Genomic DNA, 230,686 nt, shown 5'->3' with positions numbered 1-230,686 from the left:
GCCGCCACGGGTCAGGATGCGGTGTACGTCGGCAACCATCGCCGCGACCCAACGCATGTTGTAGTTCTTTTTCAGCGGACCTTCTTCACCGGCCAGCAGTTCGCCAACGTAGCGCTGGACCGGGGCTTCCCAGTGACGCTGGTTGGACATGTTGATGGCAAATTCCTGGGTGGTTTCAGGAATGGTGATGTCTTCGTGGGTCAGCACGAAGCTGCCCATTTCGCGGTCCAGGGTGAAACCTTTGACGCCGTCGCCCAGGGTCAGCACCAGCATGGTTTGCGGGCCGTAGATCGCATAACCGGCGGCAACCTGCTGGGTGCCTGGCTGCAGGAACGCTTTCTCGTTCAGCGGCTCGTTCTGGCTCAGGTATTCGTTCGGGCAACGCAGTACCGAGAAGATGGTGCCGACCGGGGCGTTGATGTCGATGTTCGACGAGCCGTCCAGCGGGTCGAATACCAGCAGGTACGCGCCTTTCGGGTATTTGCCCGGGATCTGGTAGGCGTTGTCCATTTCTTCGGATGCCATGCCGGCCAGGTGACCGCCCCATTCATTGGCTTCTAGCAGGATCTCGTTCGACAGTACGTCGAGCTTCTTCTGCACTTCGCCTTGGACGTTTTCAGTGCCCATGCTGCCCAGCACACCACCCAGGGCGCCTTTGGACACGGCGTGGCTGATCTCTTTGCAGGCACGCGCCACCACTTCGATCAGGAAGCGCAGATCGGCAGGAGTGTTGTTGCTGCGGGTCTGCTCAATCAAATAGCGACTCAGGGTAACGCGGGACATGGACGGCTCCGGTGGAATGGGGGGGCTAAAAACCCGCGCAGTTTACAGGGAGTCTGAAAACGTAGCGAGCGAAGACGCCCGGTAACGTGCGTTGGGGTGTATTTGCCTGTATGAGACGTGATTGTCGGTGGAGAGTTCAGGTAGCGGGTTTAGCGTAGACCGGTTCGGGACGGGTGGTGGCTAAGTGCAGCGGCAGTTTGAGGATTTTTGTTGGCTGGCAGGCCGCTATCGCGAGCAGGCTCACTCCTACAGTTGATCGCATTCCCACTGAAGAAATGCGTTTCCCTGTAGGAGTGAGCCTGCTCGCGATCGGGTGCGCAGCACCCGCCCTTTCAGGATTTAGCGGGAGGCTTGCGCAACAAACTGAACGCCATCGCCCCGAGGAAAACCACACTCAACAACAGCACCGCCCACAAGCCGATCTTCTTCCAATTGGTCCCGGCCACCGCCGCCGTGGTCGCCGTCGAAGTCTGCGTCACCACCGCTTCACCCTGCACCGTCGCCTTACCCAACGCTGCCAGCTTCTGCGGCTTGAAATCCGGAATCAGCGTCGTCAACGGCAGATTCGCCGTTTTCACCGTCGGATTACCCAACGCCAGACTGTACGGCGCCTCCCCGCGCGCGAGGAAAATCACCTGCGTCGCCCGCACCGCATACTTCAGACTCGGCGCCTGCTCACCCAGACCACCGCCACGCTCATCCACGCTCAGCTTCAACTGCTGCACGGTCTGTCCGTAGAGCTGCAATTCGTTCTGCACAACATCCTGGCCATTCTGTGTCAGGCGGTACAGCAAGCCACTGCTCAGCGTCTGCCACGGCAAGCTGCTGTCACGACGGCCAGCCAGCGTCACCGGCGCCAGGCTGTTCGGCTGTTTCAATTCCACCTGCACCCGCTCGACATTCAGTCCCATCGGCAATTGCCAGGTGTATTCCCCAGCCTTGGTGCGGCTGCCGGCCAATGCCTGCGACCATACCAACGGCAGCGGTACATTGCGCGGGTCACTGCTTTTCAGTTGTGCCGCCGTCAGGATCGGTGCCGAATTCGGCGACTCCCACAACAACCGCACATAACGCGCCGATTGCCCCGGCAGCGTCACCTCGTGCTGCTCGATGCGCTCATCGGAAAAGGTCAGCCGTGCGACCTGACCCTCACCCCACGCCTGCCAATGTTGCAGGTCGTCGCTGGCTTCGATGCTGAAGCGCTGGAAACCATCGCGCTCGCTGGTCCAGTCGAGGATCAACTGCTGCAGCGGCGCCTTGATCGCGCTGGCGTCGAGCAACCAGCCGCGCAACACCTCTTCACCCGCCTCCAACTGACTGGACGGCTGCACTTCGACCAGCGTGCCGGTGGTGGTCGACTGCACGCGCACGTTCGGCGCGCGTTCGCTGGCGTCGGCGGCGTTGTACAGCGGGAACCATTTCACTTCATGCAACTGGCCGTCGTCACGGGTCTGCGCCGACTCACGGGCCAAGGCGTAGGCCTGCGGTTCGCCGGCCGCGTTGAACACCCGCAGATCACTGAGATCGGTCTGGCGCGCCTGCAATTGCACGCTCAACGGCAATTCGAGGCGATACCACGGGCCGTTGCCGCTGACCGCCAGCGGCACCTGCGTGGCGAAGTCCGCCGGTTTTTCCTGAGCGCCGGCCGCCAGCACCACACCCAACGCCAACCAACCCAGATTTCGCATGCGACTCAAGATGAAACTCCTTCGGTGTCCGGGACCGGTTTGTCCGTCGCCGGTTCAACGTCGACGCGTTTGGGTGGCAGCGGCGCGAAATAGCCGACCACCAGCAGCAACACGCCGACGCCGATAAACGAGACGATCCGGGCAAGACCGCCACGGTTGCTCAATTCGACAAAAATCAGTTTGGCCACCACCAGCGCAATCAATGCCGCGCCGATCAGCCACACCTCGCGACGATGGCGCAGATGCCCGCCGATCATCAAACCAAGCGCCATCAGCGTCCAGACGATCGACAACCCGGCCTGCACCAGCATCGAGGCGAGCAGTTGATCGAGCTCGAACGGAATCCCGGCCCAATGGTGTGCGGCGCGGGTCACCAGTGCGGTGCAGAAGGCGAACAACGAAACCCCGGCAATCAATTGCGTAGCGTATTCGGCATAGTCCTGGCGAATCGACAGCTGCGAAATCGCACTGCGCGACCACACATAAACGCCGAACAGCGCGAACAGCAGTCCCAATTCCAACGGGTTGAGCAGCGGCACGTAAGGCAGCGGTTCGGCGTTGCCATCGCTGAAACCATTGGCCAGCCAGAACCACGCCAGCATCAGCACCGCCAGCGGCGCCGCCGCGTACAAGCGATACTCGCGGGCAAATGCCGCCACCGGCCAAGGCCAGTTGCGCGGTGCCGCCGCCAACAGCAGATAGAGGCTCGGCAGAACCGCCCAACCCAACCAACGCCAGGCGTTGTATTGCTCGGACAACAGCAGCAGACCGTAGCGCAACTCCAGCGCCAGCACGCCGATCAGCAGCCAGCAGCCGAGCACATGCGCCGTACTCAAGGCGCGCGCCGGCAGCATCGGTGCCAGACGTCGCAGGCTGAAGAAGTGCACGGCGAACACCGCCGCCCACGCCAGCCAGCCAAAGTCGGCCGCCGGGTGATAACGCGAATGCCACGCAGCGAGCAATACCAGGGCCGCCGCCGGAGTCATCAGCGAAGTGCAGAGCAAACCCAGCGCCGGCCATTTCAACCGCAGGGACAGCAGCACCCACAACGCGACACTGAGTGCCGCGACGAACAGCAACAACGTGCCTTGCAGAGTCGGCGAACCAAACCGCAGCACTTCACTGATCCACGCCAGCGCCCACCAACCCGCGCCCCACACCAGCAACACTTCGGACAAACGCTGCAAACTCAACGCATCGAATGCCGAAGCGTGATTACCCAATTGCAGACGCCACGCGCCGGTCAGCGCAGCCAGCCCCAGAACCAGCGGCGTCCAGAACCCGCCATGGGCCAACGGTTTCAGCCCTTCGCTGGACAGCGGCCCAAGCAGTTCAGGGCCGGCCAGCAAAAAGGCCGCACCACCGATCACCTGCAACAGCAAACCGAAGACAAAACTCACGCGCTGCTTGAGGTACAGGCTCAGCCAGATGATCAGCAAACCACTCGCCGCCCACACCGCACTTGCGGTTTGCCACGGCAGCACGAACAACACGGCCAGATTGATCAGCACCAGGCCGGCCAGTAATACCACCGACAGACCGCGCAGCAGACGCACATCACCGCGCACCATTTCATCGCGAGCCGCCAACAGCATGCCGGCGATCAACGCCAGACCGATCAGCGACGCACTGAGCAAACCGCTCCAGCCGGCGCTGAACACCGCTGCCGAATCCTCGCCCGCGCCTTGCAGACGCAACAGGAATAACGCACCGCCAAGCAACTGCACGGCGAACGCGGTAAACAGGAAGGTGCGCGATTGAATCCGCAGACCGACGAACAGAGTCGCCAACCCGGCGAACGCCCAACTGATCGCCGTGCCCTGCACGAAGAAAAACAGCGGCGCCAGCAGATAGAGGAAAGTCAGGCCCAGAGCTGCCAGCACTGGCAGGCCCTGGCGTTCCCAAGGCGATGCCTGTTCCGGCGAGGCCTTGCGCAGTTGATAGAAGCTGAACAGCAACGCAATCCCGAGCATCAACGCGCCCAGCGGCGCACCGTCAAGCAGACTGCTTTCGCCGACGCGCAACTGACTGACAAACGCCAACGCCGAACCCAGTTGCAGCAGCAAGGCAAAGGCCCGGGCGAACGGCCGCTGCTGACGCAGACCGAGCCAGAAAATCCCTGCGCCTTCCACCGCCCATGCGGCTGAAGTCCAGCGCGCATCCAGCCCCAACGGGATCGCCAGACTGGCAAAAATCACTCCGAGCGCCAGACAGGTTTCGCCTAACAGCACGGCGCGCCCGCCCATCAACACCTTGGCCAGCGCCATGTAGATCATGCCCAGCGCCAGCGCACTGAATGCCGCGGCAAACTCCAGATGCTGAACCAGCGCGAACTGCAAACCAAAGCCAATGATCGGCGGTCCGAACAGCATCGTGCCATCGACGTAATCGCCCTTGCGCGCCGACCAGTGCAGCAACGCGTCGCGGTCACCCTGCGCCGGCGCGTCCGGCATGTCGAGCAATTTGCGCCGGGCAAACAACAGGCCAATGGCGAGGTACATCAGGAAGAACAGAATCAGGAACGGCTCGGTGCTCCACAACAGTTCCGGCGTATACGAACGCAGACCCCAGGCGAAGCCGATGCCGAAGGTGCCGACGAAGCCGATCAGGTTGAGTAGCCGCCAGGCCTTGAACCAGGCGATGGTGAGGATGCCGGCGTTGAGCAGCGCGAAATAACTGAACAGCGCGACGTGGTTGCCAGCGCCCGTCGAGGTCAGGATTGGCGCGGCAAACCCGCCCAGCGCGGCCGCTGCGGCCAATCCAAAAGCATCCTGGGTGATGGCCAGAATCGCCGAGAAAATCGTGACCGCGACCAGCAGTCCGAGCGCGGCGGAAGGATCGAGCAACGGATGCAGGCGCATCGCCGCAAACACTGTCAAATACAAAACCGCGATCCCGGTGCCTTGCAACATCAACGCATAATTGCTGTTGCGCCGCCGCAGCCACCAACCCAGTGCGAGCAGACCCAACGCTGCCGCCGCGACACCGGCGTAACGCAATTCGATCGGCACGACCATGCCTTCAGTGGCGTAACGCAGCAGGAACGCCAGACCGAAGAACAACAACACCACGCCGACCCGCAGCACCGTGTTGCCGCCGAACAGCCAGTTACGCGCGGCGCTGATGCCGCGTTCGATGAGGTTCGGGCCACGGGGTTCGGCAGGTTTTGGCGGTTCGGGTGTGACGGCGTCGAGACGCCAGACATCGGCGGGCAGCGCTTGACTGGTTTCGCTGGCGACGGCGGAAATCGGTTCGAGTTCGGGCGGCAGCTCCCAGACCAGTTCGGGCACCGGGGCTTCTTCAGCTGTTTTGAGGGGTTCTACGACTGGTTCGGAAACGGGCGCCGCACTCGGTGGCGACGCGGCACGAACCGGTGCACCTTCGAGCAGAAACAGACGCTGTTCAACGCCCTGCAAAGCGACCTTCGCCAGCTCGAGTTGACGCTGCTGCTCCGTCGCTTGGGAGACCAGCCGCGCGATCCGGATCGTCTGCCCGATCACCAGTCCCAGCAATGCACCCAACAGCGCATCACTGATCGACTCGTCGAGCAGCCAGCCGAGCACCAGCCCGATCAACATGAACATCCATTGCATGGTCGATATCCCTAAGCGGCCCCAAGACGGGGCGAGTCCGGCGATTGCTTCAGTCTAGGCACAAACCCCAGGTGGGAGCGGGCTTGCTCGCGAAGGCGTCGTCTCAGTCGATATTAATGATGACTGAACCACCGCTTTCGCGAGCAAGCCCGCTCCCACAGGGGAAGTGTGCTGACTGGAGCATCCGGTAACCGGCGCTCAGTATATCGATCCGGCCCAACAAACGTTGGGCCTTGCGCACATTTGTTGTGGAAAGTTACTCCAGTGCTTTCCAGATATCCGTGGCGTACTCGCGAATCGTCCGGTCTGAGGAGAACCAGCCCATCCGCGCCGTGTTGAGCACTGCCGAGCGCCACCAGTTGTTGGCGTCGTGCCAATGCGCTTCAACGCGCTTCTGCGCTTCCCAATAGGAGTCGAAGTCGGCGCAGACCAGGAAGCGGTCGTAATCCACCAGCGAATCGATCAGCCCGGTGTAGCGCGAAGTGTCATCCGGCGAGAACACCCCGCTGCGAATCGCTTGCAGCACATCGTTCAAACGATGGGATGCGGCGATGTCCGGCAAGGCGCTGAACTCGTGGTTCTGTTTGCGCGCTTCCACCTGCTGGGCGCTGAGGCCGAAAATGAACATGTGCTCGGCACCGATGCGTTCGCACATTTCCACGTTGGCGCCGTCCAGCGTGCCGATGGTCAGTGCGCCGTTGAGGCCGAACTTCATATTGCTGGTGCCCGACGCCTCGAAACCGGCGGTGGAAATCTGCTCGGACAAGTCCGCCGCCGGAATAATGCTTTCCGCCAGGCTGACGTTGTAGTTTGGCAAGAACACCACTTTCAGCAGGCCGCGCACCGTCGGGTCGTTGTTCACAACACGGGCGATGTCGTTGGTCAGCTTGATGATCAGTTTGGCCTGGTGATAACTCGCCGCCGCCTTACCGGCGAAGATCTTCACTCGCGGCACCCAATCGACTTCGGGCTCGGCGCGAATCGCCTGATACAGCGCTACCGTGTGCAGCAGGTTGAGCAACTGGCGTTTGTATTCGTGAATGCGTTTGACCTGCACATCGAACATTGCCGCCGGATTGACCGCAATGCCCAGGCGCTCATGAATCAGATACGCCAAGGCTTTCTTGCTGTGCAGGCGCTGCTCGGCGAAGGCTTTGCGGAACGCGGTTTTCTCGGCGAACGGTTCCAGATCGAGCAGGCGCTCTTCGGGGTTATCCAGCACCTCCGGGCCAAGTGAGTCGACCAGCATCGAAGTCAATTCGGCGTTGGCCTGGAACAGCCAGCGGCGGAAGGTAATGCCGTTGGTTTTGTTGTTGATCCGTTCCGGGTAGAGCTTGTGCAGTTCGGCGAACACGGTTTTGCGCATCAACTGCGTGTGCAGTCCTGACACGCCGTTGACGCTGTGCGAACCGAGGAACGCGAGGTTGCCCATGCGCACGCGGCGTCCGTTGTCTTCTTCGATCAGCGACACCGCGCGCAGTACGTCGAAATCGTGAATGCCTTTGGCGCGCAGCGAGTCGATGTGCTGGGCGTTGATCAGGTAAATGATCTGCATGTGTCGCGGCAACATGCGTTCCATCAGACCCACTGGCCAGGTTTCCAGCGCTTCCGGCAGCAGCGTGTGATTGGTGTACGACAGCGTGTCGACAGTGACTTGCCACGCCGCATCCCACGCCACGTCGTAGACGTCGACCAATTGGCGCATCAGTTCGGCAACGGCAATCGAGGGGTGCGTGTCGTTGAGCTGGATCGCCGCGTGATCGCCCAGGGTCAGCACCGAGGTGTGCATGTTGCGGTGGCGCCGCAGCAGATCCTGCAGCGAAGCGGCGACAAAGAAGTATTCCTGCCGCAGACGCAGCTCCTGCCCCGCTTCGGTGCTGTCCGCCGGATACAGCACGCGCGAAATACTCTCCGCCCGGGCCACTTCGGCGACTGCGCCCAAGTGGTCACCGGCGTTGAAACGCTCCAGGTGCAGGTCTTCCATGGCGCGTGCGCGCCACAGACGCAAGGTGTTGACGCTTGCCCCGCGCCAGCCGACGACGGGGGTGTCATAGGCAATGGCGCGGACAGTTTCTGCCGGCGACCAGACTTGTCTGGATTTTCCGGAAACGTCAGTGACGGTTTCGACGCTGCCACCGAAGCCGATGGAGTAGACGACCTCTGGCCGTTCAAACTCCCACGGGTTGCCGAAATCCAGCCAGTGCTCGGTCTGCTCCTGCTGCCAGCCGTCGACGATGGCCTGACGGAACAAGCCGTGCTCATAACGAATGCCATAACCGTGGCCGGCGATGCCGAGGGTCGACATGCTTTCCATGAAGCATGCGGCCAGACGACCGAGGCCGCCGTTGCCGAGCGCCGCATCAGGTTCCAGTAAACGGATACGTTCCAGATCGACACCGAGTTCAGTCAACGCCTCACGGGCAACGTCGAGCAAACCAAGGTTGCTCAGGCTGTCGTAGAGCAAGCGACCGATCAGGAATTCCAGCGAGAGGTAGTACACCCGCTTCTGACCTTTGCGGTAAATCTGCCGGGTGTGGTCCATCCAGTGTTCGACCATGTGATCACGCGCCGCCAGAGCGATGGCTTCGAACCAGTCATGGTCGAAGGCGTGATCGGGGTCTTTGCCCACCGCGTAGGTGAGCTTGGTCAGGACGGCGTCGCGGAATGCGGCCACCTCTGCTTCGCGAACTAGTGGTTCTTGAGTCATCAATGGGACCTCGAGCGAGCGGGGAATTGTCTGAGCCTAGACGGTCTGACCGACGGTCGAGGCGCTGGTTCGGCAGTTTTTCCTGAGACTGTGAGCTGGCCCGGCATTACCTTGGCGGATGAGCTAATGAATGCAGGGGCCGTGCCGAATTTTCCGGCAAAGTGCCTGCATCGAGAAAAAATCTGGCGAAAGGTTGTTCAAAAATCCACCCGTCCCGGTATGATCGCGCGCCCTGATGCATACACACCTGGTAACTCCCGATGATGAAGCCCAACCTGATTGCCGCCGCCGAGATCGATCGTCTCGATACGTGGGCAAAATATTCGGCCCCGATGTGCGGCTCCTGCATGTCCAGCTGCTGCACGCTGCCGGTCGAAGTGAAGATCAAGGATCTGGTGCGCATCGGTGTGGTTGACGAGTTCGAGCTGGGCGACCCGCCGAAGAACATCGCCAAGCGTTTGCAAAAGGAAGGCCTGGTCGAGCGCTTTAATCAAAAGTCGGGGATCTTCACCCTGCAGCGCATGAGCAACAACGATTGCTACTACCTGGATCGTAAGAGCCGCCTGTGCACCATTTATGACAAGCGCCCGGACACCTGCCGCAATCACCCGAAGATCGGCCCGCGGCCGGGGTATTGCGCGTACAAGCCGAAGGAAGTCGAGCGCGTGCAGAATTTCCGGGCGATCGAGAAGTTTTAACAGCAAACCCTCACCCCCGCCCTCTCCCAGAGGGAGAGGAAGCCGACCGAGGTGTCTGGCGCCATACACCGACCTGAAAAAACCAGTCGATTATGGATTCGGTGAAGCCCGCCAAATCGATTCTGGATTCGGCAGAATTCACTCAGGTCGATGCATCTCCTGAGCATCCCCCAATCAGTCCCCTCTCCCTCTGGGAGAGGGCTAGGGTGAGGGGCTTTTGATCCCAGACAAACAAAAACGCCCCCGGTCTCGCGACCGGGGGCGTTTTTTATTCCAGGGCTAAATTACGCCTTGGCTTTCTTGGCAGCGCGGGTACGCTCGCTTTCGTCCAGGATCTTCTTGCGAAGACGGATGGACTTAGGCGTAACTTCGCACAGCTCGTCTTCCTGGATGTATTCCAGAGCCTGTTCCAGAGTGAAGCGAACAGGTGGAACCAGAGCGATGGTTTCGTCTTTACCCGAAGCACGCATGTTGTCGAGCTTCTTGCCTTTGGTCGGGTTTACACCCAGGTCGTTGTCGCGGCTGTTCTGACCAACGATCTGACCGTTGTAGATCTCCTGGCCGTGTTCTACGAACAGCTTGCCACGAGCCTGCAGGGTTTCCAGCGAGTAGGTCAGTGCCTTGCCGGTTTCAACCGAAACCAGAACGCCGTTCTGACGGCCGGACATGTGGCCCGACTTCACTGGAGCGTAACGGTCGAAGATCGAGGTCAGGATGCCAGCACCGTTGGTCAGGGTCAGGAACTGGTTACGGAAACCGATCAGACCGCGAGCAGGGATGTTGTATTCCAGACGAACACGGCCCTTGCCATCCGGCACCATGTTGCTCAGGTCGCCCTTACGCAGCCCCATCTCTTCCATGACCTTGCCCTGCGATTCTTCAGGGATGTCGATGGTTACGTTTTCGAACGGTTCCTGCTTCACGCCGTCAACTTCACGGATGATCACTTCAGGGCGACCCAGGGCCAGCTCGAAGCCTTCGCGACGCATGGTTTCGATCAGTACCGAGAGGTGCAGCTCACCACGGCCGGAAACCTTGAACTTGTCAGCCGAGTCGCCTTCTTCAACGCGCAGTGCAACGTTGTACAGCAGCTCTTTGTCCAGACGATCCTTGATGTTACGGGAGGTCACGAACTTGCCTTCTTTACCGCAGAATGGCGAGTCGTTTACCTGGAAGGTCATGGAAACGGTTGGCTCGTCAACGGTCAGCGGCTTCATCGCCTCGACGGTGTTGATATCGCACAGGGTGTCGGAGATGAACAGCTCGTCGAAGCCGCTGATGCAGACGATGTCGCCGGCTGCTGCTTCTTCAACGTCAATGCGGTGCAGACCGTGGTGACCCATCAGCTTCAGGATACGACCGTTGCGGCGCTTGCCGTCGGCGCTGATAGCGACAACCGGAGTGTTCGGCTTGACGCGACCACGAGCGATACGGCCAACACCGATAACACCCAGGAAGCTGTTGTAGTCCAGAGCGGAAATCTGCATCTGGAACGGACCGTCACGGTCAACGGCCGGAGGCGGAACGTGGTCGACGACCGCTTGGTACAGCGGAGTCATGTCTTCCGCCATGGCGGTGTGGTCCAGACCGGCAATGCCGTTCAGGGCCGAAGCGTAAACAACCTGGAAGTCCAGTTGTTCTTCGGTCGCACCGAGGTTGTCGAACAGGTCGAAGATCTGGTCCAGAACCCAGTCCGGACGCGCGCCTGGACGGTCAACCTTGTTGATCACCACGATTGGACGCAGGCCGGCTTCGAAAGCCTTCTTGGTCACGAAACGGGTTTGCGGCATAGGGCCGTCTTGAGCGTCAACCAGCAGCAGAACGGAGTCGACCATCGACATTACGCGTTCAACTTCGCCGCCGAAGTCGGCGTGGCCCGGGGTGTCCACGATGTTGATGTGGTAGCCGTTCCAGTTGATGGCGGTGTTTTTCGCCAGAATGGTAATACCGCGCTCTTTTTCCTGGTCGTTGGAGTCCATCACGCGCTCGTCGTTGAGCTCGTTGCGCTCCAGGGTGCCGGATTGACGCAGGAGTTTGTCTACCAGGGTGGTTTTACCATGGTCAACGTGGGCAATGATGGCGATGTTGCGTAGATTTTCGATCACTTGTGTATCTCGATCAGAGGATTCGGTTTGCTGACAAGTCTTGGCAGCGATTAACAGTAGTGTCCGGCATGGCCGTTACAGCTTGACGGCGGTGTCGGGGGGCCGGTGACGCAGGCCACAGGCAAACAGCCCCGGGCACTTAGCTCGGTCGATAAACGCGCACATTGGCATGCCCCTCACTGAGCAAATGGTGAGCATGCAGGCGACTCATCACGCCTTTGTCGCAATACAGCAGGTACTGGCGAGTCGGATCCAGCTCCTTGAAACGAGCGTTCACTGCGTAGAACGGCATCGTCTGTACTTCTACGCCAGCGAGTTCCAGCGGCTCATCCTCGGCGGCATCCGGGTGACGGATGTCGATCACGATCTGACCGGCCAGTGCTTCGCTGACTTCTTCAATCTGTACGTCCTGGCCCAATTCGTCGATCACCCGATCGATCGGCACCAGTTTGGCGTTTTCGAGCGCACGCTCGAGGACCGCCATGTCGAATTCTTTCTCTTCGTGCTCAACGCGACCGCGTTTGGCGGCAGTCTTCGGGTTGACCGAAATGACCCCGCAGTATTCCGGCATGTGCCGGGCAAAATCGGCGGTGCCGATCTCGTTGGCCGTGTCGATGATGTCCTGCTTGTGCGCCACGATCAGCGGACGCAGGACCAGTTTGTCGGTCACGCAGTCGATCACCGACAGGTTCGGCAGGGTCTGGCTCGACACCTGGGAGATCGCTTCGCCAGTGACCAGCGCTTCGATGTGCAGGCGGTCGGCGATGTTGGAAGCCGCGCGCAACATCATACGCTTCAATACGACGCCCATATGACTGTTATCGACTTTGCCGAGAATTTCGCCCAGGACTTCTTCGAACGGAACACTGACAAATAGCACGCGTTGCGAGCTGCCGTACTTCTTCCAGATGAAATGCGCGACTTCCATCACGCCCAATTCGTGGGCACGACCGCCCAGATTGAAGAAGCAGAAGTGCGTCATCAGGCCGCGACGAATGATCTGGTAGGCCGCAACGGTCGAGTCAAAGCCGCCGGACATCAATACCAGCGTCTGCTCCAACGCACCGAGCGGATAACCGCCGATGCCGTTGTGCTGGCTGTGGATGACGAACAACCGTTTGTCGCGAACTTCGATACGGACTTCGATTTCCGGCGCTTTCAGGTCGATCCCGGCGGCACCACACTCGCGGCGCAGCTTGCTGCCGACGTATTTTTCGACGTCCATCGAGCTGAACGTGTGCTTGCCCGCGCGCTTGCAGCGCACCGAGAAAATCTTCCCCGCCAGTGCGTCACCGTAATGCTGTTTGCACTTTTCGGTGATGTCGTCGAAGTCACCCAGCGGGTACTCGTCGATCTGCAAAAAGTGCGCGATGCCCGGCATGCAAGTCAGACGCTCGCCCATCTCCTTCAAGGCTTTGGGGTCGGTAACGCGGGTCTCCAGCTCGAGATTGTCCCACACGCCGTTCACCACCACGGCCGGGTCCAGGTCGCGGAGCACGGTGCGGATGTTCTTGGCCAACTGGCGGATGAATTTCGTCCGGACAGGTCGGCTTTTGATGGTGATCTCGGGGAAGACTTTTACGATTAGTTTCATGAAAACAGCGCGCGAACGGCCAGCCGAAAAAGGGGGGCGCGGATTATAGCGGAAATTGCTCAAGGTTTAACCAGTTAATGTGCAGAAGGTTTTGCATGCACCAAAACGGGTCATTTTGAATTCAAGACGCTACATTAGAGGGCGAGATTTTCCTCATTCAGGCGCTTTGCACCTTTATAAGCGTGAATTTGGGGCAAAAAACCCATGCTGGGGCACTGGCATGCAATTTGCTCCCTTGTGAGGCAGGTTGCCTTGGCAGAGTATCTGCGCCGGCATCACCCAACTTTAAGGGCATCCACTACTAGCCCTAAGCCACCCGGAGGACAGTATGTCGAAGACGGTTCAACTCATCAAAGATCATGACGTCAAGTGGATTGATCTGCGCTTCACGGACACCAAAGGCACTCAGCACCACGTGACCATGCCGGCTCGCGATGCTTTGGACGAAGACTTCTTCGAAGTCGGCAAAATGTTCGACGGCTCCTCCATCGCTGGCTGGAAAGGCATCGAAGCCTCCGACATGATCCTGATGCCGGTTGACGAAACCGCCGTTCTCGACCCGTTCACCGAAGACGCTACCCTGATTCTGGTGTGCGACATTATCGAACCTTCGAGCATGCAAGGCTACGACCGCGACCCACGTGCGATCGCCAAGCGCGCCGAAGAACACCTGAAAGCCACCGGTATCGGTGACACTGTGTTCGCCGGTCCAGAGCCTGAGTTCTTCATCTTTGACTCGGTGAAATTCAAGTCGGACATCTCCGGCTCGATGTTCAAGATCTACTCCGAGCAAGGTTCGTGGATGTCCGACCAGGACGTCGAAGGCGGCAACAAAGGTCACCGTCCAGGCGTCAAGGGTGGTTACTTCCCGGTTCCGCCGTTCGACCACGACCACGAAATCCGTACCTCCATGTGCAACGCACTGGAAGAAATGGGTCTGACCGTCGAAGTTCACCACCACGAAGTGGCAACTGCCGGCCAGAACGAAATCGGCGTCAAGTTCAACACCCTGGTGAAGAAAGCCGACGAAACCCAAACCCTGAAGTACGTTGTCCACAACGTTGCTGACGCGTACGGCCGCACCGCAACCTTCATGCCGAAGCCACTGTACGGCGACAACGGTTCGGGCATGCACGTGCACATGTCGATCTGGAAAGACGGCAAGAACACCTTCGCTGGTGAAGGCTATGCCGGCCTGTCCGATACCGCTCTGTACTTCATCGGCGGCATCATCAAACACGGTAAGGCCCTGAACGGCTTCACCAACCCGGCGACCAACTCCTACAAGCGTCTGGTGCCAGGCTTCGAAGCTCCAGTGATGCTGGCCTACTCGGCTCGCAACCGTTCCGCTTCGATCCGTATTCCTTACGTGTCGAGCCCGAAAGCCCGCCGTATCGAAGCGCGCTTCCCGGATCCGGCTGCCAACCCGTACCTGGCTTTCGCAGCACTGCTGATGGCCGGTCTGGACGGTATCCAGAACAAGATCCACCCAGGCGATGCTGCCGACAAGAACCTGTACGACCTGCCGCCTGAAGAGGCGAAAGAGATTCCGCAAGTTTGCGGCAGCCTGAAAGAAGCTCTGGAAGAGCTGGACAAGGGCCGCGCGTTCCTGACCAAGGGCGGCGTATTCTCCGACGACTTCATCGACGCTTACATCGCGCTGAAATCCGAAGAAGAAATCAAGGTTCGCACCTTCGTACACCCACTGGAATATGAGCTGTACTACAGCTGCTGATCCGGTAGCGCCGCGCGACGTGGCGTGACAAAAAGAGGCCTCCTTCGGGAGGCCTTTTTTATTGCCCGGATTTTATGGCGCGACGCCTTTCCCCTGTGGGAGCGGGCTTGCTCGCGAAAGCGGTGGGTCATTGATGGTGATGGCGACTGATACAACGCCTTCGCGAGCAAGCCCGCTCCCACAAGGGGATTTGTGGCGTGAGAATGATCTCTGGATGTGTACAGGGTTGGGCCAACCGCCGCGTCTGGCCTATGCTGCACCCCATCGCTTTCAATCCCGGTCGATTTCATGGGTCGTACCTTTCTTTACATTCTTCTGGTGATCGCCCTGCCCGTCGCGGCGCAGATCTACAAGTACACCGATGCCAACGGCAACACGGTGTACAGCGATCACTCGCCGGACGGCGTGCAGGCGCAGCCGGTGGAGTTGCCGCCGCTCAACCGGGTTGAGCCGCAAGCGCCGAGCGCGCCACCTGCATCTGACGCCGACAAACGTGAGCCTGCGCGCAACGCTTACGACATTCTCGAACTCGCCGGCCTGCCCAGCGAAGAAGCCCTGCGCGCCAACAACGGCACGTTCACCGTCCAAGTGCTGATCAAACCGCGCCTGCAAGCGCCGCATCAATTAAGGCTAGTACTGGATGATGTGCCCTATGGCCAACCGAGCAACGTGCCGATCCTGCAAATGGTGAACGTCGATCGCGGCGAACACCGGCTCGCAGTGCAGGTGATTGATGGGCAGACGATCATCCAGCAGAGTCCGCCAGTGGCCCTCAGCGTGCAGCGAGTGCACAAGCCATGATCCGCGCGTGGCTGATCGTTGTATTGGCGCTGCTCACGCTGCCGGCTTCAGCGGAGGTCTTCACCTACATCGATGCACAAGGCAATCGCGTCTACACCGACCAGCCGCGTGGCAACGCCAAACGAGTGCCCATCGCCACCAGCAATCGCATGTCGGCCAACCCCAGCATTGCCGCACCGATCACCACCGCGAAAAAAACCGTGGAACAACCTCTTTTTCATTACGACATGCTGCGCATTCTGGTGCCCGAACCGGATGCCACGATTCGCAGCAGCGCCGGCGAAATCATCGTCAGTGTCACCAGCGAACCCGGCCTGCAAAAGGGTCATCGCTATCGCCTGTTGCTGGATGGACAGGCCACTGGCGAACCCGGACTGACGCCGGTCTTCCCACTGAGCAACATTGATCGTGGCAGCCACAACCTTTCCGTGGAAATCCTCGATACCGAAGGGCGCACCGTCGAACGCACCGCCAATCAGCCCTTCCACATGCTGCGCATCTCCCTCGCGCAGAAACGCCAGGTAAAACCCTGCACCAAGGACGATTACGGTGTCCGTCCGGAATGCCCTTTGAAAGACAAGCCGCCTGAGCCGAAAAACCCCTTCCTGCGTTTTTTCTGACGCTGTTCAGTGATGCGCACTATATTGGTGCGTAAAACTGACACCCTACCCATATCCCAACCCATTTTGGTTCGAAAGTACCCGTCAGAGCTGGCCGACTGCCACGCAAGCGAGCGTCAAACGCCTGTTTCAGGCGATCAGCGCTTCTTTTCGGAGCCTTGGTTTGGTTTTTGCATTTTCCGTTCAACGACGCCTGCTTCTCGCGCACGCTCCGCCCCCGAAAGAGGCTCTGATGACTATAAGTGACGCAATCCACCGTTTGCTGCTCGACAACCTGACCACCGCCACCATCCTGCTCGACGCCGAATTGCGCCTCGAGTACATGAACCCGGCGGCAGAGATGCTGCTGGCCGTCAGTGGTCAGCGCAGCCATGGCCAGTTCATCAGCGAGCTGTTCACCGAATCCCCCGAGGCGCTCAATTCCCTGCGCCAGGCGGTGGAGCAGGCGCATCCATTCACCAAACGCGAAGCGATGCTCACCGCCCTCACCGGCCAGACATTGACCGTGGATTACGCGGTGACGCCGATTCTGAGCAATGGCGCGACCCTGCTCCTGCTGGAGGTCCATCCGCGTGACCGCCTGCTGCGGATCACCAAGGAAGAGGCGCAGCTGTCCAAGCAGGAAACCAGCAAAATGCTGGTGCGCGGCCTCGCCCATGAGATCAAGAATCCGCTCGGCGGCATCCGTGGCGCCGCACAACTGCTGGCCCGCGAGCTACCGGAAGAAAGCCTGCGCGACTACACCAACGTGATCATTGAAGAAGCCGATCGCCTGCGCAATCTGGTCGATCGCATGCTCGGTTCGAACAAGTTGCCGTCGCTGGCCATGTGCAACGTTCACGAAGTGCTGGAGCGCGTCTGCCAACTGGTCGAAGCGGAAAGCCAGGGCTGCATCACCTTGGTGCGCGACTACGACCCAAGCATTCCCGACGTGTTGATCGACCGCGAGCAAATGATTCAGGCGGTGTTGAACATTGTGCGCAACGCGATGCAGGCAATCAGCAGCCAGAACGAATTGCGGCTGGGCCGCATCAGCCTGCGCACCCGGACCATGCGCCAGTTCACCATCGGCCACGTCCGCCATCGCCTGGTGACCAAGATCGAGATCATCGACAACGGCCCCGGGATCCCGGCGGAACTTCAGGAAACCATTTTCTTCCCCATGGTCAGCGGTCGCCCGGACGGTACCGGGCTGGGCCTGGCCATTACCCAGAACATCATCAGCCAGCACCAGGGTCTGATCGAGTGTGACAGCCATCCAGGCCACACTACCTTCTCGATCTTTCTGCCACTGGAACAAGGAGCCACATCGACATGAGCCGTAGTGAAACCGTGTGGATCGTCGATGACGACCGTTCTATCCGTTGGGTTCTGGAAAAGGCCTTGCAGCAGGAAGGCATGACCACCCAGAGCTTCGACAGCGCCGATGGCGTGATGAGTCGCCTGGCCCGTCAGCAGCCGGACGTGATCATTTCCGACATCCGCATGCCGGGTGCCAGCGGTCTGGATCTGCTGGCGCGGATTCGCGAGCAGCACCCACGGTTGCCGGTCATCATCATGACCGCTCACTCCGATCTGGACAGCGCTGTCGCCTCGTATCAGGGCGGCGCGTTCGAGTATCTGCCCAAGCCGTTCGACGTCGATGAAGCGGTGTCGCTGGTCAAGCGCGCCAATCAACACGCACAAGAGCAGCAAGGCCTGGAAGTCGTGCCGGCACTGACCCGCACCCCGGAAATCATCGGCGAAGCGCCAGCGATGCAGGAAGTGTTTCGCGCCATCGGGCGCTTGAGCCACTCCAACATCACCGTGCTGATCAACGGTGAATCGGGCACCGGTAAAGAACTGGTCGCCCACGCCTTGCACCGACACAGCCCGCGCGCGGCCTCGCCGTTCATTGCGCTGAACATGGCGGCGATCCCCAAGGATCTGATGGAATCGGAACTGTTCGGCCATGAGAAAGGCGCGTTCACCGGCGCAGCGAATCTGCGTCGCGGCCGTTTCGAACAGGCGGACGGAGGCACGTTGTTCCTCGATGAAATCGGCGACATGCCGGCGGATACGCAAACCCGCTTGCTGCGCGTTCTGGCCGATGGCGAGTTCTACCGTGTCGGCGGTCACGTGCCGGTGAAGGTCGATGTGCGCATCATCGCCGCGACGCACCAGAATCTGGAAACCCTGGTGCACGCCGGCAAATTCCGTGAGGACTTGTTCCACCGCCTCAACGTGATCCGCATCCACATCCCGCGCCTGTCGGATCGTCGTGAAGACATCCCGACCCTGGCCAGGCACTTCCTCAGCCGCGCCGCGCAGGAACTGGCAGTCGAGCCGAAACTGCTGAAAAGCGAGACCGAGGAATACCTGAAAAACCTGCCATGGCCGGGCAACGTGCGGCAGCTGGAGAACACTTGCCGCTGGATCACCGTCATGGCATCCGGGCGCGAAGTGCACATCAGCGACTTGCCACCAGAGTTGTTGAGCCTGCCGCAGGATTCCGCGCCGGTGACCAACTGGGAACAGGCGTTGCGCCAATGGGCCGATCAGGCCTTGGCGCGCGGCCAGTCGAGCCTGCTCGACAGCGCGGTACCGGCGTTCGAGCGGATCATGATCGAGACCGCTTTGAAGCACACTGCCGGGCGCCGTCGTGATGCCGCCGTGCTGCTGGGTTGGGGGCGTAATACCCTGACGCGCAAGATCAAAGAACTGGGAATGAAAGTGGATGGTGGGGATGATGATGAGGGGGATGAGGGTTAAAACCTTGTTCGCTTGAGGGTGTGTACTCAGGATCCATCCCCTCACCCCAGCCCTCTCCCCCCTGGGGGAGAGGGGGAAAGGGAGCCGATTTTGTATGATGTTCAAGACCTGAGTTCGACGGGGTATTTCAGGTCGGCGTAACTTGAACAGCAACTCGGTCAGTCCCCTCTCCTTCTGGGAGAGAGTTAGGGTGAGGGGCCACCGTGCACCGCATCAATGCACAATGACCCGCGATCGCGCACAGCCGCATCGCCACACTCAACCTTTAAAAACACTGACAAACCGTTTTTCAAAACCACAAAAGCCCCGATTCCGGGGCTTTCATGTTTCTGATCAGCTTTTTTGTTTCAGCAGATTAAAACCTGGCACGCCCCCTGCAATACCTCTTACAGGTGATTCAATTCACCACCCGTTTCGGGGACCTTGGTACAGGCAGGCCGGGGATTCCCCTCTTTACATCGGCTCGCAGCGCCATGCGGCGAGCCCTCCCTTTTGGGATCCTTGGTACAGGCAGGCCGGGGGTTCCCTCTTTACACCGGACCGACGCGAACAGCGAAGTCCAGCCTTTTGGGAACCCTGATACAGGCAGGTCAGGGATTCCCGCTTTTATTGCTCCCGGAGATGGATCTCCAGCCGCCAGCGGTCATCGACCTCGCTGCCGGCCCAGTCACCCTGCAGCGGCCGCGCCGCCAGCACCGTCAGTAACAACCCGCCATCACTCATCCGCGTACGCCAGTTGACGTCTTTGCCGTTGAGCCTGAGCTGACCTTTCTGCGCACGGCCCTCGGCCTGGAACAGCAGCGCCACCGCGCCATCGATGACTTCGCCATGCAGCTTCGGCTCGTTGTTGAACCACACCACCAACCCGCCGTCGGTGACTTCAACCTGCTGCAACACCGTCGGATCCGGCGTGGTCAGGCGACCGATCATCAAACCGATCATCAAGCCGACAATCGCCAGCGAACCGATGACTCGCGGCAATAGTTTCGAACGGTTGTCCACAGGCGGCGTAGAATGCCGCTCATCTTTACCTTCGGAGCCGTGCATGTTTCACGTCATCCTTTTTCAACCAGAAATTCCGCCGAATACCGGCAACGTTATCAGGCTGTGCGCCAACAGCGGCTGCCACCTGCATTTGATCGAACCACTGGGCTTCGAGATGGACGACAAGCGCTTGCGCCGCGCCGGTCTCGACTACCACGAATATGCCACGCTGCAACGTCACGCGAACCTCGCCAGTTGCCTGGAAAGCCTCGGTAACCCTCGGGTGTTTGCGTTCACCACCAAGGGTTCGCGACCGTTTCATGATGCCGCGTTCGTTGCGGGTGATGCGTTTTTGTTTGGCCCGGAAAGCCGTGGCCTGCCGGCTGAGGTGCTCGATGCCCTGCCCGCCGAACAACGTCTGCGCCTGCCGATGCGCGAAGGCTGCCGCAGCCTTAACCTGTCCAACACCGTGGCGGTGGCCGTGTACGAAGCCTGGCGCCAGAACGACTTTAAATAACACTGCATAACAAATGTGGGAGCGGGCTTGCTCGCGAATGCGGCGTATCAGATGACATCAATGTCGCCTGACACTCCGCTTTCGCGAGCAAGCCCGCTCCCACATTGGACTTGCGTCAACGCTCAGGCCGTTTATTGAACGGTTGGCGTCTCGCCGCTTTCCTGCATGCGCTGCAGTTCTTGCGCGTACAGCGCGTCGAAGTTCACCGGAGCCAGCATCAGCGCCGGGAACGAACCGCGGGTCACCAGGCTGTCCAGGGTTTCGCGTGCGTACGGGAACAGGATGTTCGGGCAGAACGCGCCCAGGGTGTGACTCATCGAAGCCGCATCCAGATTCTTGATCAGGAAGATACCGGCCTGTTGCACTTCAGCGATGAAGGCGACTTCTTCACCGTTTTTCACGGTGACGGACAGGGTCAGCACGACTTCGTAGAAATCACCTTCCAGTGCTTTCTGACGCGTGTTCAGATCCAGCGCGACCGCCGGATCCCACTGCTGGCGGAAGATCGCCGGGCTTTTCGGGGCTTCGAAGGACAGGTCGCGTACGTAGATGCGCTGCAAGGAGAATTGCGGTGCGGTTTCTTCTTCGCTGGCTGCAGTGTTCTGTTGGTCAGTCATCTCAGATCCTTATCGATCTTGGTTCTTTTAGGGAGTGCTGTACGTGGGTGCAGCCGTTCAGGCCTTGAGCAGCGCGTCGAGCTTGCCGGCGCGCTCCAGGGCGTATAAATCATCACAACCGCCGATGTGCTTGCTGCCGATCCAGATCTGCGGCACGGACGTGCGCCCGGCTTTCTGGGCCATTTCGGCGCGCAGCTGCGGCTTGCCATCGACCTTGATCTCTTTGAAGGCCACGCCTTTGTTCTCGAGCAGGTACTTGGCGCGCGAGCAGTAAGGGCAGTAATCGCTGGAGTAGACGATGACTTCGCTCATATCACTTCACCAACGGCAGATTGTCGCCTTTCCAGCTGGAAATCCCGCCGGACAGCTTGGCGGCGGTGAAGCCGGATTTCATCAGCTCGCGGGCGTGAGTGCCGGCGGTCTGGCCCAAGGCGTCGACCAGAATGATCGTCTTGGACTTGTGTTTTTCCAGCTCGGCAACGCGTGCCGCCAGTTTGTCCTGGGGAATGTTCACCGCGCCAACGATGTGGCCGGCAGCGAAGTCCTTGGCCGGACGGATGTCCACCACCACGCCTGCATCTTTATTGACCAGCGCGGTCAGCTCGCCGGTGCTCAGGCTTTTACCGCCGCCCTGCATCGTGTGCGCCAGCAGCAGAGCCAGCAGTACGACGAAGATACCGACAAGAATGTAGTGGTTAGTGGCAAATTCAATCAGGTGAGCAACCATCGAAGGAGGTTCCAGGGCGTTAAAATGTCGGCCAGTATACACAGCCACTATGGTCGGCCAAACCCCGTCCGGCGGTGACGCAGTCGGAACTTAGCTTTAAACTCCAACTCCCTTTTCCATCGCCCTCTTCTTTATTAGCCACGAGTGGATTCCATGACTACCACGCCTAAACCTTTGGTCCTGATGATTCTCGACGGCTTCGGTCACAGCGACAGCCCCGAATCGAATGCCGTTTTTGCAGCGAAGAAGCCTGTTCTCGATCGCTTGTGGGCCACCGTGCCGAACGGCTTGATCTCGGGCAGCGGCATGGACGTCGGCCTGCCCGATGGCCAGATGGGCAACTCCGAAGTCGGCCACATGAACCTCGGTGCCGGCCGCGTGGTGTATCAGGACTTCACCCGCGTGACCAAAGCGATCCGTGACGGCGAGTTCTTCGAAAACCCAACCATCTGCGCCGCTGTGGATAAAGCCGTAGGCGCCGGCAAAGCCGTACATTTCATGGGCCTGCTGTCGGATGGCGGTGTGCACAGCCATCAGGATCATCTGATCGCCATGGCCGAACTGGCCTTCAAACGCGGCGCTGAAAAAATTTACCTGCACGCTTTCCTCGACGGCCGTGACACACCGCCGAAAAGCGCTGCATCGTCGATCGAACTGCTCGACGCGACGTTCCAGGCACTTGGCAAGGGCCGCATCGCCAGCATCATCGGTCGCTATTTCGCCATGGACCGTGACAACCGCTGGGATCGCGTGGCCCAGGCGTACAACCTGATCGTCGACGGCAACAGCGAATTCCACGCGGCCACCGCGCAGGAAGGTCTGGAGGCGGCCTACGCACGCGGCGAAAGCGATGAATTCGTCAAAGCCACGACCATTGGCGAACCGGTGAAAGTCGAAGACGGCGACGCCGTGGTGTTCATGAACTTCCGCGCCGACCGTGCCCGTGAGCTGACTCGCGTGTTCGTCGAAGACGATTTCAACGATTTCGAACGCACCCGCCAGCCTAAACTGGCCGGTTTCGTCATGCTGACCCAGTATGCCGCAAGCATTCCTGCACCCTCGGCGTTCGCCGCGGGCAGCCTGGAAAACGTTCTCGGCGACTATCTGGCGAAGAACGGCAAAACCCAACTGCGTATCGCTGAAACCGAGAAATACGCGCACGTGACCTTCTTCTTCTCTGGCGGTCGTGAAGAACCGTTCCCGGGCGAAGAGCGCATCCTGATTCCATCGCCGAAAGTCGCCACCTACGACTTGCAGCCGGAAATGAGCGCACCCGAGGTCACCGACCGCATTGTCGACGCCATCGAAAACCAGCGTTACGACGTGATCGTGGTCAACTACGCGAACGGTGACATGGTCGGCCACAGCGGCGTGTTTGACGCGGCAGTGAAGGCGGTTGAATGCCTCGACACTTGCGTAGGTCGCATCGTTGAAGCACTGGAAAAGGTCGGTGGCGAAGCGTTGATCACGGCTGACCACGGCAACGTCGAAAAAATGGCCGATGAAGAAACCCACCAAGCGCATACCGCGCATACCACCGAGCCGGTGCCGTTCATCTACGTCGGCAAGCGTGACCTCAAGGTCCGTGAAGGCGGCGTGCTGGCGGACGTGGCACCGACCATGCTGATGCTGCTGGGTCTGGAAAAACCGGCGGAAATGACCGGCACCTCGATTCTGGTCTGACCCGACTCGCCAAAACACCGCAAAACCCTGTAGGAGTGAGCCTGCTCGCGATAGCCATCAGACAGTCAACTACTCTGTTGAATGTCAGTAAGCCATCGCGAGCAGGCTCACTCCTACATTGGTTTGCGGTGTTTTTCAGGCCAGTTATCACACAGCCCCAATTGGGCGTTTTTTTTGCAGCCTCGGGCGGGCATACTAGGCCGTCCCTTACCCTGGTGCCGCCCGCCCCTATGCTTCGCGTCCTGATCGCCCTTGCTCTGACATGCCTGCTCCAACCGGCTTTCGCTGACGAGCGCACGCAAACCCAACAACAGTTGGACGCCACGCGTCAGGACATTGCCGAGCTGAAAAAGCTGCTGAGCAAGGTCCAGGAAGAAAAGTCCGGCGTGCAGAAAGAACTCAAGGGCACGGAAACCGAACTGGGCAAGCTGCAGAAGCAGGTCGATGCGCTGCAGAAAGAACTGCAGAAAAGCGAATCCGAGCTGCAGCGACTCGATGCAGAGAAAAAAAAACTCCAGAGCGCGCGCACTGAACAGCAGCGACTGATCGCCATTCAGGCGCGAGCGGCGTATCAGAACGGTCGGCAGGAATACCTCAAGCTGCTGCTCAACCAGCAGAATCCGGAGAAATTCGCCCGTACCCTCACCTATTACGATTACCTGAGCCAGGCCCGCCTGGAACAGCTGAAGAACTTCAACGAAACCCTGCGCCAACTGGCCAATGTCGAAAAAGACATCGGCCTGCAGCAGGCGCAATTGCTGGTCCAGAAAAGCGACCTCGACACCCAGCGCGAAGCACTCGAGAAAGTCCGCAAGGAACGCCAGCAGGTGCTCGCCAGACTCAATGACGACGTGAAAGCCCGCGACCAGAAACTGGCCGCCCGCGAGCAGGATCAGGCAGACCTGTCTAAAGTCCTTAAAACCATTGAAGAAACCCTGGCCCGCCAGGCTCGTGAGGCAGAAGAAGCGCGGCAGAAAGCGCTGATTGCCCAGCAGGAAGCAGAAAAAAAGCGCTTGCGTGAGGCGCAGGCTGAAAACAGCGACGCCCCACGAAAACCCGCCAGATCAAGCCCCGGCGCGCTGGTATCGAGCAGCGGTGAAACGTTTGGCGGACCTTTTGCTGCAACCCGGGGAAAACTTCCGTGGCCGGTTGATGGTCGATTACTCGCACGCTTCGGTGAAAGCCGCGGCGACGATGCCCGCACCAAATGGGACGGCGTGATGATCAGCGCCTCCGCCGGTAGTCAGGTGCACGCCGTACACGGCGGGCGCGTGGTGTTTGCCGACTGGCTGCGCGGTGCCGGTTTGCTGGTGATTCTCGATCACGGCAACGGTTTTTTGAGTCTTTACGGTCACAACCAGACGCTGCTCAAGTCGGCGGGTGATGTGGTCAAGGCGGGCGAGTCGATTTCCACTGTCGGTAACAGTGGCGGTCAGGACACGCCCGCGCTGTATTTCGCAATTCGTCAGCAGGGTCACCCGAGTGATCCGGCGCAATGGTGTCGTGCGCAAGGATAAGCGCCGCATCTAACTCAGGAGTTTGTTCGACATGCTGCATTTGTCCCGCCTTACCTCGCTGGCCCTGACGATCGCTCTGGTGATCGGCGCGCCTTTGGCGTTTGCCGCGCAACCGGCCCCGGCCGTCGCTCCGGCAGGCACTGCCGCGACCTCCAAGGCGCCACTGCCGCTGGAAGAGTTGCGCACCTTCGCCGAGGTCATGGACCGGATCAAAGCCGCTTACGTCGAACCGGTGGACGACAAGACCCTGCTGGAAAACGCGATCAAGGGCATGCTCAGCAACCTCGATCCGCACTCGGCCTACCTCGGTCCTGAAGATTTCACCGAACTGCAGGAAAGCACCAGCGGTGAGTTTGGCGGCCTGGGTATCGAAGTCGGCGCTGAAGATGGCTTCATCAAAGTCGTCTCGCCAATCGATGACACCCCGGCATCGAAGGCCGGCATTCAGGCCGGTGACTTTATCGTCAAGATCAACGGCCAGCCGACCCGCGGCCAGACCATGACCGAAGCCGTGGACAAGATGCGCGGCAAGATCGGCCAGAAAATCACCCTGACCCTGGTACGCGATGGCGGCACGCCGTTCGACGTGACCCTGGCGCGCGCCGTGATCCAGGTGAAGAGCGTCAAGGCGCAGTTGCTGGAAACCGGCTATGCGTATATCCGCATCACCCAGTTCCAGGTCAAGACCGGCGAAGAGGTCTCCAAGGCCCTGGCTAAACTGCGCAAGGACAACGGCAAGAAGCTCAACGGCATCATTCTCGACCTGCGCAACAACCCCGGCGGCGTGCTGCAGGCCGCGGTGGAAGTGGTCGACCACTTCATCACCAAAGGTCTGATCGTCTACACCAAAGGCCGGATCGCCAATTCCGAACTGCGCTTCTCGGCCACCGGCAAAGACGAAAGCGAAGCAGTGCCAATGGTCGTGTTGATCAACGGTGGCAGCGCCTCGGCTTCGGAAATCGTCGCCGGTGCCCTGCAGGATCAGAAACGTGCGGTGGTGATGGGTACCACCAGCTTCGGCAAAGGCTCGGTACAGACCGTGCTGCCGCTGAACAACGACCGCGCGCTGAAGATCACCACGGCGCTGTACTTCACGCCGAACGGCCGCTCGATCCAGGCCCAGGGCATCGTGCCGGACATCGAAGTGCGCAAGGCCAAGATCACCAACGAGGCCGATGGCGATTACTTCAAGGAAGCCGACCTGCAAGGTCACCTGGGCAACGGCAACGGCGGTGCAGACAAGCCGACCGGTTCCAGTGGCAAGGCCAAGGCCATGCCGCAGGATGACGATTACCAATTGGCCCAGGCCCTGAGCCTGCTCAAAGGGCTGAGCATTACCTCCGGCCGTTGAGAATGCTGCGTTTCGTCTTCGTACTGTTGTGCTGTCTGGCGGGTGCTGCTCACGCGCAACCCGCCAGCCCGACGCCACACAAAGCCTACCTGACACTGATCATCGACGACCTGGGGCAGAATCTGCCCCGGGATCGCCGCGTGCTGGCCCTGCCCGGCCCAGTGACCACGGCGATCATGCCGGATACCCCGCACGCCACCGAGTTTGCCCGCGAGGCCCATCGCGCCGGCAAGATCGTCATCCTGCATATGCCAATGGACCCGGCCACCGGGCCGTACGCCTGGCACCCAGAGTTGCCCATCGAAGAGCTGGAAAAACGCTTGAACGCCGCGTTCAAAAGGGTCCCGTACACCGCCGGCATCAACAATCACATGGGCAGCCGCATGACCGCGCAACCGGTGGCGATGGCGTGGTTGATGGGCGAGTTGCAGCGTCGTCACAAATTCTTCGTCGACAGCCGCACCAGTGCGCAGACCGTGGCGGCGCAGCAGGCGCAGAAGATTGACCTGGCCAGTGTCTCGCGGGATGTGTTTCTCGACGATGAGCGTACTGAGGCAGCGATCTACACACAGTTGCAGACCGCGATCAGCCTGGCACGCAAGCAGGGTTCGGCAGTGATGATCGGTCATCCGTATCCGCAGACATTGGCGGTACTGGAGCGCGAACTGCCCAAACTCAAGTCCCAGGGCATCGAGTGGATCGATATCAAACAGATGATCAGCGTGCGCAGCAATCGCGCCATGGTCGGCCACGGTAAAGACGGGGTTTATCGGTAATATCCGGTAACGCTCAATACATAGTTAACGCCAGCAATCCTGCTGGCTTGCGGATAGTGAGACCTGCAACAGGTCGCGGCTCCCCCGAGCCGCTTTTCAACTATCCAGGATTGACTATGACTATCGAAGAAAACGCAGCCTCGCTACCCAGGCCAATGCAACCCATCACGCACGACAACCTGCTTATCAACTTCACAACGGAGTTTCATCGGGTCTGGAGCACCAATGGTTCAAAGGTAAAACCTGGAGCCTTCTGGCGCCCCACTCCTGCTCGGGATGCGTTGCCAGGTTACTTCCCACTGGGCGACCAGTTCATGTTCAGCAATTTCAACATTAACGGTGAAATGGTATCGGCAGTCGTTTGCGAGAAGGACTTGAACGGTGAGAGAAACAGTAAAGGCAACGCCCTGGCCAAGCCTGCCGATTTCGAACTGGTGTGGAAAGAATCCTCGACATCCAGTGCCACGCGTGCATCGATCTGGCGCCCGATAGCGCCCGTAGGCTACGTCGCCATGGGCCTGGTATGCGCTAACGACCACAGCAAGCCATCACTCAATACCATCCGCTGCGTGAGGGCCGACCTGGTTGTGGAAGCCAAGGTCGGGGATCTGCTGTGGAATGACAAAGGTACGGGCGCGAAGTTAAGTTTCAGCGCCTGGGCCATAGAACCACCCACTGCCGAACCTGGCGAAATCTGTTTTGCTCCCGGCACCTTTGTGGGCGTACCGACCTACAGCAAACCCACGACGCCCGGCACTGCTTATGCGCTACGGATGCAGATCCCGCTGCAAATCAAGGCAGCACCACAAGCACCGGCACTCACTGGATATGCGCACCCTGGCGATGACGCAGTCGTCAAAGTCACTCAGATTGCGCGCCTGCCGTGGTTTGCGGTCAGAGACCACGCCAATCCCGCTGAGCAATTTTTCAGCTCGCCCTATTACGAGCTGCAACGAACGGACGAATATGTGTTGATCGGTTACGACCACAATACCTCGGACAAAACCCGTCCAGCCAAATGGACCGCCCACCGGGCACAAAACCCGATAGGACTTCGCAAGTTCAGCGGCTTCACGTCGATTGAAATCGCCAAAGCCTGGCCATCCGTATTGTTGAGTGATATGCGCGTGTTGAAACTGTCGGCGCGCCTGCCGGAGCACTTCACTCATACCAAGAGTTCTGCGAGCGGCTGGAACGAAATGCGCCCTCAAGTCGTCGTCGCCATGGTGGCGAAGCAGACTGCCGTCGCGGTCTTCCAGATGGAAAGCCATTACAGACTGATACGTGAAGACGGCACCCAAGTGGCCGTCGAATTTGGCTATACCGACGATTCAAGCATTCATCTGACCCAATATCCGCCGGAGCAGATCGAGATCGCCAGGGCGTGCCCGCAACCGACCGGGAACACACCATCGGGCACCGAGGCAAGCGCTGTCGTTGACGTCATTGCACCGTCATCGCTGGAACGACCGAGTGCTACAGATACCGCCCCATGATCTCGTCAACCACGCCCTCTTTGCGTAGCTGATCCAGCGCGGTCTGAAGCCGGGCGACGACTTCATCGGAGACGTCCTTGTTCAGCGCCAGATAGAGTTCTGCACTGTTGAAGCGCAGCACGGTCTTCAGACCAGTGACACCGTCCTGCCGCGCCAGATAACGCCCGGCAGGATCACCGGTGGCCCACAGGTCGATCTGACCATTGACCAGCTTCTTCGCGTTGTCCTGATCGCGCAGCACCACGATCGGCTTCAGGCCTTGCTTGGTCAGTGTTTCGGCAATCGCATCGCCCTTGTAGGCGCCGATCTTGTACTTGCGCGCGTCATTAAGGGTTTCGAGGGTGATCTTGCTGTCAGCCTTGGCCAACATGATCCAGTCGTCCGGGCCGATCGGGCCGACCCATTTGAAGAGTTTTTCGCGATCCGGCAGGCGCGCCATCACGAAGGCGCCGTACCCGGGATTCTCCAACGCCAGTTTGTACACACGCTCCCAGGGAAAACGCAGGGTCAGGCTGTAGGTGATGCCGGCACGCTGGAACACTTCACGCACGATGTCGGTGGCGATGCCATTGATGTTCTCGCCCTGGGCGAAATTCTTGCCGTTCTTCGCCATGTTGTACGGCGGGAAGTTTTCGGTGAGGAGCACCAGATCGGTGTCGGGACTGGTTTCGGCACGGACCGTGTTGATGAGCAACATCGATGCGCTGGCGAAAACAAGAAGCAGGCGTTTGATCATGTCGGGCTACCGGAATCCATGGCGTGCCCAAGAGTGCCTTGGGTGCGCCATGGTGTCCACTGGCCTGTATGGAATTTGACGCTTAACGCATCACGATGCCGCGTTTGGCCATGTAGGCCTTGGCTTCCTGCACGGTGTATTCACCAAAGTGGAAAATACTCGCGGCCAGTACCGCACTGGCGTGACCTTCGAGAATGCCGTCGGCCAGATGCTGCAGATTGCCGACGCCGCCGGAGGCAATCACCGGAATGCCCAGCGCATCGCTGATGGCACGGGTCACACCGAGATCGAAGCCGTTCTTCATGCCGTCCTGATCCATGCTGGTCAGCAGGATCTCGCCAGCGCCGAGGGCTTCCATTTTCTTCGCCCACTCGACCGCATCGAGGCCGGTCGGCTTGCGCCCACCGTGAGTGAAAATTTCCCAGCGCGGGGTCTCGCCCGGGCCAGAAACCTTCTTCGCATCGATGGCGACGACGATGCACTGCGAACCGAAATGCTGCGCCGCTTCGCCGACGAATTCCGGGTTGAACACGGCCGCGGTGTTGATCGACACCTTGTCCGCGCCGGCATTCAGCAGATTGCGAATATCCTGCACGGTACGCACGCCACCGCCGACGGTCAGCGGGATGAACACCTGACTGGCCATGCGCTCGACGGTATGCAGCGTGGTGTCGCGGCCATCGACGCTGGCGGTGATGTCGAGAAAGGTAATTTCGTCGGCGCCCTGCTCGTCGTAGCGACGAGCGATTTCCACCGGGTCACCGGCGTCGCGGATGTTTTCGAACTTCACACCTTTGACGACCCGGCCGTTGTCCACGTCCAGGCAAGGGATGATGCGTTTGGCCAGCGCCATGGTCAGTCCTCAGCCTTGATACGAATCGCAGAAAGCTTGCGCTTCGGCGACGTCGAGGGTGCCTTCGTAGATCGCCCGGCCGGTGATGGCGCCGATGATGCCCGGCGCCTTGGCGTCGAGCAGCGACTTGATGTCACCCAGATTGTGGATGCCGCCGGACGCGATCACCGGGATCTTGGTTGCGGCAGCCAGCGCCGCGGTGAACGGCACGTTGCAGCCCTGCATCATGCCGTCTTTGGCGATGTCGGTATAAACGATCGAGGACACGCCGTCGGCTTCAAACTGCCTGGCCAGATCGATGACCTGGACGGTGCTGATTTCAGCCCAGCCGTCGGTGGCGACGAACCCGTCCTTGGCATCCAGACCGACGATGATCTTGCCCGGAAATGCGCGGCAGGCCTCAGCGACGAAGGCCGGATCTTTCACGGCTTTGGTGCCGATGATCACGTAACTCACGCCCGCCTTGACGTAGTGCTCGATGGTTTCCAGCGAACGGATGCCGCCACCGATCTGGATCGGCAGGGTCGGGTAACGCTTGGCGATCGCGGTGACCACCTCGCCGTTGACCGGCTGGCCTTCAAAAGCACCGTTCAGATCGACCAGATGCAGACGGCGGCAACCGCCCTCTACCCACTTGGCTGCCATGCTCACCGGGTCATCGGAGAACACTGTGGAATCTTCCATGCGGCCCTGGCGCAGACGTACGCAGGCCCCGTCTTTAAGATCGATAGCGGGAATAATCAGCATCTGGCAAACCTTCAAATTTGAATGTTCAGCTTGGCTCGGAAATCAGTCTTTCTCGAGCGCCCACAGGTCGCTTTCGATGCTTTCAAACCGCTCTTTGAGATGGGTCTGCACATCGAAAATCGCCCTGTTGTAATAGTGCGGAGCAATTTCGCGGGTAAACAGCTCAAGAATTTCCGCCGCTTCGAACGAACCCAGGTCCAGTTCGAAACGGTCTTCCATGAACCGCTGAATCTTGCGATTGGCCTCGTTCTCCTGTTCGGGAGTGAGGGTCAGGATCGGCGGTCTGGACTTCTTGGCAGCCATTTACCAGCGACCGTCCCACGCGGCGAAGTTCTGCAGCAATTGCAGGCCATGGGTATGGCTCTTCTCCGGGTGGAACTGCACGGCGAAACGCGAGCCATCGGCCAGCGCCGCAGCGAAATCGACCCCGTAATGACCGCCACCCACCACCTGCCGCGCGTTGGCGGCAGCGATGTAGTAGCTGTGCACGAAATAGAAACGCGCCATGTCCGGAATGTCATGCCACAACGGGTGGCTGACCTTCTGCTGCACTTCGTTCCAGCCCATGTGCGGGACTTTCAGATGTTCGCCGTCTTCGTGCAGATCTTTGCCGAAGAACTTCACCGCGCCCGGGAACAGGCCGATGCAGTCGACGCCGTCGTTCTCTTCGCTGGTGTCGAGCAAGGCCTGCATGCCGACACAGATGCCGAGGAACGGACGATCCTGACTGACTTCGCGCACCAGCGAATCGAAGCCGAGGCGACGGATCTCCGCCATGCAATCGCGAATTGCGCCAACCCCCGGGAACACCACGCGGTCAGCTTCGCGGATCACGGCAGCATCGCTGGTGATCAGCACTTTACCGGCGCCGACGTGCTCCAGGGCCTTGGCCACCGAGTGCAGATTGCCCATGCCGTAGTCGATAACTGCAACCGTCTGCATTACAGAACGCCTTTGGTCGATGGCATTTGCCCGGCCATGCGCTCATCCAGCTCGACGGCCATGCGCAGCGCGCGGCCAAAAGCCTTGAACACGGTTTCGATCTGGTGGTGGGTGTTGGTGCCGCGCAGGTTGTCGATGTGCAGACTGACCAGTGCATGGTTGACGAAGCCCTGGAAGAATTCCTGGAACAGGTCAACGTCGAAGCCACCGACGGTAGCGCGGGTGTACGGCACGTGCATCTGCAGGCCTGGACGACCGGAGAAATCGATCACCACGCGCGACAGCGCTTCATCGAGCGGCACGTAGGCGTGACCGTAGCGACGGATGCCTTTTTTATCGCCAATGGCTTTGGCAAATGCCTGGCCGAGGGTGATACCGACGTCTTCCACCGTGTGGTGGTCGTCGATATGCAGATCGCCCTTGCATTCGATATCCAGGTCGATCAACCCGTGACGGGCGATCTGATCCAGCATGTGCTCAAGAAAAGGAACACCGATATCGAATCGGGCCTTTCCGGTGCCATCAAGGTTGATCGAGGCTTTGATCTGGGTTTCCAGAGTGTCGCGCTCGACAGACGCCTTACGTTCGGCCATCACCAGCTCCGCAAAATCATTGGGCGAAAAAGGCAGCCATTATAGGCACGCAGGAAGCAAACAGAAACACGAGAGGTGAGATGGCTGACGGATAGAACCCCCGGCTGTCGCGGGTAGACATGTCCATACAAGCCAAAAAGCGGAAATCTGGAAATTTGAAGAGTTCCCTGTGGGACGGGCTTGCCCGCGAAGAGGCCGGCACACACAACATCAATGTTGTCTGACCTGACGCCTTCGCGGGCAAGCCCGCTCCCACAGGGATTAATGTTTTCCCTGGCTGACCTGAAAGCTTCAGATCAGCCAGGATCTACACCTTAGTGGAACAATACCGCCGTCTTCTGCAGGGTCACCCACACACCCCACGCCAACGGAATACCCACCACCAGCCACGCAGCAATCGCCAACGGCTTGCTACCCGGCGCGGCTTTCCACTCCAGAACCGTGCTGGCATCAGCACCTTTGTCATGGCCCAGCGCCTGTTCGGCAGCCAGTTCAGCGTCGGTCATGAAGTACTTGTCGGCCACCGGGCGCACCATCAGGTTGCACAGGAAGCCCAGCACCAGCAGGCCGGCAAGGATGTACAGGGTGATGTCGTAAGCCGCAGCGCGTTCAACGCCGATGCTCAACTGGTACTCACGCAGGTAGTTCACCAACACCGGACCCAGCACACCCGCCGCCGCCCAGGCCGTCAGCAGACGACCGTGGATCGCGCCGACCATCTGCGTACCGAACAGGTCGGCGAGATACGCCGGCACCGTGGCAAAACCGCCGCCGTACATCGACAGAATGATGCAGAACGCCGCGACGAACAGCGCAACGTTGCCCAAATGGCCCATGTTCGGAATCAGTGCGTACAGGGCAAAACCCAGGGCGAAGAACACGAAGTAGGTGTTTTTGCGACCCAGGTAGTCCGAGAACGAGGCCCAGAAGAAGCGGCCACCAATATTGAACAGGCTCAGCAGTCCGGTGAAACCGGCAGCAATCGCAGCAATTGAAGCCAGTTGCCCGGCGTCGAGCTGGCCAAACGGCACATCAACACCCAGCAGTTTGCCGCCGAACACTTCCTGCAGCAGTGGCGAAGCCATGCCGAGGATGCCGATACCGGCGGACACGTTCAGGCACAGCACCAGCCAGACCAGACGGAATTGCGGGGTTTTCCACGCCACATTCACATGCACATGGCGATGAGTGATCATCGAGTTGGAAGCCTTTTTCGCCGGAGCGGTCCAGCCTTCAGGTTTCCAGCCGGTTGGTGGCACGCGGTACGACAGTGCGCCACCGATCATGAACACAAAGTAGATCGCGGCCATGGCGACGAAGCTCTGCCATACGCCGACACCGCTCGGCGAAGCGAAGTGACTCATCAACGCGGTTGCCAGTGGTGCACCGACCATCGCGCCGCCACCGAAGCCCATGATTGCCATGCCGGTGGCCATGCCGCGCTTGTCCGGAAACCACTTGATCAGGGTCGAAACCGGCGAGATATAGCCCAGCCCCAGACCGATACCGCCGATCACGCCCGAACCGAGCCACATCAGCCAGATCTGGTGGGTATAGATACCCAGCGCCGAAATCAGCAGACCGCCGCACCAGCACAGTGCCGAGACAACGCCAGCCTTGCGCGGCCCGGCGTGTTCCAGCCAGCCACCCCAGATCGCTGCCGAGCAGCCGAGGAAGATGAAGAACAGCGTGTAGATCCAGCCAAGCATCGAGATCGGCCAGTCGCATTGCGACGAAAACACTTGTGCGATGAAGCTCATATCCGGTGCGCAAGCCACCGGAGCAGTAACGCCCAGCGCCTTGGACAGCGGCAACCAGAACACCGAGAAGCCGTAGGCCATGCCGATGCACAGATGGATGGCCAGAGCGGCCGGTGGAACCAGCCAACGGTTGAAACCGGGCTTGGCGATGATGCGTTCCTTGGACAGGAACGCAGGCTGGTCGGCGCGAAGGCCGTCCGCCGTGATGCTCGTGCTCATTGTGTATCCCCCAATTATTAGTATGGTTCGCCAGCCACTGTTCACCCCCGGCCTTTATGCACGCAGGCATGACCGTTTTTTTGGGTGAAGCTCCTTGAAGGCGCGACGTTACGTCGCAGAAGGACGGACGAACGGGCGAAGGTTACCATTTGCAGGTGACAGAAAAACCAAACTGATATCACCTTTTTTCTGTCATCTGATCTCGTACCACTCAGGAAAACGCCATGCCGATCGTTGTAGAAGCGCTGAACGCCGCCAATTATCAGGATCAGGAGGATTTGCGGAGGATCTATCGCGACGCGCCGGACTGGCTGTTTGCGCCGTTTTCCGGTGAGGACGATCTGATCGACGGCGCCCTCGCGGACGGGAGTTTTATTGCCGGACGTTTCAACGACCGCCTGCTCGGTGCCGCGCGCCTGCAAAGGCACCACGACGTTTGGTACTTGTCCCATTTATGCGTACGAAAAGTTACCCGTCGCCGTGGCGTTGCGGAGCGGCTGGTGAACCAAGCGCAGAAAATGGCGTCGCAAGCGGGGGCAGAACTGCGCCTGCTGGCGCCTGCCGGGCATCTTGAAGTTCAGACAATCGCAGTGAAGCTGCACCTCCCGCTGGAGGCACTGGCAACATGACGCCACACCGAAACGGGCAGTTGCAGCGCTATACTCCCCGGCTAAATTACGAATTCGACTAACTACAAGGACTCGCCCATGAAAGCGTTCGGCAAAATCCTGGGTCTGGTACTTCTCGGGTTGTTGCTGATCATTGTGGCGGCAGGTTTTGCCCTGACCCACCTCTTCGATCCCAACGACTACAAAGACGAGATTCGCCAGATAGCCCGCGACAAGGCCCACATCGAGCTGACGCTCAATGGCGACATCGGCTGGAGTCTGTTCCCGTGGCTCGGGCTGGAACTGCACGAGGCCAGCGTTGCCACCTTGATCAATCCGACCGAACCGTATGCCGATCTGCAGATGCTCGGGCTGTCCGTGCGCGTGCTACCGCTGTTGCGCCGCGAAGTGCAAATGAGCGATGTGCGCGTTGAAGGCCTGAACCTGCGCCTGAACCGTGACAAGAACGGCCACGGCAACTGGGAAGACATCGGCAAGGTGCCAACAGCCGCCGCGCCTGCCGGCAGCCCGGCACCTGCCAGCGCTGCCACTGCTGAGGCCCCTGCCCAACCGGAAAAACCGCCGCAGCCGATCCGCCTCGACATCGACAGCCTGACCGTCAACAACGCCCGTGTTGAATACAACGATGAACTGACGGGCAAGCAGTTCAGCGCCGAAAGCATCCAGTTGAGCACCGGCCCGGTACACGACTCGACGAATATTCCGGTGAAAGCCACGGCATTCCTCGGCACCAACCAGCCCGTCCTGCGCGTGCGTACCGAGCTCACTGGCGAGCTGCGCATCGAGCGCGCACTGCAACGCTACAGGTTCGAAGACATGAAGCTGTCTGGCGAACTGGCCGGCGATCCGTTGCAAGGCAAAACCATGACATTCGCTGCCCAGGGCCAGTTATCGCTGGACAAAGCCGCGAACGTCGCCGAATGGACCGGGATCAAGATCTCCGCCAACCAGTTGCGCGCCCTGGGCGAGCTGAAAGCCAATGATCTCGACAAGACCCCGCAGATCACTGGCGCCCTCTCCATCGCCCAGTTCGACCTGGCGAAATTCGTCGACAGCATTGGCCAGAAACTTCCGGCCATGGCTGAAGGCAGCCTGAGCAAAGTCGAACTGGTCAGCCGCGTGGCAGCGACGCCAACCAGCATCGCCTTCGACAATATCAACCTCAAACTGGACGACAGCAGCTTCAGCGGCCGCGTCGCCGTCGAAGATTTCGCCAGGCAATCGCTGCGGGCGATCCTCAAGGCCGACACGTTCAACGTCGACCGCTACCTGCCACCGAAATCGGCGCAAGCCAACAGCGCCACGCAAGTGCGTCAGGCCGAGGTCGCCAGCACCGAAGCCGACGCCATGGCCGGCGCCGGCTCCACGCCGCTGCCGGACAAACCGAGCAAAACCGCGTGGAGCACGGAGCGCCTGCTGCCGGTTGAACGCCTGGCCAGACTCGACGTGGACGCCGACCTGACCTTCGGCCAGTTGACCCTCGACAAACTGCCGATCCAGAACGCCGCGCTCAAGGCCACCGGCCAGGGCGGTTTGCTGACCCTGAGTAACCTGAGTGGCGAGTTGTACAACGGTGGCTTTGCCGCCAACGGTACCCTCGACGTGCGCCCAAGCGCACCGGTGCTGAATCTGCAGACCAGGCTCAATCGGGTCCCGGTAGAAAAAATCCTCGAAAGCCAAGGCAAGAACCCGCCCGTCAAAGGTCTGGTGACCCTCACCAGCAACGTGACCGGCAGCGGCAACAGCCAGCAGGCACTGATCGACACGCTGAACGGCAACGCCAGTTTCGTGATCAATAACGGTGTGCTGCTTAACGCCAACCTTGAGCAGCAACTGTGCAAAGGCATCGCCACGCTCAACCGCAAAACCCTCAGCGGCGAGCCACGGGGCAAGGACACGCCGTTCGAGGAACTCAAGGGCAACCTGACCTTCCGTAACGGCATCGCCAGCAACCCGGACCTGAAAGTGCGCATCCCCGGCATGACCGTCAACGGTGATGGCGACATCGACCTGCGCGTGCTGGGCATGGACTATCGCGTCGGCATCATCGTCGAAGGCGACACCAGCGCCATGCCGGACCCGGCGTGTCAGGTCGGCGAAAAATTCGTCGGCATCGAGTGGCCGCTGCGCTGCCGTGGCCCATTGGAACTGGGCGCCAAGGCCTGTCGCGTCGACAACGATCGCCTCGGTCAGGTCGCGACCAAAATGGCCGGCGACAAACTCAGTGAAAAGATCGACGAAAAACTGGGCGACAAAGTCAGCCCGGAACTGAAAAACGCATTGAAGGGGCTGTTCAAGCGATGAGAGCGGAGCAGTTTTCCACGGCGGTGCTGGAATGGTTCGACCGCCACGGCCGTCACGATTTGCCCTGGCAGCAGGACATCAACCCGTATCGGGTGTGGGTGTCGGAGATCATGTTGCAGCAAACCCAGGTCAGCACCGTGCTCAACTACTTCGACCGTTTCATGGCCGCACTGCCAACGGTTGAAGCGTTGGCCGATGCGCCGGAAGACGAGGTACTGCACCTGTGGACCGGGCTGGGCTACTACACCCGCGCGCGCAATCTGCAGAAGACCGCGAAAATCGTCGTCAGCCAGTACGGTGGCGAGTTTCCGCGCGACGTCGAAAAACTTACGGACCTGCCGGGCATCGGCTTGTCCACAGCCGGCGCCATCGCGAGCATCAGCATGGGCCTGCGTGCGCCGATCCTCGACGGCAACGTCAAACGCGTACTGGCGCGCTTTACCGCGCAAGAGGGCTACCCCGGCGAACCAAAAGTCGCCAAACAGCTCTGGGCCACCGCCGAGCGCTTTACGCCGCACGATCGGGTCAACGCCTACACCCAGGCGATGATGGATCTCGGCGCGACACTGTGCACGCGCAGCAAGCCGAGTTGCCTGCTGTGTCCGCTGGAACGTGGCTGCGAAGCGCATATGCTCGGTCTGGAAACCCGCTACCCGATTCCCAAGCCGCGCAAAGCCATCCCGCAGAAGCACACGCTGATGCCGATGCTGGCGAACGGCGAAGGTGCGATTCTGCTTTACCGTCGTCCCTCTACAGGTTTGTGGGGCGGTTTGTGGAGCCTGCCGGAACTCGATGACCTCGACGACCTGCAACACCTTGCCGATCAGCATTCGCTGACCATGGGCGAACAGCAGGCGCTGCCGAGCCTCGTCCATACGTTCAGCCATTTCCAGCTGTCCATCGAACCCTGGCTGGTTCAGGTGCAGGAGGCCGCCCATCACGTGGCCGAGGCCGACTGGCTCTGGTATAACCTCGCCACCCCGCCGCGCCTGGGCCTTGCCGCCCCGGTCAAAACCTTGCTCGAACGCGCGGCCGCCGTATTGAACGCAGGAGAGTCATCATGACCCGCACCATCATGTGCCGTAAGTACAAAGAAGAACTGCCCGCGCTGGACCGCGCTCCTTTCCCGGGCGCCAAAGGTCAGGATATTTTTGACCACGTCTCGGCCAAGGCCTGGGCTGACTGGCAGAAACACCAGACCCTGCTGATCAACGAAAAACGCCTGAACATGATGAACGCCGAAGATCGCAAATATCTTCAGGGCGAAATGGACAAGTACTTCTCCGGCGAGGAATACGCCAAGGCCGAAGGCTACGTTCCGCCTGCTGAGTAAACCCTGCAAAATCGGGGGTCGGATCGTAAGCGACGGAATTAATTTAAGAAATTTTAAAAAAGTCGTTGACGTAAATCCGAAAAACCCTTTTAATGCGCCCCGTTGCCCAGATAGCTCAGTCGGTAGAGCAGGGGATTGAAAATCCCCGTGTCGGCGGTTCGATTCCGTCTCTGGGCACCAAATACCGAAAACCCTGAATCGCAAGATTCAGGGTTTTTTTATGCCCGCGATTTGGTCAGTACTTTTTCAGTCAGCTGAATTCGCGCTACTTTAGCCGTCCCTTACGGAAGAGGGTCATCCCGGCGATGAACCAGAAACGAACCCGCGTGCCCCTGCCCCATCCGCCGCCCTATCGTCCGAGCCGCGTGAGTGGCTGGCTGTTCCTCCTCGTCGCCGTGGTGACTGCCTTTGCCGTCGGCGCATCGATCTGGCTGCTGATCGACAGCTGGCTCACAGGCAGCATTACCACCAACAATCGCGGTCCGCGCAGCACTTACACCCTGGCCCTGCAGCCCAGGCTGTTCTGGTTCGAGTTTGTCTGGCAAAGCGTCGGCGCGGTGTTTCTGCTGGCGGTTGCGGTGTTCGGCGTGTGGATCTACCGCAAAGTACAAGAACCCCTGCACACACCGAAACCCAAACGCCACGCAAAGAAATCCTAGAGCGTATTGAGGTAATCGACAGGCAGCAGAACCGTATCCAGTGCAGCGTCCACTGGCAGGGATACAACGGTGATCACCGGGCAGACAATCATCATGTAGCAGACGATCGCCGCCGGCATACCATCGCTGCCACCACCACGCACACCCAGCAGATGAAGATTGCCATCAACCCCTCGGTAGTACTGGGCATCGGACAAACCGTCATTCAAACGCCCGACAAACGTTCCACAACCGGCCAACGACAACACGAGGCCCGCCACGCAAACAGCACGCAAAATCCCTTTCAAACCAGCGTTTCCTTACATCACCAAACAAGAGGCGCGGGATTGTACCCGCGCGCCTCAGTTCTGCAATCACACCTATCGCTATCCGGCGTCATTCCAGTGGAACACCAGATTGCGTGGGGTGCCGCTGCCAACGTCGGTCACGTCGCGCCTCGTTTCGCCGTTACGCGTGGCCACTACCGTGTATTTGCCGGGTGGCAGTTGCACGTATACCAGCGGGCCCGTGTGGTTAAGCGTCAGTAGGGTTTGCCCTGAAGACTGTTGAATCGTTACATCGACATCAGCGGTGTACTCATCTTGCTCGCCCACGGCGAACGTCATGTGCAGGTTGTAACCGGTAGATTGCTGAATGGCCTTCGCCTCATCCTCCCCAATCCCGCCAGCCACATAAGTGACGCCGTTCTGTTGTTGCTGCTGGACTTGCACCGCCGCACTGTCGACGGGTTCAAGACTGGCTGCCTGCAACATCACCGGAAACAGCAATGCGGCGACTGCGGCGATGGGCAGCATGAATGAAAGAACGCGTTTCATGATCACGACTCCCGGGCTCTTGTAGAGCCCAACCGTTACTCTTTATTGGATTTGGTAAAGGGGGGTCGCGTTTTAGAATGATTTGAACTTGGCGTGGGTACGAAAGGGACTACGGGGTTTATCCAATTCGTGACGCACCGCGTCACGAATACTGAGATGGCCCTCACTACCTGATTCGGAACGCACTGCGTTCCAAATGATTGCGTTCGCCCCTCACTGAAGTTCATTCTCGACCCGTCCTCGCCAAGGCCAAGTCACATGAACTCATGCAGCACCGCGTTTTCGCCCGACACCGCGACCGCAGGTGAACCCTTTAAAGAGTCCGCCGCCGACGGTTTTGTACTTGGCGGCTTCACCTGGCATCAGGCCTTGCCCAATAGTCAGCGCCCCGTGGTCATCATCAGCGCCGCCACGTCGGTACGTTGCCGCCACTACTCGCGTTTCGCGGCTTATCTGTTCGCAAACGGCTTCGACGTAATGACCTACGACTACCGCGGCATCGGCGAATCGAGGCGTGGTTCGATAAAAGGCTTGAACGCCTCATGGACAGATTGGGGCGCCCTCGATTTCGAGGCAATGCTCAAACGCGCGCAACGGGAGTTTCCCGGTCAACCCGTCGATGTAATCGGCCACAGCTTCGGCGGTTGTGCGGCGGGGCTGGGCGAGTCCGGGCGGGTTATCCGACGGCTGGTCACCGTCGGCGCGCAGTTCGCCTATTGGCGCGATTACGCCCCCGAACAGCGCTGGCGCATGTTCGGCAAATGGCACGTGATGATGCCGTTGCTGACGCTGTTCTGCGGCTACTTCCCCGGCAAGCGACTCGGCTGGCTGGAAGATACGCCGACCGGCGTTGTACGCGACTGGAGCACGCCTGCCGCGCTTTACGAACGGCGCCCCAGCGGTCGCGCATTAATGAAAAAGACCGGCACCCTGCCCTTCGCCAATGTCCGCGCACAGACGCTGGCGATCAGCATCAGCGACGACCCCTACGGCACCATCCCGGCGATCGAACGCCTGCTCGCTTACTTCGACAACGCTGCGAAAACCCACTTGCGCATCGAGCCGCAGGACATCGGCGAACAACAAGTCGGACATTTCGCCTTTTTTCGCAGCGCATACCAAGCCACACTATGGCCCATCGCTCTGAACTGGCTGCAAACCGGCGCACTGGCCCCCGACACACCCGGGCGGTTAGTCCCGCGCAGCTGAGCCCTTCTCCACGCACGACGGAACACATCATGGCCTCCGCCAACAAGCAGCAAAAACGCGCTACCCGGGCCAAAGCCAAGGCCAAGCAGAACCGCACCAAACGCGCCGAGGCGCCGGTCGAACTGGACCCGAACGATGACCGCATCGATTTCGAGTCGGTGGACCTGACCGAGCTGTTCAAGAAAATGATCGACGCCGAGAAGGTCAGTCAGCAAGCGCTGTGCACCGCCTTCCTCGAAGACCCGTTGCTGGAGCTGGTCTATGAACAGGAAGGCGAAGAAGGCGCGATGGACTTCATCCTCGCCGCGCTGATCGAGTATCGCCAGTGGTCGCAGGAAACCGACGAAGCCGGCGCGCTCGCGTGGATCGAATCCCCGGCCTTCCAGGCCGACTATGTGGCGGCGTCCGACGCGATCGCCGCACAAACCCAACAGAAGAACTGAGTTCCCATGGCATCCCTGAACAAGCAACAGAAACGCGCCAAACGCGCCAAGGCCAAAGCCAAGCACATCCGTATGGTCGGCCGTAAACCGCTGGACCAGGACGAAGACCTCGGCCACCTCGCCGAGCCGATCCCGGATTACACCCTGGCGATGTTCAGCAAAATGCGCGACGCCGAAGCCGTCAGCCGCAACGAGATGCTGCTGACGCTGCTGCGCGAACTGGCCTTCATCATCGTTGATCATCCAGAACTGCTGGACATGGAAAACGCCGAGAACGAAGGCATGGCCGCCACCCACCTGGCCGCCGACATGCTGATCGACTACCGCATGTGGGCCGACGGCATGACCATCGAAGAAGCCCAGGCCTGGCTGAGCGAGCCACAGTTCATCACCGATTTCGGGATTGCGCTGGATGCTTACGGCAAGTCGGTGGAAGACACCGAACCCAAGGCCGAGTAATTTTTTCCGCTTCACGTCCACGCACGATCAGGAAAAGGAAGTCAGATGAAGACAGCAGACTCACGCGAGGACGGGGAAATCCCGAAAACAGAAGACTCAGCAGCAATCCCTAAAAACGAACCCGTTAAATCTCTCAAGCAAACAACTTGGGATGAATGGTTCGACGACGGAGAGAAATGCAGCCCAGACTTCACGCTCTCGCGAGAGCAAAGCTGATCCGGATCTGAAGCGCAGAATATTTCGCCACCGGTAGCACAAATAAAAACGGCCGCTCGTCATCACTGACAGCGGCCGTTGTGCATTACGCGTTGCGGATCAGTTCAACACCACCGCGCCACGTTTTTCCAGCTTGCGACGGCGTGCCACCAGCAAACCGGCAGCCACCACTATCAGGCTCAGCAGGCCGGTCGCGAGGATTTCCACGCGGTGCGCTTCCTGGAACAGCATGATGGTCAGGGCCGCGACGATGAAGATGATCACCGCGTAGGTCAGGCCCGGGAACAGCCACATGCTGAAGACGATTTTCTCGCCGCGTGCCATGCGTTGTTTACGCATGCGCAGTTGCGAGAAGGCGATTACCAGGTACACCAACAGTGCGATCGCGCCGGAGCTGGCCAGCAGGAATTCGAACACCGCCGCCGGAGCCACATAATTGGCGAAGGTGCACAGGAATGCCGCGCCGGTGGACAACATCACTGCCCAGTACGGCGTGCCGCTCTTATTGGTGCGGGTCGACATGGCCGGGGCATCGCCGCGTTTGCCGAGGGAGAAGAGCATGCGCGACGAGGTATACAGCGCCGAGTTCAGGCAGCTTGTTACCGCGACCAGCACGACGATGTCGACGATCATCTTGGCGTTCGGGATGCCCATGCGCTCAAGCACAGTCTGGTAGGAACCGAGGTTGGCCAGCGTCGGATCGTTCCATGGCACCAAAGCCACGACGATGAAGATCGACACGAGGTAGAACAGGCCGATCCGCCAGATCACCGAGTTGGTAGCCTTGGAAATCTGCTTGCCCGGATTCTTCGATTCCGCAGCCGCAATGGTCACGATTTCGGTACCCATGAAGGAGAACATGGTGGTCAGGATTGCGCCCAGCACCGCGCCCATGCCATTGGGCAGGAAGCCGCCGCTGTCAAACAGGTGCGAAACGCCGCTGACCTGGCTGTTCGGCAGGAAACCGAAGATCGCCGCCAGACCGAGGATGATGAAGCCGATGATCGCCAGCACTTTGATCAGCGCAAACCAGAATTCGAACTCGCCGTAATTCTTCACGCTGAACAGGTTGGTCACGGTCAGCAGCAGGGTAATGACCAGAGCGAAGGCCCAGATACCTACGCCCGGGAACCACGCATGGAGGATGGTCGCGGCGGCGTTGGCTTCCAGTGGAATAACCAAGACCCAGAACCACCAGTACAGCCACCCGATGGTGAACCCGGCCCAGTGCCCGATGGCACGGTCGGCGTATGTCGAGAACGAACCGGTGTCCGGCGAGGCAACGGCCATTTCGCCGAGCATGCGCATCACCAGCACCACCAAGGTACCGGCGGCGGCGTAGGCCAGCAGTACGGCCGGGCCTGCAGCAGCGATGGCGTGGCCGGAGCCAACGAACAGACCGGCGCCGATTACACCGGCGATCGACAACATAGTCACATGACGCGGTTTGAGCCCCTGTTCGAGGCCATTGGAGCTTGGGGTACTGCTCATCGAAACTACCTTTGCAAGGAAAGCGATTGCGTCCGGCCCGTCTGGTATTTCCTTCTCGTAAAAAGAAACCAACGGGGCGTTCCGGATTCTGCACGCAATAAATGCGCCAAAATGTTTCAAAGTCTGCTGCGTTGCGGTTCTGCGCGATAACGGACAATCCGCGCAAGTCATTGAGATTAATGGCTATTCGCCAGAACGTTACCCTGCGACTCACTTTCAAGATGAATCAGCGCACCAGAAACACACTGAAAAATGGCGTAACGCACAATAAAAGGGCGAATCCGGAACGTTCGGCCGGATAGCGCTTCCAACACCCCGCCAAAGCTGGCAACATCGCGCCTTTTTTTACGCGACACCCACGGGTTTGCATGATCAAACACCCGTTCGGTTGTTGATGGGGCGACAGTCTGCTGTGCCGATGCGACAACCTGCCACACGCCACCCGTTAACCGCTCGTAGCGCTGTTGGCTGCCATTGAAACGCTATGCTAGCTTGGCCGCCTCGCCAGGAAGGCCATCCAACAGCTGGAGCGCAACATATATGAGGAACGCACATGGCTGAGGCCACGCCCGCGCTTGAAATCCGCAACCTGCACAAACGCTACGGACAGCTTGAGGTGCTCAAAGGCATCTCGCTGACCGCCCGCGACGGCGATGTGATCTCGATCCTCGGTTCCTCCGGTTCCGGCAAGTCCACGTTCCTGCGTTGCATCAACCTGTTGGAAAACCCGCACCAGGGCCAGATTCTGGTGGCCGGCGAAGAACTCAAACTCAAATCCGCCAAAAATGGCGAACTGGTTGCCGCCGACGGCAAGCAGATCAACCGCCTGCGCTCCGAGATTGGTTTTGTGTTTCAAAACTTTAATCTGTGGCCGCACATGAGCATCCTCGACAACATCATCGAGGCACCGCGCCGCGTGCTCGGCCAGAGCAAGGCCGAAGCCATCGAAGTCGCCGAAGCGCTGCTGGCCAAGGTCGGCATCGCCGACAAGCGCCACGCCTATCCGGCGCAATTGTCCGGTGGCCAGCAACAACGCGCAGCGATTGCCCGCACGCTGGCGATGCAACCGAAGGTGATCCTGTTCGACGAACCCACCTCGGCCCTTGACCCGGAAATGGTTCAGGAAGTACTTAGTGTCATCCGCGCACTGGCCGAAGAAGGCCGCACCATGCTCCTCGTGACCCACGAAATGGGCTTCGCCCGTCAGGTCTCCAGCGAAGTGGTGTTCCTTCATCAGGGCCTTATAGAAGAGCAAGGATCGCCTCAGCAGGTGTTCGAAAACCCGCTTTCGGCGCGCTGCAAACAATTCATGTCCAGCAACCGCTAACGGAGCAACATGCATGCAGAATTTTAAAAAGGTCTTCCTGGCCGCCGCCGTCACCCTCGCGTTCAGCGCCGGTGCCATGGCTGAAACCCTGAAGATGGGCATCGAAGCGGCCTACCCGCCGTTCAATAACAAAGACGCCAGCGGTCAAGTGGTCGGCTTCGACAAGGAAATCGGCGACGCCCTGTGCGCGAAGATGAAAGCCGAGTGCACCGTGGTCACGTCCGACTGGGACGGCATCATCCCGGCCCTCAACGCCAAGAAGTTCGACTTCCTGATCTCCTCGCTGTCAATCACCGAAGAGCGCAAAGCGGCGGTGGACTTCACCGACCCGTACTATTCGAACAAGCTGCAGTTCATCGCACCGAAAAACGTCGACTTCAAAACCGACAAGGACTCGCTCAAGGGCAAGACCATTGGTACCCAGCGTGCGACGCTGGCCGGCACCTGGCTGGAAGACACCTACGGCGATGACATCAAAGTCAGCCTCTACGATACCCAGGAAAACGCCTACCTCGACCTGACCTCCGGTCGTGTCGACGCGATCCTCGCCGACAAGTACGCCAACTATGACTGGCTGAAAACCGACGCCGGCAAGAATTACGAGTTCAAGGGTGACCCGGTTGTAGAAAGCGACAAGATCGGCATCGCCGTGCGCAAGGGTGACAACGAACTGCGCAACAAGCTGAACGCCGCGCTGAAGGAAATCGTCGCTGACGGTACCTACAAAAAAATCAACGACAAGTACTTCCCGTTCAGCATCTATTGATCTGACCTGTGGGACTGGCGCCGTGATCGAGCGGCGCCGGCTCCCGACTTTGCCTGCCGCAATTTGAACAGAAACCCATGATTATCGACCTCTACGGATTCGGCCCGGCCCTCGCTGCCGGCGCGCTGATGACCGTCCAACTGGCCCTCACCGCCCTGATCCTGGGACTGGTGCTCGGCCTGCTCGGCGCCTTGGCCAAGACTTCCCCGTACAAGCCGCTGCAGTGGCTTGGCGGCACTTACTCCACGTTGGTACGTGGGATCCCGGAATTGCTCTGGGTGCTGTTGATCTACTTCGGTACGGTCAACCTGATGCGCGCCCTCGGTGAGTACTTCGGCAACCCCGATCTGCAGCTCAACGCCTTCGCCGCCGGTGTCATCGCACTGGGCCTGTGCTTCGGCGCTTACGCCACGGAAGTGTTCCGCGGTGCGATCCTCGCCATTCCCAAGGGCCACCGTGAGGCCGGCCAGGCCCTGGGCCTGTCGAAATGGCGGATCTTCACCCGGCTGATCATGCCGCAGATGTGGCGGATCGCTCTGCCCGGCCTGGGCAATCTGTTCATGATCCTTATGAAAGACACGGCGTTGGTATCCGTGATCGGCCTGGAAGAAATCATGCGTCACGCACAAATCGGCGTGACCGTGTCGAAACAACCGTTCACCTTCTATATGGTCGCCGCCATCATGTACCTGGGCCTGACCGTGCTGGCGATGACCGGCATGCACTTCCTGGAAAAACGCGCCGCTCGCGGCTTTGCGAGGAGCGCTCAATGAACTGGGAAGTCATCATCAAGTGGCTGCCGAAACTGGCGCAGGGCGCGACCCTGACCCTGGAACTGGTCGCCATCGCGGTGATCGCCGGTCTGCTGCTGGCCATTCCGCTGGGCATCGCCCGCTCTTCGAAGCTGTGGTACGTGCGCTCGCTGCCCTACGCCTACATCTTCTTTTTCCGTGGCACGCCGTTGCTAGTTCAGCTGTTCCTGGTTTATTACGGCCTGGCGCAGTTCGACGCGGTGCGTGAAAGCGCATTGTGGCCGTACCTGCGCGATCCATTCTGGTGCGCCACGGTGACCATGACCCTGCACACGGCGGCGTACATCGCCGAGATTCTGCGCGGGGCAATTCAGGCGATTCCACCCGGCGAAATCGAAGCGGCGCGGGCGTTGGGCATGTCCAAGCCGAAAGCGATGTTTTACATCATCCTCCCGCGTGCGGCGCGCATCGGCCTGCCGGCGTACAGCAACGAAGTGATCCTGATGCTCAAGGCCAGTGCGCTGGCCAGCACCGTGACCTTGCTGGAACTGACCGGCATGGCGCGTACGATCATTGCTCGCACCTATCTGCCAGTGGAGATCTTCTTCGCGGCAGGCGTGTTCTATCTGCTGATGGCTTACGTGCTCGTACGCGGCTTCAAGCTGCTGGAGCGCTGGCTGCGCGTCGATGCCTGCCAAGGGCGCTGACATTTCCCACGTGCTGACGGGCGAGGACTTACTCGCCCGTTTCACGGCGCTGGATGCTTTTTTGATTGAGCATCAGGCGCTGTGGAAACCTCGTCCATTCACTCACCTACAACTTCCATGGGAAGCGTCCTACCCGGAACTGGCCTTATGGCTACGCGGGCGGTCGCTGGAAGAGGCGGAAAACGCTCACAACCACCCTGCTGATCTTGCTGATGCGCCGGAGCCGTTCGCTTCATTGGCGGCGTTGTCGGCTGAGCTGAGTGCTGTTGGTGAGTTGCCGGGGCATGCGGTGGAAGCTGCGGGCCATCGACTGAATGTCGACGTGCCGGGACGCAAGTGGCAGCAGATCGAGGTGTTTGCCAGTCGATTGTCCTTTGCTTCGCAGCCGACGCACTGGCTGGATTGGTGCTCGGGCAAGGGTCATTTGGGTCGGCGCTTGTTGGGTTTGGGGCAGCAACTGACTTGCGTTGAATACGATCCGCTTTTGGTCGCCAGCGGTCAGGCGCTGAGTCAGCGTCATCACTTACATGCACTGCATGTCGAACAGGATGTGCTTGCGGCGGACGCCCCAGCCATATTGAACGCAGGCCACACGCCCGTCGCGCTCCACGCCTGCGGCGATCTGCACGTGCGCTTGATGCAACTGGCGAGCGCTGCCGGCTGCCGGCAAATGGCGATCGCGCCTTGCTGTTACAACCGCATCAGTCGCAGCGAGTATCAGGCATTGTCCTCGGCCAGTTCGAGATCACGCCTACAACTCTCGCTCGAAGATCTGGCGCTGCCGATGAGCGAAACCGTCACCGCCGGAGCCCGCGTCCGACGTCAGCGTGACACCTCGATGGCCCGTCGTCTGGCCTTTGACCTGCTGCAACGGCAAGTGCGCGGCTTCGACGAATACCTGCCGACGCCCTCCCTGCCCAGCGCCTGGCTGGAAAAACCGTTCGTTGATTACTGTCGCGATCTGGCTGCGCTGAAAGAGTTATCCACAATCGGTTCGCCAGATTGGCCCGCACTCGAAGCAGCCGGTTGGCAGCGGTTGGCCGAAGTTCGCAACTTGGAATTGCTTCGCGGATTGTTCCGACGGCCGCTGGAGCTTTGGCTGAATCTGGATCGGGCACTTTTCCTCGCAGAACAGGGATATGTCGTACGCCTCGGCACCTTCTGCGAAGCCCCCCTCACACCACGTAACCTGCTGCTGTTGGCCGAACGCGAATAATTCATCGACTTCCTGTGGATAACTCTGTTGATGAATTCTTCGTGGATCCAATATCCATGCCTGTTTCGAGCCCTTAACAGCACTGGTCATTTTTTGTTCACATTGATAAAAAACCAATAAAACAGGGATTTGCGAACAAAATGAGAACGCGTCCACAAATAACCGCCTAAGCATGGTCTCGTGCCAGCCCGTTGTGCATAAGCCGTCAATCAAAACGACATAACCGCTGAAATTCACCGGTTCGAAGCGAATAATTGCGGCGCATCGCCAGCCTTGCTATACAAGTCCACAGCGTGCCGCCAGCGCGTCTCCAAACAAGAACAATCAGACCGACAGGAAGCGACCGTGACGTTCATTTCTTATGCGCAAAATTTTGAAGACGTCCGCTTGTGGCGCGCGCTTAAACAGTTCGAGCACGGTTTCTACATCGACGTCGGCGCCAACGACCCCAGCCACGACTCTGTCACCAGAGCCTTCTACGACCACGGCTGGCACGGCGTTAATCTCGAGCCGATGCAAAACTACTACGACGCACTCTGCCAACAACGCCCGCGCGACGCCACCGTCCAATGCATCGCCAGCGACCAAACCGGCGAAACGACCTTCTACGGCATTCCCGGCACAGGCCTGTCCACCGCCGACCCCGCCGTCGCCCAGCAACGCAAAGATCTCGGCATGAACGTGCAGAGCCTCACGATCAAGGCGCGTACGCTGACCTCGATCTGCGAACAATACGCCGCCGACCGCCCGATCCATTTCCTCAAAATCGACGTGGAAGGCCACGAAGAAACCGTCCTGCGTGGCATGGACTTCAGTCGCTTCCGCCCTTGGGTCATCGTCGTCGAAACCCCATGGCTGCGCGATCACACGTGGGAACACCTGATCACCGACGCAGGCTATCAATCGATCCTGTTCGACGGCCTCAACACCTGGTTCCTCGCCGACGAACACCACAACCTCAAACCCGCGTTCGACATCCCGCCGTGCAACCTCGACAACTTCCAACTGTGCAAAGGCCACGCCTTCGCTCACCCGATCAGCGCCAGCGAAGTCGACACCGCCCAACAACTGGCCAACGCTCTGCAACGCGCCGAACAGGCCGAAGCGCAACTGGCGGCCCTGCAAAACAGCCGCACATTGAAGGCGCTGCAAACACTGCGAAATGTGCTGCGCAGGGCTTGATTTGCAAAGATGCAAAAATAGTCAGAATTCAGGGGTTTACAGAAATTATCCAGTCGCTATAATCGTCGCCCACACGCCGGTATAGCTCAGTTGGTAGAGCAACTGACTTGTAATCAGTAGGTCCCGGGTTCGACTCCTGGTGCCGGCACCATACAAAACAAAGCCCCTGCAGAAATGCAGGGGCTTTGTTGTTTGTGGCGTTTGAATAGGGAAGCGCAATAGCCGAGCAGTCACTGCTTTGTCCCTCAGCCTGTGAGCGGTGCCCCCTCTCAAGATCTAAAAAGATCTTTTGAATAGATCGACAATCCACCACAAGACCGCCTGACTTCATCATCCTGCAAAAATCCTCGCCCATAGAGACAACGAAATCCTGAAGAAACTCCACTCAGTCCCTTGTCAGCCGTTGAGATCTCGAACTGTCCCACCGCCAGTATTCAAGCTTGCTGGTCCGTTACAAGTTGATACGCGAAGTTGGTTTTGACGCGGAAATTTACGCATAAACTCGCTGCCACGGACAACGTCACCCACGGAGCAAGTGATGTCAAAACGAAAAAACGCCATGGAAATCCGCGAAGCATTTGAGGAGGCCGGGCACTCACTCTCGTTATTCATCAACTTGTGTACATCCGACGTGCAACTCACCCAACGCAGCAAATTGGCCTTGTCTGCCTATGGCAAAACCTGCATGAAGAGCTTTGAAGACGCCGAAAGCGGGTTGCGAAGTCTAGATGAGACACGAGACGACTTCATTGACCATCGCTGATTTCCTCCTTCAATTGCTTAAGGAAGGCTACGGACAGGTTGCTGACTTTGCCTAAGTAAAAGCGGTCAGCTACCAAATTGAACATTAATGAGTCTGCTGTAAAAAACACCGGATACCTCGTTTTCCGAACAGATTCTCTGAAGTTGAGGCTATTGCGGCGTTTCCCAACGTTAAATGCGGAACCTACGCTGCTTCAACCGAAAGCGAAATCCTTCGCCCAAGCTGCTGCAACATACGCTCAACATTCTCGATCTTGGAGTGGTGCAGAAAATCTACCAATCGATCTACCTGCGGCCGTTGCACGCCGAGACGACGCGCCAGTTCGGCTTTGCTCACACCGGACTCCAAAAGCGAATTCCAAAGCGCAACCTTCGCCGCTGTCAGCGCAGGCAGACGCAACACGACGTCACTTTCCCGTTCTTCCGCCTGTCCCGTCGGAATCAATCGGCGATCATCGACGTATATCGACAGGGCGGTCTCGATGGCATCGATAGCACTGTCGAGCGCCTGTTCAAGGGTGTCGCCAACGGCGTGCATCTCTGGAGTTTCTGCGCAGGACAACCAGACACTGTCCGGCTCTTCATGAACTTCCAACGCATATTCGAACATCACGATTCCTCTCATGGGGTACAGCTGAGGAGAATTGGAGACAGACCACGTTTTTCAATTAATAGAGAGCTGCAACCTGAATTCTTTTTTACGATTTTGGTGCCGACGCCATACAAAACGAAGTCTCTGCAGAAATGCAGGGGCTTCGTTGTTTTCTGTAGCAGAAGTCTGCCCAAAGGTTTTAAGTGGTATCAAGCAGGATGCAGATCCCGCAAAGCTTCAGGATGCTGACTGGCAACCCTCAGAAGAGTTTGCGCCGCACCAGTCGGCTGCCTGCGACCTTGCTCCCAATCCTGCAAAGTCCGCAGACTCACACCGATCAGTTTGGCAAACGCACTTTGAGAAACGCCCACTTTGGCACGTGCTTCTGCTGCCGCAGAGAGCGGCACTTGAGTCACGCGCGCAGCCTTTCCAGCCTTCATCTGACGTACAGATTCCAGCAAGTCCTGCTGGAATTGCTCCAGTTCATCGACCATCGCTGATTTCCTCCTTCAGTTGCTTAAGGAAGGCTAAGGGCAAATCGTCAAACTTTGCCTTGGTGTAGGCAATGAGTAACCAGATCGAGCCTTCAGAAAGCGTATTGTAATAGATGACCCGTGTACCGCCTCGTTTACCCATGCCGCTACGAGTCCAGCGCACCTTGCGCAAACCTCCACTGCCCGGCACGACATCACCAGCCAGAGGATTTGCAGCAAGCCAATTTATAAATTCATGGCGCTCACCATCGACCCATATGGCGTCTGCATAGCGCTTGAACATTTCCGTTTCGATGATTGTATACATGAACCTGACTATACGGCTACGCCGTACAAACAAACCATAAACGTTTATAGGGACAGATCGACGAAATGCATGGCGCGAAGCCTTGAAATCTGTTGTAACGACAAGCCACTACTAGCCACCGTTGCTCATTCGCCCCTCGCAAAGCTACCGTTCAGTTCGTCGCTGCCAATTCAGCGACCGGGCCTGAGAACCCGCGTAAGATACAGGCGCACCAGCGCCCCAAACCACGATTGCCGACGCTGTTTTAGTGTCCGCATTCACGTGCAATGGCGGCTGTGCGTGGGAGACCTTCGGGTCTGCCGGGTTCCTGTATCTCCGGTTTCTCAGCCTGCGCATAGCTGCCACCCTTTCGCCTGAGAACGAAAATGGCAGCTCTCATTTGATACAGGGAGTTCACAAATGAAAGCCATTGATCCGTCAGCACACCGGTCACTTCACGTCCGTCCATCTCGAACGGCAGGTGAAGCGAAATGACCCACTCTCCAGATCTGAAAACCCTCGGCCTCACCCACTTTTCCTTCCAATCCAATCAAGCGATGTTCCGCACCAATCGTGGTGTGCCGGTAATCACCGCCCTTTCCCACGCCTCGCACTTGCTTCACATTTCACGACTGCTCACTGCGGACACTTCGGTCTCGCGCGATCCTGATCTTCACGCTTATGCCTCGCAGTATTTGCAGGAATTGAGCAAGGCGCTGATCGATGATGTGGTGAAAGTGATGGATGCGCCGCCGGACAAACCGTTGATGTAAACACCGGTGTAAGGCCCTCGCCGATGCGAGGGCTTTTGCGTTTCAGACCTGACTGATTTCAAGCACAAACGAAATCTTCTGCTGAATCGCACTCCACACATAGCGCAAATGCTTGCCCTGCTTTGGAATCGATACGGCTGGCGGGCGAAACGCGGCGATACATTCATGGCCTGGCAGGCGGACGCTGTTGTAGAGCAGGCCCCAGGATTCGGACTCGCGCAGTTGTCGGGCAAACACCTGTGACGGACCGTAGGCGTCCGGATCGGGCTGATGTAATTCGGGAAAGTCATGACGAACGTCGTGTAACGGCTTAACCACCCGATTGACGTAAGTACGCATGGTCAACTCAAGATCCGCTTCTTGGGTCGCCGCAAGAAATCGTTCCTGGTGATAACAGGTCTCGGCGATGGCCGCGGCCTGGCTGCTGGCGGCGTAGTAAACGCCGAAGGTGCCATCGGTGAAGCGGCTGCTTTTGCCGATGTGGGTAAACGCTGCCATTACCGGGCTTGAACCGGGGCCGGAGAGTCGGTCTTCGGGGCGCACGCGGGCGAGTATGCCGGCCTGCTCGATCAGGCGATCATTGGTGAGTGCTTCCAGCGCGTAGGCGATTTCCAGGTCCTCGGGGTCGAGCACATCTTCGAACAATGCAATCGGCGGGAAGCTGCTGTTGACGATCCGGTAGGCTCGCGGCCACGCTACATCAACCAAGTCGGGCGCCTTCAACCACGCACCCCATCAAGGTAGCGACGCACATCCGCGATGTCGACCACGCGTCCGGCCAGCATGTAATCCAGCGCCGTTTGGCCATTGAACGGCGCCGCCGTGTTCGGGCTGCTGACCCACGTGTAAGCGCGCTCGCGGCTGTTGCTGAAGATGATGCTCAACGCCTTGTGAATGCCCATCAGGTACGAGATGCGCTCCAGCGTGTCATGCGGCAGGCGTATGTTGGCCGGCAGGTGTTTGTACTTGTAGAACGTGGTGTTGCCGACGCCGCCCAGCAACGTGCGCTGCTGCTCGGCGTTGCAACCCCAGCGCTCCATGAGGTTGAAGAAGAACTTCAACGCAACGCGCCCGGCTTCGGGGACGTCGAGTTGTTCACGCGGGGTTAGTGCTGGGGATGAGGTTGGCATGTTAGTCCTTCGTAGCTGTCAAGCAAACTGAGCGTAGTACATATATGAATATTTTCCATTAAATTATTCGTATACGAATAACACCCCCAAAACCCAGGTTGACACTGCAACGTTGCGTGGCAGAGAATCTGGCCAAGAGCGCGAAACCGACTGCCTTCAGGTGGCGATAGTCGGCGTTAGGAACCCCGTTGATGACCTGAAAATCAGCGCTCGGGTGAGACCTCTTCTCCCCTGCTTGAGGGAGCACAATATCAAGCAAATCCATGTGAAGGGCAGCCTGAGAAGGCTGCCCTTTTTTGTTTGAGCTACCGGTGCCGTCGATATAACAGCTCACCATGCCTATGCTTGTTTAGACCTTTCTTGTCACAGTTCATGAAATTCCAGAGTACATTGCCGCGCTCAACATGAACCACTACCAACATCTGGTATCTCGCGTTGTAAGCACCGATGAAGGAAAGTCGAAACGAGGTGTCATCGTAGGAAGCCCGCCATATCTCGAAGGGCCTCGTCAGAGTATCTCGGGCAAATTCGGTGAAGCGCTCACGGGCATTCGAGCGTTTTTCCACCGTATGAAGCAAATGCTCACGCTTCACCAAAATCGGCACATAAGGTGTTTCGATCAGAACAGCCTCCAGACCGTGACCAAGTCCAAAACCTGTGGCAACTTGCTCCCACGCTGCAGTGAGGCTCGATGCACCCGGAAGTTCTCTAACCGCGTAAATCAGAAGTCTGGTGTCAATATCGCGAATATCCGGCAATCCCAGATCTTTCCAGCTTTTCTGGTCCGGTAACGCCCTGCTCCCCTGCAAACTCATGGCATCGACTCGCTAGCTTCGCGGATGCCGGCATTGCCTGGATATCCATGACCTCGGACTCAACGTCCCGAAAATAACTGCCTGATATTTCAGCCCCTTCTGCTTTGGCGGTAAATCAGCCCGTTCGCTCTGTTCTATAGGAGGCTTCCGACAGTAGTGAAAAACAGTGGCGTTTCGGCGTGAGAAACAACTCGAAATGGTGTAGTCCGAAGGCGTAAAAAAAATGCCCGACTCGTCCGAGTCGGGCACTTTTCTTGACCCCAATCACCCCCACGTCACCAAAAACCCCGATCCTGTGTCAGCCTCCAGCCATCGGCGAGGACATCAATTCGCTACTAAACCCGCGACAACTATGCTCAGGTACAGGAATATAGCCAGCATATGGCGCCTGACCGGCCGTCTCGTAAACAACAATACCCAGCCCACTTCAGAGGGCATTACCCATGGATAGCAGAACCTTACGCAACCTCATGCGCATCGTGCAGACCGGCTCGTTGTCGGCCGCAGCCGAACATTCGTGCCTGACTGTGCAGGCCCTGGCCGCGCAGTTGAACAAGGTCGAAGAGCAGTTCGGTTTCCGCTTGTTTCGACGCTCCAACAAAGGCCTGACGCTGACGCCGCAAGGCACTGAGCTCACGCCCTACATGGACAAAGTGCTGATTGCCACACGACAGATGGAAGAGAAGGTCGCAGCACTGAAAGTGCCGGGCCAGCGCACGTTGAAGGTTGCGTTGAACAACACCTTGGCGGCTGACTTCAACCGGCGAATGATCGGACGCCTGATCGAGGTGTTTCCCGATTACCAGATGGAATTCAGCTACGCCGAGTCGATGGAAAACCTCAGCAAGCTGAAGAACGAGGACTTTGACCTCGCGGTGCTGATCGGCCCGCAGCGTCCGGGTCTGCCGAGTATCGTCCTGCCGGATGTGCAGGTGCAGGTGGTCGGTGCCCATTGCGGGCAAGAAAACGATCCGCTGACCTTGCTGGGCGACAAGTTTCAGGTGCGTCCTGCGGAAGATTGTCCGTATTCCCACAGCTTTTTGCGTTTTCTCGATGCGGGGCTGGGCAATCACGAGAACGGCCAGCGCATGGTCTATTCCTGCAGCGAAACCCTGACGCTGTCGTTGATCACGCAGATGGATGCGGTCGGCATGGTTTCGCGTGACGCCGCGCAAAAGAACGGCCTGACGATTTTTCCCGGGTTCGAGGATTTCCTCGAAGTGCGCCTGGCGGTGAACAATCCGGAGTTGTCCAACCAGGCACTCAACGATGTCGTCGACTTGCCACTACATGAACGAGCCGAGCGCAATGTACGCAGCCGTCCCAACCGCCACACTGAGAAAGAGGTTTTTGCTGAAATACGCACATAACAACGTCGGAATCGCAGCATAGAATTCCGGGCGATCGAGCTGTATGTGCTGATCCTTGACCAACAGGGGTGTCAGGCTGATCGCAGCGACGATCGCCACCGGCAAGTATTCCAGCGCCCGCGCAACGAATGGCGGCCAGTGCTCGGTATTGACTTGCAGGGGCAATGCCCGTGGCAGGAAGGTCACGGCCATCATCAGCGCGACCACCAGAATCAGGAACGTTTGGTCAGGCATACACCCACTCCGCAGCCCACAAACGTGGCGATAAACACATTGAACGGCGAACTGCCGACCAGACTTAGCGCGCCCATGCACAGCACGGCAGCAGCGGCCGCGATGAGCTTGTTGCGGGTATTGCACAGCGACACCAGTACATAGAGCATCATCGCCGTCAGGGCATAGTCGAGCTGATATTTGATCAGGTGCGCCGCGTACTGCGCACAGACCGCACCAAGCAAACCGCCGAGCACCCACGAGGTGTGGCAGAACAGGTTGAAGCCGATCAGGTAGCGCACGTTGACCGGCGCGCCGGTGCCGAGTTTGACGCTGTGGAACGCGAAGGATTCATCCGTCAAGCCACCGGCGTAAGCCCAGCGCTCCATACGACTCAAACCGAGCGCGCGCAGGGCCTTGGCCATATACACCGACATCAGCATGTGCCGCGCGTTGATCAAGAACGTGGTCAACACAATGGTGGTCAGCGAGGCGCCGCTGGAGATCAGCGCCAGCGCGGCGAATTGCGAAGCGCCGGCGTAGACGAACAAGCACATCGCCACCGGCAGCCACATCGGCAACCCGGCGTTGACGGCCATCAACCCGAACACGAATGACACCGTGAAGTAGCCGGCCACCACCGGGCTGGCTTCGGCGAACGTGCGCGATGGCGGATGAGCAGCCATCAGCGGCGCACTGCCGGACGTTTCATTCATAGATCCCTCTCAAATGTCCGTTCGCCATGGGGCTCGCAAAACCCCTGGGCAGTCCAGAATCGCTTGCCCGCGAGGTTAGCATCGTCGACAAACAGAAACATCCGCAACACGCCGACACGCTTCATGTCGGACGACGCCGCTTCAACCAGTCGTTGACCGACGCCCTGGCTGCGATAGCGCGGGCTGACCGCCAGATGATTGATCGTGCCGCGACTGCCGAGCATGCCGCCGAGCACCGCGCCGACGATTTCGCCGGCGACGTCGAAGGCGAGATAGGCCGTGGTGGTCTTCTGGATCAGCACGCCGCGCAGGCACTTGGCGTCCTGCCATTCGCAGAAGGACACTTCGTCGAACTGGCGGAAGAAGCGCTCCATGCGCTGCGCATCCTTGGCCGTGGCGCGTCGCAGCACCACCGGCGTCGAGCACTCGACGCCGTCGATTGGGGTGATCTGATTAGCGAACAATGTCGAAAGCGGTCCCGGGCCGCGAGAAGGAGATCGCCAGAATCTGCCGGTAGGCCATCGCATGGGTGTGCGTGTTGCGGGCCGGGGTCACGTAGTGGCGCATGTCGCGATCAAGGAAATAGGTGGTGTCGAGAATTTCCTGGTAAGTGGTCGACGCCAGTTGGTGCTCGTGGATGTCGTACAGCCGACTCTCCGCACCTTCTACGTTATTGCGGCCCCAGAAGTGCACACCGCTGAACGGGTAACCGTCGCAGTGAATGCCTTCAGGGGTGATTTCAAGTTGCTTGCCGGGTTTGATCTCGATGCGGATCTGATGGATCTGGCACTGCCAGATTTCATCGTGAAGCTCTTCCGGCAGTACGCTTTTGTACACTTCAAAATCAGTGTCGATCAGGCTGCGCATCACCGGTGAGGTAATCACTTCATCGGAGAAGTCCTGAAAGTGTCGTACCAGGCCGCCGACATAAGCGTTGTTTTCTTTCGACTGCACGTAGGCGCGATGCTCAAGCTGCTTCAACTCGCGCGTCTTCGGGTTGTACTCGAAGTCGCTGTAACGACGGTAACGCATACCGGCTTCGGCCTGACCGTAGTAACTGTCAGGCTCCATGTTTTCCCAACTTTTGGTCAGTCTGACGAAGTCGGCGAAATGACCGTAGAGATTGAAGTCACCACCCTGGACGTTGACATATTTGTCGCGCCGTAGCGATTCGCCCACTTCTCTGTTCAAAACGATCATTACCAAATTCTCCGCTGCATTGAGCGGCCTAATCTATTAGGTGGAGAATTTGCGTCCATGAGAAAGAATTTCAGGCATTTAAAGCCCTGTTTGAAACGACGTTTGCAGCGACTTGAAAACAACTTTTACATGACAAAAACACCGGTTTTTTCCGCTTTCCGTCGAAAAACCGTCGAAAAAAAACCCCGAACCAGTCGGGGTTTTTCTTATGTTTCTTACACTGGATCAGGCATCAGAAGATGTTGATCGGGTAGTCCACGAATACGCGCAGTTCGTTACCGCTGACGTTGTACTCGCTGGACTTCTGCGATACGCGCAGGATCGAGCTGCGCAGTTTCACGCTGAGGTCTTTGGCCGGGCCAGACTGCACGACGTATTTGAACTGGTTGAAGATCTCGCGCTCGGTGCCACCTTCGCTGGTGGAGGTGGTGATATTGTCGCCACGCACGTAAGCGAAGTTGTAGCTCAGACCCGGTACGCCGAAGGCGCCGAAGTCCAGGCCGTAGCCCAACTGCCAGCTGCGCTCGTCTTCAGCGTTGAAGTCGGACCAGTAGGAGTTCGCGAGGTAGATGGAGTTGCCACCGTCACCGACACGACCTTGATCTTTCTGGTAACCGCCGTAGGCGTAACCCAGGTTGCTGTCGCCGGTGGAACGCTGGTGCGCAACGGTGAACGAGTGCGGACCGGTAGCGAAGGTTGCGGCCAGGCTCCAGATCTTGTTGTCGTCGCCGGTAACACCGTTTTCGCGGACATAAGAGTTGTCCAGCTTGGTGCGATAGCCGTTGAAGTCCAGGGTCAGCGACTGATCCTTGTTGAACGGCAGCACGTAGTTGGCGTTCACGTATTGTTTCTTCAGCACGTCTTCAACGTCGGAAGCGTAGAGCGCGCCTTTGAAGTGTTCAGTGAACTGATAGCTGCCGCCCAACACGTTGATCGACTTCAGGCCACCGCTGTCACGGCCTTCATCGCTTTTGCGCGATTCGGCAGTGAAACGACCGGCGTTCAGTTCCAGGCCTTTGATCTCACGGGAAGTAATCAAAGTACCGGTATAGCTTTCCGGCAGCAGACGCACGTTGTCGTAACTCAGCACTGGCAGGGCCGGCATCTGGTCACCGTAGGTCAACACGGTGTTGGAGACGCGGAACTTGACCGCGGCACCGCCCTTCGCGATGTCATGGTTCGCGCGACCGTCATTTTCCTGCTTGAAGAAATCGATACCACCAGCGCCGCTGCGGCCCTTGCCGCCATCCAGACGCAGTGCGTACAGACCGAAGGCGTCAACACCGACACCCACGGTGCCCTGGGTGAAACCGGACGAGAACGTACCGATGGCCGCTTGGCCCCACTCGGCCTTGTCTTGGTTGCCGTCTTTGTAATCACGATTGATGTAGGCATTGCGCAGCAGCACTTTGAGGCTGCTGTCTTCAACAAAACCCTTGGACTCGGCCTGGTCGTTAGCCATGGCCTGCGTGGCACTCAACATCCCCAGTGCGATCAGACTGATTCGCTTGTTCAACATTTTGTTTTCCTTATTACGGGTTGAAACGCGCTGTGTCGAACGGCGGAAACGGCGCTTTTGCACTCTTTTATTCACCCGAAACAAAAAGACCCGCCCACGACAATGTCATGGCGGGCCTGCTCCTTATTTTGAGTCATGGCGGTTGGCCACAGGCGTTGGGCCGAATCGTAGCCGCGCCCCGAACAATGTGTCAATTTCAAGAATCGTCTTTAAATAGGCAAAAAACGTCTAAGAAACGTAAATTTTGCGCTGACTCCTTGCTGGGAAATGCCTGCAGCCAGTGAATCCAGTGCGGATCACGCGCAGCCATCGCTGGCACAAAGTAACGAAGCTTTGCCTGATTCATCGACACCAACTGCCTGATTCAACCAATCGGCAAACGCCTGCGGCTTGCCCAGCCAAGGACTGATATCGACCAGTTGGAATTGGCCGTTCTGCGCCAGCGCCATTGTCGGAAAACCCTGACCGCCCAATTGCGCCAGAAACTGACGACTGGCTTTTATGTGTCCTTCGCTATCAACAGACTCCAGCGCAACGTGGAAAGCTTCCTGCGCATAGCCCATCTGCATCGCCAATTCCAGGAGTACGGCTGAATCGGCAATCCGGCGCCCTTCCACATAGTGCGCCGTCTGCAACCGCCCCAGCATGCGCAAACCGCCTCGGTCGATGGCTTCGGCCGCCATGACCGCAGCAATCGGTGGCGTCGAATCGAACACGGCCGAGTGATCACGCAGCAAGCCGTCGAAATAGGCCTCGCCGAAAGGCTGGCCGGTGTATTCGGCAATCCGTCGGTCATGGGGCATGACGTAATTGCGCAACTGCTCAGACACCCGCTGACGATTGGCTCCACTCATCATTCCCCCGGCATGGGCGACCACTGGCAACACTGCCTGCGCCGCTTCCATCAGAGGCTTGGCGCCATAACACCAGCCGCACAACGGGTCGTAGATGTAATGAAGAATCATGGGAGAACTCCGGCAGAAAGTCAGGAAAATCGATGGCGGCAGATTAGTCCTCACACCCTTGCGGAAAAACGCCGGAATGGCTTTCAGTCTGTTTCATGAATCGGTCGAATTGGCCGCAGACTGTGTCAAGTCCAGCCAATACAGGCGAGATGCTCGAATCTGGTCGTCGTTCGACCATCGAAGCCCAGGATGGCAGCGAAGATTTGCGCACTCTTTACGCTGACCTCAGCACTGACCCGAGCGAAAACATGGGCGACATGGATGAAAACAGTTTCCGCGACAGTGTCAGCAGTACTTACAGTTACTGATTCCACACAAATCCTGTGGGAGCGAGCTTGCTCGCGAAAGCGTCAGGTCAGTCGGCATAATCGTTAACTGATCCACCGCATTCGCGAGCAGGCTCGCTCCCATATTGATGGGTGAGTAAAAAACAACGGTGCATAAAAAAGCGCCGCCATCCCGGCAGCGCTTTTACCAATCCCTGTTGTTCTTCTTATCCTTCCATCACAGCCCACAATGCTTCCAGTTCGGCCTCGCTGAACAGGCCAGCGGGGTAACGCTCGATCATCATCCGGCGCGGATCAGGTTCCCTGATCTGACGCGTTCCATTGGACTTCAACCAGTGCGCGACAATCTGGAGCGATTCGCCGTTTACGGCCATGGGATGCAACGTCCGCTCGCTGACTACGTTCACTTCGGCGTTCATTTCAGCGCTCTCTCCCCGTTCATGAGCGGCTACGTTATCCAAGGTTTATGACAGAACTGTTGAAGTTCTCCCCCCTCCCTAGTGCACGGCTGATGAATACAAGAGCTATGCCAAGGTGTCTCATGTGTCGACAAGCGGATACAAAGAAGCCCGCAATCCAACCGGGCTGCGGGCTCGTTTACATACATAGCGAGCTAATCATTGCCTCGCCGATTTGCTAATCAACTCAAGCTGTTACGACTCAACTCACTCTTTGTGCGGCGCGGGTTGCTGTTGGGTAAGGCAGTGGATATTGCCGCCACCCAGTAACAATTCGCGGCCAGGTACCATCACCACTTCGTGCTGCGGGAACAGCTTCTGCAGAATCTCTTTCGCCGGGGCATCCATCGGATCGTCGAAACTCGGCGCGATGATGCCGCCGTTGACGATCAGGAAGTTCACGTACGAACCGGCGAGGCGCACAGACGGATTGCGCTCCTGCGAGCCGTCCACCGGGTCGACACCGGCACATTCCTCTTCAGTCGCGAACAGCGGTCCCGGAATCGGCATTTTGTGCACAATGAACGGGCGACCCTTGGCGTCAGTGCTGCTTTGCAGGACTTTCATCGCGGCCTGACAGCGCGGGTAGTTCGGATCCTGCGGATCGTCAGTCCACGCCAACAGCACTTCGCCCGGACGCACGTAGCAGCAGAAGTTATCCACATGACCATCGGTTTCGTCGTTGAACAAACCGTCCGGCAGCCAGATGATCTTATCCACAGACAGATTGGCGCTGAGCACCGCTTCGATGTCTTCGCGGCTCAGATGCGGGTTGCGATTGCGGTTGAGCAGGCACTCTTCGGTGGTGATCAGCGTGCCTTCGCCGTCGACGTGAATCGAACCGCCTTCGAGCACGAAACCTTCAGTGCGGTAACGCGGGCTGCGCTCGATCTCGAGGATCTTGCCGCCGACCTGCGAATCGCGATTCCACGGCGAGTACAGACCGCCGTCGAAACCGCCCCAGGCGTTGAAGTCCCAGTTCACACCGCGCACTTCGCCGTTGTTATTGATGACGAAAGTCGGGCCGCTGTCGCGTACCCAGGCGTCATCGCTGGACATCTCGACCACGCGGATATTCGGCACGTCGAGGCGTGCGCGGGCGTTTTCGTACTGGCCGGCGGAGACGGCCACGGTCACCGGCTCGAAACGCGCAATGGTTTTGGCCACTGCCGCGTGTGCGGCTTGCGCCGGTTTGCCGCCCAGACGCCAGTTGTCCGGGCGCTCGGGCCAGATCATCCAGGTCTGCGTCTGCGGCGCCCACTCGGCCGGCATGTAAAAGCCGTCGGCGCGCGGGGTACTTTTCAAGGTGGTCATCGGGATCAGGACTCCAGGGAACCGTCGAGGGTTTTCAACGCGCCGTACAGGTTCGGACGGCGGTCACGGAATGAACCCCACGCGCTGCGAATGTGTTCGAGCTCGTCGAGGTTGAAAGTGTGCACAAGAATACCTTCTTCGGTTTTATTCATCTCCTGCACTTTTTCGCCGAACTGGTTGGCAATGAACGAAGAGCCGTAGAACGTGATGTCGTAGCCGTCCTGTTCCTCATTGCCGATGCGGTTACTGGCGATCAGCGGCATCAGATTCGCGCCGGCGTGGCCCTGTTGCACACGCTGCCAGTGATCACGCGACGAGATCGTCTTGTCGTGCGGCTCGCTGCCGATGGCGGTCGGGTAAAACAGAATTTCTGCGCCTTGCAACGCCATGCTCCGTGCGGCTTCCGGGAACCACTGATCCCAGCAGATGCCCACGCCGATTTTCGCGTAACGGGTGTCCCACACTTTGAAACCGGTGTCGCCCGGGTTGAAGTAATACTTCTCGTGGTAGCCCGGGCCATCCGGGATGTGGCTTTTACGATAAATCCCGAGGTTGCTGCCGTCGGCGTCGATGATCGCGATGCTGTTGAAACGCGCACGGCCCGCCAGCTCATAGAAGCTGATCGGCAGGACCACTTGCAGTTCTTTGGCGATTTTCTGGAAATGCTTGATGGCCGCGTTTTCTTCCACCGTCGTCGCCAGTTGCAGGTAGTCCGGGTTCGGCTTCTGGCAGAAGTACGGCGCCTCGAACAGCTCCTGAATCAGAATGATCTGCGCGCCTTTGGCGGCGGCTTCGCGCACCAGCCTTTCAGCGATTTCGAGGTTGGCTTGCAGATCCCAGGAACAGGCCATCTGAGTGGCGGCAACGGTAACGATACGGCTCATGAATCATCTCCGGGCAGTGCTTCGACGGTCGACGATTCGACCGAAAAGAAAAAACGCGCGCACCGGACATGAGATCGCCATGCCGGAGCAATGGCGACTTTATAGCCGATAAATATCGGCTTTAGAAGCTATAAACCTGCATCCCGTCTAAATTAACCGATAAAAAGCCGATACAAATCGAATTAACACCCTAAAAACAAATGTGGGAGCGGGCTTGCTCGCGAATGCGGTGGATCAGTCACCCAATTCAGTGACTGACCCACAGCTTTCGCGAGCAAGCCCGCTCCCACAGGGGGAATTTCAGTGTTTACAGACCTTCGCTGAGGACTAGATCGAGCATGTCGACAAAGAAATCCACACTCTGGCGCGAGGTCACCATCGGCGGTTTGATCTTGAGAATGTTCAGATCATCACCGGTTGGTTGCATGAAAATCCCTAACTCACGCAAGCGATCGCACAACAGCGCGGTCTCCTCGGTCGCCGCTTCCAGCGTCTCGCGGTTGCGGACCAACTCTAGCCCGAGATAGAACCCGGAACCGTGCACGGCGCCCACTAACGGATATTTATCGATCAACGCTTCAAGTCGCGCCTTGAAGTGGCCACCGACCACCTGCGCGTTCTCCCAGAGTTTTTCTTCTTCCATGACATCGAGCACCGCCATGCCGATCTGGCAGCTCACCGGACTGCCACCTGCCGACGAGAAGAAATAGCCCTCGGCCTCAAGCGCCTCGGCAATTTCCCGCCGAGTGATGACCGCACCCAGCGGCTGACCGTTACCCATGCCCTTGGCCATGCAGATGATGTCCGGCACCACCCCCTGCTCTTCAAAGCCCCAGAAGAAACGGCCCATGCGCCCGTAACCGACCTGAACTTCATCGGCGATGCACACGCCGCCCTGCGCGCGCACCAACGCATACACCTGCTTCAGATACCCCGGCGGCAGCGAGATGCCCCCGGCATTGCCATACACCGGTTCGCAGATGAACCCGGCCAGCTGACGCTTGTGCCCGGCAAGTTTTTCCAGGTGATGCTCAACACTGCGCACGTACTCCGGCGCCGAATCGAGGCCACGGAATTCACCGCGATAAGTATTTGGCGCAGGCACCGGATGCACCCAGTCCGGGCGGCTTTCCAGGGCTTTCGGGTTGTCGGCGATCGACGTCGAGACCGCATCGGCGCCGACGGTCCAGCCGTGATAGGCCTCAAGGACGCTGATCATGTCGCGCCCGCCGCTGTAGGCCCACGCCAGTCGAATCGCCAGGTCATTGGCCTCGCTGCCGCTGTTGACCAGAAACACCCGATCCATGCCTTTCGGCGCCAGTTTCAGCAAACGCTCGGAAAACTCCGCCACCGCCGCATAGTTGAACCGCGAGTTGGTGTTGAGTAACGACCACTGCCGCGCCGCGACCGCCGCCATGCGCGGGTGGCCGTGACCGAGCACGGCAACGTTGTTGAGCATGTCGAGATAGGAGCGGCCCTGCATGTCGATCAGGTGATTGCGCCAGCCGCGTTCGATGCGCGGCGGATCGACGTAATAGTGTTTTTGCGTGCGGGCGAAACTGGCGTCGCGGCGTTCAAGCAGGGTTTTCGCATCCAGCTCCGGCTCGGCATTGCAGGCCAGCCCTAACAACGCCGCCGGCGACGGGCACAGTGCCTGCCAGGCCGCGGCTTGGGCCGGAGTACAAAACAACGGCGCATTGAGTTGCGCGCCGCGGCACAACTGCACCCGCAACGGACCGCTGACCGCGCCCAGCACCTGGCCTTTGACCAGCGCCGCGCCGCTGTGCAGCGAAGGTGTCACGCCCCACAGCCGCACACTGAGTTGCGGACCATCCAGTTGCAGCACACCCTCTGCTGACTGATGCACGACACCAGCGAACGGCGCCTCCACGGCGGTGCCATCGGGCACGCGCAATTCCACATGCAGCGGAAACGTGTCCGGTTCAACGGCACTGTCGGGACGCGTGCGCGACAAACGGTACTGACCATAACGGCTCGCCGCCAGACCATGGGCCGCTGCGGCTTCGTTCAACAGGTGCTGATCGATGCCGGCATGCTCCCAGTTGCCCGCCTCGAAATGCGGACTCAGGACACCGAGATCGATCAACGCAAACTCACGCCCGACCAGACCGGGCAGCAAGGGCGCAAAACCTTCGCTGTCGATCGCCGGCAATGCGTGACCGACAGCCGTAAGAATCGCCGCTTCCATCAGCGCCAATGGCACCGACGTGGCCACGCGGAAGATTTCCCACTCATGGGTAAGGTTGTCACGGCTGTAGGTATTCGCCGGGTCGATGCTGACCTGTTGTTCACCACTGAGGACCAGCACCGCCGCGCGCGCGACGATCAATGGCCACAGCGCTTGCAGCTCTTCATGTTGCAGCGGGTTGACCGCGTGGTAGGCCTGCACCGCCGGCAGGATGACAAACGGATCACCACCCGCGTGATGCAACAATGCCGCACAGGTCACCGACAGATCGGTGATGCGCCAGGTGCGCACCAGATCGCCAAAGTCGATCACGCCCTGCAATTGCCAGTGCCGCTGGGCATCGCGCGCCCAGACGGCGTTGTCATCGGTGATGTCCATGTGGATCGCCTGCACCGGCAGTTTGTCCAGCAACGGCTGCAAACGGCGCTCGGCCTGAGCCGCGGCATCGGCGATCAATGTGCGTTGCTGCTCATCCTTGATCACCGGCAGCAGATGGCTGATCAGTGCACTGGCGTGACGGGCATCCCACTGCAACGTGCGCTCAAGGCCCGGATGGTCGAACCCGGCCAGCGCCAGGTCCATTTCACCGCAGAGCCGGCCGAACCCCGCCACCACATCACCACCCAAGTGATCGAGATGCGTGAGCGGCTGGCCCTCGATGTAATCCAGCAACCGCACATGCACCGCTTCGCCGCCGACCTCCAGTGACAGCAGATCTTCGCCGTTATTGGCCGCAATCACTCGCGGCACGGTCACCGCCGAATGCTCGGCCAGATACTTGAGCCCGGCATGCTGGGCTTGCAGTTCCACCAGGGCGTAATCGCCATGGCAGATTTTCAGCACGAACCGCCCGCGCGGGCTGTCGACGCGAAAATTCAGATCCTGCTGGCTGCCAAGGGGCTGCAACGTGCCGCTGAGTCCGTACTGCTCCGCCAGCCATTGCCGGGCCTGCTCCGCAGAAACCTGCGGGCTGGGCAAACTGGCGCGATGAATCAACGTGGCGAGCGGCATGAAACGACCCCTGAAATTTTATTAGGCGCCTATATCGCCATTGCTTTTGGCGAGACGCAACCCCTTATACCAACTCCCGACCGGATCAAGGGCGCATCACTGTGCCGGCAACCCCCCAAATAACTTTTCCCACAGCAATTTCAGATTGCGTTTGAACACTTCACTATTCAACCTGCCCCCTTGAACGTTATCCGCACGGAAGCAATCAGCAAAATGTCCCAGCGCCGCCTCGCCCTCTCCAACAAAAAAGTCCGCAATATCCCTCGCCGTCTACGCGCGTTAGCCGCTTGGGCTGCTGACTTCGAAGGTTACTTTCCGGCCGACCTTACCGAGGAGGAGAAGTACAGCAACTGGAAAATCCCGATTCACATGTCGATGGTCCAAGGAAAACAAGCAACCGCGGATCTGCGTCGGCAGTGCGCGCAGCACTTGATCAACGCGGCGCAGCACCTGCGTATGGCCCGACCGGAAAATGCTATCGATTGCAGAGTGGTCGCCGCCATCTGCTTGCCAGGAATGTTTTCCAGTGAAATATGTATCTATACAGACATGGAATATCACCGAGGTCATATCCCTCCTGCTGATAGTCAATACGTCGAAACCGGTAAAAGCCTGGCCCAGGAATGGGGACTCGTTTTACCGCCGGGCATTGGAGAGAGAGGCCTGAGCTATACCGTTGAAGATTGCGATGGCCAGACCTATGAGGAAGAACGCTGGTATTTTGGCGAGGTCGATTGAATCGCCCCTTACAGTCTGCACTCGCGCTAAATGGAAGTTTGCGCAAGAATGTCGGCCATTCCCACCTGCCTATGGAAATCCTCATGAATGTAATCACCACCGACCTGCCCGGCGTCCTGATCATCGAACCGAAGGTGTTTGGTGACGAGCGCGGTTTTTTCTACGAGAGCTTCAATGCCAAAGCGTTCCAGGACGCCACCGGTCTGGACACGCAATTCGTTCAGGACAACCACTCGCGCTCGCAAAAAGGCGTGTTGCGTGGTCTGCACTATCAGCTGCAAAACACCCAGGGCAAACTGGTTCGCGTGACGGTTGGCGAAGTACTGGATGTGGCCGTGGACATTCGTCGCAGCTCGCCGCACTTCGGCAAGTCGGTGGCTGTGCGCTTGTCGGCTGACAACCATCGTCAACTGTGGGTGCCGGAAGGTTTTGCCCATGGCTTCGTGGTGCTGAGCGAGTTCGCCGAATTCCTCTACAAGACCACCAACTACTACGACCCGGCGTCCGAGCGCAGCATTCGCTGGGATGACCCCGCTCTGGGCATCGACTGGCAGCTGGACGAAGCGCCGAAGCTGTCCGCCAAGGACCAGGCCGCAGCACTGCTCAAGGACGCTGACGTCTTCGCCTGAGCCTGGGCATAATGCGCCTGTCCCTACAGGCGCATCGGCTCATGAAACCAACACTTCCCCCCAGACCTCGCTGGCGCAGTCTTGCCCTGCTGGCCCTGTGTCTGGCGCCGCTGCTGTGGCCCCTGGAACATCTCGCTGAACGCTATTACCGCAGCGAACTGGCCGGGCAGAACCGCCAGACCCTCGACTTGTACGTCGCCAACCTGCTGGGCACCCTGCACCGCTACGAAGTGTTGCCGCAGATTCTTGGCGACCTGCCAGCTCTGCGTGCAGTACTCGGCGCGCCGGACGATGGCGTCACTCAAGGCAATGCCAATCGCCTGCTGAAGAACATCGCCGCGCAGACCGGCGCCGAAGTCATGTACCTGATGGACACCAGCGGCCAGACGCTGGCGGCGTCGAACTGGGACAAGCACGACAGTTTCGTCGGCCGTAACTTCTCGTTCCGTCCGTACTTCAGCGAAGCCATGGCCGGTCGCCTCGGGCGCTTTTTCGGCCTCGGCACCACATCAGCCAAACGCGGTTACTTCTTCGCAGCGGCGGTGCGCAACGGCGAAAAAATCATCGGCGTGCTGGTGATCAAGGTCGACCTCGACCACACCGAAAGTCTGTGGGGCAAAACGCCAGAACAACTGCTGGTCACCGACCACAATGGCGTGGTCATCCTCACCTCGCGCCCGGAATGGCGCTTTCGCTCGACCCGTAACTTGAGCGACAGCGAACGCTCGGCAATCACCGCCATCCAGCCTTACCCGACCCGGGAGCCGCGCCCGCTGAACCTCAGCCCCAGCGCCTGGCTGATCCAGACCCATGACATCGCCGAAACCGGCTGGAGCGTGAGCATCCTCGCGCCGCGCACCCTGATCGATCGTCCGGTGCGCACCGTGGTTGCCATCGGCGGCGCCACACTGTTGGTGCTGATGCTGTTGCTCGGTCTGATGATGCAACGCCGTCGGCATTATCTGGAACGCATCGCCTTCGAGGCCAAGGCACGCCGTGAACTGGAAGGCCGCGTCGCCGAGCGCACCAGCGACCTCGAAGGCCTCAACCGGCGTTTGAAGGAAGAAGTACTGGAGCGTGAACAGGCCCAGCAGGAACTGGTGCGCGCTCAGGACGATCTGGTCCAGGCCGGCAAGCTGTCGGCACTGGGAACCATGTCGGCGAGCATCAGCCACGAACTCAATCAGCCGCTGGCCGCGATTCGCAGCTACGCGGAAAACGCCGAAGTACTGCTCGATCATCAACGCACCGACGACGCCCGCGGCAACCTCAAACTGATCAGCGAATTGACCGGGCGCATGGCCTCGATCATCGCCCATTTACGCGCCTTCGCTCGTCGTGATCGCCATGCCCCGGAAAGTGTTGCCCTGCAACCGGCGCTCGACGATGCGCTCGCTTTACTGGCCAAGCGGCGGCGCAGCATGGAAGTTGAGCTGATCCGCGATCTGCCCGCCGCCACGCTGTGGGTCGAGGCCGGGGAAACGCGTCTGCGCCAGGTACTCGGCAATCTGCTGGCCAACGCCCTCGACGCGCTCACCGAGAAAGGGCCGCCGCGCAAACTCTGGCTGAGTGCCGAATCCACCGTCGAGGGCGTCAATCTGTACATTCGCGATAACGGCCCGGGGTTCTGCATGGAAGCGCTCGGCCGCGCCAGCGAACCCTTTTACACCACCAAGACCCGTACGCAGGGTCTGGGTCTGGGGCTGGCCATTTGTGAAACGCTGATGCGCGCCTTCGGTGGTGAACTGTCGTTCGCCAACCACAAGCAAGGTGGCGCCTTGATTACCTTGCGGCTGCGCGCCGGTGCGCCCGGGGTCAGCCTGCAACCGTCCGAGGATCGAAGTGCATGACCATCGACAATCGCATTCAGGTGGTGTTGATCGACGACGATCCGCACTTGCGTCAGGCCCTCGGGCAGACCCTGGATCTGGCCGGCCTGAAAATTCTGCCGCTGTCCGAAGCCAAAGGCCTGGCCGCTCAACTGGAGCGTGACTGGCCGGGCGTGGTGGTCAGCGATATTCGCATGCCGGGCATGGACGGCCTGGAGTTGCTGAGCGAATTGCACGCGCAGGATCCGGAACTGCCGGTGCTGCTGATCACTGGTCACGGCGACGTACCGCTGGCGGTGCAGGCCATGCGTGCCGGCGCTTACGACTTTCTTGAGAAACCGTTTGCCAGCGACGCACTGCTCGACAGCGTGCGACGCGCTCTCGCCCTGCGCCGCCTGGTGCTGGACAACCGCAGCCTGCGGCTGGCCCTCAGCGATCGCAATGAATTGAGTGCACGGCTGGTCGGCCATTCGACGCCCATGCTGCGTTTGCGTGAACAGATCGGCGCGCTGGCCGCAACCAAGGCGGACGTGCTGATCCTTGGCGAAACCGGCGCCGGCAAAGAAGTGGTCGCCCGTGCGCTGCACGATTTATCCAGCCGCCGCAACGGCCCGTTCGTGGCGATCAACGCCGGCGCACTGGCCGAGTCGGTGGTGGAAAGCGAACTGTTCGGCCACGAACCCGGCGCATTCACCGGTGCACAGAAACGCCGCATCGGTAAATTCGAATTCGCCAACGGCGGCACGCTGTTTCTCGATGAAATCGAGAGCATGAGCATGGACGTGCAAGTGAAGCTGCTGCGCATGCTGCAAGAGCGCGTGGTCGAGCGCCTGGGTGGCAATCAACTGATCCCGCTGGACATCCGCGTCATTGCCGCGACCAAGGAAGACCTGCGTCAGGCCGCTGATCAGGGGCGCTTCCGCGCCGACTTGTATTACCGCCTCAACGTCGCACCGCTGCGCATTCCGCCGCTGCGCGAACGTGGCGAAGATGCGCTGGTGCTGTTCCAGCATTACGCCGATGAAGCCAGCGCCCGTCACGGTTTGCCACCCCATGAACTGCAACCGGCGCAACGCGCCTTGCTGCTGCGCCACACCTGGCCGGGCAACGTGCGCGAACTGCAAAATGCCGCCGAACGTTTCGCCCTCGGCCTGGAACTGGCGCTGGATAACAGCGCCACCGAAGGCGCCGGCGGCACCATGGTCGAGGTCATCAATGGCGGTCTCAGCGAGCAGGTGGAAAATTTCGAGAAGTCGCTGATCGCCGCTGAACTGGCGCGCTCCCACAGTTCGGTGCGCAGCCTAGCCGAGGCCTTGGGTATTCCACGCAAGACCCTGCATGACAAATTGCGCAAGCATGGCCTCAACTTCGGCGACAGCAGCCACGGGGACGAGAACGAATGAGCACCGACAGTCGCTATCTGCAATCGGTCCTGCATCACGACATTCCCCTGACCCGGGACATGGGGTTAAAAGTGCTCGACTGGCGTGATCAGCAGTTGAGTCTGCATCTGCCTCTCGATCCTAACGTCAATCACAAGAGCACGATGTTCGGTGGCAGCCTCTACTGCGGCGCGGTGCTGGCCGGTTGGGGCTGGTTGCACTTGCGTTTGAAGGAAGAAGGCATCGCCGACGGGCACATTGTGATTCAGGAAGGGCAGATCAGTTACCCGCTGCCAGTTACTGGCGATGCCGTGGCGATTTGCTCGGCGCCGGATGCGAAGGTGTGGAAGAGATTTCTGGCGATGTATCAGCGTTATGGGCGGGCGCGGTTGACGCTCGATACGCGGATCGTCAATGCGGGTAGAGATGAGGATGCGGTGACGTTTACCGGGCAGTACGTTTTGCACCGCTGAAGATCAAGAGCCCCTCACCCTAACCCTCTCCCAGAGGGAGAGGGGACTGATTGGGGGATGCTTCAGAGGTACATCGACCTGAAGGCGCTTCACCGAATCCATAATCGACCCAATCTTTCAGGTCGATGTGTGATGCAAGACAACTCGGTCGGCTCCCTCTCCTGGGGGGAGAGGGATTTTGGATCAGCCCACTTAACCCCGAGCCAACTCCAACAATCTGGAACGCCATGCCGCCTTCGCCGGCAACGCCAAAAAGAATTCATTGAGCAACAATTCCCGCGCCGGATAGCAGAACGCTTCCCCGCGCAGATCCAGCACCTCACCGCCCGCGCCCTCCAGCACACCTTGCGCCGCGGCCGTGTCCCACTGCGAGGTCGGCGCCAGTCGCGGATAGCAGTCCGCCGCACCTTCAGCCAGCAGGCAGAATTTCAGCGAGCTGCCAATATTGGCCAACTGCAATTCGCCCAGACTCGCACTCAGCCCGGCGAGCAACCGTTCCTGCTCGGGACTCGAATGGCGACGGCTGGCCACCACGGTAAACGCCTCGCCCGGCCCCGGCACATCGCGCACCTGAATCGAAACCGGCGTGCCGCCCTGGTCGCACCGCCATGCGCCAAGCCCGGCGCCGCCAACGTAGAAACGACCATTGGTTGGCATCGACACCACCCCAAACACCACGCAACCGTTTTCGATCAGCGCGATATTCACGGTGAACTCTTCGCTGCCGCTGATGAACTCCTTGGTGCCATCCAGCGGATCCACCAACCACCAGCGCTGCCACCCAGCGCGTACGCTCTGAGGGATGTTGGCATCTTCTTCCGACAACACTGGAATGCTCGGATCGAGCGCCGTCAGCCCGGCGACAATCAGGTGGTGCGCGGCCAGATCCGCCGCCGTCACGGGCGAGTCATCCGACTTGGCCGTGACTTCAACGCCGGCGCGCCAGAACGGCAAAATCGCCTTGCCGGCCTGCAATGCCAGCTCAACGACCGGCGCCATCAACGGGTGGGGGAAATTCATCGTTATTTCACTCATGCTGGAAAGAACCCGCGCTGGGTCAAGAGATCGCGGGTCAAATACAATGCAGCCAACGCGCGACCTTCAGAGAATTGCGGGTTGAGCGCCAGCGACGACAGTTCGCGCAGGTTCACTTTATCGACGCGCATCGGCTCGGGCTCGTCGCCTTCCAGACGCTCTTCGTACAATTCGGTGGCCAGGACAACCTGAATCTTCTGGCTCATGTAACCGGGCGACAGCGACAGCTCGGTCAGATGCTCCAGCTGCCGTGCGCCAAAACCGGCTTCTTCCTTGAGCTCACGCTCGGCTGCCGCCAATACGTCTTCGCCCGGCTCGATCAGACCTTTAGGCAAAGACAGTTCGTACTCATCGGTACCGCCGCAGTATTCCTCGACCAGCACGGCGTGCTCGCTGTCCAGCATCGCCACGATCATCACCGCGCCGTAGCCCGCGCCTTTGCCGACCAATCGCTCGTAAGTGCGTTCCACGCCGTTGGAGAAGCGCAGTTTGAGTTCTTCGACGCAAAACAGGCGACTGGTGGCGACGATCTCGCGGGCAAGTACGGTGGGTTTCTGGCGCATGCAAAGCTCCTTGGCGTGAACGCGCTACTATAACGCGGCTTTCCCGATTGTTTATGTCGGATATCTTTCTACCGTTCGAGACGTTGCCATGCCTTCATTACCGTGGTCCGACATCGATACCGTTCTGCTGGACATGGACGGCACGCTGCTGGATCTGCACTTCGACAATCATTTCTGGCTGGAACACCTGCCCCAGCGTTACGCCGAACTGCACGGGGTCAGCCGGGCCATGGCCGAGATGGAATTGCAGCCACTGTTCGAACGCCACGCTGGCCAGTTGCAGTGGTACTGCCTGGATTTCTGGAGTGCCGAGCTGAAGTTATCAGTGCGAGAACTGAAGCTGGAAACTGCGCATCTGATTGCATTGCGGCCGGATGCCGATACCTTTCTGGAAGCGATCAAACGCGCTGGCAAACGGGTGATCATGATCACCAACGCGCACCGTGATTCACTGTCTTTGAAGCTGGAGCGGATTGAGCTGGCGCCGTATTTCGAGCGGCTGATCAGCTCGCATGATTACGGTTTCCCCAAGGAGAACCCGCAGTTCTGGGATGCCTTGCAGGCTGACATCGGTTTTGATCCCGCGCGCAGTCTGTTTATCGACGATACCTTGCCGATTCTGCGCAGTGCGCGGAATTTTGGTGTGGCGCATTTGTTGGCGGTGAAAGAGCCGGACAGCCGCAAGGGGCCGAAGGACACGGCTGAGTTTGCGGCAGTTGAGGATTATCGCAGTTTGATCGCAGGGCTTTGATACCGAGTTGCCCGATTCGCGAGCAGGCTCGCTCCCACATTTGGAATGCGGTCCAATGTGGGAGCGAGCCTGCTCCGGGCGGCGTTCCGACGTGTTACTCAGGAATACGCAGTGTCTGCCCCGGATAGATTTTGTTCACATCCTTGAGCATCGGTTTGTTGGCATCGAAAATTTTCTGATACTTGTTGGCATCCCCGTACACACGCAGAGAAATCGCGCTGAGGGTGTCACCCGACTTGACCACGACAAATTGTGCCGCAGTGACAACCGGGCCGGTCACGGTGATCTGATCATCAACGCTGCCAACCCCGGCAATATTGCCCACCGCCAGCAGAATCTTCTCTTTCTCTTCCTGACTCGCGACTTCACCGGTGACAGTGACTTTGTCGCCATCCACCGTTGCCTGTACATTCGGATTGCCCAGGCCGACCTTGCTGATGTGTTCCTTCAACTGCTCACTGGCATTGGCGTTGCCCGGGGTCAGCAGATCGATCAGCTTCTCACCGGCTTCTTTCACAAAGCTCAAAAGACTCATAGCGCACACTCCTTGATTTGGGTTCCAGACGTCCAAGCCTAGACCACCTCAGACAAACCCGGTTCCAAGCCGACCAATGACCCTGCCACCCCCGAAACGGTAGAATCGCCCACCCCTGCCAGCCCCCGGAGCGAAGATGGACATCAAGCAGCTGAAATTCCTCATCGCCCTCGACGAAACCCGCCACTTCGGCCAGGCCGCCGCGCGTTGCCACATCACCCAGCCAACCCTGTCGATGCGCCTGCGCAGCCTCGAAGAAGAACTCGACCTGCAGTTGGTCAACCGTGGCCAGCGCTTTGAAGGGTTCACCGCGCCGGGCGAGCGCGTGCTGGCGTGGGCGCGCTCGGTGATGGCGGCTTATGACGGTTTGCACGCGGAAGCAGCGGCGTGTCGCGGCAACCTGATCGGCACGCTGCGGTTGGGCGTAGTGCCGCTGTCGAGCTTCGATCCGCTGCCGTTGATGCAACGCCTGCACAGCGCCCACCCGAATTTGCGCTTCGAAATGTCGGCGCTGAGTTCCGAACAGATCCTCGAACATCTGGCGAACAACCGTATTGATATCGGCGTGTCCTATCTCGATCGTCTGGATAACGAGCGCTTCGAATCCCTGGGCTTCAGTGAAACGCGCATGGGCCTGCTTTACGATCAGCGCTCGTTCACCTTTGGCGACGCGCCGTTGAGTTGGCAGTCGCTGATCGAACTGCCGCTGGGCATGCTCACCAGCGGCATGCATTTTCGTCAGTCCATCGACCACAACTTCCACAGCCGTGGCCTGACCCCGCAACCGTTGCTGCAAACCGATGCGGTGCATCAATTGTTACAAGCGGTACACGGCGGCTTCTGTTGCGCAATCATGCCTCTGGACGGCGGGCTGGAAAAACTCACTGACCACCTGCGTCTGCAACCCATCGAAAACGCCCAGACCCTCGCCCCGCTGGGCTTGATCATGCGGCGCGGGGCGCCTCGCTCGGCGTTGGCCGAGGCGTGTTTTGCGCTGTATCAGAAATCACCCACAGCTTCTTGATCGACGGTATCTATCGATAGATCGACACTAGCGATTAGACGCGACAACTTGCCGCGCCTAGTCTTAACGTTGATCAAACCGTCGGTGATGCCATGAACGCCAAGCGCCCGGCCTGCGCGGCGCCTGTACTTGAAACGCCCGCGCCCGCTGCCAGCCAGACCTACAGTTACAGTGATTTACCCCGCGAGGAATCGGCCAGCACTGCGCTCGCCGAGGAAGTCGCGTTGGCGATCGCCTACAACGGCATCAGCCAAGCGGTGATGCTGGTGACACCCACCGACCTTGAAGACTTCATCGTCGGCTTCAGCCTCGGCAGCGGCATCATCACCGACCCTACCGACATATATGACCTGCAGTTGACCGGCGCGGGCTCGGCGCAATACGCGCAAGTGACCATCGCCAACCGCGCCTTCTGGAACCTCAAGCAACAACGTCGGCAAATGGCCGGCACCAGCGGTTGCGGATTGTGCGGTGTCGAAGCGGTGGAACAGGCGCTGCCTGATCTGGAAGTCCTGCCCGGTGCGCCGTTGCCCGCGATTGAATGGCTCGACGGTTTGCGTCAGCGCATCAGTGCCTTTCAACCTTTGGGCCAGTACTGCGGTGCGGTGCACGCGGCGGTGTTCATGAACGCCAGCGGCGAATTGTTGCTCGGTCGCGAAGACATCGGCCGGCACAACGCCCTCGACAAGCTGATCGGTGGACTGATCCGGCAAAAGATATCCACAGAAGGCGGCCTGGCGATTGTCACCAGCCGTTGCAGTCTCGAATTGATCCAGAAAGTCTTGCGCGCCGGCATCCAGACCCTGGTCAGCCTGTCCGCGCCTACTGGCCTTGCCGTGCAATGGGCCCGTCGACACAACCTCAATCTCATCCACCTGCCGCAGAAAAGTGCGCCGCGGGTGTACAGCCCCGCGATGGAGAATCAAGCGTGAGCCAACATCATCAAGCCGACCAGAAACCTGTCCCGCGCTACAAGCCTTACAAAGGTGCCGCCGGCGGCTGGGGTGCCCTGATCAGCGTGGCTCAGGCCTGGTTGACCAGCGACAACGCGCTGAAGAACCTGCGCATGATGCTCAAGACCAACCAGAACGGCGGCTTCGACTGCCCGGGTTGCGCGTGGGGTGACTCGCCGGAAAGCGGCATGGTCAAGTTCTGCGAGAACGGCGCGAAAGCGGTGAACTGGGAAGCCACCAAGCGCCGCGTCGATGCCAAATTCTTCGCCAAACACAGCGTCACTTCGTTGCTGGAGCAGAGCGACTACTGGCTGGAATATCAGGGCCGTCTGACCGAGCCGATGGTCTATGACGCGGAAACCGATCGCTACAAGCCGATCAGTTGGGATGAGGCGTTCGCGCTGATCGCCAAACACCTGCAAAGCCTGCCGAGCCCTGATCAGGCCGAGTTCTACACCTCGGGTCGAGCCAGCAACGAGGCGGCTTACCTGTATCAACTGTTCGTGCGCGCCTACGGCACCAACAACTTTCCTGACTGCTCGAACATGTGCCACGAAGCCAGCGGTGTGGCGTTGGCGCAAAGTGTCGGCGTTGGCAAAGGCACCGTGACCTTCGACGATTTCGAACACGCCGATGCGATTTTCGTCTGGGGTCAGAACCCCGGCACCAACCATCCGCGCATGCTCGAGCCGCTGCGTGAAGCGGTGAAGCGCGGTGCGCAAGTGGTATGCATCAACCCGTTGAAAGAGCGTGGCCTGGAACGTTTCCAGCACCCGCAACACCCGATCGAAATGCTCACCAATGGCGACAAGCCGACCAACACCGCGTATTTCCGCCCGGCACTCGGTGGCGACATGGCGCTGCTGCGCGGCATGGCCAAGTTCCTCCTGCAGTGGGAGCGCGACGCACAAAAGGCTGGCGAACCTGCCGTGTTCGATCACGATTTCCTTAACGCCCATAGTGCCAACGTGCTCGAGTATCTCGGAGTCGTCGATGACACGCCGTGGGAGCAGATCGTCGAACAGTCCGGCCTGACCCTGGTCGAGATCGAGCAAGCTGCGCGCATGTATGCCAAAGGCAAGAACGTGATCATGTGCTGGGCGATGGGCATCACCCAGCATCGCCATTCGGTGCCGACCATCCAGGAAATCGCCAACCTGATGCTGCTGCGCGGCAACATCGGCAAACCCGGCGCCGGACTGTGCCCGGTGCGCGGTCACAGTAACGTGCAGGGCGACCGCACGATGGGGATCAACGAGCGTCCGCCGGTGGCGTTCCTCGATTCGCTGGAACGACGTTTCCAGTTCAAGGTGCCGCGCCACAACGGCCACAACGTGGTCGAGGCGATCCACGCAATGGCCGAGGGCCGCGCCAAGGTCTTTATCGGTCTGGGCGGCAACTTCGCCCAGGCCACGCCAGACAGCACGCGTACGTTCGCCGCACTGAGCAATTGCGACCTGACGGTGCAGATCAGCACCAAACTCAACCGCAGCCACCTGGCCCACGGTAAAGACGCGCTGATCCTGCCGTGCCTCGGTCGTACCGACATCGACATCCAGACCGAAGGCCCGCAAGCGGTCACCGTGGAAGACTCCTTCAGCATGGTTCACGCCTCCAACGGTCAGTTGCAGCCGCTGTCGAACCAGATGCGTTCGGAGCCGTCGATCATCGCCGGCATCGCCGCCGCCACACTGGGCAGTCAACCGGTGGACTGGAACTGGCTGGTGGCCGATTACGGGCGCATCCGCGAACTGATCGCCGACACCATTCCCAACTTCAAGGAGTTCAACGAGAAGATCAAGAACCCCGGCGGGTTCTATCTCGGTAACAGCGCCGGCGCGCGCAAGTGGAACACGCCGTCGGGCCGCGCCAATTTCCGCGCGAACATGCTGCCGAAAGATCTGGTGCACGAACGCACCCGCGCCACCGGGCTGCTGCCGGACCTGATCCTGCAATCGATGCGTTCCCACGATCAGTACAACACCACGATTTATGGCCTCGACGATCGTTATCGCGGAGTCAAAGGCCAGCGTGACGTGTTGTTTGTCAATGAGGCAGACATCATTCGCCTGGGCTTCCGTCCGGGGCAGAAGGCTGACATCGTGTCGCTGTGGGACGATGGTCGTGAGCGTCGCGTAAAAGGCTTTACCCTGCTGGCCTTTGATATTCCGGCCGGGCAAGCGGCGGCGTATTACCCGGAAGTGAATCCGCTGGTGCCGCTGGAAAGTACTGGGGATGGCAGCCATACGCCGACGTCGAAGTTCATTGCGATCCGGTTGGAGGCAGCGAGTGAGACTGGGCTGATCATGGCCAAATCCGCCTAAAGCGGTGTCAGTACCGGCCTATTCGCGAGCAAGCTCGCTCCCACATTGGAATGCATTTCAAATGTGGGTGCTAGTTTGCTCGCGAAGGCGTCGGTTCAAGCAATACATGTCTGGGGTCAAGCAGTTTACAACCGCCCACAAAAAAGGCCGCTTTTTCACAAAAGCGGCCTGTCCGAAGTAGCTAAAGACCAGCGAAAATCGGTTAAGTTCCGGTGAAAAAACAGCAACTTGCAAAATTGTATACATGTCGTGCTATTCGTCGGATTTTGATTGTCACGCTCGTTACACAGCCTCAGGATCGGCGCCGTCATCCCTTTGAGGCTCATCTATGAAGTTCTCCTCGATTCTCTTGTTGTCCCTTGGCCTGGTCAGTGGTTTTGCTTCCGCAGGCGGCACCACCGAAGCAGGTGTGGGCGGCGCATTGGGCGGGGTTCTTGGCTCGGTCGTCGGTCAGTCCTTAGGCGGCAATACAGGTTCCACCATCGGCGCAGCCTTGGGCGGTGCGGGTGGTAGCGCAGTCGGCGCAGACAAGCGCAGCCGCGGCGAAGCCGCCATCGGTGGTGCGCTGGGCGCAGCCGGCGGTAACGTGGTCGGCCGCAGCATGGGCGGCACCACCGGCAGCCTGATCGGCTCCGCAGCAGGTGGCGGCGCCGGTGGCGCGCTGGGCAACTACATGGGCAACAAGAGCGATGACGACGATCGTCATTACGACCGTCGCCACGATGATCGTCGTTACTACCGCGATGGCCACCCAGGTCGCGGCCATGCCTACGGCCATCGCAAGCATCACAAGTACTATCGCCACCGTTAAGGCGAATGCTTGAACAAAATCGCAGCCCGAGGGCTGCGATTTTTTTTGCCGTTTACACCACCAGGTTTTCCAGTGCCTGTCGCAGTTCGGCAGGAATCGGTACCGGCTGGTTGCTCGAACGGTCGACAAACACATGCACGAATCGCCCCGCCGCACAGGCCTCGCTTTCGCCGACCTTGAACACCGCCAATTCGTACTGCACCGAACTGTTGCCCAGCTTGCCAACTCGTACACCGATCTCGATCAGATCCGGAAACGCGATCGAGGCGAAGTAATCGCACGCCGAACTGACCACAAACCCCACCACCTCGCCGTCATGGATATCCAGACCACCGACCTGAATCAGGTAGGTGTTCACTGCCGTGTCGAAGAAGCTGTAGTAGGTCACATTGTTGACGTGACCGTAAGCGTCGTTGTCGTGCCAGCGTGTGGTGATGGGCTGGAAGTGAGGGTAATCGGTGCGCTGAGGGGTGGACATGTGCTGATTCTCTTGTTCTTTCAGTGAGGCCGTTTGCCCTCACCCTAGCCCTCTCCCAGAGGTAGAGGGGACTGACCGAGGTGTTCTTTCGAGTTACGCCGACCTGAAGCTATCAAGTCGAACCCAAATGTTGAAACCCACAAAGACCGGCTCCCTTACCCCCTCTCCCTCTGGGGGAGAGGGCTGGGGTGAGGGGGATCGATTCTGGCCGCTACATCACATTTGAGCAAACCCCTTACCCTGCGCCGCCAACTCACCAATCAACCGCGCCGGTTTCCACTGATCACCCTGCCGCGTCTCCAGCGCAAGCAAGCGCTGATGAATATCGGCCAGGCCTTGCTGATCCGCCCAGGCCATTGGCCCGCCCTTGTCCGCCGGGAAGCCGTAGCCATTCAGATACACCAGATCAATGTCGTGCGCGGATTCGGCAATGCCCTCCTGCAAAATCTTCGCGCCTTCGTTGACCAGCGCCAGCAGGCAGCGCTCCAGAATTTCCTCCGGGCCGATCTCACGACGCTGGAAGCCCAGCCCTTCGCTGACCCGCAATACCAGCGCATCCACCTCAGGATCATGCTCGGCCTGACGACTGCCCGGCTCGTAATGGTAATAACCGTTGCCCGATTTCTGCCCAAACCGGCCCAGCTCGCACAAGCGGTTATCCACCTGAACCTCTGGCGCGTCCTGGCCTTTGCCGGCCAACTCGCGAGCGCGCCACTCCAGATCGATGCCGACCACGTCGTACATGCGAAACGGCCCCATCGCAAAACCGAAGCCTTGCAGCGCCGCGTCGACCTGCTGTGGATAAGCGCCCTCAAGCAACATCTTGCGCGCCTCCAGCACATACGGATGCAGCATGCGATTACCGATAAAGCCGTGGCAGTTGCCCGACACCACACTGACCTTGCCCATACGTTTGCCCAGTGCCAGCGCCGCCTCCAGCACTGCCGCAGAAGTCTGCGCGCCGCGAACGATTTCCAGCAACTTCATGATGTGTGCCGGACTGAAGAAATGCAGGCCCAGCACTTGCTCCGGACGCCTTGTCGCAGCGGCAATCGCATCGATGTCCAGGGCTGAGGTATTGCTCGCCAACAACGCTTCAGGCTTGAGCAAGCCATCCAGCTCACGAAAGATCTTCTGCTTCAGCTCAAGATTTTCGTACACCGCTTCGATCACCAGGTCGACATTGCGTATCGCCGGGTAATCCGCCGCCACACTGACCCGCGCAATACGCGCATCTGCCTCGGCCTGCTCAATCCGCCCCTGGCGCACGTTGTGTGCATAAGTCTCGGCCACAGTGGCAAGGGCCTGTTCAAGCATCTGTGGATTGTTATCCACCCACTGCACCGTTACGCCGGCATTGGCCAGGCACATGACAATGCCGCGGCCCATGGTGCCCGCACCGATCACCGCCGCTTGCTGAATATCGAAGGATGTCTGGCTCATGTTGTTCTCTTGTTGGCGATCCAAAGACTGGTCTCACCATAGTCAGCCATCGACGTTTTTTGAAGTTTATTACCGTGATGATCGACATTCAGCGGATGGATAGCGCACCTCCCCAGCGCCTACAAGGGTTAGAGGTGCTCTTGCGCCCACTGTCGGACTTCGGCGTAGGGGTACTCTTCCAATGCCGCATATCCGGAAATCGTCCGTGCCTTGAGTCTGGTGAACAACGGCACGCTGATCCCGCACAAAAACCGGGTCAGGCGCTCCGCTGTCGGAATGTCCCCGGTGTGCTGCTCATGCCTGTGAATAAAATCGCCGCACAGGGCCGCAAAGTTTTTATCCACAAGTCCTGGCAATTCCGGTGGTGCCGGCAACCGCGCAACCTGCCCGTGACACACCGAACAATGCCCACATTGCTCTGGCGCATTTTGATCACCGAAATACTCCGCCAGCCGATAACCCAGGCAACGTTCGGTCGAGAACAGTTCAAGCATCGCGTGTATCCGCGCCACTTCGGTTTGTTCGTGACGGGTGAAATAGCCGTGCAGCTCCGCGCTCAACGCTTCGCTGTCAAAATCGCTGTGCAGCACGCTGTAGACCTCGGTCATCAGCTTGCTCTCAAGCTCGATCCAGCCTTTTTCCTGAAAGTAATCCAGTGCTTTGACCACCCGGTTGCGCTCGGCCGAATACTGCGCGTACATCGCCTCGAAATTCACCGTCGCCCAAGTCCGCGCGCGGGTTGAGGTCTGGATGATCGCCGCCACGAAATCCTTGCGCTCACCCTCGAAGCGTTCAAGCAAAGCCTCCGGTTCCAGCAAATACTTGAAACGGTATTCGGCGTAGTAGGCATAGCGTGGAGCGATCAGCCCACGCAGCTCCAATTGCACCAGCAAAGTCTTGAGCGGCAGTGCGCGGATATTGCTCTGATCCGCCAACGGTCCCAGCAAAAACTCCCACTGCCCTTGCGGTACCGACGCTTGCAACTCGTCGAGCACATGACGGATGCCGTCGCGCTCCGGCGTGTCGCCGTAGACGAAGTTTTCCAGCACATTGAGGCTGTCACGATTGGCCAGTACCAGACAGTCCGAAGGCTGGCCGTCGCGCCCGGCACGACCGATTTCCTGACTGTAGTTTTCGATGGATTTGGGCAGGTCGAAATGCACCACATTGCGGATATCGCTTTTGTCGATGCCCATGCCGAATGCGATGGTTGCCACGATGCAGTCGGACTGCCCGGCCATGAAGCGTTTCTGGATCGCCTCGCGTTTGTCGTGGGCTAAACCGGCGTGATATGCCTCGGCCTGAATGCCCTGGCGCTCAAGGTGTTCGGCGATGTGTTCAGCAGTCTTCTGCAAAGTCACGTAGACGATGCTCGGCTGTCCGGGCCGCTCGGCCATCCACTCCACCAGGCGCCGACGCTTGTCCTCACCCCGCACCGGCTCAACCAGCAGATTGAGATTGGCTCGGTAGAAGCCGGTCGTCACTACATCTTCAGCCGAGATAGCGAATTTGGCCTGCATGTCCGCGATGACTTTCGGCGTTGCCGTGGCCGTCAACAGCAGTGTCTGCGGGATATTGAATTGACGCTGGTAGTCCGGCAGCTTGAGGTAGTCGGGGCGGAAATTGTGCCCCCACTCCGAGATGCAATGCGCCTCATCCACCACCAGCAGCGAGATGGGCACCTGCTGCAAGAAATTGCGGAAGCGTTCGTTCTTCAGGCGCTCCACAGAAACCATGAGAATCTTCAATTCACCTGAACGAGCGCGTGTCATTACGTCATTGGCATCATCGCGGCTCTGCGCCGAATCAATACTGCCCGCCGAAATACCGTGGCGCTGCAGGAACGCCAACTGATCCTGCATCAGCGCCAGTAACGGTGACACCACCAGCGTCAGGTTCGGCAGCATCACCGCCGGCAGTTGGTAGCAAAGTGATTTGCCGGAGCCTGTGGGAAATATTGCCGCGGCCGAGCGCCCGGCCAGCACGGCGCTGATAGCCGTTTCCTGACCAAGTCGAAACTGTGGATAACCAAAAACCTGTTCCAGGGTGTTGTGCATTCGCTGTCACTCCTTTGACCGCTGACATGCCAACAGCCTAGCGGGCGATCGCAGCGAGTCGAGAAAAGGTCGGGGGGCAAATCGATACGGAATGATACAGCCCGGAACGCCTGGCCACAGATGGAAACAGACGACACGATTTGTTTATCGCGGTGTTTTTCGGCATCGCGCTAACGTGGCGGGCCGCGCACGATCACACCTGTGTCACGCCAGGACGGCTGATGTACGCACAACCTCAAAAGGAATGAAAAAAATGCCGGACAAACTGAAGTTGCCCCTCAGTCTCATCATCGCATCACTGTTGTTGAGTGGATGCGTGCCGCTTCCCGGTGATATACCGGACCTTGCTGGCTATCTGACGACAGTCTGCGCAGCAGTGGCCTGATCATCAAGGCAGCAACACCGCCACGCGCAACTGCTCGTTGAGTATTGCTCATGCACGCTTTGACTCTTGCTCGCCACAGCGCATGGGCCGGGCTGATGTCGCCGGTGAATGCTGCCGCTAACTGACGCACATCAGCGACGCTGCGCACACGCCGGCAAAACAAACGGCAAGCGCCCAACCCCAGCCATAAAATCGCGGCCATTCGTAGCCAGTGCATACCTGATTCCCTTCAAGCGCGTGTCAGACGTTTGGAAACGCCCTACAGATTCTGGCGCGCCAGATACAGCGGTTTACTGCGAATCGCCTGACAAACATGTAGGAATTATTACGCCTAAGGGTTTTGGCTTGAAGAGCGGCGAAAACACGTAGGACATTTCCTCAAAACCCGGAAAAACCCCTACGAATCCTGTCCATTGCGGCCGTCTTGTCCCACAGAGAAACGCCTCTCTATAGTGGAGGCGCGGCTGCAAACACTCTGTCGGCCCGCCCCAAGCGCCTTCGAACAGGACACGCCTCCCATGATCAATCGCTATCGCCCACTCAAAACTTGCTACAGCGAAAAACCGGTACTGCTTATCGACAGTCACTCCAGCCAAGGTGACCTGCTCAATGCCGCCGATCAGCGTCTGCGCGCGGCCGGTGATTTGCTGGAAACACTTTATTGCTTATGTTTCAAGCAAGCTGACGTGAAAGACATCCCTAATATCGTCAATGCACTTTATTTATTGGTACAGGATGGCTGCGACTTGCTGGAAGTTGCCAAGCAAAATGCACCACAATCGACCTACAATTAAATCCAGTACAAATACAGAAACACCAACGCACTTTATTTACATATACAACCACCACTAACTTGTTCGCTCTTATTAGCAAACAAGGGCAACGCCATGACAGTTTTAACTATATTTTTTTGCGGTACGGGCTCCAACAAGTTCGATACTGCCCATGGAAACTTCTGGAACGGCGAACTGGTTTCCACACTCGCCGCCAACCATACCGGTCGCGAGTTCGCCGAATGGATCATCGTCGACGGGCCTGGCAGCGGCAACCTGCAGGCTGATGACCTGTTCACCAAGACCAAAGAGTATGGCCTTAGCGGCACGCTGTTCGGCAAAGGCTGGGAAGAAAACGTGCAGCACGCCGTCAATATCATCAAAGGCAAATGCAACTGGCAGCGTGAACAACTGACCGAAGCCGAATACAACCGTCTCAAAGCCGCCGGCATTCCTATTGAAGATGTAAAGGTCGAAGGTTCGTGGTTCTGGCGTAAATACAACTACGGCGACCGCAGCGTGACCCAGCAGAAGTTGCAGGAACAGATCATCAAAACATTCCGCAAGGACGGCATTATTCCCACCCAAGTCAATCTGGTAGGTTGGAGCCGAGGCGGTGTAAGTTGCCATATGCTGGCCAATGCGATGTTGAATGATCGCCAGCTGAGCAATATCCCGGTGAAAATATTCGCCCTTGATCCCGTACCGGGAACCGGCAACTTCCAGGATGCGCGCGTCAAACTCGGGGCCAACGTCAAAGAATATGTCGCCTTCTATGCTCGTGATGAACGCTCCAAAGGTTTCAGCTGTGTCATTCCACAAACTGCTCCCGGCACCAAAACCTGCATCTACCCGATGGCTGGCCGCCACGCGACCATGGCCGGCAACGCCACCGCTGCCGGTGGTGTGCCCACCAGCAGCGGCGACCTCAAAACGCTGGTCGAGCCTGGCCGCATCGTCCGCCACCTTGCCGAAACCTGCCTCAAGCGCTGGGGCGTACAACTGAACAAAACCCTGAACCTGAGCGAAGCCGAACTCCAGCGCCTGAGTGGCGCCATCGTCGCCAACGAAGCGCGCTACAAGAAGATGCACAGCGTTTCCTACACCTATTTCACCGAACTGGATCAAGGTGAACGCTATGTTTCGCTGGGCAGCAAAGGGGTGCCGTTCTCGACGGTGAAGGGTTCGATCTATGCGCCAGCAACGGGGCTGACAACGAGTTTGCTGGATGTTTCGACGTATAAACACCTGCGTTGAAAAATGATGATGTGTAGGTAGGAACGTCTGATGAAATCTTCGTCCCGCTCCTACGCAACCAGACGCTTTGTCGCCTATCGAGATTTGAGGGCGCGAACCTATAGTCGTGGCTGTCGCTGACGAATCAGCGGCTCGGGCTTGGTCACCCGATTGGATCGTGTATACGCATGCGCTGTATGCTGCGGGCACTCAATTGCCTGCAGTTTATGGTGACTGTGTTTGGGACACCTCCGGGTGTGCCGGGTATGTGCGCGATCCTCACCGGTTGACCAACCCGAACACAGTCGCCTCCTGTCGCTTGGTCACGATGTGGTGGCTTCATCTGAAGCATTTGAGGATCAACAAATTGAAAACATGGAACCAATTCACCACCGATCGCTACGGCCCACTCGAATCCAACCTCACCGACACCAAACCTCTGCTCATCGACACCCAGGCCAACCCGCAAGACATCCTCGAATGCGCCGTCCAGCGCCTGCGCGCTTCAAGCGACCTGCTAAAAACCCTCTACTGCCTCAGCTTCAAACAAGCCGACGTCGAAGACATCCCCCACATCACCCACGCCCTCTATCTGCTGACGCAGGATGGCTGTGACCTGCTGCAAGTCGCGCAGCAGCGGATGCTCAATTGGAAAGCTCCAGCCTGATAACAAAACGCCTGCCTTAACTTAAGAACATGATTGCTGGGCACCCGGTGTCCAGCTCAAGGAGTTGAATTTTGCAAACTACTATTGATTGCGTACGATGTGAGCCACTGTTCAGCCAAGGGCTTGTCTTCATGACAACTGAAACCATCGATCACAGCACCCTTACCCGTCTGATTGGAAACGGTTCTGTGAGCAGCACCAATATCGTCGCCAAACCCGGTGGCTGGTCAATCCAAATTCAGCAAGGAAACAAAAAATTCGCACTGGCAGCGCAACGCAGCGGTCAGGTGCGTCTGTTCAAACGACTTGAAACCCTGGTGGGCTACTTACAGGGGTTAGGTATCTGCCACTTTGGAGTGGATGCCTCCAGCTATGACCCACTGCAACTGAAAACCTATGCTCGCCCGGACCGTTCCGAAGCGTTGAAACAAGCTCATGAGGCTGCTGCGTATGAAGAATGGTTCAAACGTCAGGTGCAAATAAGCATTGATGATCCAAGACCAAGCGTCAGCGATGAAGATGCTCGCCGAATATTTGCCGCCAAGCGTGATGCCCTGCGTCGACGAGCGCGCTGATGAAGTTGGTCTGGCGCCAGGAAGCGCTTGATGACCGAGACCGAATCATGAACCACATTGGTCAAGACAACCCTGAAGCGGCTGCGGATCTCGACGATGTTTTCGAATCAAAAGGCGAAGTCGCCCGACAGCGCCCGACCTTGTACAGAAAAGGCACACTTGAGGGCACACGAGAAATCGTCGCAGCGTCCAACTACGTCATCGTTTACACGATCAAAGAGGGATATGTGGAGGTACTGCGAATAATGCATGCCCGACAACAATGGCCGTGATGACTAAAATCACTGCGGGAGGGCCCTGCGCCTTAAGTGGCATTATTCTGGCTGTTTCACTCGGATTCTGCAGGAATAATGGCAGTTAAGCTGTTTTACGGCCCCCGGCCATCACTCACAAAAAAGCCGCCCCTAAAGGCGGCTTTTTCAATCACGACAGATCTTACAACTTAGGCCCTGCAGCCTTGATCGCGTCGCTCACTTCGAACTTCTTGAAGTTCTCGATGAACAGACCGGCCAGTGCTTTCGCAGCCTCGTCGTACGCAGCCTTGTCAGCCCAGGTGTTGCGTGGGTTGAGCAGGTTGGTTTCAACGCCCGGTACGGCCAGTGGCACGTCGAGGTTGATGGTGTCGAGGTGTTCGGTGGCTGCACCGATCAGCGCGCCGCTCTGGATCGCTGCGATCACCGCGCGGGTGGTCGGGATGTTGAAGCGTTTGCCGACGCCATAGCCACCGCCGGTCCAGCCGGTGTTAACCAGGTAAACCTTCGAGCCGAAGCCGCGGATGCGCTTGATCAGCAGCTCAGCGTATTCGCCGGCCGGACGCGGGAAGAACGGTGCGCCGAAGCAGGTGGAGAAGGTCGACTTGATGCCGCTGCCCGAACCCATTTCAGTCGAGCCCACCAGTGCGGTGTAGCCGGACAGGAAGTGGTAGGCCGCTTGTTCTTCGTTGAGGATCGATACTGGCGGCAGGACGCCGGTCAGGTCGCAAGTCAGGAAGATCACCGCGTTTGGCTCGCCGCCCAGGTTCTTCTCGGAACGCTTGGCAACGTGTTCCAGCGGGTAAGCGGCGCGGCTGTTCTGGGTCAGGCTCACATCGGCGTAGTCGGCGTGCTTGGCGTCGTCGATCACGACGTTTTCCAGCACCGCGCCGTGCTTGATGGCTTTCCAGATCACCGGCTCGTTCTTCTCGGAGAGGTCGATGCACTTGGCATAGCAACCGCCTTCGATGTTGAACACCACGCCTTCGCCCCAGCCGTGTTCGTCGTCACCGATCAGGTAACGGCTTTCGTCGGCCGACAGGGTGGTTTTACCGGTACCCGACAGACCGAAGAACAGGGTCACATCGCCTTCTTCGCCGATGTTGGCAGCGCAGTGCATTGGCAGCACGTCGGCGGCCGGCAGCAGGAAGTTCTGCACGGAGAACATGGCTTTCTTCATTTCACCGGCGTAACGCATGCCGGCGATCAGCACTTTCTTCTGCGCGAAGTTGATGATCACGCAACCGTCGGAGTTGGTGCCGTCACGCTCAGGCACGCACTCGAAGTTGGCCACGTTGAGCACTTGCCACTCTTCACGACCGGCCGGGTTGTACTGGGCCGGGTTGATGAACAGGCAACGACCGAACAGATTCTGCCAGGCAGTCTGGGTGGTCATTTTCACGGCCAGGTAGTGATCTTCCGCCGCGCCTACATGCACGTGGGACACAAAGTGCTCTTGCGCGTTGTTGAATGCTTCTACGCGAGCCCACAGCGCGTCGAACTTGTCGGCCGGGAACTTGCGGTTGATCGGGCCCCAGGCGATAGCAGCCTGGGTGGAAGGCTCGTCAACGATGAAACGGTCAACAGGCGAACGACCGGTGCGGTGACCAGTGCGAACAACCAGAGCGCCGGTATCGGCAAGCTCGCCCTCACCGCGTTGCAGGGCTTCTTTTACCAGATCATCAACACTCAGATCGGTGTACACGGCGTTATTGGCTTGCGTCATGAGGTTCCCCGTCGGCCAGTGGCCGAGTGTGCTCCAAACGTTTTGTAGTAGAAAGTCGTGCACTACTACCGCGAAAAAAGTGGGCCGGATTATGCCAGAAAAGCCCAAAAAGAGTAGGGTCCTCCCGTCGTAACGGCGAAATTCCGTCGTTACGCAGTGAATTTACCTGCGCTGAACCGTTTTAGTGCCGGGTATCTGACGGCGTGTCGACGCCTGCGCCAGCGAACAATTGAGCAATATCGGCCGAGTCGAACAGGTACTGCTGATTGCAAAACTGGCAATCGATCTCGACTTTGCCGCCCTGCTCGGCCGCCAGCGCCAACGCATCTTCCAGCCCAAGACTGACCAGCGCATTGCCGGAGCGTTCCCGCGAGCAGCTGCAGCTGAAGCGCAGATGTTGCACATCGAACAAGCGCACCTGTTCTTCGTGATAGAGACGATGGAGTACGGTTTCGTTGTCCAGGCTGAGCAATTCATCAGCCGTCAGCGTGTTGCCCAACGCCGTGATGTGCTGCCAGCTGGCCGCACGTTCTTCTTCGTCTTTCAAGCGATCGGCCGGCAATTGCTGCAGCAGCAGGCCACGGGCACGACGACCGTCGGCGAACAGCTTGAAGCGGGTGCCGACCTGTTGCGACATGACGAAATAGTTGGTGAAGCAGTCGGACAGCGTTTCGCCGTCGAGGTCGACAATGCCCTGATAGCGTTGGCCAACAGTCGGGTCGACGGTCAAGGCCAGGACTCCGTTCGGCATCAGATCGCTGAGGGTCGCGTCCGCCGCGATCTGCTCGGCGTTGTAACGCGCCAGGCCACGGATTTCGCGCTCGCTGGAGCATTCGATCATCAGCAGCGGGATCGGCCCTTCCGAGCGCGCCTGCAGAATCAACAAACCGTCGAACTTCAGCGTGCCCACCAGCAACGAGGCGGCTGCCATCAATTCGCCCAGCAGTTGCGCCACCGGTTCCGGGTACGGGTGCTTGGCGAGAACTTCGGCGTAACTGCGTTCAAGCGCAACCAGTTCGCCGCGCGTGTCGCTGTCATCGAAGATGAAACGTTGGGTGAAATCGGTATCCGCTAGGTCGGTCATAATTTTGGGTATCTGAATGTGGTGACAAAATGGTTACAAGACGTGAAAATTTGCACTTCTTGGCACCCTTTTTGGTGCCCGCGTTAAGCCATGGGAGGCATTTTATGAACAATCCGGGTTTGTTCCAATCAAGGTGGAACCTCGGCCGGCTGGTTCTGTGCAACGTAGTGCCGCTGGCGCTACTGGCTTTCTGGTTATGGCCTACGGGCAACTCGCTGTGTGTGATTTTCGACGAGTGGCTGTTCCGCTCGCTCAATGCACCGCTGGCCAGCAACCCGATATGGCTCCACATTTGGGCAATTGCAAGTCTGCGTCCGTTCGACATTGTTGTTGGTCTGATCCTGCTGACGCTGCTGATCAAGGGCGACTGGGTGTTCAAGGCCATTGAGGTGCGCCGCGCCTTCTTCGGTTTTTTTTCGATCCTGCTGTTGATGGTGGTGATCCGCGCGCTGTTTTCCAAGTTCGCCGACCATATGGACTGGCAGCACAGCAGCCCTTCGATGGTGCTGGAAGGCGCGGTGCATATCAGCGATTACTTCCCGCACCTGGAGAAGACCTGGGAGCTGAAGGATCGCTCGAGCCAGAGTTTCCCCGGTGATCATGCTTCGGTATTGCTGATCTGGGCACTGTTCATGGGCGTGTTCAGCCGCACGGTTGGCCAGTTTGTGACGGTCTGGGGTCTGGCGCTGCTGTTCATGCTGCCGCGCCTGGTGGCTGGTGCGCATTGGGGACAGGACGATTACATCGGCGGTGTGTTGCTGGCGGTGTGGGCATTGGGTTGGGGTTACTACACGCCGTTTGCCTATCATGCGTCGAACTTCTGGCTGAAGGTGACCGCGCCGATTTTCGCGTTGCTGGGCAAGTTGCCGCTGGTGTCGCGGATGAGTGTGGTGCGAAGCGCCTGATACGGCGTCAGCCATGGCAAGTGCTGCGCACTCCATTCGCGAGCAAGCCCGCTCCCACAATTGACCGCGGTCCTCTTGGAGAAGCCGAATCTAATGTGGGAGCGGGCTTGCTCGCGAAGAGGCCAGCACTAACAACGAATGATCGTCACAATTACTCGTCGTTACTGCTGCCGCGAAACTTGAACAAATCCCGGCGCTGCTTCTTGCTCGGCTTGCCGTCAGTGCTTACACCCAGCGCCCCCGCCTTGCGCATCGCTGCTGCCGCTTCACGCTTGGCGATACTCGCCTCTGTCTCCGAATACAACGTCTGCGCTTCCGGCGCGCCACGCCGCACAATCGACAACGCTTCGACCTTCACCGTGCGCACCTCGAAACCGGTACGAATCTCGAACTCATCGCCAATGCGCGGCTCCTTGCCCGGTTTGCAGCGCTCGCCGCGACAATGCACCTTGCCACTCTCGATCGCTGCTTTGGCCAAGGCGCGGGTTTTGTAGAAACGCGCGGCCCACAGCCACTTGTCGAGACGGACCTTGTCGTCCTCTTCGCTTTTTTGTGCCATTTGAATTCCTCGTTCGGCCAGTAGTCGGAACTGTACTACCGTTTCTGTCGGGCGCAAGAACTCGGCCCTCCAGATAGACTGTGATCTTGGCCGGTGCATCGGCATGGAGTGCTCGAGTGACTAAATTTCCGTCTTCATTAACCTCGCCCAATGCCGGTTGCCTGGGCTGCCAGCAAAGCGAGCCGCTGGGCTTCGACTTTTCCTTCGCCTACCAACCCATCGTCGATCTGCGCGACCAGTCGGTTTTCGCCCATGAAGCGTTGGTCCGCGGTGTGAATGGTGAAGGCGCACTCAGCGTGTTGAATCAGGTTACAGAAGAAAACCGCTACCGTTTCGACCAGCTCTGCCGGACCCGCGCCATCGAAGGCGCGGCCGATCTTAATATGCAGACACACTTGTCAATCAACTTCATGCCCAACGCCGTCTATCGTCCAGAGCTGTGCATACGCAGTACGCTCGAGGCGGCCAAAAAGCACCGTTTCCCGCTCGACCGACTGATTTTCGAAACCCTGGAAAGCGAGCACGTAGATAACTATCGCCATTTGACCAATATTCTGCGTGAATACCGCGAATTCGGCTTCAAGACCGCCATCGACGATTTCGGTGCCGGTTATTCGGGGCTCAATCTGCTGGCGGATTTTCAACCGGACCTGATCAAACTCGACATGGCGCTGATCCGCGATGTCGACCAAGACCGTGTCCGTCAGGCGATCGTCCGGGGGATTGTCACAATCTGTGCGGAGTTGGACGTTACAGTCATTGCCGAAGGCATCGAGAGCGCCGGTGAACGGGATTTCCTGGCGGACTGTGGAATATTTCTGATGCAGGGCTACTGGTTCGCCAAACCTGCATTCAAAGCGTTGGCCCGGGTTGCACCTGAGGCCTGGACGCGTTAATCGTTGGTTTTTTTCCATTGAAGACATTTGACCATTTGACCGTTGTCGGTCTGCGCGAGTGGGTGGCGCTTCCCGATTTGGGAGTCGCGGGCCTGCGCGCAAAAATCGACACCGGCGCCAGCACTTCCAGCCTGCATGCCACCGACATCGAGCCGTTCGAACGCGACGGCGAGAAGTGGGTGCGCTTCACTGCGCACCTGGGCACCGTGGTGCAGTTGCGTCACCGCCGCTGCGAAGCACCGCTGGTTACCCGCAAAACCATCAAAAGCTCCAATGGCCATGCGCAGGAGCGTTACGTGATCAGCACCACACTGGCTCTGGGTGATCGGGTCTGGCCGGTCGAATTCACCCTCGCCTGCCGCAAGTCGATGCGCTATCGCCTTCTGCTCGGTTCCAAAGCCCTGATCGATGGCCAGTTGGTGGTCAATCCGGGTATCAAATATGTACAAGACAAGCCGGTGTTCCCGGTATCTACCTCTTCCACAGGTGTTGCATGAAGATCGCTGTGCTGTCGCGGAACCCGCGTCTGTATTCCACCCGCCGTCTGGTCGAAGCCGGAACCGAACGCGGGCATGAAATGGTCGTGATCGACACCTTGCGCGCCTACATGAACATCGCCAGCCACAAGCCGCAGATCCACTATCGCGGCAAACCGCTGGAAGGCTTCGATGCGGTGATCCCGCGAATCGGTGCGTCGGTGACGTTCTACGGCTGCGCGGTGTTGCGCCAGTTTGAAATGATGGGAGTGTTCCCGCTCAACGAGTCGGTGGCGATTGCCCGTTCGCGAGACAAGCTGCGATCGTTGCAGCTGCTGTCGCGTCGCGGTATCGGTTTGCCGGTGACAGGTTTTGCTCACTCGCCGGATGACATTCCCGATTTGATCGACATGGTCAACGGCGCCCCACTGGTGATCAAAGTACTGGAAGGCACGCAAGGCATTGGTGTGGTGCTGTGCGAAACCGCCACGGCGGCCGAATCGGTGATCGAGGCGTTCATGGGCCTGAAGCAGAACATCATGGTTCAGGAGTACATCAAGGAAGCGGGCGGTGCGGATATTCGTTGTTTCGTGGTCGGCGACAAAGTGATCGCGGCGATGAAGCGTCAGGCCAAGCCGGGGGAATTCCGTTCCAACCTGCATCGCGGCGGCAGCGCCAGCCTGATCAAGATCACCCCGGAAGAACGCATGACGGCATTGCGTGCGGCCAAGGTCATGGGCTTGGCGGTGGCGGGTGTGGATATTTTGCGCTCCAATCATGGGCCGCTGGTGATGGAAGTGAACTCGTCGCCGGGGCTGGAGGGGATCGAGACCACCACGGGCAAAAATGTCGCGGGGATCATCATCGAGCATCTTGAGAAAAATGGCGGGCCAAATATGACCCGCACTAAAGGCAAGGGCTAGAGCGAAGAGCAAGAGCCCCTCACCCTAACCCTCTCCCATGGGGAGAGGGGACTGATTGGGGGATGCTTGAGAGTTACGCCGATCTGATCTGGCTTTACCGAATCCATAATCGACTCGAAATTTCAGGTCGATGTAGAGCGCCAGACACCTCGGTCGGCCCCCTCTCCCTCTGGGAGAGGGCTGGGGTGAGGGGCTTTTGATCTACACAGCATCCCGCGGCAGCATCAGCCCCAACGGCAACCTCACCCGCGCTTCCAGTCCACCGCCGGACCGGTTGCGCAGTTCAACATTGCCGCCATGCATCGAAGCAATCCGCTTCACAATCGCCAGGCCCAATCCTGTGCCCTTGCCACCCCGGGCACGATCGCCTCGGGTGAACGGATTGAAGATAGCCTCCAGTTCCGAAGGATCGATCCCCGCGCCACGGTCCATCACGCTCAGCACCACATACGGCGCACTGACGTCTCCAGACACATAAGCGGCGACTTCAACGCTGCCACCGGCATGGTTCAGGGCGTTGCCGATCAGATTGTTGAGCAAGCGTTTCATCGATACCCGACGCAGCGGAAACGGTTGAATCGGCTCCAGACGCAAACGCACCTTCTCTTCGTTCTGGTTGTACGGTGCGGCCACTTCGCGCACCAGATCAGTCAGATCGACCTCTTCCACCGACTCGTCGCGACCGTCGCGAATGAATGCGAGGAACTGGTCGAGAATCGCGTCCATGTCCTCGATGTCCCGCACCATGTCGTCGGTCAGGTCGTTGCGGTCGCCCATCAACTCCAGCGACAGGCGCAAGCGGGTCAGCGGTGTGCGCAAGTCATGGGACACGCCGGCCAGCATCAATTCGCGTTCGCGTCCGGCCTGCTCGACGTCTTCCGCCATCTGGTTGAACGCGCGATAGACCTCGGTCATCTCGCTCGGCGTGTCGCTGATCGGTAGCCGCACGCTGCGACCCTGACCAAGCTGCCGGGCGGCATACACCAGACGCTTCAAAGGTTGATTGAGCTGACTGACGAAAATCCACGCAGAGGCCGTCGAGAGCAAACCGATGGCGAGGAACCAGCCGAGTACATTCCAGATTTTCTGGCCGCGCAATGGATGCGGGTACAGCGGCACTTTCAACCAGCCATCACCGAGACTCGGCGCACGGACCCACAACGCCGGCGGCGAATGCATGCGCAAACGCACTTCGGTGTCGGCGCCCAGCTCGGCCTGCATCTGCCGCTGGTAGATTTCGCTGTACGGCCAATGTTGCTCGCCTTCCGGCACACCCGCGCCGACGACCCGAATCAGGGTTGCGGCATCAGCAATCTTCGCGCGGTTTTCTTCATCGGCGGCCCAATAGGCACGCAGCGTCAGGGCGACGCCGTGGCTGTATTGGCGGTCCACCAGCACGTCCTCGTTCATCAACAGATAAACCAGGGTCAGCGCCTTGGAAAACAGCACGACGATAAGCACCAGCCAGAGGGTGCGGGAGAAAAAACTTTGGGGGAACCAGACGGGGGTTTTCATCTATAACCGCTACACACTTGCAGGAGCGAGCCATGCTCGCATATTGCGGATTGCGAGTCTGCGGGCATGGCCGTTCGACCAAGCCCTGCAGACCCGCTCCTACAAATCACCGATCACTTGGTGGCGGCACCATCGGGTACGAACACATAGCCCACGCCCCAGACGGTCTGGATATAGCGCGGCTTCGATGGATCAGGCTCGATCATGCGGCGCAAACGGGAAATCTGCACGTCGATGGAACGCTCGAGGGCATCCCACTCGCGGCCCCGGGCCAGATTCATCAGTTTGTCGCGGGTCAGCGGCTGACGCGCGTTCATCACCAGGGCCTTGAGTACCGCAAACTCACCGGTGGTAAGCATGTGCACTTCGTCGCCGCGTTTCAGTTCGCGGGTGGCCAGCGACAATATGTAGTCACCGAAGGTGACGTTTTCGTCTTCACTGCCCGGCGCGCCCGGCACCGGCGCGGCCTGACGACGCAGGACCGCTTTGACCCGGGCCATCAGTTCGTCCGGGTTGAACGGCTTGGCCAGGTAATCGTCGGCACCCAGCTCAAGGCCCTTGATGCGGCTCAGCTCGTCGCCCTTGGCGGTGAGCATGATGATCGGAATCTGATTGTTCGCGCCACGCAGGCGGCGGCAAGCGGTCAGACCGTCTTCGCCGGGCAACATCAGGTCGAGGACGACCAGATTGAAGACTTCACGCGACAGCAGACGATCCATCTGCTCGGTGTTCGGTACGGTACGGGCACGGTAGCCTTTGCTGACGAAAAAACGTTCCAGCAGGCTGCTCAGCCCAGGATCGTCGTCAACGATAAGAATTTTTTCGCCTTCAGCAGTTTGTGCAGTGCTGCTCATTGGATGCTCCTTTTAGCTCGGCGCGCATTATGGCGTAGCTGCCGTTATACGCACCGTGTGCATTGTTAGCAGATTTTTCCTTCACTGCCAGAAAACCGGGGTTTATGCCTACAGACTGCAACGCCCCCGAATGACAGAACGCTGGTTATAATGCGCGGCGTTTTGTGCCAGGCAACGTCTGAATCGTTACCGCAGGTGGCAGGCTTTTTTTCCTGCCGAGCGCAGTAATTGTTCGATTTCACGGGTCAATGGGCTGCCTTTCGACCCAGGCAGCGGCAATTTTCTAGCCGCTCAACCAGACTCCGGGCCTTTGTTTCCGTGCCTGCGAGCCTGCTTTCACACTATGTCAGGTGGTTTTATGGACAGCATCAACAGCCGCATTGCCGAGGAACTCGGTGTACGCCCACAACAGGTCGAAGCGGCCGTCGCGCTACTCGATGAAGGCTCTACCGTTCCCTTCATCGCCCGTTACCGGAAAGAAGTCACCGGCAGCCTCGATGACACCCAGTTGCGTCATCTGGAAGAGCGTCTGCGCTACCTGCGAGAACTCGACGAACGGCGCATCAGCATCCTCGCCAGCATCGAGGAGCAAGGCAAACTCACCCCAGCTCTCGAGCGCGACATCAAGCTCGCCGACACCAAGACCCGCCTCGAAGACTTGTACCTGCCGTACAAGCAGAAACGTCGCACCAAGGGCCAGATCGCCCTGGAAGCCGGCCTCGGCGACTTGGCCGACGGCCTGTTCAACGACCCGAACCTGAACCCGGAAACCGAAGCCGCGCGCTTCGTCGATGCCGACAAAGGCGTGGCCGATGTGAAGGCAGCGCTGGAAGGCGCCAAGTACATCCTCATGGAGCGCTTCGCCGAAGACGCCAGCCTGCTGGAAAAACTGCGCAACTACCTGAAACAGGAAGCGACCCTCAGTGCCCGCGTCATTGCCGGCAAGGAAGAAGAAGGCGCCAAGTTCCGCGATTACTTCGAACACGATGAACCGCTGAAAAGCATGCCGTCGCACCGCGCGCTCGCCATTTTCCGTGGCCGCAACGAAGGCATCCTCAGTTCCGCACTGAAAGTCGGTGACGAACTGCCGGGCACCATGCACCCGTGCGAAGGCATGATCGGCCAGCAATTCGGCATCCAGAACCAGAACCGTCCGGCCGACAAATGGCTCGGCGAAGTGGTGCGCTGGACGTGGAAGGTCAAGCTCTACACCCACCTGGAAACCGACCTGCTCGGCGAGCTGCGTGACGGCGCCGAAACCGAGGCGATCAACGTGTTCGCGCACAACCTGCACGACTTGCTGCTGGCCGCGCCGGCCGGTCCGCGCGCCACACTGGGTCTTGACCCAGGCCTGCGTACCGGCTGCAAGGTGGCCGTGGTCGATTCCACCGGCAAGCTGCTGGATCACGCCACGGTCTACCCGCACGTGCCGCACAACAAGTGGGATCAGACCATCGCGATTCTGGCCGCCCTGTGTGCCAAGCACTCGGTTGACCTGATCGCCATCGGCAATGGCACCGCCAGCCGCGAAACCGACAAGCTGGCGATCGAGCTGATCAAAAAATATCCAGCGATGAAGATGACCAAGGTCATGGTTTCCGAAGCCGGGGCATCGGTGTACTCGGCGTCGGAACTGGCGGCCAAGGAATTCCCGGATCTCGACGTGTCGATCCGTGGCGCGGTGTCTATCGCTCGTCGCTTGCAGGATCCGCTGGCCGAACTGGTGAAGATCGATCCGAAATCCATCGGTGTCGGCCAGTACCAGCACGACGTCTCGCAGCTGAAACTGGCGCGCGGCCTGGACGCTGTAGTCGAGGACTGCGTGAACGCCGTCGGCGTTGATGTGAACACCGCTTCGGTAGCGCTGCTGGCCCGTATCTCTGGCCTCAACGCGACACTGGCGCAAAACATCGTCGCTCACCGCGATGAGCACGGCGCGTTCAAGACCCGTTCGGCGCTGAAGAAAGTCGCACGTCTGGGCGAAAAAACCTTCGAGCAGGCGGCTGGTTTCTTGCGCGTGATGAACGGCGACAACCCGCTGGACTCCTCGGCGGTGCACCCGGAAGCCTATCCGCTGGTGCAGCGCATTGCCGCTGAAACCGACCGCGACATCCGCTCGTTGATCGGCGATGCCGCGTTCCTCAAGCGCCTGGATCCGAAGAAATTCACCGACGAAACCTTCGGTCTGCCGACCGTGACCGACATCCTCCAGGAGCTGGAAAAACCCGGTCGCGACCCGCGTCCAGAGTTCAAGACTGCCGAGTTCCAGGAAGGCGTCGAAGACCTCAAAGACCTGCAACTGGGGATGATCCTTGAAGGCGTGGTCACCAACGTGACCGCGTTCGGAGCATTCGTCGACATAGGCGTGCATCAGGACGGTCTGGTGCACATCTCGGCGCTGTCGGAGAAGTTCATCAAGGACCCACGTGAAGCGGTGAAGGCCGGTGACGTGGTGAAAGTGAAGGTCATGGAAGTCGACATCCCGCGCAAACGCGTCGGCCTGTCGATGCGCATGAGCGACACCCCGGGCGAGAAGATCGACGGCGCCCGAGGCTCGCGTCCGGGCTCGGCCCAGCGCCAGCCTTCGAACAACGCGCCACGCAAGGAAACCGCCACCGCAGCGCCGGTGAACAATGCGATGGCCTCGCTGTTCGCCAACGCCAAGCAGTTGAAGAAACGCTGATGGAAATGCCGGCCGGGCTCGTCGAGAGCGCGTTTTTCAAGCTGTTGGGCTGCCGCCTGCACAGCCTGGAAACCGGGGTGGCGCAAGTCGCCCTGGGGCTGGAACCGGAACTGCGCAACCGCGGCGGCAAGTTGCACGGTGGCGCGCTGTTCAGTCTGGTCGACATCGCCATGGGGCTGGCCTGTTCCAGCACCCACGGCTTCGATCAGCAGAGCGCGACCATCGAGTGCAAGATCAACTATATCCGCGCCGTTTCCGATGGCGAGGTGCTGTGCACGGCGCGGGTTATCCACCCGGGCCGCCGCACGCTGGTGGTCGAGGCCGACGTGATGCAGGGCGACAAACTGGTCGCAAAAGCGCAAGGCACGTTCGCTGTCCTGTAGATGTTGCTTATCATTTTGAGTTAATTTCGGCGCTGTGATCGCAGCGTCGAGCTTTTCTATGGGAGCGGGCTTGCTCGCGAAGGCGATGTGTCAGGCGAATTAATGTTGACTGACACGCCCTCTTCGCGAGCAAGCCCGCTCCCACAGGGCCGCATAATCTTCGCGTGCATCTGCCAGATTCAGGGATTGAAGTCGGCGGTTCGAAAGGGGCTTCGTGAGCCCGAAAAACCAGGCGATAACGCCAGTTTCAACTTCACCCTTGTAGACCGTCCTGCCCACCCCCATATTGGGGCGACTGACGCGTGAAGGAATCCAAATTGAGCGAACTTCTCAACCGCCGCCTGGCTCTGCTCGGCGAGCGCGCCAACCTCTCTCTGCTCGAACAGTGCCTTCACGGTATCGAACGTGAATGCCTGCGCGTGACCAGCGAAGGTCGTCTGGCGCAAACGCCGCACCCGGAAGCCTTGGGTTCCGCGCTGACCAACGAACAGATCACCACCGACTACTCCGAGTCGCTGCTGGAATTCATCACGCCCGCCCTGGCGGATCCGGCGGACACACTGGCGAGCCTGGACAGGATTCACCGTTTTGCCTACAGCAAGCTCGGCAACGAGTATCTGTGGAGTCCATCGATGCCGTGCCCGTTGCCGGCCGAGGAAGACATCCCGATCGCCTACTATGGCACCTCCAACATCGGTCAGCTCAAGTACGTCTACCGCAAGGGCCTGGCTCTGCGTTACGGCAAGACCATGCAGTGCATCGCCGGGATTCACTACAACTTCTCCTTGCCGGAAAAACTCTGGCCACTGCTGCGCGAAAGCGAAGGTTTTGTCGGCACCGACCGTGATTTCCAGTCGACGTCCTATATCGCGCTGATCCGTAATTTCCGTCGCTACAGCTGGCTGCTGATGTACCTGTTCGGCGCCTCGCCGGCGCTGGACGCAGGCTTCCTGCGCGGCCGTTCGCATCAGTTGGAACAACTTGATCCCGACACGCTGTACCTGCCCTACGCCACCAGCCTGCGCATGAGCGACCTCGGTTATCAGAGCAACGCCCAGGCCGGCCTGACCCCTTGCTACAACGATCTGTCGAGCTACACCGACAGCCTGCGCAAAGCCGTGGCCACGCCCTACGCGCCGTACGTGGAAGTCGGCACGCACAAGGATGGCGAGTGGGTTCAGCTCAACACCAACATCCTGCAGATCGAAAACGAGTACTACTCCAACATCCGCCCGAAACGCGTGACCTACACCGGCGAGCGGCCGATTCAGGCATTGATGGCCCGTGGCATTCAATACGTTGAAGTGCGTTGCCTGGACATCAACCCGTTCCTGCCGATGGGCATCGACCTCACCGAGTCGCGCTTCCTCGACGCGTTCCTGTTGTACTGCGCGCTGAACGACAGCCCGTTGCTGACCAACAACTCCTGTGGCAACGCCACCTCGAATTTCCTTAGCGTGGTCAAGGAAGGTCGCCGTCCGGGCCTGCAATTGCAGCGTGATGGTGAACCGGTCGAGATGAAGACCTGGGCGGCCGAACTGCTGGAGCAAATCGCCCCGCTGGCGGCGCTGCTGGATCAGAGCCATGGCGGCGATGCCCACAGCAAGGCGCTGGACGCGCAACTGGCCAAGGTCAGTGACCCGTCACTCACGCCATCCGCGCAGGTGTTGGCGGCGATGGCTGAGCATAAGGAGAGCTTTGCGCAGTTCTCGTTGCGTCAGAGCCAGGCGCATGCCGAGTTTTTCCGCAGCGAGCCACTGGCGGCGGATGAGCAGGCGAAGTTTGAGGAGCTGGCGCGTACGTCGCTGGCAGCGCAGGCTGAGCTGGAGCAGAACGAGGTGGGGGATTTTGATGTGTTTGTCGGTTCGTATCAGGCGAGCATTTTGGCGATCAGCAATTAAAAGCCCCTCACCCTGGCCCTCTCCCGGAGGGAGAGGGGACTGATTCAGGTGCTCTTGAGATTCACGTCGACCTGAAATATCCAGCCGAACTCAGGCCTTGAAAAGCATGAAGATCAGCTCCCTTTCCCCCTAGGGGAGAGGGGACTGGCCGGGTTGTTGATGCGAACTACACCGACCTGAACTACCGAGCCGAGCTCAGGCCTTGAAAAGCACCGAGATCGGCCCCCTTTCCCCCTCGCCCCCCTGGGGGAGAGGGCTGGGGTGAGGGGGCAAAGATCTAACGTCGAATGCAAGATCCGAAATATCCACAATCCCCCGCGCCTTAGATTTTTCCGCTCATAAGCTCATTCTAAAAAGTTATTTATTTACTGATTCTTAGATCATTTAGTCTCCTTTCACGCCGACGCTCGGTCGCCTGATATGGAGCTGTTCAATGAAACTGAATTTCCCGCTTCGCCTGCTGGCCGTGGCCTCTCTGGCTGCTGCAAGCTTTCTGGCTCAGGCCGCCGATCTCACCGTCGCCTACCAAACCACCGTTGACCCGGCGAAAGTCGCCCAGGCCGACGGTGCTTACGAAAAAGCCACCAAAGCCGACATCGCCTGGCGCAAGTTCGACAACGGCGCCGACATCATCGCCGCCATCGCCTCCGGTGACGTGCAGATCGGCTACCTCGGTTCGAGTCCGCTGACCGCGGCGATTACCCGCAAAGTTCCGGTCGAAACTTTCCTCATCGCCACGCAAATCGGCGCCGCTGAAGCACTGGTCGCCCGCGATGGTTCTGGCATAAAAACCCCGCAGGATCTGATCGGCAAGAAAATCGCCGTGCCGTTCGTGTCCACCGGTCACTACAGCCTGCTGGCCGCGCTGAAGCACTGGAACATCGACCCGTCGAAAGTCACCGTGCTCAATCTTGCCCCGCCCGCGATCATTGCCGCATGGAAACGCGGCGACATCGACGCCACTTACGTTTGGGATCCGGCGCTGGGCGTGGCCAAGGAAAACGGCAAAGTGCTGATCACCTCCGGCGAACTGGCCAAGTTCGGCGCGCCGACTTTCGATGCGTGGATCGTGCGCAAGGACTTCGCCGAGAAGCACCCGGACATCGTCACCGCGTTCGCCAAGGTCACTCTCGACGCCTACGCCGATTACCGCAAAGACCCGAAAGCCTGGCTCGCCGATCAATCCAACGTCGACAAACTGGTGAAACTCTCCGGGGCCAAGGCCAGCGATATTCCGCTATTGCTGCAAGGCAACGTCTACCCGCTGGCGGCTGATCAAGTCGTCACCCTCGGCGCGCCGACCACCAAAGCCATCACTGACACCGCCGCGTTCCTCAAGGAGCAAGGCAAGGTCGAAGCCGTTCTGCCGGACTACGCGCCGTACGTCAGCGCCAAATTCATCACCCACTGATCGGGAGTTAACCGCGATGGCCTTGCTACAGCTGGAGCGCATCAGCGCACAGTACCCGGGCAGCCCGACACCGGTGCTGGCGGATATTTCTCTGACCCTGGGGCCTCAGCAATTGCTGGTCGCCCTCGGCCCGTCCGGCAGTGGCAAGACTTCGCTGTTGAACCTGATCGCCGGTTTCGTCGAGCCCAGCGCCGGGCGCATCACCCTCGACGGCGTGCCAGTCAAAGGCCCGAGCGCCGAGCGTGGCGTGGTGTTCCAGGACGACGCACTGCTGCCATGGCAGGACGTGCTGGCCAACGTCGCCTTCGGCCTGGAACTGGCCGGCGTCGCCAAGGACAAACGCGAAAAAATCGCCCGTGAGATGCTCGCGCTGGTTGATCTCTCGGGGTTCGAAAGCCGCCGCATCTGGCAACTCTCCGGGGGCCAGAAACAACGTGTCGGTCTCGCCCGCGCCCTCGCCGCTGACCCGCGCGTGTTGCTGATGGACGAACCTTTCGGTGCCCTCGACGCCTTCACGCGCGAACAGATGCAGGAGCTGTTGCTGCAAGTCTGGCAACGCACCGCCAAGCCGGTTTTCCTGATTACCCACGACATCGAAGAAGCGGTGTTCCTCGCCACTGACCTGATTCTGCTGGCGCCGAATCCGGGGCAGATCGTCGAGCGTCTGCACCTGGATTTCGGGCAGCGTTACGCCGCTGGCGAGTCCGCACGCGCAATCAAATCCGATCCGCGTTTTATCGAAACCCGCGAACACGTGCTGAGCAAAGTGTTCTCGCAACGCAGCGCCGGACAACGGCAGGAGCGCGCATGAGCAGTTACGACGTTTCCTCGGCTGCGGTAAAACCGGTCAGCGCTTCGGCGGTGATTCCCGTACGCCGCCGCCTCAGCACGCGCTGGATCAGCTTGCTGACGTTGTTTGCATTGTTGGCCATCTGGTGGGCGGTGACCGCCACCGGATTGATCGAACCGCTGTTCCTGCCGCCACCGTCCGCCGTGCTGCAAAAGGGCTGGTTGTTGGTGACCACGGGCTATATGGATTCGACGTTGTGGCAGCACTTGAGCGCGAGTCTGAGCCGCATCGGCCTGGGCCTCGGTTTTGCAATTTTGACCGCCGTGCCGGTGGGCATCGCTATCGGTGCCAACCGCATCGCCCGTGGCGTGCTCGATCCGCTGATCGAGTTCTACCGCCCTATCCCGCCGCTGGCCTATTTGCCGTTGATCGTGATCTGGTGCGGTATTGGCGAGTTGTCGAAAGTGCTGCTGATCTATCTGGCGATTTTCGCGCCGATTGCCATCGCCACCGCGACCGGCGTGCGCACGGTTGATCCGGCGAAATTGCGCGCAGCGCAGTCGTTGGGCGCGACTCGCGTGCAGTTGATTCGCCATGTGATTTTGCCGAGCGCCCTGCCGGACATTCTCACCGGCGTGCGCATTGGACTGGGGGTTGGCTGGTCGACGCTGGTTGCCGCCGAACTGATTGCGGCCACCAGTGGTTTGGGCTTCATGGTGCAGTCGGCCGCGCAATTCCTGGTCACCGACGTGGTGGTGCTGGGGATTCTGGTCATCGCCCTGATCGCCTTCGCCATGGAAATGGGCCTGCGCGCCCTGCAACGTAAACTGGTGCCGTGGCACGGCCAGGCCCATTAGTCGCCCTGTGAAATTCCCCCCCTGTGGGAGCGGGCTCGCTCGCGAATGCGGTGGATCAGTTAAAAGATTGCTATCTGGTTCAGCGCATTCGCGAGCAGGCCCGCTCCCACCAAAAGCTTGAACCCCGAATTCGAAGAGAAAGACCATGAGCAGCCTCAACATCACCCCGTTAAGCTCAGCCCTCGGCGCACAGATCAGCGGCGTCGACATCAGCCAGCCGCTGAGCCTGGAACATCGCGACGCTATCGAGCAGGCGCTGCTCAAATATCAGGTGCTGTTCTTCCGCAACCAGCCAATCGAACCGCCGCAACAGGCACGCTTCGCCGCGTACTTCGGTGATCTGCACATCCATCCGATTTACCCGAACGTGCCGGAACAACCGGAGGTGCTGATCCTCGACACCGCTGTCACCGATGTGCGTGACAACGCGATCTGGCACACCGACGTGACCTTCCTGCCGACCCCGGCGATGGGCGCAGTGCTCAGCGCCAAGTTGTTGCCGGAATTTGGTGGCGACACGCTGTGGGCCAGTGGGATTGCCGCTTATGAAGCGCTGTCGGCGCCGATGAAAGGCTTGCTCGAAGGGTTGACCGCGACTCACGATTTCACTCGTTCGTTCCCGCTGGAGCGCTACGGGAATACGCCTGAAGCGTTGGCGCAATGGGAAGAGGCCCGACGCAAGAATCCACCGTTGTCGCACCCGGTGATTCGTACGCACCCGGTCAGCGGGCGGCGGTCGTTGTTCATCAATGAAGGCTTCACGTCGAAGATCAACGAACTGTCGGAAACCGAGAGCGAGGCGATTCTAAAGTTTCTGTTCGCCCATGCGACACGCCCGGAATTCACCATTCGCTGGCGCTGGCAGCAGGACGATATTGCGTTCTGGGATAACCGCGTGACGCAGCATTACGCGGTGGATGATTATCGGCCGGCGCGTCGGGTGATGCAGCGGGCTACGGTGTTGGGGGATGTGCCGTTTTTTCGTTGAGCCTTGAACAGCAAAAGCCCCTCACCCTAACCCTCTCCCAAAGGGAGAGGGAACTGATTGGGGGATGCTGTAGAAGTACGCCGACCTGAACGTATTTTGCTGAATCCATAATCGACTCGGTATTTCAGGTCGATGTATGACGCAAGACACCTCGGTAGGCTCCCTCTCCCTCTGGGAGAGGGCTGGGGTGAGGGTGACTCACTCCGCCATCGAAGGCTTCTCCCACAGATTGATCCCACCTTCCAGGGCAAACCGGTCAATCTCCGCCAGCTCTTCAGCACTGAAGTTCAGATTCTTCAACGCGCCGACATTCTCGATAATCTGCTCCGGCCGGCTCGCACCAATCAGCGCCGATGTCACCCGTGGATCGCGCAGCGTCCACGCCAGTGCCAACTGCGCCAGGCTTTGGCCACGACGCTTGGCAATCTCATTCAACGCACGCACATGAGCAATGTTGGCATCGGACAAGTGCGATGCCTGCAACGAACCACCACCCGGACGATTGACCCGAGCATCGGCCGGCACGCCGTTGAGGTATTTGTCGGTGAGCAGACCTTGCGCCAGCGGAGTAAACGCAATCACGCCGGTGCCGAGTTCATCGGTGGTATCCAGCAGATCCTTTTCCACCCAGCGATTAAGCAGGTTGTACGCCGGCTGATGAATCAGCAACGGCACTTTCCACTCTTTCAACAACGCCGCCATCTCACGGGTTTTCACCCCGGAATACGACGAGATACCGATGTACAACGCCTTACCCTGCTGCACGGCGGTGGCAAGGGCGCTGGCGGTTTCTTCCAGCGGGGTGTCCGGGTCGAAGCGGTGCGAATAGAAGATATCCACGTAGTCCAGACCGAGGCGTTGCAGGCTCTGGTCGAGGCTGGCCAGCACGTATTTACGCGAACCGCCGCCCTGACCGTAGGGGCCGGGCCACATGTCCCAACCAGCCTTGCTGGAGATGATCAGTTCGTCGCGATACTGCTTGAAGTCTTCACGCAGCAAACGGCCAAAATTGATCTCGGCGCTGCCGTACGGCGGGCCGTAGTTGTTGGCCAGGTCGAAGTGGTTGATACCTAGGTCGAACGCGGTGCTCAGCAAGGCGCGCTGGGTGTCGATCGGCGTACTGTCGCCAAAGTTGTGCCACAGGCCCAGCGACAGCGCCGGCAACACCAGACCGCTGCGGCCGACGCGGCGGTAAGGAATGGAGTCATAGCGGTTTTCGGCAGCGGTGTAAGTCATCGAATCCTCTCTTGTCTGTCTTGAAATGGGTGTCGACTGCTCCGCGAGCAGGCTCGCTCTCTCCTTTGGAATGCATTTCCCTGTGGGAGCGAGCTTGCTCGCGAAGGGTGCTACACAAATCGATTGCCGGGTCGGACCAGGCCCAGATTCTCGCGCAAGGTCCGGCCCTCATACTTCGTTCTGAACAACCCGCGCCGTTGCAGTTCCGGCACCACGCCATTGGCGAAATCTTCGAGCCCGCCCGGCAGGTGCGGCACCAACACGTTGAAACCATCCGCCGCGCCTTGTTCGAACCACTCCTGCAAGCGATCAGCGATCTGCTCCGGCGTACCCACCAGGCTGTAATGCCCGCGCCCGCCGGCAATCTTGCGACCGAGTTCGGCGAGGGTCAGGTTTTCCCGTCCGGCCAGTTCCGTGAGCAGCTTCTGCCGGCTCTGCTGACCGCTTTGCGTCAGCGGCAATTGCGGCAACGGCCCGTCCAGCGGGTACTTGGACAAATCGAAGTTGCCCAGCATACGCCCAAGCAACGCGACGCCAACCTCGGGTTCGACTAATTGCTGAAACGTTTCACACTTTTCCTGCGCTTCGGCTTCGCTGCGGCCGACCACGACGAAAACCCCGGGCATGATTTTCAGCGACTCGGCGCTGCGCCCGTACTTGGGCAAACGTCCCTTGAGGTCGGCGTAAAACGCCTTGGCGCTGGCCAACGAAGTCTGCGCGGTAAACACCACTTCAGCGGTTTGCGCCGCCAATTCGCGCCCGGTTTCCGAAGAGCCGGCCTGGACAATCACCGGTTGACCCTGCGGCGAACGCGCAACGTTCAGCGGACCTTTGACGCGAAAGTGTTCACCAGCATGATCCAGCACGTGCAACTTCGCTGGGTCGTAATACGCCCCGCTGGCCTTGTCGCGAATGAAGGCATCGTCCTCCCAGCTATCCCAAAGTCCGGTCACCACCTGATGAAACTCGCGGGCACGGCTGTAGCGTTCGGCGTGACCGATATGTTCGTCACGCCCGAAATTCAGCGCCTCGGCGGCATTGTCCGAGGTCACCAGATTCCACCCCGCACGCCCACCCGAAAGATGATCGAGCGAAGCGAATTTACGCGCCACGTGATACGGCTCGTTGTAACTGGTGGTCGCCGTGGCGATCAGACCAATGTGCTCGGTCACCGCACTCAGCGCCGAGAGTAACGTCAGCGGCTCAAAGTGATCGGAGCGCGCCATGCGACTGGCGATGTCCTGGGTCGGCGCAGCGACGCTGTCGGCGACGAACACCGCATCGAACTTCGCCGCCTCGGCAATCTGCGCCAGCCGCTTGTAATGGGCGAAATCCAAGCCCGCATTGGCCGGCACATCAGGATGACGCCACGCCGCCACGTGGTGCCCGGTGGCCATGAGAAACGCACCGAGTTTCAACTGTCTGCTCATCTCAGAAATCCTTGCGCAGTTGCACACCGAAGTAGCGCTCGTCATCCCGAGGCACGGCGCGGTAGATGTAGTTGCCGCCGCTAGCGAGCAGAGGCGAATAGGACTTGTCGGTGAGGTTCTTGCCCAGCAGCGCCACGCGCCAGCCATTGCTGTAATCGGCCAGCGCGACGCTGGCATTCCACAGACCGTAGGCACCCTGCTTGGTGTCGGCGTTCTGGCTGATGTCGTACTGCACTTCACCTTGCCAGCTGTAGTCGGTGCCCAGTTCGATATCCAGACCGTTATCCAGCGGGATGGTGTAATCGGCGCGCACGTAGCTTTTCCAGTCCGGGCTGAACGGCAGCGGTTTGCCGTTGACGTTGCACGACGCCGCCGCGCCTGCCGGGCAGGCGAATTCGTCGATGCGCGCGCGGGTGTACGCCAGCGCTCCGGAGAATTTCAATTGTTGAGTGGCCTGCAAGGCGTAATCGAGTTCGACGCCTTCGGTGCTGACGCTGCCGGCGTTGATCAGGCGCGTCACCACTTGCCCGGCGACGGTGTCGAAGAAGTTCGCCTGATAGTTGTCGTAATCGCTGTGGAACACCGCCAGGTTAGTGGTCAGGCGATTGTTCCAGCTCGTCGCTTTGATCCCCGCCTCCCAGGTGTTCGAGGTTTCCGGTTTCAGCGCTTCGGTGTCGCGCGGCTGCATGTTGAAGAACACGTTGTAGGCCGGGCCTTTGTAGCCGCGAGAATAGGTCAGGTAAGTGGTGACCGTATCGCTCAGGTCGTACTGCACGCCGAGGCGGCCAGACCAGCCGTCTTCGTCCACCGACCCGGAACTGCTGGTCGCCGGTTGAATACCACTGACCGTGGTTGCTGAAGTGGAAACGCGGCGGTGATCGTATTCGAGATCATCGTGGGTGTAGCGCAGGCCGGCGATGCCACGAAAGTCCGACGTGAAATTCAGTGTGGCTTCACCGAACGCGGCGTAGCTGTCGCTGGTGGTGCTGTAATCAGCGACGCCGCGATCAGTGCGCGTGGTGGTCGTCAGCGTGCGCTGGTAGGTCTCGTCGTCCTTGCCATGCATGTAAAACAGGCCGCCGACGTATTCGAGGAATTCACCCTTCGGCGAGGCCAGGCGCACTTCCTGCGAGTATTGATCGAAGGCCAGATCGCCCTTGTCCGCCGTGCCGGGAAACGCGGCGGTCACCGTACCGAGACGGTCGCCGTCCTGATACTGAGTGTTGTCCCAGCCGCGCCACGCGGTGATCGACGTCAGGGTGTAATCGCCCAGTTGCCAGTCGAGCTGGCCGGACAAACCTTTGTTGACGTCCTCGACATGGCTGCGGGTGTCGGTGTTGATATCGCGGTTGTGGCTGCTCGCATTGACCGGACTCAATGCGTTGGCGAAGGCCGGGGTCAGCGACTGGCTGACCACTCCATTGGGGCCGTCGTCATGGGACTGCATGTAGTCGGCGATCAGGGTGAAGGTGACGTCGTCATTCGGGGTGAACTCGAGTTTGCCCCGCACGCCGCGATGGTTATAACCGTTGACCTCTTGGCCATTGTGTTTGTTATCGACATTGCCGTCGTAGGTGCCAAACAGCGTGCTGATCGAGCCTTTCAACGTGTCCGGAATCAGGCTGCCGCCGATACCGAAACGGGTGCGGCTTTCGTTGCCGCTGTAGTACGACTGATCGATGTAGCCATGGGTCTCGGCGGTCGGCGCTTTGCTGGTGATGTTGAGTACGCCGGCCGAGGCGTTTTTGCCAAACAACGTGCCTTGCGGGCCGCGCAGCACTTCGACGCGCTCCAGATCCAGCAGGTCGAGCGTGGACTGACCGGGACGCGCGTAGACCACACCGTCGATCACCGTCGCCACGGTCGGCTCGACGCCAGGCGAGGTGGAAATCGTACCGACGCCGCGCACAAACAACGAGGTGTCCTTGTTCGATGCTCCGGTGCGGAAATTCAGCGACGGCACTTGTTGGACGATGCTCGCCACGCCGTTACGGTTATCGCGCTCAAGCTGTTCGCCGTCGATCACCGAGACCGCCACCGGAACCTTTTGCAGCGACTCTTCGCGGCGCGTGGCGGTGACGGTCACGGATTTCAGTGTCGGCTCCTGATCATTGCTTTCGACAGCGAATGCAGGGGACAACGGCAGTGCCGTCAACCCGGTGAATAACCAGCCGGCGGCGCGAATCGACTGCGCCAGTTTGTGTGTCGCCCCAGGAATATTGTGCATGTTTGCCCGCTCGAAATTGGCCCTGAACCGCTGCCGTTCTGCGACGACAGCGTCTGAATCGGTGTCTTGGGCATTCGCTCGAGCGAGTAGCAGACAACGCACTTTGTTAGCGCTAACATCACCAGTATTGGCAAGCCGCACATAGAGCGTCCAATACTGAAAAATTACTTTTATATGCGATTTGGTTTCTAAGAAGGATCGAGCCTTGAGCGAAGAAAAACCCCGCAAACGCCGTGGCGCCGGACGTGTCACCCTGAATGCGGTGGCACGCGAGGCCGGGGTTTCGGCGATCACCGTGTCGCGCTACTTCAATCAGCCAGAGCAGGTTTCGCCCGAGCGCCGCGAACGAATTGCAGCAGTGGTCGCGGCGTTGGGTTATGTGCCGAATCTGGTCGCTGGTGGCCTGGCCTCGGCGCGGGGAAAAATCGTCGGTATGGTGATCCCGAACATCTCCGGGCCGATCTTCGCCAACACCATTCAAGGTTTCAGCGACACCCTCAGCCGTCACGGTTATCAGTTGTTGCTGGCGTCGAGTTACTTCAGCACTGAACAAGAAGAAAACGCGGTGCGCGCGTTTCTCGGCTGGTCGCCGGCAGCGTTGGTGCTGACCAGTCACTTTCACAGTGCAGGTACGGAAAAGATGATCGCCGAGGCCGATGTGCCGGTGATCGAAACGTGGGATTACCAGCCGGAGCGTGAGCCGATGCAGATCGGTTTTTCGCATTTTGAAGTGGGCGTGACGGCGGCGAAGTATCTGTTGGGCAAAGGCTACCGACGTATTGCCTTCGTGCAGAACAGCGCTGCGGGCGACTTCAGCGCATTGGAACGCCGTGACGGTTACGCGGCGACTTTAAAAGAGTCCGGCCTGCAATCCCGGGTCTTCGCCCCCGACGCTGATTGCGCACCATTCGAGGCCGGCAAACAGGCGATGGACGCCCTGATGAACACCACACCGCGCCCCGACGCGATCATCTTCGCCAACGACAACCTCGCCGCAGGCGGCCTGCTCGCCGGGCAACGCGCCGGTTTGAAAATCCCCGAAGACTGCGCCGTTCTCGGCTTCGGGGATTATCCGTTTGCCGAGATGCTGCTGCCCAGCCTGAGCACGATCAAACCACCGGCGCTGGAGATCGGCGTACTGGCCGCAACACGCGTGCTGGAAAGCCTTGGCGTGTTGCCGAACGACGACGTGCAACGTCTGAACCTGCTGCAGTGCCAGGTCATCGAACGGGAAAGTACCTGACTTCGCTATACCGACAGTTCGCGCAAGGCGGCCGCCGCGAGAAATCCGGAACGGGATCGATAGCGCTGGTCACGGCGGACTGTCTGGTCAATACGCTCAAGCAACTGCTCCGGCAGCGTGGCGTTAAAACGCACTGACTTGCCGAAATACGGGGTGATATCAAAATCGACCACGCCCCAGATCCCTCCCGCGTAATCCGGGTTATCGAGATGAGCATCAATGTCCCGCACTTGCGGTAACGGCGCGCTGTCGGCGACCAACCCCTCATAGTGAAGCGCCAATGCCTCCTGAGTATTTTCAAACGCCTCAGCGACCGTAGTGCCTGCGGAGAAACAACCCGGGACATCCGGGATGATCACTCCGTAGTCTGAGTCGGCATCCTTGTGCAGAACGACCGGGAATTTCATATGAGTGAGTCCTTCCTCTGACAGGCCCATAAAACGGCCTTCGTTTCCAATAACGGGCCTCATTTCAAGCCCGCCTGTTTCAAAATGCTGTTGATCGTGCCCTTGGGCAGATCCGAATCAGGTGCTTGATCGTCACCCTTCCTGGCTTGTGCGGATGCTTGTATTGGTGATGGCTGCCTTTCACCGCCACGAGATACCAACCATCGTCTTCGATCATCCTGATCATTTCCCGACTGCGCATTTCCTTTGCCCTGTTCGACAGCTAGAGCCATTTACTCTAGAGGGCGCAGGAGCCTTTGATACACACGATACACACTCAGATAAATATTAGCTCACTGAAAAATCGCTCGGTTATGGGGCAGATCAACGGCAGGCTTGGGCCAGCAAGAAAAACCCGTCGCCGGCCAAGCTCTCTGTAAGGGTCGCAAAATATGTCCAATAGAGATGTGGCGGGACTGGCTATGCTCTAAAGAACACCGAGGTGGCCCCTTCGCGAGCAGGCTCTCCCACAGGGATTTCCTCTGTACATGAAATCCCTGCTCGCGAAAGCGATCCTTCAGGCAATGCACCTCCACCAGGCAGAACCCGCCATGCACACCGCCATCATCATCTTCTTCGGCCTGGTCCTGCTCGCGCTGATGATCTACATCGGCGAGCGCATCGGCTTCAGCCGGCAGACCATGGCCTACGGGTTTGCCGCGCTGTGGCTGGCGTTGACAGTCATTAACGGGGCGGTGGGGGTGGTGCACGCCGGTCAGCCGCTGGGTTCGGAAATCGCGATTGGCAGTGCGGTGTTCGGCGTGCCGGTGGCGGCGATGGTGTTGTTCATGGTGCTGAGCGCCGAGTCCTGAGCAGACCCGACGCCCAACCGCCGATCAACGCACCAGATGCAGGAACTGCATGTGCCGTTCGTACTGGTCGAGGATGTCGTTGATGATCTGCTCTTTGGTGTAGCCGACCAGATCGTAGTCCTGACTGCCCTCGCTCAAATGCACTTCGGCACGGTAGTAGCGACGATTGTTGAGTTGCTTGGAACCCATGCCGCCACGCGCGAACGACGGCGTGAAATAGCCGCGCATCTGCACTTGATAGATGAACGGGTGCTGCTCGCCGTGGCCGATTTCCAGGCTGATATTGTCGTGCGCCGGATCCGGCTGCGTGACCACACTCAGACCTTTCTCGACAAACACCGCCGTCACTTCCTCAATCGCCGGACGCACCGTGGAGTCCATGAAACGGTAAACCTCGTCACGCGACGGGAAGTGCACAGCCTGACTCAAGCGCTGTCGCCAGCCGCCCGTGCCGCGCCGTGAACCGGAAACCGGTGCCAGCGAATGCAACTGCGCGATCTGCTTCTGCGACTCCAGATAGAACGCCTTGTGCAGGCCCCACATCATCAGCAACAGAATCAGCGAGAACGGCAATGAGGTCAGCACCACCGCTGATTTCAGCGCGTCAATGCTGCCGGAGAACAGCAGCGCACTGGTGATCAGCGCCGTCATCGCGCCCCAGAACACTCGCAGCCATTTCGGTCCGTCTTCGTCCGGGTTGCCACCCTTGGCCGACAGGGTCGAGAGCACCACGGTGCCGGAGTCGGCAGACGTAACGAAGAACACGAAGCTGATAAACACCGTCACGGCGATGACGGTCTTGCTCCACGGGTAGGTTTCCAGCAGCAGGTAAATGCTCATCGACGGGTTGTCGATGGCCGACATGCCCAGCGCGCTCATGCCGTGATTGAGCACTTGATCCAGCGCGCTGTTGCCGAAGATCGACATCCACGCGAGGGTGAAACCGAGTGGTATCAGCAGCACGCCGAAGACGAATTCGCGGATGGTGCGGCCACGGGAAATCCGTGCGATGAACAGCCCCACGAACGGCGACCATGCAATCCACCAGGCCCAGTAAAACACTGTCCAGCCGCCGAGCCAGTCGCTCGGTTTGTCGTAGGCGTAGAGGTCGAAACTCTTCATCGGCAACGCGCCGAGGTAGTCGCCAAGGTTCTGGATCAAGGTGTTGAGCAGGTGCTGGGTAGGCCCGGCGAACAACACGAACAGCAACAGCGCACAGGCCAGCAGCATGTTGATATCGGACATCACCCGCACGCCTTTATCGACGCCGGAGACGGCCACAATGATCGCCGCGCCCATCATCAGCGTAATCAGACCGACCTGAATCCACTGGGTGTGAGCGATGCCGAACAGGTAATCGAGACCGGAGTTCAGGTGCAGCACACCGAAACCCATGTCGGCGCCCAGACCGAACACCGTGGCGATGATGCCGAAGCCATCCACCGCGTAACCGATCGGGCCGTTGATGCGTTTGCCGATCAGCGGGTACAGCGCCGAACGCAGAGCCAGCGGCAGGTTATGCCGATAGGCGAAGTAGGCCAGCGCCATGCCGACGAAGGCGAACACGCCCCAGCCATGCAGGCCCCAATGCAGAAACAGAATCTGCATCGCCTGGCGCGCCGCGTCCGCCGTGCCGGCCTCGCCCTGCGGCGGCTGGAGCATATGGGTCAGCGGTTCGGAGACGCAGAAGAAAAACAGCGTGATGCTGATCCCGGCGGCGAACAGCATGCCGGCCCAGGACAGGTAACTGAATTCGGGCTCGTCGTGGTCGGCACCGAGTTTTATCTTGCCGTAGCCGGATAAGGCGGTGACCACCACGAAGACCAGATACAGCGTCATCGCGAGCATGTAATACCAGCCGACCGTGTTGGCCGCCCAGTTTTGCGCTTGCAGTAGCCAGGCGCCGGCCTGTTCAGGCATGGCGATGACAACCAGACCAAACAGCAGAATGACCGTCGCGGCGAAGTAGAACACCGGCGGATTCATGCGAACCAGACCGCTGGCGGGGGTGGACGATGCACTCATGAAACGTGCACCTCAAGGGATTGAAACGTGGCTGAAATGATCGGACTCAGCAAAGGCAAGCCTCCTGTTGTGAGCGGGCAGCGAACCACCGGTTTAACTTGAATGAACGTTCAAGTTAAACATGGATGGGGTGGTAAGGACTAATCGCGGGGCTGGGCGGTAGTTTTCCTACGCTAGCTCAAGGAGGCGTATGACGCGGGTTTGACGGTATTCGTTCAATAGCCCCTCACCCTAACCCTCTCCCAAAGGGAGAGGGGACTGATTGGGGGATATTCTGGAGATACGCCGACGTGATCCTGCTGTACCGAATCCAGAATCGCTCCGGTGTTTCAGGTCGATGGATAACCCAAAACACCTCGGTCGGCCCCCTCTCCCTCGGGGAGAGGGCTGGGGTGAGGGTAAGCCGTTAAAGCCCTACTTCTGCGTCCCGTCATCATGCTGCAGATTCGCCTGGGTTAAATTGCATCCCGCCGGCACGCTGCGCGTCAGCCAGACATTGCCGCCAATGGTCGATCCCTTGCCAATGGTGATCCGCCCGAGAATCGTCGCCCCGGCGTAAATCACCACGTCATCCTCAACGATCGGATGGCGCGGATGGCTCTTCTGCAACTGACCGTCCTCATCCGCCGGGAAGCGCTTGGCGCCCAGCGTCACCGCCTGATAAATCCGCACGCGCTCACCAATGATCGCCGTCTCGCCGATCACCACACCCGTACCGTGATCGATAAAGAAACTGCGGCCGATCTGCGCGCCCGGATGGATATCGATGCCGGTCGCCGAATGGGCGATTTCCGCACTGATGCGCGCCAGCAACGGCAAACCGGCGCGATACAAATGGTGCGCCAGACGATGGTGAATCACCGCCAGAATCCCCGGATAGCACAACAAAACTTCATCGACACTACGTGCCGCCGGATCACCGTGATAGGCCGCCAGCACATCGGTGTCGAGCAGCGTGCGCAAACCCGGCAACGCGAGTGCGAAGTCCTGCACGATCTGAATCGCGCGGGCCTCGACTTCACTGTCATCCTGCGCGCTGTGGCGCGCGACATAACGCAGCTCCAGCCGTGTCTGCGCCAGCAGTGCGTTCAGTGCGACATCGAGGGTGTGACCGACGTAGAAGTCCTCACTTTCTTCACGCAGATCCACCGGGCCCAGGCGCATCGGGAACAGCGCGCCACACAACGCCTCGAGAATCTCCGCCATCGCCGCCCGCGACGGCAGCTCGCGACCGCCCTGCTCGCCGGACGCCCGGCCGTTCTGTGCCCGCCACTGATCCCGCGCGCTGCGCAGTTGACTGACGATGGTCTGCAATTGCCAATGGCTGGAACGCTCGCTCACGGTAAAGACTCCTCACGGGCGGCCGGACTGTCTGGCCGCGTCAACGGCGACTACTTTACGGCAAGGTCGCAAGAGCGAATTAAGAACCGATAGTGCTGGCCTCAGTCGATTTGGCTATAAGCGATTCGCGGTTGCCCCGGCAAAAGTGCGTGCCTATAGTCCTTTCATCTTTCTCCGCCAGTACGGATCCATGATCAAACAACAGCTGGAACGCTTTAACCGTCTCGACCTGCTCGGCCACCCGACGCCTCTGGAAAAACTTGAACGCCTGTCCACCTGGCTCGGCCGCGAGGTGTATATCAAGCGCGATGACCTGACGCCCCTGGCGATGGGCGGCAATAAATTGCGCAAACTCGAATACCTCGCCGCCGACGCCTTGGCACAAAGCGCCGACACGCTGATCACTGCAGGCGCCCTGCAATCGAACCATGTCCGCCAGACCGCTGCACTGGCGGCCAAACTGGGCCTGGGTTGCGTCGCGCTGCTGGAAAATCCGCTGGGCACCGAGGACAGCAATTACACCGGCAACGGCAATCGGCTGCTGCTGGATCTGTTCGACACCAAGGTCGAACTGGTCGACAACCTCGACAACGCCGACGAACAACTGGCCGCCCTCGCCGTGCGCTTGCAAAGCAACGGCAAAAAGCCGTATCGGGTGCCGATTGGCGGTTCCAATGCGCTCGGTGCGCTGGGCTATGTGCGCGCCGGTCTGGAACTGGCCGAGCAGATCAAGGACACCGGGCTGCAGTTCGCTGCCGTGGTATTGGCCTCGGGCAGTGCCGGAACGCACAGCGGTCTGGCGTTGGCACTGAGCGAAGTGCTGCCGCAATTGCCGGTGATTGGCGTGACCGTTTCGCGCAGTGAAGAGGATCAGCGGCCGAAAGTCCAGGGACTTGCCGAACGCACGGCGGAGCTGCTCGGCGTGGAGCTTCCTGAGAGTTTCAAGGTCGAACTGTGGGATGAATATTTCGGCCCGCGTTATGGCGAACCGAATGCCGGGACGCTGGCAGCGGTGAAGCTGTTGGCGAGTCAGGAGGCGGTGTTGCTCGATCCGGTGTACACCGGCAAGGCCATGGCGGGGTTGCTCGACGGGATTGGCCGTCAGCGCTTTGATGACGGCCCGATCATCTTCCTGCACACCGGTGGCGCACCAGCGTTATTTGCCTACAAGGATTTCCTGTAACAGAAGAGCAAAAGATCGCAACCGGCGGCAGTTTCTACATGAACTCACCGGTAGGAGCTGCCGCAGACTGCGATTTTTTACAGACAACAGATATTCCAACTGGGAATAACACTTCAAATATTAAGTATTTTCAAGTCTAACGCAGACATCTTATAGTCTCGCCGCAGGCGAATTTCGCGCAAGACGCATAAGCTGCTTTAAGGCAGGATAGCGCTGTCGTCCGAATCATCAAATCGCCAACTTTCCTTAAGCGTCTTCCATAAGAAAACACAGGGGCTTGTCATGAATTTTTCCGCACTACGTCGCAATCTGCTGGTGGGTTCGCTGGGTCTCGCGCTGAGCGCCGGCCTGATCGGCCAGGCAGTGGCCGGTGAACAGTTGCAACAGATCAAGGACAAAGGCGTCATCAACGTCGGCCTGGAAGGCACTTACCCACCGTTCAGTTTCGTGGATGCCGACGGCAAGCTGTCCGGTTTCGAAGTCGAGCTGTCCGAAGCGCTGGCGCAAAAACTCGGCGTCAAAGCCAAGATCCAGCCAACCAAGTGGGACGGCATCCTCGCCGCACTGGAATCCAAGCGTCTGGACGTCGTGGTCAACCAGGTGACCATCTCCGAGGAGCGCAAGAAGAAGTATGACTTCTCCAAGCCCTACACCGTTTCCGGGATTCAGGCGCTGGTGCTGAAGAGCAAGGAAGCTGCGCTGAACATCAAGACTGCCGCTGACCTGTCCGGCAAGAAAGTCGGTGTCGGCCTGGGCACCAACTACGAACAATGGGTTCGCGCCAACGTGCCGGGCGCTGACGTGCGTACCTACGACGATGATCCGACCAAGTTCGCCGACCTGAACAATGGCCGCACCGACGCCATTCTGATCGACCGTCTGGCCGCACTTGAGTACGCCAAAAAAGCACCGAAAACCGTCGCTGCCGGTGAAGCCTTCTCCCGTCAGGAATCCGGAATTGCCCTGCGTAAAGGCGAACCTGAATTGCTGGCCGCCGTGAACAAAGCTCTCGACGATCTGCGCGCCGACGGCACTTTGAAAAAGCTGTCCGAGAAGTACTTCAACGCTGACGTCACTCAATAATGGAAGAAGCTTTCCAACTCGCACTGGACTCCGCGCCCTTCCTGCTCAAGGGCGCGTATTACACGGTAGTCCTCAGCCTCGGCGGAATGTTCTTCGGCCTGCTGCTGGGCTTCGGCCTGGCCTTGATGCGCCTGTCGCGCTTCAAATCGGTGAGCTGGCTGGCACGCATCTACGTGTCGTTTTTTCGCGGCACGCCGCTGCTGGTGCAATTGTTCGTGATCTATTACGGCTTGCCGCAATTGGGTCTCGAACTGGATCCGCTGCCGGCGGCGCTGATCGGCTTCTCGCTGAACATGGCCGCTTACGCCTGTGAAATCCTGCGTGCCGCGATCGGTTCGATCGAACGTGGCCAGTGGGAAGCTGCCGCGAGCATCGGCATGACCCGCGCGCAGACCCTGCGCCGGGCCATCCTGCCGCAAGCGATGCGCACGGCCTTGCCGCCGCTGGGCAACAGCTTCATTTCACTGGTAAAGGACACGGCACTGGCCGCCACTATTCAGGTGCCGGAGCTGTTCCGTCAGGCGCAACTGATTACCGCCCGGACTTTTGAAGTCTTCACCATGTATCTTGCCGCCGCGCTGATCTACTGGATTCTGGCCACGGTGCTTTCGCACTTCCAGAATAAGTTGGAAGAGCGGGTCAATCGGCACGACCAGGAGTCCTGACCCCATGATTGTCGTGGAAAAACTGACCAAGCAATTCAAGGGTCAGGTCGTGCTCAACGGCATTGACCTTGAGGTGAAGGAAGGCGAAGTCGTCGCAATCATCGGCCCCAGCGGTTCGGGGAAAACGACGTTCCTGCGCTGCCTGAATTTCCTTGAACAACCCACCAGTGGCCGGATCAAGGTCGGCGATATCGAAATCGATACCAGCCGCCCGCTGAACCAGCAGCAGAGTCTGGTGCGCAACCTGCGCCAGCATGTGGGCTTCGTGTTCCAGAACTTCAACCTGTTCCCCCATCGCACCGCTTTGGAAAACGTCATCGAAGGCCCGATCGTGGTCAAGAAGATGCCGCGCGAAGAGGCAGTAGCCTTGGGCAAAAAGCTGTTGGCCAAGGTCGGCCTCGCCGGCAAAGAGGACGCTTATCCGCGTCGTCTCTCTGGTGGCCAGCAACAACGCGTAGCGATTGCCCGCGCGCTGGCGATGGAGCCGGAAGTCATCCTTTTCGACGAACCGACTTCGGCTCTCGACCCGGAACTGGTCGGCGAAGTGCTGTCGACCATTCGCGGTCTGGCGCAAGAGAAACGCACCATGGTGATTGTCACCCACGAGATGGGATTTGCCCGCGACGTGGCCAACCGTGTGGTGTTTTTCGACAAAGGTGTGATCGTTGAGCAGGGTGAAGCCAAGGCATTGTTCGCCAACCCGAAAGAAGAACGCACTAAACAGTTTCTCAGCAAGTTCCTGAATCACGCCTGATTATTGTTATTGCGTTGCGGACAACTTCCACGGATGGAAGTCAGCCTTATAAACTTCTCTCTTCGCCGCAACACTCTACCCGGACAAAACATATCAGAAGCGGTGCATATATATGTTCTGCAACAGATAATGCTCGCCTCGAACTTGCTGCAACTGACACGTCTCCTTCCGAATAAATCCGCCTGTAAAAAGCCAGAAAGCCGCGAGTTCTGTGGCTTGTTTCGCCTGACAATCTAGGCATACAGCCACAACACCGTAGGAAAATTCTGATTAACTTGTAATTCACAAATTAACTAATGCCGTCTATTGACACCCCATCCCGCACACTCTTATCTAGTCGACAACCGGCACCACTTAGTTCAATCAATCCGTCTTCAACTTGAATAAGAGTTCAAAGTTTTATTGCCAGTTTATTCACGCCTTTTGTTCTTTCAGAAACGGACTTCGCTGCAAGGCTTCAAGGAGAGAAATCGATGACCCGCACTTCGCATACCCCCGAGCTGGCAGCGCCGACCCTGGCGCCAGCACAAAAAACCGGCATCAATCTGGCCGCTGCCGCCCATCTGTTGGTCGAGGTGGCGCCCTACCCCGATATGGACAGCGGCGACCTCATCGAGCTGTTCTGGAACAAATGCTATGTCGCCTCCCGAGTGCTGACGGCGGATGACGTCGGCACAGCAGTCAGCCTGCGGGTGCCGGAGAGTTTCATCACCAACGGCACGGCGCGCATTCACTACCGGGTGATGCAGGTGGGTCAGGGTCCGGCGTTATCGGCGGCGACGCGCGTGCAGGTCAAACTGGACTGCCCCGGCGGACAACCTTCGGCGCTGAGCGCAGACGAAAACCAGCAACTGGTGCCGGTGACCATCCCCGACGCCATTCGCCGTCAGGGCGTGAATCCGAACCAGATCAAGCGCGGCGTGCCGCTGACCATCGAGCCGTATCTGAACATGGCCGAGGACGACGCCATTACCTTGCGCTGGGGTGACGTGCGTATGGATCTCGCACCGATCACCGCCACGGATGTCGGGTTGCCGATTCAGGTCTGGGTTCCTCCGTCGGTGATTGTCGAAGCAGGCGAGGATCTGCGGCTGGATGTGACGTATTGCATTCTCGATCGGGTCGGCAACAACTCACGCTGGGCACCACCGCGCACATTGAAGATCGGTTGCGTGAATCCCTATCTGAAAGTGCCCCTGCGGCCAGAGCTCATGGCTGCCGAATCGCGCAAGAACTGATCCTCTTCAAGGGTGAAGGAGCCTCGGCGCCTTCACCTGGAAATCCTTGACCAATTCGACCATTACCTCTTCTATGCATATTCCTAAAAGTTAGTTTATTTAATATTTATACACACTTAGGGTATATGAACCGGACCACCGGACATTCATTCGTTCGCCGCACTTTGCGGCGTTTTTCATGAGATGTGAGGTAGGTAGTATGGTCCGGAACACAATCACCCCAGTGCAGATCGCCAGGGCATTGCGTACAGCCAGGGAGCGGCACTGATGTCCAGTCTGGCAGACGCAAACGTCCAGTCTGATCTGGACATCGCCCCGTTGTTGTTGCCCGCGCAAGTCCTGCGCAACGACGCCCAGGCCATCAAGGCCGCCCGTGAGCTGGCGCAAGTCGCCCGTGTGCAGGCCGCCAAACGCGACCGCCAGCGCAAGTTGCCGTGGTCGGAAATCGAACAGTTCACCCGCAGCGGTCTGGGCAGCATCGCCATCCCGCGCGAATACGGCGGCCCGCAGGTTTCGTTCGTGACGCTGGCCGAAGTGTTCGCAATCATCTCCGCCGCCGATCCCGCGTTGGGGCAGATTCCACAGAACCAGTTCGGCATCATCAATCTGGTGCTCGGCAGCGCCACTGAAGCGCAGAAAAAACAGCTGTTCCAGAGCGTTCTGGAAGGCTGGCGCATCGGTAATGCAGGCCCGGAACGCGGCACCAAAAACACGTTGGAGCTGAAAGCGCGAATCACTGCCGACGGCGACGATTATGTAATCAATGGCCAGAAGTTCTACTCCACCGGCGCGCTGTTTGCGCACTGGGTGGCGGTCAAGGCGCTCAACGATGACGGCAAGCAAGTGCTGGCCTTCGTCCGTCGCGGTACGCCAGGCCTGCGCATCGTTGATGACTGGTCGGGCTTCGGCCAACGCACCACCGCCAGCGGCACGATTTTGCTGAACAACGTGCGTGTCGAATCGAGCCTGGTGGTCGACAACTGGAAGATCAACGAAACCCCGAATACCCAAGGCGCCGTGTCGCAGTTGATTCAAGCGGCCATCGATGCCGGTATCGCCCGTGGCGCCATTGACGATGCCATTGAGTTCGTCAAAACCCGCGCACGGCCATGGATCGACGCCAAGGTTGAGCGCGCCAGCGACGACCTCTACGTGATCGCCGATATCGGCAAATTGAAAATCGAACTGCACGCCGCCGAAGCGCTGTTGCGCAAGGCTGGCAAAGTGCTTGATCAAGTCCACGCCGCACCGCTGACCGCCGAATCCGCGGCCCGTGCCTCGATTGCCGTCGCTGAAGCGAAAGTGCTGACCACCGAGATTTCCTTGCTCGCCAGCGAAAAGCTTTTCGAACTGGCCGGCAGCCGCGCGACCCTCGCCGAATTCAACCTCGACCGTCACTGGCGCAACGCCCGGGTGCATACCCTGCACGATCCGGTGCGCTGGAAATATCACGCGGTCGGCGCCTATCGCCTCAACGGCACTTTGCCGGCTCGCCATTCCTGGATCTGACGACCAGACATCTGGAGGAAACCTATGACTTTTTCCCATCCCGTCGCAGTCATCACCAGCGATGAGCAAGCCCTGATCGTCGCCAGCGACCTGGCCGAGGATTTCAAACGCGACAGCGCTGTACGCGATCGCGAACGCCGCCTGCCCCTACCGGAACTCGACGTGTTTTCCCGCTCGGGCCTGTGGGGCATCAGCGTGCCGACAGAATACGGTGGGGCCGGTGTGTCCAACGTGACCCTGGCCAAAGTCATCGCCCTGATCGCTCAGGCCGACGGCTCGCTCGGGCAGATTCCGCAGAACCATTTTTACGCCCTGGAAGTGCTGCGGGTTAACGGCAGCCACGCGCAGAAACAACGGCTGTACGCCGAAGTGCTCGCCGGTCAGCGCTTCGGTAATGCGCTGGCGGAACTGGGCACCAAAACCGCGCACGACCGCGTAACCAGCCTCAAGCGTGATGGCGACGGCTATCGCATCAACGGGCGCAAGTTCTATTCGACCGGGGCGATTTACGCTCAGCGTATTCCGACTTCCGTGGTCGACGAAAACGGCGTGCAGCAACTGGCCTTCGTCCCGCGCGACAGCAAAGGCCTGACGGTGATCGACGACTGGAGTGGCTTTGGCCAACGCACCACTGGCAGCGGTTCGGTGGTATTCGAGGACGTATACGTTGCGGCTGAAGACGTGTTGCCGTTTCAAAGCGCCTTCGAACGCCCGACCACCGTCGGCCCGCTGGCACAGATCCTTCACGCCGCCATCGACACCGGCATCGCCCGCGCCGCTTACGAAGATGCGCTGCATTTCGTGCGCAGCAAAACCCGGCCGTGGATCGATTCCGGCAATGACAAAGCCACTGAAGATCCATTGACGCTGAAGAGCTTCGGCCACTTGAGCATTCGCCTGCACGCCACCGAAGCCTTGCTCGAACGCGCCGGTGAATGCCTCGATGCCGCGCAGGCTGACACCAGCGCAGAGAGCGTCGCGGCCGCCTCGATTGCCGTTGCCGAGGCTCGGGCAATCAGCACGGAAATTTCTCTGGCCGCGGGCAGCACGCTGTTCGAACTGGCGGGCAGTCAGGCGACCCTGATCGAACACGGCCTCGACCGCCACTGGCGCAACGCCCGCGTACACACCTTGCACGATCCGGTGCGCTGGAAATATCACGCGGTGGGCAACTACTACCTCAACGATGAGAACCCGCCACTGCGAGGGACGATCTGATGAGCGTGGCGAAAAAGAAGATCCTGCTCAACGCGTTCAACATGAACTGCATCGGCCACATCAACCATGGTTTGTGGACGCATCCGCGCGACACGTCGACGCGCTACAACACCATTGAATACTGGACCGAACTGGCGCAATTGCTGGAGCGCGGGCTGTTCGACGGCTTGTTCATCGCCGACATCGTCGGCGTCTACGACGTCTATCAGGACTCGGTGGACGTGACGCTGAAAGAGGCGATCCAGCTGCCGGTCAACGATCCGCTGCTGCTGGTTTCCGCGATGGCTGCAGTGACCAAACACCTCGGTTTCGGTCTCACCGCCAATCTCACTTACGAGCCGCCGTATCTGTTCGCCCGGCGCATGTCCACGCTCGATCATCTGAGCCGCGGTCGGGTGGGCTGGAACATCGTCACCGGTTACCTCGACAGTGCCGCCAAAGCCATGGGCCTGCGCGAACAGGTCGAACATGATCGCCGCTATGACCAGGCCGACGAGTACCTGGAAGTGCTCTACAAACTCTGGGAAGGCAGTTGGGAAAACAGCGCGGTGCTCAACGATCGCGAGCAGCGCATCTACGCCAACCCGGAGAAAGTGCACAAGGTCGAGCACAAGGGTGAGTTTTATCAGGTCGAGGGTTATCACCTCTGCGAGCCGTCGCCGCAACGCACACCGGTGCTGTTCCAGGCTGGCAGCTCCGATCGCGGGTTGCTGTTCGCCGGGCGTCACGCCGAGTGCGTGTTCATCAGCGGCCAGAACAAACCGTCGACCAGGGTTCAGGTCGACAAGGTTCGCGCCAGTGCCGTTGCGGCCGGACGCAATCCCGACGACATCAAAGTCTTCATGGGTCTGAATGTGATTGTCGGCGCGACTGAAGAAGCTGCATGGGCCAAGCATGCCGAGTACCTCAGCTACGCCAGCGCCGAAGCGGGCGTGGCGCATTTTTCCGCGTCCACCGGCATCGACTTTTCCCGGTACGAGATCGACGAACCGATCCAGTACGTGAAGAGCAACGCCATTCAATCGGCGACCAAGAACCTGCAGAACAACGACTGGACCCGACGCAAATTGCTCGACCAGCACGCCCTCGGTGGCCGTTACATCACCGTGGTCGGCTCGCCTGAGCAAGTCGCGGATGAGCTGGAATCGTGGATCGCCGAGACCGGCCTCGATGGCTTCAATCTGACCCGGATTGTTACGCCGGAAAGTTACGTCGATTTCATTGAGCTGGTGATTCCAGAGTTGCAGCGGCGTGGGTCGTACAAGACCGCGTATGACACCGGCAGCCTGCGCGAGAAGCTGTTTCACGGCGAAGCGCAGTTGCCCGAGCAACACACAGGCTCCGCGTTTCGCCGCTAAAAGCATCGCGAGCAGGCTCACTCCTACAAGGGAACGCATTCCAAATGTAGGAGTGAGCCTGCTCGCGATGAGGCCGCAACAGACACCACACATTTATGCACTGACTGGAAAAACCACCATGACCAAAAAATCCCTGTCCCACCCAGTCAAAGCACTGGCCCTGGCCCTCGGCCTGTTCAGCTCGGCAGTGTTCGCCGCCGATGCGCCGCTGAAAATCGGCACCACCGCCGCCTTCGCCATTCCGCTGGAAGCTGCCGTCGAAGAGGCCTCCAAACAAGGCCTGAAGGTCGAGCTGGTGGAGTTCACCGACTGGATCGCACCGAACGTCAGCCTCGCCGCCGGCGACATCGACGTGAACTACTTCCAGCACATCCCGTTCCTGGAAAACGCCAAAGCCGCCTCGGGTTTTGACCTGGTGCCGTTCGCGCCGGGGATCATCAACAACGTCGGTCTCTACTCGAAAAAATACAAAAGCTTCGACGAGTTGCCCGAAGGCGCCAGCGTCGCCATCGCCAACGATCCGATCAACAGCGGGCGCGGCCTGCAACTGTTGGCCAAGGCCGGTTTGATCACGCTGAAACCGGGCGTTGGCTACAAAGCCACCGAAGACGACATCGTCGCCAATCCGAAGAAAATCAAAATCCTCCAGGTCGAAGCTGTGCAATTGGTCCGCGCCTACGACGACGCCGATCTGGTCCAGGGTTACCCGGCGTACATTCGTCTGGCGAAGACCTTCGATGCCGGTTCCGCATTGCTGTTCGACGGCCTCGATCACAAGGAGTACGTGATTCAGTTCGTCATCCAGCCGAAGAGCAAAACCGACCCGCGCCTGATCAAATTCGTCGACATCTACCAGCACTCGCCGGTCGTTCGCGCCGCGCTGGATAAGGCCCACGGCAAGCTGTACCAAGCCGGTTGGGAAAGCTGAACATGACGGCCGCGATCCAACGGCGACTGGAGATTCCAGAGCCACACAATGCTGAAAAAACCGAGCTGCACCCCGAGCTGAATCGCGCTCACGTTCGTTTCATCGGGCTGGGCAAAACCTACAACGGCCGACAAGGCCCGGTTGCGGCACTGCAGGGCATCGATCTGGCGATTCAGCGCGGCGAAGTGTTCGGCATTATCGGGCGCAGCGGCGCGGGCAAGTCGTCGCTGATTCGCACCATCAATCGACTGGAGCAGCCGACGTCTGGGCGGGTGTTGATCGATCAGGTCGACATTGGCGAGTTCGATGAAGACCGCCTCGTCGCTTTGCGCCGGCGCATCGGCATGATCTTCCAGCACTTCAATCTGATGTCGGCCAAGACGGTTTGGCAGAACGTCGAATTGCCACTGAAAGTCGCTGGTGTGCCGAAAGCGCAACGCGAAAAAAAGGTTCGCGAACTGCTCGATCTGGTTGGCCTGCAAGCCAAGCACACGGCTTATCCGGCACAACTCTCCGGCGGGCAGAAACAGCGCGTCGGCATCGCCCGCGCGCTGGTGCATGACCCGGATATTCTGCTGTGTGATGAGGCCACTTCGGCGCTCGACCCGGAAACCACCCAGTCAATCCTCGGCCTGCTGCGCGAGATCAACCAGCGTCTTGGCCTGACCATCGTTTTGATCACCCATGAGATGGCGGTGATCCGCGAAATCTGCGACCGCGTTGTCGTGCTCGAGCACGGACGGGTAGTCGAACAAGGCCCGGTCTGGGAAGTGTTCGGCAATCCGCAACATGAGGTCAGCCAGACCTTGCTGGCGCCGCTGCAACACGTGTTGCCGCAGGAGTTGCAGAGTCGTTTGCAAACGCGGTCCCCCTCCTCCGACGCTGCTGTGGTGTTGCGTTTGCAATTCACCGGCAGTGCCAGTGATGAGCCGGATCTGGCAGCCCTTTTCGCTGCACTGGGTGGCCGGGTGAAGTTGCTTCAGGGCGGTGTCGAGCGGATTCAGGGGCATGCGCTGGGGCAATTGTTGTTGGCCGTCAGCGGCTCGGCGTTGAGTGCTGAGCAATTAAGTGAACGCGCCGCGCCGTGGGCACAACGCGTGGAGGTAGTGGGTTATGTGGTTTGATCGTTTGTTGCAGGGTTTCATCGACACGTTTCTGATGGTCGGCGTGTCATCGCTGATTGCGCTGCTGGTGGGGATTCCCATGGCGGTGGTTCTGGTCACCAGCGACAAGGGCGGGATCTACGAAGCGCCGGTGCTGAATCGTGCGCTGGGCGCGTTCGTGAACCTGTTTCGCTCGATCCCGTTTCTGATTCTGATGGTCGCGCTGATTCCGTTTACCCGGTTGATTGTCGGCACCACGTACGGTGTCTGGGCTGCCGTGGTGCCGCTGACGATTGCGGCGACGCCGTTCTTTGCGCGGATTGCCGAGGTGAGCCTGCGCGAGGTCGATCACGGCTTGATCGAAGCGGCGCAGGCCATGGGCTGCCGGCGCTGGCACATCGTCTGGCATGTGCTGTTGCCGGAAGCGCTGCCGGGGATTGTCGGCGGTTTCACCATAACCCTGGTGACGATGATCAACTCGTCGGCCATGGCCGGGGCGATTGGCGCGGGCGGGTTGGGCGACATCGCCTATCGCTACGGCTATCAGCGCTTCGACAGCCAGATCATGTTGACGGTGATCGTGTTGCTGGTGGCGTTGGTGGCGGTGATTCAGTTGGGTGGGGATCGGTTGGCACGGGGCCTCAACAAACGCTAATCAAGAACGTCATTCAACGTTGAGGGGACTCATCACGATAGGCCCTGGCAACACCGATGTCGGAGATAAAGCGCTCTGTACCCCAAACCTTGGCTCATCCGTTAACCAGACTCTTCAACCACTCATCATCCGCAAGGTGCGCCTGATGCAGGCGCTGCAAATCATGGGCGGCGCAGATAATGCTGTCGGCGTTCCTTGCCGCCATTTGCGCCCTCACCGCCGCACTGCTGTTGAACAGGATCAGGGCCGTATCGATGTCTTGAACCCCTGCAACCCCTGAGTGTTCGCGCACGCCCGCTACGAACCAGGAAAGGTTGATGCCGAAGGCGTTCAGGTAATCCAGGGTGAGTCCGCCCTGCATGATCACCTCGGAGATGCCGCGCCACTCCGAGTCGTGAGCCGGCACAGGACGGTTCAGAGATGACTGCGCCCGGATATCCAGATAAAAGTAATCCCGCGTGCTGGGGCCAATGCTTTTGAAGCGGCTGATGCGCGCTGTATGCAAGAACTCATGGCCCAAAAGTACACGCAGCGTGTTATCCCGAATCTCGGACAGATTGATAAAAATCCGCCCGTGAAAATCATCGGGATTCATCCAGCCCTGACGCAGCTCAGTGCTGGAAAGCACGCCGTTGATCTTGTTCACACCCCACACGCCCTGATATTCCGCAGACAGCGACTGCCCTCGTTGCAAAGCGTCGATGAGTCGGGATTTGATAATGCGATGAGCGCTTCCAAAGTAGCTTGCCAGCACCTTGTCGGTCTCGCCGTAATTGGCGCGAATGGCCGATTGCGCATCGGTAAAGATACGCTCTACCGCAAGTAGCTCCGAGCGCACGATGGCGGCTTTTTCCTCCGGGAACTGCCGCAGGCCGCGAGCAGCCAGAACCTCACCCTCTGTCATTGCCGTCTCGAAACGGTCGTTCTGCCCGTCATGCACGGCGATTGGCACTTCGTTCTCGGCATCCGGCCTGTGATGCCCCGCGTCGGACGGATCGTCTGGCGCGCCCTGCACTTTTGCGCGTGGTTGATGCTCCGGGCTGTGCGCCCGCACCGAAAAATCGACGGCGTTGCCGATGTCGGAAAGAGGCTGCGACGGCGCAAGCGCCCAGGCCATCGTCTGGCGGTCGAGAACGAGCAACGGCCCCGGTGCCAGTTCCGATGCCAGGCGTGCCCTGCACCTGTCCGTCCCGGGAGCCTGGCGAACCTGGACCACGCCTCCCTGAACCAGATTGACATAATGATTGCCCTTGTAGGTCCAGAAGCCTTGAGCATTTACCTCGGGGGTTGCGGCCAGGGTCGTCAACACATAACGCTCCAGTGACCGGACATCGGCGTTGAGCGATTTGATCGGAGTCTGTAGCGCAGTGACCGTAATCGCCGGGGTCGATGGCCGCCTTGTCGCGTCTGACGTAGTGATGGTCTCTGATTCGCCGTTGATTGAAAGGTGCGCAACCTTGACCGGAGGGCCGTCCGCAGAGCTGCCACTGCGGCGCACAGGAGGCGAAACGGTGTCTGCGGCGGGGCGAGGCGACGACGAATGAGTGCCGGTTTTGCGAACAACGACCATGGAAATGTCCTTTTATTGAGTAATCCCTGGAAAAACGCGGAAGAAATCGCGAAAGCCGTCTACCGCGCGGGGGCGTCATTCCAATGCAATGTTGATGAGCGGGGGCGGTACATATGTATTGCACACGAAAGGTTTTTTTATGCTTGTCACACCCTGTGCGAGATGGACGAAACCGCAGCACGGCGGGTTGGCGTATATTTGCCGGATTCCGATGACCCGGGCAGCCGACCATGAAACAGACCCCCACCGACCTCGAACAGATCACCGCCACCACCCTCGGCCACTACAACGCGGTGGCCGAAGACTTCCGCAAAGGCACCCGCGATCACGACGTCAGCCAGAACATCGATGCGTTGCTGCGGCATATTCAAGGTGCGGCGCCGTTCACGATTCTGGATTTCGGCTGTGGGCCGGGGCGGGACTTACAGACCTTTACGCGCATGGGGCACATCGCCGTGGGTCTCGACGGTTCGCAGGAGTTTGCGCGAATGGCCCGCGAGGACAGTGGCTGCGAGGTGTGGCAGCAGGACTTCCTCAAGCTCGATCTGCCGGCCGAACGCTTCGACGGGATTTTTGCCAACGCGGTTTTGTTTCATGTGCCATTGCAGGAGTTGCCACGGGTACTGAAGCAATTGCACGGCACGTTGAAATCCGGTGGCGTGTTGTTCAGTTCCAACCCGCGTGGGGATAATCGCGAAGGCTGGAACGGGCCGCGTTATGGCTCGTATCACGATCTGGAGGCGTGGCGCGCATTACTCACCTGCGCCGGATTCGTCGAACTGGAACACTACTTCCGTCCCGCAGGCCTGCCGCGCGACCAGCAGCCGTGGCTGGCCAGCGTCTGGCGCAAGGGTTGAGTCAGGGAGTCGCCCGCACCTGGTATTGCTTGGCTGTTCCGTCAGGCAGCAACACCACAAGGCTTTCGCCCGGCAAGCGGCGGCCATCCACTTGACGCGGCGCTGGATCAAAATTGGCCAACAGCCGAGTGCCGTCTTCGAACGTGGTCTGCTGCACCCGTCGATCTTCGCTCAGCCAATGGAAGCCGATGAGTGCCTGAGTCGCCAGGCGCTCATGCAATGGACGGAAAAATGCATCCTGCCGGGCCATCAGCGGCAGTCGCTGCGCCAGCGTTGCCGCACTCAGGTGGTACAGCGGCGGTACGTTGTAGAGCAATTGCGTGAGTTCGTTTTCCACTCTGACGTTGCCCAGTTTCAGACTGTCGAACAACCAGTGATGGGTGGTGATGAGCGATCCATGGAACACCGCCTGGTATAACGGCAATCGACTGGCCGGATCAAAGTGGATGCGCCGCAACGATTCCTTCAGGGGTACGGATTTGAAGAACACGGCCGGTTGTTCCGGCGGAAACCACTTGCCGACAAAGTAGGCGGAGTCGCTGTTCTGGCTCATATCGGCGTCGCCCCAGCCGATCACCGGTGTCTGCATGCCATGAGCGAACAGTACGCCTTGAGCCGTCGTCGCATTGCCGTCTTCGGAGCCGCTGGGCAATTGCAGCACTTCATTGATCCAGCGTGACGCCCCGACGTTGCCTTCGGCGTTCTGTGCCTGTGTCATTGGCGCGTCCGCACGATAGCTGTCGAACAACATGCCGGTGGCGTAGGCATCGAGAAACCAGCTGTTGAAACCGGCGGCGACGCTAAGCGCTTTGACCCGTTGCTCAAGCAAAGGGCGCACGCAACGCGGGTCGGTGTAATGACCCGACTGCTGGAAGCCGCTTTTCATCGTGCGATTTTCCAGCACGATGGCGCATTCACGGTAAGCCCTGTCACCCAGATGCGCGGTGGTCCAGTCTGCATTCTCGTCTCGACTCAGCGCGGTCTCGTAAGAATCATAAGGCGCAAGCAGATACCCCGCCTGCACGCCCGCGCGAACCGCCTCGGGATGCCAGAGACCGCCCTCCCAGCCCTCCCCAAGCCCCAACCACAGGCGCGGCAGTCCGGCGTTCTGCAATCGCTCAATCGTAGCCTGCGACAGAGTGCTGCCCCATTGCTCGGGATTGGCTGTCAAGGCACCGGCAAATTCGCCGGCCAGTTGCCCGCGCAAGGCGACATAACCGCTGACCAGTGCCTGCATGTCCGGCACCGCGCGGCCCTGCCAGGTTTTGCGCGCCCGGGTGTTCAACGCGCGATTGAGGCTGCGCAGCAGCACGCCTTGCTGATAACGATTGAGCGGCGTTTTGGCGGCGAGCAACTGCAAGGCTTCACGATCCATGCCGTCGCGCAAGGCGCCGGCAAGGTGGCTCGGACCGCGCAACTTGCCAAGCAACACTGACCAGTTGCGCACATCCTTTGGCCCGAGCAGATCGTTGCCCCACAGGTAGACATGACTGGCGCCCAACAGCTTTCGCGACGCCGGTGTTTTCTCAAGCTTGCTGCTCAGGCTTTCGTGACGCCCCGTGTCGATCAGCCATTGTCGGTAGCGCTTGGCGCCGGCCAGCGGCTCGGCGTCCCCCAGAAACAGGCTGAACGTCAGCGCTGTCGACGGCTTGAGTGACGTAAATTGATGCCGCACCGACAAAGCCAGCGTATCGCCCTCAGCGCTGAACAGCAGTTGATTGTTGTAAGGGTTGGTCAGCAACCAGCTGAGGCTGAATCCCTCATGCTCGACACCCCAGATCGGCAGGCTCAGATCCTGGGTGGCATTGAGCGTCCCCTGACTCAACAAAAACGCTTGCCATACCGGGTCGCCGCGCGGCACGTAACGCCCTTCGGCCAAGGGCCAGATCAGCCCTTTGCCCATGGCGCTGCCGGGTTGGCGCAAAAACTCAAGCTCAGCCGGCGCACGTGTGGTGATCGAGAAGCTCAGGTCGCGTTGGTCGAGATCAACGCTCAATGACCAGGCGCCATCGTCCCATGCCCAGTCGACGCGATTGTCGCGTTGCACCAGATTGCTGACCCGGTGCGCAGCGACACCGGTCGACGCCTGCACCGTTGTGCTGTTGGCCGGGGTGACCCGCACGGCAAGCGTGGCGGGGTCGAGCTGCACGCGCCACAGCGGGTTTTCCAGAAACAGGTCGGCCAGCGATGGGGCCGACAGGCACAAGCCGGCCACAAACAGTGGCGGGCGCAGCCAGCAAGCGACAGTCGACATCGGCGTCCCTCCTCCATATGGAGGAAGGACGTTAACGCATGGCATCACGGCTGTAAGTCAGACCGTTCCCAAAGGTGTAACAGGCGCGATCAGTGCGACGAGGACGAAGCGTCCTGTTTCGGCTCGCGAATCTTGTACCAGGCCACATACAGCGCCGGCAGGAACAGCAGCGTGAGCAAGGTCGCCACCACAATCCCGCCAATCATCGCGTACGCCATCGGGCCCCAGAACACTTCCCGGGCAATCGGGATCATGCCCATGCTCGCCGCAGCGGCGGTGAGCAGGATCGGCCGGCGCCGGTGTTCGGTGGCTTCGACCACCGCATCCCACGGTGCATAGCCTTTCTGCTCGAACTCATCAATCTGCGTCACCAGAATCACCGAGTTACGGATGATGATGCCGATCAGCGCCAGAATCCCCAATATCGCCACAAAGCCCATCGGCGTGCCGGTCGGCACCAGCGCCAGCACCACACCGATCAGCCCCAGCGGCGCGACACTGGCGACGAGGAACATCTTCTGCACGCTGTGCAACTGGATCATCAGGAAGGTCGCCATCAAAAACAGCATCAACGGCAAGACCTTGGCAATCGGTCCCTGGGCCTTGCCGCTTTCCTCGACCGTACCGCCGGTGGCGACTTTGTAGCCGACCGGCAGTTTCTCGGCGAAGGCATCAATCGATGGTTTGAGGAGTTTCACCAGGTCGGTCGGCTGGATCTCGTCGCGTACCGAAGCCTTGATGGTGATCGTCGGCAAGCGGTCGCGACGCCACACCAGCGGTTGCTCCAGTTCATAACGCACAGTGGCGAACGCCAGCAGCGGAATCGACGTGCCGCTCGGCGTGACGATCTGCAGGTTTTGCAGGGTTTCCGGTGTACCGCGTTCGGAATCCACCGCACGCCCGACCACATTGACCAGATAGATATCGTCATCGACCTGAGTCAACGGCGAACCGCTGACAATGCTGTTCATCAGGTTCGCCACGTCTTCGGACGACAGCCCGAGCTGGCGTGCCTTGTCCTGGGCGATGTCGATGCGCAAAACTTTGCCTGGCTCGTTCCAGTCGTAAATGATCTCGCCGATGTGCGAATTCTTGTCCAGTTCGGTGGCCAGGTCGATGGCGTGCTTGCGCACCTGATCGATATCCTTGCCGCTGATCCGGTACTGGATCGGACGCCCCACCGGCGGGCCCATTTCCAGTGCCTGCACGTAACTGCCGATGCCGACGAAGTCCTTGTGCAAGCGCTCGCGCAGGCGTTGGCTCAAGGCTTCACGGGCCTCGAAATCCTTGCTGACGATCACCAGTTGCGCGTAGTACGGGTTCTGCAATTGCTGGTCGAGGGGCAGGTAGAAACGGATCGCGCCCTGACCGATGTAAGTGCTCCAGCGCACGATGTCCGGATCACCCTTGAGCGTCGCTTCGAGCTTGTCGACGGCTTTGCGGGTTTCGTCGATCGAGGCGTTTTGCGGCAGGTTAAGGTCGACGAGAATTTCCGGACGGTCCGAAGACGGGAAAAACTGGTTTTGCACAAAGCGCATGCAAAACACCGCCAGCACGAACAACAGCACGGTAATCCCGATCGCCCACCAGCGGTTGCGCATGGCCCACAGCAGACCACCATTGAACGCGCGCCCGATGCGGCCCGGTTCGGCCTCATGGGGTTTCACGTTGGCACTGAGGATGTGCACACCGATCACCGGAGCGAAGAACACCGCCACCACCCACGACACCAGCATCGCCACGGCGATCACCGCGAACAGGGTGAAGGTGTACTCACCGGCGGAGCTGGCATTGAGGCCAATCGGTACGAACCCGGCCACGGTCACCAGTGTACCGGTGAGCATCGGGAACGCCGTCGAGGTGTAAGCGAAGGTCGCCGCCTGCTCGCGGGTCTCGCCCATTTCCAGACGCGTGACCATCATCTCCACGGTGATCATCGCATCGTCCACCAGCAGGCCGAGGGCGATGATCAGCGCGCCGAGGGAAATCCGCTGCATGGTGATGCCGCTGTATTCCATGAACACAAACACCATCGCCAGCACCAGCGGAATCGAGCACGCCACCACCAGACCGGCGCGCACGCCGAGGCTGATAAAACTCACCACCAGCACGATGATCACCGCTTCGAACAGCGCGCTGGTGAAGCCGCCGACGGCCTCTTCCACCACCACGGCCTGATCGGACACCGTGTGCACGCCGACGCCCACCGGCAAGTCCGCCGTCAGTTGGTCGATACGCGCGTGCAGAGCCTTACCGAATTCCTGAACGTTGCCACCCTTCTGCATGGCAATGGCCAGACCGATCGCCGGTTTGCCATCGAAGCGGAATTCCGGGGTGGCCGGGTCGACGTAACCCCGGCTGATCTCGGCAATGTCGGCCAGACGATAGAAGCGGTCATTGAGCTTGAGGTTGACCTCGGCCAGATCCTTCTCCGAGGCGAACTGCCCCGAGGTTCGTACGGAAATCCGCTCGGGACCGGCCTCGATCACCCCCGCCGGGGTTACGGCGTTCTGCGATTGCAGGCTGTCCACCACCTGACGCTGGTCGATGCCCAGCGCAGCCAGTTTGCGCGTAGAGAAGTTCAGGTAAATCACTTCATCCTGCTGGCCGACCATTTCGATCTTGCCCAGCCCCGGCACGTTGCGGATCTCGGCCCGGGCCTGTTCGACGTAATCGCGCAGCTGACGCATGGTCAGGCCGTCAGCGGTGAAGGCGTAGACCGAACCGTACACATCGCCGAACTCGTCGTTGAACCCCGGGCCTTGAATGCCTTGGGGAAACTGCCCGCGAATGTCGTCGATTTTCTTGCGCACCTGGTACCAGATTTCCGGGATGTCCTTGGCGCTGGTGGTGTCGCGCAGGTAAACGTACACCGTCGACTCACCGGGGCGCGTGTAGCTTTTCACGTAGTCGAGGGAATCGAGTTCTTCGAGTTTTTTCTCGATGCGGTCGGTGACCTGCTTGAGGGTTTCCTCCTGGGTCGCGCCCGGCCATTTGGTCTGGATCACCATGGTCTTGATGGTGAACGATGGGTCTTCCTCGCGCCCCAGATTGAAGTACGAGAACACGCCCATCAGCAATGCGACGAACATCAGGTACCAGACGAATGACTGATGCTTGAGGGCCCATTCGGAGAGGTTGAAAGAGCCTTTCATTGACTGTCCTCGTCAAGTTTCACGGATTGTCCGGGTTTGAGGCTGTTGACGCCGGCGCTGACCACGCGCTCGCCGTTCTTCACACCGCCCGCCAGCACCACGCTGCTGTCGGTGCGGCTGATCACCGTGATGTCGCGCGGGCTGACGGTTTTGTTTTGCGTGTCGATTACCCAGATCCGCGATTTGCCGTCCACCTCCTGCAACGCGGTAAGGGGCAATTCGATGCGCGGTTTGATCGCCGAACTCAGGGTCACGCTGATCGCCGTGCCGAGGCGGAAGCCGTCCGGCGTATCGGCCAGGGTCAGGCGTGCCCGCCGGGTGCGCGTAGCGCTTTGCGCCTGCGGTTCGATCTCGCGGATGACCGCGGTGGTGTTGATGCTCGGGTCGAGTTGCGCGGCCACGGAAAACACCACGTCGCTGGGGATCTGATCGACCAGGGTGTCGGGCAGATCGATCACCGCTTCCTTGATGTCGGGTTGCGCCAGTGTCACTACTTGCTGGCCGGCGGTAACGACCTGCCCGGCCTCGGCGTTCCATGCGGTGACCACGGCGCGATGGTCGGAGCGCAGTTCGGTGTAGCTGAGTTGATCCTTGCTCTGGTTGACCGCTGCACGCGCCTGATCGAGCGAGGCCTGGGTGGTTTTCAGGTCGGTCGTGGCAATGTCCAGTTGTGCCTGCGCACCGACACCGCGATCGAACAGCGCCTGCTGCCGCCGCGCGTTGGCTTGCGCGTTGATCAATTGCGCCTGGACTCTCGCCAGATCGCCCTGAGCCGAGCGCAACTGGTTTTGCTGGTCGGACGGGTCGAGGGTGGCGAGCAGCGTGCCCTTCTCCACTTCGGCGCCGACATCGACGTTGCGGCTGGCGATACGGCCACCGACCCGGAAACCGGTGTTGCTCTCGTAGCGCGCCTGAATGCTGCCGGCAAAGCGCCCGAGACTTTCTTCACTCAAGGCTTCAATCTTGACCGACAGCACCGGACGTACCGGCTCCGGTGGCGGCTCTTTCTTCGAACAGGCGGCCAACAACACGGCCATGGGTAACAGCCACAGGCGCTTCATGGCTGTGCTCCCGGTTGCAGATCCTTGTAGGTATTTTCGGCAATCTCGACTTTCATGCCCGGGTGCAGCAACTGGCCGCCGGCGACGATGACTCTCTCGCCGCCCTTGAGGCCTTCGCTGATGATGACTTTGCCGGTCAGGTACCGGCCGACTGTGACGGTGTGCAGTTGCGCCTCGCCCTTGTCGTCGACCATCCATACCGCCGGGGCGCTGACGTTTTTCGTCAGCGCCGACCACGGCAGTTCAACCGCTGACTTGCCGGAGCCTTTGGCCGTGGCACTGACCACCGAACCGAGTTGCATGCCCGGCGGCAGTTTGTCGAGGCTGACTTTGACTTGCACGGTGCCGGATTGCGCCGATACCGCCGGGGTGACCTCACGCACGGTGCCGGTGGTGTTGATCTCGGGGTTGTCGAGCAGGCTGACAGTAATCCTGTTATCCGCAGGGCGCTCGGCCAGCAGGGATTCATACACGTTGAACACCGCGTCACGATCGCCATCGCGGGCCAGACTGAAAATCGGCGCCGTGGCCTGCACGACCTGGCCGACTTCGGCCTGACGCTCAGTGATGACGCCTGGGGCGTCGGCAATCAGAGAGGTGTAGCTGAGTTGATCCTTGGCATTGGCCAATTGCGCCTGCGCCGCGCTCAAGGCGCTCTGGCTGCTGCGCAATGCCGCTTGGGCGGAATCGTATTCACTCTGGCTGGTGTAACCCTTGGGCAGCAGTTTTTGCTGGCGCACGAACGCGGCCGCACTCTGTTTCACCCGCGCTTGTTCAGCGACGACCTGGGCCTGAGCCGAGTCGACGTTGGTCTGCAAATCCTTGGGGTCGAGCCTGGCCAGCACTTGTTTGGCCGTGACCCGATCACCGACGTCGACCATGCGCTGGATGATCTTGCCGCCGACACGGAACGACAACTGGGTCTGCACACGCGCCTGTACGTCACCGGTCAACGTCACCGAAGCCGCGTAATCCGTAGGTTTGACTTCCTGTACAAAGACCCTTGGCAGGTACTCCTGCGCGGGTTTCTTGTCGCCACAAGCGGTCAGCAAGGCCATGGCACTCAGGGCCACCACCACTTTCAATCCGGGACCCGCCATGCAGACTCCTTGGCATTTTTCGAGACTATCGGGACGATACGACTTCAGAGCTTAGAACAGGGTTCCCTGCTTGCACGTACGTCTTATGAAGAAAAGCCTGGCGCGTCAGTAACGGGTATCCTCTGATCCGTCAGCCGCACCTGTAAAAGGACTTCCATGCTCAACACTCTGGCAGTGGCCAATTACCGTTCGATCAACAAACTGGTGATTCCGCTCGGCCGGCTGAACCTGATCACCGGCCCCAACGGCAGCGGCAAATCCAACCTCTACCGGGCCTTGCGCCTGCTGGCGGAAACCGCCCAGGGCGGCGTGGTCAATGCGCTCGCCCGTGAGGGCGGGCTGGAATCAACCTTCTGGGCCGGGCCGGAAACCCTCAGCCGGCGCATGCGCAACGGTGAAGTGCCGATCCAGTCGACGGTACGCCAAGGCGTGAAGCGTCTGCGCCTGGGGTTCGCCGGGGAAGATTTCAGCTACTCGATCAGCCTCGGGCTGCCCGACTCCAACGGCCACTTCATGCTGCCCGAGCACTCGCGCCCCCTCCCTTCGCGATTCAGCCTCGACCCGCAGATCAAGCGCGAGTGTATCTGGGCCGGCCCGCTGTACCGACCCGCCAGCTTGCTGGTGGATCGCGACGGGCCGATGATCCGCGCACGCGCCGAGCGTAAATGGGATGTACTGGCACAGCACACACCGAATTTCGACAGTTTGTTTGATCAGGTCGGCAGCCTGCGCAGCTCGCCGGAAGTATTCCAGATGCGCGAGTTCATTCGCCGCTGGCGCTTTTACGATCACTTTCGCAGCGATGCCGAGGCGCCGGTGCGCCAACCGCAACTGGGCACGCGCACGCCAGTGCTGCATCACGATGGGCGGGACCTGGCGGCGGCGCTGCAGACGATCATCGAAATCGGCGACGGCGACGCCATGCGTGCGGCGATTACTGATGCGTTTCCCGGCGCACGGGTGCATATCGAAGCGCAGGCCGGTGGAAGATTTGCCATCGAGTTTTATCAGGAAGGTTTGTTGCGCCCGTTATCGGCGGCGGAGCTGTCGGACGGGACGTTGCGCTATCTGCTGCTGGTTGCAGCGCTGCTGACGCCGCGGCCGCCGTCGCTGATGGTGCTGAACGAGCCGGAAACCAGTCTGCACCCGGATCTGTTGCCGGCATTGGCGCGATTGATCATTCGCGCGTCGGAGCAGTGTCAGGTGTGGGTGGTGTCCCATGCGCGGCGGTTGATTTCAGCGTTGCAGGAAGACCCGGAGTGCAATTGCATCGTGCTGGAGAAAAACCTGGGGCAGACCGAGATTGTCGGCCAGCGGGTGCTGGATGAGCCGGCGTGGAACTGGCCGGATTGAGCGTTCAAGCCAAAAGCCCCTCACCCTAACCCTCTCCCAGAGGGAGAGGGGACTGATTGGGGGATGCTCAAGAGTGACGCCGACGTGAAAATGCATCTGTGAATCCATAATCGAAGTGACGCCGACGCGAAATGCGTCTGTGAATCCATAATCGACTCGGTTTGTCAGGTCGATGTCCGATGCAAGACACCTCGGTCAGCTCCCTCTCCCTCCGGGAGAGGGGACTGATTGGGGGATGCTGTTGAATTACGCCGACCTGAAAATGCATCTGTGAATCCATAATCGACCCGGTTTGTCAGGTCGATGTCCGATGCAAGACACCTCGGACGGCTCCCTCTCCCTCGGGAGAGGGCTGGGGTGAGGGGCAAGCCTCACCACCGACTCAACAGACAATCACCCCTGCCACTTGCCACCCTCGACAATCACGCTCTCAGGCTTGGTGTCATCGCTCAGTTCTTTACGCACGTATTGGTCGTACAGTTTGAGCAGATACTTCTCTTCACCCAACTTGGTCAGCTCGCTATTCACCCAGTCACGCAGCTCGATATTGCCCTTCTTCACCGCCGGTGCAATTGGTGCTTCGGCACCGAGTTTTTCATCCAGCACGCGATAGCCCGGGTTCTGCTTGGCCCAGCTGAACAGCACCAGATTGTCCTGCGCATAGGCGTCGCCACGACCATTGGCCAGGGCTTGCAACGACTCGGAATTTTTCTCGAACTTCAGCAATTTCCAGTCCGGATGATTCTTGGTCAGCCAGATATCCGCCGTAGTACCGGTGGTGACAATCGTGGTGCGCGTCGCCAGATCATCCAGTTTTTTCACCGAACTGCCCTGCGGCACCAGCGCCTGCACGGCAACCTTGAGATTGGGGTTAGTGAATTCCACCGCTTCCTTGCGCTCCGGAGTCACAGTCATGTTGGCGAGGATCAGATCGACCTTGTCGCTTTGCAGAAACGGAATGCGGCTCGCCGGCTCCACCGCAACGAACTCGACCTTGTTTTCATCGCCGAGCAAATCCTTGGCGAAACGGCGGCCAATGTCGGTATCGAAGCCGACGTAGCGCCCCGCTTCGTCGACAAACCCGAACGGCGGTTTATCGGTGAAGACGCCAACGATCAACTTGTCGCGAGCCTTGATCTTGTCCAGATAACCGGCTGGCGCGGCGCTTTCGCTGGCGACTTTCGGCTTTGGCGGCTCTTCGGTTTTACCGCAACCGGCAAGCAAGGCGAGGCTGAGCAGGGGTAGTAATAAAGCGGCAGTTTTCATAGCGGTTCCAGTTCCTTTGTCGGATTCGTTTTTGGCAGTGTTGCCACGAAGGAGAACTTCTCCAGAAACTGCTGCGCGCGTGCGGTTTGCGGGTTCGTAAAGAAAATCTCGGGCGGGTTCTGTTCAAGGATGCGCCCGGCATCCATGAACACGATGCGGTCGGCCACCGCGCGGGCGAAGGCCATTTCATGGGTGACGATCAACAGGGTCATGCCCTCGCGGGCCAGGCCCTGAATCACTTGCAGCACTTCCTTGACCATCTCCGGGTCGAGAGCGGCGGTGACTTCGTCGAAGAGCATCACCCGCGGGTTCATGCACAACGAGCGGACGATGGCGATGCGTTGTTGTTGACCACCGGAGAGCTGACGCGGGAAGGCATCGCGCTTGTCCGCCAGCCCCACGCGTTCGAGCAGGGCTTCGGCTTGCTGTTGCGCTTCGCGGCGCTGACGCTTCTGCACCTTGAGCGGGCCAAGCAGCAGATTGTCGAGGACGTTCATGTGCGGGAACAGGTGATAACTCTGGAACACCATGCCGATCTGCTGACGGATCTCGCGCCAGTCGGTGGCCTGGTCCAGCAGCTCCCTGTCGAGAAATTTCAGGCTGCCGCTGTGGGCTTCTTCCAGACCATTGAGGCAACGCAGCAAGGTACTTTTGCCGCAACCGCTGGGGCCAAGGATGACGATCACTTCGCCGGTCTGCACCTGCAGGTCGATGCCGTTGAGCACCTGCTGCTCGCCGTAGAATTTGTTGAAACCGTGAAACTCGATCAATGCGCTCATGCTTGTGTCCAGCGCCGCTCCAGCACGCGCGAAGCGGCCGACAGCGGGTAGCAGATGAAAAAGAAAAACAGAAACAACGCGCCGTAGATCAACACCGATTCGTAAGTGCGCTCGATGATCTGCTGGCCGACCTTGATCACATCGACCACACCGATCAACACTGCCAGCGAGCTGGTCTTGATGATCCGCGTGTAGACGTTGATGGTCGGCGGCGTCATGCGTTTCAGCGCTTGCGGCAGCAACACGTAGCTATAGAGTTGCGCGGCGTTCAGACCAATCGACAGCCCCGCTTCACGTTGTCCGCGCGGTAACGAATGCAGCGCCCCGCGCGCCACTTCACCGACCTCGCTGGCGCCCCACAGCGACAGCACCAGCACCGCGCACCAGAAACTCGGCAGGCTCAGGCCAAAGAAGATCGGCAAGCCGAAAAACAGCAGATACAACCACACCAGCACCGGGATCGCCCGGAACAGCTCCAGATACACCCGCAGGATCGCGTTCAGCCACGTCACGTTCAACGTGCGCAACACCCCGTAGAGCACGCCGCCGACCGTGCTGATGGCGATGCTCAGGAACGAGATCGACAAGGTTTGCCCGGCGCCTTTTGCCAATTGCGGCAACGACACCCAGAGCAGTTCAAGACCCGAACTGGCCATGCTGGAGCCTCCTTTCCAGACGGCTGAGCAGCAACGACAACGGCAAGAACAACAGCACGCAGATCAGCGTCAGCACGGCGAGCATCTCGTAGGTTTTGTAATAGAGCGCGATGTAGCTCTTGGTGGTGTAGAGAATTTCCGGCACCGCCACCGCCGAGACCACGGTGGTTTCCTTGAGCAGGAAAATGAAATTGGCGAACAGCGATGGCAGGCTGAGAATCCCTGCTTGCGGCAGGATGACGTAGCGCAGCAACTGGCCGTGGGACAGGCCGATCGAACGCCCCGATTCCAATTGCGCCTGCGGCACCGCATCGACGCCTGCGCGCAGTACCTCGGTCAGGTAGGCGCCACCAAGAAAAGTCATGGTGATGATCGCGGCGGTAAAACCGGAAACCTGAATCCCCACCGCCGGCAAGGCGAAATAGACGAAGAACAACTGGATCAGCAGCGGCGTGTTGCGCGCCAGCTCCACATACAGGCCCACCAGTTTTTGCAGGTAGGGCGTGCGGAACACCAGAATCGTCGCGTTGAGCAATGCCACCAGCAACGAAGTACCAATGGCGATAAGACCAACCTGCAGCGTCACCCCCACGGCTTTGAGAAACGCCGGCAGAGTGCTGAGGATAAATGCGTAATCGAAGGTCATGAAACGTCCTGAACGCCGCTCGGTAAGCGACGGTGGTGCAGTCCATGGACAACGGGTGGCTGTCCGGCAGACACCGACTTTAAAGGTATAAAAACAATAATTTAAATACCGTTAAAGCATATTGATATCACCCAAAAAACTATCCTGTGGGTTTGCCGGGAAAGAATAAGAAGGCTATTTTTCTTTGCGCTGTAGGACGGATCTTTTTTTCATGAAAGCCCTCCAAGGACGCACAGCTTTTGGCCAGACTCCCCGGCCAAACTCATAACAAGGAAGAGAACATGGACGTAAAAGTGCCGCAGCGACTGGATCCGCAGGAGATTGTGAAATTGTTGGTGGCGTTGAGGCGAGCGTTGAAGGCCACAGCGTAAATCAAGAGCCCCTCACCCCAGCCCTCTCCCGGAGGGAGAGGGGGCCGACCGAGGTGTCTGGCGTATTACATCGGCCTGAAAGACCTTATCGATTATGGACTCGGTAAAGCCGTGTCAGGTCGGTGTACTTCTACAGCATCCCCCAATCAGTCCCCTCTCCCCCCGGGAGAGAGTTAGGGTGAGGGGCTTTTCCAACGCACACACAAAAACGCCGATGCCCATCACTGGCCATCGGCGTTTTCACACCTTGAAGGGGTTCACTCAAGCGTCGGATCAGAACGCCGGCAGTACCGCGCCGTTGTACTTCTTCTCGATGAACGCTTTGACTTCCGGGCTGGTCAGGGCTTTGGCCAGTTTCTGGATCGCGTCGCTGTTCTTGTTGTCCTCACGGGCCACCAGGAAGTTCACATACGGCGAGTCAGCACCTTCAATCACCAGCGCATCTTTCTGCGGGTTCAGCTTGGCTTCCAGCGCGTAGTTGGTGTTGATCATGTCCAGATCAACTTCCTTCAGAACGCGTGGCAGCAGGGCCGATTCCAGTTCCTTGAATTTGAAGTTATGCGGGTTCTTGGCGATGTCTTTCGGTGTGGCCAGCGCGTTTTTCGGATCTTTCAGCTCGATCAGGCCAGCCTTCTGCAGCAGGATCAGGGCGCGGCCGCTGTTGCTGCCTTCGTTCGGGATGGCGATGGTCGCGCCGTCCGGCAGTTCAGCCAGGGTTTTGTACTTGCTCGAGTAGCCACCGAACGGTTCAACGTGCACGCCTTGCACGGTCACCAGGTACTTGGCTTTGTCGTCCTTGTATTTGCCCTGGTTGAAGCTGTTCAGGTACGGCAGGGTCTGGAAGTAGTTGGCGTCCAGACGCTTCTCGCCGACCTGTACGTTCGGCTGAACGTAGTCGGTGAACACCTTGATTTCCAGATCCACGCCTTCTTTGGCCAGGGTCGGCTTGATCAGCTCAAGAATCTCGGCGTGTGGTACCGGCGTCGCGGCAACCACCAGTTTCTCGCCAGCATTGGCCAGGGAAGCAGTCAGAGCAGCCGCCAATGCGGTAAACAACAGAACCTTTTTCATGCAGTGTCCTTATCGAAAATCACGGTCGTCATCGACGACGGCATTAATACGTGTGCCAGTGAAGTGACATCGCTGGCGTGGAGCGGACAATACCGGGATTTTTTATTCCCGGACAATAACGTTTATTCAGCTTCATATTCCATTTTGTTCATGTTGAACGAAACGGTTACAAACCCTCACTCAATCGAATCAGCAACTCTTTCAATGCCTTACGCTCAACGGCGCTGCCGCCGATGTTGATTTGTGCCACCAGCCGTTCGATCTGAAGCTGCGGCCCAGACACTTCGGGCAGATTCAGGTGCTCAGGAAGAATCTCGTCGCCGGTGCTTACGAGCAAGGCAAAATGAATGACGTTTTCCAGCTCGCGGGTGTTGCCCGGCCAACTGTGTTGTTCGAGCACATGCTGCGCCGCTTCGCTGATCAGCGGCACAGGCAAGTCGAGGCGCTGGCTGTAGATGCCGAGAAAATACTCGGCCAGCGACAGAATATCGCCGGTGCGCGCGCGTAATGCCGGCAATTCGAGGTGACCCTCGCTGAGGTAGTGATAAAGCCGCTCGTGGAATTTCCCGGCGTCCACCGCTTGCGCCAGATCGATGCTGGTCGCGGCCACCAGGCGCACATCCACCGGACTCGGCTGATGCGCGCCGACGCGGGTGACTTCGTGATTCTCCAGTGCAGCGAGCAATTTGATCTGGATCGGCAGCGGCAAGTCGCCGATTTCATCCAGATACAAGGTGCCGCCATTGGCCGAACCGAACCAGCCTGCGCGGCTGCTGGCCGAGCCGCTGTAACTGCCGGCGGCGTAGCCGAACAGTTCGGCATCGGCGTAGGTCGGGCTGATCGCCCCGCAATTGACCGACACGAACAGACCGCTGCGGTCACTGGCGCGATGAATGTGCCGGGCGAGCAATTCTTTACCCGTACCGGTTTCGCCACGGATCAATACCGAGGTCGAGCGCGGCGCCAATTGCTCGAGTTCTTCGCGCAACTGACGCGAGCGTGGGTCGACAAACACCAGCGCCTTGGCGCGAATGCTCAGGGGACTTTTTTCCGCGTCGGGAAAGGTCAGCAACGGCTGACCGAAGGTTTCGAAACTCATGGCAGACTCCCGCCCAAAACCGCCGGCAGACGGGGGCGTTGAAAGAAAAAAAGATCAGGCGCGGCGGCGGGCGTGGTGTTCCATGCGGTTTTGCAGGCGATAGAGATAAGCAAAACCCTGCTCCCAACGCTGATGCCCGGACTTGACGTTAATGTGTCCGGCACCGGCGAGAATGCCCGCCTCGGCGCCCCAGTTACGCGCCAGCTCCAGAGCGCGCGGCGCACTCACGGCGGCATCGTTGTCGGAGCTGACCACCTGGCTCGGAAACGGCAGCAGATCAGTCGGAATCGGTGCGAAGTTGCGCAGCGCCGGCGCACAGGCCGGGCGCTCGACATCGGCTGGCGCGACCAGCAAGGCACCGCGGACCTGACGCAGGTATTGCAGCGGCGCCGTGGCCGCCCAATGGGCAACGGTGATGCAGCCGAGGCTGTGAGCAATCAGGATCACGGGCGTGCTGTCGGCAGCAATTGCCTCGGCCAGTGCCGCCACCCAGTCTTCACGACGCGGCGTCAGCCAATCGGCCTGCTCGACCCGCGCGCTGTTCGGCAGGCTGTTCTGCCAGTGGCTTTGCCAATGATCTTCTGGCGATCCTTGCCAGCCCGGCACAATCAGGTAGCGGATTGATTCGTTGCGCATGGGGAGCTCTCCTGCGTCGTGTCTGTTCCTGAACGAGTATAGGGAGGGGATTTATATTCGTTAAGGAATAAGAAGCTATTTATTAAGACCTGAAATGAATATGAGTTCTGTGCACGGCTTGGAATCTTTTCCCCCTCACCCCAGCCCTCTCCCCCATGGGGGGCGAGGGGGAAAGGGAGCCGATCTTCATGCCGTTCAAATCCTGAGTTCGACTCGAAATCCCACGTCGGCGTACCTTGAACAATCACCACGGTCGGTCCCCTCTCCCTCTGGGCGGTCCGACGTTTCGGGAGGGTTAGGGTGAGGGGCTTTTCTCCCCGCCAGAAATAAAAAAAGGGCCGCACCCTGCCAAGGAGACGGCCCCGGAAAAACGTTGAATCTGTTACCGCGCAGTAATCACCGACAACTTGGTAATCCCCGCGCGCTCAATCGATGCCATGGCGCGCGCCACTTCGCCGTAGTTCACCCCGTCATCGGCCTGCAACTGCACGCGCACTTCCGGGTCCTTGGCCTTGGCCGACTTGAGGTTGAATTCGAGCAAGTCCGGCTGAATTTCATCCTTGTTGATAAACAATTTACCGGCACCGTCGATGCTCACCACCAGCGGGTCCTTCTGCTCGACCGGCGCCACCGCTTCGGTCTTCGGCAGGTTGATCGGGATCGCGTTGGTCAGCAGCGGCGCGGTGACGATGAACACCACCAGCAGCACCAGCATCACGTCCACCAACGGCGTCACGTTGATCTCGCTGAGTACCTCATCACTGTCCTGCGTGGAGAAGGCCATATCAGGACGCCTCCTTCACTTTTGCTGCGTTGCCCGGCGCTGCAACCTTGTGTGCAGTCGGGTGGATCAACACGCGGAACGCACTCTTCTGCGCCAGGCTGTAAAAGTCGTGGGCGAAGTCATCCAGATCCGCCGCCGTCAGTTTCAACCGACGCAAAAAGTAGTTGTAAACCAGCACCGCCGGTACTGCGACGGCGATCCCCACGCCCGTGGCGACCAGTGCCGCACCAATCGGCCCGGCCACTGTTTCCAGGCTGGCCGAACCGGCCGCGCTGATGCCTTTCAACGCTTCCATGATCCCCCACACCGTGCCGAACAAACCAATGAACGGCGACGTACTGCCAATACTCGCGACCACGGCCAGACCGGTTTCCAGCGAACGCCGCTCGCGGACGATCTGCTGGCGCAAGGCGCGTTCCAGGCGATCCTGATGATTGATCGCCTGGCTCAAATCAGTGGCCTGCGGTGCCTCGCCCACCTGAATCGCGGCGTAACCGGCCTGTGCCACCCGCGCCGCAGCGCCGGGCTGGGTTTCGCTCAACTCAGCGGCAGAATCGAGACTCGACGCCGCCCAGAAACGCTTATGAAAACGCCGATCCTGCGCCTTCAGACGTCCGAACTGCACAGCCTTGAGCAGAGCCAGGCCCCAAGTGGCGACGGAAAAAACCACCAGCAGCCAGATCACCGCGCTTTCGATGGATTCCAGTGGAGATGCCAGTAACGTCATGATGTATTCCCTCGTGTAAACGTTTCGCGCGAATTTGGTTTCGGTTTAATGAATCTTGAAATCGATGGGCACGCTGACCCAGCCGTCCTGGGCGACATCACCCTGCTTGGCCGGGACGAAACTCCAACGTTTAACGGCGTTCAGCGCCGCGTCGTCGAGCTGTTGCCGGCCGCTGCTTTTGGCTATCTGGATCTCACCCGGTTTGCCGCTGGCCAACACATGCACGCGCAGCAACACCGTGCCCTCCCACCCGCGACGTTGTGCCAGCGACGGGTATTCCGGGGCCGGGTTTTTCAGGTACGCGGCATTCGCTGAGGCCGGGGTTACCGGTGCTGGCGTAGGTGGAGCAGGTGGCGCCGGCGCGGCAACCGGAGCCGCCGGTTGTGGCGGCGCAGGTGGTTGCTCGACGGCTTTCGGCGCGGGTTTGGGTGCCTGTTTGACCACCGGTTTGGGTTTCGGAACGGGTTTTGGCGGCGGTGGTTTTACCGCCAGTTCGTCTTCTACCGGCGGCGGTGGCTCAACCACAGGCGCCGGCGGTGGCGGCACGACCACCGGTGGTGCTGGCGGTGCCGGACGCGAGAATTCGATGGTCATCGGTGGAATTTCCGGCGGTACGATCGGCAGCACCGGCGTCGGCTTCTGGCTGATCCAGTAGATCACCGCGCCATGCACCACCAGCGCCAGTACGCCAAGCAGAAGGGTTTCGCGTCGGCTCAAAATGCCTTTGGGCGCACGCTGCAAACGCAACTGCCCCAGCGGCACACGATGCGGCCGGCCGAGATCGACCAATTCGCCACTCGGCGTCTGACGCCACAGCAATTCCTCTGCGCTGGCGGCGGTCTGGACATTGCCCATTGATTCACTCCCTGCGGTCTTTTTGCGTTCTCTACAAAAACTGCCGATCAACCGTTTTGTTGAATCCCCCACGGTGGATCGATGGGTGAATCATTGGGCCTGATGCTTATCTCCGAAAGTAATCTTTAACGTTATGCATAGGCTTTTATGGAATATATAAATTGATCAATTCCGCCAAAGCCACGTACTACACGGGCTGCAGCGATGCGTGAAAAAATGCATGCTTTTCAGGCATTGAAAGTATTCATGCAGCGCATCAAATTCGGTCGACCCGGTTTTTCAGGACAATTAATACCAAGTAGATAGTTGATTATTATTTCTTCGAAACAACAAAAAAGGCCGGCGCACTTTCGTGCGCCGGCCTTTACCGACTGCGGGTGTTTTATTGTTTGACGAATTCCCCTGCAAGGGTCACTACTTCACCGTCAAAGTTAGTACGGGAACCGGCCGCGCGAACTTTTGCGTAATTGTGATCAGGAGAAAACAAGGACCACGCCTGAAATCCGCTATTACCATTCAGACCGACAAATGTGATGGTGGTAGGTTGTCCGGTGCTGTTCTGGAAATGGTAATGCCCATAGCTGACGTCATAGTTAACGCCGCCCTGGCTGAACGTGCCACTGAATGTACCGTTGGAGTCGTTGCCATCGGTAATCGTCAGTTTGGCGCCAGCGTTAGCGTTCACATAAGTGCCATTAATGCTCGACATGATTCGATTTCCTTTATCGTTGGATAAGTGTCTTCCGATGAGAGCAAGTTTCCTCCTGGAAACTCACGACCGTCAGGATGGTCGGACATTCAACTATTGTCCACGCACGCGACTAACCAATTGGCAATAAGCACTATTCAACCCACGCATAACTTATCGCCGTTCGTTCGCACACTCATTCCAATTCACCTAACGACTGGCATTGGTTTGCTGCACACCGACAACCGGGGCATTAACGGCGGTCTCGGAGCGTGGCGTACCCGTTGGCACCCAGTTATAACTCACAGGCAGCGCCCGGTATACCCAGTTGCTGATCGCGTCACTGCCAGGCGCCTTGCCGAGAAACGGGCTGACGTATTCCCAGACATTCTCACCGCTGGCCGTCACCTGGAAAAACCGCCCGTTCATGCCTTCGTCGATCAACGTGTTGCCATTGGGCAAGCGCCGCGCGCTGCTGATAAACGAACTGTAGAACGCCCAGCCCGGCTGCTTCGAATTCGCTGCGCTGTATTGCCAGACGATCTCGTTTTTCTGAGGATCGATTTCCAACACTCGCGAACCGGAAATCAGCCCGAGGGTGACGTTCGGATAACCCGCCGAACCCTGATTGTCGAACACCAGCAAATTGCCCGCGCCAGGCAACCCGGCAGGAATAATGTGCGCATCATGCTGGCCGACAAACTGATCCACCGGGCGCGGCAATTGCTGTGCAGTTTTCGGATTGATCAGCGGCAAATTCGGCCCGAGACGCCAGACCACTTTGCCGCTGCTTTTATCGATGATCGCGATGAAGTTGGCGTTGCGTGAATCGATCAGCAGGTTGTCCGGATTGAAGCGCTGGTCACCGGCATCGAACCACTTGTTCGGCCCCACCAGGCTGAGGTTATTGATGTGCAGATAGTCCGGATTCTCGCTGGCGCGCACCAGCTTCAACTGCTCGGCGGTGAAACCGAATTCATTGAGATGCTCCGAGGCCAGCCACTGCCATTTCACCGCGCCTTCGGGGCTGACTTCATAGATTGCATCATCGATCACCTCGGGCACTTTGAACCCTTTGACCTTGTGCACCTTGTTCGCCAGCACCACGGTGTTGCCGTTGCTCAAACGGCGCTGATCATGGTGCTGTTGCGCTGCGCCACCGGGCGCCTTGTCGCCCCACTGCCAGACGACTTTGCCGTTCCAGTCCAGCTCGCCGACGCTTTGATTACCCAAGCCATTGCCGGCTGAACCGAGTTTGCCGGGATCCTTTTCACTCAGTTGTAGCAACACATGGCCACGTTCGCCGCCGACCAGTTTCGGGTCGATGATCGCGGAGGGAAAACCTGCCTGTGGCCAGGTTTTCACCTCGTTGCCATTCATGTCGATCAGATGCGTCTGTTTGTCGGCACCGCTGAAAATCACGTACTGATTGAAGGCCTTGTTCGGGTCATAGCGGGTCACGCCGGTCGGGTAAACACTCGGTGCGGCGAAGGCGCCGGCACTGAGCACTGCGCCGGACAACAACAGCGGAAAAGCGGTTTTGATACGCAACATGTTGCAGCTCCTCAAGTGACGAATCAGAAGTCATAGCGACCGGTGACGCCCAATGTGCGCGGCGTTCCGAGCAGGCCTTCATAGCCGCCGTTGCCACCCGTCCACAGGGTCGTGTAATAGGTTTTGTCGAAGGCGTTTTTCAGCCACAGCGACACGTCCCACTGGCCCTGATTGAAATCGCCGCGCAGGCCGGTGGAGAAGTTGACCACGGCGTAACTGGGGATCTGCCCGTAGTCGGAATCCTCGACCGTACCGACCGCTTTCGAGCGGAACGCATAACTCGCGGTGACGTAAGGTTCGAAGCCGTTATCCAGATTCCATTTGTATTCGCCGTTGGCGTTGCCGATCCATTTCGAGGCGCCGACCACCTGGTGGCCGCTGAGGTTGCAAGACGCCGGAGCGCCCGGCGCCTGGCTGACTTCCGGCGGGCACGGGGCATCTTTGTACGAGAGATAGCTGACGTCGTTGTAGGAGCCGTTGATGTTCAGGGTCAGGCCGCGCAGCGGAATCACCGTGCTTTCGAACTCGACCCCGCGCGAGCGCACGGAGCCGGCGTTGGTCAGGTATTGCACGCGATTTTCCGCGTCGTAGGCGTTGGTCTGGTAAGCGTTGACCTGGGTCCAGAACACGTTGGCGTTGAGCTGCAGACGGTGGTCCCACAGCGTGCTCTTGAAGCCGAGTTCGGCGTTGTTCGCGCGCTCGGTGCCGATCAGCAGCGAATCGGCCCCGGCCACCGGAGCAGAACCCACCGCAAGGTTGACCCCGCCGGATTTCTCGCCGTGGGACAACGTGGCGTAGCCCAGAACATCATCGGTGATGCGATAGCTGAGGTTGAGCAGCCCGGAGGGACTGGAGCTGTACTGATTCAGATCGCCGGAATCGTAAGCGCCGGCCCGACCGCGTCGCGCCGTCGCTGCAGCTCCCGTGACCGCCGCGCCGCCGACCGGGGCATTGCGCGTGACCCAGGCGCTTTTTTCTTCATAGGTGCCACGCACTCCGGCAGTGAAGTCCAGTCGTTCAGTGAGGTGCCAGGTGCCTTGGGCGAACAGTGCGAAACTGTCGGTCTTGATGTGGCCGTTGCCGATACTGGTGACGTTGGCCAGTGCACCCGCCGGCGTGCCGTTCCAGATATCCGCTTGCGGGCCGTAATAGGCGAAAGATTTGTTGTCCAGATCCGAACCGAAGTAGTAGGCGCCCACGACGTAATCGAAAAACTCGCCCTTGGGCGAGGCCAGACGAAATTCCTGCGAGTACTGCTTGTCCTCCACCGACACCCCGGCGTTGTAACTCGCCGGCACGTTGAGGCCGTCGTCGTTGCGCGGGGTGAAATTCCAGAAGCGATAGGAGCTGATCGAGGTCAGCGTGAAGTCGCTTGGCAGTGTCCAGTTGGCCTCAACCGAGGTGCCGCCCTGATGCACGGTGACATGCTGTTCGTTGTCCAGATTGACCTTGCGGTGCGAGCCGTTGACCAGCGTTGCGCCGGCGGCATTGGCGCGCGACTGATACAGGTTGACGCCGTTGATGGTCGGCCCGGTGTTGTACAACACGCGGGTGCCGGCGCTGGAATCTTCTTCGTTGTAATCACCGATCCAGCGCAGGTTGAAATCTTCATTGGGCTTGAACAGCAGTTGTGCGCGGAAGCCTTCGCGCGAGCCGCCATTCAAATCATGGCCGTCGTATTCGTTCTTGATGTCACCGTCGCTGCGCGTGCGATAAGCCGAAAAGCGCCCGGCCAGTTGATCATTGAGCGGGCCGGAAATGGTGCCCTTGGTCTGGAAATAACCGTCCTCGCCGACCGAGGTTTCGATGCTGCGCTCGGGGGTGAAGGTTGGCGCGCGGGTGCTGATGTTGATCACCCCGGCGGTGGTGTTTTTGCCGAACAACGTACCCTGCGGCCCGCGCAGGACTTCAAGCTGCTCGATGTCCATCAAATCAAAAACCGCCATCCCCGGGCGACCCAGATAGACGTTGTCGATGTACAAACCGACGCTGCCTTCCAGGCCATCGCTGGCCGGGTTGTTGCCGAGGCCACGGATCGACACGCTGGACTGCCGCGCGTGCATGTAAGCGACGTTGACGCTGGGCACCAATTGCTGCAAATCCTGAATCCGGTAGACCCGCTGCGTTTCCAGATTCTGTCCGCTGACCACGCTCATCGGCGTTGGTACATCCTGCGAACTTTCCTCGCGACGGCGGGTGGTGACGGTCACGGTTTCCAGTTGCGAACTGTTGGCGGCAGGCTTGCCGGCCGGCACTGGCGCCGGGGTTTCAGCATCGGCGGCGTAGCCATGAGTCCAGCTCGCGCTACTTGCCAGCAACAGGGCCAGAGGCAGGCGTTTGAGCCGTCGTGGCGTTAAGGGTGACGCAAGGTTCAACGGACTCATGGCGCGGCTCCTGGTCAAAAAACACACAGACATCTTCAGCGCTGCATATTCTTTTAAGTTATTTATTTATGGATTTACAAATATTTACTGCATAAGAGATTGCCTTTATAAGGAGTCGACCTAATGCATATCCAATGCATTTCCCGGATATTTTTTATGTGAAAAATGCATATCGACTTGCGCCAACTTCGTCACTTCATCGCTCTGGCTGAACAACGCAGCTTCGTCGCTGGCGCGCAGGCGGTGAATCTGTCGCAGTCAGCGTTCAGCCGCAGCATTCAGGCACTCGAGCACAGCGTCGGCTGTCAGTTGGTTGATCGTGGGCGCAAGGAATTACCGCCGACCAAACAGGGCCAGGTGCTGCTGGAGCACGCGCGGCGACTGGTCAGCGGCGCGCAGCAGATGGCCAACGAGATCAGCCAGTTCAACGGGCTTGAGGCGGGGGAATTACGCTTCGGCTGCGGACCGGCACCCGCGGCGGGTTTGATCCCTCGGGCCATTGGCAGCTTTATCGGGCGCTACCCGAAAGCGCGGGTGCAGTTTCAGGTCGATGACTGGCAAAGCCTGAGCAGGCGGCTACTGAGTGAGGAGTTCGAATTCTTTGTCGCGGACACCCGCTACTTCGAAGCGGATCCGGATTATCTGACGCACCGGTTGCGGCCGCGTAAATGGCATTTCTGCTGCCGCGCGGGACATCCGCTGGCCGCTTTTGAGCGGGTCACTGCCGCGCAATTGATGAGCTACCCGCTGGCGGTGAGTATTCGTCCACCGAATTTGCGAAAAGTCATAGTCGATCTCAGTGGACGGCCGGATTTCACACCGAATGTGGAGTGTGAAAACAGCTCGAGTCTGCTCGGCGTGGTGCTGCGTTCGGATGCGATCGGGATTGTTGGCGCCTATTCGGATGCACTGCATCAGGCCAAGGGTGAGCTGGTTTGTTTGAAGATCGAAGGCCTGGCGGATGATCTGGAGGAGTTGTACACCCGCTACGGGATTGTCAGCCGGGCGGGGTATCGGTTGTCGCCGTTGGCTGAAGCGATGATTGAGCAGATCAAGGCGATTGATGCGGTGGATGAGGAGGTGTGTTCACTGGAGAATTTTGCCGTTTGAGCCACCGCCTTCGCGAGCAAGCCCGCTCCCACATTTGGAACGCGTACTCCTGTGGGAGCGGGCTTGCTCGCGAAGGCGTCGCCACAGGCACCGATGCATCCACTGCATAAACCCCATTCCCCAAATGCACTTGCCGAACACCCCCACCGAAAGCGAAAAACCCCACCTGTCTTCCTGACCGGTGAACCCCATGTCCCAGCCTGAAAACCCCGTGCGCAACGTGCTCTACATCATGTGCGACCAACTGCGCCGCGATTACCTGTCCTGTTACGGCCACCCGCATCTGCACACACCGAACATCGATCGACTGGCTGCAGCCGGTGTGCGCTTCAGCCGCGCCTACACCCAAGGCACGATCTGCGGCCCGTCGCGGATGTCGGCTTATACCGGACGCTATGTCAGCAGCCATCAAGTCGCGTGGAACGCCGTGCCGTTGCCGCTGGAAGAGCTGACCCTCGGCGATTATTTGCGCCCCCACGGCATTCGTACCGCGCTGGTCGGCAAGACCCACGCCACGGCCAATGTCGATGCGTTACAGCGGCTGGCGATCAACCCGGACAGCGAACAAGCCGAAGTGCTCAACGAAGTCGGTTTCGAACCTTACTTCCGGCACGACGGCATCTTCCCCGACGACCCGCTGTTCGACGACAAACGCGAATCCGCGCCCTACACCCATTACCTGCGTGAACAGGGTTTCGACGGGCGAAATCCCTGGCACGACTGGGCCAACGCTGCCGAAGGCGCGAACGGGGAAATCCTCAGCGGCTGGAAAATGCGTCATGCGAATTTGCCAGCACGAATTCCCGAGCAACACTCAGAGACTGTCTACACTACAAATCGAGCCATCGACTTCATCACCGAGCAAGGTGAGAAATCGTGGTGTTTACACCTTTCCTATATCAAACCGCACTGGCCCTACATCGTACCAGCGCCGTACCACGCCTTGTACAGTACGAAATCGATTCTCGACGCGGTCCGCGCGGCGCCCTCCGAAGCCAGTAAACACCCCGTATACACTGCCTTTCGCCAACATGAGGAAAGCCTCAACTTTTCCCGTGATTCAGTACGATTGACTGTAATCCCTACCTACATGGGTCTGGTCAAACAGATTGATGATCAACTCGGAAGGCTGTTCGATTTTCTGCAGAGCATTGGCCGCTGGGATGACACGTTGATTGTGTTCACCAGCGATCACGGCGACTTTCTGGGCGATCACTGGCTCGGTGAGAAAGAGTTTTTGCTGGAGCAGGCGGTGGGGGTGCCACTGATCGTGCGCGACCCTCGTGCGGCGGCCGATGTCACGCGCGGTACGGTTGATGATCGGTTGGCGGAAACCATCGACGCGTTGCCGACCTTTCTTCAAGCATTGGGTTTACCGGCGGCGGAACATCGGCTTGAGGGACGCTCGTTGATCCCGCTTCTGCACGGTGCAAACCCCGAATGGCGCCGCTATGCAATCAGCGAATACGACTACGCCTTTCAGGCACCGGCGCGGGAGCGTTTGGGTCAGCCGATCGACCGTTGCCGCATGACCATGGTGCGCAGCGAGCGCTGGAAATACCTGGCGTACGACGGTTTTCGGCCGCAGCTGTTTGATCTGCTGAATGATCCGCAGGAGCTGCGCGATTTGGGTGATGACCCGGCGTATGCGGCGGTGCGCGAAGAGCATGCGGGGTATTTGTTTGAGTGGGTGCGCGGGTTGAAGCGGCGGACCACGATCAGTCATCAGGAGATTGATTGGCGTGGGCAGCGGTTTCGCTACGGTGAGCCGGAAACCGAGAAGGCCGTCCAAATCGGCGTGTGGTGACAGTCCTTCGCGAGCAAGCCCGCTCCCACAGGGTTTGCGTGTGTTCACATCCGTTGTGTTCAACACAAATCCATTGTGGGAGCGGGCTTGCTCGCGAAGAGGCCCGATCAGACGCCGACGATATCCGCGCCTTTGATAGTCTGGCTACGCTGCCCGTTCGCGCCAACTGGCACTTCACCTTTAAGCGTCACCCGGCGCACCACGCGATCCTGGGTGCCGTAATCATCAATCGCATAATGCTGCGTCGAGCGGTTATCCCAGATCGCCACATCACCGGCCTTCCAGCGCCAGCGCACGGTGTTTTCCTGACGGATCACGTGGCTCTGCAGCAGCCCGAACAGATGTGCCGAATCCGCCTGCGAATAGCCCTTGATGCGTTTGACGAAATGCCCCAGCAACAAGCTCTTCTCGCCGCTGATCGGATGCACGCGCACCACCGGATGCTCAGTCTCGTAAACGGTCGAGGTGAAGACCTTGCGATAGCGCTCCAGCTTCTCCGCCGAGACGTCCGGTTTCGCGCTGGCGTAGTCGTATTCGTTGCTGTGCACGGCGATCAGTTTGTCGGCCAGTTCACGCAGCTCGGTCGGCAAGCCGTTGTACGCCGTCGCGGTGTTGGCCCACAAGGTGTCGCCACCGAATGCCGGGGCCACCACCGAGCGCAAAATCGAGGCTTTCGGGTAGGCGTCAACGAAGGTCACGTCAGTGTGCCAGGAGTTGGCGCGCTGGCCTTCGGCACCGTCCAGTTCGAGCAGATAACGCGTGCCTTCGCGGGATGGCACGGTTGGATGCGCGACCGGCTCGCCGAGCAAATGGGCGAAGGCTTCCTGACGCTGATCGTCGAGTTGGGTCTGTTCGCGGAAAAACACGACTTTGTACTGAACCAGCGCCTGTTGAATCGCTTCGACGGTGGCGGCGTCCAGCTCTCCGGACAAATGCACGCCACGAATCTCGGCGCCGATACGACCGGCCACCGGATGAATTTCCAGTGCGTGGACAGCGGGTTTTACTGCGAGTGCGGCATTGCTCATGGGTAGACCCTCATCGACTGCTTACGGTTTGGACGGCAGCGAAACAACGCTCTATCTATATTCCATTTACATCTAATAGATATACACATGCTTCGTTGACGGAATAAGAGCTTGCATTTAAAACCTCTAGCAACCCTCGTCGCAAATGCCTTCGAGCTATTTTTAGGATGCCGGAAAAGCATATGGATCTTCGCCAGTTGCGTTACTTCATCGCCCTCAATGAACACCGCAGTTTTGTCCGTGCGGCGGATGCGATGGGCATCACTCAACCGGCGTTCAGCCGCAGTATTCAGGGGCTGGAGCAGGAATTCGGCTGCGTGTTGGTGGATCGCGGCAACAAGGATCTGCGCCCCACGCCCGAAGGCCAGGTGGTGCTGCAACACGCCCTGAGCCTGGTACAGGGCGCCGCACTGCTCAGTGCCGAGGTGACGCAGATGACCAAGCTCGATGCCGGTGAGGTGCACTTCGGTTGCGGCCCGGCACCAGCGGTGAAACTGGTGCCGGACGCCGTGGCGCAATTCATCAACGCGCACCCGAAAGTGCGCACCTGTTTTCAGGTGGATAACTGGGAAAAACTTAGCCGTGCATTGAGCCGTGAAGAGATCGAATTCTTCATCGCCGACATCCGCCACTTCGAGTCCGATCCGAACTTCCAGACCCAGGCGCTGACCCCCAAACGCGGGGTGTTTTTCTGCCGCCCGGGGCATCCGCTGCTGGCCAAGGAGAGCCTGTCGACCAACGACATGTTCGACTATCCGTTGGCGACCACGCTGATCCCGCCGGGCATTCGCAAACTGCTGGCGAACCTCAGTGGGCGCATCGATTTTTCTCCGACCATCGAGACCGAGCACTTTCCGGCGCTGGTCAAAGTGGTGCTGCAATCGAATGCGATCGGCGTGGGCACCGAGGAGGCATTTGTCGAGGACATTGCCAAGGGCTCGCTGGTGTTGCTGCACTGGCGTAATTTGCCGCAGAACCTGGAAAGCATGAATGCACGCTGCGGGATCGTCAGTCGTACCGGGTTCAGGTTGTCGCCAGCGGCACGGGCGATGATCGAGACGTTGGTGGCGGTGGATCGGCAGGAGATCAGCGTCGCGGTTTAGAGCCCCTTCGCGAGCAGGCTCACTCCTACAGGGGAACGCATTCCAAATGTAGGAGTGAGCCTGCTCGCGATGGCGCCGGATCAGGCGCTAAAGATTCAGAGCTTGGCCGCTGCCAGCTCAGGCGCCACCCAATCACTCACCTTGAACGGCTTGCGAATCAGCTTCTGCTGCGCCGCCAGATCGACCTTGTCTTGCAGGCCGCCAAGGAACACCGGATCCAGCGTCGACGGGAACACTTCGCTCAATTTCTGATCCTGCAGATCCTGGGTCAGGATCACCGGCGGATAGCTGGCCAAACCCGAGACCAGTTGCACGTAAGCGGCCTTGTTGCTGTCCTCGGTCAGCCATTCCACGGCCTGCTGTTGCGCCTTGAGCAACTTGGCCACCGCTTCCGGGTGCGCGTCAACAAACTTGCCGCTGCCGATCAACACAGCCTGCACGCTGCCAGCGTCCCCGAGGTCCTTGGTATTGAGCGGCAACTCGGCCAAGCCTTTGGCCTGCAATGCGGTCAAGCCGGAGCTGCCCCACGAGGCATCGATCTGTTTGGCGGCCAGTGCCGCGACGGCTGCGTTGAAATCCAGATTGATGACTTTTAGATCCTTCTCGCTCAGGCCCTGACTGGCCAGCGCCGCGTCAAACGACAACTGGGTTGCCGTGCCTCGGAAGATCGCTACCCGCTTGCCTTTCAGGTCCTGCAAGGTCTTGATCCCCGACCCCGGCACCACACCCAGATATTGCTTTACCCCACGGGCAGTAGCACTGAGCAAACGGGTATCGAGGCCATTGGATTTGCCGATGATTGCCGCCAGGTCTCCCAGATACGCCAGATCGACCTGACCGTTGGCAAATGCCTCATTGATCACCGGCCCCGCACCTTTGAAGAAATTCCACTGAATCTTGATGCCCTGTTCGGCAAAGGCTTTTTCGAAGATTTGCTGATCGCGCAATACATCCACCACACCGCCGCCGCTGTGCTGGGTTCCGGCGCTGAGATCGGGCACGGCGATTCTGATTTCCTTGAGTTCATCGGCGTGGGCGCTGAACGCCAGCAAGCCCGCCAGCGCAGGTACGGCAAACAGACTGAAAACACGGTTGAAGGGAAGGTTCATGGGTGCTGCTCCTTGATCGCGAGGGGCGTTAAGGAGCCGAAAGTAGGCCGAATGCCTACCTGCACTTAAATACTATAAATGCACATTTTTATAGCTTTTAAAGCTAAGCAAGCAACAACGGGGCTTGCAGCGGCGTATGCATAAACAGCATCGAAAATATTCTTCGAATGCATTGGATGCGTAGGGTCGGGAAGCCTTAAATGGCGCTGCTTATCTCCAAAAAGAACTTATTAAAGATTATTTATAACTATTAGCTCTTAGTTAATTCCGCTAGAGATCGCAGCCTTCGGCAGCTTCTACAGGGGTCAATTCAAGGACGCATTCCCCCGTAGAGGCTGCCGAAGGCTGCGATCTTTTGATGTTGATCTTGAGCCAACCCGACAACGGAGGTCACCCATGGCCCGCCAATCCTTGCTCAGTCTTCCACTCCCCGCGCCGCCGCTGAAAAGCCGCCGCACCTGGCCAAACCTGAACCAACGCCTGTTGCCGTGGCTGCTGCCACTCAGTCTGTTCGCGTTGTGGTGGCTGGCCGCACGCAATGAATGGATGAGCGAACAGATTCTGCCGGCGCCGTCGCTGGTGTGGAACAGCGCTGTCGAGCTGTCGCAGGGCGAGCTGTGGAGCCATTTGTGGATCAGCCTGCAGCGTTTGTTCTGGGGCCTGCTCGCGGGGATTTTCGCTGGTGCGTTGCTCGGCGCAGCACTGGGCTTCAGTCGTCGTCTTGAACGCTTGGTCTTCCCGACCTTCGCCGGCCTGTCGCAAATACCGACGCTGGCGTGGATTCCATTGTTCATGGTGTTTTTCGGCATCGGCGAAGTGTTGAAACTGGTGGTGCTGATCAAAGCTATCGTCGTGCCGGTGACCCTGCACACCTTGGTGGGCGTACGCGACGCACAGCCAAAACTGCGTGAAGCCGCCGCGGTTCTGCGCCTGTCGCCGCGCCTGCTGATTCGGCGCCTGGTATTACCCGCCGCCCTCCCCGCGTTCATGGCTGGCGTGCGCCTGGCGCTGGCGGCTGGCTGGACGTCGTTGCTGGCCGTCGAACTGCTGGCCTCCAGCGAAGGCATCGGCTACCTGATGGTCTGGGCGCGGCAGTTGTTCATGCTCGACATTGTTTTCGTCTGCATCGTTGTCATCGGTTTGATCGGCGTGACGATGGATCGCGGCATCGGCCTGCTGGACAAGAAACTGGTGCACTGGCCGCACCCGGCCACGGCCGAAATTCGTCGCGGCCCGAGTTATGAAGGCTGGCAGCGTTTGCAGCCGTGGCTGCTGCCACTGGGCTTGTTGGCGCTGTGGCAACTGGCGAGTGATCAGCAGTGGGTCGACGCCAATATTCTGCTCAGCCCATTGGCCGTTTTGAGCACGGCGTGGAATGGCGTGCTCGACGGCACGTTGATCGGCGGCATGGCCCTGAGTCTCGGGCGCACGCTGGGTGGCCTGTTGCTCGGCGGTGGCCTCGGCTTTGCCCTGGGCTTGCTGCTGGGTCTATCGAACATTAGCGAACGGCTGCTCGGTCCGACACTCGCCGCCCTCCGCCAGATCGCCATTTTCGCTTGGGTGCCGCTGCTTACTGCATGGTTCGGTCTTGGCGAACTGGCCAAATGGGTGTTCGTCGCCCTTGCCGCGTTCTTTCCGCTGTTCATCGCCACGCAACGCAGCGTCGCCCACCTCTCGCCACAGCTCAATGAAGCCGCACAAGTGCTGCGCTTGAGCCTCGGCCAGCGTCTGCGTCAACTGGTGTTGCCGGGCGCCGCGCCGGGGATTTTCGCCGGACTGCGCCTGAGTCTGATCTACGCCTGGCTCGGCACCATCGGCGCTGAATATTTCATGCCGTCCAACGGCGGCATCGGCAGCCAGATGATCGGCGCACAACAACTGCTGCGCATGGACCTGATCATGGCCGGCATGCTTTTCGTCGGTCTCACCGGCGCCCTGCTCAACCTCATTGGCCAACGCCTGGAAATTCGCGCGACCCGCTGGAGACACGCATGAACGCACCGATTGTCAGCTTCAATCACGTAGGCAAATCCTTTGACGTCGACGGTTTCGAACTGGAGGCGATTCGCGAATTCAACCTGGACATCGCCGAGGGCGAATTCGTCGCCATTGTCGGCTCCAGCGGCTGTGGCAAATCAACGTTGCTGCGCTTGTTGGTAGGCCTTGATACGCAGTTTCGCGGGCAGATTACCGTGGACGGCAAAGCGGTCAGCGGCATCGGTGGCGAGCGTGGTATCGTCTTTCAGGAGCACCGTTTGTTCCCGTGGCTGACCGTCGCCGACAACATCGGCCTGGGCCTGGTCAACGAACCGCTGAGCGCTGCGCAGAAGCAACAGCGGATCAACGATTTTATCGATCTGGTCGGCCTGCGCGATTTCACCCGCGCCTATCCGCATCAGCTCTCCGGGGGCATGGCCCAGCGCGTGGCGATCGCTCGCGGTCTGGTCGCCAGCCCGAGAATTCTGCTGCTTGATGAACCCTTCGGTGCCCTTGACGCGCTGACCCGTCAGCAAATGCAGGACGAACTCTTGGCGATCCGTGATCGCGCAAAAATCACCACGATCCTCGTCACCCATGACGTTGAGGAAGCGATCTTCCTCGCCGACCGCGTGGTGGTGATGGAGCCGCGTCCGGGACGGATCAAGCAAGTGGTCGACATCGCCCTGCCGCACCCGCGCCAGCGCAGCAGTTTCGACTTCCATCAGTTACGTGAAGAACTGCTGCACGAACTGACCAGTGACGACCATTACCAACCGAGCGTGCCGGTGCAGATCCGTGATCTGCCGCTGACGTTCATTGCCTGCTGAACAGGAGTTTTGCGATGCCGCAACGTCCCAACTTTCTGGTGATTCTGGCCGACGATTTAGGCTTCTCCGACATCGGTGCGTTCGGCGGCGAAATCGCCACGCCGCACCTCGATGCCCTGGCCAACAACGGCCTGCGTTTGACCGACTTTCATACCGCGCCGACCTGCTCGCCGACCCGGTCGATGTTGCTGACTGGCACTGACCACCACATCGCCGGCATCGGCACCATGGCCGAAGCCCTGACCCCGGAACTGATCGGCAAACCGGGTTACGAGGGTTACCTTAACGACCGCGTGGTGGCGCTGCCGGAGCTGCTGCGCGAGGCCGGTTATCAAACCTTGATGAGCGGCAAATGGCACCTCGGTCTGAAGGCCGAACTGGCGCCGCATGCGCGCGGTTTCGAGCGTTCGTTTTCGCTGTTGCCGGGCGCGGCCAACCATTACGGCTTCGAGCCTACCTACGACGAGCACACGCCCGGCCTGCTGAAATCCACTCCGGCGCTGTACATCGAAGACGATACGTTTGTCGATGAATTGCCGAAGGATTTCTATTCCTCCGATGCCTTCGGCGACAAGTTGCTGCAGTACCTCAAGGAGCGTGATCAGAGCCGGCCGTTCTTCGCCTACCTGCCGTTCTCTGCACCGCACTGGCCGTTGCAGGCACCGGCCGAGATCGTCGAAAAATACCGTGGCCGCTATGACGCAGGCCCGGAAGTGCTGCGCCTCGAACGACTGGAAAAACTCAAAGCCCTCGGCCTGATCGAACCGGACGTCGAACCGCATCCGCTGATTCAGCTGACCCAGCAATGGGATGCGTTGAGCGAGGAGCAAAAACAGATTTCCGCGCGGGCCATGGAGGTCTACGCGGCGATGGTCGAGCGCATGGACTGGAACATCGGCCGGGTCGTCGATTATCTGCGCCAGCAGGGCCAGCTCGATAACACGTTCATCCTGTTCATGTCCGACAACGGTGCCGAAGGCGCGCTGCTCGAAGCGTTCCCGAAATTCGGCCCGGAGTTGATGACCTATCTGAACCAGCACTACGACAACAGCCTCGATAACATCGGTCGGGCCAATTCCTACGTCTGGTACGGGCCGAACTGGGCGCAGGTGGCGACCGCGCCGTCGCGCCTGTTCAAGGCGTTCACCACCGAGGGCGGGATTCGCGTGCCGGCGCTGCTGCACTATCCGCAGTTGCCAATCAAAGGACAGATCAGCCATGGCTTCGGCACAGTGATGGACATCACGCCGACGATTCTCGATCTGGCGGGTGTGCGCCACCCGGGCAAACTCTGGCACGGCAAACCGGTGGCGCCGTTGCGCGGTAAATCGTGGTTGGGGTTCTTGTCGGGTGAAACTGCGCAGGTGCATGACGAGCACACAGTGACGGGTTGGGAATTGTTCGGGCGCCGGGCGATTCGGCAAGGGTCGTGGAAAGCGGTGTGGATCCCCGGGCCGGCGGGGCCGGCGACTTGGCAGCTGTATGATTTGAGCAGTGATCCGGGGGAGATTCATGATCTGGCGTTGAGTCAGCCGCAGAAGCTCAGCGCGTTGATCGGGCATTGGCAGCAGTATGTGGAGGAGACTGGGGTGATTCTCAGTGCTTCGCCGTTTCAGCCGGATTGAGGGGAATATCAAGAACACCCTCACCCCAGCCCTCTCCCGGAGGGAGAGGGGGCTGACCGAGGTGTCTTTCGCTATACATCGACCTGAAAAATTGGCTCGATTATGGATTCAATGAAAAACATTCACGTCAGCGTACTTCCCCAATATCCCCCGATCAGTCCCCTCTCCCTCTGGGAGAGGGTTAGGGTGAGGGCAGCTTGTCAGGCCTCCACCGCCTCACCAGACACCGCGATTTCATCCCGACGAACAAAGCGGTTCGCCCGCCCGAACGTGCCGAAATCATTGAACCGCACCCCCATCTCGCGCATCACCTTATGCGCCACCGGCACGGTCATCTGGCGGATATAAAACGGCTCCTTCACGACAAAATGATGGATCCCGTGACTGCTGCCAAAGTTGAAGCAGAACGCCTGCAACGGCCACAACCACCAAGGGTTCAGCACCTGGCATTGCTGCAGCACATTGCCCGGCTCGACATCGCCGTAGTAATGCATGTTCGAGCTAATGAAGTGCAGGCAAAACGTGCGCAACACGTTCGGGCCGATGATCACCACGGTGGCGATATCAATCACCTGCATTACCGACAGCGTGGTCGTCGACCATTCAATCGGCGAACCCAGCAGATACGCGATGCCGTTCGCGGCGTGGAAACCAAGGAACACGTACCAGGCGCCCCAATGCAGCAGCGCCAGCGGTGCGTAGACTTTGAAAACCCGTTTCAGAATGCTCCACTTGTGCGCCCAGGCAGGCGCCCGCAGCAAGCGGATGAAGGCCGACATCATGTTATCGCCTACCATCAACAACCGCGCCAACCCCCACGGCTCGCCGTTGGTGATCGCGCGTTCTTCCATGTCAGCCTCAGTGCCGGAGACCTTGTGATGATTAAGGTGCAGATGGCGGCGAATCCACGGATTGATCGTGCTCGGCCGCGCCAGCCACACCAGGCCCATCATCAGGTTGTGCGGCACGCGCTGCTTGCGGAAGTACATGCTGTGGATCAGGTCGTGTTCCAGCTCATGGGTCAGCGAAGCAAAAAACGCGTTGAGCAGCAGGCACAGCCACCACGCCATATGGCCGCTGATGTACAACGCCGCCGAACCGATCATCCCCGCCAGGGCAAAGGCCAGAATCCCCGCCCCCAGCGCATCCTGATGCTTGAGAATCGGGTAGCGCTCACGCAGTTCGACGCCTTTGGCCAGCACCACTTCGCGAATATGCGCTGAGCGCTGGGCAGCATTGTGTCGCTGGGGACTTGCAGAAGTACGGTCCATGCTTCCATCCTCTGTTTATCGATGTTCGCATCGTGCCTCGCCAAGGCTTCAATTGCGGTAGCCAAGAACGCCAACCTGTTGACCGGAAGCGCCAATCAGCATGAAGGAACCGACCTCTCTCGCCAGCTGGACCCGTGCCTTGCGCAAGCAACTCGATGCGCTGGGGCTGGACAGCATTGCGCTGTGCCAACAGGCCGGGCTCGATCCGGACTTGATGGATGACCCCAACGCGCGCTATCCGCTGTCCGGCACCACGCGCCTGTGGGAAATCGCCGTGCAGGTCAGCGGCGACCCGGCGATTGGTTTGCGCGTATCGCGGTTCGTCAGCCCGACTACTTTTCATGCCCTTGGTTATGCGCTGGTCGCCAGCGGCAGTTTGCGCGAGGTGTTCGAACGCATCGTGCGCTATCACCCGGTGGTCAGCGATGCGCTGGAACTGGAACTGAACCGCAGCGACGACCGCTACCAATTCCGTCTGAAAATTCCGCCGGGCAATCCGGCGCCGGCCTTCGAAGCCATCGATGCGTTCGCCGCGATCTACGTGCGCACCTGCCGCAATCGTCTCGGCCGCGATTACGCGCCGCTGGCGGTTTATCTGCGCCGCCCGGAGCCGAGCGATGCGCAGCAATGGCACAAAGTCTTCCGCGCCCCGGTGCATTTCGGTTGTGCCGAGGATCGTCTTGAATTCGCCCTCGCCGACTTCGACAGCCACCTCGACGACGCCAACCCGGAACTCGCCGAACACAACGAAGCGGTGCTCAAACGCACGATGGCTCAGCTCCAACCGCTGACTTGGGAACGCAAGGTTCGCGATGCCATTGAAGAGCAACTGCCGGAAGGAGAGCCAAGTGCCGAACGCATTGCCCAGGCCTTGCACCTGAGTTTGCGCAGCCTGCAAAGGCATCTGGCGGATGAGGGTTGCCGCTTTGATACGTTGCTCAATGAGAGCCGCGAGAATCTGGCGCTGCTGCATCTGCGCGATCCGCAATGTTCGTTGAGCGAGGTGAGTTATTTGCTCGGGTTTGCCGACGCCAGCAGCTTCAGCCGCGCGTTCAAGCGCTGGACGGGGATGACGCCGGGGCAGTTTCGTGATGGGTTGCGCTGATCCAGAACCGGGTTGTCTGATCTGGCGCCATCGCGAGCAGGCTCACTCCTACAATTGGAATGCGTTCCTCCTGTAGGAGTGAGCCTGCTCGCGATGGCGTCGGTCATTTCACTTGGAAGCCCAGCTCAAACACTGTGCCCGCCGCATCACTGCTCACCCGCACCTGCCCCCCATGCAACTGCATGATCGACTGCACAATCGCCAGCCCCAAGCCACCGGAATCCCCCGGCTCTGCCCGTGCAGGATCGACGCGGTAGAAACGATCGAACAGTTTGTCCAGATGCTCAGGCGCAATGGCCGCGCCGCTGTTATGCACCTGCAACCAGCACCATCCCGGCTCATCGCGGCGACGCAGGCTGATCACGGTGGCGGGATCGGCATGACGCACGGCATTGGCCAGCAGATTGCCCAGCGCACGCTGCAACAGTTGCTGATCGGCAAACAGTTCGCCGTGCAATTGATTCTCCAGCCGTAGATTGCGGTCATCGGCCAAGGCCTCAAAGTAATCACACAGTTCACTGCCAACGCCGTGCAAGTCCAGGGTTTGCAGATTGAGCGCGCGCTCGGCCTGTTCTGCACGAGCGAGAAACATCAGGTTTTCCGCCATGCGCTTGAGGCGCTCGAACTCTTCCATGTTCGAGGCGAGGACTTCCTGATACTCCTCGGTGCTGCGTGGATGATTCAGCGCCTGACCGTTGCTCGCCAGCAAGGTGTGCAGCGGCGTACGGATCTCGTGGGCGAGGTCGGCGGAGAACTGCGACAGGCGCTGCACGCTGTCGTCCAGCCGCGCCAGCATGCCGTTGAGCGCGTGCACCGGTTCGAGCAGTTCGGTGGGCGTGCCAGCGGCCGGTAAGCGTTGATCAAGGCTGCGCAGATCGATGCCACGCACCGCTTCGCTCAACTGCCGTAACGGTCGCAAGCCCCGGCGCAGCAACAGCAAGCCCAAGGCAAAGGCGAGCAACGCGCCGAGGCCGACGGCCAGGTACAAGCGCAAACGGTAACTGGCGAGCATCTGCTCGCGTTCGCTCAGCACCTTGCCGGCAATCACCGTCAGCGGCTCGCCGTTCGGCCCTTGCGCGGCAGCGGACAACAGCGCCAGTTCAGCACCGTCCGGTGCCTGCCACGTCAGCACGTCGCGGCGCTGCGGCGCTTGCTCGCGGGGGATTGCGTTGAGCGGCGGCAGATCGCGCTGACGCGGGTTGATGGCGATCACGCTGGAACCATCGGCACGCCGCACCAGCAACAGGCTGTCGAGATTGCCGAGCATGTTCTGATACAACCGAGGCCGCGCTTGCAAGGCATCGAGGCTGTCACTGTCGGCGAGCAAGGCACGCACTTGTTCCAGCCGGCCAAGCAACGCGAGGTCGTCGCGCCAGGCGATTTCCGAGGCGAGCGAACGGTAGAGAAACACGCCAATCGCGCTCAACACCAAAGCACAAACCAATGCGAACGCCAGCGCCAGGCGCCAGGCGATCGACCTAAAGCGCATCGTCGGGGGCTTCCAGTTGATAACCGACGCCACGGACGGTGTGGATCAGTTTCGGCATGTACGGATCATCGACCTTCGCGCGCAGACGCCGGACGGCGACTTCGACCATGTTGGTGTCGCTGTCGAAATTCAGGTTCCACACCTGCGAGGCGATCAGCGTGCGCGACAGCACTTCGCCCTGGCGGCTGGCGAGCAGTTGCAGCAGGGCGAACTCCTTGTTGGTCAGGGCAATGCGCTGGCCACCGCGACTGACGCGGCGGCGCAATACATCGATTTCCAGATCAGCAATGGTGTACGACTCGGCTTCGCGCATCGGTCCGCGCCGCAGCAACGTGCGCACCCGCGCGAGCAGTTCGGCGAAGGCGAAGGGTTTGAGCAGATAATCATCGGCGCCCAGCTCGAGACCGCGCACGCGGTCTTCGATGGCGTCCTTGGCGGTAAGGAACAACACCGGCGTGGCGCCGCGCTGGCGAATCAGCTGCAACAATTGCCAACCGTTGAGACCGGGCAACATCACGTCGAGGATGATCAGGTCATATTCCTGTTGCTCGATAAAGTAGCGCCCATCGAGGCCATTGAGCGCCACGTCCACGGCGAAACCCGACTCGCCCAGGCCTTTGGCGAGGAAATTCGCGGTTTTGGCTTCATCTTCTACGACCAGCAAACGCATGGCACACCTCGATTGATCAGGCACACAGGCTAGGCGCCTTCGGCGGCGTTGCCCATTACAAACTTGTAATCAGACTGACGAGGTTCTGACGAGGACCGGCGATTAAGGTGACGACCTTCGCTTCTGGAGCCTGTCCATGACCGTCAAATATTTCGTTGCAAGCCTGCTGATCGGCCTCAGTGGCGCCGCTGTCGCCAGCCCGGAACTGCCGCGTCACGCCGACCTCGACTTGAAAACCGCACGGCTGCTCGCCGACACGGCAATCGCCAATTGCACCGGCACGGTGTCGGTGCTCGACCGCGGCGGCAATCTGCTGGTGACCTTGCGCGGTGATGGCGTTGGTCCGCACAACACCGCCGCCAGTCAGCGAAAAGCCTACACCGCACTGTCAACCAAGACCGCGACCCGGTTGTTTGCCGAGCGCGCTCGCAGCAACCCGGAAACCGCCAACCTCAACACCCTCGACGAGTTGCTGTTGCTCGGCGGCGGCATTCCGCTGTTCCTCGGCGCTGAACTGGTGGGCGCCATGGGCGTGGCCGGCTCCGGCGGCGGTGAGCAGGACGAAAACTGTGCGATCAAGGCGGCCGAGAAAACCGGTCTGGCCACTACCCGTTCCCAATAAGGAGATGCATCCATGAGCACTTTGCGCATGACTTTCGCCGCGCTCGGCCTGAGCGCTTTTTCAAGTCTGGCCCTGGCTGCCGGCAATCCCCTGAGCGTGCACGTGCTCAATCTGGAAAACGGCCTGCCTTCGCCGGGCATCAACGTGACCCTGGAAAAACACATCGGCGAAAACTGGCAGCCGCTGGCTCAAGGCACCACCAATGAACAAGGGCGGATTGCCGAACTGTTCCCGGCCAAACAGCCTTTTGAAGCGGGTGAATACCGGGTGGTGTTCAAGACCGGCGAATACTTCAAGAAGGCCCAGCACGATACATTCTTCCCGGAAATCCCGGTGATCTTCGAGGTAAAACAGACCGATCAGCATTACCACATCCCTCTGCTGCTCAGCCCGTATGGCTTCTCGACCTATCGCGGTTCGTAAAACCAGCACAGACCAAAAATGTGGGAGCGAGCCTGCTCGCGAAGGCGTCGGGTCAGTCGACATCACAGTTGAATGACCCACCGCATTCGCGAGCAAGCCCGCTCCCACAGGGGGATTCAGGTGCCCGTCAGATCGTGGCCAGGGCGCGCAATCGCGCAGCGTCGAGGATTTCAATCTCGCCGTAGCCAAGCCCGATAATCCCCTGCCCCTGCAAGTCCTTGAGGATCTGGTTGGTGGTCTGCCGCGACAGCGACAGCATCGATGCCAGTTGCTCCTGCGGCAGTTGCAGCACGCGGCGTGGCGTATCGAGTTCGCCGTAGCCTGCGGCGATCATCAACAATCGATGGGCCAAACGCGCCGGGGCTGGCAGCACGCTCAGTTGTTCGAGGTTGATGAAGGCCAGGCGCAGTTTGTGGCTCATCAGCAGCGCCAGGTGTCGCCAATACACCGGGTGTTCGTCGAGCAGCTTGAGCAACGTCGCCTGAGGAATGTTGAGTAAGGTGCACGGCCCGACTGCGTAGGCATCATGCGTACGCGGCTGGCCATCGAACAGGCAGATTTCGCCGAACCAGTGCGGTGCCTCGACCAGACTCAACAACGCCTCTTTGCCCTGCTCGCTTACCGCGCCGATGCGCACGGCGCCGTCGAGCACCGCATACAAGCCGCACGGCGCATCGCCGCGCTGGAACAAGCGCTGCCCCGCCGTCAGCCGCCGCTCCCGGGCCGCTGCCAGCAGACTATCCTGAAAGAACACCGGCAGATGACTGAACCACTGGCCGCTCATCAACCGTGCACGTATTTGCATAAACACTCCTGGAATGTCGCCTGCCTGACAGAGCGAACCCTGATCCCGAGGGATGATGCGAACACCCCTACCGGAGGAACAACAATGAAAAGCCTCGTCGACCATCTCAGTCAATACGCCGCCTACCACCGTGATCCGCGCAATATCGTCAGCCACTTTATCGGCATTCCGCTGATTGTGGTGGCCGTCGCGGTGTTGTTATCGCGGCCGGAATGGTCGCTGGGCAGGTTGTGGATATCTCCAGCGGTCATCGTGGCGCTGGCTTCGGCGTGGTTTTACCTGCGCCTGGAAGTGAAGCTCGGGGTATTGATGACCGTGCTGATGGGGCTGTCAGTCTGGGCCGGGCATGTGTTGGCGCAGCAAAGCACCATGGTCTGGCTGAGCAGCGGCTTGGCGATGTTTGTGATCGGCTGGGTGATCCAGTTTGTCGGGCATCACTATGAAGGACGCAAACCGGCGTTTGTCGATGACATCAGCGGGCTGATAGTCGGGCCGTTGTTTGTGGTGGCCGAACTGGCGTTCATGCTCGGGATGCGGCATGAGTTGAAAGAGCAGATCGAGGCGCGGGCGGGTGTGGTGCGGGTCAATCCGAATCGTGCGGCTGTCTGAATCGCTTTCGCGAGCAAGCTCGCTCCCACAGGGATTTTAGTTGTTCACACATTTTGTGCTCAACACTCATCCACTGTGGGAGCGAGCTTGCTCGCGAAGCGTTTGACTTTAAAGATTGGCGACTTTCTGCCAGACCTTCGGCTTGAAGAACAGGGTTTCACCCTTGGCCAACCCGATCAGGCTGTCGTGATCTTTCACCACTTCGGCCTCGATCAAATCCGCCTGCCCTTCGACTTTCAGCGTCACCCGCGTGGTCGCGCCCAACGGCCGAATATCACGCACCTCAGCCGCATGGTGATCTTCCAGCTCATGCTTGGACAACGACACTTCGTGCGGGCGAAACAGCACGTGATTGTCGTCGCTCAACAGCAAACGGTTCGAATCGCCGAGGAAGTGATAAACGAAATCGCTGGCCGGGTTTTCGTAGACGTCGCCCGGTGAGCCGATCTGCTCGATCACGCCCTTGTTCATCACCACGATACGGTCAGCGACCTCCATCGCCTCTTCCTGGTCGTGGGTCACGAACACCGAGGTCAGGTTGATGTCTTCGTGCAGGCGGGCGAGCCAGCGACGCAGCTCCTTACGCACCTTGGCGTCGAGGGCGCCGAACGGCTCGTCCAACAGCAGCACTTTCGGCTCCACTGCCAAGGCACGGGCCAAAGCGATACGCTGGCGCTGCCCGCCGGACAACTGCTCCGGGTAGCGATCAGATAGCCAATCCAGCTGCACCATGTTCAGCAGTTCGTGAACCTTGGTCGCGATCTGGCTTTCGCTCGGGCGCTGGTTTTTCGGCTTCATGCGCAGGCCGAACGCGACGTTGTCGAACACCGTCATGTGCCGGAACAAGGCGTAGTGCTGGAACACGAAACCGACGTTGCGATCACGCACGTCGTGACCGGAAACGTCTTCGCCATGGAAAACGATGTTGCCGTTATCCGGGGTTTCCAGGCCGGCAATAATGCGCAGCAAGGTGGTTTTTCCGCAGCCCGACGGACCGAGCAGCGCGACCAGCTCACCGCTGTGGATGTCCAGGCTGATGTTGTCCAGCGCCTTGAACGCATTGAAATTCTTGCTGACGTTACGCACTTCGATCGACATGAATTATTCCTCCGCGGCGCTGGCGCGCAGGCGGTTGATACGGTTTTCGCTCCACTGCTTGAGCAGCAGGATGAAGAGCGCCAGGATCAGCAACAGGCTCGCCACGGCGAACGCGGCCACGTGGTTGTATTCGTTGTAGAGGATCTCGACGTGCAGCGGCAAGGTGTTGGTCACCCCGCGAATGTGCCCGGAGACCACCGACACCGCACCGAACTCGCCCATGGCCCGCGCGGTACACAGCACCACGCCATAGATCAGGCCCCATTTGATGTTGGGGACGGTGACGTGCCAGAACATCTGCCAGCCATTGGCGCCGAGCAGGCGCGCGGCCTCCTCTTCCTGCGTGCCTTGTTCCTGCATCAGCGGGATCAGCTCACGGGCCACAAACGGCACGGTGACGAAAATCGTCGCCAGCACAATGCCCGGCAGGGCGAAGACGATCTGAATGTCGTGATCCTGCAGCCACGGGCCGAACAGGCCTTGCGCGCCGAACATCAGCACATAGACCAGACCGGCGATCACCGGCGACACCGAGAACGGCAGGTCGATCAGCGTCACCAGCATGCTCTTGCCACGGAACGAATATTTGCTCACGCACCACGCGGCGCTGACACCGAACACCAGGTTCAACGGCACCGAAATCAGCACGGCGAACACGGTGAGTTTCAGCGCCGACAGTGCATCCGGTTCAAAGATCGCGGTGAAGAATGCGCCGAGGCCATTCTTCAGGCCCTGCGACACCACGATGAACAATGGCAGCAGCAGAAACAGGAAAAAGATCAGCCAGCCAAGACCGATCAGGATTCTGCGCGACGTGGCGCTGCCACGACGTGCAGCGTTGGCCGAAGAGGCGGCCGCAATAGACGATTGGGACATGTTCGCGCCTCCTTATGGGGTTTCGATGCGCCGCTGCAGCAAGTTGATCAGCAGCAACAGGACGAAGGAAACCACCAGCATCAGCACGCCGATGGCAGTGGCGCCGGTGTAATCGTATTGGTCGAGTTTGACCATGATCAGCAGCGGCAGGATCTCGGTTTTCATCGGCATGTTGCCGGCAATGAAAATCACCGAACCGTACTCGCCGACACCACGGGCGAAGGCCAGGGCGAAACCGGTCAGCCAGGCGGGCAGCAGCGCGGGTACCAGAATGTGGCGAAACACCTGCAGCGGTTTCGCGCCAAGGCAGGCGGCGGCTTCTTCGACTTCACGGGGAATGTCGGCCAGCACCGGCTGCACCGTGCGCACCACGAACGGTAGGGTGACGAAGGTCAGCGCGAGGGTGATACCCAGCGGGGTGTAGGCGATCTTGAAGCCGAGGTCGGCGGCGAACTGGCCAACCAGACCAGTCGGCGTGTACAACGCGGTCAGGGCAATACCGGCAACGGCGGTCGGCAGCGCGAACGGCAGATCGATCATCGCGTCGATCACCTTGCGCCCGGGGAAGGTGTAACGCACCAGCACCCACGCCAGCAACGTGCCGATGATGCCGTTGATAATCGCCGCACACAGCGCGGTGCCGAAGCTCAGCTTCAGAGCAGCCAGCACCCGCGGCGCGGAGATGATCGTCCAGAACTGCTCCCAGGTGAGTTGGGCGGCGTGGACGAACATCGCCGCCAGCGGGATAAGCACAATCAGGCTGAGGTACACCAAGGTGTAGCCCAGCGTCAGCCCGAAGCCGGGTATGACGGGGGAGATACGACGCGACATAAAAGTCCCTGGTTAAAAAGCATTCCGCTGAACGCACCAATGTGGGAGCGAGCTTGCTCGCGAAGAGGGAGTATCAGTCAACTCTACGTCGTCTGACACTCCGCTTTCGCGAGCAAGCTCGCTCCCACATTTTCCGCGCCTGGCTTCAGGCTTAGTGTGTGGCTGAAGTCAGATTACTGCGCCTGATAAATCTGGTCGAACACACCACCGTCATTGAAGAATTTCGGCTGCGCGGTTTTCCAGCCGCCGAAGTCCTTGTCGATGGTCACCAGTTCCAGTTTCGGGAACTGCTGGGCGTACTTCGCCGCCACGTCCTTGTCACGCGGACGGTAGAAGTTCTTCGCGGCAATTTCCTGACCGGCCGGGCTGTACAGGTGTTTCAGGTAGGCCTCGGCGATCTGCTCGTTGCCCTTCTTCTCGGCATTCTTGTCGACTACAGCCACCGGTGGCTCGGCGAGGATCGACAGCGAAGGCACGACGATGTCGAACTTGTCGGCGCCGCCATCTTCCTTCAGCGCCAGGAACGCTTCGTTTTCCCAGGCCAGCAACACGTCACCCTGTCCGTTGTTGACGAAGGTGATGGTCGAGCCGCGCGCACCGGTGTCCAGCACTGGCACGTGCTTGAACAGGGTCTGTACGTATTCTTTGGCTTTTTCTTCGCTGCCGCCGTTGGCTTTCAGGCCGTAGGCCCAGGCGGCGAGGAAGTTCCAGCGCGCACCGCCGGAAGTTTTCGGATTCGGGGTGATCACCGAGACGTCGTTCTTGACCAGATCGCCCCAGTCCTTGATGCCTTTCGGGTTGCCTTTGCGCACCAGGAAGACGATGGTCGAGGTGTACGGGGTGCTCGCTTCCGGCAGACGCTTCTGCCAATCGGCCGGCAGGGTCTTGCCGAGTTTGGCGATTTCGTCGATGTCGCCAGCCAATGCCAGAGTCACGACGTCGGCGCGCAGACCGTCGATCACCGCGCGGCCCTGCTTGCCCGAACCACCGTGGGATTGCTGGATTTTCACGGTGTCGCCGGCGTGATCTTTCTGCCAGAACTTGATGAATTCAGCGTTGTAGTCCTGATACAGCTCGCGCGTCGGGTCATACGACACGTTGAGCAGTTCGTAATCCTTGGCAACGGCAGAACCGGCAAACACAGCACTGGCCAGCGCGGCCAAAGCGTAACGGCGAATCGACGACATGGTGAAAGCTCCTGGAATTCTTGGTGGTGGCTTTTTCTTATGTATTTCGGAAATCGTGTTGCCGGTTCAAAGATCGCAGCCTTCGACAGCTCCTACGCACAGCCCCCTGTAGGAGCTGCCGCAGGCTGCGATCTTTTAGCCCGGTTGTTTACCCGGTTGCTGCAAACGGAATTTCTCTTTGCGTTCGATCTGCACGACCTGCGCGTTGTGCACAGTGATCTCCACCGCGCCGAAACGCAGATCGCGCAAGGCGCTCTGGATTTCACGCAAGATGGTGCTTTCGTCCTGACCGTCAACGCTGCGAAGGGATGCGCTCATGGTGCTGCTCCTTTGAATGGGATATGCCTGGCAGTGGGCGGCACTGCGTTCGGCGTGGGAGCAATATAAGAGAGGCGCGGATATTCTTAAAAAGACTATTTAAGAATGTTTATATAACTAGAAAACATTATGTGGCAGGCCAAGGGTTTGCGCGTTGGTGGATCAAAGATCGTAGCCTTCGGCAGCTCCTGGACCGTTCCCTGTAAAAGCTGTCGCGGGCTGCGATCTTTTGATCGTTTAACCAATCAACGGCGCACGCGCCCAGTCAATCTCCTGCGCCAGCACCGGTCGCCCGAACCAGTAACCCTGCCCCAGATCGCATTCCTGTCCCAGCAGAAACGTCGCCTGTTCAACCTGCTCGATGCCCTCGGCATGCACCTGCATGCCCATGCTCCGGGCCAGCGCGATGATCACCCGGACAATCGCCACGTCATCCTCGTCCCATGGCAACCCGGCGACAAAGCCCTGATCGATCTTCAGTTTCTGCACCGGCAGCCGCTTGAGCCGCAGCAATGATGAATAACCCGTGCCGAAATCATCGATGGCCAGACGAATACCCAACTCGCGCAAACGGTGCATCTGTTCCAGCGCCACTTCCGGATCATCCATCACCGCGCTTTCGGTGACTTCCAGCTCCAGATACGCCGGATCCAGCCCGGTGTCGTGCAGCACCTGCGCCACCTGCTGGTACAACTCGCGCCGGGCGAACAGGCGCGACGACACGTTCACCGCGACAAATGACAGCACTACCCCGGCCTGCTGCCACTGGCACATCTGCCGGCACGCCTGCTTCATCACCCACGCGTCGATTTCGGCGATCAGTCCGGTGCGCTCGGCAATCGGGATGAATTCCGCCGGCGACACCAGACCGCGCTGCGGATGCTGCCAGCGCACCAAGGCTTCGACGCCGATCAGGCGACTGGTCTTCAGGTCATGCACCGGCTGGTAGTACACCCGCAGTTCCTGCTGCTCCAGCGCCCTGCGCAACTCGAAAGCGATTTCCACCCGTTGCTGCGCATGGGCGGTGAGTTCTTCGGTGTACAAGGCGTAGCCGTTGCGCCCGCTGCTCTTGGCTTTGAACAGCGCCGCATCGGCATTGCGCAACAGTTGCTCGGCACTCAGCGCGTCGCTGGGGAACAGGCTGATGCCAAGGCTGGCGTTGATGAACAACTCATGACCATCGATGCTGAACGACTCCTTCAGCGCATCGAGAATCCGTTGCGCCAGCGCCGCCGCCTGCACCGGCTGCGGACAACTTTCTGCCAGCACCGCGAACTCGTCGCCCCCCAGTCGCGCCAGGGTAATGCCGGGGCCAAACAGCTCTTGCAGGCGCGCCGCCACCGCCTTGAGCAAGCGATCGCCGACGTTATGGCCGAGGCTGTCGTTGATCATTTTGAAGTGATCGAGATCGAGCATCAGCAACGCACAGCCGCGTTTGTGGATCTGCGCAGAGGCCAGCGCCTGTTCGGCGCGGTCGCTGAATAGCAGGCGATTGGGCAGATCGGTCAGCGGATCGTGGTGCGCGAGGTGTTTGAGTTCATGTTCGGAATCCTTGATCGCACTGATGTCGGAGAACACCGCGACGTAATGGCTGAGCCGGCCCTGATCATCGTGAATGACCCGGATGGTCTGCCACTGTGGATAAATCTCGCCGCTTTTACGGCGGTTCCAGATCTCGCCGCTCCACTCACCTTGCGACTCGAGGGTGGCGAACATCGCCTGATAGAACCCCGGCGGATGATGGCCAGACTTGAACAGGCTCGGCTGCTGCCCGAGGACTTCTTCGCGCTGATAACCGGTGATCTCGATGAACGCACGATTGACGTGCACGATCAGTCCTTGATGGTTGGTCACCAACACGCCTTCGCGGGTGCAATCGAACACGGCCGCCGCCTGCCGCAGGCGTTCGCGATCGGCGTGGCGCTCGCGCAACCGTGCACCAATCCCGAGGAATTCACACAAACGCGCTCGCGCCAGAAAGATCAACCCGGCACTGAGCAGCGCAAACAGGTAACCGTTGATCAGTTGCCAGCGGGCACGATCGACGGAGTCATCAAAGAAATTGTTTAATAAATGATCAGTGCCCTGCAGCCAGACAGCAGCAAGCACGAGATAGAGCAGCGCTGCACGCAAAGCATCGCGATAAGTGGCAGGCATTCGACTGTCCATGTCCCTACAAAAAGGTTGGAATTATAGGTCAAGAAACATCCAGCGACGCTTATCTGAAAGGGCGACTGGTTTTATCTGTGTGCTTAGTGATAATGCAACGGCTGTTTTTATCTTTATCGAGGGCCCTATAGCCTATGTGGTACGAAGGTTTTCTTGGCTTGTCGGCCTGGTCTCTGGTCGCAGTCACCCTGCTGATGACCCACGTGACAATTGTCGCCGTCACGGTCTATCTGCACCGCTACTCGGCCCATCGCTCGCTTGAGTTGAATGCCGGCCTGAAGCACTTTTTCCGTTTCTGGCTGTGGCTGACCACGGCGCAGAACACCCGCGAATGGACCGCCATCCACCGTAAACACCACGCCAAGTGCGAAACCGAAGACGACCCGCACAGCCCGGTCATCAAAGGTCTTTCCACCGTGCTGCGTACCGGCGCCGAGCTGTATCGTGCCGAAGCGCAGAACCCGGAAACCCTGCGCATCTACGGCAAGAACTGCCCGGAAGACTGGATCGAACGCAACGTCTACAGCCGCTACCCGCTGTTGGGCGTGGCGATCATGGGCGTTATCGACCTGCTGCTTTTCGGCACCATCGGCATCACCATCTGGGCGATCCAGATGATGTGGATCCCGGTGTGGGCCGCTGGTGTGATCAACGGTCTGGGCCATGCGGTCGGCTATCGCAACTTCGAATGCCGCGATGCGGCGACTAATCTGGTGCCTTGGGGCATCCTGATCGGCGGTGAAGAGCTGCACAACAACCATCACACCTACCCTAACTCGGCCAAGCTGTCGGTGAAAAAGTGGGAATTCGACCTCGGCTGGGCATGGATCAAAGTTTTCTGTTTCCTGCGTCTGGCCAAGGTCCAGCGTGTCGCGCCGATCGCTCACCGTGTCGAAGGCAAGGGCAATCTGGACATGGACACCGCCATGGCCATCCTCAACAACCGCTTCCAGATCATGGCCCAGTACCGCAAATTGGTGATCGGTCCGCTGGTCAAGCAAGAACTGGCCAAGGTCGATCATTCGGTGCGTCACCAGTTCCACCGCGCCAAACGTCTGCTTTCGCGGGAAACCAGCCTGCTGGAAGATCGTCATCACTTGCGCATCCAGACCATGCTTGAGCACAGCCAGGCGCTGAAGGTAATTTACGAAAAACGCCTCGCCCTGCAGCAGATCTGGGTCAAGACCAGCGCAAATGGCCACGACATGCTCGCCGCGATCAAAGAGTGGATTCACGAGGCAGAAGCCAGCGGCATCCAGTCGCTGCGCGAATTCGCTGATCAGTTGAAAACCTACTCGCTGCGGCCTGCCGCCGTCTGATTGTGGCGAGGGCGCTGCTCTCGCTCCTCTGCGCAACAGTCGCAAAAAATGACAACGCGTTTTGGCAGCCAAAACGCGTCGTCATTAACCGCCCAGCGGAACCCCACCATCGGTGGGAACTTCGCCAAAAATCGCCTATCTCAAAGACACTTCGCCATCCCGGCGGGCTGTATTGTGGCCGTTGTCGAATTGCGGCACGTCCTTTGAGATCTGTGTCGATGGTCAACAACAATCAAAAAGACTCATCCTTTCCGCAGTGGCCCGAGGCCGCGCAAACCCTCATGGCGTTGATGCACGCCCAAGGCGAAGTCGCCCGTCTGAGCGAACGCGAACAGCTGTTCAGCTCCTTGCTGGTCAGCGTCAACGCCGTGCTCTGGGCTTTCAACTGGGAAACCCGGCAGGTGCTGTACGTCAGCCCCGCCTATGAACGGATTTTCGGCCGCTCCGCCGGCCTGCTGCTTGCCGACTACAACCAGTGGCGCGACAGCATCTATCCCGACGACCTCGACTACGCCGAACGCAGCCTCGCTGAAGTCCTGCACAAGGGCGCGGTGGAAGATCGCGAATACCGGATTATCGCCGCCGACGGCCAGGTGCGCTGGCTCAGCGATAAATGCTTCATCAACCGTCAGGATGAACCCGGACAGCCAGTGATCATCGTCGGCATCGCCGAAGACATCACCGACAAGAAGCAGATGGAAACCGAGCTGCATCGTCTGGCGACCACCGACGTGCTGACGCAAAGCAGCAATCGCAGACACTTCTTCGAGTGCGCCCATCGCGAGTTTGAAGAGGCGCGGGTGCAGGGCGCGCACATGGCCTTTCTGCTGCTGGATATCGATGATTTCAAAATGATCAACGATACCTACGGCCATCAAGAAGGCGACAACGTGCTGCAGCGGATTGCCGAGTGCGGACGCGGGTCGTTACGCCGGGGCGATCTGTTCGGGCGGATTGGCGGCGAAGAGTTTGCAGCGGTGTTTCCGGGCTGCGCGCCGGACATGGCCATGCAAGTGGCTGAACGGCTGCAGCAGGAGATTCAACGGTTGAGTTTCAGCCATGATGGCCAGACATTCGGTATCACCGTCAGCCAGGGTTTGACCGGCCTTACCGAGGCGGACGAAAGCCTCGACAGCCTGTTCGCCCGCGCGGATGCAGCGATGTATGAGGCGAAACGGCAGGGCAAGAACCGCATCATTTCTGCCTGAACCGCATCTCAACTACACCGGGATCCATTGTAGGAGTGAGCCTGCTCGCGATAGCGGAGTGTCAAAAAAACTATTGGTGTCTGACACTCCGCTATCGCGAGCAGGCTCACTCCTACAGGTGTTTGCGTAAGTCGGATTACTTGCGCATCCGCATCAATTCCGGCAAGCCGATCTTGAGCAACCGCGCCGTGCGGCTCTTCGCCAGTTCCTCAACGCCCTCATGCTCGGTCAAACGGGCCATTTGCGCGGCCATGTTCATCACCAGTGCCTCACGGGAATACACACCGCCACCGAGCTGATACACCGACGCAATCAGCTCCCGCAGCTCCAGCGGCAAGCGCCAGCGCGTACGCAGAGCCGAACCGTAAGCCGCACCAAACTCAGCCAACGCCTCGCCGACTTCCTCCCACTCATCCAGCTCTCCGCCGGCCTGTTTCCACTCCTGCAGACAACGCAACAACGCCAGATCACCGAGGCGATGGAGCATGCCCGCGCAGTAACAACGCTCCTGATCCAGATCGAGCAAACGCGCCAACGTGCGCGCGTATTCAGCGGTGTGCAGCGACAGTCCCCAATAGCGCTCGGCGTAGTCCGCCAGGCACGGATCACTGAGCCTGGCGCTGCGCTTGAGCGCCAGCCCCAGAATCAGGTTCATGCTCTGCCCGGTGCCCAGGCGATGCAGCGCTTGAGCCAGTGTTTGCACCGGCGCGCCATGGTGCTGCGCCGCGCTGTTGGCCGCAGCGATCAGCACTGCGGTGATTTGTGGATCGGTCTTGATCTCATCTTCCAGCAGCTTCAGATCGAGGCCATTGGGATTAAGGCTGCGCTTCACCGCCACCTGCACATCGGTCATCAGCGGCGCACCCTCGGCCTGCTCACGGCGGCGCTCGAGAAACACCGACAGAGTCATGCCCGGTGCCAGGGCCGGCACCTCGCAGAACACCTCTTCGCCGGCATCCAGCAGCAAACCCTGCAAGCGCTCGGTCAGGTTTTCCATGTTCAGGGGTTTGGTCAGGTAGGCCGTGGGCGCCAGCGGTATGGCTTCGCGCACGCTGGCGCTGTCGTTGCGACTGCTCATGAGGATGAACGGCAACGGCGGATGGCGTTTGCGCTGGCGCACGCTGCGCAGCACGCTCAAACCGTCGATGCCCGGCAACTCCCAATCGACGATCGCCAGGTCATACGGCACTTCGCTGAGCAATGACAGGGCTTCCTGGCCATCGGCACACAGGTCCAGCCGCGCATCACAACGGACGTTGAGCAACACTTGTTTGAGCAGATCGCGGGACCACGGATCGGCCTCGGCAATCAGCACTCGGGGTACGGCGGGTAAATCAACGGCGGTCATGCGCGCGCTCCCTTGCAATGCCTGAACCTTAGCCAATGCAGGCCATTCGATACAGCGCTAATGCGTCGATGTGTTTCAACGGACGTAAAAAAACCCGCCGAAGCGGGTTTTTTGTCGATCAGATCACAGGCAGATCAGAGCTCCGAGAAGCACTCTTCGATGATCGCCAGACCTTTGTCCAGTTGCTCGTCCGGCGAAGTCAGCGGTACCAGTACGCGCAGAACGTTGCCGTAGGTGCCGCAGGACAGCAGGATCAGACCCTTGTCACGCGCCTTGGCCACAACGGCCGCTACAGCTGCAGCGTTCGGCTTGTGGCTGTCGCCGTTTTCGAACAATTCCACGGCAATCATTGCGCCCAAGGCACGGACTTCGCCGATCACCGGGTACTTGGCCTGGATAGCTTTCAGGCCAGTGACCAGACGCTCACCGACTGCCTTGCAGCGATCCAGCAGTTGTTCTTCTTCGAACACTTCCATCACGGCAAGGGCCGCGGCGCAAGCGATCGGGCTACCGGCGTAGGTTCCGCCCAGGCCGCCTGGCGCGATGGCGTCCATGTATTCGGCCTTGCCGCAGACACCGGCGAGCGGGAAGCCGCCAGCGATGGATTTGGCGAAGGTGGTCAGGTCGGCAGCAACGCCCATTTGTTCCATGGCGAAGAAGGTGCCGGTACGGCCAGCGCCAGTCTGCACTTCGTCAGCGATCAGCAGAATGCCGTGCTGGTCGCACAGGGCGCGCAAGCGCTTCATGAACTCTTTCGGCGCAACGTAGAAACCACCTTCACCCTGAACCGGCTCGATGATGATTGCGGCGATGTCTTTCGGCTCGGCGTCGTTCTTGAAGATGCGCTCGATGGAAGCGATCGAGTCGTCGATGCTCACACCGTGCAGCTCGTTCGGGTACAGCGCGCGGAAGATGCCGCCTGGCATCAGGCCCATGCCGGCCGAGTAAGGCACGACTTTACCGGTCAGGCCCAGGGTCATCATGGTGCGGCCGTGGTAAGCGCCGGTGAAGGCGATCACGCCGGCACGGCCAGTGGCGGCACGAGCGATTTTCACGGCGTTTTCCACGGCTTCGGAACCGGTGGTCACCAGCAGGGTTTTCTTGGCGAAATCACCTGGCACCTTAGCGTTGATTTTTTCGCACAGCTCAACGTACGGCTCGTAAGCCAGTACCTGGAAGCAGGTGTGCGTCAGCTTGTTCAGCTGTTCGGTCACGGCGGCGATGATTTTCGGGTGCACGTGGCCGGTGTTCAGTACCGCGATACCGCCGGCGAAGTCGATGAACTCACGACCTTCAACGTCAGTCACGGTCGCGTTTTTTGCCGATTCAGCGAAGATCGGGTGAATCTGGCCAACACCACGTGGAACAGCTGCGGTACGGCGGGCCATCAGTTCAGCGTTAGTCTTGCTCATTACAGTCCTCATTCGCCGCTCATCGGGCGGCGTGGTTCAAGGATTAAGCGGAAGAAATCGGCGGTGGCAGCATGCGATGATCGACTGCCACGGCGTTCCTGGCCGCAGAGAAAATTCCGGTTTGAAACGACGCAAAGGGACAGCGCTCTCGTGCCCTTTGCGTTTGCAGCGATCCCTTCCCGGCTTAGATGCCCAGGCAGAGGTATTTGATTTCCAGGTAATCTTCGATGCCGTACTTGGAGCCTTCACGGCCCAGGCCCGAAGCCTTGATGCCGCCAAACGGCGCGACTTCGTTGGAGATCAGCCCGGTGTTGACGCCGACCATGCCGTATTCCAGCGCTTCAGCGACACGGAACACACGACCCAGGTCGCGAGCATAGAAGTACGAAGCCAGACCGAACTCGGTGTCGTTGGACATCGCGATCACTTCGGCTTCGTCTTTGAAACGGAACAGCGGCGCCAGCGGACCGAAGGTTTCTTCCTTGGCCACGGCTGCGTTTTTCGGCACGTTGGTCAGGATGGTCGGTTCGAAGAAGTTGCCTTCCATCGCCTTGCCGCCTGCCAGCACGGTGGCGCCTTTGGCTACGGCGTCAGCGATGTGCTCTTGCACCTTGGCCACGGCTTTCTCGTCGATCAGCGGGCCAGTGGTGGTGCCGTCTTCCAGACCGTTGCCGATCTTCAGTTTGGCCACGGCCACTTTCAGCTTCTCGGCGAACGCGTCGTATACCGAATCCTGAATGTACAGACGGTTGGCACAGACGCAGGTCTGGCCGTTGTTGCGGTACTTGGAAATGATCGCGCCTTCGACGGCCTTATCCAGGTCCGCGTCGTCGAACACGATGAACGGCGCGTTGCCGCCCAGTTCCAGCGAGACTTTCTTGATGTCCTTGGCGCATTCGGCCATCAATTGGCGACCGATTTCGGTCGAGCCGGTGAAGGACAGCTTGCGCACAATCGGGTTGCTGGTCAGTTCGCTGCCGATATCACCAGCGCTGCCGGAGACCACGCTGAACACGCCCGCGGGAATGCCCGCGCGCTGAGCCAGTTCGGCCAGGGCGAAAGCGGAGAATGGGGTTTGCGACGCAGGCTTGAGCACCATGGTGCAACCGGCAGCCAGTGCTGGACCGGCCTTGCGGGTAATCATCGCCGCCGGGAAGTTCCACGGAGTGATCGCGGCGGTCACGCCGATTGGCTGCTTGATCACGATCAGGCGCTTGTCCGGCTGGTGACCCGGAATCACGTCACCGTAAATGCGCTTGGCTTCTTCAGCGAACCACTCGATGAACGAAGCGGCGTAAACGATTTCGCCCTTGGCTTCGGCCAGCGGCTTGCCCTGCTCAAGGGTCATCAGGCGTGCGAGGTCGTCCTGGTTCTCGATCATCAGTTCGAACCAGCGACGCAGCTTGCCGGCACGCTCTTTGGCGGTCAGGGCACGCCAGGCCGGCAGGGCCTTGTCAGCGGCTTCGATGGCACGACGGGTTTCGGCAGCGCCCATTTTTGGCACGGTACCGAGAATTTCCCCGGTGGCCGGGTTGTTGACCTTGATCGTCTGACCGTTGTCCGCATCGACCCAAGCGCCATCAATGAAGGCTTGCTGGCGGAACAACAGGGTGTCTTTAAGCTGCATGTCGGCTTTCCTTAACAGCACCGCGGCCTGCGCGGAGCAAATTATGATTGTAGAAAGGCGCCTCGCAAGGCTGCCGTCAGGGAAATCAGTGACCGGGGGTGGCGCATCAACCGTGCACGATTCGAAACACCGGCGCTTCAACGCCCGGTCAACGAGCGTTTGAAATCTCAAACGGATCGTAGGATCAAAGGGGGTAAAGGACAATAGGTCGTTCGAAAAAAAGAACAAAAACGCCGTGTTTGTGGAATTTTTCAGATCAACGAGCCAAAAGCCTCAGCCGCAACAAAACCATAGAACAGTCCCGCGAAAGCGCCAAGCGAGGGTTTTGCAGGACGTTACAGCTTTATGGAATGCAGCGATTTGCGCCGACACGTGCACTGACAATACCTACCAAATCCCGGCATGGACGCCCCGAGTCGACCTAGGTATGATGTCGCCCGCTGCACCAGTAGCTCAGCTGGATAGAGTACTGCCCTCCGAAGGCAGGGGTCGTGGGTTCGAATCCCGCCTGGTGCACCATTGATTCAAACAAGAAAGCCCCGGACTGTGATGGTCCGGGGCTTTTTTGTGGCCGATGCGAAGGCATGTGAACGACGTTACTCCGTCGTCCAGTCAAACTCGTCGTAATCCCCGTCGTCCTCTTCCTCCTCAACCTCTTCTTCAAAAACATCGTCTTCAGCAACGACATCCTCTTCCGACTGGTTAAGCAGAAATTCCTTACGCGCTTCAGTAATCGCGCGCCGCATCTCTTCGCCCTTGTCCGGACAGTTGAGCAGTTGGGCGATGCGGTCAATTTTTGCTGCCACGTTGTCCTCCAGCGTATTGGCAATAGCCCGATAGTGCGCGTTTTTGCGGGGCAATGCCAAATGGCTGGGGGATCAGGCGGTCATTTTTTCTGCAACTGTTGGAGTCGGGCGTCGAGATCGGCGTTCGGGTAGCGTTTGTGCAGGTTGTTGAACAGAGCATCGGCGGCTTGCGATTGGCCGGATTCGCGCAGGCGCAGGACTTCGCGAAGTTGCACGTCGAGGCCATTGGCCGGGACTGCGCTGCGTTTACTCAGTTTGGCTTGGTCGGCGCTGATAGCTTCGTTTTGCGTCGGTGCGGCCATTTCCGCCATTGGCGCGGGTGCGGCCATGCCCCCTGCGGGCGCTGACGATGCTTCGGGGGCTTGTTTACGCATCAGCGGTGCGGTGGGTTTGGCAGCCGGGGCGAAGTCGAATTGCCCTTGCGGTTCGGGCGCGCGTTGTACCAGCGACACCATCAGAGCGACGCCCACGAGGCTGGCGAACGCAACTTGCCAGCGCGGTTTACGGCAAGCGTCGAGCCAGCGTTGCCACAGGCCTGGCTTCGGCGCCGGGGTTTCGCGGCGGGCAGCCTCAAGAATGAACGCATCAAGGTGCGCTGGCGGCTCTGCGTTGTGCTGTTCGCGCACATGTTTAATAACTGGATCTTCGCGTGTCTGGCGGGCGTCAGTCATGTCAGTACCTCCTCGGCCAGCAGCCGACGCAGTTTTTGCTGGGCGTAGCGCAAGCGGCTTTTCACGGTTTCCAGCGGTGTTTCGGTGAGGCTGGCGATTTGTGCCAGGTCGAGGTCGCCGTGGGCGCGCAGCAGGAACACTTCGCGTTGGTCGGCGGGCAGGGTTTGCAGGGCGCTTTCCAGGCGCTGGCTGTCGCGACTGAGGCTGAGCAGTTGTTCGGGATCATTTGCCTCATCGCTGACCGCGTGATTGTGCTCGTCGTAGCTGTCGTGCAGCGGTTGCCGGGCGCCGTGTTTGCGCCAGTGGTCGATCAGGCGATTGCGGGCAATCTGGAACAGCCACGTGCGAAAAGTCGCCCGACCTTGCGGCTGACTGGTGCTGCGGATCAGACTCAGCCAGGTTTCCTGAAACACCTCGTCGGCCAGTTCCGGTTTGCCGCTCAATCCCAGTAAAAATCGGTACAAGCCTTGGCGATGGCGGGCGTACAAGACCTCGAACGCGGCGCCGTCGCCCTCGCGATAACGCGCCAGCAGCGATTCATCGCTGCTGGCGGGTGAGCTGTCTGCCGAGGCAAACAGTTGGCTGATAAAGCCTTTCAAACGGCTCACTTATTCAATCCGTCGTTCAGTGGGCTGTACATTCGCTGCCGTTGAAGTGCGCAAGCTCCGCGTCAGCTCAACCAGTTGCACGAACTCGTTGCGCAGACCGAAGCGATCATCGCCACGAGCGCCACGGGCCAATGCTTCGGTGTCTTTCAGGCTGAAGTCGCCGGTGTAGCGACCGTCCTTGAGTTGCTGGGAAAATGCGGCCACAGCGGCGGCAAAACGCAGATCCTCGCTGGCGGTAGCCACCTGATTGGCGATGGGTCGCTCGATCAGCAGACTTTTCCCACCCTCGGGACGTTGATAACGCACACGCAGCATCGCCAATTCCCCGCTCTTCGCGGAAACAACCGGCTCCGACTTACCGTAACGCAGCGGCTCCAGCCAGCCCTGCTCACCCGCCGGGACAATTTCGTAAAGCGCGGTCACCGTGTGTCCTGCGCCGATTTCACCGGCATCGACTTTGTCATTGCTGAAATCCTCACGCTTCAACGCACGATTTTCGTAGCCGAGCAGGCGATATTCGCTGACCTGCGCCGGGTTGAACTCCACCTGCAGTTTGACGTTTTGCGCCACCACGGCGAGGGTCGAACTCAACTGGTCCACCAGGACTTTGCGCGCCTCACGCAGGTTGTCGATGTAGGCGTAGTTACCGTCGCCGGCATCGGCCAGTTGTTCCATCAAGTGTTCATTGTAGTTATCCACACCAAAACCCAGGGTCGTCAGCGAAATCCCGGTTTTGCGTTTATCCACAGCCATTTGTTTGAGGCTGTCGAAGTCGCTGACGCCGACATTGAAGTCACCGTCGGTGGCCAGCAGGATGCGGTTGATGCCTTTGGGGATGAACGCCTGTTGCGCCATTTGATAAGCCAGTTCGATCCCCGAAGCGCCAGCGGTCGAGCCACCCGCGGTCAATTGCTCGATGGCTGTACGAATCTTCGCTTTCTCGCGTCCGGAAGTCGGCTCAAGTACCACTCTCGATTCACCGGCATACACCACCAGTGAAACGCGATCCTGATCGCGCAACTGATCAACCAGCAGTTTCAGCGTGCTTTTGACCATCGGCAGGCCTTCGCGGCGATCCATCGAGCCGGACACGTCGACCAGAAATACCAGATTGGCCGGCGCCAACTCGGCAACGGCACGGTCGGAGGCCTTGATGCCGATGCGCAGCAGGCGGGTGTGCGGGTTCCACGGTGACGCCGCCAATTCTGTGGTCACGCCGAACGGCGAGCCATCGCTGGGCAACGCGTAGTCGTAGGAAAAGTAATTGACCATTTCCTCCAGTCGCACTGCGCCTTCTGGTGGCAGCCGTCCTTGGTTGAGCAAACGGCGGACATTGGCGTAGGCACCCGTATCGACGTCAGCGCTGAAGGTTGAAACCGGGGTTTCGGCGACACTGTGGATCGGGTTGTCGGCCAGCGCCTGATACTGCTCGCGCGGCTCGTCACGATAGCCCTGTGGATAACTGTCCGCGCTGGGCATCGCTGCGAAACTGGCAATTGGCGCTGGACGGGCCATGCGCTTGGCCACCGCCCCACCCGCCATGGTGGCTTCCTGCTGAACCAGCACCTCAGCCTGCGCCGGCGCTGGCACAGCAGCAGAATCGGGTGTGGACGAAGCACCGCAACCGGCAAGCGCCAGCAGCACAGCAACCGCGACAGGACGCAAAAGAGCATGAGACATGGGGGCTGACCTCGGGATGAAATTGAGCATTCATCCCCTGAGACGGGCAGCCCTTTCAGTTCGGGTTAAACGCCGCTAAAAATAGTTTCAGCGGTGATAACGCCGCACCGCACTGCTGTTACGCAGCACATGGCCTTTGATTTTTTCCATCAGCTCGGCGCGGGTCAAACCGGCGGGCAAGGCGTCCGGCGCCAGATCCAGTGCGTAGATCTGAATGATGTAGTGGTGCGCACTGTCGCCCACTGGCGGGCACGGCCCCATGTAATGGGTATTGCCCTTGCTGTTGGTACCGCCGACGCCTTCGAACGCGGATTTGGCCCCGACACCAGCGGCAATCTGATGCGTGGTGGCTTTGATGCCGTAATGAATCCAGTGATCGACGCCCAGGCCTTTCTGGCCGTCCGGGTCGTGCATGACAATCGCGTAGCTCTGGGTGCCCGCCGGTCCCGCGTTCCAGCTCAGCGCCGGCGACTGGTTCTTGCCACCGCAACCGGGCGCATCACTGGCCGCGGCGGAGGTGAACAGACGGTTATCGGAAACACCCGGGATGCTCAGGGTGAAACGCTCCTGGGCCTGCGCCGGAAACTGCACGCAAAGGGTGACGGCGAGGGCCGCCAGCCAGGGGTTGAGAGAGGTCAATCGGGTCATTCCGGGAGCACCTTGTGCAGTGAGGCCGTCGTCGGCCTGCAAACTATAGCGGTACCGTTCGTGCCGTGGCAGTAGCAAATGGCTGAACCTCGCACTCCTGCGCAAACTCACAAGAGAAATGCCCGCGAGGAAGCCGCTCATGCCCCTGCACTGTGTCGCCCGTATTGCCGATGTGCCTGAAGACCGTGGCCTGCAAGTTGAAATCGGCGAGTGCAAGATTGTGCTGCTGCGCACGAATGGCCAATTACGCGCCTTTCAGGGCGAATGCCCGCATGCCGGCGCCCCGTTGGCTGACGGTGCGTTGTGTCACGGTCGCCTGATTTGTCCGTGGCACAAGGCGGCGTATCGCGCTGAGGATGGCGCGTTGTGCGAGCCTCCGGCGCTCGACAGTCTCAAGCGCTACCCGCTGGAGATTCGCGGCGACGAGGTTTGGGTTGATGATCAACCACTGACAGATCCACATACGCCTCCGGCCGATGATTCGCGCACATTCGTGATCGTCGGTGCCGGAGCGGCAGGTACGGCGTGCGCGGCGGCGTTACGGGAAAAGGGTTTTGGTGGTCGGATCGTGATGATTGATCGTGAGTCGGATGCCGGCTACGACCGCACTGTGCTGAGCAAATTTGTTCTCGCCGGGGAAATGCCGGCGGCAGAAACCCCGGCGCTGCGCGATGAAGCTTTCTATAACGAGCAGCGTATCGAACGCCTGCACGGCGAAATCACCGCACTGGATGCCCAGGCCAAAACCCTGCAGCTCAACGACGGCCAGACCCTGAACTATGACGCCGCCGTACTGGCCACCGGTGGCCAGCCCAACCCGCTGAAGTTGCCCGGTGCTGAACTGCCCCAAGTGTTCGTCCTGCGCTCAAAAGCCCAGGCCGAACAGATCATGAACACAGCAACACCGGATCAACGCGCCGTCATCATCGGCGACAGCTTCATCGCCCTCGAATGCGCCTCGGCCCTGCGTCAGCACGGCCTCGACGTCACAGTACTCGCGCGCCACGCCATACCTTTCGCCGCGCAATTCGGCGAGGCCGTGGGCCAGGCGATCCGGGCGCTGCACGAACAGCACGGGGTGAAATTCATCACCGAGCACGAAGCGACAGAGATCATCGGCGACGGCAAAGTCGAAGCCGTGCTGCTGGACAATGGCCTGCGGCTTTCTGCCGATCTGGTGCTGGCAGGGATCGGCGTACATCCGGCCACCGAGGCGTTCGCGTCACTGCCGAAAGAAAAAGATCAGTCACTGCGCGTAGATGACGGCATGCGCATTACCGAAGGACTGTGGGCGATCGGCGACATCGCTACTTTCCCGCTGCACGGCCAGCCGCAACGCATCGAACACTGGCGCCTGGCCCAGCAACACGCACGCATCGCCGCTGCCAATATGCTCGGTGGCGATGAGCATTACCTCGACGTGCCGTTTTTCTGGACCTGGCATTTCGGCAGGAATTACGACTACCTCGGCCACGCCGAACACTGGGATGAAGTGGAGTTTCTAGGCGAGCCCGAGCAACCGCCATTCATTGGGCTGTTCGGCAGAAGCGGTGTGCTGGTCGCTGCAGTCGCCTGCGAGAAAGAACGTGCGATGGCGCTGTTGGCCGAAAGGATGAAGCAGCCGCTGCCGATGGAAGAAGCGTGGACATTGATCCAGATCTGACCACGCTCCCGCAGGGTTTTCGCCATCAGGAAAGACGATTCAGGGGCTCGCGATTATCGTCATCCTCAGCATGCAGAAAGATCACCCGCGGGTGCTCCAGCGGTGCCAGCGGCGGTGGCAGCTCCTGCGGCTGGACCGGCCAGAAATGCGTCACCACATGGCTGATGTCGCCGTCCTGATCGTTGTGAATGGTCATCACCCCCGGCGTGCGCAGTTTCTGAAAGCGCTCATCGCAAAGCTTGAAGCTCTTGCTCAGCCCCGCATCGTCGATCACCGGCGATGGCAGCCGACGCTGGGCGAAGCTGCGGCTTTTGCGCTGCTGATAACGCGCCCAACCGATCAGAATTACCGCATTGACCAAAGCCACCCACAGATAGATCTCTAAGGTGCCCAGCGCGTCGAACGCCGATTTATCGATCAGCGGCCCGCCCGCATGCGTTTCGATCAGCGGCCACAAGCCACGGATCAGCAGAAACAGCAGGCCAACCCAGGCCAGCACGGTGAGGATCACATCGATCACGACCAGAAAGGGCCGCTGGCGAGTCCGGATGATTTTCATTTGATGACTTCCTCTTCATCGTCGCCGATCGGTTTGATACCCCGGTCGGGACTGACCCAACGCGCTCGCTTCTGATGTTGACCGAACAACACCTTGGGGAAACTGACCAACGTGGTCAGCAGGCTGATAAACCAGAACACCAACGGATACCAGACCACCCAGAACATTGTCCGGCCCAGCCCCGGCTCGTAGCGCCGATCGATGACGATGCTGACCGCGAACTGCACCAGGCAGACAAACGCCAGCAACAACCCGGTAAACGCCGGCGGCATCAGGTGATGCACCGCAATGGCTTCCGGCATGACCACGAACTTGCCGACGCCCCAGAAGATCACCGACAACAGGAAGGTAAATGCCCAACCGGTCGACAGGCAGTATTCGAACAGCAGCGGCCACAGGTAGCGGTGGCGGTATTGCCAGATGCCACGAATGTTCTTGAACAGCACTTCGGCGCCGCCCTGGGCCCAGCGCAGACGCTGCTTCCACAGGCCGCCGAGGGTTTCTGGCATGAGGATCCAGCACAGCGCGCGCGGCTCGTAGAAGATGCTCCAGTGATCCAGTTGCAGCTTCCAGCTGATGTCGATGTCTTCGGTGATCATGTCCGGGCTCCAGTAACCGACGCGGTTCAGCGCGGTACGGCGGAACGCGACGATCACGCCGGACACAGTAAAGATCCGCCCGAACACCCGTTGCGTACGCTTAATGAGCCCGATGATCGACGAGAACTCACCGACCTGCACCCGCCCGACCAACGTTGAGCGCGTACGGATCCGTGGGTTACCGGTCACCGCACCGAGACGTGCGTTATCCAGCATCGGTGCAACCAGATAGGCTGCGGTGTTCGGCGCCAGCAGCGCGTCGCCGTCGATGCACACCAGATACTCACTGCGCGCAGCAATCGCGCCCATGCGCAGAGCGACAGCCTTGCCCTGATTTTCCGCCAGATGCAGCACGCGCAGACGCGGGTCTTCCTTGGCCAGCGCATCCAGCACCTCGGCGGTGTTGTCCTTGGAGCCGTCGTTGATCGCGATGACTTCGATGTTCGGGTAGTGCTGGGCCAGCGCCGCGTGGATGGTGTCGGCGGCGTTGTCGCCTTCGTTGTAGCAAGGGATCAGGATCGAGATCAGCGGCTCACCCGCCAGTGGCGGTGGCAAGGTGTCGTCCTTCCATGGCCAGTGGCGCTCCCAGTGCAGCCAGAAGTACAGACCACCGGCAATCCACAACCCGGACATGAACAGCGGGTAGAAGAACACGAAGTCCATCAGGAACTGCCCGGTCACCAGGAAGATCAGCCCCAGCGGAACGCCGAGGACGATCGCCAGAACAAGCAGGGCTAACAGTCTATCCAGCATGTTATGGATTCCATTTGTTGGAGAGCGCAGGCCTTACGGTTTTCAGGTCCGGCAGGTTGTCGAGGAAGTTGTCCGGGTAGTAGCCGAAACTGGTCGCGCCCTGGCGCTTGAGACGGCGCATCCAGTCGGCCAGATGCGCACCGTCGATGTCGGCCTGATCCTTTTTCGTCCAGTCCCGCGCCTGCAATTCGAACACCGTGCGCTCCAGCGCGCCGGGGCGCTTCTTGACCGTGGCCACCAGCGCTTCCAGCCACGGGCCGGACTCTGCCTGGGTCTGTTTTTCCATCAGCGGCATGGCCATCGGCGCCGTCCAGTCGTAGGTCACGAGGAAGTCGTCGAGGTTCTGTGCGTACCACTCTTCGCTGTGTGGATTGAGCATCGGCTCGGCGAAAATATTGCGTGCGGTCTGCACCTGCGGGCCACGGATGGCGCGGACTTTGGCGGTCAGCTCGTTGGTGAAATCGATGAGGTATTTGCTCTTGAAGCGTGTCCAGCGCTGCATCGCGGCCGGGTCATCGCGCAGCGCGGCAATCGAACCCGGCAAACCGTGGGTGACGTAGGCTTTCAAGGCCTCGGGGCTGGCGTCTTCGAAGTCCGAGAGCAGCGCATCGTCGTGATAGAGGATGCCGTCGACCGAGGTCAGGCGCGCCACGTCCTCGTAGATTTCACCGATGATCCGCCGTACTTCCGGATCAAACGGCGACAGGCGTTCGTATTGATCAGGATCGACTGCGGTGGTGCCGGTTTTCGGGTCCCAGCGGGTCACACGCGGCAACTTCGAATCAAGGCCGAAGCTCAGCACCGGCATCCACGCAAACACCTTCACATGCGCGCGGGTGCGCAGTTGCCAGGCAACCCGATCGAAGATGTCGGCGCGCACCGGCAAGTGGCGGTTGGGAAAGTACAGCGAATGCACCAGACCATCGCCCTTTGGATCGGCGAAGGCTTGCAGGAACACAGTGTTGGCGCCCATGTCCGCCATGCGCTGCACCAGTTTGCCGAGGTTGATGTCCTGCTGCGCCGGATCCGGGTCGTAAACGTTGTCCAGATCGACATGCACCACGCGCATGGGCAGATCCGACTGCACGTCGACGATGCTGTTGGCGAAGTGCTCGCCGTCAGGGTCGGAGGCGACAAGGAACCGCGGACTGCTCATCAGGTTGTCGAGGGTGTCGAGACCGTCGTCCAGGGTCAGGGCCATTTCGTAGCCCTCCTCACCGACCACGGTCAGCGAGGTGCCATCCGCCGCGCCATACGGCCAGACCCAGACCCGTGGTTTCTTGCCGGTGACCTTGCGGATTTTCTCCGAGATGTTGTTCACGTCGGTGCGAATCCGGGCCTGGAATTCGGCCTCGGACTCATAGCGCCTGGTCAGCGGATCGTAGCGCCGGGTCGCAGCGGCAGGCTGCAGGTTGCCTTGCGGGTTGGCCAGGATGCCTTTGTGGTTGGCGTCGGTGTGTGCGGCGATTTCCACCAGGCCCGATTGCGAGATCTCGCGCACCTGATCCCAGGTCAGGAAGTCGGAGCGCGCACGCGGGGTGCCGGCGAAATCCACCGGTTGATTGAGCGGCGTGTCGACCCAGCTGCCAACCGGCGCCAGCAAGGCATGCCAGTTGTAGGCGCGCAGCACCGGCAACACGCGGGTGTAAAAGCTTGAATAACCGTCGTCGAAGCTGAGCAGGATCGCTTTCGCCGGCAGCTCCGGGCCGCCCTTGCGCGCCGCCATGATCTGGTCGACCGTCACCGGTTTGTAGCCGTTCTCGCGCAACCAGGCAAGCTGCTCGATCAGGCGCTCGGTGCGCACCGCCACCACGGCCTGATCGGGGTCGCGATCTTCAACATCGTGATAGGCGATGCCGAGCACGTGATTTTTCGGCCACGGTTTTTCACTGGCCGCCAGTGGGCGCTCGGACGGTGGCGCGAAGGCCGGAGCTTGCTGGGCACAGGCGCTGACCAGCAGCGCTCCCAGCAGAAGGATGAAACGCGAAATCAAAGGCATCTTCAAACTCTTCTAGAAGCGGAAAGTGAGGTCGACGAGCAGACGCAGATCGGTCTCCCGATCACCGTCGTAAGGCCGGTTGATCACACTGAACAAACCGCCGACCTCGAACACGTCGTTCCAGGCATAACGCTGGCCGTAACCGAGCAAGGCCATGCCGCCGGTGCCGTGATCACGCTGGCTGTACGTTCCCGCGCCGGCCTGGAACTGCTGGCTCCAGGCCGTTTCGTAGCGGTGGTAGAGCACGTGATTGACGTTGACCAGCGGCATCACGCTGAAGTCGGATTTGGGGTTGAAGTACGGCACGTCATCAGACTTGGAGTTGTGGCTGGTGCCGACTTCCAGTCCCGCATCGACCTGCACGTTCGGTGCGCTGTAGACGCCCTCGCGACCAGTGAGCAAGGCTTCGACACGGTTGTTGCCGTCGCTGAAGTGCGACGGGCTGACCGACAGACGCCACTCACGGCTCTCATTGGCGCGCCAACGGATAAAACCGCTGCCGCCATTGGCCTTGATGTCACTGTTGAGCGCGCGCAATGGCGTCTCGGCCGAGAGGTATTCGAGGCTGCCGCCGTACTGCCAGTGGTCATTGATGTCACGGGCGATCGCCAGCCGCGCGCCTTGTTTGTCGCCGAAACCGTAATCGTGATTGGAGACTTCCGCTTCAAGGGTCATGTCGCGGGTGCGCCGTTCCAGGCCGACGCGCTGGAAGCGGTGGTGGCCGGTGCCTTCGGCGAAATCGCCGGTGGCGTAACCGGCCCCGGCGAACACGCGCCAGTCTTCGTCGATGGGCGGGCTGTACAGGGTGGTCTGGATGCCAAAATCGCGGCTGCCGCTGACGGCACCGGCATCGCCGCTGCCGCCGCCATTGGCCTTGCCGCCGTAGGCTTCGACGCGCAGCTCGGACATGTCATGCACTTCGCGTTCACGGGCCAGACGCTGCACCTGGCGGTTATCCGGATAACGCGCGACAACATCATCGGTCAGCGCATCCATTTGCCGCCATTCCTGCAATTCCATCGCGGTGCGGGCCTGGCCGATTTCCAGGCCCATGTTGCGCGGCACCATGCTCTCGGTTTCCTTGAGCTGCATTTCTGCGCGGCGCGGCCAGCTGCGGGCCAGGTATAAATCGGCCTGAGCCAGACGTAAACCGACGTTGCCCGGCGCCTGATCGACCAGCGTCTGCAAGCGCTCCTCGCCGTGGGGCAGATCGGAACCGTAGGTGCCGGCCTGTGCCGCGAGTTGCTGGGCGTCCATCCATTCATCGTTAGGGTTGCCGATAGGCAATCCTTTGAGTTCGACGCGCGGACGCTGCGACCTGGCCAGATCTTCGGCGACTTTGCGTGCCTCATCGGCGCGGTCGCTTTCCAGCAGCGAGTAATACAGCGCGGTGGTGTCTTCGAGACGATCGCCAGAATCAGCGTCTGGCGCCGACAGCACTTGGCGATACAGGTCCGTGGCGGTTTCCGGCTGACGCTGATCCAGATACGACGCTGCCACCCAGCGCAGGGCGTAAGTCGGAATCTTCACGCCTTCGGCTTGCAGTTTCTGGTATTCAGAGATGACGTCAGCGGTGCGCGCGCGGGCTTTTAGTGCGCCCATGCGGTCGATGCGCCAACGGGTGACGTCGTCCCTGGCACCGGCGTCCGGCGTCCAGGTGGCGAGCAGTTTGTCGTAATCGGCCAGCGCGCGATCGGCGATGACGTAGCGTTCTTTTTCGCTGCGGGTGGCGAGTTCGGCGAGGCGCACGCGCTCGGCAGCCAGATCGCCTTCGAGACGGCGCAGGGTCACCGGGTCGATCAATCCCGGACGCTGCCTGGCCAGACGCAGCGCCGGTTCCGGCAGACGTGCCTGTTGCAGAGCAGCCACGTACTCGCGAGCGACCTCCGGTTTGCTGCCGGCGCGTTTGAAGGCTTGATCGTATTCGAACAGCGCGTCGTACTGCTTGCCCGCGCGCGTCAATGCATAGCCCAGTGCGAGACGGCGCGACGGATCATCGGGTTTGGCTGCGACCAGTGCTTTGGCGCGAGTCACGGCTTCGTCCGGTTTGCCGGCGTCCGCCTGAGTCAACGCCAGCCCCAGTTGCAGGTCGGCGTTATCCGGCTCCAGCGCCAGGGCTTTGTTGTAGACCTGCGTGGCTTGATCCCAACGTTTGAGGTTGCGGTAGGCGCGAGCGGCGGCGGTCAGCGCCTGCACCGGCAGGACGCGGTTGCGGCCCTGGGTTTCATAGACCTGCGCCACTTCGGCATCGAGGCCGGCCCAACTGGCGATTTGCAGGTGATCGCTGATCTGCCCGGTCGTCGACTGGCCGGGTGGCACCTGACGCAATACCGTCAGCGCCGACGTGGTTTGCCCGGCACGGGCGTCGCGCACCATCTGATCGTAGGGTGTGTCGGCAAACGCCAGTGCCGGCCAGAGCAATTGGCTGCACAGCGCGACTCGAAACAAAGGGCGTAAACCACGATGCAATACAGGAACATCAATACGCGGCATTCGTCAGCATCCTTACATGGCCAGCCGGGTCGCAATGCCCTCCTTGCCCTTTCGTAACGGTGGCCGCCAATGCACATTCAACGGCCAAGCTTAGTCAGGCAGTCTTGCACGCAAGCGTAGACCAATCTTCGGAACACAATAATTGTTCAGAATCGTCGTGGCGGCTGTGCCGGAACAGCGCAAACCCGAACGCCAGACAGCAAAACGCCCGGCGTCTGTGCAATACAGAGGCCGGGCGTTGCTATTAAGAGCGCAGGATTACTGCACTTGCGTGACGCCGGCGAACTTGCTCATCAGGAAGCCGACGAACTGCTCGACGGTCATTTTCTGGCCGTTGAATTCGACCTGATTGGCGGCGTAATGCAGCTTGGTCACCACGTTGGTGCCGTCGACGACTGCCAACTGCGAACCGACGGCCATGCCGGCGAACATGTCGGCCGCCTCTTTGGACTGATCGACGATGGCTTTGGCGTCCGTCTGGCTATCCAACTGCGCCTGCACGCTGAGCAGATCGATCAGCATCGGCTTGGACACCTTGATGTTCAGGTCAAGCAGGGCGATCAGCTGTTTGCCCAGTTGATCCGGTGGCAGATCCATCGATTGCGGCTTGGTCAGGTCGATCACCAGATTGGCCTTGCTCTCACCGTTGGCGGTGTTGAACGAGAGGTTTTCCAGCGCGATCTGTGGACCGGCCGCCAGCAGCTTCTGCAGATCGGCTTTGACCTGGGCGTTTTCAGCTTCGGTCAGATTCAGCTCCGGCGCTGGCAGGCCTTGTGCTGCCGCCTCGGCGGCGGCTTTTTCGTAAGGCTGCAGTTTGGTCTGGTAGATCTGCATCAGCGACATCGTCGACGGAATATCGAGGTTTTTCAGGCTCATGGCCATGTTCGCCGAGCCGATTTTCTTGTCGTTGAGGCTGACTTCACCAATCTTGTAGTCCGCACGACCGGAGGCATTGCTGCCGTTTTCTTCGGTGAGGTTCTTCATTTCGAAGTTCTTCACACCGAGTACCGATTGTTTGGTGCCGAAGGTGGTTTTGCTGTTGGACAGCTCCAGGGTGTTCTCGCCGGTGTAGTAGCCGTAGCTGCTCTTGGCGAGGTTGCTGGCCAGGGTCAGGCCGTTGAGTTCGACCTGCACCGGTGCCTGGTCTTCGGCGACAGTGACCAGTTTCAGGTTGTCCATGTAGCCGTCCGCCTTGACCTTCTGCGCTTTGGCGTTGGCAGAGATGTTCATGGTCAGGCCGGAGAACTTCAGGCTCGACTGCTCATCCAGTGCGGTTTCGAACGGCAGCAAGTCGAGGGTGCTGGTGGTGGATTCGTCATAGCCGAGGCTGGTCACGCCTTTGAGCGGCGCGGCGCCCTTGGTCGCGGCGAACCACTTCTCGGTGGCCGGACTCTTTTCCAGCTCGAAGTTGCTGGTAGCCATCACCGGCAGCCACTTCAGCGAAACCAGACGCGAGAACGGCAGCGGGCCATGTTCGATGTGGTCGACGAACAGCAGTTCGACCGGAGCATCACCGAACATCTCGCCTTCACCTTTGAGGCGGTAGTGCGCGGTGCTGGTGAAGGTGTGGCGTTCCAGCGACACCAGTTCCAGCGACGCGGTGCCGTTGGAGCCGGCCATGGCGGTTTGCAGCTCCTGGTTGGCATTGCTGACGGCGTTGTTGAGCACGCCTTCAATCTTGGTCCCGGTGTACCAGGCCCCGCCCGCGCTGATCGCGCCGATGGCAACAACAATTCCGAGGAGCACGCCTGCTGATTTATTCATGAATGACCTGATCGATTTCCGTGGCTGTGAGTGGGGTCGTCTTCCCTGAACCCGTGACCGGGTCGCGGCTCGACTCTGCTGAATTCAGCGGTGGAGATTAGCACCGGGCGCGGGAGCTGGCCCAATGTTTAAAGGTTAAAGAGTGTCTATGGGGAGAGTGGACAGTCGGCAGGCAATGAGAGTTTCGGTGTTTTTCAGTCCGCCTTCGCGAGCAGGCTCACTCCTACAGGGGAACGCGTTCCAAATGTAGGAGCGAGCCTGCTCGCGAAGGGGCCGGTTGATTCAGCAGAAAATCAGGAATACTGAACCTCGATCTCATCCAGTTGATGATCAAAGCTTTTCAGCCGTGCAGTCCAGGTGTACACCAGCACTTCAAAATCCCGATCGATCACCGCCCCGCCCGGCCCGTCGGCGCGCGGGTCGCAGAAATCCAGTTGATAACGCTCGCGGGCCATGGCCGTGGCGACATCGGATAATTCCCGGGCATTGTTGAGCCAGTGCCAGCCCTCGCCATCAATCTGCTTGTCGAGTTCCAGGCACTGCTTTTTCAGCGCTTCGAGGCTTTTTTCCAGTGGCGTGCCGGTGAGTTCGCCCATGACTTCGGCGAAGGTGCGCCCGGGCTGCCAGTAACTGCCCCAGAAATACCGGTCGAACACAGTTTCGACCCGGCGCAGGGCGACTTTGGTGTCCCAGATCAGCACCAGGGTCCTGCCCTGTTCGAGTTGCCTTTTTTTGACGCGCTGCACCTGAACCGACGCCCACGCCACGACGACGATTGCCATGACCGCGATCAGCGCGACGGCGCTGTCGAGGAAAACCATGGCCTTGTCGATCTGGTGGGCCAGCATGATGCCGTAGAAATAGGTGGCCGAGAGCAGCACCAGCGCTGCGAGGGCGCACCAGAAGCCGAGAGCGTAAGGGTTTTTCATTATTGGTTTCCCCTAGACCAGCGCTAGCAATGTGCGCTGAAGAGGCGCTTTGCACGGGGCACCCCTTCAACACTTCAAAGCATAGCAACGGCCTCAGGGTTTGCCGGGGCTTGGAGCGTGCGTTCGTCCGCTTTCCCAACCGCCACCCAAGGCGAGGAACAAATCGATCTGGCTCATGGCGACCTGGGTATTGGCGGCGGCCAGTTGCGCGGTGACATCGGTGTAGGTGCGGGTCGCTTGCAGGTCGGCGAGAAACGACTCGCGGCCGGCCTGGAAGAAGCGGTGAGTCTGGTCTGCGGCGAGTTTTGCCGATTGCTCGGCATCGGCCAGTGCGTCGCGCCGTTGCAGCAATGCGCTGTACTGGGCCAGACCGGTCTGGGTTTCGCGAATGGCGTTGAGCACCACGCCATCGAAATGCGCCAGTGCGCCTTGGGTTGCGGCTTCTGCCTCGCGGATGCGCGCACGAGCGCCGTTGGTCGGCACCTTCCAGCTCAGCGACGGGCCAAAGCCCCAGCGGTTGGTCGACGGATCACCCAAATCATCAATGAGACCAACAGTGCCGATGGTCGCGCCGAAACTGATGTCCGGATACAACTCGCCCGTGGCGACGCCGATCCCGGCGGTCGCAGCGGCCAGACGCCGTTCGGCCTGGCGAATGTCCGGGCGACGTTTGAGCAGCGCAGCGCCATCGCCGACCGGCACCAATTGGGCGATTTTCGGCAACTCGGCGCAGGTCGCGGTGCCGTCGGGCAACTGATCAACCGGTTTCGCCAGCAACATCGACAAACGGAACAGCCCGGCCTGACGCGCGGCTTCATAGCGCGGCAAGTCGGCGCGCAGAGATTTGAATTGGGTTTGCGAACGGGTGACCTGGGTTTCGTCACCGCGACCGGCGTCGCGCAGACGCTGGATCAGCGTAGTACTTTGCGATTGCAGATCGAGGGAATGCTCGGCGATTTCCCGTTCTTCGTTGGCCGCGCAGACCTGGGTGTAGGCACGGACGACGTCCGCCACCAAGGTGATCCGCGCCGTGTCTGCCGCGGCCTGGGTCGCGTCGGCATTGGCTTTTGCGCCTTCGATACCGCGCTGCAAGGTGCCCCACAGATCGAACTGATAAGAAGCGCTGATGCCGATGTCGCCGACGTTATCCACCGGGACTTTTTCCGGCAGCAAGAATGCCTGACCAGACTCTTGCAAACGCTGCGCGCCCATTTTCACGCCAGCGCTCCAGCCGCCCGCCGCTTCAGCCTCATCGACCTGAGCACGCGCCCGTTGCAGGTTCGCCGCCGCGACGCGCAAATCGGTGTTGGAGGCCATGGCCTGCTGCACCAGTTGATCCAGCCGCGCATCCTTATAAAGACGCCACCAGTCCGCCGGCACCGGCGCGGATACGACGGGTTTGCCGGCCACCGCCAGTTCGCCCTGAAAATCCTTGCGCTGCACCGCCGCATCCTCCGGCACGTGATAATCCGGCCCGACCATCTGACAGGCCGAGAGCATCACGCCCAACCCGGCGATCATCAGCGCCCGCTTCATTGCGCGGGCTCCGGCTTGCGGTCGTCGGTAGGCTGATCGTCGATGATCGAAACAGTAGCGGTACGCCCGGCGATCATGCGGAAATCTTCCGGCACATCGTCAAAGGCAATCCGCACCGGAATCCGCTGCGCCAGCCGCACCCAGCTGAACGCCGGGTTGACGTTGGGCAGCAGATTGCTGCCGCTGGTGCGGTCACGGTCTTCGATACCGGCGACGATGCTTTCGACATGCCCGCGCAGCCTGGCGCGGTCACCGATCACACGGATGTCCACCGACTGGCCGACATGAATGCCGTCGAGTTTGGTTTCTTCGAAATAGCCGTCGATGTGGAATGAATTGCTGTCGACCACCGATAACACCGGGCGCCCGGCGGTGACGAATTCCTGTGGACGCGGCGCGCGGTCGTTGACGTAACCGTCCACCGGACTGCGGATCACTGAGCGATCAAGGTTGAGCTGCGCGCTGTCCACCGCGACCAGCGCTTCGGCCAGCGCCGATTGCGCTCGGGCGACCTTCGACTGGCTTTCTTCCAGCTGTTCGGCCGGCACGAGGTTGCCGAGGCCACGGTTACGCTTGGCTTCACGCTGGGCCTGGGCGAGGGTTTCTTCGCGATCGGCGACAGCCGCTTTGGCTTGACGCAGGGCCAGTTTGAAACGGTCCTGGTCGATGCTGAACAGCACCTGGCCGCGCTTGATCAACTGGTTGTCTTTTACTTCAACCTGTTGAATCAAACCGGACACGTCCGGGGCGATCTGGATGATGTCGGCGCGAATGTGGCCGTCGCGGGTCCATGGCGCGAACATGTAATACATCACCATGCGCCAGACGAGGACAACGGCAAAAGTCACGATCAGCAGGGTCAGTACCACGCGACCGATGGTCAAAAACGGTTTTTTCATGTCATCAGGTATCGACTGAGTGAGTCCACGCCGTACAGCAGTACCGCGTAGAGGGCCACGTTGAACAATGCCCGGTGCCAGACCAGACGGTAAAAGTGCAGGCGCTGAAGCACGCCATGCACCAACAGAAACAGCGCATAAGTGATGCCCATCAGCACCAGCAGGGTCGGCAGGAAGATGCCGCTGATGTCCAGATCACCGATCATAGGGGCGCTCCTTCGGGCAGCGGTTCTTCGGGCTCGGCGCTGGAGACGAATTCGACACCGGGCAACAGCGCCAGACGCAAACCGCTCAACGCGTGCAACAGGTTCAGACGGGTTTCATCGTCGCCCTGGCCATTGAGCACACGGCGCGCGCGGTCCATGGTCATCAGCAACGCTGCCGGCGCCGGCAGGCGTTCGCCGGCCTTGAGGCAGGCGCGGAAATACTCGCCGACTTCACTGACCACTTGCTGCAACAAAGCGTTCGACGCGCCGGTCACCCGTGGGGTATAGGCGAGCAAGTCGAGCAGGTTGAGGCCAACGCGCACTTCGCGCATGGCGATGCCGGTGTCCTGCCCCGTCAGGGCCAGACGCGGCAGGTGCTGCATCAGCCGATCGAGCAACTGCACCCCCAATTGCCGGTGCTCGGCGAGGTTGGCCGGCTCGGTCATGTGGACGATGTCTTTCCAGCTGAAACGGGTCAGGCGCTTGGCCGCCAGTTCGGCGCCAAACGGGCGCGCCACCAGCGTCCAGATAAAGGCGAACAACAGGCCGATCGGCCCCGCCAGGTTCGAATTCACGAAGGCGAAAAAATCTGCGTCGTACGCCCCCTGAATGCTGATGAACGACGAGGTGTTGACCAGCGTCAGCAGCATGCCGAGATAGAACCGCGGCTGCACCGTCAGGGTCCCGACGCAAATAAACGGGATGGAGAACGCCAGCACCAGCATCGGGAAATCATGCAGGTTGGGCAGAATCAAAAACAGATAAAGGCTGGCGAACAGCACCGACATGCCGGTCCAGAAAAAGAACCGGTAGATCTGCGGCGCCGGGTCGTCCATTGACGCAAAGAAGCTGCACGCCACCGCCGCCAGAATGACCGCGCTGCCGCCGTCCGGCCAGCCGAGCAGAATCCACAGCACCGAGGCGACAATGATCGCCAGAATCGTCGAGACCACCGAATACAGCATCAGCCCGCGATCGATAAACGGTGTCAGGCGACCGAGGCGCCAGTGACGGTAAACCGCGCGCCAGCTGTCCTGGCGCTCGCACAGAATCGCGTCCTGCAGACTGCGGCAGTCCTGCCACAGATCGATGAATTCACCGAGGCGATAAATCGCGTTGGAGAACAGCAATTGCCTGCGATCCTCCAGCGCCTCGACGCTCGGTTGCAGGGCTTGGAGCTGATCTTTCAGCGCTTGCCAGCGCTCGAGATCGGCGTCTTGGTGACTGAGCCATTCGCGCGTTGCAACGAGCAGCGGTGCGAATTTTTCCACCAGTTCCGGCGTGCGCCGCTCAAGGGCGTAGAGCGAATCTTCCAGCGCATCGATCACTGGCAACAAGTGAATCATCCGTCCGCGCAGTTCCTTGGTGTTGCGCACGGTTTGCGGCCGCGCGCCTTCGTGGGGCAACTGGCCGATCATCAGCTCAAGGCTGTTGAAATTGGCAACCATGGCCATGCGCAGCGCGGTGACTTCTTCGGGCTGCACGTCGCGGCTGAGGAACTTCAGGCTGTACGTCGTGGCGTCGGCGAACCACTTGCTAACGGCGTCGTTGAACACCGGTGCGAGACGGCGCGGCCAGAACATTGCACCGACCACGGCGGCGACGGCGATGCCGAGGAAAATTTCTTCCGTGCGCGCTTCCGCCACGTCCCACACCGCCAGCGGGTTATCCACCGTCGGCAAGGCAATCAGCGGCAAGGTGTAACCGGCGAGCATCAACGCATAGCTGTTGGCCGTGCGCAGGTGCAACGACATGAACAGCAGAATCCCTGTCCACAGAGCAATCACCACCACCAGCACATACGGGCTCTGCACGAACATCGGCACAAACAGCACCGCTGCCGCCGCCCCGAGAAACGTCCCGACTGCCCGGTACAATGCCTTGGAGCTGGTCGGCCCGAGAAACGGGCTGGAGACGATATACACCGTGGCCATCGCCCAGTAAGGACGCGGCATTTGCATGAGCAAGGCGATGTACAGCGCGGTCATCGACGCTGCAAACGTACGGATCCCGTAGAACCAGTCACGGGCGGGCGGAATGCCGGAGAAAAAACCGTTCAAGAATTGATCACCACAGGCGGATGGGCCGCCTCAAAAGCTCTGAGTACCCGAAGCGTAGCTTCCAGATCGCTTTGATCGATGCCTTCGAGCACCTCGTGACGCAGGCGCACCAGTTCGATCTCGACCGCTTGCACCAGTTCGCGACCGGTGTCGGTCAGGCTCAGACATTTCGCGCGGCGATCCTGAGCATCTTCGGTACGGCAGACGTAGCCGGAATGGCACAACTGATCGAGCAGACGCACCAGCGACGGACTCTCCATCCCGGCGGCCTGCGCCACCTGCACCTGGCGCACGCCCTCGCCCAAGCGGCCGATCATCAATAGCGGCACGGCGCAGGCTTCGGAAATTCCATAGTTGACCAGCGTGGTCTGGCAGATCTTCCGCCAATGCCTGGCGGCCACCACCATGGCACTGCTGATGTTCATCTGGAGAGCGTCGAGATCGTTCGGCACGAGAAAATGCACACTGTTAGTTTGCTAACTATCAATATCGCATTGGAGGGGAATTTCAGTCAAGTTTTGAAACAAATCTTCCCAAAGTGAGAACATTTAGAGTTCGTCGATCTCGTGAGGAAGGCCAACCTCCTCACGGCGTGAGTGAACGACGGAAGCCAGTTCGAGATCATCCAGCGTGTTCAGTAGATCCTCATACAACGGTGCGGATATCAAATAAGCCACCGTTTGATCCTGATTCTGCAAAGCAATCGGCCCGAATCGGCTGCTTTGGATGATTGCCTCAAGTTTGTCTGCTAATTGCGCAACATTGATTGTTTCTACAGGCAAAAACGGGGGCATCGCTTCGCGCTCCTGGTTCTCAGAACCGGAACGCTACTCCGATGTGGGCTGAAATCAGTCAGGCAATCTGTAATAAGTTTTTGCGCCAGCCCTACGCATCCCGTCCCTTGCGCAACATCACATTCAACTGATCCACCACCTCCGCCCAATCGGCGTCATCCAGAATCTCGTCACGCAAAAACTCCGCTTGGCTCTTCGACCAGAAAAACGCGTCAGCCAAATGCAGCTCTGGTTTGAGCGGGGAATGGGTGGCGATGAATTTGTCGATGTTGACCGGATCGTCGGGAAGGCCGAGTTGTTTGAACAGCGATGGCAGGCTATGCGTTGGGTTTTCCATTGCTCAACTCCTTCAAAAATGGGGTGTTTGGAAGATTATTCGCGAGCAGGCTCACTCCCGCAGGTGAAACGCAATCCCCTTGTAGGAGTGAGCCTGCTCGCGATGACGCCTGCAAGACCACCACAAAACCTAATCACTCAACTCCCGCACCTCGGCATGCGGCACCATTTTCAGAAACTCGGGCATGCTCATGTGCAGCAGATAGTTGTGGTTGCCCGCCTCCAGGTAAATATCCTTCTGCCGCGTCAGCAGCGGATCGATGACCATGTCCAGACCATAGGAATCGCCCAGCGGCGGCACCGCGCCGCGTTCGCAGTCGTCGAAGATGCGCGCCAGGTTGCTTTCGCGGGTCAGTTGCCATTCGCCGCGGGTGCGTACCTTGCTCAGGTCCAGGTGACGGCTGGCCGGCAATACGGCCATCAGGTAGTGCCCGTGGTGGTCGTCGAGGATGATGGATTTGGCCACCCGCTCAGCCGGCACCCCGGCGACCCGCGCGGTTTCGAGGCTGCTGGAGGAGTGTCGGTGGGCGACGATGTCGTACTCGCAGTGCGCCCGGTTCAGGCTGCTCTGCACCTTTTTAGCCATACGCATGATGCACCTCGGTGTTGCGCTGAACGGTGATTGCCGTGTCGTTGAGTCTAGTTCGGCGAACTGCTGGCGAAGGTAAATCCGCTCACTGGACACATGCGCACATTGATCAAAATTCAGCCAGCGCCACCCTCAACTAGACTGTAAGAACCAGACATGACGCTCGCGGAGGGTCACGTGAACAGCCGATGTTGTACGTTTGCCTTGCTCCTGCTGATCAGCGGCTCAGCCCTCGCTGCCGACAACCCGCCACCGGCCATGAACCCCGCCGGTTTGTGGTTGATTACGTTGGGAATCGTATTTTTGATCGCTGAAGCCGCGCTGCCCAACTACGGGGTGATCGGTTTGGGCGGAATCATCATGTTCGTCATTGGCGCGTTGATCCTGAGCGACGCCGAATTGCCGGTACCGATGATGATTGGCCTGGGTCTGATCAGCGCCCTGTTGTTGATCGCACTGCTGATTCGTGCCCTGAAGACCCGACCACGCCACGCCGTCAGTGGCGACGCCGGCCTGCTCGGCAGCGTGACCGCGATCACCACGGTGCAACCGGGCGATGCGCGCAATGGCTGGATTCAACTGCAAGGCGAGCGCTGGCAAGTGCTCAGCGCGACACCGCTGCACACCGGGCAATCGGTGCGCGTGGTGGGTCGCAAGGGATTGTTGCTGCAAGTGGCCGCGACTGACGCGGCGCCACTCGGAGAGTGATCATGGGTCTGCAAATCGGTTTTGTTGCGCTGCTGTTACTGGTCATTGCCCTCGCCGGCTCGACGTTTCGCATCCTGCGCGAGTACGAGCGCGGCGTGGTGTTTCAGCTCGGCCGCTTCTGGCAAGTCAAAGGTCCCGGGCTGATTCTGCTGATCCCGGTGGTTCAGCAAATGGTCCGGGTCGACCTGCGCACGGTGGTGCTCGACGTGCCGCCGCAGGACGTGATCACCCGCGACAACGTGTCGGTGAAGGTCAACGCCGTGCTGTATTTCCGCGTGCTTGATCCGCAGAAGGCGATTATTCAGGTCGAGGATTTTCTCTCGGCCACCAGTCAGTTGGCGCAAACCACCTTGCGCGCGGTGCTCGGCAAACACGAACTGGATGAGCTGCTGGCCGAACGCGAACAGTTGAACATCGACATTCAGCAGGTACTCGACGCGCAGACCGATGCCTGGGGTATCAAAGTCGCCAACGTTGAGATCAAGCATGTCGACCTCAATGAGTCGATGGTCCGCGCCATCGCCAAACAGGCCGAAGCCGAGCGCGAACGGCGAGCCAAGGTGATCCACGCCGAAGGCGAATTGCAGGCCTCGGAAAAACTCATGCAAGCGGCGGAAATGCTCGGTCGCCAGCCCGGCGCCATGCAGTTGCGCTATATGCAGACCTTGAGTTCGATTGCCGGGGACAAGAGCTCGACGATTGTCTTTCCGTTGCCGATTGAATTGCTCAAGGGCATGGCAGATTTGTCAGGTAAATCCTGAGGCAAAAGCTCGCAGTCGGCCGCTCCGTCTAAAGAGGGGCGGCTTTAGTCGAGTGGTGGTTGGGGGACGAACAGGCGTGCCTTGGCGCCGCCGGCATGGATTTCGGCGCCGGGCTTCCAGGTGGCGGGCAAGGGTGAGAATTCTTCCGCAGCGCCGAAGGTCCCGACCAGCCAGACCCGTCCATGCCCCGGCAATTGCGCGAGGCTGTCCAGATAGACCTCGCGGCTCACAAGAGTGCCGAAGCCGTACTCATTCGGTTGTGTCGACCGGCCGTCCGCTGTCGGCGGGGTATAGAGGCGCACCTGCGCACCGCTGCGGTCGTAATAGACGTAACTCAAGTACCAGAGCATGTCGCTGGTGACGATACGATCGCCCGGCAGAAAGTGCTGATTGACGTAATTCACCACGCGGTCGAACTGATCGTCGCTGTTGACGGTGGCATTGTTGTTCACGCCGACCAGTTCCACGCCGATCAGTGAGACCAAGACGGCCAGGGCGAGCAACCGTGCGTGGCTGTACAAACGGTCAATGGCCAACGCCGCCAGCATCGGCAGCCCCAAAGCGTACGCGGTCAAATAGCGCTCGATAAAGACCGGCGTGATGAACGACACCGCAAATACCAGCAGCAGCGGCAGCCCGGTGTACAGCGCCAACAGAATGCTGCCGCGCGACACGCTGCGATCGCGCATCACCGCGACAGCCGCCAGTGCCAGCAATGCCAGGGGCAACGCTGCGAACGTCAGCAGCGGTAACGTCTCGCCATCGTCCTGAATCAACCACAACCAGATCATCGACGGCAGCGAACTCAAGGTGACGGCCGGCTCCCAGCCGACATCGCCGCCGGCCCTGAGCTGTTCCATGTGCTGCATCAAGTCGAGCAGATTGGGCAGCCAGGGCAGGTACAGCACGACGATGGCCAGGTTCGCCAGCCACCAGTTCCAGCGCTGGATATGGCGGAATCGATAACCGCGCTGTACGCGGATCGCGATCAGGTAGAGCCAATGACTCAACGCCGCGAGCACGGCAAAGTAGTGGGTGTAGAAGGCCGCGCTCATCAACAACGCGTAAATCACCAGATAGCGGTTTCGCTGGGGGCGCCTGATCCAGTAGACCAGCGCCAGACTTGCGGCGAGCAACAGTCCCCCGAGCAGCGCGTACATGCGCACTTCCTGGCTGTAGCGCACCGCTGTCGGCAGCAGCGCCAGCAACAGACCGGCGATGAAGGCAGCACGGCGCGTGGCCAGGCGATCCACCAGCCAGACGCCCAACCCGACCGACGCGATGCCGGCCAGCGCACTCAGGCAGCGGATCGCGAAGATGCCGTCACCAAACAGCTCGATCCAGCCATGCAGCAGCATGAAGTACAGCGGCGGATGCACATCGAAGGCCGCGTGCTTCCAGATTTCGCTCAACGGATAGCGCGCCAACAGCAGACTGGACCCTTCATCGCCCCAGATCGCCGCCGCCGTCAGGTCATAAAAACGTACGAACGCCGCCAGCGCGAGGATCGGCCACAGCCAATGATGTTTTACCCAGCGCACCCAGCGCAGGCTGCCGAACCAGGAGCCGGGTGCGGCAAAGGGATCTTGCGTGTCGCCCATTGGCGTGACTCTGTTAACCGCCATTGCTTCCTCTTGCCGCGCCGCTGCGCCACGAGAGTATGACGCGCCAACCTGCTCATCACTTTAGGTCAGCCACAGCAGAACCGTCGACGCCGGCTGGTGCTTTCGCGACACCCGGCAACCCGGCGACCCGGTGCTCGTCTGGATACACCGATTCCCATCCCCCACCCAAGGCCTTGTACAACCCGACCATCGCCAGCGAAACCCCGGTCGAACTCTCCACCCACTGTTCCTGCGTCGCCAGCAGCGCGCCTTGCACAGTGAGGACGTTGACGAAATCCACCACACCTTCGACGTATTGCTGTTGCGCGGTGCGCAGGGCGATCTGGTTCTGGCGTACGGCTTCGGCGAGGCTGTCGCGGCGGCGCTGACTGGCGTTGTAGGCGGTCAACTGATCGTCGATTTCATGCCAGGCACGCAGCACGGTTTGCTGGTAAGCGACGGCGGCCTCTTGTTGTTGCGCTTCGCGCAGTTGCAGCATGCCCCTCAGACGTCCACCGTCGAACAGCGGCAGGCTGAATTGCGGGCCGATGCCAAAGGCACGCGAGCCCCAGGATCCGAAATCGCTGAGTTGCATGGCTTGTGAGCCGAGGTTGCCGGACAGGGTGATGCGTGGATAGAAATCGCCCTTGGCTACGCCAATATTGGCGGTGGCCGCGTGCAGGCGCGCTTCGGCCTGGCGGATGTCCGGGCGGCGTTCGGCCAGTTGCGACGGCAAGCCGATGGCCACTTGCAGCGGCGACTGCGGTACGGCGGCGTCTGTGGATAACTCTTTTGCGAGAGCCTGTGGCGGTTCGCCCATCAGCAGGCTGATGGCGTTGATCAGTTGCGATTGGCGTTGTTCCAGCGCAGGCAGGCGCGATTCGATGGCAGCGACTTGCGCGGCAGCTTCGGCGACGTCGAGATCAGTGGCTACGCCGTCGGCCAGACGCAGTTGCGAGAGTTTCAGGCTGTGCCGCGCGACGTCGAGGTTCTGCTCGGTGACAGCGCGGGTGTTCTGCACGCCGCGCAGTTGAATGTAGTCTTGCGCCGTGTCGGCGAGCACGGCCAGCAGCACCCCGCGACGGTCGTTTTCGGCAACTTCGAGGTTGGCATCGGCCGCTTCGGTTTCGCGGCGCACGCGGCCCCAGACATCCAGTTCCCATGCGGCGGAGAACCCCGCATCCCACAGGTTGAATGCGGAATCGCCGTTATGCCCGGACGGATCGTTCAGACCTTCGCCGCTGTTGCGTTTGCGCGCATAACTGCCGGTGGCGGCGGTGTTCGGATAACGCTCAGCGGTGATCACCTGGCGCGCGGCGCGGCTTTGCTGCAGGCGGCTGCTGGCCAGTTGCAGGTCGAGGTTGCTGCGCACGGCACGCTGGGTCAGCGCGGAGAGTTGCGGGTCGTGGAAAACTTCCCACCAGCGTTCGTTCAGGGGATCGCTGACGGCTTGGCTGGGGGCGGCTTTGGCCGGTTTGGCCCAGTCGGCAATTTGTGTCGCTTCGGGCTTCTGGAAGTCAGGGCCGACGGTACAGGCGGTGAGACTCACTGCGAGCAAGGCACTCAAGGTAATTTGCTGCCACTGGCCTCTTCGCGAGCAGGCTCGCTCCCACAGGGGTTCTGTGGTGTTGCCGAGATCCAATGTGGGAGCGAGCTTGCTCGCGAAGGCGTCAGCCAATTCAACGTCCATCATCGCTGACTCACCTCACGCACTGACTTCGCCGACGTGTGCGTATCAATACTCGCCTCCACCGACATCCCCACCCGCAGCCGTTCGGCCAACGGCTGACCCGGCTCGAGCATGATCTTCACCGGAATACGCTGCACCACTTTGGTGAAATTGCCGGTGGCGTTATCCGGTTTCACCGCCGCAAAGGTCACGCCGGTCGCCGGCGCAATGCTCTCGACCCGTCCGCTCAACGCTTCGCCACCCAGGCTGTCGACGCGCACCTGCACTTCCTGCCCCGGCTGCACGTCCGTCAGTTGCGTCTCCTGAAAATTCGCCACGACATACGCCTGCTGCAACGGCACCACCGCCAGCAGCTTGCTGCCCGGGGTCACGTAAGCGCCGACGCGCACGGCCCGTTCGCCGATCATGCCGTCCTGCGGTGCGGTGATACGCGTGTAAGAGAGTTCGAAACTGGCGATTTCCAGCGCCGCTTGCGCGTGCTTCAAGCTGCCTTCGGCTGCATCACGCTGAGCCGTGAGGATTTCCACCTGTTTGCGCTCGGCAGCCAGTTTGGCCGTGGCGGTGTCGAGGCGAGCCGTGGCCTGATCGATACGGGTGCGCGCCTGTTGCGCATTTTGCACGGTGCCGGCGCCCACGCCCGCCAAGTGGTTGTAGCGATTCAATTCCTGCTGGGCGAACGCCATTTCAGCCTTGGCCGACACCACCGAGGCCTGCGCCTGGGCAATCACCGAAGCCTGACGCTCCAGCGTCGCTTTGGCGTTTTGCAATTGCGCCCGCGCCACCAGGGTTTGCGCGTCCGCCGCTTCGGCAGCGGCGCGCAAATCGCGGTCATCGATCAACGCCAGCAACTGTCCGGCTTTTACCCGCTGGTTATCTTCCACCAGCACTTCCTTGATGAAACCGGCCACGCGCGGCACCACCAGGGTGTAGTCAGCGGAGACAAACGCATCGTTAGTGGTTTGCCGGGTACGTTTGCCAAATACATCAGGCATCACCCAATACACCAGCACACCAACGGCCAACGCGGCCGCCACGGCCACCGCGAGTTTTTGCTTTGCTTGAGTCGTCATAAAAACCTTCCGTTTCAGTACAGCAATCAGGTCGGCGCGCGCGGCGGATAGATCCGCGTCGGCATCCAGAAAATCAGCAGGATCAGCACCACCGCGACACCGGCCATGCACACATAGAGATCGGAAGAGGTCAGCACCACGGCCTGCTCGTGCAGACGATGAGCCAGACCTGGATCGCTGTGATCGGCCAGCGGCGAGTTACCGAGACTGTCAACCAACATGCTCGAATGGAAATGCAGCCGTGAGGTGGTCAGCGCATCGATCGCCCCGGTGGCGAGCACGGCCGACAGGCCTTTCACCGTGTTGAACCATGCCGAAGCGAAGGGTCCGTCCTGTGGCGTGATACTGCCGGTGGACAGCATCAACAGCGGCAGCACGGCCATTGGCTGGCCGAAGATCTGCAGCCACTGCAAGACGTAGAAGTCGTCGCGGATCCATTGCGAGGTCAGCTGCGACCCGCCCAGACAAGACAATGCCAACATGCTCAGACCGATGCCGAGTACCCAGCGGCAATCGACCCAGCGCAGGTTGCACAGCGCCGCCACCAGCGGCAGCGCAATCAACTGCGGCAGCGCGGCGATCAGCATGATCGGTGCGGTCTGCACCGGACGATAACCCTGCACCTGCGCCAGATAACTCGACGGAATCAGCACCACGGCCAGCAACACCACGAGCACCCCGGCCAATGTCAGCAGGGCGAACGACAGGTTGCGGAGGCCGAGCATCTGCAATTTGAAAAACGGAATCGGTTGCGACCATTCGTTGATCAGGAACGCCACCAGCAGCAGCGAACCGGCGCCGAGCAAGCCGCAGATCAGGCTCGACTCGAACCAGTCCAGCCGATTGCCTTGCAGCAAACCGATCACCAGCATGCAGATCGCCGGAAACCCCAGCAGCAGGCCTTTCCAGTTGAACGACTTGAAGCGTTCCAGGCGCAGCGGATCCTGCGGCAAGCCATACGCCACGGCGACCATGGCGATCAGGCACGGCACGATGATCTGCCAGAATGTCCATTGCCAACCGACGTACTCGGTCCACAAACCGGCCAGCGGCGTGCCGAGACCGGGGCCGAACGTCGCCGTCAGCGCGTAACCGGCCAGGCCATAGAGCTTGATATTGGCCGGCAGAAATCGCAGGGCGGCGGTCATCAACATCGGTGGCAACGCACCGCCGGCCAAGCCTTGCAGGATGCGCATCAGCAGCAGGCTTTCGTAGTTCGGTGCAAACGGGCAGAGCACCCCGAGCATGGTGAACAGACCGATTGCATAAAGAGTGAAACGGCGCAGCGAGAAGGTCACCGAACACCACGGCGCGAACGCCATGGCTGCGACCGAGGTGGCGGTGTAACTGGCGACCAGCCAGGTGCCTTCGTCGTAACCGATGTTCAACGCGCCACGAATGTCGGCCAGGGCAACCTTGGTCACCATCTCGTTGAGGCCCGACACCAGCACCGCCAGCAACACGCCGACCAGACCGATGATGATTCGCGCCCCGAACACCGGTGGCATGACTGCCGTCGCCGGGCTGGCCGCAGCGCTGGGCGCCGCCGCCGTCAGGGATGTCATGGATACACACTCCAGGGGGACAAATACCGGAGCATCTTAGTCGGGCTTGGCAATGACGAAAATTGACTTATTGGCAGGTTATAAGTGCGCCAGACGCAACAATGGAGAACCAATGTGGGAGCGGGCTTGCTCGCGAAAGCGGTGGATCAGCCACTAATGATATTGACTGACCCACCGCTTTCGCGAGCAAGCCCGCTCCCACAGGGTTTTATGCTGTTTGGGGGATTAAGGCTGGGCCGCCAGCCAGGTTTCCTCGCAACAGGCCTTGAGGGTTTCGCGCAGCCAGCGATGCGCCGGATCCTTGTCGAAACGCGGGTGCCAGGCCTGGGTCAGCATCAGCGTCGGCAACGGGATTGGCAGGTTGAATGAGCGCAACTTCAAACCCAGTCGACGCACGCTCAGCAGCGCTTCTTTCGGCACGGGCAGGATCAGGTCGGAATCGGGCAACGCGAACATCGCCGCATGGAAACTCGGGGCGATCACCGCCACCCGGCGTTCCAGTCCCAAGGCGTTCAGCGCCGTATCAATCGGGCCGCGAGCGATGCCGCGGCGCGACATGCTGATATGGGAAAACCCTGCGTAGCGCTCGGCGGTGATTTCGCCGTCGAGCAGCGGATGATCTTCGCGCACCAGGCCGACAAAGTGAGTTGAAAACAGGTTCTGCACTTTGACTTCCGGGGTGACGGGGCGGGTGTTGCTGACACTGAGGTCGATGCGCCCCTCGCGCAGGGCTTCATCATCACCATCGCCTTCGGGAACGAAGCGGATTTCACAATGGGGTGCCTGTTGGTCGAGGGTATCGAACAGCTTGCCGCCATAAACGCCGACGAAAAAATCGTTGGCGCGGATGCTGAAGCGTCGCCGCAGCGTGGCCAACTCCACGGTGTCGGCGGAACGAAACAGCAATGCGGCCTGCTCGACCACGTCACGCACCTGCTCGCGCAGCTCCAGGGCTTTGGGCGTTGGCACCAACCCTCGGCCGGCACGCACCAGAATCGGATCGCCGATGGCTTCGCGGATCCGCGTGAGCGTGCGGCTCATGGCCGCCGGGCTGAGGTTCATCCGCCGCGCGGCGCCGACCACACTGCCTTCGTCGAGCAAAGCGTCGAGGGCGACCAGAAGGTTCATGTCCGGGAGTTGCATGCTGAGCACTCATGGCTGATCAGGATTGATCTGAGCGCAATGCTAGCAAACAACTTTCAAGTATTGTGGTGGCATGACTGACGCTATCGCGAGCAGGCTCACTCCTACAGTTGATCATCAGTGCCAGCAGATTTTGTATTCGACGCAGATCCCTTGCAGGAGTGAGCCTGCTCGCGATGAGGCCAGCCGCCACACCACAAAATTACCGCTGCATACCCCACCGTTTAACGGTCACGCGCTCAAGGGTGTCGAACACCAGGTTCTCCACCAGCAAGCCAATCAGAATCACCACCGCCAACCCGGCAAATACCTTGTCGGTGTACAGCTCATTGCGATTCTGGAAGATGTACCAACCCAACCCGCCCTTGCCACTGGTCGCACCAAACACCAGTTCCGCCGCGATCAAGGTGCGCCAGGCAAACGCCCAGCCAATCTTCAGCCCGGCCAGAATCGACGGCAACGCCGCCGGGATCAGGACGAATAGCACCAGACGCAAACCCTTCAAACCATAATTGCGCCCGGCCATGCGCAAGGTTTCCGAAACACCGAGAAACCCGGCATAAGTATTCAGCGCCAACGCCCACAACACCGAATGCACCAGCACGAAAATCAGGCTGTTCTGCCCCAGGCCAAACCACAGCAACGCCAACGGCAGCAGAGCAATCGCCGGCAACGGATTGAACATCGAGGTCATCGTGCTCAGCAGATCGCGGCCCAACTGCGTCGACACCGCCAGCGTGGTCAGGGCAAATGCCAGAACGATGCCGATCAGATAACCCTTGATCAGCACCACCAGCGAAATCCACACCTTGGCCAGCAATTCACCGCTGAGCAGACCGTCGAACAACGCATGGCTGGTCTGCAGGAAACTCGGCAGCATCAAATCGTTGTTCTGAATCCGCGCGACCACTTCCCACACGACGGCGAGCACAATCAGGATCAGGCTTTTACGCAACCAGCCCTGTTGCCACAGCCGCGTACCGAGTGACAGCTCACGCTCGACCGGCACTTCCGTTAGCGGCTCCAGCACAATTTCGAACTCTTCACGCACGGATGATGAATGGCTCATCGGGTAGTCCTCCTGGCCGCTCAATAGGCGATGCGAATGTCATTGAAGTCGTGATCACGCTCGGTTTCCGCCGGCTGACCTTCGTCGAACAGCAGCCGATGAATGCGCCGCGCCGATTCCTGAAACGCCACGCCACCCAAGCTGTGCAAGTCGTATTGATGGCTGTGCACTTCGGCGCGCACCCGCCCGGGATGCGGCGACAGCAGCAGGATGCGATTACCGACCACCAGCGCCTCTTCAATCGAGTGAGTGACGAACAACAGGGTGAAGCGCACCTCTTCCCAGAGCAGGAGCAATTCTTCCTGCATCTTGCGGCGGGTTAAGGCATCGAGCGCGGCGAACGGTTCATCCATCAAGAGGATTTTCGGCTGCATCGCCAGCGCCCGCGCGATCGCCACGCGCGCTTTCATGCCGCCGGACAAGGTGTGCGGATAGGCATCGGCGAATGCCGCCAGACCGACTTTTTCCAGATAGTGCAGCGCGCGTTCTTCAGCTTCTTTCTTCTTCAGGGTGCGCGAGGCCAGCAGCGGAAACATCACGTTCTGTTTGACGGTTTTCCACGGTGGCAGTTGATCAAATTCCTGAAACACCACAATCCGGTCCGGCCCCGGTGCGTCAACGCGCTGGCCTTGCAGGCGGATCTCGCCTTCGCACGGCTGGATGAATCCGGCGACCGCTTTGAGCAAAGTCGATTTGCCGCAACCGGACGGGCCGAGCAGCACGTAGCGATCGGCCGGATCGATTTCAAAACTGACCTGGTGGGTGGCACGCACCACACGTTGCGGCGTGCGGTATTCGAGGCTGACGTGATCGACCGCCAGCAACGCGTCGCTGCGGGCGATCGGGTTGCTGGCCGCGTGGCCTGGCAAGGGAGCGTTCATTATTTGATCAATCTCCGGCGAATCAGAAAGGCGCGTCGCCCTGAATGGTCGTGCGATACAGCTTGCGGCGCAGATGCGCCGGGCAGCCGGCGGCGAGGTGAATCAGCGAACGGTTGTCCCAGAACACCAGGTCGTGGGGCTGCCACTGATGGCGGTAGATGTTTTGCGGCAACACGCTGTGGGCGTAGAGCTCGCTCAGCAGTTGCTGGCTCTCGTCCTCCGGCAGACCAACGATACGCGTGGTGAAACCTTCGCTGACGAACAGTGCTTTGCGACCGTTTTCCGGGTGCGTACGCACCACCGGGTGCACCACTTCGGCGACTTGAGCCAGTTGCTCCGGGGTCAGGGTCGGACGCCAGTTACCTTCGAATTTGGTCTCGCTGTAGCGCGCCGTGTAGGAGTGCGCGGCCGAGCGCCCTTCGACCGCTTTGCGTAACGCTACGGGCAGGTTGTCCCAGGCTTTGTGCATGTCGGCGAACAGGGTGTCACCGCCCTCGGACGGCAGCTCCTGCGCATGGAGCATTGAGCCGAGGCTCGGCAGCTCTTTATAGGAGAGGTCGGAGTGCCAGAACTTGCCGGCGTCGCCGAGGCCGATGTTCTGGCCGTTTTCGACGATGTTGGAAACGATGAGGATTTCCGGGTGATTGGCCAGCAGGAACTGTTTGAGCACATGGATCTGCAACACGCCGAAGCGGCGGCTGAAGTCGATCTGCTGTTGCGGGGTGATCTGCTGATCGCGAAAGACCACGACGTGGTGATCGAGGTGTGCGCGATGAATGCGCGCGAAATCCTGATCATTGACCGGCCGGCTTAGGTCGAGGCCAATGATTTCGGCGCCGACGGCACCGCTGAACGGACGAATTTCGAAGGCTTGCGGCGCGGCAGTTGCGGCGCTTGGGGTGGCAGTAGCTGCGGACATCTTTCAATCTCCCACGCACGGCGCGCTCACGGGCGCACTCGTCGATCAGACACTCACGCTGGATTGCGTGTTGGTTCAGGTCGTGCGGCGCGCCGATTGGTCGGCAGGTACGCAGGGGGATGACTTTATAGCTATAAGAATCGGAAATTAAATACCGTTAATGAATAACGATATGGCGATTGGTGAGGAATGGACGAGATAGTGAGTGACGGTTTTTGTCACTTCCTGACAGGGATGTGGTGTTTCAGCTGACGCTATCGCGAGCAGGCTTACTCCTACAGGGGAGCGCATTCAATCTGGAGAAATGCGGTTACTGTAGGAGCGAGCCTGCTCGCGAAGAGGCCGGAAGCCGCGCTGCAAATCTAGCGCTCGTGCAACGCCTCGGCCCGCGCCCGAATGATCGGCTTGAGCAGATAACTCAACACCGATTTCTTGCCGGTAATGATGTCCACCGACGCGACCATCCCCGGGATGATCAGCAACGGTTTCTCATCCGTGCCCAAGTGACTGCGCTCGGTGCGCACCTTGATGATGTAATAGGTGGTTTTCTTGTCTTCGTCGGTGATGGTGTCAGCGCCGATCTGCTCGAGCTTGGCTTTGAGCCCGCCGTAGATGGTGTAGTCGTAGGCGGTGAACTTGACGATCGCTTCCTGGCCCGGATGCAGGAAGGCAATGTCCTGCGGACGGATCTTGGCTTCGACCAGCAAGGTGTCATCCAGCGGAACGATTTCAACCATGTCGCTGCCGGGCTGGATCACGCCACCGATGGTGTTGACCAGCAACTTGTTGACGATACCGCGCACGGGCGATGTCACCAGCGTGCGGCTGACGCGGTCTTCCAGCGCCTTGCCCGTCGCGCTGGCCTTGTTCAGGTCGGTGCGGGCTTCGTTGAGTTGGGTCAGCGCTTCGCTGCGGAATTTGCCGCGGGTTTCATCGATCTTGCGCTGCACTTCCTTGATCGCCGATTCGGCGCGCGGAATCGCCAGCGTGGTGGCGTCGAGCTGACCACGGGTTTCCACCTCGGCACGCTTCAGACGCAAGACCTCCACCGGGGACACAGCGCCCTGCGCCACCAGCGGCTCGGACATGTTGATTTCCTGCCGCTGCAAGCCGAGCTGCTGACGATACTGCGCTTGCTTGGAGGCGAATTCGCGCAGCTCTTGCTGACGCTGGATCAACTGCTCCTGCAAACCACCGATTTCGTCGTGCAGTTGCTGACGGCGGCTGATGTACAGCGACTCTTCGCTTTTTGCCTGACCCGGCACGGCTTTGAGCACGTCCTCGGGGAAATTCAACGGACGGTCGTCGACTTCGGCGCTGAGGCGTTCCACGCGCAGCAGCATCGACAGGCGATCGGCCTCGGTTTCGCCGACGTTGGAGGCAAACCGTGTGTCGTCGAGGCGAATCAGCGGTGCGCCGGCTTCGACAATCTGGCCTTCCTTGACGAACAGTTCGGAGATGATCCCGCCCTCGAGGTTCTGGATTTTCTGGATCTTCGACGACGGAATCGCCTTGCCGTCGCCCTTGGTCACTTCGTCGATCACGGCGAAGTTGGCCCACAGCAGCAGGAAGATAAAGAAGCCGATGATCGCCCAGATGGTCAGGCGCACGACGCGCGGGGCGTCTTCGATCAGCGCTTTGTTGACCTCCGGCAGCGGCTGGCCCTGCAACGAAGCAGAGCCCTTGAAGTAGCGACGGATCGAATCCTTGACACCCGACTTAAGCAACACTGATCTGCCCCTTCTTCAACGCTTCCATCACGGCGGCTTTCGGGCCATCGGCGAGAATCTGCCCACGGTCGACCACCAGCAGGCGATCCACCAGCGACAGCAGCGACGCCCGGTGCGTCACCAGCACCACGGTCTTGTTTTCAATCACCGCTGCGAGACGTTGCTTGAGGCGTTCTTCACCGGTGTTGTCCATGGCGCTGGTCGGCTCGTCCATCAACAGGATCGGCGGATTGAGCAACAACGCCCGGGCCAGGGCGACGTTCTGCCGTTGGCCACCGGAAAGGTTCTGCCCGCGTTCGCCGACCTGCAGCTCATAACCTTGCGGGTGCAGACGGGCGAATTCGTGGACACCGGCCAGTTCGGCCGCCTGCAGGACAAGCTCGTCTTCGACATAACGCGCGCCGGAGACGAGGTTGTCACGCAGGGTGCCGGCCAGCAGTTGAATGTCTTGCGGCACGTAGCCGATGTTGTAGCGCAGTTCACTGACGTCGATCTGGCGGATATCCACACCGTCCACCAGCAACGCGCCGTCGTCCGGTTGGTACAGGCCGACCAGCAGTTTCGCCAGCGAACTCTTGCCCGAGCCGCTGCGACCGATGATGCCGATCTTCTCGCCGGGACGGATCACCAGGTTGATGTTCTTCAGCGCCGGGTTCTGTTGTTCCGGGTAGGTGAAGCTGAGCTGGCGGCACTCGATTGCACCTTGCAGGACCTTGCGGCTCAGCGGGCGCTCTTCGAAATTGCGCTCTTGCGGCAACTCCATCATCTGGTCGACCGAGGTCATGGTCACCCGCGCTTGCTGGTAACGCGTCAACAGACCGGACAGCGAAGCCAACGGGCTGAGGGCGCGGCCGCTGAGCATGTAGCAGGCAATCAGACCGCCCATGCTCAGGTTGCCGGCGATGATCTGGTAGACGCCGAAGACGATCATGATCACCCCGGCCAGTTGCTGGATCAGCAGGGTGATGTTCATCGCCAGACCGGAGAGCATTTTCACCCGCAGCTCGAGGCGGCTGAGGGTGCCGATGGTCTGTTCCCACTGGTACTGGCGTTCGCTTTCGGCGTTATTGACCTTCACCGCGTCGAGGCCGGCGAGGGTTTCGATCAGGCTCGACTGGCGCTCGGCGCCGAGGGCCATGGTGCGCTCCATGGTTGCCACCAGCGGTTTCTGCAACGCGTAGCCGATCAGCAAGGCAATCGGAAACGCCAATACCGGAATCCACACCAGATGCCCGCCGAGAATGGCGATGACAATAAAGATGAGGATGGTAAATGGCAGGTCGATCAGGCTGGTCAGGGTTAGCGAGGCGAGGAAGTCGCGCAGGCTCTGAAACTCATGGATGTTCTGCGCAAAACTGCCGACCCGCGCCGGGCGGTATTTCATCGCCATGCCGACGATGCGCTCGAACAGCGTGGCAGAGATGATCAGGTCGGTTTTCTTCCCGGCCAGATCCAGGCACAGGCTGCGCAGACTCTTGAGGATCAGGTCGAAGATGTAAGCGCCGGTAATGCCCAGCGCCAGCACCCACAGGGTAGCTTCGGCCTGGTTCGGCACCACGCGGTCGTAGACGTTCATCACGAACAGCGGCGCGGCCATGGCGATGATGTTGATCAGGAAACTCGCGGCGATCGCATCGGCGTACAGCCAGCGCGAACGCTTGAGGGTGTCACGGAACCACGAGCGTGCACGCGGAATCAGCGTGCCGTGGTTGACGTCGAATTTGTGTTGCGGCTGAGCGAAAAAGACTTTGCCGGTGTAATCGTCGGCGAGCAGTTCGCGACTGACAATGGACTCGCCGCCGTCGGTTTCGCTGAGCAGCACCCGCGCTTCGTTGTCACCCTGCCAGCCGAGCAGGACGGCGCTGCGGCCATCCTTGAGCAGCAACAAGGCCGGCATGGCGATCGGCGGAATTTCTTCCAGTTTGCGCTGCAACACTCGCCCTTGCAGGCCGGCGCGGGCCGCTGCGCGGGGCAGCAACTCGACACTCAAACGCTGTTTGGGCAACGGCAGGCCGGTGGTGAGCATTGCCGCGCTGGCAGGTTTCTGGTGCAGCATGCAAAGAGCGAGCAGTCCGTCCAGTAAAGGATCGTCGTGCAACGCGCGTGGATCATGACTGAGTTGAACTCGACTGACTTCTGATTCCACGCTCGACACTCTTTGACAGTTGAAAGGGATAACTCAATTCATCCCAGGCAGCTGGACCTTGGGCTTGACGTCGTTCTGCACAACGGATGCCAACGGTGCGACCACTCCCTGGCTTTTGAGCAATTCGCCCATGGTCGCCTTGATTCGGTACTGAGTAAATAACTGAATGTTTTTGATTTCCGCCAGACGTCGCGATGCGGTGAACAACTCGTTTTCGCTGTCGAGCAAATCGAGCAAGGTCCGTTCGCCGAGGCTGAACTGGCGCTGGTAAGCGGTGCGCACCGAGGTGCTGTGATCGACATATTGCTGAGCGATCGGCACCTGCGCGTTCGCATTGTTCAGGGCGTTCCAGGCCAGACCGAGTTCTTCGTTCAACTGACGCAGGGCGTTGTTGCGAATGTCCAGCGCCTGGTTCGACAGGTACGACTTGGATTCCAGATCGGCCTTGTTGCTGCCACCGGAATAGAGGTTGAAGCGCATGCGCAGCATGGCTTGCCATTCGTTGTTGTGACCGTTCTGGCCGTCGAGATCGTTGTCGGCAGTGCGGCCCAGTTCGGCGTCGAAACGTGGGTAGAAGGTCGACTTGGCGGTTTCGTACTGCTTCTCGGCGGCGGCGATGTCGGACTCGGCCGAACGCAGGATCGGGCTGTTCTCCAGCATCTGCTGGCGCGCTTCGTTGAGGTTGGCCGGCATCATCGCCATGAACGGCGCCGGGCGTTCGAGTTGATCGGGCATCTGGCCGACGGCGCTGAGGAAGTTGGTTTCCGAGTCGGCCAGATTGGTCTGCTCGGTGATCAGGTTGTTGCGGGCCTGGGCCATCCGTGCTTCGGCCTGATCGAGGTCGGCACCGCTGCCGACGCCACGCTGGGTGCGCAGCTGGATCTGGTCGTAGATGCGCTGGTGGCTCTTGAGATTTTCCTCGGCCAGACGCACGAATTCACGGCGGGTCAGCACGTCCAGATACACCTGAGCGACGGTCAGCGCGGTGCGTTCGGACGTGCCGAGCAATGAGTACGCGCGGGAGTTAACGGTGGCTTGTTGACGCCCGACCTCGCTGGACGTCGCAAAACCGTCAAAGACCATCTGCGAGAGACGTAAACTTGACTCGCTACGGTTCAGGGTTTCCCAGTGGTTACCGCCGCCATTGGCACGGGTGGTGACGCTGTCGGTGCCTTCACGCCCATAACCGCCCAGCAAATCAACCTTGGGCAGGTATCCGCCTTTCGCCGCCCTTAGCTGATAATCCGCTGCCAAACGACTGTTGACCCCTGCCTGGATTTCCGGATGGACATCCAGTGCCTGCTGCATGGCTTCTGGTAAGGATTGTGCTTGTACAAAAGAGGCGGCGAGAGCGAAGGGTACGGCGAAAAGCAGGGACGAACGCATGGTAGGAATTTCCCGGAACTTCTTGTCTTGAATCACAGCAAAACGTGACGCTGCGTTGGATGATGGCAACCAGATTGACCGTATGTCGGAAAGTTCAAAACAGGAACTGGATCACACGCTGAAGGACGGGTCGCCGCGGAAATATCAATGTGACATTAGTGGGGCGATTGTTTAGGATGACACCCAGAAGGTCAATAGTTTGGCATAAAGTTAATAGCGAAAAAGTATAGCCAAAATATTGACGATTAGACGCGTCAAACTTGTTTCGCAAATTTTTAAAGTACGTCCAGACTGAATCGGCGCCCATGCCGTCAGGGTCATGGAAGTCAACTGAACGTGACACCCCGGAGAGTCTTCAATGAGCAGTGTTGTTGCCATCGTCAAAAGCATTGTCGGTCAGGTATTTGTGGTCTCCCCCGAGGGTGTACGTCGCGTACTGGTTGAAGGCGATCGCCTGTTCGTTGGCGACCAGATCGATACCGGCCTCTCCGGCGCCGTGTCGCTTGAACTGGCCGATGGCCGCACCCTTGACCTGGGCCGTGAAACCCAGTGGAGCGCCAACGCGCCCGACTCCAGCACTGACCTGGCCGAAGCCACTGCGCAGGCCGCGCCGTCGGTAGCCGAACTGCAACAAGCCATCGCCGCCGGTGTCGACCCGACAACCGCGCTGGATGCCACTGCTGCCGGCCCGAGCGCTGCCGGCACGGGCGGTGCTGCCGGTGGTGGTCACAGCTTCGTGATGCTCGACGCCACTGCTGGCCGCGTTGACCCGACCATCGGTTTCCCGACCGCAGGTATCAACGCTGCCGGTCAGGCCGCGCAAAACATCACCGCTGGCCAGACCACCGACACCACCGCCAATGCCTTGCGTGAGTCGACCCTGAGCCTCAGCGCTACGCCGTCCATTACCGAAGCCGGCGGCGTGCTGGTGTACACCGCGACCCTGACCCAGGCGCCGCTCACCGATCTGACCATCACCCTGTCCAACGGCTCGGTGATTGTGATTCCGGCTGGTTCCACCACCGGCAGCGTCAACGTGCCGCTGGCACCGAATGACACCGTTTATAACGACCCGACCCAAATCGACGTGACCGTCACCGGCACCACTGGCGGCAACGGCATCACCGTGACCCCGCCGACCACTCCGGCGACGACCCAGGTCACCGACACCATCGACACCACCACCGTCACCCTGACGGCAGGGCCGAGTGTCACCGAAGGCGGGCAGATCACTTACACCGCGACCCTGACCAACCCGGCGCAAACCCCGGTGACCGTCACCTTGTCGAACGGCTCGACCATCACCATCGGCGCTGGCCAGACCACCGGCACCGTCAACGTGCCGACCCCGGCCAACGACGTCTATAACAACGGCAGCACCGTCACCACCACGATTACCGGTGCCAGCGGCGGTAACTTCGAAAACCTGGTGCCAAACCCGACGCCAGCGGTGACCACCATCACCGATTCGATCGACACCACCAACCTGACCCTGACCGCCACCGGCACCGTGGTCGAGGGTGGCCAGATCACCTACACCGCGACCCTGACCAACCCGGCGCAAACCCCGGTGACGGTCACCCTGTCGAACGGCTCGACCATCACCATTGAAGCCGGCCAGACCACCGGCACCGTCAACGTGCCGACGGCGGCCAATGACGTCTACAACAATGGCGGCACCGTCAGCGCCACCATTACTGGCGCAACCGGCGGCAACTTCGAAAACCTGGTACCGAACACGGCGCCAGCGACCACCACCGTTACCGATTCGATCGACACTACCAGCGTGAGCCTCACCGCTACCGGTACGGTCGTCGAAGGCGGCCAGATCACCTACACCGCGACGCTGACCAACGCCGCGCAGACTCCGGTAACGATCACCCTGTCGAACGGCTCGACCATCACCATTGACGCCGGCAAGACCACGGGTTCGGTCATCGTGCCGACGGCGGCCAACGACGTCTATAACAACGGCAGCACCGTCAGCACCACCATTACCGGTGCTACCGGCGGCAATTTCGAAAACCTGGTGCCGAGCACGACGCCAGCGACCACCACCATTACCGATTCGATCGACGACACCAACCTGTCGCTGACGGCCACCGGTACCGTCGCTGAAGGCGGTTCGATTGTTTACACCGCGACACTGACCAATCCGGCCGGCACGCCAGTCACTGTGACCCTGAGCAACGGCTCGGTGATCACCATCGACGCGGGTAAGACCACTGGCTCCGTGACCATTCCGGCGCCTGCCGATGACGTTTACAAAGACGCCGGCAAGGTCGAAGTCACCATCAAGGATGCTACGGGCGGCAACTTCGAGAACCTGGTGCCGAGCACCGTTCCAGCCGTGACCGAAGTGACGGACACCATTGACACCTCGACAGTAAAACTGACGGCAGACACCTCGGTCGCTGAAGGCGGTACCGTCACTTACACCGCCACTGTCGGCGCGCCGGTGACCGGTTCGCCTGTCGTCGTGACCCTCGCCAACGGTCAGAGCATTACGATTGAAGTCGGCAAGACCACCGGCACCGTCACCACCACCGCCCCTAACGATGCGCTGGCTGGCAATGCGCCGCTGACCAACTCGATCACCGGTGTTTCCGGCGGTAATTACGAAAATCTGGTGGCCGACAAGACTCCGGTTTCGACCAGCGTGACCGATGTTGCCGACACCACCAACCTGTCGCTGAGCGCGACCGGCTCCGTGGCTGAGGGTGACTCGATCGTTTACACCGCGACGCTGACCAATCCGGCCGGCACGCCAGTCACCGTGACCCTGAGCAATGGCTCGGTGATCACTATCGAAGCGGGTAAAACCACTGGCACCGTGACCGTTCCGGCGCCGGCCGATGACGTTTACAAGGACGCCGGCAAAGTCGAAGTGACCATCAAGGATGTGTCCGGCGGCAATTTCGAGAATCTGGTGCCGAGCACCGTTCCAGCCGTGACCGAAGTCACTGACACCATCGACACGTCGACCGTGAAGCTGACGGCTGACACCTCGGTCGCTGAAGGCGGCACCGTTACCTACACTGCCACGGTCGGCGCGCCGGTCACGGGCTCGCCAGTGATCGTGACCCTGGCCAACGGCCAGAACATCACCATCGAAGTCGGCAAAACCACCGGCACCGTGACCACCACTGCACCGAATGACGCGCTGACCGGCCACGCGCCGATCACCAACGCGATCACGGGCGTGAGCGGCGGCAATTACGAAGATCTCGTTGCCGACAAGACTCCGGTCAGCACCACGGTCACCGACACCACTGACACCACCGACCTGACGCTAAGCGCGACGGGGACCGTGGCTGAAGGCGGCCAGATTACTTACACCGCGACCCTGACCAACGCCGCCGGATCGCCTGTCACCGTGACCCTGTCGAACGGCTCGGTGATCACCATCGAAGCCGGCAAAACCACTGGCACCGTGACCGTTCCGGCGCCCGCCGATGACGTCTACAAAGACGCCGGCAAAGTCGAAGTGACCATCAAGGATGCTACGGGCGGCAACTTCGAGAACCTGGTGCCAAGCACCGTTCCAGCCGTCACCGAAGTGTCTGACACCATTGATACTTCGACCGTGAGGCTGACGGCTGACACTTCGGTCGCTGAGGGCGGGACCGTCACCTATACCGCAACCGTTAGTGCGCCGGTCACCGGTGCGCCAGTGGTCGTGACCCTGGCCAACGGCCAGAACATCACCATCGAAGTGGGTAAAACCACCGGCACCGTGACCACCACCGCGCCAAACGATGCGCTGAATGGCCACGTGCCGCTGACCAACTCGATCACCAATGTGACCGGCGGCAATTACGAGAATCTCGTCGCCGACAAAACCCCGGTCAGCACCACCGTGACCGACGTCACCGACACCACCAACCTGACGCTCAGCGCCACCGGCACGGTAGCGGAAGGCGGCTCGATTGTTTACACCGCGACACTGAGCAACCCGGCCGGCACCCCAGTGACCGTGACCCTGAGCAACGGCTCGGTGATCACCATCGAAGCGGGCAAAACCACTGGCTCCGTCACTGTTGCGGCCCCGGCTGATGACGTCTACAAAGACGCCGGCAAAGTCGAAGTGACCATCAAGGATGCTACGGGCGGCAACTTCGAGAACCTGGTGCCAAGCACCGTTCCAGCCGTCACCGACGTCACTGACACCCTCGACACCTCGACGGTCAAACTGACCGCTACCGAGACCGCCGCTGAAGGTGGCACTGTCACCTACACCGCCACTGTCGGCGCGCCAGTGACCGGTTCGCCTGTGATCGTGACATTGGCCAACGGCCAGAACATCACCATCGAAGTAGGCAAAACCACCGGCACCGTGACCACCACCGCACCGAACGATGTATTGGCCGGCCATGCCCCGCTGACCAACGCAATCACAAACGTCAGCGGCGGTAACTACGAAAACCTGGTCGCCGACAAAACCCCAGTCAGCACCACCGTGACCGACACCGTCGACACCACCACCGTTTCACTGACCGCCACCGGCAACGTCAACGAAGGTGGGCAGATCGTCTACACCGCGACGCTGACCAACCCGGCCGGCACCCCGGTGACCGTGACCTTGAGCAACGGTTCGACCATCACCATCGACGCTGGCAAGACCACCGGCACCGTGACCGTTCCGGCGCCAGCCGATGACGTCTACAAAGACGCCGGCAAACTCGAAGTGACCATCAAGGAAACCTCGGGCGGCAACTTCGAAAACCTGGTGGCCAATCCGACGCCAGCAGTGACCAACGTTGCCGATACGATCAACACCACGCACCTGACCCTCAGCGCCGAAAGCTATGTGCTCGAAGGCTCGTCGATCACCTACACCGCGACCCTGACCAACGCCGCGCAAACGCCGGTGACCGTCAACCTGAGCAACGGCCAGACCATCACCATCGAGGCTGGCAAAACCAGCGGTTCGGTGACCATCGCGGCGCCAAGCGATGACGTTTACAAAGACGTCAGCAAACTCACCGTGACCATGACCGATGCCACTGGCGGCAACTTCGAGAAGCTCGACGTCAGCAAGACCCCGGTCAGCACCACCGTCAACGACACCGTCGACAAGACCACGCTGACCCTCAGCGCCAGCGACACCGTCAGCGAAGGTGGCCAGATCACCTACACCGCGACCCTGAGCAATCCGGCCGGCACCGCCATGACCGTGACCCTGGCCAACGGCGCGGTGATCAATATCGCCGCCGGAGCCACTAGCGGTTCGGTGAACTTCGCTGCGCCTGCGAATACCCCGTACATCGACGGCGGCAAGGTACAGACCGCGATTGCCAGCCACAGCGGCGGCAACTTCGAACAGGTCGATGCCGACCGCTCGGCGGTGGTCACCACCGTCACCGACACCGTCGACACCACCAATATCAGCCTCAGCGCGACCGCTTCGGTCGCCGAGGGCGGCTCGATCGTCTACACCGCCAGCCTGACCAACCCGGCAGGCACGGCGATGACCGTGACCCTGAGCAACGGCGCGGTGATCAACATCGCCAAAGGCGCGACCACCGGCACCGCTACCGTCGCCGCACCGGCCGATGACGTTTACAAGGACGCCGGCAAGGTCGATGCGAGCATCACCAAGACCACCGGCGGCAACTTCGAGAACCTGGTGGTCGACAAGACTCCAGCGGTCACTGACGTGACCGACACCATCGACAACAGCACCGTTTCGCTGACCGCCACCGCCAGCACCGTTGAAGGCGGCGTGGTGGTTTACACCGCGTCCGTAACCGCTCCAGTCACCGGCGCGCCGGTTGTCGTGACCCTGTCCAACGGCCAGACCATCACCATCCCGGTCGGCGCCAGCAGCGGTAGCGTCAACTTCACCGCACCGAACGATGCACTTGCTGGCGGCAACACGTTGAGCGTGAAAATCGACGGTGCCAGCGGCGGCAATTACGAAAATCTCGTGGCCGATAAAACCCCGGCCGTGACGTCGGTAACCGACACCGTCGACACCACCAACCTGTCGCTGAGTGCGACTGGCACCGTGGCGGAAGGTGGTTCGATTGTTTACACCGCGACCCTGACCAACCCGGCTGGCACGCCAGTCACCGTGACGTTGAGCAACGGTTCGGTGATCACCATCGACGCTGGTAAAACTACCGGTACCGTGACCGTCGCAGCGCCTGCCGACGACGTCTACAAAGACGCCGGCAAAGTCGAAGTCACCATCAAGGATGCAACGGGCGGCAACTTCGAGAACCTGGTGCCAAGCACTGTTCCGGCCGTGACCGAAGTCACCGACACCATCGACACCTCGACCGTCAAACTGACCGCCACTGAGTCTGCCGCTGAAGGTGGCACCGTCACCTACACCGCCACGGTCGGCGCGCCAGTCACCGGTTCGCCTGTCGTCGTGACCCTGGCGAACGGCCAGAACATCACCATCGAAGTCGGCAAAACCACCGGCACCGTGACCACCACCGCGCCGAACGATGCGTTGAACGGCCACACCCCGCTGACCAATGCGATCACTGATGTGAGCGGCGGTAACTACGAGAATCTGGTGGCCGACAAGACCCCGGTTTCAACCACCGTTACTGACACTGTCGACACCACCAACCTGTCGCTGACCGCGACCGACACCGTGGCGGAAGGCGGCTCGATCGTTTACACCGCAACCCTGACCAACCCGGCTGGCACGCCAGTGACCGTGACGTTGAGCAACGGTTCGGTGATCACCATCGAAGCCGGCAAAACCACGGGTACCGTGACCGTCGCTGCTCCAGCCGATGACGTCTATAAAGACGCCGGCAAAGTCGAAGTGACCATCAAGGACGCCACTGGCGGCAACTTCGAGAACCTCGTTCCGAGCACCACCCCAGCCGTAACCGACGTCACTGACACCATCGACACCTCGACGGTCAAACTGACCGCTACCGAGTCTGCGGCTGAAGGTGGCACCGTCACTTACACCGCCACCGTCGGCGCGCCAGTAACCGGCTCGCCTGTCGTGGTGACCTTGGCCAACGGTCAGAACATCACCATCGAAGTCGGCAAAACCACCGGTACCGTGACCACCATCGCGCCAAACGATGCGTTGACCGGTCACGCGCCTCTGACCAACTCGATCACCAACGTTTCCGGCGGCAACTACGAAAACCTCGTGGCCGACAAAACTCCGGTCAGCACCACCGTGACCGATACCGTCGACACCACCAACCTGTCGCTTAGCGCCACCGGTTCGGTCAACGAAGGCGGCCAGATCACCTACACCGCCACCCTGACCAATGCCGCTGGCTCGCCGGTCACCGTGACCCTGTCGAACGGCGCCGTGATCACCATTGACGCCGGCAAAACCACCGGTACTGTCACTGTCGATGCGCCGAAAGACGACGTCTACAAAGATGCCGGCACCGTTGAAGCAACCATCAAAGGCGCGACCGGTGGCGACTTCGAAAACCTGGTTACCAGCACTGCCCCGGCCGTCACCACCGTCAACGACACCATCGACACCTCCACCGTGTCACTGACTGCCACGGCGAACGTCGCCGAAGGCGAAACCGTGGTCTACACCGCGACCGTGACCGCGCCAGTGACTGGCTCGCCAGTGGTCGTGACCCTGTCCAACGGCCAGACCATCACCATCGCCGTCGGTGAAACCAGCGGCAGCGTTAACTTCGTTGCACCGAACAGCCCACTGGCTGGCGGCAGTTCGCTGAGCGTGACCATCGATGGCGCCACCGGCGGCAATTACGAAAAACTTGCGGTCGACGGCAAACCCGCCGACACCGCGGTTTCGGACACCACCGACACCACCAACCTGAACCTGACCGCGACCGATTCGGTGGCTGAAGGCGGTTCGATCGTCTACACCGCGACGCTGACCAACCCGGCCGGCACCCCGGTGACCGTGACCCTGTCAAACGGTTCGGTGATCACCATCGAGGCCGGCAAAACCACCGGAACCGTTACCGTTCCTGCGCCTGCCGATGACGTCTACAAAGACGCTGGCAAAGTCGAAGTGACGATCAAGGATGCAACCGGCGGTAACTTCGAGAACCTGGTGCCTAGCACTGTTCCGGCCGTGACCAACGTTACCGACACCATCGACACCACTACCGTCAAACTCACCGCGACCGAGTCGGCGGCTGAGGGCGGCAGCGTGACTTACACCGCAACCGTCGGCGCGCCAGTGACC

At 59.9% G+C, this 230,686-nt stretch carries 204 protein-coding genes, 3 tRNA genes and 3 pseudogenes (1 of these 210 cut by a window edge); 92 read left to right on the top strand and 118 right to left on the bottom strand.

Annotated elements, in window-relative coordinates:
- The 4 genes from ACM6IV_RS20685 to ACM6IV_RS20670 all read right to left on the bottom strand — a co-directional run.
- Positions 1-783: the 5' portion of a class 1 fructose-bisphosphatase gene (locus ACM6IV_RS20685; protein WP_039756611.1), read on the bottom strand. It extends 228 nt beyond the left edge of the window; 783 of the gene's 1,011 nt are visible here — the first part of the coding sequence; its start codon is at positions 781-783; the stop codon falls past the left edge of the window.
- 332 nt (positions 784-1,115) lie between these two features.
- Positions 1,116-2,480: a DUF3999 domain-containing protein gene (locus ACM6IV_RS20680; protein WP_414871429.1), complete on the bottom strand. Its 1,365-nt coding sequence runs from the start codon at positions 2,478-2,480 to the stop codon at positions 1,116-1,118.
- Complete coding sequence (locus tag ACM6IV_RS20675; RefSeq protein ID WP_414871428.1) at positions 2,477-6,064, bottom strand: DUF2339 domain-containing protein; 3,588 nt, start codon at positions 6,062-6,064, stop codon at positions 2,477-2,479. Before ACM6IV_RS20675 ends, ACM6IV_RS20680 begins: the two co-directional genes overlap by 4 nt.
- Positions 6,065-6,320: 256 nt before the next feature.
- Positions 6,321-8,771, bottom strand: coding sequence for a glycogen/starch/alpha-glucan phosphorylase (locus ACM6IV_RS20670; protein ID WP_414871427.1), 2,451 nt, complete (start codon positions 8,769-8,771; stop codon positions 6,321-6,323).
- A gap of 260 nt (positions 8,772-9,031) precedes the next feature.
- Between ACM6IV_RS20670 and ACM6IV_RS20665 the strand changes: the two genes are divergently transcribed.
- Positions 9,032-9,469, top strand: coding sequence for a YkgJ family cysteine cluster protein (locus ACM6IV_RS20665; RefSeq protein WP_025110918.1), 438 nt, complete (start codon positions 9,032-9,034; stop codon positions 9,467-9,469).
- A 284-nt stretch (positions 9,470-9,753) separates the two neighbouring features.
- On the opposite strand, the gene typA is transcribed toward ACM6IV_RS20665, so the two are convergent.
- Both typA and thiI read right to left on the bottom strand, forming a co-directional pair.
- Positions 9,754-11,574, bottom strand: a complete 1,821-nt coding sequence (typA, locus tag ACM6IV_RS20660; protein WP_003220792.1) for a translational GTPase TypA — start codon at positions 11,572-11,574, stop codon at positions 9,754-9,756.
- 139 nt (positions 11,575-11,713) lie between these two features.
- Positions 11,714-13,168 (bottom strand): tRNA uracil 4-sulfurtransferase ThiI, encoded by a 1,455-nt coding sequence (thiI, locus tag ACM6IV_RS20655; RefSeq protein ID WP_095047172.1) that lies wholly within the window; start codon positions 13,166-13,168, stop codon positions 11,714-11,716.
- 328 nt (positions 13,169-13,496) lie between these two features.
- On the opposite strand from thiI, the gene glnA reads away from it, so the two are divergent.
- From glnA to ntrC, 5 genes are all read left to right on the top strand, one after another.
- Complete coding sequence (gene glnA / locus ACM6IV_RS20650) at positions 13,497-14,903, top strand: type I glutamate--ammonia ligase (RefSeq protein ID WP_186552128.1); 1,407 nt, start codon at positions 13,497-13,499, stop codon at positions 14,901-14,903.
- A 288-nt stretch (positions 14,904-15,191) separates the two neighbouring features.
- The gene (locus ACM6IV_RS20645) at positions 15,192-15,704 is read left to right on the top strand and encodes a DUF4124 domain-containing protein (RefSeq protein ID WP_414871426.1); all 513 of its coding nucleotides are present in this window, start codon (positions 15,192-15,194) and stop codon (positions 15,702-15,704) included.
- A complete protein-coding gene (locus ACM6IV_RS20640) occupies positions 15,701-16,324 on the top strand; it encodes a DUF4124 domain-containing protein (protein WP_414871425.1) in 624 nt (207 codons plus the stop codon). The genes ACM6IV_RS20645 and ACM6IV_RS20640 overlap by 4 nt, the downstream gene beginning before the upstream one ends.
- Before the next feature lie 232 nt (positions 16,325-16,556).
- On the top strand, positions 16,557-17,642 hold the full coding sequence (glnL, locus tag ACM6IV_RS20635; protein WP_414871424.1) for a nitrogen regulation protein NR(II): 1,086 nt from the start codon (positions 16,557-16,559) through the stop codon (positions 17,640-17,642).
- Entirely contained in the window at positions 17,639-19,075 is a 1,437-nt protein-coding gene (gene ntrC, locus ACM6IV_RS20630; protein ID WP_414871423.1) for a nitrogen regulation protein NR(I), read from the top strand. The genes glnL and ntrC overlap by 4 nt, the downstream gene beginning before the upstream one ends.
- Before the next feature lie 606 nt (positions 19,076-19,681).
- Here ntrC and ACM6IV_RS20625 read toward each other — a convergent pair.
- Positions 19,682-20,122: a hypothetical protein gene (locus ACM6IV_RS20625; RefSeq protein WP_414871422.1), complete on the bottom strand. Its 441-nt coding sequence runs from the start codon at positions 20,120-20,122 to the stop codon at positions 19,682-19,684.
- On the opposite strand from ACM6IV_RS20625, the gene ACM6IV_RS20620 reads away from it, so the two are divergent.
- Positions 20,121-20,576, top strand: a complete 456-nt coding sequence (locus ACM6IV_RS20620; protein WP_414871421.1) for a tRNA (cytidine(34)-2'-O)-methyltransferase — start codon at positions 20,121-20,123, stop codon at positions 20,574-20,576. The two genes, ACM6IV_RS20625 and ACM6IV_RS20620, sit on opposite strands and share 2 nt — an antisense overlap.
- Before the next feature lie 131 nt (positions 20,577-20,707).
- On the opposite strand, the gene secB is transcribed toward ACM6IV_RS20620, so the two are convergent.
- The 3 genes from secB to ACM6IV_RS20605 are packed head-to-tail and all read right to left on the bottom strand — an operon-like array spanning position 20,708 to position 21,920.
- Positions 20,708-21,193, bottom strand: coding sequence for a protein-export chaperone SecB (secB, locus tag ACM6IV_RS20615; protein WP_007909233.1), 486 nt, complete (start codon positions 21,191-21,193; stop codon positions 20,708-20,710).
- Between the two features lie 57 nt (positions 21,194-21,250).
- Positions 21,251-21,505, bottom strand: a complete 255-nt coding sequence (gene grxC, locus ACM6IV_RS20610) for a glutaredoxin 3 (protein WP_414871420.1) — start codon at positions 21,503-21,505, stop codon at positions 21,251-21,253.
- Position 21,506: 1 nt separating this feature from the next.
- Positions 21,507-21,920: a rhodanese-like domain-containing protein gene (locus ACM6IV_RS20605; protein WP_414871419.1), complete on the bottom strand. Its 414-nt coding sequence runs from the start codon at positions 21,918-21,920 to the stop codon at positions 21,507-21,509.
- 153 nt (positions 21,921-22,073) lie between these two features.
- Between ACM6IV_RS20605 and gpmI the strand changes: the two genes are divergently transcribed.
- The 5 genes from gpmI (at position 22,074) to ACM6IV_RS20580 (ending at position 28,743) form a co-directional block, all read left to right on the top strand.
- Positions 22,074-23,603, top strand: coding sequence for a 2,3-bisphosphoglycerate-independent phosphoglycerate mutase (gpmI, locus tag ACM6IV_RS20600; RefSeq protein WP_414871418.1), 1,530 nt, complete (start codon positions 22,074-22,076; stop codon positions 23,601-23,603).
- Between the two features lie 230 nt (positions 23,604-23,833).
- Positions 23,834-25,120: a murein hydrolase activator EnvC family protein gene (locus ACM6IV_RS20595; protein ID WP_414871417.1), complete on the top strand. Its 1,287-nt coding sequence runs from the start codon at positions 23,834-23,836 to the stop codon at positions 25,118-25,120.
- Positions 25,121-25,151: 31 nt separating this feature from the next.
- The gene (locus ACM6IV_RS20590) at positions 25,152-26,471 is read left to right on the top strand and encodes a S41 family peptidase (RefSeq protein WP_414871416.1); all 1,320 of its coding nucleotides are present in this window, start codon (positions 25,152-25,154) and stop codon (positions 26,469-26,471) included.
- Positions 26,472-26,473: 2 nt separating this feature from the next.
- Complete coding sequence (locus tag ACM6IV_RS20585) at positions 26,474-27,247, top strand: divergent polysaccharide deacetylase family protein (protein WP_414871415.1); 774 nt, start codon at positions 26,474-26,476, stop codon at positions 27,245-27,247.
- A gap of 116 nt (positions 27,248-27,363) precedes the next feature.
- The gene (locus tag ACM6IV_RS20580; protein ID WP_414871414.1) at positions 27,364-28,743 is read left to right on the top strand and encodes a Vps62-related protein; all 1,380 of its coding nucleotides are present in this window, start codon (positions 27,364-27,366) and stop codon (positions 28,741-28,743) included.
- On the opposite strand, the gene ACM6IV_RS20575 is transcribed toward ACM6IV_RS20580, so the two are convergent.
- From ACM6IV_RS20575 to ACM6IV_RS20545, 7 genes are all read right to left on the bottom strand, one after another.
- Positions 28,724-29,479 (bottom strand): substrate-binding periplasmic protein, encoded by a 756-nt coding sequence (locus tag ACM6IV_RS20575; protein WP_414871413.1) that lies wholly within the window; start codon positions 29,477-29,479, stop codon positions 28,724-28,726. The two genes, ACM6IV_RS20580 and ACM6IV_RS20575, sit on opposite strands and share 20 nt — an antisense overlap.
- A gap of 82 nt (positions 29,480-29,561) precedes the next feature.
- Positions 29,562-30,332, bottom strand: a complete 771-nt coding sequence (gene hisF / locus ACM6IV_RS20570; protein ID WP_414871412.1) for an imidazole glycerol phosphate synthase subunit HisF — start codon at positions 30,330-30,332, stop codon at positions 29,562-29,564.
- 9 nt (positions 30,333-30,341) lie between these two features.
- Positions 30,342-31,079, bottom strand: coding sequence for a 1-(5-phosphoribosyl)-5-[(5-phosphoribosylamino)methylideneamino]imidazole-4-carboxamide isomerase (gene hisA / locus ACM6IV_RS20565; RefSeq protein WP_064363356.1), 738 nt, complete (start codon positions 31,077-31,079; stop codon positions 30,342-30,344).
- Between the two features lie 42 nt (positions 31,080-31,121).
- Positions 31,122-31,382 (bottom strand): DUF2164 domain-containing protein, encoded by a 261-nt coding sequence (locus ACM6IV_RS20560; RefSeq protein WP_414871411.1) that lies wholly within the window; start codon positions 31,380-31,382, stop codon positions 31,122-31,124.
- Entirely contained in the window at positions 31,383-32,021 is a 639-nt protein-coding gene (hisH, locus tag ACM6IV_RS20555) for an imidazole glycerol phosphate synthase subunit HisH (RefSeq protein ID WP_102899557.1), read from the bottom strand.
- Entirely contained in the window at positions 32,021-32,614 is a 594-nt protein-coding gene (gene hisB, locus ACM6IV_RS20550; RefSeq protein ID WP_007909204.1) for an imidazoleglycerol-phosphate dehydratase HisB, read from the bottom strand. Before hisB ends, hisH begins: the two co-directional genes overlap by 1 nt.
- Positions 32,615-32,928: 314 nt before the next feature.
- The gene (locus tag ACM6IV_RS20545; RefSeq protein WP_414871410.1) at positions 32,929-34,593 is read right to left on the bottom strand and encodes an OFA family MFS transporter; all 1,665 of its coding nucleotides are present in this window, start codon (positions 34,591-34,593) and stop codon (positions 32,929-32,931) included.
- A gap of 224 nt (positions 34,594-34,817) precedes the next feature.
- On the opposite strand from ACM6IV_RS20545, the gene ACM6IV_RS20540 reads away from it, so the two are divergent.
- From ACM6IV_RS20540 to ACM6IV_RS20515, 6 genes are all read left to right on the top strand, one after another.
- On the top strand, positions 34,818-35,222 hold the full coding sequence (locus ACM6IV_RS20540; protein WP_414871409.1) for an acetyl-CoA sensor PanZ family protein: 405 nt from the start codon (positions 34,818-34,820) through the stop codon (positions 35,220-35,222).
- Positions 35,223-35,300: 78 nt separating this feature from the next.
- Complete coding sequence (locus ACM6IV_RS20535) at positions 35,301-37,526, top strand: AsmA family protein (protein WP_414871408.1); 2,226 nt, start codon at positions 35,301-35,303, stop codon at positions 37,524-37,526.
- The gene (gene mutY, locus ACM6IV_RS20530; protein ID WP_414871407.1) at positions 37,523-38,590 is read left to right on the top strand and encodes an A/G-specific adenine glycosylase; all 1,068 of its coding nucleotides are present in this window, start codon (positions 37,523-37,525) and stop codon (positions 38,588-38,590) included. Before ACM6IV_RS20535 ends, mutY begins: the two co-directional genes overlap by 4 nt.
- A complete protein-coding gene (locus ACM6IV_RS20525) occupies positions 38,587-38,859 on the top strand; it encodes an oxidative damage protection protein (RefSeq protein ID WP_258677930.1) in 273 nt (90 codons plus the stop codon). Before mutY ends, ACM6IV_RS20525 begins: the two co-directional genes overlap by 4 nt.
- A 104-nt stretch (positions 38,860-38,963) precedes the next feature.
- Positions 38,964-39,039: transfer RNA gene (locus ACM6IV_RS20520), tRNA-Phe, on the top strand.
- A 125-nt stretch (positions 39,040-39,164) separates the two neighbouring features.
- A complete protein-coding gene (locus tag ACM6IV_RS20515; protein ID WP_414871406.1) occupies positions 39,165-39,518 on the top strand; it encodes a hypothetical protein in 354 nt (117 codons plus the stop codon).
- Here the strand turns inward: ACM6IV_RS20515 and ACM6IV_RS20510 are convergent.
- Together ACM6IV_RS20510 and ACM6IV_RS20505 are read right to left on the bottom strand one after the other, a co-directional pair.
- Complete coding sequence (locus ACM6IV_RS20510; protein ID WP_414871405.1) at positions 39,515-39,805, bottom strand: YceK/YidQ family lipoprotein; 291 nt, start codon at positions 39,803-39,805, stop codon at positions 39,515-39,517. The two genes, ACM6IV_RS20515 and ACM6IV_RS20510, sit on opposite strands and share 4 nt — an antisense overlap.
- Before the next feature lie 78 nt (positions 39,806-39,883).
- On the bottom strand, positions 39,884-40,333 hold the full coding sequence (locus tag ACM6IV_RS20505) for a carboxypeptidase regulatory-like domain-containing protein (protein WP_414871404.1): 450 nt from the start codon (positions 40,331-40,333) through the stop codon (positions 39,884-39,886).
- Positions 40,334-40,591: 258 nt separating this feature from the next.
- Here ACM6IV_RS20505 and ACM6IV_RS20500 point away from each other — a divergent pair, with 258 nt between their 5' ends.
- The 4 genes from ACM6IV_RS20500 to ACM6IV_RS20485 are packed head-to-tail and all read left to right on the top strand — an operon-like array spanning position 40,592 to position 42,660.
- Positions 40,592-41,542 (top strand): alpha/beta fold hydrolase, encoded by a 951-nt coding sequence (locus tag ACM6IV_RS20500; RefSeq protein ID WP_414871403.1) that lies wholly within the window; start codon positions 40,592-40,594, stop codon positions 41,540-41,542.
- Positions 41,543-41,571: 29 nt separating this feature from the next.
- Entirely contained in the window at positions 41,572-41,985 is a 414-nt protein-coding gene (locus ACM6IV_RS20495) for a hypothetical protein (protein WP_414871402.1), read from the top strand.
- A gap of 6 nt (positions 41,986-41,991) precedes the next feature.
- On the top strand, positions 41,992-42,444 hold the full coding sequence (locus ACM6IV_RS20490) for a hypothetical protein (protein WP_414871401.1): 453 nt from the start codon (positions 41,992-41,994) through the stop codon (positions 42,442-42,444).
- 45 nt (positions 42,445-42,489) lie between these two features.
- Positions 42,490-42,660, top strand: a complete 171-nt coding sequence (locus ACM6IV_RS20485; RefSeq protein WP_414871400.1) for a hypothetical protein — start codon at positions 42,490-42,492, stop codon at positions 42,658-42,660.
- Between the two features lie 99 nt (positions 42,661-42,759).
- On the opposite strand, the gene gabP is transcribed toward ACM6IV_RS20485, so the two are convergent.
- Positions 42,760-44,151, bottom strand: coding sequence for a GABA permease (gabP, locus tag ACM6IV_RS20480; RefSeq protein WP_414871399.1), 1,392 nt, complete (start codon positions 44,149-44,151; stop codon positions 42,760-42,762).
- 553 nt (positions 44,152-44,704) lie between these two features.
- Here gabP and ACM6IV_RS20475 point away from each other — a divergent pair.
- The 8 genes from ACM6IV_RS20475 (at position 44,705) to ACM6IV_RS20440 (ending at position 50,864) form a co-directional block, all read left to right on the top strand.
- Positions 44,705-45,478, top strand: coding sequence for an ABC transporter ATP-binding protein (locus ACM6IV_RS20475; protein WP_108224284.1), 774 nt, complete (start codon positions 44,705-44,707; stop codon positions 45,476-45,478).
- A gap of 13 nt (positions 45,479-45,491) precedes the next feature.
- Entirely contained in the window at positions 45,492-46,244 is a 753-nt protein-coding gene (locus tag ACM6IV_RS20470; RefSeq protein ID WP_414871398.1) for an ABC transporter substrate-binding protein, read from the top strand.
- A gap of 77 nt (positions 46,245-46,321) precedes the next feature.
- Positions 46,322-47,017 (top strand): ABC transporter permease, encoded by a 696-nt coding sequence (locus ACM6IV_RS20465; protein WP_414871397.1) that lies wholly within the window; start codon positions 46,322-46,324, stop codon positions 47,015-47,017.
- Positions 47,014-47,703, top strand: a complete 690-nt coding sequence (locus tag ACM6IV_RS20460) for an ABC transporter permease (RefSeq protein ID WP_007909164.1) — start codon at positions 47,014-47,016, stop codon at positions 47,701-47,703. Before ACM6IV_RS20465 ends, ACM6IV_RS20460 begins: the two co-directional genes overlap by 4 nt.
- Positions 47,684-48,919 carry a methyltransferase gene (locus tag ACM6IV_RS20455; RefSeq protein WP_414871396.1) on the top strand — a complete coding sequence of 412 codons (1,236 nt, stop codon included), beginning with the start codon at positions 47,684-47,686 and terminating at the stop codon, positions 48,917-48,919. The genes ACM6IV_RS20460 and ACM6IV_RS20455 overlap by 20 nt, the downstream gene beginning before the upstream one ends.
- A gap of 345 nt (positions 48,920-49,264) precedes the next feature.
- Entirely contained in the window at positions 49,265-50,101 is an 837-nt protein-coding gene (locus ACM6IV_RS20450) for an FkbM family methyltransferase (RefSeq protein WP_414871395.1), read from the top strand.
- Between the two features lie 75 nt (positions 50,102-50,176).
- Positions 50,177-50,252, top strand: a tRNA-Thr gene (locus ACM6IV_RS20445).
- Between the two features lie 387 nt (positions 50,253-50,639).
- The gene (locus ACM6IV_RS20440; protein ID WP_414871394.1) at positions 50,640-50,864 is read left to right on the top strand and encodes a hypothetical protein; all 225 of its coding nucleotides are present in this window, start codon (positions 50,640-50,642) and stop codon (positions 50,862-50,864) included.
- Positions 50,865-51,047: 183 nt separating this feature from the next.
- Here ACM6IV_RS20440 and ACM6IV_RS20435 read toward each other — a convergent pair whose 3' ends face one another.
- The 3 genes from ACM6IV_RS20435 to ACM6IV_RS20425 form a co-directional block, all read right to left on the bottom strand.
- Entirely contained in the window at positions 51,048-51,473 is a 426-nt protein-coding gene (locus ACM6IV_RS20435) for a type II toxin-antitoxin system HicB family antitoxin (RefSeq protein WP_414871393.1), read from the bottom strand.
- A gap of 191 nt (positions 51,474-51,664) precedes the next feature.
- A complete protein-coding gene (locus ACM6IV_RS20430; RefSeq protein WP_016986316.1) occupies positions 51,665-51,949 on the bottom strand; it encodes a helix-turn-helix domain-containing protein in 285 nt (94 codons plus the stop codon).
- A complete protein-coding gene (locus tag ACM6IV_RS20425; RefSeq protein WP_414871392.1) occupies positions 51,939-52,256 on the bottom strand; it encodes a transcriptional regulator in 318 nt (105 codons plus the stop codon). The genes ACM6IV_RS20430 and ACM6IV_RS20425 overlap by 11 nt, the downstream gene beginning before the upstream one ends.
- A gap of 470 nt (positions 52,257-52,726) precedes the next feature.
- Between ACM6IV_RS20425 and ACM6IV_RS20420 the strand changes: the two genes are divergently transcribed.
- Positions 52,727-53,008 carry a DUF3077 domain-containing protein gene (locus ACM6IV_RS20420; protein ID WP_414871391.1) on the top strand — a complete coding sequence of 94 codons (282 nt, stop codon included), beginning with the start codon at positions 52,727-52,729 and terminating at the stop codon, positions 53,006-53,008.
- 42 nt (positions 53,009-53,050) lie between these two features.
- On the opposite strand, the gene ACM6IV_RS20415 is transcribed toward ACM6IV_RS20420, so the two are convergent.
- The 3 genes from ACM6IV_RS20415 to ACM6IV_RS20405 all read right to left on the bottom strand — a co-directional run bounded on the left by ACM6IV_RS20415 (position 53,051) and on the right by ACM6IV_RS20405 (position 54,953).
- Entirely contained in the window at positions 53,051-53,716 is a 666-nt protein-coding gene (locus ACM6IV_RS20415) for an RES family NAD+ phosphorylase (RefSeq protein WP_414871390.1), read from the bottom strand.
- A gap of 11 nt (positions 53,717-53,727) precedes the next feature.
- Positions 53,728-54,138 (bottom strand): MbcA/ParS/Xre antitoxin family protein, encoded by a 411-nt coding sequence (locus ACM6IV_RS20410; RefSeq protein WP_414871389.1) that lies wholly within the window; start codon positions 54,136-54,138, stop codon positions 53,728-53,730.
- Between the two features lie 305 nt (positions 54,139-54,443).
- Positions 54,444-54,953, bottom strand: coding sequence for a PBECR2 nuclease fold domain-containing protein (locus tag ACM6IV_RS20405; RefSeq protein WP_414871388.1), 510 nt, complete (start codon positions 54,951-54,953; stop codon positions 54,444-54,446).
- 443 nt (positions 54,954-55,396) lie between these two features.
- On the opposite strand from ACM6IV_RS20405, the gene ACM6IV_RS20400 reads away from it, so the two are divergent.
- A complete protein-coding gene (locus ACM6IV_RS20400; RefSeq protein WP_414871387.1) occupies positions 55,397-56,323 on the top strand; it encodes a LysR family transcriptional regulator in 927 nt (308 codons plus the stop codon).
- On the opposite strand, the gene ACM6IV_RS20395 is transcribed toward ACM6IV_RS20400, so the two are convergent.
- The 6 genes from ACM6IV_RS20395 to ACM6IV_RS20370 all read right to left on the bottom strand — a co-directional run bounded on the left by ACM6IV_RS20395 (position 56,240) and on the right by ACM6IV_RS20370 (position 60,936).
- A complete protein-coding gene (locus ACM6IV_RS20395) occupies positions 56,240-56,557 on the bottom strand; it encodes an AzlD domain-containing protein (RefSeq protein WP_414871386.1) in 318 nt (105 codons plus the stop codon). The genes ACM6IV_RS20400 and ACM6IV_RS20395 overlap by 84 nt on opposite strands.
- Positions 56,536-57,252, bottom strand: a complete 717-nt coding sequence (locus ACM6IV_RS20390) for an AzlC family ABC transporter permease (RefSeq protein WP_414871385.1) — start codon at positions 57,250-57,252, stop codon at positions 56,536-56,538. Before ACM6IV_RS20390 ends, ACM6IV_RS20395 begins: the two co-directional genes overlap by 22 nt.
- Positions 57,249-57,626 (bottom strand): GNAT family N-acetyltransferase, encoded by a 378-nt coding sequence (locus tag ACM6IV_RS20385; protein ID WP_008080517.1) that lies wholly within the window; start codon positions 57,624-57,626, stop codon positions 57,249-57,251. The genes ACM6IV_RS20390 and ACM6IV_RS20385 overlap by 4 nt, the downstream gene beginning before the upstream one ends.
- A 79-nt stretch (positions 57,627-57,705) precedes the next feature.
- Positions 57,706-58,452 (bottom strand): 2OG-Fe dioxygenase family protein, encoded by a 747-nt coding sequence (locus tag ACM6IV_RS20380; protein WP_034151909.1) that lies wholly within the window; start codon positions 58,450-58,452, stop codon positions 57,706-57,708.
- A 232-nt stretch (positions 58,453-58,684) separates the two neighbouring features.
- Positions 58,685-59,971: an OprD family porin gene (locus ACM6IV_RS20375; protein WP_414871384.1), complete on the bottom strand. Its 1,287-nt coding sequence runs from the start codon at positions 59,969-59,971 to the stop codon at positions 58,685-58,687.
- A gap of 296 nt (positions 59,972-60,267) precedes the next feature.
- Positions 60,268-60,936, bottom strand: coding sequence for a DsbA family protein (locus tag ACM6IV_RS20370; protein ID WP_414871383.1), 669 nt, complete (start codon positions 60,934-60,936; stop codon positions 60,268-60,270).
- A gap of 149 nt (positions 60,937-61,085) precedes the next feature.
- On the opposite strand from ACM6IV_RS20370, the gene ACM6IV_RS20365 reads away from it, so the two are divergent.
- A complete protein-coding gene (locus ACM6IV_RS20365) occupies positions 61,086-61,244 on the top strand; it encodes a hypothetical protein (protein ID WP_414871702.1) in 159 nt (52 codons plus the stop codon).
- A gap of 185 nt (positions 61,245-61,429) precedes the next feature.
- Here the strand turns inward: ACM6IV_RS20365 and ACM6IV_RS20360 are convergent, their stop codons facing one another.
- From ACM6IV_RS20360 to ACM6IV_RS20345, 4 genes are all read right to left on the bottom strand, one after another.
- Positions 61,430-61,642, bottom strand: coding sequence for a hypothetical protein (locus tag ACM6IV_RS20360; protein ID WP_008080512.1), 213 nt, complete (start codon positions 61,640-61,642; stop codon positions 61,430-61,432).
- Between the two features lie 246 nt (positions 61,643-61,888).
- Entirely contained in the window at positions 61,889-62,995 is a 1,107-nt protein-coding gene (gene aguA, locus ACM6IV_RS20355; protein WP_414871382.1) for an agmatine deiminase, read from the bottom strand.
- Between the two features lie 5 nt (positions 62,996-63,000).
- Positions 63,001-63,879 (bottom strand): N-carbamoylputrescine amidase, encoded by an 879-nt coding sequence (aguB, locus tag ACM6IV_RS20350; RefSeq protein ID WP_414871381.1) that lies wholly within the window; start codon positions 63,877-63,879, stop codon positions 63,001-63,003.
- 307 nt (positions 63,880-64,186) lie between these two features.
- Positions 64,187-67,099, bottom strand: coding sequence for an aminotransferase (locus tag ACM6IV_RS20345; RefSeq protein ID WP_414871380.1), 2,913 nt, complete (start codon positions 67,097-67,099; stop codon positions 64,187-64,189).
- A gap of 213 nt (positions 67,100-67,312) precedes the next feature.
- Here ACM6IV_RS20345 and ACM6IV_RS20340 point away from each other — a divergent pair, with 213 nt between their 5' ends.
- From ACM6IV_RS20340 to ACM6IV_RS20320, 5 genes are all read left to right on the top strand, one after another.
- Positions 67,313-67,837, top strand: a complete 525-nt coding sequence (locus tag ACM6IV_RS20340) for a DUF3916 domain-containing protein (RefSeq protein ID WP_414871379.1) — start codon at positions 67,313-67,315, stop codon at positions 67,835-67,837.
- A gap of 83 nt (positions 67,838-67,920) precedes the next feature.
- Complete coding sequence (rfbC, locus tag ACM6IV_RS20335; RefSeq protein ID WP_414871378.1) at positions 67,921-68,466, top strand: dTDP-4-dehydrorhamnose 3,5-epimerase; 546 nt, start codon at positions 67,921-67,923, stop codon at positions 68,464-68,466.
- Between the two features lie 41 nt (positions 68,467-68,507).
- A complete protein-coding gene (locus ACM6IV_RS20330; RefSeq protein ID WP_414871377.1) occupies positions 68,508-70,316 on the top strand; it encodes a sensor histidine kinase in 1,809 nt (602 codons plus the stop codon).
- Positions 70,313-71,698 (top strand): sigma-54-dependent transcriptional regulator, encoded by a 1,386-nt coding sequence (locus tag ACM6IV_RS20325; protein WP_414871376.1) that lies wholly within the window; start codon positions 70,313-70,315, stop codon positions 71,696-71,698. The genes ACM6IV_RS20330 and ACM6IV_RS20325 overlap by 4 nt, the downstream gene beginning before the upstream one ends.
- Complete coding sequence (locus tag ACM6IV_RS20320; protein ID WP_414871375.1) at positions 71,695-72,150, top strand: YiiD C-terminal domain-containing protein; 456 nt, start codon at positions 71,695-71,697, stop codon at positions 72,148-72,150. Before ACM6IV_RS20325 ends, ACM6IV_RS20320 begins: the two co-directional genes overlap by 4 nt.
- Before the next feature lie 192 nt (positions 72,151-72,342).
- Here the strand turns inward: ACM6IV_RS20320 and cysQ are convergent, their stop codons facing one another.
- Entirely contained in the window at positions 72,343-73,170 is an 828-nt protein-coding gene (gene cysQ / locus ACM6IV_RS20315; protein WP_414871374.1) for a 3'(2'),5'-bisphosphate nucleotidase CysQ, read from the bottom strand.
- 11 nt (positions 73,171-73,181) lie between these two features.
- Positions 73,182-73,748, bottom strand: a complete 567-nt coding sequence (gene nudE, locus ACM6IV_RS20310) for an ADP compounds hydrolase NudE (protein WP_414871373.1) — start codon at positions 73,746-73,748, stop codon at positions 73,182-73,184.
- 88 nt (positions 73,749-73,836) lie between these two features.
- Here nudE and yrfG point away from each other — a divergent pair, with 88 nt between their 5' ends.
- Positions 73,837-74,499, top strand: a complete 663-nt coding sequence (yrfG, locus tag ACM6IV_RS20305) for a GMP/IMP nucleotidase (protein WP_414871372.1) — start codon at positions 73,837-73,839, stop codon at positions 74,497-74,499.
- Between the two features lie 94 nt (positions 74,500-74,593).
- Here the strand turns inward: yrfG and lysM are convergent, their stop codons facing one another.
- A complete protein-coding gene (gene lysM / locus ACM6IV_RS20300) occupies positions 74,594-75,034 on the bottom strand; it encodes a peptidoglycan-binding protein LysM (RefSeq protein WP_414871371.1) in 441 nt (146 codons plus the stop codon).
- Positions 75,035-75,170: 136 nt separating this feature from the next.
- Here lysM and ACM6IV_RS20295 point away from each other — a divergent pair, with 136 nt between their 5' ends.
- The 4 genes from ACM6IV_RS20295 (at position 75,171) to ACM6IV_RS20280 (ending at position 80,146) form a co-directional block, all read left to right on the top strand.
- Positions 75,171-76,058, top strand: coding sequence for a LysR family transcriptional regulator (locus ACM6IV_RS20295; RefSeq protein ID WP_414871370.1), 888 nt, complete (start codon positions 75,171-75,173; stop codon positions 76,056-76,058).
- 92 nt (positions 76,059-76,150) lie between these two features.
- Positions 76,151-76,990: a formate dehydrogenase accessory sulfurtransferase FdhD gene (gene fdhD, locus ACM6IV_RS20290; RefSeq protein WP_414871369.1), complete on the top strand. Its 840-nt coding sequence runs from the start codon at positions 76,151-76,153 to the stop codon at positions 76,988-76,990.
- The gene (locus ACM6IV_RS20285; protein WP_414871368.1) at positions 76,987-79,335 is read left to right on the top strand and encodes an FdhF/YdeP family oxidoreductase; all 2,349 of its coding nucleotides are present in this window, start codon (positions 76,987-76,989) and stop codon (positions 79,333-79,335) included. The genes fdhD and ACM6IV_RS20285 overlap by 4 nt, the downstream gene beginning before the upstream one ends.
- A gap of 328 nt (positions 79,336-79,663) precedes the next feature.
- Complete coding sequence (locus tag ACM6IV_RS20280; RefSeq protein ID WP_414871367.1) at positions 79,664-80,146, top strand: glycine zipper domain-containing protein; 483 nt, start codon at positions 79,664-79,666, stop codon at positions 80,144-80,146.
- 52 nt (positions 80,147-80,198) lie between these two features.
- On the opposite strand, the gene ACM6IV_RS20275 is transcribed toward ACM6IV_RS20280, so the two are convergent.
- The 4 genes and pseudogenes from ACM6IV_RS20275 to ACM6IV_RS20260 all read right to left on the bottom strand — a co-directional run.
- Complete coding sequence (locus tag ACM6IV_RS20275) at positions 80,199-80,624, bottom strand: acyl-CoA thioesterase (RefSeq protein ID WP_414871366.1); 426 nt, start codon at positions 80,622-80,624, stop codon at positions 80,199-80,201.
- 216 nt (positions 80,625-80,840) lie between these two features.
- Positions 80,841-82,067 (bottom strand): 3-hydroxyacyl-CoA dehydrogenase NAD-binding domain-containing protein, encoded by a 1,227-nt coding sequence (locus tag ACM6IV_RS20270; RefSeq protein ID WP_414871365.1) that lies wholly within the window; start codon positions 82,065-82,067, stop codon positions 80,841-80,843.
- A gap of 128 nt (positions 82,068-82,195) precedes the next feature.
- Positions 82,196-84,124 carry an ATP-dependent DNA helicase RecQ gene (locus tag ACM6IV_RS20265; RefSeq protein ID WP_414871364.1) on the bottom strand — a complete coding sequence of 643 codons (1,929 nt, stop codon included), beginning with the start codon at positions 84,122-84,124 and terminating at the stop codon, positions 82,196-82,198.
- Between the two features lie 388 nt (positions 84,125-84,512).
- Positions 84,513-84,669: pseudogene (locus tag ACM6IV_RS20260) on the bottom strand (polysaccharide deacetylase); the annotation flags it as partial.
- Between the two features lie 358 nt (positions 84,670-85,027).
- Between ACM6IV_RS20260 and ACM6IV_RS20255 the strand changes: the two are divergent.
- The 5 genes from ACM6IV_RS20255 to ACM6IV_RS20235 all read left to right on the top strand — a co-directional run bounded on the left by ACM6IV_RS20255 (position 85,028) and on the right by ACM6IV_RS20235 (position 88,032).
- Complete coding sequence (locus tag ACM6IV_RS20255; RefSeq protein WP_414871363.1) at positions 85,028-85,303, top strand: hypothetical protein; 276 nt, start codon at positions 85,028-85,030, stop codon at positions 85,301-85,303.
- 93 nt (positions 85,304-85,396) lie between these two features.
- A complete protein-coding gene (locus ACM6IV_RS20250) occupies positions 85,397-86,539 on the top strand; it encodes a hypothetical protein (protein ID WP_414871362.1) in 1,143 nt (380 codons plus the stop codon).
- A 346-nt stretch (positions 86,540-86,885) separates the two neighbouring features.
- Positions 86,886-87,185, top strand: a complete 300-nt coding sequence (locus ACM6IV_RS20245; protein ID WP_414871361.1) for a hypothetical protein — start codon at positions 86,886-86,888, stop codon at positions 87,183-87,185.
- Between the two features lie 131 nt (positions 87,186-87,316).
- Positions 87,317-87,760: a hypothetical protein gene (locus tag ACM6IV_RS20240; protein ID WP_414871360.1), complete on the top strand. Its 444-nt coding sequence runs from the start codon at positions 87,317-87,319 to the stop codon at positions 87,758-87,760.
- Entirely contained in the window at positions 87,760-88,032 is a 273-nt protein-coding gene (locus tag ACM6IV_RS20235; protein ID WP_414871359.1) for a type II toxin-antitoxin system RelE/ParE family toxin, read from the top strand. Before ACM6IV_RS20240 ends, ACM6IV_RS20235 begins: the two co-directional genes overlap by 1 nt.
- A 163-nt stretch (positions 88,033-88,195) precedes the next feature.
- On the opposite strand, the gene ACM6IV_RS20230 is transcribed toward ACM6IV_RS20235, so the two are convergent.
- Together ACM6IV_RS20230 and hslO are read right to left on the bottom strand one after the other, a co-directional pair.
- Positions 88,196-89,737, bottom strand: coding sequence for a phosphoenolpyruvate carboxykinase (locus ACM6IV_RS20230; protein WP_414871358.1), 1,542 nt, complete (start codon positions 89,735-89,737; stop codon positions 88,196-88,198).
- A gap of 181 nt (positions 89,738-89,918) precedes the next feature.
- On the bottom strand, positions 89,919-90,821 hold the full coding sequence (hslO, locus tag ACM6IV_RS20225; protein WP_414871357.1) for an Hsp33 family molecular chaperone HslO: 903 nt from the start codon (positions 90,819-90,821) through the stop codon (positions 89,919-89,921).
- 104 nt (positions 90,822-90,925) lie between these two features.
- Between hslO and ACM6IV_RS20220 the strand changes: the two genes are divergently transcribed.
- Positions 90,926-91,726 (top strand): phosphatase PAP2 family protein, encoded by an 801-nt coding sequence (locus ACM6IV_RS20220; protein ID WP_414871356.1) that lies wholly within the window; start codon positions 90,926-90,928, stop codon positions 91,724-91,726.
- 151 nt (positions 91,727-91,877) lie between these two features.
- Here ACM6IV_RS20220 and ACM6IV_RS20215 read toward each other — a convergent pair whose 3' ends face one another.
- Positions 91,878-92,285: an RNA-binding S4 domain-containing protein gene (locus ACM6IV_RS20215; protein ID WP_123449454.1), complete on the bottom strand. Its 408-nt coding sequence runs from the start codon at positions 92,283-92,285 to the stop codon at positions 91,878-91,880.
- Positions 92,286-92,401: 116 nt separating this feature from the next.
- On the opposite strand from ACM6IV_RS20215, the gene ACM6IV_RS20210 reads away from it, so the two are divergent.
- The 3 genes from ACM6IV_RS20210 (at position 92,402) to rimK (ending at position 94,580) form a co-directional block, all read left to right on the top strand.
- Positions 92,402-93,181: an EAL domain-containing protein gene (locus tag ACM6IV_RS20210; RefSeq protein WP_414871355.1), complete on the top strand. Its 780-nt coding sequence runs from the start codon at positions 92,402-92,404 to the stop codon at positions 93,179-93,181.
- 77 nt (positions 93,182-93,258) lie between these two features.
- A complete protein-coding gene (locus ACM6IV_RS20205) occupies positions 93,259-93,678 on the top strand; it encodes an ATP-dependent zinc protease (RefSeq protein WP_250606527.1) in 420 nt (139 codons plus the stop codon).
- Complete coding sequence (rimK, locus tag ACM6IV_RS20200) at positions 93,675-94,580, top strand: 30S ribosomal protein S6--L-glutamate ligase (protein ID WP_007949201.1); 906 nt, start codon at positions 93,675-93,677, stop codon at positions 94,578-94,580. Before ACM6IV_RS20205 ends, rimK begins: the two co-directional genes overlap by 4 nt.
- Positions 94,581-94,781: 201 nt before the next feature.
- Here the strand turns inward: rimK and ACM6IV_RS20195 are convergent, their stop codons facing one another.
- Positions 94,782-96,095: an ATP-binding protein gene (locus tag ACM6IV_RS20195; protein WP_016986270.1), complete on the bottom strand. Its 1,314-nt coding sequence runs from the start codon at positions 96,093-96,095 to the stop codon at positions 94,782-94,784.
- 113 nt (positions 96,096-96,208) lie between these two features.
- Positions 96,209-96,949, bottom strand: a complete 741-nt coding sequence (gene ompR / locus ACM6IV_RS20190) for a two-component system response regulator OmpR (protein WP_414871354.1) — start codon at positions 96,947-96,949, stop codon at positions 96,209-96,211.
- 358 nt (positions 96,950-97,307) lie between these two features.
- Between ompR and ACM6IV_RS20185 the strand changes: the two genes are divergently transcribed.
- From ACM6IV_RS20185 to tauD, 7 genes are all read left to right on the top strand, one after another.
- Complete coding sequence (locus ACM6IV_RS20185; protein WP_414871353.1) at positions 97,308-99,632, top strand: Tex family protein; 2,325 nt, start codon at positions 97,308-97,310, stop codon at positions 99,630-99,632.
- Positions 99,632-100,015 carry a PaaI family thioesterase gene (locus ACM6IV_RS20180; protein ID WP_414871352.1) on the top strand — a complete coding sequence of 128 codons (384 nt, stop codon included), beginning with the start codon at positions 99,632-99,634 and terminating at the stop codon, positions 100,013-100,015. Before ACM6IV_RS20185 ends, ACM6IV_RS20180 begins: the two co-directional genes overlap by 1 nt.
- 317 nt (positions 100,016-100,332) lie before the next feature.
- Complete coding sequence (gene gshA / locus ACM6IV_RS20175; protein WP_414871351.1) at positions 100,333-101,916, top strand: glutamate--cysteine ligase; 1,584 nt, start codon at positions 100,333-100,335, stop codon at positions 101,914-101,916.
- A 433-nt stretch (positions 101,917-102,349) separates the two neighbouring features.
- Entirely contained in the window at positions 102,350-103,327 is a 978-nt protein-coding gene (gene tauA / locus ACM6IV_RS20170) for a taurine ABC transporter substrate-binding protein (protein ID WP_414871350.1), read from the top strand.
- Positions 103,328-103,343: 16 nt separating this feature from the next.
- Complete coding sequence (tauB, locus tag ACM6IV_RS20165; RefSeq protein WP_007917917.1) at positions 103,344-104,138, top strand: taurine ABC transporter ATP-binding subunit; 795 nt, start codon at positions 103,344-103,346, stop codon at positions 104,136-104,138.
- A complete protein-coding gene (gene tauC / locus ACM6IV_RS20160) occupies positions 104,135-104,974 on the top strand; it encodes a taurine ABC transporter permease TauC (protein WP_414871349.1) in 840 nt (279 codons plus the stop codon). The genes tauB and tauC overlap by 4 nt, the downstream gene beginning before the upstream one ends.
- 145 nt (positions 104,975-105,119) lie before the next feature.
- Positions 105,120-105,962, top strand: coding sequence for a taurine dioxygenase (gene tauD / locus ACM6IV_RS20155; RefSeq protein ID WP_414871348.1), 843 nt, complete (start codon positions 105,120-105,122; stop codon positions 105,960-105,962).
- 198 nt (positions 105,963-106,160) lie between these two features.
- Here the strand turns inward: tauD and mgrA are convergent, their stop codons facing one another.
- The 3 genes from mgrA to ACM6IV_RS20140 form a co-directional block, all read right to left on the bottom strand.
- Positions 106,161-107,198 carry an L-glyceraldehyde 3-phosphate reductase gene (mgrA, locus tag ACM6IV_RS20150; protein ID WP_414871347.1) on the bottom strand — a complete coding sequence of 346 codons (1,038 nt, stop codon included), beginning with the start codon at positions 107,196-107,198 and terminating at the stop codon, positions 106,161-106,163.
- Positions 107,199-107,308: 110 nt separating this feature from the next.
- Positions 107,309-108,628: an LLM class flavin-dependent oxidoreductase gene (locus ACM6IV_RS20145; protein ID WP_414871346.1), complete on the bottom strand. Its 1,320-nt coding sequence runs from the start codon at positions 108,626-108,628 to the stop codon at positions 107,309-107,311.
- A gap of 1 nt (position 108,629) precedes the next feature.
- On the bottom strand, positions 108,630-110,855 hold the full coding sequence (locus tag ACM6IV_RS20140; protein ID WP_414871345.1) for a TonB-dependent receptor: 2,226 nt from the start codon (positions 110,853-110,855) through the stop codon (positions 108,630-108,632).
- Positions 110,856-111,060: 205 nt separating this feature from the next.
- Here ACM6IV_RS20140 and ACM6IV_RS20135 point away from each other — a divergent pair, with 205 nt between their 5' ends.
- Positions 111,061-112,098, top strand: a complete 1,038-nt coding sequence (locus tag ACM6IV_RS20135; RefSeq protein WP_414871344.1) for a LacI family DNA-binding transcriptional regulator — start codon at positions 111,061-111,063, stop codon at positions 112,096-112,098.
- 5 nt (positions 112,099-112,103) lie between these two features.
- Here the strand turns inward: ACM6IV_RS20135 and ACM6IV_RS20130 are convergent, their stop codons facing one another.
- Together ACM6IV_RS20130 and ACM6IV_RS20125 are read right to left on the bottom strand one after the other, a co-directional pair.
- Positions 112,104-112,568, bottom strand: coding sequence for a type II toxin-antitoxin system HicB family antitoxin (locus ACM6IV_RS20130; protein WP_401042953.1), 465 nt, complete (start codon positions 112,566-112,568; stop codon positions 112,104-112,106).
- Positions 112,565-112,746 (bottom strand): annotated as a pseudogene (locus ACM6IV_RS20125) (type II toxin-antitoxin system HicA family toxin). The gene ACM6IV_RS20130 and the pseudogene ACM6IV_RS20125 overlap by 4 nt, the downstream one beginning before the upstream one ends.
- Before the next feature lie 349 nt (positions 112,747-113,095).
- Between ACM6IV_RS20125 and ACM6IV_RS20120 the strand changes: the two are divergent.
- Positions 113,096-113,356 carry a hypothetical protein gene (locus ACM6IV_RS20120; RefSeq protein ID WP_414871690.1) on the top strand — a complete coding sequence of 87 codons (261 nt, stop codon included), beginning with the start codon at positions 113,096-113,098 and terminating at the stop codon, positions 113,354-113,356.
- 24 nt (positions 113,357-113,380) lie between these two features.
- Here the strand turns inward: ACM6IV_RS20120 and betT are convergent, their stop codons facing one another.
- Both betT and epsC read right to left on the bottom strand, forming a co-directional pair.
- The gene (betT, locus tag ACM6IV_RS20115) at positions 113,381-115,342 is read right to left on the bottom strand and encodes a choline transporter BetT (protein WP_414871689.1); all 1,962 of its coding nucleotides are present in this window, start codon (positions 115,340-115,342) and stop codon (positions 113,381-113,383) included.
- 453 nt (positions 115,343-115,795) lie between these two features.
- Positions 115,796-116,722, bottom strand: coding sequence for a serine O-acetyltransferase EpsC (gene epsC / locus ACM6IV_RS20110; RefSeq protein ID WP_414871343.1), 927 nt, complete (start codon positions 116,720-116,722; stop codon positions 115,796-115,798).
- A gap of 190 nt (positions 116,723-116,912) precedes the next feature.
- Between epsC and ACM6IV_RS20105 the strand changes: the two genes are divergently transcribed.
- The 11 genes from ACM6IV_RS20105 (at position 116,913) to ACM6IV_RS20055 (ending at position 128,416) form a co-directional block, all read left to right on the top strand.
- Positions 116,913-117,905 carry a D-cysteine desulfhydrase gene (locus tag ACM6IV_RS20105; RefSeq protein WP_414871342.1) on the top strand — a complete coding sequence of 331 codons (993 nt, stop codon included), beginning with the start codon at positions 116,913-116,915 and terminating at the stop codon, positions 117,903-117,905.
- Positions 117,906-118,187: 282 nt separating this feature from the next.
- On the top strand, positions 118,188-118,988 hold the full coding sequence (tcyJ, locus tag ACM6IV_RS20100) for a cystine ABC transporter substrate-binding protein (protein WP_414871341.1): 801 nt from the start codon (positions 118,188-118,190) through the stop codon (positions 118,986-118,988).
- Complete coding sequence (gene tcyL / locus ACM6IV_RS20095; RefSeq protein ID WP_007918741.1) at positions 118,988-119,653, top strand: cystine ABC transporter permease; 666 nt, start codon at positions 118,988-118,990, stop codon at positions 119,651-119,653. The genes tcyJ and tcyL overlap by 1 nt, the downstream gene beginning before the upstream one ends.
- Before the next feature lie 4 nt (positions 119,654-119,657).
- Positions 119,658-120,407, top strand: a complete 750-nt coding sequence (tcyN, locus tag ACM6IV_RS20090; RefSeq protein WP_414871340.1) for an L-cystine ABC transporter ATP-binding protein TcyN — start codon at positions 119,658-119,660, stop codon at positions 120,405-120,407.
- A gap of 473 nt (positions 120,408-120,880) precedes the next feature.
- Positions 120,881-121,645: a hypothetical protein gene (locus ACM6IV_RS20085; RefSeq protein ID WP_414871339.1), complete on the top strand. Its 765-nt coding sequence runs from the start codon at positions 120,881-120,883 to the stop codon at positions 121,643-121,645.
- 267 nt (positions 121,646-121,912) lie between these two features.
- Positions 121,913-123,154: an SfnB family sulfur acquisition oxidoreductase gene (locus ACM6IV_RS20080; RefSeq protein WP_414871338.1), complete on the top strand. Its 1,242-nt coding sequence runs from the start codon at positions 121,913-121,915 to the stop codon at positions 123,152-123,154.
- A 24-nt stretch (positions 123,155-123,178) separates the two neighbouring features.
- Complete coding sequence (locus ACM6IV_RS20075) at positions 123,179-124,372, top strand: SfnB family sulfur acquisition oxidoreductase (RefSeq protein WP_414871337.1); 1,194 nt, start codon at positions 123,179-123,181, stop codon at positions 124,370-124,372.
- Positions 124,372-125,730, top strand: a complete 1,359-nt coding sequence (locus ACM6IV_RS20070) for an LLM class flavin-dependent oxidoreductase (RefSeq protein ID WP_414871336.1) — start codon at positions 124,372-124,374, stop codon at positions 125,728-125,730. Before ACM6IV_RS20075 ends, ACM6IV_RS20070 begins: the two co-directional genes overlap by 1 nt.
- Before the next feature lie 118 nt (positions 125,731-125,848).
- Positions 125,849-126,658, top strand: a complete 810-nt coding sequence (locus ACM6IV_RS20065) for a MetQ/NlpA family ABC transporter substrate-binding protein (protein WP_414871335.1) — start codon at positions 125,849-125,851, stop codon at positions 126,656-126,658.
- Between the two features lie 2 nt (positions 126,659-126,660).
- Complete coding sequence (locus ACM6IV_RS20060) at positions 126,661-127,782, top strand: methionine ABC transporter ATP-binding protein (protein WP_414871334.1); 1,122 nt, start codon at positions 126,661-126,663, stop codon at positions 127,780-127,782.
- A complete protein-coding gene (locus ACM6IV_RS20055) occupies positions 127,772-128,416 on the top strand; it encodes a methionine ABC transporter permease (protein ID WP_414871333.1) in 645 nt (214 codons plus the stop codon). The genes ACM6IV_RS20060 and ACM6IV_RS20055 overlap by 11 nt, the downstream gene beginning before the upstream one ends.
- Before the next feature lie 94 nt (positions 128,417-128,510).
- Here ACM6IV_RS20055 and ACM6IV_RS20050 read toward each other — a convergent pair whose 3' ends face one another.
- The gene (locus ACM6IV_RS20050; protein WP_414871332.1) at positions 128,511-129,986 is read right to left on the bottom strand and encodes a hypothetical protein; all 1,476 of its coding nucleotides are present in this window, start codon (positions 129,984-129,986) and stop codon (positions 128,511-128,513) included.
- Positions 129,987-130,216: 230 nt separating this feature from the next.
- On the opposite strand from ACM6IV_RS20050, the gene ACM6IV_RS20045 reads away from it, so the two are divergent.
- Positions 130,217-130,843, top strand: a complete 627-nt coding sequence (locus ACM6IV_RS20045) for a class I SAM-dependent methyltransferase (protein ID WP_414871331.1) — start codon at positions 130,217-130,219, stop codon at positions 130,841-130,843.
- A gap of 1 nt (position 130,844) precedes the next feature.
- Here the strand turns inward: ACM6IV_RS20045 and ACM6IV_RS20040 are convergent, their stop codons facing one another.
- The 4 genes from ACM6IV_RS20040 to ACM6IV_RS20025 form a co-directional block, all read right to left on the bottom strand.
- Entirely contained in the window at positions 130,845-133,097 is a 2,253-nt protein-coding gene (locus ACM6IV_RS20040) for a glycoside hydrolase (RefSeq protein WP_414871330.1), read from the bottom strand.
- 89 nt (positions 133,098-133,186) lie between these two features.
- Positions 133,187-136,252, bottom strand: a complete 3,066-nt coding sequence (locus ACM6IV_RS20035) for an efflux RND transporter permease subunit (RefSeq protein WP_414871329.1) — start codon at positions 136,250-136,252, stop codon at positions 133,187-133,189.
- The gene (locus ACM6IV_RS20030; protein WP_414871328.1) at positions 136,249-137,313 is read right to left on the bottom strand and encodes an efflux RND transporter periplasmic adaptor subunit; all 1,065 of its coding nucleotides are present in this window, start codon (positions 137,311-137,313) and stop codon (positions 136,249-136,251) included. Before ACM6IV_RS20030 ends, ACM6IV_RS20035 begins: the two co-directional genes overlap by 4 nt.
- Positions 137,310-138,413 (bottom strand): efflux RND transporter periplasmic adaptor subunit, encoded by a 1,104-nt coding sequence (locus ACM6IV_RS20025; RefSeq protein WP_414871327.1) that lies wholly within the window; start codon positions 138,411-138,413, stop codon positions 137,310-137,312. Before ACM6IV_RS20025 ends, ACM6IV_RS20030 begins: the two co-directional genes overlap by 4 nt.
- 156 nt (positions 138,414-138,569) lie before the next feature.
- On the opposite strand from ACM6IV_RS20025, the gene ACM6IV_RS20020 reads away from it, so the two are divergent.
- Positions 138,570-139,766 carry an AAA family ATPase gene (locus ACM6IV_RS20020; protein WP_414871326.1) on the top strand — a complete coding sequence of 399 codons (1,197 nt, stop codon included), beginning with the start codon at positions 138,570-138,572 and terminating at the stop codon, positions 139,764-139,766.
- A gap of 393 nt (positions 139,767-140,159) precedes the next feature.
- Here ACM6IV_RS20020 and ACM6IV_RS20015 read toward each other — a convergent pair whose 3' ends face one another.
- The 13 genes from ACM6IV_RS20015 to ACM6IV_RS19955 all read right to left on the bottom strand — a co-directional run bounded on the left by ACM6IV_RS20015 (position 140,160) and on the right by ACM6IV_RS19955 (position 153,282).
- Positions 140,160-141,032, bottom strand: a complete 873-nt coding sequence (locus ACM6IV_RS20015; RefSeq protein ID WP_414871325.1) for a transporter substrate-binding domain-containing protein — start codon at positions 141,030-141,032, stop codon at positions 140,160-140,162.
- On the bottom strand, positions 141,029-141,811 hold the full coding sequence (locus tag ACM6IV_RS20010) for an amino acid ABC transporter ATP-binding protein (RefSeq protein ID WP_414871324.1): 783 nt from the start codon (positions 141,809-141,811) through the stop codon (positions 141,029-141,031). The genes ACM6IV_RS20015 and ACM6IV_RS20010 overlap by 4 nt, the downstream gene beginning before the upstream one ends.
- Positions 141,808-142,467 (bottom strand): amino acid ABC transporter permease, encoded by a 660-nt coding sequence (locus ACM6IV_RS20005; protein WP_025111015.1) that lies wholly within the window; start codon positions 142,465-142,467, stop codon positions 141,808-141,810. Before ACM6IV_RS20005 ends, ACM6IV_RS20010 begins: the two co-directional genes overlap by 4 nt.
- Entirely contained in the window at positions 142,448-143,113 is a 666-nt protein-coding gene (locus tag ACM6IV_RS20000) for an amino acid ABC transporter permease (protein WP_103304102.1), read from the bottom strand. The genes ACM6IV_RS20005 and ACM6IV_RS20000 overlap by 20 nt, the downstream gene beginning before the upstream one ends.
- 644 nt (positions 143,114-143,757) lie before the next feature.
- Positions 143,758-144,555: a MetQ/NlpA family ABC transporter substrate-binding protein gene (locus ACM6IV_RS19995; RefSeq protein ID WP_122605720.1), complete on the bottom strand. Its 798-nt coding sequence runs from the start codon at positions 144,553-144,555 to the stop codon at positions 143,758-143,760.
- A gap of 166 nt (positions 144,556-144,721) precedes the next feature.
- Positions 144,722-145,654, bottom strand: coding sequence for a sigma 54-interacting transcriptional regulator (locus tag ACM6IV_RS19990; protein ID WP_414871323.1), 933 nt, complete (start codon positions 145,652-145,654; stop codon positions 144,722-144,724).
- A 54-nt stretch (positions 145,655-145,708) separates the two neighbouring features.
- Complete coding sequence (locus ACM6IV_RS19985; protein ID WP_095047070.1) at positions 145,709-146,290, bottom strand: alpha/beta hydrolase; 582 nt, start codon at positions 146,288-146,290, stop codon at positions 145,709-145,711.
- Between the two features lie 382 nt (positions 146,291-146,672).
- On the bottom strand, positions 146,673-147,074 hold the full coding sequence (locus tag ACM6IV_RS19980; protein WP_003220570.1) for an ExbD/TolR family protein: 402 nt from the start codon (positions 147,072-147,074) through the stop codon (positions 146,673-146,675).
- Between the two features lies 1 nt (position 147,075).
- Positions 147,076-147,801 carry a MotA/TolQ/ExbB proton channel family protein gene (locus tag ACM6IV_RS19975; protein ID WP_008081774.1) on the bottom strand — a complete coding sequence of 242 codons (726 nt, stop codon included), beginning with the start codon at positions 147,799-147,801 and terminating at the stop codon, positions 147,076-147,078.
- A gap of 45 nt (positions 147,802-147,846) precedes the next feature.
- On the bottom strand, positions 147,847-148,656 hold the full coding sequence (locus ACM6IV_RS19970) for an energy transducer TonB (RefSeq protein ID WP_414871322.1): 810 nt from the start codon (positions 148,654-148,656) through the stop codon (positions 147,847-147,849).
- Between the two features lie 382 nt (positions 148,657-149,038).
- Positions 149,039-149,365 (bottom strand): hypothetical protein, encoded by a 327-nt coding sequence (locus ACM6IV_RS19965; RefSeq protein ID WP_038359731.1) that lies wholly within the window; start codon positions 149,363-149,365, stop codon positions 149,039-149,041.
- 189 nt (positions 149,366-149,554) lie between these two features.
- Positions 149,555-150,898 carry an aryl-sulfate sulfotransferase gene (locus ACM6IV_RS19960; protein WP_414871321.1) on the bottom strand — a complete coding sequence of 448 codons (1,344 nt, stop codon included), beginning with the start codon at positions 150,896-150,898 and terminating at the stop codon, positions 149,555-149,557.
- A gap of 23 nt (positions 150,899-150,921) precedes the next feature.
- Positions 150,922-153,282: a TonB-dependent receptor gene (locus ACM6IV_RS19955; RefSeq protein ID WP_414871320.1), complete on the bottom strand. Its 2,361-nt coding sequence runs from the start codon at positions 153,280-153,282 to the stop codon at positions 150,922-150,924.
- Positions 153,283-153,447: 165 nt separating this feature from the next.
- Here ACM6IV_RS19955 and ACM6IV_RS19950 point away from each other — a divergent pair, with 165 nt between their 5' ends.
- Both ACM6IV_RS19950 and ACM6IV_RS19945 read left to right on the top strand, forming a co-directional pair.
- Positions 153,448-154,392 (top strand): LysR family transcriptional regulator, encoded by a 945-nt coding sequence (locus ACM6IV_RS19950; protein ID WP_414871319.1) that lies wholly within the window; start codon positions 153,448-153,450, stop codon positions 154,390-154,392.
- A 190-nt stretch (positions 154,393-154,582) separates the two neighbouring features.
- The gene (locus tag ACM6IV_RS19945; protein ID WP_414871318.1) at positions 154,583-156,199 is read left to right on the top strand and encodes an alkaline phosphatase family protein; all 1,617 of its coding nucleotides are present in this window, start codon (positions 154,583-154,585) and stop codon (positions 156,197-156,199) included.
- A 107-nt stretch (positions 156,200-156,306) separates the two neighbouring features.
- Here ACM6IV_RS19945 and ACM6IV_RS19940 read toward each other — a convergent pair whose 3' ends face one another.
- A complete protein-coding gene (locus ACM6IV_RS19940; RefSeq protein WP_414871317.1) occupies positions 156,307-157,227 on the bottom strand; it encodes a TauD/TfdA dioxygenase family protein in 921 nt (306 codons plus the stop codon).
- A 182-nt stretch (positions 157,228-157,409) separates the two neighbouring features.
- On the opposite strand from ACM6IV_RS19940, the gene ACM6IV_RS19935 reads away from it, so the two are divergent.
- Positions 157,410-158,330 carry a LysR family transcriptional regulator gene (locus tag ACM6IV_RS19935; protein WP_093440454.1) on the top strand — a complete coding sequence of 307 codons (921 nt, stop codon included), beginning with the start codon at positions 157,410-157,412 and terminating at the stop codon, positions 158,328-158,330.
- 95 nt (positions 158,331-158,425) lie between these two features.
- On the opposite strand, the gene ACM6IV_RS19930 is transcribed toward ACM6IV_RS19935, so the two are convergent.
- Complete coding sequence (locus ACM6IV_RS19930; protein ID WP_414871316.1) at positions 158,426-159,439, bottom strand: ABC transporter substrate-binding protein; 1,014 nt, start codon at positions 159,437-159,439, stop codon at positions 158,426-158,428.
- A gap of 396 nt (positions 159,440-159,835) precedes the next feature.
- On the opposite strand from ACM6IV_RS19930, the gene ACM6IV_RS19925 reads away from it, so the two are divergent.
- Genes ACM6IV_RS19925 through ACM6IV_RS19915 form a run of 3 tightly spaced genes read left to right on the top strand, consistent with a single transcriptional unit; the run spans position 159,836 to position 163,871 of the window.
- Positions 159,836-161,434, top strand: a complete 1,599-nt coding sequence (locus ACM6IV_RS19925; RefSeq protein WP_414871315.1) for an ABC transporter permease — start codon at positions 159,836-159,838, stop codon at positions 161,432-161,434.
- Positions 161,431-162,246 (top strand): ABC transporter ATP-binding protein, encoded by an 816-nt coding sequence (locus ACM6IV_RS19920; protein WP_123375654.1) that lies wholly within the window; start codon positions 161,431-161,433, stop codon positions 162,244-162,246. The genes ACM6IV_RS19925 and ACM6IV_RS19920 overlap by 4 nt, the downstream gene beginning before the upstream one ends.
- Positions 162,247-162,260: 14 nt before the next feature.
- Complete coding sequence (locus ACM6IV_RS19915; protein ID WP_414871314.1) at positions 162,261-163,871, top strand: arylsulfatase; 1,611 nt, start codon at positions 162,261-162,263, stop codon at positions 163,869-163,871.
- 200 nt (positions 163,872-164,071) lie between these two features.
- Here the strand turns inward: ACM6IV_RS19915 and ACM6IV_RS19910 are convergent, their stop codons facing one another.
- Positions 164,072-165,142 (bottom strand): fatty acid desaturase, encoded by a 1,071-nt coding sequence (locus tag ACM6IV_RS19910; RefSeq protein WP_414871313.1) that lies wholly within the window; start codon positions 165,140-165,142, stop codon positions 164,072-164,074.
- 100 nt (positions 165,143-165,242) lie between these two features.
- Here ACM6IV_RS19910 and ACM6IV_RS19905 point away from each other — a divergent pair, with 100 nt between their 5' ends.
- Positions 165,243-166,247: an AraC family transcriptional regulator gene (locus ACM6IV_RS19905; protein WP_414871312.1), complete on the top strand. Its 1,005-nt coding sequence runs from the start codon at positions 165,243-165,245 to the stop codon at positions 166,245-166,247.
- Positions 166,248-166,350: 103 nt separating this feature from the next.
- On the opposite strand, the gene ACM6IV_RS19900 is transcribed toward ACM6IV_RS19905, so the two are convergent.
- Together ACM6IV_RS19900 and ACM6IV_RS19895 are read right to left on the bottom strand one after the other, a co-directional pair.
- Positions 166,351-167,736 carry a heavy metal sensor histidine kinase gene (locus ACM6IV_RS19900; protein ID WP_414871311.1) on the bottom strand — a complete coding sequence of 462 codons (1,386 nt, stop codon included), beginning with the start codon at positions 167,734-167,736 and terminating at the stop codon, positions 166,351-166,353.
- On the bottom strand, positions 167,726-168,406 hold the full coding sequence (locus ACM6IV_RS19895) for a heavy metal response regulator transcription factor (RefSeq protein WP_016987597.1): 681 nt from the start codon (positions 168,404-168,406) through the stop codon (positions 167,726-167,728). The genes ACM6IV_RS19900 and ACM6IV_RS19895 overlap by 11 nt, the downstream gene beginning before the upstream one ends.
- A 136-nt stretch (positions 168,407-168,542) precedes the next feature.
- Between ACM6IV_RS19895 and ACM6IV_RS19890 the strand changes: the two genes are divergently transcribed.
- From ACM6IV_RS19890 to ACM6IV_RS19880, 3 genes and pseudogenes are all read left to right on the top strand, one after another.
- Positions 168,543-169,028: a GlcG/HbpS family heme-binding protein gene (locus tag ACM6IV_RS19890; protein WP_414871310.1), complete on the top strand. Its 486-nt coding sequence runs from the start codon at positions 168,543-168,545 to the stop codon at positions 169,026-169,028.
- A 12-nt stretch (positions 169,029-169,040) separates the two neighbouring features.
- A complete protein-coding gene (uraH, locus tag ACM6IV_RS19885; protein ID WP_414871309.1) occupies positions 169,041-169,451 on the top strand; it encodes a hydroxyisourate hydrolase in 411 nt (136 codons plus the stop codon).
- 20 nt (positions 169,452-169,471) lie between these two features.
- Positions 169,472-169,561: pseudogene (locus tag ACM6IV_RS19880) on the top strand (metal ABC transporter ATP-binding protein); the annotation flags it as partial.
- A 17-nt stretch (positions 169,562-169,578) separates the two neighbouring features.
- Here the strand turns inward: ACM6IV_RS19880 and ACM6IV_RS19875 are convergent.
- Positions 169,579-170,256, bottom strand: coding sequence for a Crp/Fnr family transcriptional regulator (locus tag ACM6IV_RS19875; protein ID WP_414871308.1), 678 nt, complete (start codon positions 170,254-170,256; stop codon positions 169,579-169,581).
- An 84-nt stretch (positions 170,257-170,340) separates the two neighbouring features.
- Between ACM6IV_RS19875 and ACM6IV_RS19870 the strand changes: the two genes are divergently transcribed.
- Positions 170,341-170,865: a DUF962 domain-containing protein gene (locus ACM6IV_RS19870; RefSeq protein ID WP_414871307.1), complete on the top strand. Its 525-nt coding sequence runs from the start codon at positions 170,341-170,343 to the stop codon at positions 170,863-170,865.
- Between the two features lie 108 nt (positions 170,866-170,973).
- Here ACM6IV_RS19870 and ACM6IV_RS19865 read toward each other — a convergent pair whose 3' ends face one another.
- The 6 genes from ACM6IV_RS19865 to dibA form a co-directional block, all read right to left on the bottom strand.
- Positions 170,974-171,963 carry a sulfate/molybdate ABC transporter ATP-binding protein gene (locus ACM6IV_RS19865; protein ID WP_414871306.1) on the bottom strand — a complete coding sequence of 330 codons (990 nt, stop codon included), beginning with the start codon at positions 171,961-171,963 and terminating at the stop codon, positions 170,974-170,976.
- A gap of 3 nt (positions 171,964-171,966) precedes the next feature.
- Entirely contained in the window at positions 171,967-172,839 is an 873-nt protein-coding gene (gene cysW / locus ACM6IV_RS19860; RefSeq protein WP_007917679.1) for a sulfate ABC transporter permease subunit CysW, read from the bottom strand.
- A 12-nt stretch (positions 172,840-172,851) separates the two neighbouring features.
- The gene (cysT, locus tag ACM6IV_RS19855) at positions 172,852-173,670 is read right to left on the bottom strand and encodes a sulfate ABC transporter permease subunit CysT (protein ID WP_213027195.1); all 819 of its coding nucleotides are present in this window, start codon (positions 173,668-173,670) and stop codon (positions 172,852-172,854) included.
- Positions 173,671-173,843: 173 nt separating this feature from the next.
- Positions 173,844-174,857, bottom strand: a complete 1,014-nt coding sequence (locus ACM6IV_RS19850) for a sulfate ABC transporter substrate-binding protein (RefSeq protein WP_047601026.1) — start codon at positions 174,855-174,857, stop codon at positions 173,844-173,846.
- 135 nt (positions 174,858-174,992) lie between these two features.
- Positions 174,993-175,175, bottom strand: a complete 183-nt coding sequence (gene oscA / locus ACM6IV_RS19845) for a sulfur starvation response protein OscA (RefSeq protein WP_007917682.1) — start codon at positions 175,173-175,175, stop codon at positions 174,993-174,995.
- A 237-nt stretch (positions 175,176-175,412) separates the two neighbouring features.
- Complete coding sequence (gene dibA / locus ACM6IV_RS19840; protein ID WP_414871305.1) at positions 175,413-177,332, bottom strand: phosphodiesterase DibA; 1,920 nt, start codon at positions 177,330-177,332, stop codon at positions 175,413-175,415.
- A gap of 146 nt (positions 177,333-177,478) precedes the next feature.
- On the opposite strand from dibA, the gene desA reads away from it, so the two are divergent.
- Positions 177,479-178,663 carry a delta-9 fatty acid desaturase DesA gene (gene desA, locus ACM6IV_RS19835; RefSeq protein WP_034151820.1) on the top strand — a complete coding sequence of 395 codons (1,185 nt, stop codon included), beginning with the start codon at positions 177,479-177,481 and terminating at the stop codon, positions 178,661-178,663.
- Between the two features lie 218 nt (positions 178,664-178,881).
- Positions 178,882-179,871 carry a GGDEF domain-containing protein gene (locus tag ACM6IV_RS19830; RefSeq protein ID WP_414871304.1) on the top strand — a complete coding sequence of 330 codons (990 nt, stop codon included), beginning with the start codon at positions 178,882-178,884 and terminating at the stop codon, positions 179,869-179,871.
- A gap of 136 nt (positions 179,872-180,007) precedes the next feature.
- On the opposite strand, the gene ACM6IV_RS19825 is transcribed toward ACM6IV_RS19830, so the two are convergent.
- From ACM6IV_RS19825 to gabD, 3 genes are all read right to left on the bottom strand, one after another.
- Positions 180,008-181,219, bottom strand: coding sequence for an HDOD domain-containing protein (locus ACM6IV_RS19825; protein ID WP_414871303.1), 1,212 nt, complete (start codon positions 181,217-181,219; stop codon positions 180,008-180,010).
- A gap of 134 nt (positions 181,220-181,353) precedes the next feature.
- Positions 181,354-182,631, bottom strand: coding sequence for a 4-aminobutyrate--2-oxoglutarate transaminase (gene gabT / locus ACM6IV_RS19820; protein ID WP_414871302.1), 1,278 nt, complete (start codon positions 182,629-182,631; stop codon positions 181,354-181,356).
- A gap of 184 nt (positions 182,632-182,815) precedes the next feature.
- A complete protein-coding gene (gene gabD / locus ACM6IV_RS19815) occupies positions 182,816-184,258 on the bottom strand; it encodes an NADP-dependent succinate-semialdehyde dehydrogenase (RefSeq protein ID WP_077570107.1) in 1,443 nt (480 codons plus the stop codon).
- A gap of 442 nt (positions 184,259-184,700) precedes the next feature.
- On the opposite strand from gabD, the gene ACM6IV_RS19810 reads away from it, so the two are divergent.
- Positions 184,701-184,777 (top strand) — tRNA-Arg (locus ACM6IV_RS19810).
- A gap of 77 nt (positions 184,778-184,854) precedes the next feature.
- On the opposite strand, the gene ACM6IV_RS19805 is transcribed toward ACM6IV_RS19810, so the two are convergent.
- The 5 genes from ACM6IV_RS19805 to ACM6IV_RS19785 form a co-directional block, all read right to left on the bottom strand.
- Positions 184,855-185,124: a hypothetical protein gene (locus tag ACM6IV_RS19805; protein ID WP_414871301.1), complete on the bottom strand. Its 270-nt coding sequence runs from the start codon at positions 185,122-185,124 to the stop codon at positions 184,855-184,857.
- Positions 185,125-185,144: 20 nt separating this feature from the next.
- Entirely contained in the window at positions 185,145-185,735 is a 591-nt protein-coding gene (locus tag ACM6IV_RS19800) for a hypothetical protein (protein WP_414871300.1), read from the bottom strand.
- Entirely contained in the window at positions 185,732-186,313 is a 582-nt protein-coding gene (locus ACM6IV_RS19795; protein ID WP_414871688.1) for an RNA polymerase sigma factor, read from the bottom strand. The genes ACM6IV_RS19800 and ACM6IV_RS19795 overlap by 4 nt, the downstream gene beginning before the upstream one ends.
- 30 nt (positions 186,314-186,343) lie before the next feature.
- The gene (locus ACM6IV_RS19790; RefSeq protein WP_414871299.1) at positions 186,344-188,023 is read right to left on the bottom strand and encodes a vWA domain-containing protein; all 1,680 of its coding nucleotides are present in this window, start codon (positions 188,021-188,023) and stop codon (positions 186,344-186,346) included.
- Between the two features lie 87 nt (positions 188,024-188,110).
- Positions 188,111-188,671 (bottom strand): YbhB/YbcL family Raf kinase inhibitor-like protein, encoded by a 561-nt coding sequence (locus ACM6IV_RS19785; RefSeq protein ID WP_102899649.1) that lies wholly within the window; start codon positions 188,669-188,671, stop codon positions 188,111-188,113.
- A gap of 139 nt (positions 188,672-188,810) precedes the next feature.
- Here ACM6IV_RS19785 and ACM6IV_RS19780 point away from each other — a divergent pair, with 139 nt between their 5' ends.
- Positions 188,811-190,334: an FAD-dependent oxidoreductase gene (locus ACM6IV_RS19780; protein ID WP_414871298.1), complete on the top strand. Its 1,524-nt coding sequence runs from the start codon at positions 188,811-188,813 to the stop codon at positions 190,332-190,334.
- Positions 190,335-190,359: 25 nt separating this feature from the next.
- Here ACM6IV_RS19780 and pgaD read toward each other — a convergent pair whose 3' ends face one another.
- From pgaD to ACM6IV_RS19710, 14 genes are all read right to left on the bottom strand, one after another.
- Entirely contained in the window at positions 190,360-190,893 is a 534-nt protein-coding gene (pgaD, locus tag ACM6IV_RS19775) for a poly-beta-1,6-N-acetyl-D-glucosamine biosynthesis protein PgaD (protein WP_414871297.1), read from the bottom strand.
- Positions 190,890-192,245, bottom strand: coding sequence for a poly-beta-1,6-N-acetyl-D-glucosamine synthase (pgaC, locus tag ACM6IV_RS19770; protein WP_414871296.1), 1,356 nt, complete (start codon positions 192,243-192,245; stop codon positions 190,890-190,892). The genes pgaD and pgaC overlap by 4 nt, the downstream gene beginning before the upstream one ends.
- 1 nt (position 192,246) lies before the next feature.
- Positions 192,247-194,244, bottom strand: a complete 1,998-nt coding sequence (gene pgaB, locus ACM6IV_RS19765) for a poly-beta-1,6-N-acetyl-D-glucosamine N-deacetylase PgaB (RefSeq protein ID WP_414871295.1) — start codon at positions 194,242-194,244, stop codon at positions 192,247-192,249.
- Positions 194,245-194,256: 12 nt separating this feature from the next.
- Positions 194,257-196,737 (bottom strand): poly-beta-1,6 N-acetyl-D-glucosamine export porin PgaA, encoded by a 2,481-nt coding sequence (pgaA, locus tag ACM6IV_RS19760; RefSeq protein WP_414871294.1) that lies wholly within the window; start codon positions 196,735-196,737, stop codon positions 194,257-194,259.
- Positions 196,738-196,995: 258 nt separating this feature from the next.
- A complete protein-coding gene (locus ACM6IV_RS19755; protein WP_414871293.1) occupies positions 196,996-198,501 on the bottom strand; it encodes a YdgA family protein in 1,506 nt (501 codons plus the stop codon).
- A gap of 293 nt (positions 198,502-198,794) precedes the next feature.
- Positions 198,795-199,430, bottom strand: coding sequence for an NADH:ubiquinone oxidoreductase subunit N (locus ACM6IV_RS19750; protein ID WP_414871292.1), 636 nt, complete (start codon positions 199,428-199,430; stop codon positions 198,795-198,797).
- A gap of 93 nt (positions 199,431-199,523) precedes the next feature.
- Entirely contained in the window at positions 199,524-200,966 is a 1,443-nt protein-coding gene (locus tag ACM6IV_RS19745) for an efflux transporter outer membrane subunit (RefSeq protein WP_414871291.1), read from the bottom strand.
- Positions 200,963-201,865, bottom strand: a complete 903-nt coding sequence (locus ACM6IV_RS19740) for an efflux RND transporter periplasmic adaptor subunit (protein WP_414871290.1) — start codon at positions 201,863-201,865, stop codon at positions 200,963-200,965. The genes ACM6IV_RS19745 and ACM6IV_RS19740 overlap by 4 nt, the downstream gene beginning before the upstream one ends.
- Positions 201,862-202,071 carry a DUF1656 domain-containing protein gene (locus ACM6IV_RS19735; RefSeq protein WP_414871289.1) on the bottom strand — a complete coding sequence of 70 codons (210 nt, stop codon included), beginning with the start codon at positions 202,069-202,071 and terminating at the stop codon, positions 201,862-201,864. Before ACM6IV_RS19735 ends, ACM6IV_RS19740 begins: the two co-directional genes overlap by 4 nt.
- Entirely contained in the window at positions 202,068-204,131 is a 2,064-nt protein-coding gene (locus ACM6IV_RS19730) for an FUSC family protein (protein WP_414871288.1), read from the bottom strand. The genes ACM6IV_RS19735 and ACM6IV_RS19730 overlap by 4 nt, the downstream gene beginning before the upstream one ends.
- The gene (locus tag ACM6IV_RS19725) at positions 204,128-204,556 is read right to left on the bottom strand and encodes a MarR family winged helix-turn-helix transcriptional regulator (protein WP_236430533.1); all 429 of its coding nucleotides are present in this window, start codon (positions 204,554-204,556) and stop codon (positions 204,128-204,130) included. Before ACM6IV_RS19725 ends, ACM6IV_RS19730 begins: the two co-directional genes overlap by 4 nt.
- A 123-nt stretch (positions 204,557-204,679) precedes the next feature.
- On the bottom strand, positions 204,680-204,925 hold the full coding sequence (locus ACM6IV_RS19720; protein ID WP_414871287.1) for a hypothetical protein: 246 nt from the start codon (positions 204,923-204,925) through the stop codon (positions 204,680-204,682).
- Positions 204,926-205,016: 91 nt separating this feature from the next.
- A complete protein-coding gene (locus ACM6IV_RS19715) occupies positions 205,017-205,262 on the bottom strand; it encodes a DUF2789 domain-containing protein (RefSeq protein WP_414871286.1) in 246 nt (81 codons plus the stop codon).
- Positions 205,263-205,391: 129 nt separating this feature from the next.
- Entirely contained in the window at positions 205,392-205,853 is a 462-nt protein-coding gene (locus ACM6IV_RS19710) for an aminoacyl-tRNA deacylase (protein WP_414871285.1), read from the bottom strand.
- 174 nt (positions 205,854-206,027) lie between these two features.
- Between ACM6IV_RS19710 and ACM6IV_RS19705 the strand changes: the two genes are divergently transcribed.
- Together ACM6IV_RS19705 and ACM6IV_RS19700 are read left to right on the top strand one after the other, a co-directional pair.
- Positions 206,028-206,558 carry an NfeD family protein gene (locus tag ACM6IV_RS19705; RefSeq protein ID WP_414871284.1) on the top strand — a complete coding sequence of 177 codons (531 nt, stop codon included), beginning with the start codon at positions 206,028-206,030 and terminating at the stop codon, positions 206,556-206,558.
- Positions 206,559-206,560: 2 nt separating this feature from the next.
- The gene (locus ACM6IV_RS19700; RefSeq protein WP_003220464.1) at positions 206,561-207,319 is read left to right on the top strand and encodes a slipin family protein; all 759 of its coding nucleotides are present in this window, start codon (positions 206,561-206,563) and stop codon (positions 207,317-207,319) included.
- A 44-nt stretch (positions 207,320-207,363) separates the two neighbouring features.
- Here ACM6IV_RS19700 and ACM6IV_RS19695 read toward each other — a convergent pair whose 3' ends face one another.
- From ACM6IV_RS19695 to ACM6IV_RS19645, 11 genes are all read right to left on the bottom strand, one after another.
- A complete protein-coding gene (locus tag ACM6IV_RS19695) occupies positions 207,364-208,944 on the bottom strand; it encodes a glycosyltransferase family 39 protein (RefSeq protein WP_414871283.1) in 1,581 nt (526 codons plus the stop codon).
- 55 nt (positions 208,945-208,999) lie between these two features.
- Positions 209,000-210,616 carry an efflux transporter outer membrane subunit gene (locus tag ACM6IV_RS19690; protein ID WP_414871282.1) on the bottom strand — a complete coding sequence of 539 codons (1,617 nt, stop codon included), beginning with the start codon at positions 210,614-210,616 and terminating at the stop codon, positions 209,000-209,002.
- Entirely contained in the window at positions 210,613-211,683 is a 1,071-nt protein-coding gene (locus ACM6IV_RS19685; RefSeq protein WP_414871281.1) for an HlyD family secretion protein, read from the bottom strand. The genes ACM6IV_RS19690 and ACM6IV_RS19685 overlap by 4 nt, the downstream gene beginning before the upstream one ends.
- 26 nt (positions 211,684-211,709) lie before the next feature.
- Positions 211,710-213,248: an MFS transporter gene (locus ACM6IV_RS19680; protein ID WP_414871280.1), complete on the bottom strand. Its 1,539-nt coding sequence runs from the start codon at positions 213,246-213,248 to the stop codon at positions 211,710-211,712.
- Positions 213,249-213,473: 225 nt separating this feature from the next.
- Positions 213,474-214,391: a LysR family transcriptional regulator gene (locus tag ACM6IV_RS19675; protein WP_414871279.1), complete on the bottom strand. Its 918-nt coding sequence runs from the start codon at positions 214,389-214,391 to the stop codon at positions 213,474-213,476.
- A gap of 202 nt (positions 214,392-214,593) precedes the next feature.
- Positions 214,594-215,460, bottom strand: a complete 867-nt coding sequence (locus ACM6IV_RS19670; RefSeq protein WP_414871278.1) for an ABC transporter permease — start codon at positions 215,458-215,460, stop codon at positions 214,594-214,596.
- A gap of 20 nt (positions 215,461-215,480) precedes the next feature.
- Positions 215,481-216,341: an ABC transporter ATP-binding protein gene (locus ACM6IV_RS19665; protein WP_414871277.1), complete on the bottom strand. Its 861-nt coding sequence runs from the start codon at positions 216,339-216,341 to the stop codon at positions 215,481-215,483.
- Positions 216,342-216,363: 22 nt separating this feature from the next.
- Positions 216,364-217,260, bottom strand: a complete 897-nt coding sequence (locus ACM6IV_RS19660) for a TauD/TfdA dioxygenase family protein (protein ID WP_414871276.1) — start codon at positions 217,258-217,260, stop codon at positions 216,364-216,366.
- Positions 217,261-217,622: 362 nt separating this feature from the next.
- On the bottom strand, positions 217,623-218,990 hold the full coding sequence (locus ACM6IV_RS19655) for an HlyD family type I secretion periplasmic adaptor subunit (RefSeq protein WP_414871275.1): 1,368 nt from the start codon (positions 218,988-218,990) through the stop codon (positions 217,623-217,625).
- A complete protein-coding gene (locus ACM6IV_RS19650) occupies positions 218,980-221,136 on the bottom strand; it encodes a type I secretion system permease/ATPase (RefSeq protein WP_414871274.1) in 2,157 nt (718 codons plus the stop codon). Before ACM6IV_RS19650 ends, ACM6IV_RS19655 begins: the two co-directional genes overlap by 11 nt.
- Before the next feature lie 33 nt (positions 221,137-221,169).
- Entirely contained in the window at positions 221,170-222,522 is a 1,353-nt protein-coding gene (locus ACM6IV_RS19645; protein WP_414871273.1) for a TolC family outer membrane protein, read from the bottom strand.
- Between the two features lie 358 nt (positions 222,523-222,880).
- Between ACM6IV_RS19645 and ACM6IV_RS19640 the strand changes: the two genes are divergently transcribed.
- A partial coding sequence (locus ACM6IV_RS19640; protein WP_414871272.1) for a retention module-containing protein occupies positions 222,881-230,686 on the top strand: 7,806 nt, incomplete at its 3' end.

The organism is Pseudomonas sp. IT-347P, assembly GCF_949768005.1.
Classification (GTDB): domain Bacteria; phylum Pseudomonadota; class Gammaproteobacteria; order Pseudomonadales; family Pseudomonadaceae; genus Aquipseudomonas.
This window is presented reverse-complemented; position numbering and strand designations above follow the sequence as displayed.

Excerpts from the sequence above, each read along its gene's own strand:
- ACM6IV_RS20675 (WP_414871428.1), bottom strand. The coding sequence starts at position 6,064 with ATGCAATGGATGTTCATGTTGATCGGGCTGGTGCTCGGCTGGCTGCTC.
- ACM6IV_RS20670 (WP_414871427.1), bottom strand. The coding sequence starts at position 8,771 with ATGACTCAAGAACCACTAGTTCGCGAAGCAGAGGTGGCCGCATTCCGC.
- ACM6IV_RS20665 (WP_025110918.1), top strand. The coding sequence starts at position 9,032 with ATGATGAAGCCCAACCTGATTGCCGCCGCCGAGATCGATCGTCTCGAT.
- thiI (WP_095047172.1), bottom strand. The coding sequence starts at position 13,168 with ATGAAACTAATCGTAAAAGTCTTCCCCGAGATCACCATCAAAAGCCGA.
- glnA (WP_186552128.1), top strand. The coding sequence starts at position 13,497 with ATGTCGAAGACGGTTCAACTCATCAAAGATCATGACGTCAAGTGGATT.
- ACM6IV_RS20645 (WP_414871426.1), top strand. The coding sequence starts at position 15,192 with ATGGGTCGTACCTTTCTTTACATTCTTCTGGTGATCGCCCTGCCCGTC.
- ACM6IV_RS20640 (WP_414871425.1), top strand. The coding sequence starts at position 15,701 with ATGATCCGCGCGTGGCTGATCGTTGTATTGGCGCTGCTCACGCTGCCG.
- glnL (WP_414871424.1), top strand. The coding sequence starts at position 16,557 with ATGACTATAAGTGACGCAATCCACCGTTTGCTGCTCGACAACCTGACC.
- ntrC (WP_414871423.1), top strand. The coding sequence starts at position 17,639 with ATGAGCCGTAGTGAAACCGTGTGGATCGTCGATGACGACCGTTCTATC.
- ACM6IV_RS20620 (WP_414871421.1), top strand. The coding sequence starts at position 20,121 with ATGTTTCACGTCATCCTTTTTCAACCAGAAATTCCGCCGAATACCGGC.
- ACM6IV_RS20625 (WP_414871422.1), bottom strand. The coding sequence starts at position 20,122 with ATGCACGGCTCCGAAGGTAAAGATGAGCGGCATTCTACGCCGCCTGTG.
- secB (WP_007909233.1), bottom strand. The coding sequence starts at position 21,193 with ATGACTGACCAACAGAACACTGCAGCCAGCGAAGAAGAAACCGCACCG.
- grxC (WP_414871420.1), bottom strand. The coding sequence starts at position 21,505 with ATGAGCGAAGTCATCGTCTACTCCAGCGATTACTGCCCTTACTGCTCG.
- ACM6IV_RS20605 (WP_414871419.1), bottom strand. The coding sequence starts at position 21,920 with ATGGTTGCTCACCTGATTGAATTTGCCACTAACCACTACATTCTTGTC.
- gpmI (WP_414871418.1), top strand. The coding sequence starts at position 22,074 with ATGACTACCACGCCTAAACCTTTGGTCCTGATGATTCTCGACGGCTTC.
- ACM6IV_RS20595 (WP_414871417.1), top strand. The coding sequence starts at position 23,834 with ATGCTTCGCGTCCTGATCGCCCTTGCTCTGACATGCCTGCTCCAACCG.
- ACM6IV_RS20590 (WP_414871416.1), top strand. The coding sequence starts at position 25,152 with ATGCTGCATTTGTCCCGCCTTACCTCGCTGGCCCTGACGATCGCTCTG.
- ACM6IV_RS20585 (WP_414871415.1), top strand. The coding sequence starts at position 26,474 with ATGCTGCGTTTCGTCTTCGTACTGTTGTGCTGTCTGGCGGGTGCTGCT.
- ACM6IV_RS20580 (WP_414871414.1), top strand. The coding sequence starts at position 27,364 with ATGACTATCGAAGAAAACGCAGCCTCGCTACCCAGGCCAATGCAACCC.
- ACM6IV_RS20575 (WP_414871413.1), bottom strand. The coding sequence starts at position 29,479 with ATGATCAAACGCCTGCTTCTTGTTTTCGCCAGCGCATCGATGTTGCTC.
- hisF (WP_414871412.1), bottom strand. The coding sequence starts at position 30,332 with ATGGCGCTGGCCAAACGCATCATCCCTTGCCTGGACGTGGACAACGGC.
- hisA (WP_064363356.1), bottom strand. The coding sequence starts at position 31,079 with ATGCTGATTATTCCCGCTATCGATCTTAAAGACGGGGCCTGCGTACGT.
- ACM6IV_RS20560 (WP_414871411.1), bottom strand. The coding sequence starts at position 31,382 with ATGGCTGCCAAGAAGTCCAGACCGCCGATCCTGACCCTCACTCCCGAA.
- hisH (WP_102899557.1), bottom strand. The coding sequence starts at position 32,021 with ATGCAGACGGTTGCAGTTATCGACTACGGCATGGGCAATCTGCACTCG.
- hisB (WP_007909204.1), bottom strand. The coding sequence starts at position 32,614 with ATGGCCGAACGTAAGGCGTCTGTCGAGCGCGACACTCTGGAAACCCAG.
- ACM6IV_RS20545 (WP_414871410.1), bottom strand. The coding sequence starts at position 34,593 with ATGAGCACGAGCATCACGGCGGACGGCCTTCGCGCCGACCAGCCTGCG.
- ACM6IV_RS20540 (WP_414871409.1), top strand. The coding sequence starts at position 34,818 with ATGCCGATCGTTGTAGAAGCGCTGAACGCCGCCAATTATCAGGATCAG.
- ACM6IV_RS20535 (WP_414871408.1), top strand. The coding sequence starts at position 35,301 with ATGAAAGCGTTCGGCAAAATCCTGGGTCTGGTACTTCTCGGGTTGTTG.
- mutY (WP_414871407.1), top strand. The coding sequence starts at position 37,523 with ATGAGAGCGGAGCAGTTTTCCACGGCGGTGCTGGAATGGTTCGACCGC.
- ACM6IV_RS20525 (WP_258677930.1), top strand. The coding sequence starts at position 38,587 with ATGACCCGCACCATCATGTGCCGTAAGTACAAAGAAGAACTGCCCGCG.
- ACM6IV_RS20515 (WP_414871406.1), top strand. The coding sequence starts at position 39,165 with ATGAACCAGAAACGAACCCGCGTGCCCCTGCCCCATCCGCCGCCCTAT.
- ACM6IV_RS20505 (WP_414871404.1), bottom strand. The coding sequence starts at position 40,333 with ATGAAACGCGTTCTTTCATTCATGCTGCCCATCGCCGCAGTCGCCGCA.
- ACM6IV_RS20500 (WP_414871403.1), top strand. The coding sequence starts at position 40,592 with ATGAACTCATGCAGCACCGCGTTTTCGCCCGACACCGCGACCGCAGGT.
- ACM6IV_RS20495 (WP_414871402.1), top strand. The coding sequence starts at position 41,572 with ATGGCCTCCGCCAACAAGCAGCAAAAACGCGCTACCCGGGCCAAAGCC.
- ACM6IV_RS20490 (WP_414871401.1), top strand. The coding sequence starts at position 41,992 with ATGGCATCCCTGAACAAGCAACAGAAACGCGCCAAACGCGCCAAGGCC.
- ACM6IV_RS20485 (WP_414871400.1), top strand. The coding sequence starts at position 42,490 with ATGAAGACAGCAGACTCACGCGAGGACGGGGAAATCCCGAAAACAGAA.
- gabP (WP_414871399.1), bottom strand. The coding sequence starts at position 44,151 with ATGAGCAGTACCCCAAGCTCCAATGGCCTCGAACAGGGGCTCAAACCG.
- ACM6IV_RS20475 (WP_108224284.1), top strand. The coding sequence starts at position 44,705 with ATGGCTGAGGCCACGCCCGCGCTTGAAATCCGCAACCTGCACAAACGC.
- ACM6IV_RS20470 (WP_414871398.1), top strand. The coding sequence starts at position 45,492 with ATGCAGAATTTTAAAAAGGTCTTCCTGGCCGCCGCCGTCACCCTCGCG.
- ACM6IV_RS20465 (WP_414871397.1), top strand. The coding sequence starts at position 46,322 with ATGATTATCGACCTCTACGGATTCGGCCCGGCCCTCGCTGCCGGCGCG.
- ACM6IV_RS20460 (WP_007909164.1), top strand. The coding sequence starts at position 47,014 with ATGAACTGGGAAGTCATCATCAAGTGGCTGCCGAAACTGGCGCAGGGC.
- ACM6IV_RS20455 (WP_414871396.1), top strand. The coding sequence starts at position 47,684 with ATGCCTGCCAAGGGCGCTGACATTTCCCACGTGCTGACGGGCGAGGAC.
- ACM6IV_RS20440 (WP_414871394.1), top strand. The coding sequence starts at position 50,640 with ATGTCAAAACGAAAAAACGCCATGGAAATCCGCGAAGCATTTGAGGAG.
- ACM6IV_RS20435 (WP_414871393.1), bottom strand. The coding sequence starts at position 51,473 with ATGTTCGAATATGCGTTGGAAGTTCATGAAGAGCCGGACAGTGTCTGG.
- ACM6IV_RS20430 (WP_016986316.1), bottom strand. The coding sequence starts at position 51,949 with ATGGTCGATGAACTGGAGCAATTCCAGCAGGACTTGCTGGAATCTGTA.
- ACM6IV_RS20425 (WP_414871392.1), bottom strand. The coding sequence starts at position 52,256 with ATGTATACAATCATCGAAACGGAAATGTTCAAGCGCTATGCAGACGCC.
- ACM6IV_RS20420 (WP_414871391.1), top strand. The coding sequence starts at position 52,727 with ATGACCCACTCTCCAGATCTGAAAACCCTCGGCCTCACCCACTTTTCC.
- ACM6IV_RS20410 (WP_414871389.1), bottom strand. The coding sequence starts at position 54,138 with ATGCCAACCTCATCCCCAGCACTAACCCCGCGTGAACAACTCGACGTC.
- ACM6IV_RS20405 (WP_414871388.1), bottom strand. The coding sequence starts at position 54,953 with ATGAGTTTGCAGGGGAGCAGGGCGTTACCGGACCAGAAAAGCTGGAAA.
- ACM6IV_RS20400 (WP_414871387.1), top strand. The coding sequence starts at position 55,397 with ATGGATAGCAGAACCTTACGCAACCTCATGCGCATCGTGCAGACCGGC.
- ACM6IV_RS20395 (WP_414871386.1), bottom strand. The coding sequence starts at position 56,557 with ATGCCTGACCAAACGTTCCTGATTCTGGTGGTCGCGCTGATGATGGCC.
- ACM6IV_RS20390 (WP_414871385.1), bottom strand. The coding sequence starts at position 57,252 with ATGAATGAAACGTCCGGCAGTGCGCCGCTGATGGCTGCTCATCCGCCA.
- ACM6IV_RS20385 (WP_008080517.1), bottom strand. The coding sequence starts at position 57,626 with ATGGAGCGCTTCTTCCGCCAGTTCGACGAAGTGTCCTTCTGCGAATGG.
- ACM6IV_RS20380 (WP_034151909.1), bottom strand. The coding sequence starts at position 58,452 with ATGATCGTTTTGAACAGAGAAGTGGGCGAATCGCTACGGCGCGACAAA.
- ACM6IV_RS20375 (WP_414871384.1), bottom strand. The coding sequence starts at position 59,971 with ATGTTGAACAAGCGAATCAGTCTGATCGCACTGGGGATGTTGAGTGCC.
- ACM6IV_RS20370 (WP_414871383.1), bottom strand. The coding sequence starts at position 60,936 with ATGATTCTTCATTACATCTACGACCCGTTGTGCGGCTGGTGTTATGGC.
- ACM6IV_RS20365 (WP_414871702.1), top strand. The coding sequence starts at position 61,086 with ATGCTCGAATCTGGTCGTCGTTCGACCATCGAAGCCCAGGATGGCAGC.
- ACM6IV_RS20360 (WP_008080512.1), bottom strand. The coding sequence starts at position 61,642 with ATGAACGCCGAAGTGAACGTAGTCAGCGAGCGGACGTTGCATCCCATG.
- aguA (WP_414871382.1), bottom strand. The coding sequence starts at position 62,995 with ATGACCACCTTGAAAAGTACCCCGCGCGCCGACGGCTTTTACATGCCG.
- aguB (WP_414871381.1), bottom strand. The coding sequence starts at position 63,879 with ATGAGCCGTATCGTTACCGTTGCCGCCACTCAGATGGCCTGTTCCTGG.
- ACM6IV_RS20345 (WP_414871380.1), bottom strand. The coding sequence starts at position 67,099 with ATGCCGCTCGCCACGTTGATTCATCGCGCCAGTTTGCCCAGCCCGCAG.
- ACM6IV_RS20340 (WP_414871379.1), top strand. The coding sequence starts at position 67,313 with ATGTCCCAGCGCCGCCTCGCCCTCTCCAACAAAAAAGTCCGCAATATC.
- rfbC (WP_414871378.1), top strand. The coding sequence starts at position 67,921 with ATGAATGTAATCACCACCGACCTGCCCGGCGTCCTGATCATCGAACCG.
- ACM6IV_RS20330 (WP_414871377.1), top strand. The coding sequence starts at position 68,508 with ATGAAACCAACACTTCCCCCCAGACCTCGCTGGCGCAGTCTTGCCCTG.
- ACM6IV_RS20325 (WP_414871376.1), top strand. The coding sequence starts at position 70,313 with ATGACCATCGACAATCGCATTCAGGTGGTGTTGATCGACGACGATCCG.
- ACM6IV_RS20320 (WP_414871375.1), top strand. The coding sequence starts at position 71,695 with ATGAGCACCGACAGTCGCTATCTGCAATCGGTCCTGCATCACGACATT.
- cysQ (WP_414871374.1), bottom strand. The coding sequence starts at position 73,170 with ATGAATTTCCCCCACCCGTTGATGGCGCCGGTCGTTGAGCTGGCATTG.
- nudE (WP_414871373.1), bottom strand. The coding sequence starts at position 73,748 with ATGCGCCAGAAACCCACCGTACTTGCCCGCGAGATCGTCGCCACCAGT.
- yrfG (WP_414871372.1), top strand. The coding sequence starts at position 73,837 with ATGCCTTCATTACCGTGGTCCGACATCGATACCGTTCTGCTGGACATG.
- lysM (WP_414871371.1), bottom strand. The coding sequence starts at position 75,034 with ATGAGTCTTTTGAGCTTTGTGAAAGAAGCCGGTGAGAAGCTGATCGAT.
- ACM6IV_RS20295 (WP_414871370.1), top strand. The coding sequence starts at position 75,171 with ATGGACATCAAGCAGCTGAAATTCCTCATCGCCCTCGACGAAACCCGC.
- fdhD (WP_414871369.1), top strand. The coding sequence starts at position 76,151 with ATGAACGCCAAGCGCCCGGCCTGCGCGGCGCCTGTACTTGAAACGCCC.
- ACM6IV_RS20280 (WP_414871367.1), top strand. The coding sequence starts at position 79,664 with ATGAAGTTCTCCTCGATTCTCTTGTTGTCCCTTGGCCTGGTCAGTGGT.
- ACM6IV_RS20275 (WP_414871366.1), bottom strand. The coding sequence starts at position 80,624 with ATGTCCACCCCTCAGCGCACCGATTACCCTCACTTCCAGCCCATCACC.
- ACM6IV_RS20270 (WP_414871365.1), bottom strand. The coding sequence starts at position 82,067 with ATGAGCCAGACATCCTTCGATATTCAGCAAGCGGCGGTGATCGGTGCG.
- ACM6IV_RS20265 (WP_414871364.1), bottom strand. The coding sequence starts at position 84,124 with ATGCACAACACCCTGGAACAGGTTTTTGGTTATCCACAGTTTCGACTT.
- ACM6IV_RS20255 (WP_414871363.1), top strand. The coding sequence starts at position 85,028 with ATGATCAATCGCTATCGCCCACTCAAAACTTGCTACAGCGAAAAACCG.
- ACM6IV_RS20250 (WP_414871362.1), top strand. The coding sequence starts at position 85,397 with ATGACAGTTTTAACTATATTTTTTTGCGGTACGGGCTCCAACAAGTTC.
- ACM6IV_RS20240 (WP_414871360.1), top strand. The coding sequence starts at position 87,317 with ATGACAACTGAAACCATCGATCACAGCACCCTTACCCGTCTGATTGGA.
- ACM6IV_RS20235 (WP_414871359.1), top strand. The coding sequence starts at position 87,760 with ATGAAGTTGGTCTGGCGCCAGGAAGCGCTTGATGACCGAGACCGAATC.
- ACM6IV_RS20230 (WP_414871358.1), bottom strand. The coding sequence starts at position 89,737 with ATGACGCAAGCCAATAACGCCGTGTACACCGATCTGAGTGTTGATGAT.
- hslO (WP_414871357.1), bottom strand. The coding sequence starts at position 90,821 with ATGACCGACCTAGCGGATACCGATTTCACCCAACGTTTCATCTTCGAT.
- ACM6IV_RS20220 (WP_414871356.1), top strand. The coding sequence starts at position 90,926 with ATGAACAATCCGGGTTTGTTCCAATCAAGGTGGAACCTCGGCCGGCTG.
- ACM6IV_RS20215 (WP_123449454.1), bottom strand. The coding sequence starts at position 92,285 with ATGGCACAAAAAAGCGAAGAGGACGACAAGGTCCGTCTCGACAAGTGG.
- rimK (WP_007949201.1), top strand. The coding sequence starts at position 93,675 with ATGAAGATCGCTGTGCTGTCGCGGAACCCGCGTCTGTATTCCACCCGC.
- ACM6IV_RS20195 (WP_016986270.1), bottom strand. The coding sequence starts at position 96,095 with ATGAAAACCCCCGTCTGGTTCCCCCAAAGTTTTTTCTCCCGCACCCTC.
- ompR (WP_414871354.1), bottom strand. The coding sequence starts at position 96,949 with ATGAGCAGCACTGCACAAACTGCTGAAGGCGAAAAAATTCTTATCGTT.
- ACM6IV_RS20185 (WP_414871353.1), top strand. The coding sequence starts at position 97,308 with ATGGACAGCATCAACAGCCGCATTGCCGAGGAACTCGGTGTACGCCCA.
- ACM6IV_RS20180 (WP_414871352.1), top strand. The coding sequence starts at position 99,632 with ATGGAAATGCCGGCCGGGCTCGTCGAGAGCGCGTTTTTCAAGCTGTTG.
- tauA (WP_414871350.1), top strand. The coding sequence starts at position 102,350 with ATGAAACTGAATTTCCCGCTTCGCCTGCTGGCCGTGGCCTCTCTGGCT.
- tauB (WP_007917917.1), top strand. The coding sequence starts at position 103,344 with ATGGCCTTGCTACAGCTGGAGCGCATCAGCGCACAGTACCCGGGCAGC.
- tauC (WP_414871349.1), top strand. The coding sequence starts at position 104,135 with ATGAGCAGTTACGACGTTTCCTCGGCTGCGGTAAAACCGGTCAGCGCT.
- tauD (WP_414871348.1), top strand. The coding sequence starts at position 105,120 with ATGAGCAGCCTCAACATCACCCCGTTAAGCTCAGCCCTCGGCGCACAG.
- mgrA (WP_414871347.1), bottom strand. The coding sequence starts at position 107,198 with ATGACTTACACCGCTGCCGAAAACCGCTATGACTCCATTCCTTACCGC.
- ACM6IV_RS20145 (WP_414871346.1), bottom strand. The coding sequence starts at position 108,628 with ATGAGCAGACAGTTGAAACTCGGTGCGTTTCTCATGGCCACCGGGCAC.
- ACM6IV_RS20140 (WP_414871345.1), bottom strand. The coding sequence starts at position 110,855 with ATGCACAATATTCCTGGGGCGACACACAAACTGGCGCAGTCGATTCGC.
- ACM6IV_RS20130 (WP_401042953.1), bottom strand. The coding sequence starts at position 112,568 with ATGAGGCCCGTTATTGGAAACGAAGGCCGTTTTATGGGCCTGTCAGAG.
- ACM6IV_RS20120 (WP_414871690.1), top strand. The coding sequence starts at position 113,096 with ATGCACACCGCCATCATCATCTTCTTCGGCCTGGTCCTGCTCGCGCTG.
- betT (WP_414871689.1), bottom strand. The coding sequence starts at position 115,342 with ATGAATCCGCCGGTGTTCTACTTCGCCGCGACGGTCATTCTGCTGTTT.
- ACM6IV_RS20105 (WP_414871342.1), top strand. The coding sequence starts at position 116,913 with ATGATCAAACAACAGCTGGAACGCTTTAACCGTCTCGACCTGCTCGGC.
- tcyJ (WP_414871341.1), top strand. The coding sequence starts at position 118,188 with ATGAATTTTTCCGCACTACGTCGCAATCTGCTGGTGGGTTCGCTGGGT.
- tcyL (WP_007918741.1), top strand. The coding sequence starts at position 118,988 with ATGGAAGAAGCTTTCCAACTCGCACTGGACTCCGCGCCCTTCCTGCTC.
- tcyN (WP_414871340.1), top strand. The coding sequence starts at position 119,658 with ATGATTGTCGTGGAAAAACTGACCAAGCAATTCAAGGGTCAGGTCGTG.
- ACM6IV_RS20085 (WP_414871339.1), top strand. The coding sequence starts at position 120,881 with ATGACCCGCACTTCGCATACCCCCGAGCTGGCAGCGCCGACCCTGGCG.
- ACM6IV_RS20080 (WP_414871338.1), top strand. The coding sequence starts at position 121,913 with ATGTCCAGTCTGGCAGACGCAAACGTCCAGTCTGATCTGGACATCGCC.
- ACM6IV_RS20075 (WP_414871337.1), top strand. The coding sequence starts at position 123,179 with ATGACTTTTTCCCATCCCGTCGCAGTCATCACCAGCGATGAGCAAGCC.
- ACM6IV_RS20070 (WP_414871336.1), top strand. The coding sequence starts at position 124,372 with ATGAGCGTGGCGAAAAAGAAGATCCTGCTCAACGCGTTCAACATGAAC.
- ACM6IV_RS20065 (WP_414871335.1), top strand. The coding sequence starts at position 125,849 with ATGACCAAAAAATCCCTGTCCCACCCAGTCAAAGCACTGGCCCTGGCC.
- ACM6IV_RS20060 (WP_414871334.1), top strand. The coding sequence starts at position 126,661 with ATGACGGCCGCGATCCAACGGCGACTGGAGATTCCAGAGCCACACAAT.
- ACM6IV_RS20055 (WP_414871333.1), top strand. The coding sequence starts at position 127,772 with ATGTGGTTTGATCGTTTGTTGCAGGGTTTCATCGACACGTTTCTGATG.
- ACM6IV_RS20050 (WP_414871332.1), bottom strand. The coding sequence starts at position 129,986 with ATGGTCGTTGTTCGCAAAACCGGCACTCATTCGTCGTCGCCTCGCCCC.
- ACM6IV_RS20045 (WP_414871331.1), top strand. The coding sequence starts at position 130,217 with ATGAAACAGACCCCCACCGACCTCGAACAGATCACCGCCACCACCCTC.
- ACM6IV_RS20040 (WP_414871330.1), bottom strand. The coding sequence starts at position 133,097 with ATGTCGACTGTCGCTTGCTGGCTGCGCCCGCCACTGTTTGTGGCCGGC.
- ACM6IV_RS20035 (WP_414871329.1), bottom strand. The coding sequence starts at position 136,252 with ATGAAAGGCTCTTTCAACCTCTCCGAATGGGCCCTCAAGCATCAGTCA.
- ACM6IV_RS20030 (WP_414871328.1), bottom strand. The coding sequence starts at position 137,313 with ATGAAGCGCCTGTGGCTGTTACCCATGGCCGTGTTGTTGGCCGCCTGT.
- ACM6IV_RS20025 (WP_414871327.1), bottom strand. The coding sequence starts at position 138,413 with ATGGCGGGTCCCGGATTGAAAGTGGTGGTGGCCCTGAGTGCCATGGCC.
- ACM6IV_RS20020 (WP_414871326.1), top strand. The coding sequence starts at position 138,570 with ATGCTCAACACTCTGGCAGTGGCCAATTACCGTTCGATCAACAAACTG.
- ACM6IV_RS20015 (WP_414871325.1), bottom strand. The coding sequence starts at position 141,032 with ATGAAAACTGCCGCTTTATTACTACCCCTGCTCAGCCTCGCCTTGCTT.
- ACM6IV_RS20010 (WP_414871324.1), bottom strand. The coding sequence starts at position 141,811 with ATGAGCGCATTGATCGAGTTTCACGGTTTCAACAAATTCTACGGCGAG.
- ACM6IV_RS20005 (WP_025111015.1), bottom strand. The coding sequence starts at position 142,467 with ATGGCCAGTTCGGGTCTTGAACTGCTCTGGGTGTCGTTGCCGCAATTG.
- ACM6IV_RS20000 (WP_103304102.1), bottom strand. The coding sequence starts at position 143,113 with ATGACCTTCGATTACGCATTTATCCTCAGCACTCTGCCGGCGTTTCTC.
- ACM6IV_RS19995 (WP_122605720.1), bottom strand. The coding sequence starts at position 144,555 with ATGAAAAAGGTTCTGTTGTTTACCGCATTGGCGGCTGCTCTGACTGCT.
- ACM6IV_RS19990 (WP_414871323.1), bottom strand. The coding sequence starts at position 145,654 with ATGAGTTTCGAAACCTTCGGTCAGCCGTTGCTGACCTTTCCCGACGCG.
- ACM6IV_RS19985 (WP_095047070.1), bottom strand. The coding sequence starts at position 146,290 with ATGCGCAACGAATCAATCCGCTACCTGATTGTGCCGGGCTGGCAAGGA.
- ACM6IV_RS19980 (WP_003220570.1), bottom strand. The coding sequence starts at position 147,074 with ATGGCCTTCTCCACGCAGGACAGTGATGAGGTACTCAGCGAGATCAAC.
- ACM6IV_RS19975 (WP_008081774.1), bottom strand. The coding sequence starts at position 147,801 with ATGACGTTACTGGCATCTCCACTGGAATCCATCGAAAGCGCGGTGATC.
- ACM6IV_RS19970 (WP_414871322.1), bottom strand. The coding sequence starts at position 148,656 with ATGGGCAATGTCCAGACCGCCGCCAGCGCAGAGGAATTGCTGTGGCGT.
- ACM6IV_RS19965 (WP_038359731.1), bottom strand. The coding sequence starts at position 149,365 with ATGTCGAGCATTAATGGCACTTATGTGAACGCTAACGCTGGCGCCAAA.
- ACM6IV_RS19960 (WP_414871321.1), bottom strand. The coding sequence starts at position 150,898 with ATGTTGCGTATCAAAACCGCTTTTCCGCTGTTGTTGTCCGGCGCAGTG.
- ACM6IV_RS19955 (WP_414871320.1), bottom strand. The coding sequence starts at position 153,282 with ATGAGTCCGTTGAACCTTGCGTCACCCTTAACGCCACGACGGCTCAAA.
- ACM6IV_RS19950 (WP_414871319.1), top strand. The coding sequence starts at position 153,448 with ATGCATATCGACTTGCGCCAACTTCGTCACTTCATCGCTCTGGCTGAA.
- ACM6IV_RS19945 (WP_414871318.1), top strand. The coding sequence starts at position 154,583 with ATGTCCCAGCCTGAAAACCCCGTGCGCAACGTGCTCTACATCATGTGC.
- ACM6IV_RS19940 (WP_414871317.1), bottom strand. The coding sequence starts at position 157,227 with ATGAGCAATGCCGCACTCGCAGTAAAACCCGCTGTCCACGCACTGGAA.
- ACM6IV_RS19935 (WP_093440454.1), top strand. The coding sequence starts at position 157,410 with ATGGATCTTCGCCAGTTGCGTTACTTCATCGCCCTCAATGAACACCGC.
- ACM6IV_RS19930 (WP_414871316.1), bottom strand. The coding sequence starts at position 159,439 with ATGAACCTTCCCTTCAACCGTGTTTTCAGTCTGTTTGCCGTACCTGCG.
- ACM6IV_RS19925 (WP_414871315.1), top strand. The coding sequence starts at position 159,836 with ATGGCCCGCCAATCCTTGCTCAGTCTTCCACTCCCCGCGCCGCCGCTG.
- ACM6IV_RS19920 (WP_123375654.1), top strand. The coding sequence starts at position 161,431 with ATGAACGCACCGATTGTCAGCTTCAATCACGTAGGCAAATCCTTTGAC.
- ACM6IV_RS19915 (WP_414871314.1), top strand. The coding sequence starts at position 162,261 with ATGCCGCAACGTCCCAACTTTCTGGTGATTCTGGCCGACGATTTAGGC.
- ACM6IV_RS19910 (WP_414871313.1), bottom strand. The coding sequence starts at position 165,142 with ATGGACCGTACTTCTGCAAGTCCCCAGCGACACAATGCTGCCCAGCGC.
- ACM6IV_RS19905 (WP_414871312.1), top strand. The coding sequence starts at position 165,243 with ATGAAGGAACCGACCTCTCTCGCCAGCTGGACCCGTGCCTTGCGCAAG.
- ACM6IV_RS19900 (WP_414871311.1), bottom strand. The coding sequence starts at position 167,736 with ATGCGCTTTAGGTCGATCGCCTGGCGCCTGGCGCTGGCGTTCGCATTG.
- ACM6IV_RS19895 (WP_016987597.1), bottom strand. The coding sequence starts at position 168,406 with ATGCGTTTGCTGGTCGTAGAAGATGAAGCCAAAACCGCGAATTTCCTC.
- ACM6IV_RS19890 (WP_414871310.1), top strand. The coding sequence starts at position 168,543 with ATGACCGTCAAATATTTCGTTGCAAGCCTGCTGATCGGCCTCAGTGGC.
- uraH (WP_414871309.1), top strand. The coding sequence starts at position 169,041 with ATGAGCACTTTGCGCATGACTTTCGCCGCGCTCGGCCTGAGCGCTTTT.
- ACM6IV_RS19875 (WP_414871308.1), bottom strand. The coding sequence starts at position 170,256 with ATGCAAATACGTGCACGGTTGATGAGCGGCCAGTGGTTCAGTCATCTG.
- ACM6IV_RS19870 (WP_414871307.1), top strand. The coding sequence starts at position 170,341 with ATGAAAAGCCTCGTCGACCATCTCAGTCAATACGCCGCCTACCACCGT.
- ACM6IV_RS19865 (WP_414871306.1), bottom strand. The coding sequence starts at position 171,963 with ATGTCGATCGAAGTGCGTAACGTCAGCAAGAATTTCAATGCGTTCAAG.
- cysW (WP_007917679.1), bottom strand. The coding sequence starts at position 172,839 with ATGTCCCAATCGTCTATTGCGGCCGCCTCTTCGGCCAACGCTGCACGT.
- cysT (WP_213027195.1), bottom strand. The coding sequence starts at position 173,670 with ATGTCGCGTCGTATCTCCCCCGTCATACCCGGCTTCGGGCTGACGCTG.
- ACM6IV_RS19850 (WP_047601026.1), bottom strand. The coding sequence starts at position 174,857 with ATGTCGTCGATTCGCCGTTACGCTTTGGCCGCGCTGGCCAGTGCTGTG.
- oscA (WP_007917682.1), bottom strand. The coding sequence starts at position 175,175 with ATGAGCGCATCCCTTCGCAGCGTTGACGGTCAGGACGAAAGCACCATC.
- dibA (WP_414871305.1), bottom strand. The coding sequence starts at position 177,332 with ATGCCTGCCACTTATCGCGATGCTTTGCGTGCAGCGCTGCTCTATCTC.
- desA (WP_034151820.1), top strand. The coding sequence starts at position 177,479 with ATGTGGTACGAAGGTTTTCTTGGCTTGTCGGCCTGGTCTCTGGTCGCA.
- ACM6IV_RS19830 (WP_414871304.1), top strand. The coding sequence starts at position 178,882 with ATGGTCAACAACAATCAAAAAGACTCATCCTTTCCGCAGTGGCCCGAG.
- ACM6IV_RS19825 (WP_414871303.1), bottom strand. The coding sequence starts at position 181,219 with ATGACCGCCGTTGATTTACCCGCCGTACCCCGAGTGCTGATTGCCGAG.
- gabT (WP_414871302.1), bottom strand. The coding sequence starts at position 182,631 with ATGAGCAAGACTAACGCTGAACTGATGGCCCGCCGTACCGCAGCTGTT.
- gabD (WP_077570107.1), bottom strand. The coding sequence starts at position 184,258 with ATGCAGCTTAAAGACACCCTGTTGTTCCGCCAGCAAGCCTTCATTGAT.
- ACM6IV_RS19800 (WP_414871300.1), bottom strand. The coding sequence starts at position 185,735 with ATGACTGACGCCCGCCAGACACGCGAAGATCCAGTTATTAAACATGTG.
- ACM6IV_RS19790 (WP_414871299.1), bottom strand. The coding sequence starts at position 188,023 with ATGTCTCATGCTCTTTTGCGTCCTGTCGCGGTTGCTGTGCTGCTGGCG.
- ACM6IV_RS19785 (WP_102899649.1), bottom strand. The coding sequence starts at position 188,671 with ATGACCCGATTGACCTCTCTCAACCCCTGGCTGGCGGCCCTCGCCGTC.
- ACM6IV_RS19780 (WP_414871298.1), top strand. The coding sequence starts at position 188,811 with ATGCCCCTGCACTGTGTCGCCCGTATTGCCGATGTGCCTGAAGACCGT.
- pgaD (WP_414871297.1), bottom strand. The coding sequence starts at position 190,893 with ATGAAAATCATCCGGACTCGCCAGCGGCCCTTTCTGGTCGTGATCGAT.
- pgaC (WP_414871296.1), bottom strand. The coding sequence starts at position 192,245 with ATGCTGGATAGACTGTTAGCCCTGCTTGTTCTGGCGATCGTCCTCGGC.
- pgaB (WP_414871295.1), bottom strand. The coding sequence starts at position 194,244 with ATGCCTTTGATTTCGCGTTTCATCCTTCTGCTGGGAGCGCTGCTGGTC.
- pgaA (WP_414871294.1), bottom strand. The coding sequence starts at position 196,737 with ATGCCGCGTATTGATGTTCCTGTATTGCATCGTGGTTTACGCCCTTTG.
- ACM6IV_RS19755 (WP_414871293.1), bottom strand. The coding sequence starts at position 198,501 with ATGAATAAATCAGCAGGCGTGCTCCTCGGAATTGTTGTTGCCATCGGC.
- ACM6IV_RS19750 (WP_414871292.1), bottom strand. The coding sequence starts at position 199,430 with ATGAAAAACCCTTACGCTCTCGGCTTCTGGTGCGCCCTCGCAGCGCTG.
- ACM6IV_RS19745 (WP_414871291.1), bottom strand. The coding sequence starts at position 200,966 with ATGAAGCGGGCGCTGATGATCGCCGGGTTGGGCGTGATGCTCTCGGCC.
- ACM6IV_RS19740 (WP_414871290.1), bottom strand. The coding sequence starts at position 201,865 with ATGAAAAAACCGTTTTTGACCATCGGTCGCGTGGTACTGACCCTGCTG.
- ACM6IV_RS19735 (WP_414871289.1), bottom strand. The coding sequence starts at position 202,071 with ATGATCGGTGATCTGGACATCAGCGGCATCTTCCTGCCGACCCTGCTG.
- ACM6IV_RS19725 (WP_236430533.1), bottom strand. The coding sequence starts at position 204,556 with ATGAACATCAGCAGTGCCATGGTGGTGGCCGCCAGGCATTGGCGGAAG.
- ACM6IV_RS19720 (WP_414871287.1), bottom strand. The coding sequence starts at position 204,925 with ATGCCCCCGTTTTTGCCTGTAGAAACAATCAATGTTGCGCAATTAGCA.
- ACM6IV_RS19715 (WP_414871286.1), bottom strand. The coding sequence starts at position 205,262 with ATGGAAAACCCAACGCATAGCCTGCCATCGCTGTTCAAACAACTCGGC.
- ACM6IV_RS19710 (WP_414871285.1), bottom strand. The coding sequence starts at position 205,853 with ATGCGTATGGCTAAAAAGGTGCAGAGCAGCCTGAACCGGGCGCACTGC.
- ACM6IV_RS19700 (WP_003220464.1), top strand. The coding sequence starts at position 206,561 with ATGGGTCTGCAAATCGGTTTTGTTGCGCTGCTGTTACTGGTCATTGCC.
- ACM6IV_RS19695 (WP_414871283.1), bottom strand. The coding sequence starts at position 208,944 with ATGGCGGTTAACAGAGTCACGCCAATGGGCGACACGCAAGATCCCTTT.
- ACM6IV_RS19690 (WP_414871282.1), bottom strand. The coding sequence starts at position 210,616 with ATGATGGACGTTGAATTGGCTGACGCCTTCGCGAGCAAGCTCGCTCCC.
- ACM6IV_RS19685 (WP_414871281.1), bottom strand. The coding sequence starts at position 211,683 with ATGACGACTCAAGCAAAGCAAAAACTCGCGGTGGCCGTGGCGGCCGCG.
- ACM6IV_RS19680 (WP_414871280.1), bottom strand. The coding sequence starts at position 213,248 with ATGACATCCCTGACGGCGGCGGCGCCCAGCGCTGCGGCCAGCCCGGCG.
- ACM6IV_RS19675 (WP_414871279.1), bottom strand. The coding sequence starts at position 214,391 with ATGCAACTCCCGGACATGAACCTTCTGGTCGCCCTCGACGCTTTGCTC.
- ACM6IV_RS19670 (WP_414871278.1), bottom strand. The coding sequence starts at position 215,460 with ATGAGCCATTCATCATCCGTGCGTGAAGAGTTCGAAATTGTGCTGGAG.
- ACM6IV_RS19665 (WP_414871277.1), bottom strand. The coding sequence starts at position 216,341 with ATGAACGCTCCCTTGCCAGGCCACGCGGCCAGCAACCCGATCGCCCGC.
- ACM6IV_RS19660 (WP_414871276.1), bottom strand. The coding sequence starts at position 217,260 with ATGTCCGCAGCTACTGCCACCCCAAGCGCCGCAACTGCCGCGCCGCAA.
- ACM6IV_RS19645 (WP_414871273.1), bottom strand. The coding sequence starts at position 222,522 with ATGCGTTCGTCCCTGCTTTTCGCCGTACCCTTCGCTCTCGCCGCCTCT.